Raw genomic sequence first — 224742 nt, 5'->3', positions numbered from 1 at the left:
GCGTTATCGGGTTGGAGCTTGGCTCGGTCTACGCGCGTTTGGGCGCCGAGGTTGAGGTCATTGAATTCCTTGATGCCATCACCCCCGGCATGGACAAAGAAATTGCCCGTCAATTCCAGAAAATGCTCACGAAACAGGGGCTTAAATTCACCCTTGGTGCGGCTGTGCAAGGTGTCGAAGTCAAGAACAACAAGGCCACCGTCACCTATAAACTGCGCAAGGACGACAGCGAACACACGCTTTCCGCCGATACGGTGCTGGTCGCTACAGGCCGCAAACCCTACACCAAGGGGCTGGGTCTGGAAGAGCTGGGCGTTGAGATGTCCGAGCGCGGCCAGATCAAGACCGACGGCAAATATGCGACCAATGTCGCAGGCATCTACGCGATCGGCGACACGATTGCAGGCCCGATGCTGGCCCATAAAGCCGAAGATGAAGGCATGGCCGTCGCCGAAGGTATCGCCGGTCAGCATCCGCATGTGAACTACGGCGTCATCCCCGGTGTGATCTACACCCACCCCGAGGTGGCCAATGTGGGCGAGACCGAAGAAACCCTGAAAGAACAAGGGCGTAAATACAAGGTCGGCAAATTCCCCTTCATGGGCAACGCCCGCGCCAAGGCAAATTTCGCAGGCGACGGTTTTGTCAAAATCCTCGTGGATGCAACGACCGACCGCGTGCTTGGTGCGCATATTATCGGTCCGATGGCGGGTGACCTGATCCACGAAATCTGCGTTGCCATGGAATTCGGTGCCGCTGCCGAGGATCTCGCACGGACCTGCCATGCCCACCCCACCTACTCCGAGGCCGTCCGCGAAGCCGCCCTCGCATGCGGCGACGGCGCGATACACGCGTAGATTTTTCAGGCTGGACCGGCCATTTTCGCCGGTCCATGCCACGTCTTGTCCGAATTCAGGGCGATTTTTATACAAGCAATTTCAGCGGCACCAAGGGAACACTTGCTGCAAAAACAGCACATTGGGCGCTCAATTACTTGCTTTCTAGGGTCTTTCAGGCAGATAACCGAGACAATTGCGTCCGCCCTCTGTCTTTATTGCGGCGACGTTTATAGTGAGTCCGAGATATTTGCATGATGCGTTTCATTGTTGCCATCTTCTTGAGTTTGCTGGTCGCTGGGCCAGCGCAGGCTTGGACAGCCAACTCTGGGTTTTTCTCGGGTTTGGAATATGTTGCGGACACCGAGATTGACGCCCCCAACGGCACATCCCTGTCGCTCTGCTATGAAACCAAAGATATCCGGATTTTGGGCTACACGGTTTCCAGCAATATCCTTGGATATGTTCTGTCCAGAGACCGCTGCACAGGACAGATCGAACGGCCCTTCAGCCCGCAGCAAATGGAAACAGCGCAGTCATTGAACCTGATTGAGGCCGGCCTGCCTTCTGTGGCGCGCAACAGCCTACAACGGACCATTCAGAACTATGGTATCTGGGTTGCAATCAGCCTTGCCCTCATTGCTGTCATCTGGCGGCGCATGAAATCACTGCTCGGTCTCGACCCTACCGCACCGATGCGCAAAAAGGCGACACAGCGCATCCTGACGGCAATGTGCTATGTCGGCAAATGCGACGGGATTGTTGCATCGAATGAAATTGCGCTGATCACCAAAGCAGCGAGCCGTCTGACACGGACCAATATTCCGTCCACAGAGGTTATCCGCATCACCGACCATATTGACCTGAACCTGACACCACAGGATTTCATCGACTTCGGGAAGGGTCTGCGCGATTCAGAGAAAGATGTCATGATGCGCGGTGCGTTCTTTGTGGCGCTTTCAAGCGGGCGGATCATTCCAAGCGAATACGCATTTATCACCAACCTGTCCTATGGGATCGGCATGCCCGGCGAGGATTTCCGGCGGGTGATGAACCTCGCGCTTGAAGATCTCGATATCTACGGGACCTAACCCTTCAGCATCCGCAAACCTTGGGTCGAATCGGCGCGCACGGCCAAGCGCAGACCCGGCTCGTCGCCGGCCTTCAGGGCTGCAAGGATCAGTTTGTGGTGTGCCGGAGGATCGGTGCGGTTCAGCCGCCCGTAAAGCGACCGCATGGTTGGTCCCAATTGCAGCCAAACAGTCTCTGTCATCGCCAACATCGCAGGCGCCTGGGCGCGCAGATAAAGCGTGCGGTGGAATTCGAGGTTCAGGCGGATATAGCCCGTCGCGTCATGGCGTGCGATTATCTGGTGAAAGCCCTGATTGATAGTCTCGAGCCGTTCGATCAGCGCAAAATGCGCGCGCGGCAAAGCGCGCGATGCAAGCTCTGCTTCAAGCAAGGCGCGCAAGGTGGCCAGCTCTTCAATCCGCTCGTTCGAAAGCTCCGGTGTCGAGACACGGCCCGACGACGACAGGAACAACGCACCTTCGGCAACCAAGCGGCGCACGGCCTCGCGCGCAGGTGTCATAGAAACATCATAGCTTTTGCCGATACCCCGCAGTGTCAGGGCTTCACCCGGTGCGATTTCCCCGTGCATGATCCGCGCCCGCAACGCACGATACACCCGCTCATGTGCGGCAGTTGTATTCTCCTGGGGGCGTGGCTGGATCATCATGGGCCTTTTGTGATCACGAAAGGCAGATTGGTCAATCGTCGAAAACAAAGCGGTGCAGCTTGTCACCCTCATCACGCAGCCACTGGCGATGTTGAGCATAATCAGGGCAGAGCTGTGCAACAACAGACCAGAACGCCGGTTGATGGTTCATTTCAACCAGATGGGCGACCTCATGCGCCGCCACATAATCAAGCACAGCAGGCGGCGCCATTATCAGCCGCCACGAATACATCAATGCCCCTGTGCTTGAACAAGACCCCCAGCGTGACCGTGTGTCGCGGATCGACAGCCGCGTATAGGATTTACCCACTTGCTGCGCATAGCGGTCCGAGGCATGCGCAAGCGCATCGCGCGCAGCATGGCGCAACAGGGCCTTGGTCTGCGCCGCAGCAGATGCGCTTGTTGTGACCTCGATGCGATCCTCAAGGAGACGCGCGCGCTTGCCGGCACTCACAATAATGGGCATTGCCACCCCGCGGAAAGGCACAGTCTGGCCAACTTGGGCCGCCATCGCGGGGCGCATATCCGCAAGGTGTCCGCGCAGCCAGGGTTCTTTGGCGCGCAAGAAAGCGATTCCCTCACGCTCGGGCGCAAAACGTGGCAACGTCAGCGTCACACGGCCATCCAGACGCGAAACACGCAACGAAAGGCGCTTGGCGCGTACAGAACGGCGCAAAACCACCTCGATCGGGGGGTTGCCTTTCAGGGTGTGACGGCCCATATCCACCTTCTTGGTTTTCAAGTGCCAAAGGCTTTGACACAGCCCCTCGCTTATGGCAGTTGGCACCGATCACCCGCAAGGGAAGACAGAGATTTTTGAAGGGATAGCCTATGCCTAAGGAAGAGTGGGGCACAAAGCGCCTTTGCCCCGAAACCGGCAAACGCTTTTACGACCTGAACGCGACGCCAATCATCAGCCCCTATACGGGCAATGAAGTGACGATCGACACGTCCAAGACCCGTACAATGGTCGCGGATGCAGAGGATGCACAAACCGCCAAGATGAAGGACATCGAAGAAGACGATGATCTGGTTCTTGATGACGACGATGATGAAGACGTCGATCTCGGTGACGATGTTCTGGAAGACGATGATGACGACGATACCGTCTCTCTCGACGAACTCGCCGACGTCACAACGAACGACGACGATTAAAATGACCGAACCGGGCGCGATTTTCTCTTGATCTCGCCCGGATCGCTGCATAGATAGCGGCAATCAGCGCAAGCTGATAAGTTGGGGCCTTAGCTCAGTTGGGAGAGCGCTTGCATGGCATGCAAGAGGTCAGGGGTTCGACTCCCCTAGGCTCCACCAAATCTTCATACAAGCTAACGAAAACAGTAAGTTGCTGATTTATAATGATGTTTTTAGGGGTCTGTTACGCTGAGGTGTTACAGTGAGGACCCTCGAGAAGATGTCTGGACACACACGCTTGTATCGTCGCGGAGCAGTCTACTACCACCGCGCAGCCGTTCCCCAAGATATTGTTGCCACCTACGGAAAGCGAGAAGAGACGTTCTCCCTGAGGACGAGCGATTATTCGGAAGCGCTTCGAAGAGTGCGGATTGAAGCCGTCAAGGTAGATCGCAAGTTCGATGAACACCGATTGAAGCTGGCGCAGGAACAGGAAGACAAACTTCAAGAACTGACGCTGGAACAGATCGCAACAATCAAGGCGACCTACCTCCATCATCTACTGGACGAGGATGAAGAGGTAAGGATTGACAGCTTTGAAGAGGTCGAAGACCGTGACGGGCAATCTGTGCGTGTGTCTCCGCACCAGTTCGAGCCACGCCCAACCTTCGATGAATACGATACGCTCGTTGAGGACATGGACGAAGTCACCCGCTTCAACTTAGCGCGAGGCAAATCCGACCCCTTTTACCGCTCTGAGGCCGAAGAAGTACTGACATGGGAAGGCATCGAACTGAGGCTTGACCCAGCTTCACTGAGCTGGCCTCGTCTCGTAAGGGCGCTGCAGGAGGCCTCTGTCGAAGCCAGTGAGGCAATCAGACGGCGCAACAAAGGGGATGTAGTGCTGACGCCAGAAGCGCCTCGGACGGTCACTCAGGGCGCTAGTGATGCGCCTCTGTTTTCCGCCGCCGTAAAGCTCTGGGCCGATGAGAAGTCGCGTGGCGCTTGGTCTCCCAAAGTCAGGAACGACTACCTCTCTTGGACCGACCTCTTCGTCGAGATTGCTGGAGACCGCCCGGTCAACACCTATCGGAAAGACGATGCACGAGCCTTCAAAAGCGTTTTGATGAAGCTTCCGGCCAACAGCCGCAAGAAGCGTGAGACGCGCGGTTTGCCTGCGACTGTGGCAGCGCAGAAGGCAGAACAGCTTGGGCTAGAGCCGATGGGTGCATCCACGGTCAACAAGGCGCTTAGTCGCGTTGGTACCTTCTGGAACTGGGCCGAGGCGCACTTTGACGATGTGACAAGCAACCTGATGAAGGGGCTCAAGATCAACACTGGCGTAGCCCCGAGGGACCAACGCAATGCCTTCTCCAGCTCACAGTTGCAGCGGCTATTCTCCAGTCCGCTATTTACTGGTTGCCGCTCTGAGCGCTTCTGCAGTGAGGCAGGGTCCCTCATGATGACCGAGACAGCAAAGTTCTGGTTGCCGCTGCTGGGTCTCTTCTCGGGGGCGCGTCTCAACGAGCTATGTCAGCTGGCGACAGGCGATGTGAAAGCGGCGGCTGGCATTCCTTTCTTGGACATCACCGATGAGGGGGACGGGCAGAACGTCAAAACCAGCAGCGGGAAACGACAGATCGCTGTTCACTCAGAGCTGATCGCGCTGGGCTTCCTTGATTTTGTTGCCAAGCGGAGAAAGCAGAATGAACCAAGGCTCTTCCCTGAGCTGCGCCAAGACGCAACTGGCTATTTCTCCGGCGAGTTTTCGAAGTTCTTCTCCCGCTATCTCGAACGCATCGGCCTGAAAACCGCCAAGACCTCCTTCCACTCGTTCCGTCACAACTTCGAGGACGCCTGCCGCAACGGAGAGGTGCCGCCGAATATCATGGACGCTTTACAGGGTCACGCTGAGCGCGGCATGGCAGGACGGTATGGAGACGGTCGATACAGGCTCGATCTGCTCAAGAACAACATCGAGAAGGTCACCTATGCTGAACTAAAGCTGACGCATATCGCCAAGTTTCAGCACAACTAAGAGCAACAGCTGATTGCCATGTCTACAACTTCGTAGAATAGTGCTACCAGCCAATCAAATGAATAGTCCAAATGTATGAAAAGCCCTCGCGGGCGCACTTTGGGAGAAATTACATGTTTGAAGTGCACTACGGTCAAATCATGCAAAGGCTTCGCGAGCGCAGGCCAGAAAATGGTTTTGAAGTCGAGCACTTATTCACGTCTGAGGAATGGAGAGAGATTGGTGATGGGCAAGCAAGGCAGCAGTTCGGAAGGCGCTTTGCGAGGGATGTCAAGAACCGTGTCTTTCCGGGAGTTAGCCGCAACGCCATACCAGTGAACCCCGGCGGTAATGAGGCTCGATACAACTACAATCCAGAGCAGGATAAAAGAGCCAGATGAGCATTCACGATGAAATCGAAGCCGATACCAGTGGCGAGCGCATAGACCTTGTTCTTGCAAGGGGTGGCAGAGGGCAGAAAGGCTCAAAGACTCGGCGTGAAGTCATCTGCTTTGGTTGCATCCAGTTGAATTTCAGATCTTTGCGGCGGGGTTGATATGACGGTCTTATGTAAGACGCATAGCGACGAATTTAAAAAATACCTCAACAAGGTCAAAGCCTTGCCGTCCCATCCAACAAATCAAAACGGCTTGATGCCTTTGGCAAATAAGACCGTGGCGACCTATTTGAACACTACAGAAGACTCGAGCGACTACCAACGCCACAAAACGCGCCACAACCGAAATGACCTGCGCAAATTGACGCAGACGGCGACCAAAGCAAATATCGAATACATCTGCGCCGCGATACTTGCTTGGGGCGGAATGACCGTTCCGAATTTCAAAAGCCTGTTTGGATCCGATCACAAGTCGGAGTGGCTGTCTGTTGCCCTCGAAATAAAGAATGGAAATCCGTCTCGCCAATCCGCCTTTGCAAAATTTTCAAACTTACGCGCAAAAAAAATGATACCCGGCATGGGGCCAGCCTACTTCACAAAACTGATCTATTTCCTGATGCCCGAGGGGAAAATGGGCGAGGCATATATCCTCGATCAATGGGCCGGATGGTCGATCAATACGTTGTTCAACGACGATATCGTACTGTTGAATACATCTCATACATGGACGTGGAAGAAATCTGGTCAATTTCCGGTGATGAAGCCGAGCAAACTGGTCTCTGATATGAATACTGCCGAGAACTACGAAGCATTTTGCAAAAAGGTGGATGAGCTTATCACAGAACTCGGAAGCAGAGCGAAAATGGATGGGATTTCTCCCAGCGATCTGATCGACCGCACTTTCATGTTTGAGAAAGGGGGGAGCGGCAAGACATGGCGGGATTACCTAATTCATATCGAGCGAAACGCTAGGCCGAAAAAATGAGAACCTATGGCGAAACAGAAGCTGAAACCCGCAAGAACATGGTCTTACAGGTGCTGTAGGCGGCTGGAGAACTTACGGACGGACGTCTCGCGCTGCATTCAACACGACATACTTGGCGGACGGTTGCCAGAAGAGCGCAAGTCAACGAAGCTGACATCAATGATCTTGGTAGATGGGCTGGGGCGCGTTCGTCGAGCTCAGTGTATGACCATGGCTTGCGGGAACGCCAACTCGCGGACACCCAACAAGATGTATGGGATGGACTGAGGGTCGGCGGCTACTTACACGGGTTCTGAAGTCTTAATCTTTGGGCCTGTTTTCTTGATGGTTATTGAACTGCTGATAGTGCAGAAACTCTGGGATACAAATACGGAGAGACTGGAGGCCTAGAACGGGATCTCGTCAAAGTCGTCCGATACACTGTCGCCTGCTGGAATACCGCTGTCTGGATCACGCTTTTCAATTACAGCTTCAATACTCTCGGGAACCCCCCACGCATGCTGTATCTGACTATTCGAACTGATTGCTTCACGCAGCATAGCCTTATAGCTTTTCCGCCAAGTTGTGAGCTCCTCGACGAGCTTCACGTTTGACCTTGCCTCTAAGAACGAAGTGCTGCTGCAGAACATTTCGATGACGACGTCAGCCATTTTTTCAGCTGTTTTTGGGTGAACCCGGTATGCTTCGAACAGTTCTCGCGCAATCTCCGGTGCGTCCTTGTCCTTACCGTTGAAGGCTTGTTTCCTCCCAAAAAGGCCATAGGGGGCTATGTCCAAGCGTACGGATGAAACAGGCACACCGCGACCAAGCGCATAACCTACCTCTTGGTCTGTCCAAGTGCTGTCTTTAAAGCCCTCGTGCAGTAGCGCGACCAGTGTATCGCATGTCCTTAGGGCTTTTTCTATTTCATCCTGCCATTCGGAATTGGGTTCGATGTCTTCATGAGCAACGAAGGCAGAAATACCGTAGGAGGCCAACGCAGCCTGTAGTTCAGATGCAAAAACCTTGTGTTTTGCAAGGTGGGAGAGAAATACCCTCAGCTTACCTGCCGCCCAGAACTCTGGGATATCAAATACGCTGTCCTCACCTGTTTCTATGTTCAGGTGCTGAGCCATGGCCCGCAGTGGTTCATCCTCAATGCCTCTGAGCATCGCAGCCACATACGAGAAGCTGTCTCCTGACCAAGACGTCACGTTGGCTCCAAATTCTTCAAGCACGAGGTCGATTTCCGTCCACGTTTGTGGCGATAGCCTTCGAGCAATTTCTGTTTTGAATGTGGCACGTTCTGAGGGTGTTAAGGTCATCGTTTCAACCTACACAACAGGCGCATAGGCGCAACCGTTTCAGGCCTTCTGCAGCACTCTATAGACTGACGTTCTTGCGATTTTGAGCTTTCGCGCAATCTCGGTAGCGCCCATGCCTTCCTCATCCCGCAGCCGCTTGACCTCGTCCACGTCGATTGAAGGCTTGCGACCTTTGTAGATGCCCACCAATTTCGCTTTTGCTATCCCCTCCATCTGCCGCTCACGACGCAGGTTCGTCTCGAACTCAGCGAAGACCCCCAGCATCTGGAAAAAGGCCTTTCCAGCAGCGCTACTTGTGTCCACGGGCTGTTCTGTCGCTTTCAATGCAACGCCTTTATCCTGCAGCTCTCTTGCGATGCTGGAGAGATCGTCCATCGACCGGGCAAGCCGATCAAGGCGCGTTACTACCAGCGTGTCACCTTCCCTCAGGAACTCCAGCAGTGTCTTCAGCTCTTCGCGTCCCTGTCTGCTTGTACCGCTGATCTTTTCTTCTCTGATGATCTCGCACCCCGCAGCCTTCAACGCATCGCGCTGGATGGTGAGGTCTTGGTCTGATGTTGAAACGCGGGCGTATCCGTAGACTGACATGGTGTAGTGTTCCTTTTGGGTCAGAGACCCTTATCACCTACTGTTCCTTAATTCTTATTTCAACCCTAAAAGTACAATCATTCTGTCCTGCGCGTCCGTACCTCAAGGGTATACCCAAAAAGAGCTATACTTTTCCTCGCGTAAGCCAGCGCGTCGTGACTTGCGTGGTGAGGGATGTTCTGAAATTAGAGGTGTAAAGGTTAGTGGAGAAAACTAGATGCGTAGATGCACACTCGACGAAATCCTACGTACTTCCAATCGCTTGCCCTTCGAGCAGCAGCACATCCAGTTTCTTCTGTCGATGTTGAAAAAGCAAAGTGAGAAAGGGCTAATCGTCCGGTTTCACCCGCAGTTCACATTTTCGCCGGGAGAGGCTTTAGAGGGTATGAAAGACGGTATCTTCGTCCTCAATTGCCCTCAAATTCAGTCGGACTTTATCTTTACCTGCGAAAGTGGAGGAAAAGGACTATTTGGAGGGCAGAAACGGTCCTTCAAAGTATTTATCGGTGATCTTGAGAAAGATGACTTCTGTGCGGCGAATTCATTTAAGTCATTTGGCATAGCTGCCACTTCAATCAACAACATTTTCCGGAGCGAAGGACTACTTAGCGGTATGGTCTAGCAATAGACAACTCGCTCCAAGCTTTAGAGTGTGAACACAAAAATCCTTCACGGGCGAAATGCGAACCCACGACGGACGCTAGGCAAGGCGCAGCGGAACTGAACTCAACTGAACTCTGGGAGCGCCCCTCCAAAGACTTTGCCTACCCCTCCTACTCCGCAAGCCTATTGGGGGAGAAACGCCATCGCCTTACCTAGTATTAGGCGCTCAGAAATATGCGGCGCAAAACACGCCGGACCCCATCCAACCTGTGTTGGCGATCTGCAGCGAGGCGGACGGGAGATCAGAATTCATCATCCCCATCATCAGGCTGATTTGCTGGTGTAAACTCGCCCGTGAAATCGTTGATCTCACCTTCATGAAAACCAAGATGTTCCGCCCCTGTCGCGAAGCGCGAATTGCCCATGATCTCTTGGACAACCTCAAGAACTAACTCAGGGTCGTGTTCGCTGTACTGGACAATGTCGCGGGCGATGTTCTGTTTCAGCTTTGCATAGGCAGCTTGCCGCCATTCTTCCTGCTGTTCCTCTGACCATTCCCCTTGCGCCTTACCTTCAACCGCAATCTGTGCCGCCTTCCATGATTTGGGCGTGTCGATTTCGTTGTCGTTAAGGCGCTTCAATACTCTCCGCATACGGCTCACAGTAGCAGGTGATACATTGCAAAGCTGACTGACCTGCGTTCGCGACAACTCAGCTTGCTCAACGGTCAGCCTCCAAGCCCAGTCTCGCTTTTCCTCATCTTTCATCTGTAGCCGCGCCTTACTGTTTTCTCGGGCGGCGATCTGTTGCCCTTCAGCGACCGTGCAGCTGTAGACCAGCGCAGGCACGGCACCGCGCCACTTGGCCTCACGATAGGCGGCAAAGGAATGGTGCCCATCCAGAACGGTAAACGAACCATCTCCAACGCTGCGGACATGGAGCGGGTCGAGAGCCTTGCCAGTTGCGAGGACCCTCACGAGGTCAGCCACGTGGCCGTGGTCAAGCTCGATGCTGCGGGGCTGAAACTTCGATGGTTCTACATGGAGTTTCTTGAGCCTTAATTTGCGCTGGACAGGTTTTGTTATCTTGTTGTAATCCTTAGTCATTTTTCTGATTTCCTTGCGGTAGACGGGGGAGCCGCGCCTGTATCATTGATACACCCAAGGGTGATACACCCGCAGCTGATGCACTGGCTTGCGCCTTGCGATGCCTCAGGCTTGCATAAAGGGGCCAGCCCGCCGACCGGACATCCAGTCACCTAGGCGCGGTTGCTGTATTCTCTAAGGGGGAACTTAAAGGATGCCATCGTCTCAAGCTTCGCACTTTCCGCTGCGGGGCTAGGCATCCAGCTCAAGTATTTAGTTTAGCTCAACAGGTTGTGCTTGAAGGGGTGCGCTCTCTTCTCCGGCTGTCGGCTTGGTTTGTTGACGGTGGCTAAGGGTGAGCATTGGCCAAGAGGTGCAAGGGCCGACAGGGTGAACTTCGATGCCCTACGAGAAGGTTAAGGCTACTGAGCAAAAGCCATGGTTCTTCTAGAGCAAGTCATCTCTACTTGCTCGAGTTAGAGAAATCTCTTTCTCACGTAGTCGGCAAAGGCCTCCATGCTGAACCCGAAATTATCGAAATAATCGAGCCTATCGACGATGTCTGAAGGGGCGTTTCCTTTGTCAACAGTCGCCGTCAGCCGCTTCATCTCAAAGTCAAGTTCACTCTGAAGGCAAACAATCCGGACTGATTTACTGCGCTGATCCAAGATAATCTTGTTGCCAATATCTTTCAGCTTTTTCTTGCTGGCCGCTAGACCGTTGCCTGTAAACACAAAAGGAACGGCACCTTGTCTTAGCTCACTTGAAGTCAATCGAGTGCGGTCATTGCTGCTCATTTGAACCGCCAAGAATGCTTCCACTTTCCCATCTTGGCCGTCGGGGACGCATGGGAATACAAAGTCAGTGTCCGATCCCTTGCTTGACTGATATTGCTCTCGAAAGTGAACATCCTTCTGTAGCCCTGCAGCGCTGAGTATGGCTCTAACAATATTCTCACCAGCCTCGCCAGCATTGCTCTTATTGGCCTGTGACAAAGACTCATTTATTACTCGCGCCAACAAGGCATTCAGCCTGTTGATTGAGATCTTTGGATTTTGTGCTCCCCCCACAAAGTCTTGAATCAACTTCAACGTCGGAAAATTGCTGAGGTCAGTCTCAGCCTCTAGAATGCTCAGGTAGTCATAGTAGAGACTTGAAGACGCTTTGTGGTTTATGTCCATCATCTGATCAGCCAGAGCATCAATATCTAGATCCAAGCCAACGAGAGAATTACGCCCGTTGAAAGAGTTCATGTGGCCTGAAATGGCATGCTTGCGGCTGGGTTCACCGAGCGCCTTCATCCTGCGAATGAAGCCTTGCGGGCCTTGCATCTCTGGCTTCACACTAAGGTAAAGGCTATCAATCACCTGACGCCAATCAGCACTGTCCAGTTTCTTGAAATCGAACAAAAAAGCTCTCCCAGAACGAATCGTCCTGTGAGGTTAGCTATTTGATTGGCAACCGCAACGTGTGCCTATGCTAGTCTTGCCCGAGAATGCGCAAGATGTGTTTACCAACTTCCTGTCCCAACCGTGGCGGGACGGCATTGCCTATCTGTGTGTACTTGGGGACTTCCCGATCAAAGATATTCTCCCTTGGGTTTCCCGCTCGCCTAATTCCACCAGTGGTGCGCTTACCTGCAAACTCGTACCAGTCAGGGAAGGTTTGCAATCTGGCCCACTCTCGAACGGTTAATGTCCTAGGTTGAGAGAAGTGGACAAAATCGTCGGGCAGGGAACAGGCAGTAATTGTGGGGCCTTGATTTCCCCATGTTTCAGGGAGAAGGCGCTGCGCAAATTTCTTAGTTCGCATCTCTAGCGGTATTGCTCCACCGTTCTCGATCATTGCTTGAAAACGTGCCTGAACGGTCGGCGAGTGCTTACTATACTCTTGGTCCGTTAGAGTGCTGCCTTTTCGGAGTGTTTGCCCGTTTGGGAGCGTTCGTATTTCTTTTTGCCAATCTGACTTAGCCGTATTGATATACGTATTGGTCTTGCCGCCATACTCAAAGTTTGGATCAACAAGGTCTGACAGTACGTCTACCAAGTGAGGGTACATTCCAATCGGGGCAGGTAAGAAGCCAGCCGATACTGCGTCCTCGCCCTTCATCCCGTCTTTCAGTAGATCATCACGCACCCCAACCAACAAGACACGAGGTCTGTTTTGAGGGACAGCGTAATCCTTTGCGTGTACCAGCTTGTGACTTACAGTATAGCCTTCTAGAGACCGAAACGTGTTTAGTACGTCTGTAAACGCCTCACCCTTAGCCCCATCCTTGGTCCACCGAGACCGCAACAAACCTTCCACGTTCTCAAACAAGAACACTTTGGGCCGGACATGATGAACAAAATACGCCATGTCCTGAAATAGATGGTTCGAGGGCAGTTGCTTTTTATCGACCGAGTAGGACCGCCTTAATCCAATCCCAGAAAAACCCTGACAAGGTGGGCCACCCGTGACCAGATCGACTTCACCTGCCCGGATAGGCTGGCCAAACTGCGTCGAAAGGTCCGTAAATAGGCGATCAAAGAAACCTTCATCCGACACGACTGACTTGATGTCGTTTGCGTTGAAGCGCTCTCTAAGGTGAGGGAACTCAGCGTCTCGGTTCCTTAAGTAGGTTTCCATCGCGTCAGAATTCAATTCGTTCACAAACAATGGGAAAAAGCCCGCTTGCTCTAGGCCAAGGGACAAGCCACCGCAGCCTGCGAACAGATCAATAAACTTTGGGCCGTCTATCGTTGCACTCATTGGTCAGGCTCCTATTCGGTGCCTTGATTATAAGATGTCGCAGGTAAAGTCCAGGTTTTTTTAGCCCTATTAATTGCTTGCCGCGCGGCACAGCCTACCCTGTTTTAAAACGCAACAAGGCTGAAGTCTTGAAGACTAAAAGCAAGCTCTTAACTCACACATGTAGAGCCAAAAACCAACGAGGACCTAAGTGACCAAGGAACAAGAGCGGAAATCTGAGAACGAGCATAAAGTCCGAGAAACGCAGCTGGAACAAAAGGCTATGTCCCGACTGCGATTACTCGCAGCAAACATTATGAGGATCGCCAGTGGCACAGGAAAGCTTCAAGAGCTTGAAAGCCAACTGCTAGAGGCAGCCGCGTGTTTTCAGGAGTACAGAAATCACACATCTGTCGGGATCGACCCGGCTGCCGCATCTGAGGCACTCGAAGTTTCTAGCGAGTACGGCCTTCGAGAAGCCCTCGACGACTTGGAGAGACTGCGGATAGAAGCTGAGTGCATGACTGTGTGTGGAGCGCTGGGTGTTGCTGCGTGGCACTTAGATGGCCACCCTCGCGGACTGACAACACATAACGAGATGAATGAAGGGCAAAAGCGAATGGAGGAGTTCAGACGCGCCGTATCAAATGAGGCTCAAAGATAAAATCGAGCGGCAAAGTGTTACAGTGTAGTGACACAGCCACATGACTAGTATATTGATAAGTAACTGAAACAAAACAACTAACCAGAACCGATAGCGTCTCCCCTAGGCTCCACCAAATTTCCTGATATCGCATATTCCGGCGGCGCCAAGCGACGAGCTATCAAGGCTTGCATGCTTAGTAGGAAGCCTAGCGTGGACGTTCGCGATTCCTGCAGCTTGCCTTACGAAGCTGGCTTGGGCTGCGGGGCGTGATTTTGCACGGTTGTGCCGCGCCCTCTGGCTGCACATCTGGGGCGTTCTTGCTGACCACGGCCGCGATGAAAGCCGCTACATCGAATTCGGTTTCCTGTGCCGCGCGTGCGAGTGCCTTTTTCAGAGCGCGATTTGACAATGCAGCCGTCAGTTGCGCTGCCAGCGCCCGTCGCAAGACCTTGTCGCAAGGTGCTTCTGCGTCCTCGACCTGCGGCACTTCGGCATCTGAGAGTTCGAATCCGGCCTCTTCAAGGAAAAGCCGCACAATCGGTGGCGCGGAGGTCACAGCATCTGTTGTCGTTGGATCCCGGAAAAAAGCTACGACTTTGTTTGAGCGTGCGTGGCCCTGGCTTGTAATGCCTTTTCCGCCGCCTGCCTGCACGGATACACTATCCGCAGAGTACATCTGGAAATCGTAACGCAACACGGTTTTCACCAACAACACTTAACAACTCGGGGAAGAGTATCAAATCCAATGTTCTTGGGCAAAGTAATTGTCCGACTACAACGATTTTCTTGTCTAAAATTGTCGGTATTGCCGTCATTGTTGCGGGATCGCATGACAATTCGGAGTAACTCGTCAAAATCCAAGCAACAATCTCCGCCTATTGCTTAAAGCGGGCCGAGCGTATCCCGAAAAACCAGCCGGGTCTGAAGCTCAATCGGCGTCAAAGCGATGCCATCCCGCAGGTGGTTTACCAGAACCTCCCCTGCCTTTCGGCCCATTTCACGGTGCGGCACATGCACCGTTGTCAGTGCCGGATAAACCACCTGGGCCAGTTCGATATCATCGAACCCGATGATCGAGACATCACCCGGAACCGCAATCCCGCGCTCTCTTGCCCGTCTGAGCGCACCGACAGCCAAAACATCGTTTCCGCAAAAAACCGCAGTCGGCCTTGGCTCGTGGGCCATAAGCTGATCAAAGGCTGCTGCACCTTCGTTGATCCCATATTTCGTTTCCACGAAACAGAGGGTATCACTGTCCAGTCCGGCCGCGGTCATCGCCTGTCTGATCCCGTCGCATCGTGCTGACGCCCTGTCATTCTGCGCCGTTTCTGCCGAAATCAGCGCCAGCCGCCGGTGCCCCATCCCGATCACTTTTTCGGCCATCGCCTGCATTGCCGCGCTGTTATTGAAACCCACCGAAGGCCGCGTCGCTTGCGGGTCAAATGCCCATGTCAAAAGGACCGGCACGTCCTGCGCATCCAAAAATTCATAGATTGCCGGATCGCGGTGGTATCCGATCAGCAAGAGCGCATCAGCCCCCCGCGCGACAAGTGACCTGATCTGCTCTTCCTCGGTAGCCGGCTGATAGGCCGTGCTGGCAACCAACATCGTAAATCCGTTGCGACGCAATTCTTCCTGAAAGGCCTGAAGCCCGCGCGCGAAAATCGCGTTTTCCATTGTCGGAATAATGGCACCGATTGTATTGGTGCGCCTTGCTGCCATCGCGCGCGCACCGAAATTGGGTGAATAGCCCAGCTCTGCAATTGCGACGTTCACTTTGTCACGCGTTACCTCGGCCACCTGGTCGGGGAAATTGATTGCCCGCGAGACTGTGGCAGTCGACACACCCGCACGGCTGGCCACGTCCTGCAAAGTGGGTATTGGTCGTTGGGATGTCATATGCGCTCCGGTTGGGTCTGGCGTTCAACATAGCGTCAAACCCGGCGCCGACATAGGGAACTTTTGCGGAAAATGTAAGGGCTTGCATTAAGGCGATGTAAGCGCTTACACTGGCCTCAGAATCAAATAGTCGTCTTGGGAGGGTACGGCTTTGAAGATTGCAGCGACCGACCGGTGTCCGCAACAGATCACAACACATCTCCCTTCGATCAAGACCACGATGCTTTCTGACAGCATGAAATAAGGTAACGAAACATGGCACGCGAATATCTCAAAAAAGCGACGCTGACCGCGCAGTCCGGCGCGTCTGATGTCCACGACATTGTTCAGGGCATCCTGTCCGACATCGAGACAGGTGGCGACGCCAAGGCGATGGAATACGCGGCAAAATTCGACAAATATGACGGCAACGTCATGATCACCGCAGAAGAGATCGCGGCAGCGACAGCACTGGTACCCGAGAAGCTGAAAGAAGACATCCAGTTCGCCCATGACAATGTCAAACGCTTTGCGGAAGCGCAGAAAGCCACCGTCAGCAACATCGAATACGAGATCGTTCCGGGCCTGATCGCTGGTCAAAAGGCAATCCCGGTTGATGCGGCAGGTTGCTATGTGCCCGGCGGACGCTACAGCCACATCGCCTCTGCAATCATGACTGTGACAACGGCCAAAGTTGCCGGTTGCAACCATATCGCCGTTGCCTCGCCCCCGCGGCCCGGCGTGGGCGTCGCCCCTGCCATCATCTATGCGGCCCATATCTGTGGCGCGGACAAGATCATGGCCATGGGCGGTGTGCAGGGCGTTGCCGCCATGACCTTTGGCCTCTTTGGCCTGCCCAAGGCAAACATCCTTGTCGGCCCCGGCAACCAGTTCGTCGCCGAAGCCAAGCGCATACTTTTCGGCCGTGTCGGAATCGACATGATCGCAGGCCCGACCGATAGCCTGATCCTCGCCGACAAGACCGCCGATCCGCATATCGTTGCAACCGATCTCGTCAGCCAGGCCGAGCACGGCTACAACTCGCCCGTCTGGCTGGTCACAGATGACCGCGCGCTGGCCGAAGACGTCATGAACCGTGTGCCTGAGCTGATCGCAGACCTGCCGGAAGTGAACCGTGACAACGCCGCAGCAGCATGGCGCGATTATGCCGAAGTCATCCTTTGTGCGGACCGTGAAGAAATGGCCGCCTGTTCGGACGATTACGCGCCCGAGCACCTGACCGTGCAGGCCGAAGATCTGGATTGGTGGCTGGATCGTCTTTCCTGCTATGGCTCGCTCTTCCTTGGCGAAGAAACGACCGTGTCCTATGGCGACAAAGCCTCTGGCACGAACCACGTTCTGCCGACGTCGGGCGCTGCGTCCTATACCGGTGGTCTGTCGGTCCATAAGTACATGAAGATCGTGACATGGCAGAAGGCCACACGCGAAGGGTCCAAGCGCGTGGCCGAAGCGACAGCACGGATTTCCCGCCTTGAAGGGATGGAAGGCCACGCCCGTGCAGCGGACGTACGTCTGGCCAAATACTTCCCCGGCGAAAACTTTGACCTGACGCCAGATGAGTGATCCGCGCGATCTCTTCGACCTGACCGGTCGTGTCGCCTGCGTCACCGGCGCAAGCGCGGGTCTTGGCCAACGCGCCGCGATTGCACTGGCTGCGGCCGGTGCAAAGGTTGTCGGCGTGGCCCGCCGCGCGGATGCGCTGAACGGCTGGGCGGCTGAGACGGGGGCAAATGCCGCAGTCGTAGCCGCCGATCTGTCAAAACGGGACCAGATTGCCGATATCGCAGCGCAGGTCGCCGAACCCTTTGGCGCGCCTGACATCGTTGTCCATGCGGCGGGGATCAACACCCGCGAGGCTGCAGATGATGTGACGGACGCGGGCTGGGACGTGACGATGAACCTCAATCTGGCCGCACCCTTCTTTCTTTCTCAAGCCCTCGTCCCTGCGATGAAGGCCAAAGGCTGGGGGCGCATCGTGAATTTCGCCTCTCTCCAGACAACACGCGCCTTTCCGGGCGGGATTGCCTATGGCGCGTCCAAGGCCGGCATCGGCCAGTTGACCCGCGCAATGGCCGAAGCGTGGTCCAAGGATGGCGTCACAGCCAATGCAATAGGTCCGGGATTTTTCCCGACCGAGTTAACCGGCCCCGTCTTTGCCGACCCCGAACGCGCCGCCCGCAACGCGGCGCAGACATGTGTGGGCCGCAATGGTGCTTTGTCGGATATCGACGGCCCGCTCTTATTTCTTTGCTCGGATGCGTCGTCCTATGTGACGGGGCAAATCTTGATGGTGGACGGAGGTTTCACAGCGAAATGAAAGCGCTTGTTTATGACGACGTGGAAACGCTTGTTTACCGCGTGATGCCTGATCCGGTGCCGGGCGCTGGCCAAAGCCTCATCAGCATTGAGGCTTCGGGCATTTGCGGCTCTGACATGCACGCATTTCTGGGCCACGACGAACGGCGGCCCGCCCCGCTGATCCTTGGCCACGAGGCCGCTGGCGTTGTCATGGGAGGTGCGTTGGACGGCACACGGGTGACAATCAATCCGCTTGCGACCTGTGGTTTGTGTCGGGCCTGCAAATCCGGCCGTGATAACCTTTGCCCCGACCGCATGATTATTTCGATGCCCCCGCGCGAAGGTGCGTTTAGCGACTATGTCGTGATGGCCAATAGAAACCTTGTGACGGTGCCAGATGACGTGCCGCTCACCAAGGCAGCTTTGGCCGAACCACTGGCATGCGGCTGGCATGCGGTCCGGCTGGGGGCTGCGGCGCTGGACATGCCGCTTGCAGATGCACAATGCGTTGTTGTCGGCGGGGGCGCGATCGGTGTGGGCGCTGCTTTGTGTCTGCGGGCATTCGGGGCGACCGATATCAAAGTCATCGAACCAAACACCCTGCGCCGTGCAACGCTTGACATGATCGACGGCTTTGATGCCGTTGCACCGGGGACGGTTGAACAGGCTGATCTCGTGATCGACGGGGTAGGCTATGCCGCGACGCGCGCGGATGCCACGGCCATCACACGCCCCGGAGGCGTGATCATGCATATCGGACTGGGCGAAGCGACGGGCGGTCTTGATATCCGCCGCATGACCTTGCAGGAAATCACCTTCATCGGCACCTACACCTATACCGCCGAGGATTTCCGCCAGACTGCTGCAGCCATCTTTGACGGGCGCCTTGGCCCTCTCGACTGGACAGAAGAACGCCCCCTCGCTGACGGGCAGCAGGCCTTTGCGGATATCCGGGCTGGCGTTGTTGCCGCACCCAAGATCATTTTACGTCCCTGAGACCGAAAAACCGAAGGAGTTTTGGCATGTACAAGAACATTCTGGTCCCAATGGCCCTTGATCACGGCGTTGGTGAAAACAGCGTCGCAATCGCCCGCCGCCTGTTGTCGGAAGGCGGCAAGATCACAGCGCTGCACGTCTATGAAGCGCCGGAAGGGTCGGTCGGGGCCTATATCGACGACAGTGTGGTTCAAAGCGCCTTTGATCGGGCCAAAGCGCGCCTTGAGGAACGTGTCGCGGCGATGCCCGGCGTGTCATCCATGATCGTCAAGGGCCACAGCGGGCGCAGCATCATTGATACCGCCACTGCTTTGAAAGCCGATTGCATCGTTATGGGCTCCCACAAGCCCGGGCTGATCGACTATTTCCTCGGGTCAACCGCGTCGCGTGTGGTGCAACACGCCGCTTGCGCTGTTCACGTGGCGCGCGACATCAATTGACCCACCCCCATCACCCACCGCCCCACAGCGGGGCGCAAACAGGAGACGTAAGACCTTGAGTATCAGCAAGAAGATCGTGGATGACTTTGTCGCCAACGATGTATCCTTCATCACCACTGTGCCGTGCAAGCAGTTGGCCGGTGTGATCGACGAAGTCGAAGCACGTCCGGAAATTTTCCACATTCCGTCCAATAAAGAGGACGAAGGCATGGGCCTTTGTGCGGGTGCCTTTATGGGCGGCAAACGCCCTGCAATCATCATGCAGAACACAGCCATCGGCGTGACCATCAACACGCTGGCGACCCTGATCCAGTATTACCGGATGCCGTTGCCGATGCTGATCAGCTATCGCGGCGAGCTGCGTGAACCGGTGGCCTGTCAGGTGGAGATGGCCGTGCACACCAAGGCGCTGCTGAACCAGATGAACATCCCGACATATCACTTCCACAAGGAAAGCGACGCGGACGAGCTCGACGCGATCCTGAAATACACATTTATGTGCAACAAACCTGTGGCGATCCTCACGGATGCGTCCTTCTGGGGAGGCTACGGCGACCAATGATCCGTTCAGAAATCCTGCGCGATATCGCGCCAATCCTTCACGACCAGCTGGTTGTCTGTAACATCGGTCTGCCCAGCCAAGAGCTGCATATGATCGACGACAACGCCAAGAATTTCTACATGCTTGGCACCATGGGCCTGTCTTCTTCTATCGGTCTGGGCCTGGCCCTGGCGCAAGACAAGACCGTGATCGCGATCGACGGTGACGGCTCTGTTCTGACCAACCTCGGGACATTGCCGACGATTGCCAACAACGTGACCGACAACTTCATCCTGCTGATCATCGACAACGGCTCTTACGGCTCCACCGGCGACCAGCCGACCTATGCGGGTAAGAAGACCAAGCTGGAAAACGTGGCTAAGGCCTGTGGCTGTGAAAACGTGGTCGTGTGTCAGGACGTGGACACCGGCAAGACATTGCAGGCGGCGATCGACAGCAAGAAGATGACCATCATCGTCAGCAAGTGTGACAGCGGCAACATCAAGCTGCCAGTGATCACAATGGACCCTGTCGTGATCCGTGACCGCTTCATGAAGGCTGTGGCCAGCTAAATGGCACCAAAGATCCATTCCAGCGAAGACGCCCGCCGTCTTGCGCGCAAGCGGCTTCCTTGGATGGTTTTTGACTATATCGACGGTGCCGCCGGCACCGAGACAGGGGCCGCGCGTAACCGTGCGGCCTTTGACAATCTGGAATTGCGCCCGCGTATCCTGCGCGATGTAAGCGACCGGTCGTTGTCCGTGCCTCTCTGGGACAAACCGACCAAAGCCCCCTTCGGTATCAGCCCGATGGGCATGTGCAATCTATCCGGCCCCGGTGCCGACATGATGCTGGCGCGATTGGCTGCACGCGAAAACGTGCCTTTGGGTGTGTCCACCGTCGCTTCGACCGCGATGGAGCCGCTGATCGAAGCGGCTGAAGGCAACGCATGGTTCCAGCTTTACTTTAGCGGCGATGGCACCGGCACCTTCAAACTGGTCGAACGGGCCAAGGCTGCGGGCTATGAAACCATTGTTCTGACGGTCGATGTGGCCGAGGTGGGCCGCCGCCCGCGCGAACTCCGCCACGGTTTCACCATGCCCTTCAAGATCGGGCCCAAACAGTTCATCGACTTTGCCCTGCACCCGCGCTGGTCGCTGACCTCGCTTGTCGCAGGCAAGCCGCAGATGGCGAATTTTGAGATGGACGGCTACGACTTCGACCGCACTGAAAGCCGCGCCCGCGCCGATTGGGATACGCTAACACGGCTACGAGATATGTGGCCGGGCAAGCTGGTGGTGAAAGGTGTGTTGGATGCAGAGGATGCGCTGGCGCTCAAAGCGGCGGGCGTCGATGCAATTCAAGTGTCCAGTCACGGCTCACGCCAACTCGACAGCGCCCCGCCGCCCATCCTCGAACTGGCAAAAATCCGCGACGCACTCGGCCCCGATTACCCGTTGTTTTACGACACCGGCCTGCGCAGCGGCGAAGACGTGGTCAAAGCCTACGCCCAAGGCGCAAATTTCACTTTTTTCGGCCGCGTCCTGCAATTTGCCATCGCCGCCGGTGGAGAGGACGGGCTGCACGAGCTCTGGAACGTCCTGAAGAGTGAGACCAGCATCACACTTGCCCAGATTGGTAAGCGGTCCCTGATCCCAGAGACCGCCACCAAAGGCTGACTAGGCCGCAAGCGCGCCTTCGGTTGCGCCACCATCAAATGCCACCCACTTGAGGTCACCGTCATAGCGCTGCGACATGGCGCCGTTCTGGTCAAGCGTGAACAAATGCAGCCAGCTGTTGTCAAAGAGCGCACGCACATTCGGGTGCTTCTCCAAAATCGCGGTGATCGCCTCGGCAGGCGCTTCGACACAAACCGAAAGCCGCAGCGGATCATGGGCGTAGCCTTCGCCATCATGGACCGATTGCCAAGGCAAGCCGCCACGCAACACACCACCGTTGCCCTCAACGACGCCGACACCGCCGGTGACATTGTGCAATAGCTTGTTGCCGGCCCCAAAGACCTCAAGTGCCACGACAGACCCGTAATATTGCAGGCTGATCCAGCTTGCGACGACGACGGGGGCGGTCAGGATCAACTCAAGCACACCGAAACCCTCGTCCTTTTGCCAGTCATAATCATGCAGGAACGCACGCCCCGCCAGCCCTTTGCCTTTGGTCCGCGACCGCGGTGCCGCGATGAACGCCTTGCACCCTGCCAACGCCCATTCGGGCCGTGTCTCAGACCAGTCACGGCTCCGCTTTGCCACGTCATCGCCATTGGCGGCACGCGGCAGACGCAACGCACGTTCTGTCCGCGCAAGCTTGCCCGCAGAGGCCAACCAGTCACGGGCCTTTGCAAGGTGGCTCAGGTGCCCGTGCCCCGCAAAATCACCGTCATAGATCGTGACATCATCTGTCGTCGTGTCGTGCAGCCCGCCGACAAAAAGCGTGTCCTCGGGGATCGCGATCCCATTCTTGGCCAGCCCTGCCCGCACGTCCTTGTCGTTCAGGATGCCCGCCAAAAGCCGCGCGTTCACTTCACCCGAATACCCGCCACAGGCACCGCAATGCAGCGCGCTGGCATGCGGGTTATTCACAACATTCGCGCCATGCCCGAAGAGCAAGACAAGCGGCGCAAAGTTGCCTGTCAGGGACATCGCGCCAAGGATCGCTGTGGCTGCCCCGATCCTGTCTTCCAGACCAAAGCTTTCGTCCAGCACGGGGATGTGGCTGTCAGGCACCTTGGCAGCATCCATGCCCAGCGCATCCCGCAGCAATTTGCCGACATAGATCGGGCCGGAGGCCTCGACAAATGCAAAGGACGATACCGCCGCCAGCTTGAACCGCCCCCATGCGCGTTTGGCGCGGGCGCTGAACCGCGCGGTTTGATCCGCCGTTGCATCCGCGCTGGCGTGGCTGGTCACACCGTGGTTGAGCAGCACCGGAAGGCGCTGTTCGGCCACATCGGAGGCAAAGCTCTGGTGCGATGCTGTCAGACCAAAGAAACCCGCAAACCCCAGCGTCTGAATTGCGGGATCAACGCTTTCCAACGCCCGCCGGAAGACCTCGGAGCGCACATCGATGCAGAATGCTGCCTGTAGCGCGGGCCGGCCTTCGGCCATAGGCACAGACGTGCTGGCCAGTGTTTCGGCCAGCGCGCGCTGTCCGGCAAACTCTGCTGCCGCTTGCAAGGTTGCATCAATCAGGTGATCGGATGATGGCGTCGCAGGTGTGGCGTGCGCTTTCGCAATCTCCGCCCACTTCTTTTCGATCTCTTTGGCGTATTTCACATAGAGCGCCTGCTCCCAGACCAGACGGATCGTAAGCAGATCGGTTGTCGTCAGATCGGTTCCGCCAGCAAGCTCTGCCTGCCACAACCGATAGCGCGCAACCTGCGACCAGCCGCCAAGCCCCAGCAGCAACTGGTGAAAATATGTCTCCGTTGCCTCGGCCGACAACCCAAGCACATCAACCGCTGCGACAAGTGCCGTGCGTGTGCGTGCAGGTGTATTCGCAACCAGCTCTCCAAAACCACCAAGACCTGCAATTTCGGGCGTCAGATCACGGCTGGCAAAGTCCCGCCACGCATCAAAGGCACGCCGCCCGGGCTTGTTCTGCCACAGCGCCTGACCTGCATCAAAGTAACCTGCGGCCCAGCTTCCGAAACGGTCATTCACGATGCCGGGCCAGTCGATCCCTGACACCTCAAATGCAAGGTCCGCAATAGTCGGGAGTGCATGGGGCGACGGTGCAGGCTGGCCTGCTGCAGCCTTGAGTGCCGCAATATCCTTGGCTGCCTCGGGAAACTCTGCCAGCGCTGCGGTCAGGTCAGCGTCGTTGATTGTCCCGTCTTCGACTTTCGTCCGGTACCAGTCGCGTGGCATAGTCACCGCTGTTCCGGCGACCCTGTCCAACAGCGCCGCGACCTGCGGTAAACTGTTCTCTGTCTGGCCCAGAAACGGGTTCACCGCGACAGAAGACGACAGCGGCCAGAGCGGTGGAATAGCGCGGCCTGCGGCCTCGGCCTTGGCGATCACTTCCAGATGCGCGCCGGAATAGCCTGCGTATGTTTCCGCTTTCATTGTTCTGCTCCTTTGCCGGATTGTGTTTGTTTCCAACCGCCGATCATCCGGTCAGAGATTGCGTTGATGTAAAGCCCGTTGGACAAGTGCACCCGAAGACCCTGCGCTGCGGGATGGTAAGACCACAGCGGCAATGTTGCCTGCGCAAGGGCCACCAGACCAAAGCTGACCATTGCCAGCAGGATCAGCGCCCATTCCAGTGCGCTCGCTGGCGGTGTTGCAGGAAGCGTCCCAGCCGTGAGCCATTCGGAAACGCGCTGCAAGACAAGGTAGCTGACAGTCACAGCCGCCGCATAAACCGCTGTCCGTTGCGTGAGCGCGCGCGGTGCCTCATCCGCAAAGCCCTGGGCCAAAAGATAGGCGACACCGAAGATCAGGATTGCACCAAGGGCGATGGCCTGCGGTGACTTCCCGCCAAAATCAAAACCCAGCCCGAGGATCGCATACACCACGCCATAGATCACCAAGGCCACTACGAACGCCCGTGCCACGGCACCAAGATCAGGCACCGCGACGGGCCCCGGCTTGCGGATGGCCGCGACATTTTGCACGGCGTTGCCCGCGGACAGGAAAGCATGGGCCTTGTAAAGCGAGTGCGCCACGATGTGCAGTAGGGCCAGCGGGAAGAGCGCCAAACCGCATTGCAGGATCATAAAGCCCATCTGTGCAATCGTAGACCAGGCAAGCGAGGTTTTGACGGTCGACTGCGTGAGCATCACCAAGCCGCCAAAGAGCGCTGTAAAACCGCCGATCAACACCAGAATGGCCAGCACCAAAGGTGACAGCAGCATCACATCGGCAAAGCGGATCAGAAGAAAACCACCCGCATTGACCACGCCCGCATGCAGTAAGGCAGAGACAGGCGTCGGCGCCTCCATGACTTCCGTCAACCAGCCATGGGTCGGGAACTGCGCCGATTTCAGGATGGCCGCAAGCCCCAGCAGTGCAGCCGCCGCCAGTGCCAGTCCGCCACCCGTTCCTTCTGCAGCCGCGCTCAGGATGACCGAGATTTGCGTCGTGCTATATGTGCTGACAAGCATGAGCATCGCACCAAGCACCGCAGTATCCCCGATCCGTGCGATGATGTATTTCTTGCGCGCCGCACGCTGGGCCGCCACGCGCTCTGGATAGAAAAGCAAGAGCTTGTGCAGCAAGGCGCTCGTCGCAACCCATGCCGCGAAGAACTGGAACAGATTGCCTGCCTGAATGAGAAAAAGAACCGCTGCAAGCGTCGCCAAGAGCCAGAATGTGAAATCATCCTGCCGCGCTTCGCCATCCAGATAGGTCCGCGCGTACCGCACCACCACCCAGCCGATGAATGTGACCAGCAGCAGCATCACAACACTGACGATATCGAGACGAACCGACAGCCCGATCTCAAAAAAGCCGATCAAGATACTGTCGCCGCTACCGTTGCTGGCCAGCACGATCGCCGAAAGGACTGCGATCAGAACCGCGCCTAGGGTCGCATATTCCGCCAGCCACGCACCTTTTTGCGCAGATACATCTTTCAAGAAGCGCGGCGCAAAGGCGGCACTGATCAAGATCAGAGGGGCCAGTAGCGGTAATGCGTTCAGCAGCATGTCGGTCTCCATCGTGTGAATTGGTTTCACAACCGGATAGAGCATCGCATTTCTGATATAAAATACATTGTTTGTGATTTATCGTTCTATTATACAGAACATATGTCCGACATGAATTACAACCACCTGCGCTATTTCTGGGCCGTCGCCCATGAAGGAAACCTGACGCGGACAGCCGAAAAGCTGAACCTGGCGCAATCCGCGCTCTCGGTGCAGATCCGCAAGCTGGAGGACCGGTTGGGCCACGCGCTGTTCGAGCGGCGCGGGCGGCAGTTGCACCTGACCGAGGCAGGGCGGATCACGCTGGATTACGCGGATACGATTTTTGATGCGGGAAAGGACCTTCTGGGAACCCTCAGCCAACAAGGACGGCCACGTCAGGTTCTGCGGGTCGGCGCGCTGGCGACACTCTCGCGGAATTTCCAGATTGAATTTCTGCGCCCCCTGCTTGGCCTTGCCGATGTGGAATTGGTGCTGCGCTCGGGCACTTTGGTGGAATTGCTGCAAAGCCTTGAAACGCTGAACCTTGACGTCGTTCTGACCAACCGTGCACCCGCGCATGATGCGATGTCGAAATTCACCTCGCAGCCGATTTCGGAGCAATCGGTGAGTCTGATCGGCACGCCGGAACGCCTGCGCGCAGACCTGCCTCTGGCAAACCTTCTGCGCGACAACCCGATCATCGTACCAACCGAAGAGAGCCCTGTAAGGTCCGGATTTGACCGGCTTTGCGCGCGCGAAGGGATCACCCCGACGCTCGCCGCCGAAGTTGATGATATGGCGCTGATGCGCCTGCTCACGCGTGAGGATATCGGGCTTGGGGTGTTGCCGCCGATTGCCGTGCAGAACGAATTGCGCAACGGCATGTTGATCGAGTTCCCCCACCAAATGGGCCTGACCGAGAGTTTCCACGCGGTCACGGTGCCGCGAAAATTCCCGAACCCTTTGCTGGAAACGCTGCTGCACAGCGCAGTTTAGCCCGCCAGATCCTGCCCGATCTGTTGGACGATATTGGCAATCTGTCGCAATTGTCCGGCAAGCGGATTGGTCTTGCGCCAGATCATCCCCACGGTGCGCTTCGGCTCCGGCTCTGCAAAACGGCTGATCACGACAGGGGCCGAACGGGTTTCGACCGGCACCGCCATCTGCGGGATCAGCGTCACCCCGATCCCTGCCCCCACCATTTGCACCAGCGTGGACAGCGAACTGCCATCCAGACCTTCGCGCGCGGCGGCACTTTGCAGGTTGCAAAACGACAGGGCCTGATCACGAAAACAATGCCCCTCTTCCAGCATCAAAAGACGCATCTGGCGCAGGTCCTCGGGGCTGGGGACTGGGCGCTCCGCATCCTTGATCGGGCGCACCAACATCAGGCTTTCGTCAAAGAGCGCCACCTCTTCAAATCCAGGTTCAAAGACTGGCAGCGCGACAATCGCTGTATCAATTTGCCCGTTGGTCAGTTCTTCAATCAGGCGCGGCGTGACGGTTTCGCGGATATGTACATCAAGGTCGGCATGCACACTGGCCAGATGCCCGATAAGGCCGGGCAACAGATACGGGGCAATCGTGGGAATCACCCCGATCCGCAAACGCCCCACCAACCCCGCCTGCGCCGCACGCGCCATGTCGCCCAATTCGTCCACAGCGCGCAAAATATCGCGCACGCGCAGCGCCCACTCCTCGCCAAAGGCGGTCAGGCGCACCTTGCGCGGGCCCCTTTCAAACAGAGGTGTGCCAAGGCTTTGCTCCAACTCTTTAATTTGCACGGACAAGGCTGGCTGTGAAATAGCACAGACATCGGCCGCACGGCCAAAATGGCCATGACGGGAAAGGGCCTCGAAATAACGCAGCTGTTTCAATGTGAGGTTCTTCATAACTTGAAGTTATGAGTGCAATCAAAAATTGCAACTTAAAATAATTCTAAATCACTGATATTCGTCATATTGGGACCGCCGTATCTCTGCTATCTCGGCGGCATTTCGCAACCAACATCGGAGAAAAGACAATGGACGGTAACAACGCCGGAAAATGCCCAGTGATGCACGGGACCGCAATTCAGAGCACCCACAGTGTACGCGGCAACAAGGACTGGTGGCCAAATCAGTTGAACCTGAAAATCCTGCACCAGAACGCCCCTGCCTCCAATCCGATGGGCGCAGATTTCAACTATGCCGAAGAATTCAAAAAGCTCGACCTGCAAGCGCTGAAAAAAGACCTGCATGCGTTGATGACCGACAGCCAGGATTGGTGGCCTGCCGATTATGGCCACTACGGTGGTCTGTTCATCCGTCTGGCATGGCACGCGGCAGGCACCTATCGCACTGCCGACGGTCGCGGTGGTGCTGGTGGCGGCCAACAGCGTTTTGCCCCGCTTAACAGCTGGCCCGACAACGGCAACCTTGATAAGGGCCGCCGCCTGCTTTGGCCAATCAAGCAGAAATATGGCAACCAGATTTCCTGGGCCGACCTTTTCGTGCTCTGCGGCAACGTCGCAATGGAATCGATGGGTCTGAAGATGTTCGGCTTTGGCGGCGGTCGTGCCGACACTTGGGAACCCGAGGAAGACGTTTACTGGGGCCGCGAAGACGAATGGCTCGCCACCAGCGACCACGAACTCGCCCGCTATTCCAATGACCGCGATCTGGAAAACCCGCTGGCGGCTGTGCAGATGGGTCTGATCTACGTCAACCCCGAAGGCCCCGATGGCAACCCTGATCCGCTGGCCTCGGCCCGCGATATCCGCGAAACCTTCGCACGGATGGCGATGAACGACTACGAAACTGTCGCCCTGACCGCAGGTGGCCACACCTTCGGCAAGACCCACGGCGCAGGCCCGGTTGAGCATGTTGGCCCAGAGCCAGAAGGCGCACCGATGGAGAACATGGGCTTTGGCTGGCTGTCCACCTACAAATCCGGCAAAGGGCGCGATGCGATCACATCGGGCCTCGAGGGCGCGTGGACATCCAACCCGACGCAGTGGGACATGGGTTATTTTGATGTGCTGTTCAAATACGACTGGGAACTGACGGAAAGCCCCGCCGGTGCAAAGCAGTGGACACCCAAGGACCTGCAGGAAGAGGACATGGCCCCCGATCCCGAGGACCCGTCCAAGAAGGTGCCGATCATCATGTCCACAGCGGATATGGCGATGAAGATGGATCCGGCCTATGCGAAAATCTCCAAACACTTCCACGAGAACCCCGAAGAGTTCGCCGACGCCTATGCGCGCGCATGGTTCAAACTGACCCACCGCGACATGGGGCCAAAGGTGCTGTATCTGGGTAACGAAGTGCCGGACGAGGATCTGATCTGGCAAGACCCGATCCCTGCCGTGGATCACCCGCTGGTGGATGACGCGGATATCGCGGATCTGAAGGAGAAAATCCTTGCATCCGGCCTGTCGTTGTCCGAACTGGTCGCGACTGCCTGGGCTTCTGCCTCAACCTTCCGTGGTTCGGACAAGCGCGGTGGTGCCAATGGTGCGCGCATCCGTCTGGCCCCGCAAAAGGACTGGGCGGCGAATGATCCGGCACAATTGTCCCGCGTTCTTGCGACACTGGAAGGCATTCAGGCCGACTTCAACGGTGCGGCATCGGGCGGCAAGAAAGTGTCACTAGCCGATCTGATCGTTCTGGGTGGCTGTGCCGCGGTTGAAAAGGCAGCCAAGAATGGCGGTCACGACATCGCTGTGCCCTTCACACCGGGCCGCATGGACGCCACGGAAGAGCAAACAGACGCCGCCAGCTTTGAGCCGCTTGAGCCCGAAGCCGACGGTTTCCGCAACTTCCTCAAGGCCGACTATACCGTGCCTGCCGAAGCCATGCTGGTGGACCGCGCACAATTGCTGACCCTTTCTGCGCCGGAAATGACCGTGCTGGTGGGTGGTCTGCGTGTGCTGGGCGCCAACACAGGCGGCAGCAAGCACGGTGTCTTCACCGACAAGACCGACGCGCTGACCAACGACTTCTTTGTCAACGTCACCGACATGGCGACGACATGGCATAAGGGCAGCGACGAGGGCACATACGAAGGCCGCGACCGCGCCACTGGCGAGGTCAAATGGACCGGCACACGTGTCGATCTGGTTTTCGGGTCGAACTCGCAACTGCGCGCCCTGTCCGAGCTTTACGCCCAGAACGATGCCGGTGCGAAGTTCGCCAAAGACTTCGTTGCGGCATGGTCCAAGGTCATGGACCTTGACCGCTTCGACGTAAAATAATCCTGATGGGCGCGGCCTTTCATCGGCCGCGCCCACCCTTTATGGCGGACTGAAACCACAGGCAGAGGTCGCCACATGCACACCCCCACATTGATCATCGGCGGCGGACTGTCCGGTCTGTCATTGGCCTATGCGCTGGAACGTGCGGGTCATGCCTACACGTTGGTTGAGGCACGAAAGCGCTTGGGTGGCCGCATCAAATCGCTGACGGTTGAAGGCGCAAACTTCGATCTTGGCCCGTCATGGGTCTGGCCCGGTCAGCACCGTGTCGCGCAGCTTGCCAATGCGCTTGATCTACAGCTCTTTGAGCAATGGTCCAACGGCGCACAACTCTTTGAACACGCCAGTGGCGAGGTGGTGCAGGACGCGGGCTTTATGTCGATGGCGGGTAGCTTGCGGATCGCGGGCGGGACCAGTGCGCTGACCGATGCGCTGGCTGCGCGTCTGAACCCCGCGCATATCTTGCTGGATTGCGCAGTCACCGCGATTGACGACAGCCTCGCCGCGCATCTTGCAGATGGCCAGACCATCACAGCTGACCGGATTGTGCTCTGCATTCCACCGCACCTCGCCGCAACGCTTTGTTTTACCCCTGCCCTGCCTGACAACGCGCAGGCGGCACTGAACGCGATCCCCACTTGGATGGGCGCACACGCGAAATTCGTGGCGGTTTATCCCACCTCGTTCTGGCGCAAAAACGGCCTCTCAGGTGACGCCAGCAGCCGACGCGGGCCCTTGGCCGAAATACATGACGCAAGTCCGGCAGACGGCAGCCTTGGCGCGCTCTTCGGGTTTGTGGGCCTGCCCGCCGACATCCGCGCGCAGGCAGGTGACGCGGTGCAATCGGCAGCACTCGCGCAGCTTGAAAACCTCTTTGGGCCAAAGGCGGGCACACCGATTGCAGCAAAATTGATGGATTGGTCACGGGACCCCTTCACCGCCACAGCAGCCGACGCGGCACCGCCGCCGGGCCACCCGCCCTATACAATGCCCGCGCCGCTGCGTCGCATCTGGGACGATAAGTTGATCTTCGCGGTCACCGAAATGGCCCCCGACAATGGCGGGTTAATCGAAGGGGCGCTGGCCGCCGCCGAAGCGGCAGCACGGAAGATCATCGGCTAGTTACTCGGCCGGGGCCAGCGCAGGATCGCGCGTTTCAAACCGTTTCTCGCGACGCTCGCCCAACATCAGCATCGCAGGCGTCAACAATAGCGTCAGGACTGTCGCAAAGACCAACCCACCCGCAATGGCGCTGGACAATTCGGTCCACCACTGTGTGGACGGCGCGCCATAGACGATTTCGCGTGTAAAGAAGTTGATGTTCAACCCGATGACCATCGGCATCAGCCCCAGCGCTGTCGTGGCCGAGGTCAGCACCACAGGGCGCAGACGCTGGGCACCTGTCCGCAAAGCAGCTTCTAGCGAAGAGAACCCTTGGGCTTTCAACTCGTTGAACGTGTCGATCAGAACAATATTGTTGTTCACCACAATCCCCGCCAGCGCGATCACACCGATCCCGCCCATGACAACGCCAAAGGGACGGCCAGTGATCATCAGACCCAACAGCACACCCGCAACCGAGAACACAATTGCAGACATCACGATCCCTGCCTGCCAGAAGCTGTTGAACTGGGTCAGCAGGATGACGAACATCAAGCCGATTGCCGACAAGAACGCCCCGATCAGGAAGGTCATCGATTCCGCCTGATCCTCGGCCTCGCCACCGAACTCCACCCGCACGCCCGCAGGCAGATCAAGGGTTTCAATCGCGGCCTGCAGTGCCACGGTCTGGTCATTGGCCAAGACACCCTCTGCGACATCCGCCGAGATTGTCAGCACCCGCTCCTGATCGATCCGTGTAATCACACCGCTGCGCGGGGCGGGATTGAACGACACGAAATTCGAGATCGGCACAAGGCCCGCATCGGTGGGCACCCGCAGCGCTTCAAGTTCGGCCAGGGTGCGATCACCGGCAGGAAAGCGCACTACGATATCAACCTCGCCGTCGCCATCTTCGGGACGGTAATCAGCCACCACAATACCGCGTGTCAGCAATTGCACCGCCTGACCCAAGACGGCCACATTGGCACCACTGCGCGCGGCCTCTGAGCGGTCCACAGCAATCTGCCATTCCACACCCGGGCTGGGGCGCGAATCGACCACATCAATAAAGCCACCCATGCGCTCCATCTGCGCAAGAATAGCCACAACCGCTGCTTCCTGATCGGCCTGCGCATTGCCAATAACCTCGAGGTTGATCGGCTTGCCGCCGCCGGGGCCTCCGCTATCGGTCAGAACCTGCACATCAATCCCGGGTATTTCCGCCATATCGACGCGGATATCTTCGGCAATCTGCGCCACGGGCCGCCGCGTATCCCATTCGGCCAGTTCCAGTTGCAACGTGCCGATCATATCGCCGCCGTCCGTGGTGCCGCCCGAGCGGGAATAGACGCTGGCGATTTCGTCATAACCAGCCAAGCGCGCCTCGACCTGACGTACCAGCGCATCCTGTTCATAAACCGAGAAATTGTCTTTGGCGCGTACTTCGACCTGCGCATAATCCGGCTCGACACTTGGAAAGAAAGTCAGACCGTTGCCAAAGCTGCCGTAAGCCACAAAAGACGCAACCAGCGCGATCATCGCAAAGCTGAGCGTCGTCCATGGCCGCAAAATGGACCATTCCAGAACGCGCACATAACCGCCCATGAAGCCCGTCATCTTACGCGGATCACCGTGTTCGGCGGCATAAAGCTGGGCCTTTGCCTTGGCGGTCTGCGATTGGCGTTTGCCGATCAGACCGCCCATGACGGGGATGAAGATGAGCGCCATGACCAGCGATGCCGCAAGGGTAAAGATCACTGTGATCGGCAAAAACTTCATGAATTCGCCGACAACACCCGACCAGAACAACAGCGGGAAGAACACGCAAAGCGTGGTCGCGGTCGAGGCGATGATCGGCCACGCCATACGCTTGGCGGCACGGGCGTAGGCCTCTTTCGGGGACTGGCCTTCGTGCAGATAGCGGTCGGCCAGTTCGACCGTCACAATGGCCCCGTCCACCAGCATGCCGACCACAAGGATCAGCGAGAAGAGCACCACAATATTCATGGTGAAACCGATGAAATATAACCCCGCAACGCCGGTCAGAAACGCACCCGGAATGGCGAGACCGACCAGAAGCGAGGATCGCAATCCAAGCGCATAGACCACCACGATCATCACGAGGATGATCGCCGCGATGACATTCGCCTCAAGATCAGAGAGCATTGATACGACGGTTTCGCTTTCATCGAGCGTATAGCGTACCTGTACGGTGTCGGGCCATTCGGCCTGCGCCATCTCGACAACGCTGCGGACCTCGGCGACAGTTTCGATGATATTGGCACCCACCCGCTTTTTGATCTCAAGCGCGAGGGCAGGCTGGCCATCAATGCGCGCAAACCCTGTAGGGTCCTCAAACGTGCGGCGCACCGTCGCCACATCAGCAAAAGTCACAACGGTCTGGCCGCGCACAAGAATGGGCAGCTCCATAACATCTTCGATGTCTTCAATCAGTCCCGGCACTTTGAGCACAAGGCGTCCCGCCTCGCTTTCAATCGCACCTGCGGCAATCAACTGGTTGTTGTTGGTGATCGAGCTGATGAGTTCATTAAACGTGATGTTGTACGTCTCGAACACCGTCGGGTCGATCAGCACTTCCATCAGTTCGGTCCGCTTCCCGCCGACATCCACCTCAAGCACACCGCTGAGCGATTCGATATCATCTTGCAGATCTTCAGCCAGTGCATTCAACGTGCGTTCCGGCACGGGACCGGACAGGATGACCGTCAGGATCGGGAAAAGTGCGGTGTTGATCTCGGTCACAATCACGGTGGCATCCGAGGGCAGTTCGCTCTCAACGGTGTCGGCACCTTCGCGCACCTGATCAAGTGCCTCTGCCGCATCAAATCCCGGCTCAAAATCAAGCTGGACTGCGCCGCGCCCTTCACTTGCCGTCGCGGTCATGGATTTGAGCCCCGTCAGCGAGGCAAACTCGGTTTCCAGAGGCCCGACAAGCACATCTTCGGCGTCTTCCGGTGAGATGCCGTCAACCGATGCCGACACAAAGATGATCGGAATCGGGATTTCGGGGTTACTCTCTTTCGGGATCGACGTGTACGACAAAGAGCCAACAGCCAAGAGCAAGACCAGCATTAGCAAGACAACCTTGCTGCGTTTGAAGGCCGCATCAATCAACGTGTTCATTGCGCGATTTCCGCATTTTGATCCGCAGCAATAGGGCGCGGATCAACCAGATCCCCCGCATTCACAAAGCCCTGCCCGACAGTGATGATCCGGGCATTCTCGGGCAGGCCCGTCACCCATACGCCGTCAGTCTGGGCACGCGCGATCGCGACAGGCCTGAAAGACACGGTGTTGTCATCTTCTACTATCTTTATGCCCAACTCACCGTTGGTGCCCAATGACAGGATGGCTGGCGAAATGAAGTGTCCACGCGCCTCACCCGTAGGCAGCGCGATCCGCGCACTCAGACCGGCGGGCATCACGCTATCGGGGTTATCAACGGTCACCTCGACACGGAAAGTCCTAGTCTGCTGGTCGGCGTTGGCGCCGATGAAGCTCACAACACCGGAACGCTGTTCACCCGTGATGAAATCCACAGTCGAAGTCTGACCGGTCTGAATGCGCGACAACGCCTGCTGTGGCACCTGAATGACCACCGTTAACGGGTCATTGTCGATCACCTCTGCCACGACACTGCCATTGCTGACGAACTCGCCCTCATCGAGGGTCAGATCGTTCAAACGGCCCGCAAAAGGGGCACGAATGATCGTATTGGCCAACTGTTCTTCTGCAGCAGTGACGGCCGCATCCGCTGCCGCCTTGGCCGCGCGGGCACTGCTGACGCGGTCTTCAGTGGCCACGCCGCGCTCTTGCAAGGCCAGCGCGTTGTTCAAATCGCGTGTTGCCTGCGCTTGCTGGGTCTGTGCCTGCAAAAGCTGTGCTTCGATGGTCGCGGCATCCAGCCTGCCAATTTCCTTACCGGCACCGACCAGATCACCACGCGCGGCAGAGACCGAGATCACTTGTCCTTCGGTTTCGGCCTGAACAGCTGTCGCACGATCAGGTTCCGATTGGCCCTCGGCCGAGAGAACCAACTCCACATCCTGCGCCTGAGAGTCCATCACCGCCACAGTAATCGCACGTTTAGCGGGGGCTGTCGCAGTCTCGTTCTCGGGATCTTGTGAGGGCAGAACATAGCCGCTCCCCATCCAGCCGATCAAAAGCAGGGCCAGAAAAACGGCAACCCACTTGGACCGCCCAGCGCCTTTATCCCCGTCAAATGTCAGTTTTCCGGCCAAATCCGGTTGCATGTCGTGTGCCATAGGGCAGTCCTTAAATGTATTTCCGCACGCGCAGCGGCGCTTGACGCGATATTCGGCCTAAATAGGCCTCTCTTGCCACAGTTACTAGGGATAGCTGACCAAGCCTGATCGTCACGATAGTGTTAGCGCCTATAACACGGGCGGTTTGTGCTCCGTCAAGTGCACGACAGGTACCACAAATGCACCCTCCTCAGGCAGTTTCACGTCGACTATGAGCGGGCAGAGGCTATGTTTGGTGGGGCACGGTTTGAAAGGCAAAGACATGACACGCACCGTCGATCTCAATTCCGACATGGGCGAAGGCTTTGGCGATTGGCGCATGGGCGATGATGCAGCCCTGCTGGATATCGTGTCCTCAGCCAATATCGCCTGCGGGTTTCATGCAGGCGACCCTGACGTGATGGACAAGACCATGCGCCTCGCGGTGGCCAATGGTGTTGGCATCGGCGCCCATCCGGGCTTTGCCGACCTCAAAGGCTTCGGGCGGCGCAAACTGCCGCTGCCGCATGGCGAGATGGCAAATGCAGTGGCCTATCAACTGGGTGCGGCCCAAGCCATGGCGCGGCGCGCCGGTGGTAAAGTGCGCCATCTGAAACTGCACGGGGCGCTGTCCAACATGGCCTCTGTTGATCCTGCATTGGCCAAGGCCTGCTACAGCGCAGCCCTCGACGTGGACCCCGATATCGTCATCATGGTGCTGGCCGCCACCGCGATGGAGGATGTCGTGCGCGATCTGGGCTGCAACTGGGCCGGTGAAATTTTCGCCGACCGCGCCTATAATGACGACGCGACATTGGTCGACCGCAGCCTGCCCGGAGCTGTCCTGCATGACGCCGCCACTGCCGCACCGCGTATCCTGCGCATGCTTGAGGCAGGTGCGATCATCGCTGAGAGCGGCAAACACATCCCCTGCCAGATCGACACGATCTGCCTGCATGGTGACACGCCGGGCGCGGTCGAGATGGCACGCGGCATCCGCCAGCATCTGACCGACGCCGGAATCACGATCACCCCATTGTAAGGAGACCCCATGGAACTCAACGCTGATTTCACCAAGCGCGTCTTGCTGCACACCCAGGATATCCCGTGGAAAGCATCCCCCATGCCGGGTGTTGATCGCCGCATGCTCGACCGGATCGGGGATGAGGTCGCGCGCGCGACCTCGATTGTGCGCTATGCACCGCAGAGCAAGTTTTCCGCCCATACCCACACCGGCGGTGAGGAATTCATCGTGCTTGACGGCGTATTTCAGGATGAACACGGCGACTATCCCGCAGGGACTTACGTGCGCAACCCGCCGACCACATCGCACACGCCGGGGGCAGAGGAGGGCTGCACGATCTTCGTCAAGCTGTGGCAATTCGACCTCGACGACCGCACCCAGTTTCGCAAAGAGATGGGGACAGAGCTTGCCGATCTGGGCGGCGGCGTAAGTGCGCAAGTCTTGCACGAGGACGCGCAGGAAACCGTCCGTTTCATTGCATTGGCCCCCGAAGCGGTCTTTGCAGAAACGCCCGAAGGTGGTGCCGAACTGCTGATGATCGAGGGCGACGCGACCGAAGGCTCGGACACCCTCACCAAAGGCGCTTGGCTACGCATCCCCGATGGGCAGGCGATGCAGGTCACAGGCGGCAAAGACGGTGCGAAATTCTGGATCAAGACAGGCCATCTGCCCTTCGCCAAAGCGCCCGCTGTTTAGGCACGAAAACCGTCGGGGATCTGGTCGTCCCCGTCCAAGATCAGATCGGCCATCACCGCGCCCACCTTGGGGGCCATGCCAAAGCCGATCTTGAAACCGCCATTGGCGATGAATTCTCCAGTCCGCTCAGGGTGCACGCCCAACACTGGCGCACGGCTTTTGCTGCGCGGACGCACGCCCGCCCAGCGTTCCAGCACCGGCGCACTCTCTAGCGCCGGAAAGGCGGCATAGGCACGCGCCAGCACATCCTCAAGCGCGTCATCCGTGCAGTGCGGATCATCGAATTCCCGCTCGGATGTGGAGCCAATCGCCACCGTGCCATCACCATGCGGGATGATATGCAGCGCATCGGCAAAAAGCTGCGGCTGGCCTGCCGCGTTGAAATCTAGCAGTGCCGCCTGCCCTTTCACACCGTTCCCTCCGATCTCTTGCATGCCACGCCATCCGGTTGCCCAGACCACCTTGCCCTCAACGCGCCCGTTGGCCAGAACCTCACCGCCCAGCGCCACTACAGCATCAGCCAAAGCACAGGTCGCACGGCGGGGGTGGATCAGCGCTGACAACGTATCATGCACCACCATGCCGCTTGGTGATGGCGGCATCCACGGCGCATCTGTGACTGGGATCACATCCCAGGACGCCTTGCCTTGCCAGAGCGTCGCTGCACTTTCCGCGCGGGCCTGTGCCAGATCGACCGCACGCGCGTCCGCCAAAGGTTGCAGACGCCCTGACCGCGCATAGCCCACGTTTTGACCGCTCAGGGCCGCGACGTCAGCCCAAAACGCCTCGGCCATGATCAGGCTTTCGAACTGAAACGCCTTTTTGTCATTCCAGTTTTCCGGCACATGCGGCGCGAGGGCCCCGACCAATCCGCCACTTGCCCCCGCCGCCACGCCATGCGGATCAATCACGCGCACGACCGCGCCGCGCCGCGCGCAGGCATAGGCGACGGACAGTCCGAAAACACCCGCTCCCATTACCGTGATATCAGCCGTTGCCATTCGTTGTCCTTCCGCTCAAAGATGTGTGCAGTGGTAAGGCAAGGGCCGATGACAGACCAGAGAGCACGGATAGAATGGCGGGATGGCGTGCCCATCGCGCAGGCCTTCGATGACCCCTATTATTCCCTCGACAATGGCGTGGCGGAGACCCAACATGTCTTTCTGGCTGGCAACGACCTGCCCGCGCGTTTCGGTGGAAACTTTCAGGTTGCCGAATTGGGGTTTGGCACCGGCCTGAACCTGCTGGTGACATGGGCGGCATGGGACAAGGCCGGACAACCCGGCACGCTGTCTTTTACGTCGTTCGAGGCCTTTCCCATGGCTGCGGACGATATGGCAGCGGCGCTCGGACATTTCGCGGAACTGGCGCCTTATGCAAAGGCGCTGCTAGCGGCATGGAAACCGCAGAGCGGTGCAATTCAACTGCCCAACGGCCCGATGCTCGAGGTTATCACCGGCGACGCACGCGAAACGCTTCCTGCATGGGACAAACAGGCGAATGCATGGTTCCTTGACGGATTTTCCCCCGCCAAGAACCCCGAACTCTGGGAACCCACGTTGCTGGCAGCCGTCGGCACCCACACCAAAAGAGGCGGCACGGCGGCGACCTATTCTGCGGCGGGCGCTGTGCGACAGGCCTTGTCCGGCGCGGGCTTTGAGGTCACCCGCGTTGCGGGTTTCGGGCGCAAACGCCATATGACCCGCGCAAGGATGCCTGATGCAAAATAACCCCCGCCTTGGCATCATGCTAATGATTGCCACGACCTTTGTCTTTGCCGTGCAAGACGGAATTTCGCGGCATCTGGCAGGGGAATACAACGTCATGATGATCGTAATGATCCGTTACTGGTTCTTTGCCGCCTTCGTGATCAGCATCGCGACCAAGCAATCAGGATCCATCCGTGCGGCCGCCGCAACCAAGCAACCGCTCCTGCAAATCACACGCGGCACGTTGCTGGCGCTTGAAATCTGCGTGATGGTCAGCGGCTTTGTCCTGCTGGGACTGGTGGAAAGCCACGCTGTCTTTGCCTGTTATCCCCTGCTGATCGCAGCCCTTTCAGGTCCGGTACTGGGGGAACAGGTGGGCTGGCGCCGCTGGACCGCCATCGGCATCGGTTTCGTCGGTGTCCTCGTTATCCTCCAACCCGGCTACGCGGTCTTTGCCCCTGCCGCTGTGATCCCGCTGGCGGCGGCTTTCATGTTTGCGCTCTACGGTCTGCTGACACGTTATGCGGCGCGCAAAGACACAACGGCCACGTCTTTCTTCTGGACCGGCACCGCCGGTGCCGTGGTCATGACCGTGGCAGGGGTCTGGTTCTGGGAACCCATGAGCGCCGCAGACTGGCGCTGGATGGCAGCACTTTGTGTGACAGGCGCGGGCGGTCATTGGCTTTTGATCAAAACCTACGAGGTCGCCGAGGCCAGCGAGGTCCAGCCCTTCGCCTATCTGCAACTGGTTTTCGCCAGCGCGATCGGGATCTTCCTTTTGGGCGAAACCCTGCGGCCCAACGTGGCGATCGGTGCGGCGATCGTCGTCGCTGCAGGGCTGTTTACACTCTGGCGGGCGAAAAAGGTCGCTTAGGGCCGCGCAACGGGGCGGACAGTATCAGAGGCCGCGTCGCTGGCAACAGGTTCTGGCCGCGCGCGCGGGCGCAAGAGCGGCTTTTTCCCGATGAGCAGTTCGGTGAAACGCACGGGGCCGGTCTGACCCGTCAGCCGGGCCTGATAGACGGGAATGCTCTCGGTGACGCGCATCACATAATTGCGGGTTTCCCGAAACGGAATGTGTTCGATCCAGTCGACGACATCCATTTCCAGCAGCCGCGGATCGCCGCGTTCGTCAATCCACTGGCGCGGACGGCTGGGGCCGGCATTATAACCTGCCGCAATCATGACAGGGCTGGGCCCGAACTCTTCTTCCAGATAGGCTAGGTAATGCGTCCCTAAGGTCGCATTATACTGCCAGTCATTCGTGAGCCGCCCGCGCGAATAGGGTATCCCGAGGTTGCCTGACACCTCTTCTGCCGTGGCAGGCATGACCTGCATCAGACCCAATGCCCCGACGGGACTGCCGATGGTTTCGTTAAACTCACTTTCGCGCCGCGCGATTGACAAGGCCAAGGCAGGCGCTGCCGGAAGGTCCAGCGCCGCCATGTCATGTATAGGGTAATAGACCGACGGGATCAGAATGCCCCGCTCGACGGCAGCTTTACCCAGCAGCAGCGTATAGAAAGGCTCGTCAATCTCGGTCAGATAAGCGCCCAAAGTCGCGATTTCGGACGCACTGAGCGTCCTGCCAAGCTCGGCAAAAAAGGTGAAAGCCGCACCACGTTCACCGCCCGCAAGCAGGATCAACGCCGCCTGCACAATGTCATCATCAAAGACAGGCGCATTGCGCCAATCGACTTGCGTTCCGGCAAGGAACGGATCCAGCGCACGCCCCACCTTTTCGGACGCCAACAAACCATAAAAGCTCGTCTGATGGGCAGCACCCGCGCTATAGGCGTCGGCCGCCAGATCCACATTGCCTTTCACGACATGGGTGCGGCCGATCCAGTAATGCATCCGCCCCAGCGAAATCGGGCTGCTTGAGGCACGCAAGCCGTTCTGGAAATGTGTCAACGCCCGCGCCGGATCGCCCAGATAGGTGAGCGACAGATACCCTGCCAGCCACTCCAGATCGGCGTAGGATTCGCCCTCGGTCAGGTAATGGCGCGAAGCGAGCTGATAGGCCTGTTCGGCACGTCCTTCGCGCATTTCCCAGCGCGCCAGCACACGGCGCCAGCCCGACCAGCGAAACGGCTCGCCCAGGGCGGCGGCACTGGTGGAACGTTCCAACAGCATCTGGACGGCATCGGTCCGTTCACCGCGGCCGGCAAGCCAGGAATAGCGGTCGTAAGCAAGGCCCGGATCCTGCCGCAAAGCTGCGGGAACGGCGGCCACACGCGCAGCCAGATCGTCGGCGCGTGTAATATAGCCAATGCGCGCCGCTGCAAGTGCCGCCTGATCCGCAGATAAAAGCGGCAACATGCGCGTGGCATCCTCGGCACGCGACCGCCACAAAAGGGCATCGACACGGGCGGCATGGAACGGGCTGAGTTCCGCACCGAACACCGCCACCATGATATCCTGCCCGTCTTCGGTCAGACGCTGTGTAATCCACGTATTGCGCAGGACATCGCGCGCAGCCTCGGTCTGCCCCAGCGCCAGATGGGCCTGCGCCAGACGCACCGCACCTTCGCCGGTTTGCGGCACCTCTCCTGCGAACCAGGCAATGACCTGTGCAGGCGCAATGCTCTCGTCGATCATCAGCTCTGCTTCGGCGCGCAAACGATCCAGCCCCGGCCAGTCTGCGCGGCGGTTCAAGAAATCCCGGTAGATGGCAAAGGGTGCATCCCCTGTCCGCAGGCGCAGCCACATCAGTGTGTCCTGCGTAACGGGTCCAACGCCTTGCGCGATCTGCGTAGCCACGTCCCAATCACTTTGCGCGGCATCAATCGCCGCAATGCTTCGGGCATCAACCGACTGCGTCTGCACGGGACCGGAGATAACCGTGCAAACAAGGCCTAGAATGATGAATTTGTGGAAGTTCACTGCGTACCCCTTTTGACGGGAAATTAGCCTGTGATGCAGCAATAACAACTCACAAACGCGGCAATGGGCGCAAATCCCCACGGGCTATGCGCCGAAACGAAGGGCTTGTAGGATTTTCCTTCTGCGCCTAGTGTCCGCGCGATTTTACCGCAGTCAATGTTGGCTGCCAGCAAGAAGGAAGCGTGCCATGTTCAAGGGATCACTCCCCGCCCTCGTCACGCCGTTTACAAACGGCAAAGTCGATGTGGATACGCTGAAAAAACTTGTGAACTGGCATGTGGATCAGGGCAGCCATGGTTTGGTGCCCGTCGGGACCACAGGCGAGAGCCCGACCCTGACCCATGCAGAACATGATATGGTCGTGGAAATAGTGATTGCCGAGGCTGCCGGACATATCCCCGTGATCGCCGGCGCAGGGTCAAACAACACGATTGAGACGGTCCGTCTGGTGCAAGCCGCGAAAAAGGCGGGCGCAGATGCAGCGCTTGTTGTGACGCCTTATTACAACAAGCCCACGCAAGCCGGTCTGATCGCGCATTTCGAGGCAGCCGCCGATTGCGGGCTGCCGATCGTGATCTACAATATTCCCGGTCGGTCCGTGGTCGATATGACACCCGCAACGATGGGTGCGCTGGCCAAACACGAGATGATCATCGGCGTCAAAGACGCCACCGGTGATCTGTCACGTGTGCCCAAGCAACGGATGACCTGTGGACCGGATTTCGTGCAGCTTTCGGGTGAGGACGCGACAGCGCTCGGGTTCAACGCCCATGGCGGAGTCGGGTGCATTTCGGTGACAGCGAACGTCGCCCCTGCGCTCTGTGCAGCGTTTCAGGAAAGCACGCTCGCGGGCGATTATGCCAAGGCGCTGACACAGTTGGACCAACTGATGCCACTGCACGAAGCCATTTTCACCGAACCCGGTGTGGCGGGTGCAAAATACGGGATGTCCTTACTGGGCATGTGCAGTGACGAGGTGCGTTTGCCGCTGGTTGGGTTGACGGATGAGACCAAGGCGAAAATGCGTGCGGCGATGGAACATGCGGGATTGCTGTAAGGTGGGTTTTACCCACCCTACTGCGTGCTGGCAGGTGACAGCGGCTTGAACCACGCATTGTTCAACCGCCACAGGCCAAAGGCCAAGGGGATCGCGGCCAGCCCGCCGATCACATAGGCCAATGGTTCGTCATAGAAGCTTTCAAACATCTGCGTATAGGCGTGGATGCCTGCAAAGGTCATGGCTGCATTGAACATCCCCCGACGGTTGGACATTGCAGCCCAGATAATGAGTGCGCCAAGCAACAGTGCCCAGACGATCGCATAAACGCCTTCGCTGATCTCGAACGCTTGCGTGCGGTAGGCATCGCGTGCAGCGTCATAGGCCTGCCAATCGCCAGCAAAGTCACTGTAAACCGGCCCCCAAAGGCTTTCACCCACAATATCGCCCCAGATGCTGCCGACCAGAAAACACAGGTTGGCCACGATGAACGCCATGATCATCAAGACACCCGCTTGCCGCCCCATTTTTGCATCGCCGCGACTGATGGCCCATAAACAGGTCCCGATCAGCAGGCCCATTTGCAAAATGCTGAGCGTCGTTTCCGGCGAATAAAACACGTAGGCTGCCGTGAAATAGTAGGTTCCGGTGTCCGACATTTGTCCAAAAGGAATGATCGCCAGCGCGGTGACAAAGCGTATATCCAGTGTCAGGCCCAGCGCCGCGATGGCCGCAAAGACGTAAAAATGGATCAACGGCATCGGCCAGCCAGAAAGCGCAAATTGATCGGCGGCACCGTAGACACCGACCACATGCAGTGCGGCGGCCATCACCAGCACAGCACCATAGGCAAAGCGCAGTTGGACCAACCCTGCCCTGAAGCGCCAGAAGAACAGCGCCGCCAGCACGGCCCCAATGAGTGCAAGCAATATGCCCGCACGGTCTGGTATCTTATCGATCAATTCAAATGCCGTACCGGAAATCAGCATCCCCGCCCCGATCAACGCACTGGCATTGCCGAACATCCGGTAAAGAGCCGCACCTTTGCGCAGGATCAACAAACCGGCACCTAGGAAAAGACCGCCGCAGACAGCCACGCTCGCAGCACTTGCCAAGAGAAACACCAATCCCAGCGTCGCTGCCAGAATACCCGCGATCAGCAGGCTGTTGACGCAAAGCGCGATCATCGCTGACCGCGCCCGCGATTTGATCTCATCTGCCTGCGCGGGGTTGATGACACCGTCGGCGACCAGTTGGTCTGTTTGGGCAACGTAATACATGACGTCTCCTGACTATGCTTCGCAATCGGGATACATCATTTATGAACGTTGTTCAATAATTTATTTTACCCGCATCCAATCCTCTGTAAGGGCGATATCGTCACAGCCACCAAAATCCGCAGCCCGTGCGAGTTCTTTGCGCAGCGCCGCAATGCGCCCCGCACCCATACGGACACCCGGCTCGGGCCAGAACGCCCGGACTGCAAGAACACTGCCTTCCCGCTTCATATCAATGCGGCCAATGATGCGGTCGCCCTCGATTACGGGAAAGACGTAATAGCCATATTTGCGCTGCGGGGCGGGTACGAAGATCTCGATCCGGTAGAAAAACCCGAAAAGCCGCTCTGCCCTTTTGCGGTCTCGCAGTGCCGGATCGAAGGGTGACAGAATACGCACCCGCGGGACCGGTGCTGACGGCAGGCTGTCCATCACATCGGGCCACGCAAAGGACCGGCGCAATTTACCATCCACGCTTTCGACATCAATCTCGATCACGCGGCCCTCGGCCAAAGCAGTCGCACACCAATCCTTTGCCTCACCGGGGCTCACGTGATCCCAGAACGCGGCCAATTCGCCGCTGGTGGCAAAACCGAGCCGGTCGAGTGCGCCGGAACAGCACCAGTCGATGGTCTCGTCCGGATGATGGCGGCGGTTGAGGTGTTCGGCCGGAATCACCCGTTCGGTCAGATCATAGACCTTGGTAAAACCGTCGCGGCGCAGCACGGAAATCTGGCCCGAGCGCCACAGATATTCAAGTGCCGTCTTGGAGGGATGCCAGTCCCACCAGCCGCCTGAACCACGGCTTTCGCCCTCGCCCACCTGACCCGAGGTGCAGGCCCCGTGATCGGATATCCGGCGCAGGACCGCGTCGATCTTGCTGTGAAAATCATCGCGGCGCTGGTCTTGCCATCGGCTGGCCAGACGCGCCTCATCACGGGCAAAGCGCAGACGCCAATGGGCAAAGCTTTCAATCGGAATGATGGCGGCATCATGGGTCCAATGCTCGAACAACTGCCTGTCACGGTGCAGCAGATGTTGCAGCGCGCGGGGACGGTATTGCTGACGACGTGACCACAGGATGAGGTCATGGGCGCGGGCAAATGTGTTGACGCTATCGAGCTGCACAAAGCCAAGGTGGTTGATCACCCCCCTCAGATCGACTCCTTTCCCCGCACCCGAAGGCCGGTCATGCAAGCCGTGCCGCGCCAGAAAAAGATGGCGGGCGGCCCGATTGCGCAACACCGGAACCGTCATGTGTCACGATCCTGTATCGCGATTTGTTGCAGGCGCAACTGGCGCAGCGTCTCGACCATCGCCGCAGTCACAAGTCCGATGTTCAGCAGGCCGTTCAACGCAGCCATACCGCCAAGCAAGCGCCATTCAACCGGCAAGAGGATGTCACCGAACCCGAGGGTCGTGAAAGCCACCAGCGCGAAATATACCGAGGTTTCCAGCGCGTCAAAAACGCCCAAGGCCATGAACGTAAAGGCCCAAGTCCAGACTGCGATCGTCATCTGCAACAGGACCCATAGCGCCGTCACACACAGAACAAGCATCAGTTTCGGCGCATGGGGCGCCCTGACCAGCCAGGGCCGCAAACGGCCCAGCCGTCTTTCCAGCACCCAAAAAGTGATTGCTGCTGTCATGATCGAAAACACAAGCAGCGTGCTTCCAATGGCGATCTGAACAAACATCTTCACTCTCCTGCAGGGGCAGACCATCGGCACACCTTGTGCCACAGCGCGCCATCGCCTATTTGTGCCCAACTATGGCCAAGAAACCCGAAAACAAAAACTACAAAGTCATCGCGGACAACCGGCGTGCACGCTATGACTATGCCATCGAGGATGATCTCGAGGTCGGGATTATCCTGACCGGTTCCGAGGTGAAATCCCTGCGCACAGGCCAGTCCAATATCGCCGACAGCTACGCCAGCGTCGATGATGGCGAACTGTGGCTGACCAACGCTTATATCGCACCCTATGAGCGCGCGATGTTTACCCATGAGGAGCGGCGCAAGCGCAAGCTCTTGGTGAGCAAGCGTGAATTGGCCCGCTTGTGGAACGCCACCAAGCGCGAAGGCATGACGCTTGTACCGCTGGTGATGTATTTCAACGATCGCGGTCTGGTAAAGCTCAAGATCGCAACCGCCAAGGGTAAGAAGAATCACGACAAGCGCCAAACCGAAGCCAAGCGCGACTGGGGCCGCCAGAAGCAGCGGTTACTGCGCCACGGCGATTGATCCCCACGTGCCGGATTGCACCGGCAGGATGCCTCCGGCGGGGATACTTTCGGACCAATAATAACTTAGATGGTGCTTATCTGGTGGCTTGTCTTGCGCGGCGCTGCGCGGTAGGCCCTTTATGACTTGTGAATAAGGGGTGCGCGATGACATCGGCCATTACTGACGATCCCAAAACGCTTGTCAGCACCGGATGGCTGGCGGCGCATATCAAGGATCCTGATCTGCGGATTTTTGATGCCTCATGGTATCTGCCCGATGCCGGACGCGACCCGAAGGCCGAGTATGCGGCCGGGCATATCCCGGGCGCGCGTTTCTTTGATATTGATGAGATCAGCGACGCCCGCTCGGAGCTGCCGCACATGGCCCCGCCTGTCGAGAAGTTCATGTCGCGGATGCGGGCGATGGGCGTGGGTGATGGCCATCAGGTGGTTGTCTATGACGGGATGGGCGTGTTTTCTGCCGCACGCGTCTGGTGGTTGTTCCGCCTGATGGGCCAAAAGAACATCGCCGTTCTGGACGGCGGTTTGCCCAAATGGATTGCGGATGGCCATAGGACCACAACAGCCGGGCCCACGATCCGTGACCGGCATATGACCGTGAAGTACGAAGGGTTCCGCGTCCGCGATGTGACCGAGGTTGCGCGGGCTGCCAAGCTTGGTGATCACAGCATCATCGACGCGCGCCCCCCCGGACGGTTTCAGGGCACACAGCCCGAACCGCGCGAAGGGATGCGCTCGGGGCATATTCCGGGCTCGCAGAATGTCTTTTATCAGGATCTGCTTAACGCAGATGGCACGATGAAACCGCCCGCAGCCCTGCGCGCCGTTTTTGAGGCCGCTGGCGTGGATCTGGCAAAACCTGCAATCACGACCTGTGGGTCAGGCGTAACCGCAGCGATCCTTTCACTTGCGCTTGAACGGATCGGTAAAACCGATCATGCGCTTTACGACGGGTCATGGTCCGAATGGGGCATGTACGCCGACCTTCCAATTGCGACCGGAGCAAACTGATGCTGGAAAACCTTTCCGCCCAACCCGCTGACAAAATTCTGGCCCTGATGGCCACCTACAAAGCAGACCCACGCGCCGACAAGGTCGATCTTGGCGTCGGCGTCTACAAGGACGCGACAGGCAACACCCCTGTCATGCGTGCCGTAAAAGAGGCCGAGCGGCGCATTGTCGCGGATCAGACCACCAAAGCCTATACCGGGCTCGCAGGGGACCCGGAATTCAGCGCAGTGATGAAGGATCTGGTGCTGGGCGATAGTGTGCCGAACGAACGCGTTGCGGCCATTGCAACCCCCGGCGGCACCGGTGCTATTCGTCAGGCGCTTGAACTGATCCGCCTTGCCGCGCCGAAGGCCACGGTCTGGCTGTCCAACCCCACGTGGCCAAACCACCCGTCGATTATCAAATACCTTGGCATGAAAATGGCCGAATACCGCTATTTCGACAATGACACGCGTGGTGTTGATTTCGACGGCATGATCGCGGACCTTGAGAAGGTGGCGGAAGGTGACGTCGTTCTTCTGCACGGCTGCTGTCACAACCCCACTGGCGCGAACCTCACCTATGGCCAGATGGAGCAAGTCATCGGCCTGATGCGCAAGAAAGGTGCCGTGCCTTTCGTCGACATTGCCTATCAGGGTTTCGGCGACGGGCTTGCCGATGATGCAAAGGCCACGCGCCAGATTGCCAGCAGCTTTGAGAACTGCCTGATTGCGGCAAGTTGTTCAAAGAATTTCGGCATCTACCGCGAAAGGACAGGCATTTTGATGGCGGTCACCAAAGACGCCGATCAGCAGGCCCTGACGCAGCAGAACCTGTCCTTCCTGAACCGCCAGAACTATTCCTTTCCGCCCGATCATGGCGCCCGGGTGGTTACGACGATCCTGAAAGACCCTGCGCTGCGCGCTGAATGGGAAGCCGAACTGGAAGAGACCCGCAACGGGATGCTCGCCCTGCGTCAGCAGTTGGCCGATGAGCTCAAGCGCCTGACCAACAGCGACCGCTTTGACTTCCTCGCGCACCACCGCGGCATGTTCAGCCGTCTTGGCACGACACCCGAAGTGGTCGAGAAACTGCGCGCGGATCACGGCATCTACATGGTCAGTGACAGCCGCATGAATATCGCCGGTTTGAACGCTGAGACCGTGCCTGTGCTGGCACGCGCAATCGTGGCGGCGGGCGTATAGACGCCGTTCGGAATTTTGCGGGCGCAGCATGACTTGCTGCGCCTGCAAATTGCCCTTGTGAGCCGCTGCGCAATAATATACCGAACAGGGTAACCTTTAGGTAATATTCATTCGTCAAGGATCCGCCATGTCATTCCGCCTGCAACCCACACCGCCCGCACGTCCGAACCGCTGCCAGTTGTTTGGCCCCGGCTCGAACACCAAGCTCTTCGAAAAGATGGCGGCAAGTGCGGCGGATGTGATCAACCTTGACCTTGAGGACAGCGTGTCGCCCTCGGACAAGGACGCAGCGCGGGCCAATGTGATCAAGGCCATCAACGAGGTCGACTGGAACACAAAATACCTCTCCGTGCGGATCAATGGCCTTGATACGCCTTACTGGTACAAAGACGTCGTCGATGTGCTGGAACAGGCGGGCGACCGGCTTGACCAGATCATGATCCCGAAGGTCGGCTGTGCTGCTGATGTTTACGCTGTCGATGCGTTGGTCACCGCAATCGAGGCAGCAAAGGGACGCGCCAAGCGGATCAGCTTTGAGGTGATCATCGAATCCGCCGCAGGCATCGCCCACGTCGAAGAGATTGCCGCCAGTTCCCCGCGCTTGGCGGCAATGAGCCTTGGTGCCGCGGACTTTGCGGCCTCCATGGGCATGCAGACAACCGGCATCGGCGGGACGCAAGAAAACTATTACATGCTGCATGGCGATACACGGCACTACTCTGACCCTTGGCACTGGGCGCAGACGGCCATCGTCGCGGCGTGCCGCACACATGGTGTGTTGCCCGTCGATGGGCCATTCGGTGATTTCAGCGATGACGATGGCTACCGCGCACAGGCGCGGCGCTCGGCTACGCTTGGCATGGTCGGCAAATGGGCGATCCACCCCAAACAGATCGCATTGGCCAATGAGGTGTTTACGCCGTCGGACGAAGCCGTGGCCGAGGCCCGCGAGATCCTTGCCGCGATGGAAGACGCCAAAGCACGCGGCGAAGGCGCGACCGTCTATAAAGGCCGCCTTGTCGATATCGCGTCGATCAAACAGGCCGAGGTGATCGTGCGCCAGTCCGAGATGATCGCGGGCTAGCACGACAACACACCAAGGTCGCCGCCCCCGCACCACTGCCGTTGCACTCGGCCCACCCATGCGCCATATAACGATGACCGCATGCAAAAGGCTTGGATTTCATGACGCAATACCTCGATTTTGAAAAACCCCTCGCAGAGATTGAAGGCAAAGCCGAAGAGCTGCGCGCGATGGCCCGCGAAAATCCCGAGATGGACATTCAGAAAGAGGCCTCTGCGCTTGATAAAAAGGCCAGTGACCTGCTGAAATCCCTTTACGCAGACCTGACACCATGGCGGAAATGTCAAGTCGCACGTCACCCCGAGCGGCCGCATTGCAAAGACTATATCGAGGCGCTTTTCACCGAATACACCCCGCTCGCCGGTGACCGCAATTTTGCCGACGACCTGTCCGTGATGGGCGGTCTGGCGCGTCTCAACGGCATTCCTGTCATGGTGATCGGCCATGAAAAAGGCAACGACACCAAATCACGCATCGAACGTAATTTTGGCATGGCCCGCCCCGAAGGATACCGCAAGGCGATCCGTCTGATGTCCTTGGCAGACCGTTTCGGCCTGCCTGTCATTACACTGGTTGATACCCCCGGCGCCTATCCCGGCAAAGGGGCCGAAGAGCGCGGCCAGTCCGAGGCGATTGCACGCTCAACCGAGAAATGTCTGGAACTGAAAGTTCCGCTGATCAGCGTCGTGATTGGCGAAGGCGGCTCTGGCGGTGCGGTCGCATTTGCCTCGGCCAACCGTGTCGCGATGTTGCAGCATTCGATCTACTCGGTCATCAGCCCCGAAGGCTGTGCGTCAATCCTCTGGAAAGATGCCGAAAAAATGCGTGAAGCGGCCGAGGCGCTCCGCTTGACGTCCGAAGACCTGCACGAGTTGGGCGTCTGTGACCGTATCATCCCCGAACCTTCGGGCGGCGCGCATCGCCACCGTGACGAGGCGATTGCGGCTGTAGGTGAGGCGCTTGTAACCATGCTGAACGAATTGCGTGGTCTGTCGGGCGATAAACTCCGCGCAGATCGCCGCAACAAATACCTCGCCTTGGGTGCAAAGGGTCTTGCTGCATAAGTGGCTTTGCTGCGCGGACATTGGCAGCTTCTGGCGCTGACCGCTGCGGTCTTTGCGCTGTGGCAAACGCCGGCTGTGGTCCCTCTGAAAGTGCTGATCGTCTTTTTTCACGAGGCATCACACGCGATTGCAACACTCCTGACAGGCGGCGATGTCGTCAGCCTCTCGGTGTCGCCTGACCAGGGCGGTCTGGTAATCAGCAGAGGCGGCAACCGGTTCATCACGTTATCGGCGGGATATCTGGGGTCATTGATCATTGGCGTTGCCCTTTTGCTGGCTGCAACGCGCACAGCGGCGGACCGGAAGGTGATGGCACTTTGCGGCGTGGTCACGCTGGTCATCGCAGGCCTTTATGTCCGCGACGTGTTCGCGCTGGCGTTCTGTGTCGGTATGGGGGCTGTCATGCTGCTGATGGCGCGGTTTATGGGCCACAACGCCAATGATCTGGCGCTACGTGTCATCGGTCTGACCAGCATGATCTACGTGCCCTATGACATTTTCAGCGATACGATTGCCCGCGCAAGCCTGCGCTCTGATGCGCGGATGCTGGCAGAGGAATTCGGCGGCACCACGATGATGTGGGGCGGCCTTTGGTTGATCGTCAGTCTTGCGGTGATCGCCTGGTGCCTGCGCAGAGGCTTGGGCCGCAACAGCAATCTTAGATTGCGCTGACTACCACATGGTATCCGCGGCACGTGCGGACCAGCCGGCATCATAATCCGCACCGTCAAAACCGGCTTCCTGCTCGGCCAGTAGATCGCCAACGCTTGGCAAACCCGCACTCTCATCATCCGCTGTCCACAGACGCGCACGCATCAGGGCCCGCGCGCATTGGCTATAGACCTCGGCCACAGTGATCACGATCACACTGCGCGGCTGGCGACCCTTTTCAGCAAACCGGCCAATCAACGCCGGATCAACCGACACGATCGCGGTGCCATTCACGCGGATCACATTGTTTGAACCGGGAACAATGAACAACAGACTGATCCGCCCGTCCGCCACGATATTGCGGAGCGTATCTATCCGGTTGTTGCCGCGCCAGTCGGGCAACAGTAGCGTCCCTGCGTCCAACTCCTGCACGACCGGGCCATCATCGCCACGGGGGCTGCCGTCCGTGCCCTCCGGCCCGATGGTTGAAACAATGCACAAACGCGATGCCATGATCCACTTGCGATAAAGCGGGGTCAGCTTTGGGGCGACCTTGATGAGCGAGGCCTTGCCGGGTGTGCCATAGAGCGCCTCAAGTGCGGCTACATCCGTGACGACATGATCAGCCATCAAATCCGGCTTCTTTATTCAGCCGGTCCGAGGCTGTCTCGATCTCGCCCTCAAGGCGGCGCATGAATTCAGCCACCTCCAACCCCGGTTCAATGCGCGGCAGGAATTCAAAGACCGCCGTTCCCTGTTTGCGCATGACCCCACGCTTGGGCCAGAACACGCCAACATTGGTCGCCACAGGCACCACAGGTTGGCCCAGTTCACGGTAGAGCGCACCGGTTCCGATTTTATACGGTGCTTTCATCCCCGGGGCGATACGCGTCCCTTGGGGATAGATAATCAGCTGACCGGCGCGCGCACGGCCAGCCTGCACGTCGGCCACCATCTGCTTGATCGCCACACCACGTTTGCCGCGGTCGACAGGAATACACCCGATCCGCAGACCGAATTGGCCGATGATCGGTGCGTATTTCAGGATGGCCTTGAAAATGAATTTGCCGCGCGGCATCGCGCCATAGATCATGAGCACATCCAGAAAAGACTGGTGCTTGGGGGCGACCATGACCTCATCGCTCGGGGGTTCACCCCTGATCTCGCATTTCAGGCCGATCATCCAGCCTGCGCTCCAGCGAATGTAGCGGCAATAGGCATGACAGGCGGCAACGGCCCCGTCCGCGGACATGATGGCGGCAGGCGTATAGATGATCCCAATCACCAGCATGGCAACATACATCTGGATATTGAAGATCAGCGAGCGGACCCATTGGACGGCATTGCTCATGTTTGCTCCCTCAATCTGCGGAACGCCGCCGCGCGGGTCGCAAAGAAGGCAACAATTGCAGCCAGAACAGGGATCAGCAAGGGCCAAACCCATTCCGCGCCTTCAAAGCCGACACCCAGCAGAAGGCTGCGTGTGGCATCACCCTGCGGCATCAAGGACACAACGCCCAATCCAATCAGCATCCCCACAAGCGCGCCTCCGGCGGCCCGTAGCGTGAAGCGGCGGACAAAGGCGCGGGCGATATAGGCATCCTTGGCACCCACCAACCGCAAAACCGCGATGATCCGCGCATTGGCCGCCAATGCGGCTTGCGCAGCCAGCGTAATCATCGCCGCGACAGTCGCCCCGATCAGCACGATCACCGACCAACCGATCAGCCGCACACGTGCCGCCGCATCCAGCAGCGGCGCGCGCCATGCGGTATGGTCATCAAGGATCGCGCCAGGCACCTGTGCGGACAAGCGCGCGCGCAAACCTTCAACATCAAAGTCGTCGCCATCGGTGACGATCTCGATCAACTGTGGCACAGGCAGCGCATCAAGCGGCAGGTCGGGCCCGAACCAAGGTTCCAGCAGGGCCTGTTGCTCATCCTGTGACAGGGCCCGCACACGGGTAACACCCGGCGTTGTTTCCAGCACATCAAGCGCCGACAGCAAAAGCGCATCCGCCGTGGCAGGATCAGCGGGCAAACGCAACGTTGCCGACTGGGCCAGATCAGCGGCCCAGAGGCTTGCCACGCGATTGGTGGTCAAAGATACAGCAAGCGTGATCACCGCAAGAAAGGCCATCACTGCGGCCACAAAAACGGTCAACCGCACAGTCATGCCGGTTTGCGGCACCGCGCGGTCGGCCTGCGGATCGCCCAACATCAATTCCAGCAGGGCCTTCATAGCTCGGCCCCTGCCTGCACAAGCTGGCCATCCTTCAGACGCAGCACCCGTGCGCTGACATCGGACTTGGTCGCGCGGATCATCGCCAGATCATGGGTCGCAATCAGGATTGTCTTTCCCATCTTGTTCAACTCGATCAGCAGGCTCAGCAAGCGCTGCGACATCTCCCAATCGACATTGCCTGTCGGCTCATCCGCGATAATCACATCGGGCGACACAATCACCGCCCGCGCAAGTGCCGCACGCTGGCGTTCTCCGCCCGAGAGCTCGGGTGGCCGCTGGTTGGCCTGCGACCCCAAACCGACCCAATTCAATAGCTCCGGCAGGTTCTGGGCGGCCTCATGGGCGCGTCCCGACACGGTCAGAGGCAATGCGATATTCTCGGCAATGCTCAGATGATCCAGAAACTGGCAGTCCTGATGCACAACGCCGATGCGCCGGCGGGACATTGCCACCTCATCGCGGTTCAGTGCACCGGCATCTTGGCCGAAAATGCGGACTTTGCCTTTGTTCGCGCGCAAATCCGCGTAGCAAAGACGCAGCAAGGTGGTCTTTCCCGCACCAGACGGTCCTGTCAAAAAATGGAATGAACCAGGCGCAAGTGTCAGGGATATATGGGAAAAAAGCGTCTGACCACCATATCCGTATGAGACGTTCTCTAATTCGATCACGGTTCTTCCTCTGGCACTACACCGCTCTTCTGCCCAAATCTGCAACAGGTTTCAATGACTGCGCGTACCTACATGCGCAAAACCTTTGCGTTTGGCGCAGTGGTTGCTAAATTACCGACGGTGACAACAATAAGCTCTTTAAACCACCGGGCAGGCATAAGGAATTTAACATGAGGCTCATTTGCCCCAATTGCGAAGCGCAGTACGAGGTATCGGATGATGCGATTCCTCCGGGCGGGCGCGATGTTCAATGTTCGAATTGCCAACTGTCCTGGTTCCAGACCGAAAAACCAACCGTGCCGGGGCGCACCCCACTGAGGCTGAGCAACCAGGAAGAGCCTGAGGCCGACGCACCCACATCGATCGCAGAAGAAGCGCCTGAGCGCGAAGCTGCTGCGGAAACGCCCGAAGAATCCGCGCAAAGCTTTGTTGCGGAAGTTGCTTCGGAATTCCCGCCGACCGCACAAACGCCAGAGCCAGCCACCAAAACATCGACCGCGCCGCCGGAGCCAATGCGCCGTCAGCTTGATAATGCTGTCGCAAATATCCTGCGCGAAGAGGCGGCCCTTGGAACAGCCGCAGTTGCCGCAGCCGCAAAGCCTCCCAGCCCCGTCGCCAAGCCGCCCGCAACCGAAACGCCAAAACCGGCGGCACCTGTCGCAGCAGACGAAACCCGCCAGCGTATTGCCATGATGACCGCCGAAGAAGGTGGTACCCGCAGCGGAACAAAAGCCAGCGCTGCGGCGGCCGACACAGCGAATGCCGACGAGGCGCACCTGCGGACGGTCCCTTCGATCAACGAGATCAACGCCACTCTGCGCGCACGTGCACAGGCAAATGATGCGTCAGGGCTGACCGAGGCAGAGAAGATCGAAGCCGTAGAGCGTAAAGGCTTCCGGCGCGGGTTCTTCTGGGTGCTGCTCTTGATGATCCTCGCGATCCTGCCTTACGTCTTTGCGGATCAAATCACCGAGAACCTGCCGCAGACAACCGAATTTATGGCATCATATGTGATGACCGTCGATCAACTGCGCCTGTCACTCAGCGAAATGGTGGAAGGGTTTATGGCAGAGTAACCTGCCACGCCACGCCTTTTATTCAGATGAATGCCGGTCGCTGATCTAGAACTGATCCAGCAAGCGCCGCAGGTAGTCCCGTTCAATTTCGGGTCTGTCCTGTTCGGCCGAGCGGCGACGGATTTCGCCCAGCAACTCTTCGGCGCGGCGATTGATGTCACCGTTACCCAAAAGCTCCTGGTCGGTGCCAAGCTGACCGGTGTTGCCCATTTCACGCCCCAAAGGATCACGCTGTCCCGGCGCCGGACGGCCATTCGCCTCGCCCTGTTCTGCACCCTGCCCGGGCTCTGCGTTCTGGTTTTCGGCCATCGCCTGCCCCAGTTCACGCATCCCGTTGCGCAATGCATCCATCGCTTCGGCCTGCTGGTCGATCGCCTCTGCCAGATCACCATCGCGCAGAGCCTCTTCGGCGCCTTCCATCGCACCCTCTGCGCGCTCTAGGGACCGGCGGGCCTGCTCTCCCGCGTCACCACCTAGGTTCGGAAGGCCTTCACGCTGGCGCTGTAATTCTTCGCGCAGCGCACGCTGACGCTCGGCAAGGCTGCGCTGATCACCTTCACCACCGGCACCGCTCCCACTTTGCTCGCCGCTTTCACTATTCTCGCCGACGCCCTGACCTTCCCCTTGCTGGCCGCCCTGGCTGGGCTCCGTGCCCTGATCGCCTTGCTGCCCGGGCTGCGCACCAGGTTCCTGACCGTCCTGACCCTGCTGGCCCTGTTGGCCTTGCTGCCCCTGTTGGCCCTGATCGCTCGGGTTAAACTGGTCCTGCAGATCGCTGAAACTATCATCCGAGAGTTCCTCCTGCTCGCGCAGCGTATCAGACAGGTCTTGCATAGATTGCTCGCCCGGGCTTGGCGGGCCATCGCCACCCTCGCCTTGGGTCACGCGCATGTTTTCCATCATCTGGTTGAGCTGTTCCATCAGCTCTTGCGCCTCGGCCATGCGCCCCTCTTGCATCAGCTCTTCGATGCGGTCCATCAGGGCCTGCAACTCATCCATGCCCATTTGCTGGCCCTGCTGGCCACTGTCCGCCTGATCGGTGCCATCAGAAGGCTCTGATTCTTCGGCCAACATGCGCAGATAATCATTCGTTGCCTCGCGCAACTCCTGCATCAGTTCCGCGATTTCCTCGTCCGAGGCACCATTGCGCATCGCCTCGGCCAGCCGCTCTTGCGCACGGCGCAGACGTTCGCGGGCATCGGCCAGACGGCCATCCTCCAACTGGATCGCCAGATCCCACAATGCTTCGACAATCTCTGCCTGGCCTTCGTCGGTCAGACCGGTTTCAGCAAAACCATCCAACCTGCGGATGATGGCCCGCAGGCGCAAATAGGTTGTCTCATTCGAGAAAAGCCCCTCGGGGCGGTGCGACACAGCGCGCAAGATCTGGTTCACGCGGCGCGCATTGGCCTTGGACCACATCAGGTCGCGGCGCTGTTCAATCACGGCACGGGCAAAAGGCTGAAAGAACCGCCGCCCAGGCATGATCATCGGTTCCGGCGGGGTTGTTCCGGTCTGTTCTGCGGCGTCAATCACCTCAAGCGTGAGGGTGACCGGCAGGTTTGCCAAAGGATGCTCGCTCAGGTTATCGACCAGAAATTCGTCAAAGTCCGACCGGTCGCCGGTGAAAGGCATTGGCAAGTCCAAAACCAAAGGATCAATGGGGTCAGGATCAATTGTCAGACCGTGCTGGCGCTCGACCGCCGACAGATCGAGATTGAAGGTGGCTGTGCCAAACTCGACGCCATAGTCATCCACCGCACTGAACGGCTGTGACAGTTCGCCCATCGCATCCACTTCGATCGGTCCTGTCAGATCTACGCCCGGCGGTGCATCTTCAATGGCAATGATTTCCCATGTTGTGTCCCTGCCGCCAAGGATCGAAAGCGTGCCGGACTGGGCAACGGTGAACTGCTGCTGCGCCTCAGCCGCCGAGCCAAGGTCATCAACCCGCCCCGAGACCGTCTCGGTAACCGTCAGCGCGCCAACTTCACCGTAAAGCCGCAGCGTCACCTGACTGCCCACTGCCACCCGCAACGGACCAGCAGGCACGTCGTTCAGATAGATTGACGGTTTGCCGGTATAGGCGGGCGCTTCGACCCAACCCTCCCAGACCGGACCGGTCGCCAGATTCTGCTCGCCGCGCGTGACCATATCCCCCACCGTACCGACACGGAGGAATGAGCCGAATAGCAAAGCCGCTACAAAGAACAACAGCGCAATGAACCGCAACCCATACGGATCACGATCCGAGATACGCAAATCGGGCTCTACGGCCCGCGCCTCTTTGGTGCGCGCGGCCATGCGCGCGATATGTGCACGCCAGACGGCCTCTGATGCAGCATCACCGCTGCCAATCGCCTGTGTATCCGCGATCGCGGCAATCGGCCTGCCGGGCATGGATGCATCGACACGGCGCAGCGCCTCTGCCGCTGATGGCATGCGGAAACGCCAGATGCCCCAAACCAATGTTGCAACAAACGCGATAACGGCAACAACGGCACCGCCCCAGATCACCTCAAGCGGCAGCACATCCTGCCATCCCATCATCAAGGGCGCGAGAATCAGAAAGACAGAAGTCCAGAACGGCCAGAACGCACGCACAACCTGTTCGGCCACCATACCCAAACGGGTGGCGGCAACCGGAAAGCGCAGGTGGCGCATCGGGTCGTTGTGATCTTTCAGCGGGCCTCTCCCTTTCTCGTGACGCGCGGCGGGAGGCTCTGATTCATTCAAGCCATGCCGGAACGTTATCGCGTGCGATCATTTCTTCATAGGTAGGGCGCGGACGGATAACTGCAAATTGATCGCCATCCACAAGAACCTCGGGGATCAGCGGACGGGAATTGTACTCGGACGCCATTACCGCACCGTAAGCGCCGGCCGAGCGGAAAGCGACCAGATCATCGGCTTTTACCGGGGGCATCTCACGGCCTTTTGCAAAGGTATCACCGCTTTCACAGACCGGCCCCACGATATCATATTTTGCAGGGGGTGTGCCCGCAGGTGCTTCATTTACAGGGATAATGTCGTGCCAAGCATCATACATTGCCGGACGGATCAGGTCGTTCATCGCGCCATCAAGGATCAGGAAATCGCGATCCTCACCAGATTTCACATAAATCACCTTGGACACCATCAAGCCTGCATTGCCCGAAATCAGACGCCCCGGTTCGATCTCGATCTCGCAGCCCAGATGGCCGACGGTGCGCTGAATGAGCGCACCATAATCTGTCGGCAAAGGCGGCGCTTCGTTCGACCGCGCATAGGGAATGCCGAGGCCGCCACCCAGATCAAGGCGGGTGATCGCATGGCCGTCTGCCCGCAGCTGTTCGGTCAGTTCGGCCACTTTGTTATAGGCTGCCTCGAACGGCGCCAGTTCGGTCAGCTGTGATCCGATATGCACGTCAATCCCGATCACCTTCAGGCCCGGCATCTTCGCGGCCATCGCGTAAACCTCGCGGGCGCGGCTGATCGGGATGCCGAATTTATTCTCTGACTTGCCTGTCGCGATCTTGGCGTGGGTCTTGGCGTCAACATCCGGGTTCACGCGGATCGTGATCGGGGCCACGGCACCCAGCGACTGTGCCACCTGATCCAGCACCACCATCTCAGGTTCGCTTTCGACGTTGAACTGGCGGATGCCCCCCTCAAGCGCAAGGCGCATTTCATCAGCGGTTTTACCCACACCGGAAAATACGATGCGATCCCCAGGCACACCCGCGGCTTTCGCGCGCAGGTATTCCCCGCCCGACACCACATCCATACCAGCGCCAGCATTGCCCAAAAGCTTGATGACAGCCTGATTGGACAGCGATTTCATTGCAAAGCAGACGAGGTGGTCACCCCAGGCCAGAGCCTCATCAAAAAGCTGGAAATGCCGTTTCAGCGTGGCTGTTGAATACACGTAGAACGGCGTACCAACAGCCGCCGCGATTTCCGAAACAGGCACATCTTCTGCATAGAGCGCGCCATCACGATAAAGAAAATGATCCAAGCCCGAGATCCTTGTCCAAAACTAGGCTTCGCACATAGCAGATCACAGGCAAAGACCAACCCTGATTTATGCGCCTTAAACGCGAACCTGCTGTTTGTCGCGGCGGTAAACGATCCGGTCCCGCAGATAGAGATAGAGCGGCAAACCACAGCTCACCCCGATGCAATAGGTGGCGGGGATCGCCAGCAGGCTGAGCCAGTTCTTCGTCTTGATCGCCTCGGCGATGATCCAGACCGTCAGCGCAATCGCGGCAATCGTCAAATCCCAGACAAGGCCGCTGGTTGCCGCATTCACATGCCACGCGTCAACCATCGCCATGATACTCCACCCTTCGGCCTGAAACCACGAGATGAAGTAATACATCGGATGGATCGCACCCCAGATCGCAAGCACCAGAAAGACATTCCGCATTAGAAACCAACCCCTACTGAAAACGTGCCGTTTGATGCGCCCACACTTGCACCCGTGCTCACACCATTGCTGCCCACGCTCAGGCCGACATTGGCTGATGGTGTCATCGGTGGCCCATCGGCACCACAGGCCGCCAATGCAACAACGGTCAAAATCAATGCAATACGCTTCATTTCAAAACCTCTTTCCAATACGCCACCTGGGCGCGGACCTGCGAGGGCGCTGTCCCACCAAAACTGGTGCGCGACGCGACCGAGTTTTCAACCCCAAGCACATCAAAGACATCCGCACGGATGCCATCGTGAACCGCTTGCATGTCAGCCAGCGTCAGATCAGGCAGATCACAGCCTTTTCCTTCCGCCAGCGCCACGAGCGAGCCTGTCACATGATGCGCCTCACGGAACGGTAACCCAAGTTCGCGCACCAGCCAATCGGCCAGATCGGTCGCGGTCGAAAATCCGCTCGACGCGGCAGCCTTCAAATTGTCCCGTTGCGCGGTCATATCGCCCACCATGCCTGTCATCGCGGCCAGCGCCAGCATCAGGTTATCGGCCGCATCAAAGGTCTGTTCCTTGTCTTCCTGCATGTCCTTGGAATAGGCCAGCGGCAGCCCCTTCATCACCGTCATAAGCGCAACATTTGCCCCGAAAATCCGGCCTATCTTGGCCCGGATCAACTCCGCCGCATCAGGGTTGCGCTTTTGTGGCATGATGGATGATCCGGTGGACCATTTGTCCGACATCTTTACAAAGCGGAACTGGGCCGAGGACCAAATCACGAGTTCTTCAGCCAAACGGCTCAGGTGCATTGCGCAAATGCTGGAGGCCGCAAGAAACTCGAGCGCGAAATCACGGTCTGATACCGCATCAAGTGAATTGGCCATGGGGCGATCAAAGCCCAACGCCTTTGCCGTCATCTCGCGGTCAATCGGGAAGGATGTACCGGCAAGGGCGGCAGCCCCCAAAGGCGAGGTATTCATTCGCTTGCGCGCATCGGCAAAGCGCGACCGATCCCGCGCGAACATTTCCACATAGGCCAACATATGATGGCCCCATGTGACAGGCTGGGCTGTCTGCAAATGGGTGAAGCCGGGCATGACCCAATCGGCCCCCGCCTCTGCCTGCCCCAAGAGCGCTGCTTGCAATGCGGCTAAAGCCTCATCCGCCTGATCGCATTGATCACGGACCCAGAGGCGGAAATCGACGGCCACCTGATCATTGCGCGACCGCGCTGTGTGCAAACGTCCTGCGGCCTCGCCAATGGTATCGCGCAAACGTGCCTCGACATTCATGTGAATGTCTTCCAATGCGGCTGAAAACGGAAAAACACCCGTTTCAATCTCTGACAATACGGTGAGCAGGCCTTCCCGTATCGCCTCGGCATCGGTATCTGTGATGATGCCTGTGGCAGCCAACATGGCGGCATGGGCGCGTGAACCTGCAATGTCTTGCGGTGCAAGTCGGCGGTCATACCCGATTGAGGCATTGATCGCCTCCATAATCGCGTCTGGTCCGGCGGCGAAACGTCCGCCCCACATTGTGTTTGCAGATTTGGTCATAAAGGAAGTCGCCCGTGCGCAAGTTGATATCAGCCCTGCTTTATACGGCCCTTATGGGTCTTGCAAACACTGGCCACGCCGATGTGGCCACGGCAGAGGCCTTGCGGGAAGGCGATATGCGCAAACTGAACTTTCACAGCACTCCTGTTGCAGCGTCAGATGTGCCGTTTACGGGTGCCGATGGCAGCGAAATGACACTAGCGGATTTCAGTGGCAAATATGTGGTCCTGAACTTCTGGGCCACATGGTGCGCGCCGTGCCGCGTAGAGATGCCCCATCTGTCAGCGCTGCAAACCGCGATGGGCGGTGACCGGATGGAAGTTGTTACCATCGCCACAGGCCGCAATCCGCTGCCTGTCATGCAGCGGTTCTTTGAGGAAATTGACGTCGACAATCTGCCACTTCATACCGATCCGCGCCAAAGCCTTGCCCGCGGCATGGGCGTTCTGGGGCTGCCGGTCACCGTCATCCTTGACCCTGACGGCTATGAAGTCGCGCGGATGCAAGGAGAGGCGGACTGGTCGAGTGAAAACGCGATGGCGATCATGCAGGCCTTGATCGGGCCGGAGAGCTGAACAGAGTTAGGTCAATCCAGCCGCGCTAGGCCCGGCCTGCCGTCGCGGACAATAGCAACGGGTCAACCCCCAGCAACTTCAGCGCCGCCGCCCATTTGCCTGCATTGTCAGCCCCAAAGAGGATCTCATCAGTGGGCGCACAGGTCAGCCAGCCATTCTGGCGGATTTCGTATTCCAACTGCCCCGGCCCCCAACCGGCATAGCCCAGCGCCATCATCGCGACATCGGGGCCTTCGCCTTTTGCCAGATCTTCCAGCACCTCAAGCGTTGCTGTCATGCGGTAGTTATCATCAACGTCCAGCGTGCCGGTATCCGATGCATAATCACTCGAGTGCAGGACGAACCCGCGCTGATAATCCACAGGCCCACCGTAATGCACCCGCAAATCTCGTGCATTGGGGGACACAGGAATTTCCATCTGCTCAAGGAGTTTGGAGAAACGGATGCCTTTCTCGGGCTTGTTGACGATCAACCCCATGCCGCCCTCGTCGGAATGGGCGCACATATAGACCACAGTCTTTGCAAAGCGCGGGTCCGACATATCGGGCATCGCGATCAAAAGCTTTCCGACAAGTGACGAATCTGGGCGGGTCATGGCCATAAGATGTGAAACGATACCCTGTGACGCAAGCGCCATCATTGCAAAGCCTGATGCAATCGTGACTTCCCATTGCCGCCGTGATGCATAAATAAGAACGTATGCGCAAAAACCTGCTTACTGCCGTCGTCCTTGCCACCTTGCCGGCCCTCGCGGTCGCCGAGGACTACAGCGATATGGCCAGCATCGAGATCCTGCCGGGCTGGCGTACGGCCTCGGGCGATCATGTTGCAGGTATCAAGATCACACTTGAGCCCGGATGGATCACCTATTGGCGCGCGCCCGGCGAGGCCGGCATTCCACCGTATTTCCGCTTTACCAGCCACAGTACAATCAACAGCATCACACAGCATTGGCCGGTTCCAGAGGTCTTTGATGACGCTGGGCTCTTGTCAATCGGCTACTATGACAGCGTGATTTTTCCACTCACCATCTCCGCCCCACAGGCGGCAGGTGAAATGGCCGTGTCCGGCGAACTGACGATTGGTGTCTGCGAGGAAATCTGCATCCCCGTTACTTTCACATTCGACACCCTTTTGCCCGAAGTCGGCACGCGCGATGCAAGCATCGTCGCCGCCATGGCCGACGCCCCCCTCAGTGCTGAGGCGGCAAATGTCGGGGCAGTTACCTGTAAGATTGACCCAATTCCGGACGGTCTGCGCATGACGTCAAAGATCAACGTGGCCCAAGTCAGCGGGTCGGAGTTTGTCGTGGTCGAACCAAGCGATCCGCAAATCTGGGTCTCTCAGGCAGAAGTCAGCCGTGTGGGGGATACGCTGAGCGCGACCGTCGATATGGTCCACCCCAGCGGCCAACCCTTTGCGTTTGATCGTTCTGCTGTGCGCATCACCATCTTGGGCGACAATGGGCAGGCTATTGATCTGCGTGGCTGCACCGGCGGCTAGCGCCGCGCGCTGCGCCATCCCTGACCGAACACTGCAGCGACATAGATCGTCAAGAACAGCGCCATCAAACCGACGATATAGAGGCCCATTGCAGCCCCGACGCCGCCGTTCAATAGCGGCAGCATTGCCGCCATCGCGGGTAAGGGCGCACCTGTGAGCAGGACAGGTGCGACGGTCAGCGCAAACAGCCCCACCGCCAAAACGGCCCCCAAACCCGCAGGAACAAACATCGCAGCCCGACGCCCGCGCAGGGCGCGTTTCGCAGACTGGACTTGTCGCTGCACATCAGCCTGCATCGCCATGACTGACGGCACAACCAAAAGCACAAGCACCATGCCAAAGGCCAACCCGAAGACAAGCGTCACGACTGTGGGCTTCAGGAACTCGGCCTGATTGGACCCTTCGTATAGCAGCGGGGCGAGGCCCAGCACTGTTGTCAGCGTTGTCAGCATTACAGGGCGCAAACGGTCCACCGTTCCGTCAATGATGGCGGGCACCAGACCGCGATCCTGCGCATATTCGTCCACCGTCGTGACCAGAACGATACTGTCGTTGATGATGATCCCCACCATACCGATCAGGCCCACAACGGTAAACATGCTCATCGGGATATCCCAAACGTGGTGGCCGAAAATCGTCCCCACCAGCGCAAACGGAATGATCGACATCACGACAACAGGCCGCGTCCAACTGCTGAAGATCCACGACAGTGTCAGGTAGATCCCCAGCAAGACCAGAATGAGGCCCGTCCTTGCATCGCTCAGGAAACGGTCTTCCTGCTCGCTCTGCCCCGAAAGCTGTGTCTCGATCCCGAAATCACTCTCGATTCGCGGTAGGATATTCTCGTCGATGATCTGCTGGATTTCGGTTGCCCGCGCTGCGTCCTCGCCATCCAGATCACCGATTACCGAGATCAACTGGATGCCGTTTTCACGGCGCACAGTGGAAAACCCGGTCCGGCTCTGCACTGTCACAACATCCGCCAGCGGCAGATAGAAGCCCTCCGCAGTCCTGATCTGTGTCCGGTCAAGGAAGTCTGATGATAACTCATCGGGCGGCAATTCCACGCGGATCGTCGCAGACCGCGCCCCGTCAGGGAAACTCGCCGCCTCAATCCCGCCCAGACGGTTGCGCAGCACACGTCCCAGACCATCAATGCTGAGACCCAGCGCCTCACCCTGCGGGGTCAATTCAAGGATCAGTTCTTCCTTGTCATAGGCCAGTGTATCTTCAAGACCCGAGATTTCGGGAAACCGCGCCAGTTCGGTTTTCAATGCCTCGGCGGCGGCCTTGAGCGTGTCACTGTCCGCCCCGAACATCTGCACACCCAGACTATCCCCGCCAGGGCCCGAGCCCCACCGGCGGAAGCTGACGGTTTCGGCCATCGGGTGCTGCACGATGGCATCTTGCAGAGCACTCACAAAGGCAAAGCTGGTATAGGGGCGGCTGTCGGCGTCAATGAGTTCAATGGTGATCGCGCCCAACTGGTCCGCGTCCTTGGTATCCGATCCGGCAATCGCACGACCCGAGTTTCCGCCAATCTCGGCCACCACATAGCTCAGCGGGTTCACGCCATACTCGGCCTCGTACTGCGCACCCAGCGCCTCTGTTGCGCGCTGCATTTCGCGCATCATCTCGAGCGTGTCGTCACGCGTGGCCCCCGGCAACATAGCGAAATTTCCGGTCACCTGGCTTTGCTCTGGCGAGTTGAAGAAACGCCAACTCACGTCGCCTTTGATGAAAAGCGCAACCTGGCTGGCCAGCAGGACCAGTGCCATCGCAAAGACCGGATAGCGCGCCTTGATTACCAATCCCATGAAAGGCCGGAACAGTGTTTCCTTGAACCAGTCAAAGCCGCGGTTCACCGTGCGTGACGGCCAGTCATACCAATGATCCTTGGCCGAATGCGCAATGGCATGGGACAGGTGGTTCGGCAGGATCAGGAAACATTCCACCAGACTGGCCGCAAGCACAACGATCACCGTGAACGGAATATCCGAGATCAGATCGCCGAAACGCCCGCCGATAATAACCAGCCCGAAGAACGCGATGATCGTCGTCAGCGTTGCCGAAAACACCGGACTGAACATCCGCTTCGCCGCCCGCTCCGCTGCAACTGTGGGGTCCTCGCCCAGATGCCTGACGCGGTAATCGGCATGTTCGCCCACCACAATCGCATCATCCACAACGATCCCGAGCGTGATGATCAGCGCAAAAAGCGAGATCATATTGATGGTGATCCCGACCGCATACATCAGGGCAATCGCAGCCAGCATCGCCACCGGAATACCGAAAGCGACCCAGAAGGCAGTGCGCGCGTTCAGGAAAAGAAACAGCAACGCCACGACCAGCATCAGACCCGTCAGACCATTATCAAGCAGGATATCCAAACGCGCCTGGATCAACTCGGCACGCCCGTTCGTCAGCGAAATCGACACACCTGCGGGCAAAGACGCAGTCAGTTCTTGCGCCACCTCTTCCACCGTGGCCTGCATGCCGATTGCATCGCCTGTGGCCGACCGTGCGACACGTACCTTGATTGCCGGATCGTCACCTACGAAATAGGCGCGTTCACGGTCAGCGCCTTCAACCCGCACCGTCGCCACATCCGCAATCGTCAACTGCGATCCGTCGGGGTTGGAACGCAGGACAATCGCGCCGATCTCTTCTGCGCTGCGTTTGGCCACACCGGTGCGCACCCGCGCGTTCGCCGAGACCTCGCCCGCGGGATCAGCGGCGGCTTCTTCGGCGATCCGCGCAGAGATATCGGCAAGGCCGATGTCATACTGCACCAGGGAGATCGAAGGTACCTCGACAATCGTCGAAGGTGCCGCAACACCTTGCACGGTCACGCTGGTGACACCCTGCGCGAAAAGCCGCGTTGAGAATTCATCTGCAAAACGGCCCAGCTGATCCACGCCCACAGGGCCAGTGATAATCACATCGGTGACACGATCCGACCAGCCGCCACGTCGCACGTTGGGCTCTTCTGCATCCTCGGGCAAGCTGTTGACGCCATCCACGGCCAGTTGCACATCTTCGGTGCCGCGTTCGATATCATAGCCGGGCTCGAATTCGATGCGGATCGACGCACTTCCCTCACGGGATGTCGATGAAGACGAGGTGACGCCTTCAACCCCGAGCAAAACGGGCTCCAACACCTGCACGATGGCGGCGTCCACATCTTCGGCGCCAGCTCCCTGCCATGCGACAGAGACGGTCAGATCATCAACGACCACATCGGGGAAAAACTGCGCCCGCATATTGGGAAACGCGAGCAGGCCCGCCGTGAGCATCAGCACCAAAAGCAGGTTCGCCGCTGTGCGGTGGCGTGTGAAATAGGACAGGATGCCGCCTGCGCCTGCGTTCAGTCTTTCGCCACCGGTGACCATCAGCTGCCCATCCGTGCTTCAAGCCGTGTCACGGTCTCGGATGATACTTCATCCGCCTCAAGCTGGCTGATAATCCGCGCCTTCACGTCATCCGGCATTCTGCCTTCGGTGACAAATGCGATCAGTTTCGCGCGGCGGTCCTCATCCAGTGTGATCATTTCCGGCGCTGCGACCTGTTCAACGCCGCCCGGCATGATCGGGCGCACCTTGATACCGGCACCCAGCAAGGGTGAGCGTTCAGCAACAATCACCGCGCCTGCGTTATCGCCCACGTCGATAATCACATCATCGCCCTGGCGGCGCAGCAAGGAGACTTGCGCCACGCGCAAACGCTCTTCTTCACCTACAACAAGCACCGTCTGGTCCGGCGCGACAGCCGTCGCAGGCACCAGCGCCACATTGTTCAACGCAGGTTCATTGATCCGCACAGTCACGAAATCACCGGGACGAAATCCGGCAGAGGCATCCAGTTCTGCAAACAGCAAGCGCCCTGTCTGGCCTGCGCCAACGGCAGCACCTTCACGCATGATCCGGCCCGTCGCGCGCAGGTTTACGCCGGACACGTCCAGCGTCACGGCCAAAGGTGCTTTGATCAGCACACCGTTTTCGTCCAAAAGACGTGCATATTGCGATGTCGAGACACGAAACGACACCTCAAGACGGGTTGGATCAATCAGTTGCGCAAAGCGTTCGTTGGCTGTGACACGCCCGCCGGGGCTGATTGTCACCTCCGTCAAAGTGCCGTCAAAAGCCGCCACTACCTCCGTATCCACAACAGCCCGCTGTGCCTCGGAAAGGTTGATTTGCTGACGCGCCAGCCGTGTTGTTGCCTGATCAATCCGTGCCTGCGCCGCGGCCACTGCCTGCCTGCGCGTCAACACTGACGCCTGCGCTGCAGACGCCGCCAATTCCGCCGTTTCCACCGCTGCCGCTGTGCCCACACCGCGCGTGGCGAGGTCGCGCGCGCGCGCCAGCGCCTGATCGCGCAGCGCTTCTTGGGCGCGCGCTGCACTCAACTCATCCTCGGCCAGAACCAAGGCACGCTCTGCGTCGCGCAGTTCCGCCTGCGCATCCTGCATATCGGCACGCACGCGGGCCAAGGCTGCCTCTGCCTCGGCCGGATCAATGCGTAGCAACAGATCGCCTTGCCGGACCGTGCCGCCTTCGACCAAAGCATCGCTGGCGGACAAAACGGTGCCGCCAATCGCACTGCGTAAATCCAGCGTGCGCTGGCTGCGCAATTCGCCAAACACCGTTAGTTCGGGGATTATGGTCTGCGGTTCTAGCGTCAACACATTCACCGCCAAAATGCGCTCGCGCTGCGGGAAACTCCGCGGCTCTTCGTTCATGCGCGCAACAACGGCGCCGCGCACCAACTCACCCGCCCACGCGAGGAGCGCAAGCGTCACCGCCAGCAAGAACACACCTGTCAGGCTTCGGCGTAGAAACCGCATGTTAAATATCCTCAATCTGCCGTTGGAAGGTAGCTGGAAAAGCATCCCTTTCCAGTGAAACGCACAAAGCCGTTACTTCCGTCGCAGATGTTCATCCAGACGCGGCATGATTTCAACAAAATTGCAGGGCCGGTGCCGGTAGTCGAGCTGCCTGAGAAGAATTTCATCCCAGGCGTCCTTGCAGGCACCCGGTGATCCGGGTAGCGCAAAGAGATACGTGCCCTGTGCGACACCTGCTGTGGCACGGCTTTGCACCGCACTGGTTCCGATTTTCTGCATGCTGACGATTGTGAAAATGGTGCCGAAGGCATCAATCTCTTTTTCATAGACATCGCGGTGCGCTTCTACCGTGACATCCCGCCCCGTCAGGCCCGTCCCGCCGGTGGAGATGATAACATCCACCGCCTCGTCTGCGCACCAATCGCGCAACTGTTGCGCAATCTGATCGCGTTCATCCGCCACAATTTTCCGATCCGCCAGCACATGCCCCGCCCCGGCAATCCGGTCGACCAAGGTCTGACCGGATTTATCGTCCGCCATCTGGCGCGTGTCACTCACGGTCAGCACCGCAATACGGACCGGCACAAAATCTTTGCTCTTATCAATACGGCTCATGGCTTCTCACTTCTTTGGAATTACCCGCGCAAACGCGCCTTGAGGGACAAAAGATCGGCCCAAGCCTCGCGTTTCGCAATTGGATTGCGCAACAAATAGGCCGGGTGGAACATCGGCAGGCAGGGTTTGCCCAGTACCTCGACCCAGTCACCACGCATGCGCGTGATGCCGGTGCGCCCCAGCAAAGCCTGACAGGGGGTATTGCCCATCAGGACAATGACCTCGGGATCAGCCAGCGCGATATGGCGTTCCAGAAATGGCAGCATCATGGCGATTTCGGCGGCATCCGGCGTGCGGTTCGAGGGCGGACGCCATGGCAGCACGTTGGTGATATAGACAGCTTGAGCCGCGTTATCAGCGGCACGGCCCATTTGTATCGCTTCAAGCATCCTGTCCAGCAACTGACCAGCACGACCCACGAATGGCCGCCCCGCGCGATCCTCTTCGCGCCCGGGCGCTTCGCCTACGATCATCACGCGGGCGGCGGGGTTGCCATCGCTGAATACAAAACTGCGCGCGCCTTTTTTCAATTCGCAATGATCAAAAGCCTGCATCGCACGACTGAGCGCATCAAGATCAGCCGCCGTTTGCGCCGCGGTGCGCGCAAGCGCCGCCGGATCCACGTCTGTCTTTTTCACGACCTCGGGCGCCGCGACAGGCTTCTCAGGCGTTGCCGCCTTCGGCGCAGGCTTCACCGTCTCGAGCGCATAGCGGTCAACGGGCGTGTCCAGAATGGCGTCTGTCACACCCAATTCCACCTGCCATTCAAGCAGGGCGCGGTCGGTCCAATATGTGTTCTGCGAATCCATCAGCCACAGGATATGCCGGATTGCGCGGATTGCGTAGTGCTTGCGGCATTGATGCGCACGGCAGGGGTGCCTATAAGGCGGGGAACCACTGCTAAGAGGGCCTCATGACATTTCGCGCCAAGCATCTTTTGGGCATCGAACCTCTGCATCCCACAGAAATCACAACGTTGCTGGATTTGGCCGATAGCTATGCCGAGCATAACCGGCGCGGTATCGCGCACCGCGACGTGCTCGCGGGGCTGACACAGATAAACATGTTCTTTGAAAACTCGACCCGGACGCAGGCGAGTTTTGAACTGGCTGGCAAGCGGCTGGGTGCGGATGTGATGAACATGGGCATGCAGGCGTCTTCGGTCAAAAAGGGCGAGACCCTGATTGACACGGCCCTGACGCTGAACGCCATGCGCCCCGATCTTCTGGTTGTGCGGCACCCGCATTCCGGCGCGGTCGATCTTTTGGCGCAAAAGGTCAATTGCGCGGTTCTCAACGCGGGCGACGGCAAGCACGAACACCCCACGCAGGCGCTGCTTGATGCGCTGACCATCCGGCGCGCCAAGGGGCGGCTCCACCGCCTGTCGATCGCGATTTGCGGCGATATCGCCCATAGCCGCGTGGCGCGCTCGAACATTATGCTCTTGGGCAAAATGGAAAACCGTATCCGCCTGATCGCCCCGCCCACGCTGATGCCATCGGGCGTTGCCGATTTCGGGGTCGAGGTGTTCGAGAACATGGAAGAGGGGCTAAAAGACGTCGATGTCGTCATGATGCTGCGCCTGCAAAAAGAGCGCATGGACGGCGGATTTATCCCCTCCGAGCGTGAATACTTCCACCGTTACGGGCTGGATGCGGCCAAGCTGGCCCATGCCAAACCCGACGCCATCGTCATGCACCCCGGCCCAATGAACCGCGGTGTCGAAATTGACGGGAACATCGCCGACGACATCAACCGCTCGGTCATTCAGGAACAGGTCGAAATGGGCGTTGCTGTGCGCATGGCCGCGATGGACCTTTTGGCGCAGAACCTGCGCGCGACCCGTGGCCCCAAAGAGGTGATGGTATGAGCGAGACCTTCCAAGTCAGCGCGACCGAACACGGCGTCATCCGTATCTTTATGGTCAACTTGAGCGCCGATGATGCCGCCCGTTTCATGCAAGGCCCAGAGGAGATCAACCGCGCCTTGGATGTCGGTGATCTCGACGAGGAATTCGTCGAACTCTTCGCACTCAGCATGCTCGACGGGGTCGGTTTGGCCGGATATTTGGTGGATGGCCTTGGCGTGGCAGAGGCCGACGTCGCGCCTTACCGCTCGCGTCTGAACGGCATGACGGGGCATGTTTTGATCGTGCTGTCACGGGCCTTTGGCGGTCGCGCAGCCACCATCACGCCCAGAGCACCGCTCAAATGGATCGGTACCTATACCGAAGAAGGTGCGAACGTAAAATTTGAACCGCTCCCTTCTAAGGGGGCCGAAGGCGCGATGACAGGATCGCCAGCAAAAGCGCCAAAATCAGATGCACGCGTCGGCGGCATGATCGCGATGTATGCGCTGATTGCGATGTTTGCCCTGGTGGCGTTGATGATTTGGGTGGCCGGATAGAGATGATAGATAACACAATGACCGCCACTTTCTTTGCCAACGCCCGCCTGATTGATCCCGTGGCACTCACCGACAACCTCGGCGCGATCCTGATCGAGGACGGCGTCATCAAAGCCGTCTTTGATGACGCGACAGTGCCCCCGAAATCCGCCAATGTCGTGGATTGCGGTGGCATGTGCCTTGCACCTGGCATCATTGATATCGGCGTCAAAGTCTCTGAACCCGGCGAGCGGCACAAAGAATCCTTTCGCTCTGCCGGACGCGCGGCGGCGGCGGGCGGGGTGACCACCATCGTCACCCGCCCCGACACCAGCCCCGCTATAGACACCCCCGAAACGCTTGAATTCGTGGAGCGCCGCGCACAACAGGATGCACCTGTGCATGTGCTGCCGATGGCAGCCCTAACAAAAGGGCGCGAAGGGCGCGAGATGACAGAGATCGGTTTCTTGCAAGACGCAGGCGCCGTGGCCTTTACCGATTGCGACAGGGTCGTCACCAACACCAAGGTCTTCAGCCGTGCGCTGACCTACGCCCGCTCACTGGACGCGTTGGTGATCGGGCACATCCAGGACCCCGGATTGTCCGAAGGGGCCGCTGTTACCTCCGGTAAATTCGCATCGCTCCGCGGACTGCCAGGGGTCAGCCCGATGGCCGAACGCATGGCGCTGGACCGTGATATCAGCCTGCTGGAAATGACCGGCGCGCGCTATCACGTAGACCAGATCACGACCGCACGCGCCCTGCCCGCGCTGGAACGGGCCAAGCGCAACGGGCTAAAAATCACCGCCGGTATCGGGGTGCATCACCTGACGTTGAACGAACTGGATGTCGCGGACTACCGCACGTTCTTTAAACTCAAACCGCCGCTGCGCAGTGAAGAAGACCGCATTGCTGTCGTCCAAGCCGTATCAGAGGGGCTGATCGATATCATCTGTTCGATGCACACGCCGCAGGACGAAGAAAGCAAACGTCTTCCATTTGAAGAGGCCGCAAGCGGTGCCGTGGGCCTCGAGACACTTCTGCCCGCAGCCTTGCGCCTTTATCATGCGGAAATGATCACGCTGCCGAAGCTCTTCCGTGCGATGGCGTTGAACCCCGCCCGCCTTTTGGGGCTGCCCGCAGGTAGGCTGATCGCCGATGCCCCTGCCGATCTGATCCTCTTTGATCCGGATGCACCATTCCAGCTTAACCGCGCCACCTTGTTGTCAAAATCCAAGAATACACCCTTCGATGGCGCACGGCTGCAAGGCCGCGTGCTGGGCACATGGGTCAGCGGCCACCGCGTCTGGGAGAAATCGTAATGCCAACAATCGAAAGCGCCTATGTCGTTCTCTTGCTCTGGGCTGTCATCGGCTACCTTCTGGGATCAATCCCGGGGGGTATGATCTTTGCCAGGCTGATGAACCTCGGCAACCTGCGCGACATCGGGTCGGGCAATATCGGGGCCACGAATGTGCTGCGCACCGGCAACAAGAAAGCCGCCGCCCTGACATTGATCTTCGATGCCGCCAAGGGTGCGATTGTGGTGCTGGCCGCCCGCCAACTGGCCGGTGAGGACGCGGCCCAGCTTGGCGCGCTGATGGCTTTTCTCGGGCATTGCTTTCCGGTCTGGCTGCGTTTCAAGGGGGGCAAAGGTGTCGCCACCTATTTCGGCATTCTGCTGGCTGTGGACTGGCAGATCGGCCTGATCGCCTGCGCAATCTGGCTCGTTGTGGCCGCCGTATCGCGCTATTCCTCGCTCGCCGCTTTGGTCACTGCGGGCTGGATCCCACTGGTTGTCGGCTTCACCACCCCGGGCGAGATGTTCTTTCTCGCAGCGACCCTGTGTTTTCTGATCTACATCCGCCACTGGGGTAACATCCAGCGGCTGCGCAAAGGCACAGAGACAAAGATCGGGAAGAAGGCGCAAGCCTGACTGCCTGCGTGATATGTCACGCGATAATGGTGGTTATGACTTGTGCCTTGGCCGCAAAGCAGACTTTGCGCACTAGCAGGGTTAGCGGTGGGCATGTGGGCATAGCTGCATTCGTTTCACACAAAAGCACCCCCACGGCAAAATCGACCGTCAAAACGATCAGACAGCCAGCACTGTCTAATAGCTATATTCGGCGTAGATCCGTTTCAGATCACCGTCCCAATCGCCGTTGTAGTGCGCCAAAAGCTCATCGGCGGGTGTCATGCCGCTCTCGACGCTTTCGTGCAGCGCATTCAGGAAATGGGTTTCATCGGCAATCAGGCCACCGGCGCCCGGTTTCGCGCGGGCCTTCAGACCTGCGTGTGAAATCGCCACGACCTCGCGCGCCAGATCATGCATGTTGATCCCGTCAACCTGCGCCTGCAAACCATCGACCGAGGCCGCCACACGCAGCGCTTCGCGTTGTTCTGCGGTCCAGTTCTTGCAAAGATCCCATGCTGCATCCAAAGCAGTTTGGTCGTACATCAAGCCGGTCCAGAACGCTGGCAACGCACAAAGCCGCCGCCAAGGGCCACCATCCGCGCCGCGCATTTCAATGTACTGCTTTACACGGGCCTCGGGGAACACGGTTGTCAGGTGATCGGCCCAGTCTGACAAGAGCGGCTTTTCCCCTGGCAGTGCAGGCAATTCACCTTTCAGGAAATCACGGAACGACATGCCCAGCGCGTCGATATATTTGCCGTCGCGATAGACAAAATACATCGGCACATCGAGAACCCATTGCACCCATGCCTCAAACCCGAAACCCTCTTCGAACACAAATGGCAACATGCCGGTGCGCGCCGCATCCAGATCGCGCCAGATGCGTGACCGCCAAGATTTATGGCCGTTGACCTTGCCCTCAAAGAACGGGGAGTTGGCGAAAAGGGCGCAGGCGACGGGCTGCAATGCCAAGGCCACGCGCATCTTTTGCACCATGTCCGCCTCGGAGCCGAAATCGAGGTTCACCTGCACAGTGCACGTCCGGCGCATCATCGCCGTCCCCATGGTGCCCACTTTTTCCATGTAATTGTTCATCAGCTTGTAGCGGCCCTTGGGCATCAGCGGCATTTGCTCATGCGTCCACTCAGGCGCGGCCCCAAGGCCGATAAACTTTACGCCGATCTCATCCGAGACGGATTTGACCTCGGCCAGATGGACATTCACCTCGTCACAGGTCTGGTGGATGGTCTCGAGCGGTGCACCGGACAATTCCAAGGCGCCACCGGGCTCAAGGCTCACGTTGGCGCCATCTTTGGTCAGGCCGATGATCTTGCCATCTTCCTCGACACGGTCCCAGCCGAAACGGCCCTCAAGCCCCTCAAGGACCGCTTTGATCGACCGCTCGCCCTCATAGGGGAGCGGAAGCAATGAATCCTGACAGAAGCCGAATTTCTCGTGCTCGGTGCCGATCCGCCAATCCTCTTTAGGTTTACACCCTTTGGACAGGACTTCGGCCAGTTGATCGTGATTCTCGATGGGGCCGCCGCCGGACTGAGGAATGGACATGAGGCAACGCTCCGCTGTTGATCAAGTGTTATCGGTGACCTGCACCAAGCTCGGTGTCAATGCAAGAGCGGCTTGACACGGCACCATACCGTCACCCGCGCATCAGGTGTGTGTGAGAGCACATCCAGCACAGTGTTGGTTCTGATGTCGGGCAAGGCGGCAAAGACATCGAACAAACCTTCGGCCCCTGCCGCATTGACGGGAATGGCAAGCACCTGCCCGTCAATGCCCGTCAATATCCAGCTTGGGTCAGGGTGGCTTGTGGGGTCTATCTCGAGCTTGCTCAGATCACCCACATCCATCACGCCGCCATCCAACGGGCCGAAATAGGCAAGGCGCCGTTCCCTGATCTGCACCACGCCGGCGCCATCCCCGTCCTGGGCGAAGCGCGCCCTTTGCAGGGCCGCGACGGCCCAACCAGCACCCAGCACGATAAAAATGATGCCAAGCCATTGGGTAATCCCGATCCCCGTCAGAGCCCACCAGATGCCGAAGACCGCAAAGCCAACAGCAAAGAGCACTTCGCGCCAGTGCCGGAAAAAGGCGCGCACTTCAGGGCGAAAGAAATCATCCATAGATCACCTGTGGTTCCTGATAGACCAGAATACGGAAATCGCCTGTGCGGCGAAACCCGATCGCTTCGTAGGCTTTGCATGCCTGCGGTGAGGCGGCAAAAAGACTGGCATTTTTTGTGCCCGCATCCCGCGCCTCGGCCAGATGCAGCGCGACGGCACGGCGCGCATGGCCGCAGGCACGCAGCGCGGGGGGCGTATAGACGCCGCCGATCTGTACCGCCTCGGGCAGGACTGCGTTGAACCCTGTCATCGCGACGGGTGTGTCACCATCATACAGCACACGGTGGGTATCCGCTTCGAGATAACCGACAATATCTTTGACGGCGGTCATGGCATTATCCTCACCCGGCATTGGCAGCACCTCTTCCAGATATGCACGCCGCCAGCCAACCACCAGCGCGCGCGGCGCGTCTTTCAGGGGGACCAGACGAAATCCGGTGACATCGGGGATGACCAGATCATCCAGCGACAAAGCATAGAGCGGCTCAGCCTTATCCAGCCCCGGATCACCCGACAGTCCCAAGACTGTGCGCAGGGCAGCCACCTGTGGCGCGTCACCCAAAACCCCCTTCACACTATGCCCCAGCAAAACCACCTTCACATCCCCCCAAGGGCCGGTAGGGCATTGCGGGAACACCATGCCTTCTTCGGACATGCAGAGTACATCTACCAAAGCACCGGCCCGCCAGCGCAGCCAAAACCGCATGGCACGCGGATGGCCGCCTGCCATGCCATAGCGGCGCAGGTTCGACAGCGGAAACATGGATGTCGTGATATGGCGGGTCAGAAAAGTCTCAATCGCGGGGCGGTCTGCCGGAAGCGCAGGGATCATCGCCAATCGCCCAAGGCCTGTTGCCAGACGGTCAACGCCGCCACCGCCGCCGTATCCGCACGCAGAATGCGCGGGCCGAGGCTGACAGGATGCGCAAAGGGCAAGGCGTGCAAGCGGTCACGTTCGGCAAGGGAAAACCCGCCTTCAGGTCCGATCAGGATCGCCCAAGGGCCATGCATGTCAGGGAGCGCCACAGGATCGCCGATCAAAACTTCGTCACAAAACATCAATTGCCGCTCTGGCGGCCAGTCTTTGAGAATACGGTCCAGCTTTGCCAGGTCATCCACGGGCGGCACAAAAGTACCGCCACTTTGCTCGGCGGCCTCGACGGCATGGGCCTGCAATTTATCCTGCCGGATACGATTGGCGCTTTGGGTGAAATCGGTTTGCACCGGACAAATCCGCGCAGCGCCCATCTCCACGGCTTTCTCGACGATAAAGGCTGTACGTTCCTTGCGGATCGGCGCAAACAGAAACCACAAATCAGGCGGATTTTGCTGTGGCTTCGTCTGGGCCGAACACAAAAGTATCCCACCCTTCTTGCCCGCCTTCACCACCTGCGCATCCCATTCACCATCGGCCCCGTTGATCAATGACAGCACAGCACCCTCCTCCAGCCGCATCACCCCGAACAGGTAATGCGCCTGCTCGCGCGTCAGCGGAACCGTTTGCTCTTCCCCCAGAGCCTGATCTACATAAAGCCGAACCTTGGATGCCATGAGCGGACCATATGACCGAAAATTCCCAGATGCCAGAGCCGAGCGGCACGGTTGCCGACGCCGTCAAAGACAATTGGGTGGACCGCCTAGCACCGCGCTTCAGCCGGCCCTACCTCAGGCTCAGCCGTGCTGACCGCCCGATCGGCACATGGTTGCTTTATCTGCCATGCCTTTGGGGCCTGTCGCTCGCGGTATTGGCGACGGACAGCTATGGCAGCCATGATCTTTGGACAATTGTCGGCTGCGGGATCGGGGCGTTCTTGATGCGCGGCGCGGGCTGCACTTGGAACGACATCACAGACCGCGATATTGACGGATCGGTTGCGCGCACACGGTCGCGGCCTATTCCTTCGGGTCAAGTGACAGTGCGCGGTGCGCTGATGTGGATGGTCGCACAGGCGTTGGTCGCCTTCCTGATCCTGATCACGTTTTACCCGACCGCAATCATTCTCGGCATACTCGCATTGGCACCGGTGGCGATCTATCCTTTCGCAAAGCGTTTCACATGGTGGCCGCAGGTCTTTCTTGGCATCGCGTTCAACTGGGGGGCCTTGCTGGCATGGGCCGCACATACCAATAGCATTGGCCCTGTCCCCATCGTGCTCTACTTCGCAGGTATCGCATGGACGCTGTTTTACGACACCATCTATGCCTTTCAGGACGCCGAAGATGACGCGCTCATCGGGGTGAAATCCACAGCGCGGCTATTCGGTGAAAACGCTCGCAAATGGCTGCGTTTCTTTCTGACCGTCACAATCGTGCTCTTTGGTCTGGCCGTCCTGCTTGCGGCTTCGGAACGGTCGGTCCTGTCGCTTGTCATCGCGATTGGCGGGCCTTGGGCGCTGGGATGGCACCTGACATGGCAACTCAGCCGCTTTGACCCTGATGACAACGACGGGTTACTGTGGCTCTTCCGTTCAAACAGGAACGCCGGACTGATCCCTCTGCCGTTTTTCGCCATAGCCCTCCTGGTGTGATTGAACACCGCGGCGGCTGGGCCTATGCAGAGACCAAACGAGTAGTGGACCCAAATGCGCCTATCCGCCATTTTCATACGCCTGATTGTTTTCGCCGCCGCAGCCTTTCTGTCTGTCGCCGCCGCCCGCACAACGGTGTCGGTCGTCGAAGAGCGTTCTGTGCTGGCGGTGCAGGAAACCCTTGTAGATCAGGGCTACGAATGGGCTTCGGTGCTTGGTGACGGGCTACAGGTCATACTCGAGGGCGAGGCGCCGACAGAGGCTGTACGCTTTCGCGCAATCTCGGCGGCCGGCGGGATGGTCGATGCAAGCCGCGTCATCGACAACCTTTCGGTCGCCGATTCGGCGGTCATCCAACCACCGCAATTCGCAATTGAGATCTTGCGCAACAATGCTGGCGTATCACTGATCGGACTGATCCCTGCCACAACCGACCGCGAAGCGCTGGCCGAACGCATCACCGATATCGCCGATGGGCTGCCGGTCACGGATCTTCTTGAGGTCGCCGATTATCCAACGCCGCCGAACTGGCGCGCCGCAGTGAACTATGCCCTGCGGTCGCTCGAAATCTTGAACAAATCAAAGATTTCGGTAAACGCGAACCGCGTGATCGTGAATGCGATCTCTGACAGCCCCGAAGAAAAGCGCCGCTTTGAAGTCGCACTGGCGCGCAACATGCCCGACGGGGTCCGCGTCTCGGTCGAGATCAGTGCGCCGCGGCCGGTCATTTCGCCTTTCACAACACGGTTTATTCTTGATGAGGAAGGCGCACGTTTTGATGCCTGTGCCGTTGACACCGAAGAGGCGCTGAGCCAGATCATGACCGCCGCGACCGCGGCCGGTTTTGCTGGGCAAGCGAACTGTGTTTTCGCACTCGGCGCACCGTCACGCACATGGGGCGAGGCCGTCGCACAGTCTATAACTGCGGTAAAGAACATGGGCGGCGGCACGATCACTGTCTCTGACACGGACGTCACGCTCATCGCACCCGCGGGCACCGGACAAGCCACATTTGACAATATCGTGGGCCGGCTGGAAAATTCGCTGCCTGATGCATTCGCCTTGACGGCTGAACTGCCTGATCTGCCCAGCGATGCGGCCGAGGAACTGCCCCAGTTCACGGCCACACTCAGCCCCGAGGGTGAAGTGCAGCTGCGCGGGCGCGTGCCCGATGACATCACCAATACAGTTGTCGAGAATTTCGCCAGCGCCCGCTTTGCCCAGCGCAATATCACGATGGGAACACGGGTGGCCGAGGGCCTGCCTGCCGGCTGGTCGGTCCGCGTTCTTGCAGGGATCGAGGCGCTCTCGGAGCTTTCCAATGGCGCGGTGATCGTGGAGCCGGAAAATTTGACGGTCCGCGGCAATACCGGCAACGAGAATGCCAGCGCCGCAGTGTCGCGGCTGCTCATCGAAAAGCTGGGGCAGACCGCTGATTTCGATATCGACATCACCTATGTCAAAGAGCTTGACCCCATCGCAGGACTGCCCACACCGGAAGAATGTATCGCGCAGATTATTGCTGTGACGGAGGGGCGCAAAATCACCTTTGACCCCGGTTCAGCCGACCTAACCATCGACACACAACCTGTCGTGGATGACATTGCCGACATCCTGAAGAAATGCGGCGATCTGCGGATCAGGGTGTCCGGCTTTACTGACAGTCAGGGGCGTGAAGTGATGAACCAGCAGTTGTCCCAAGACCGCGCCGATGCGGTCCTGACAGCTTTGCGCGCACGGCGGGTGCCAGTCTCCACTTTCGAGTCCATCGGTTTCGGCGAAGAAAACCCGATTGCCGACAATGATACCGAAGAAGGCCGCGAGGCAAACCGGCGCATCGAGTTCAGCCTGATCCTGCCTGAACCCCCCGCCGAAGACGTGTCGGTCCTGGATGAACTCGCAGAGGAATTGACCGGTGATGCCCCCGACGAAGAGGCGGCGACAGATACGGATGACAGCGCAGCAGAAAGCGAATAGACGAAGCCAATGAACAGAACAGAATTCATCATCGCAACGGCCGTCATTCTTTTTGTGGCCTTCGTTCTGGGGTGGTTTGCAAGCTGGCTGGTGAACCGCTTTACGCGCGTGACCAAGGCGGAAATCGGCGAATTGGACAAGATGGCGCAAGCGCTGCACGAAGCCGAGGAAACCCGCGATCAGGCGATCACCTATCTGCAACAACGCGAAGCCGAGATCACCAACCAGCTCAGCCAGACCGAAGCCGAATTGCGCGCGGCTATGGACGGTTTGCGCGAAGCACGCCAGGAAGCCGAAGAACTGCGCGGCTATATTGAACGCAAAGAAGGCTAAAGACCGCTAGCGCGGGGCGGCGGCGCGTTTCAGGCGATCGTTGATCGCCTGCCCTAACCCATGATCCGGAATAGGTGAGACGGCAATCTTTTCTGCCCCCATTGCATCAAGTTGATGCAGACAGGCAAAAAGGCGCGCCGCCGCCTCGGTCAGATCGCCCGCAGCAGACAGGTTCAGATCCGCATCCACCGGACCAAACCCCAGCAGGACTTCGCCCTCTTCGGCGTAAGGTGCGTTTAAACGCACCTTACCGCGCGGCGCGTAATGTGATTCCAGTTGTCCGGGTGCGGTCGGCATGGCCGGATCTGCCGGACGCGCCAGAGGGCGCCCCAAACAGGCCTCGAGCGCCTCAAGCGGAATCCCGCCCGCGCGCAACAAAGCAGGTTCACCCACACAATTCACGATGGTTGATTCCACGCCGACCGGACAGGCGCCCCCATCCACGATGGCATCGATCCTGCCCCCCAGGCCAGCCGCAACATGGGCGGCAGTCGTCGGGCTGACACGCCCCGAGGGATTGGCCGATGGTGCGGCCACAGGGCCACCGAAACGCGCCAGCAACCCAAGCGCCACAGGATGGTCCGGAACCCTGACCCCCAAAGTCCCGAGCCCCGCTGTCACCAGTTGCGACACGCCCGCATCGGCGCGCAGTGACAACACCAGCGTCAGCGCACCGGGCCAGAAGGCCTGTGCGAGCGCATAAGCTGTGTCGTTGAAAACGCAGTATTTCTCTGCGCCGGCAATATCTGCCACATGCACGATCAGCGGGTTAAAGCTCGGGCGGCCTTTGGCGGCAAAGATCTTCGCGACGGCCGTATCATTACGCGCATCGGCACCCAGTCCGTAGACCGTTTCGGTCGGAAAAGATACCAATCCCCCGCCCGCCAGCAGTGCCGCAGCTCTTTCCAATCCGGCAACATCCGGTTGGAGCATCAGGGATTGTTCATCGGTCATGACGTGGCGTTTTGGTTGATGGGTGGCCGCACTGCGATAGGGTAGCCGCATGCTTGATGCTTAGCCCGCACCCCGGCTTTTGCCAAGCGGCTGCATAATTTGGAGATGAAGCAATGCCTTATCGCGCACCTGTCAGCGATTTCCGTTTCTTGATGGATCATGTGGTCGGCTTTGATCAGGTTGCGGCAACCGATCACTTTGCCGAAGCCACCCCTGACATGACCCAAGCGATTCTCACCGAAGCCGCCAAGATGTCCGAAGATATTCTCGCCCCGCTCAACCGCGCAGGCGATCTGCACCCCGCCCGCCTCGAGAACGGTATCGTCCGCACGAGCCCCGGTTTTGCGGAAGGCTACGACGCAATCGCGACCGGTGGCTGGATCGGCATGTCCGCCAGCCAGGACAACGGCGGCCTTGGCCTACCCATGACCCTTACGACCACGGTCAATGAAATGCTTGCAGGAGCCTGCCTTGCCCTGCAACTCAGCCCGCTGATGACCCAAGGCCAGATCGAGGCGCTGGAACACCACGCCTCGGATGCGATCAAGGCCCTCTACATCCCCAAGCTGGTCTCGGGCGAATGGAACGGCACGATGAACCTGACGGAACCGCAGGCTGGGTCTGATGTGGGCGCGTTGCGGACCAAGGCCGAACCCAATGGTGACGGGACCTATGCGATCACCGGACAGAAGATCTACATCAGCTGGGCCGACAATGATTTCACGCAGAACGTCTGCCACCTAGTGCTGGCACGCCTGCCCGATGGTGTGGCGGGCACCAAAGGCATCAGCCTGTTCATGGTTCCGAAACTGATCCCTGATGCAGATGGAAACCCCGGCACACCGAATGATCTGCGCGTGGTCAGCCTTGAACACAAAATGGGCCTGCACGGCTCGCCCACCGCGGTGATGGAATATTCCGGCGCCACGGGTTGGCTAGTGGGCGAAGAACACGGCGGCATGGCCGCGATGTTTACGATGATGAACAATGCGCGGCTGGGCGTCGCAACCCAAGGCGTCGGCATCGCCGAGGCGGCACTGCAACACGCCCTTGCCTATGCCCAAGACCGCAAACAGGGCAAAGCGCCCGGAAGCGGGGCGATCCTTGAGCACGCCGACGTGCGGCGCATGCTGACCACTATGAAGGCCGACACCTACGCCGCCCGCGCGATCACCTTGATGAACGCCGTGGCGATCGATATGGCACATGCCACCGGCAGCGCCGAATGGCAGGCGCGTGCAGCCTTCCTGACACCCATCAGCAAAGCATTCTGCACCGATGTGGGCTGCGAAGTTGCCGCGACCGGTATCCAAGTCCACGGCGGCATGGGCTTTATCGAGGAAACCGGCGCCGCCCAATACGCGCGCGACGTCCGCGTTGCCACGATTTACGAGGGCACCAACGGCATTCAGGCCATGGACCTTGTGGCGCGCAAACTGATGGACGGGGGTGAGGCCGCATTCCGTATCCTCGAAGAAATCGAACAGGGGGCCGAAGCTGCCAAAGCGACCCATCCGCAACTGGCCGAAGCGGTCTGGCAAGCAGCAGAGAGCCTGCGAGAAACAACCGAATGGCTGGCCGCACAGGACGATCTGAACGCCCGCTTTGCTGGCGCCGTCCCCTATCTGCGGGCCTTTGCGCGGGTTCTTGGCGGACATGTGCATCTTGCCAGCGCCGTCAAAGGTGATGCCAGCCGCGCCCGCCTTGCAACCTTCTATATTAAACGTATGCTCCCCGAACACACAGGCCTATTGGCACACACACGTGAAGGGGCAACCGATCTTATGGCCATCACCGCAGACGATCTTGCCGCATAATGCCTGACGACCAACGCGGCATCCGGTATCCTTTTCAGGATCCGCCCGCAGAGGGTGAGGCGATGACAGTCGCACCCGGTGTGCTATGGATGCGCCTGCCGCTGCCCATGAAACTGGATCACGTAAACGTCTACGCGCTGGACGAGGGCGACAGCTGGACAGTGATCGACACGGGCTTTGCGTCCAAACGCGGGCGGGCAATCTGGGGCACATTGCTGGAAGGGCCGCTTGCCGGCAAACCTGTGGGACGCGTTGTTGTCACCCACCATCACCCCGATCACGTCGGGCTGGCGGCGTGGTTCATGGACCAAGGTGCAAGTCTCGCCATGCCGCGCACCGGATGGCTGATGGCACGGATGCTGACGCTGGATGTGCAAGAAGTGCCAAACGCGCAAGCGCTGCATTTCTATACCCGCGCAGGCATGGACCCCGCGGTGCTGCAAACCCGCAAATCCGAACGCCCCTTTAATTTTGCCGATTGCGTCGCACCGCTGCCGCTGGGTTACACCCGTCTTGTGGATGGCGACACAATCACAATGGGCGGGCGTACATGGGAAATCCGCATGGGAGACGGCCACGCCCCCGAACATGCAACCTTCTGGAGCCGCGACGACAATCTGGTCATTGCAGGCGACCAGCTCCTGCCGTCAATCAGCCCGAACCTCGGCGTCTATCCCACAGAACCCGAGGCCGATCCCGTCACCGACTGGCTGACCTCCTGCGAGAAGTTCCAAAGCGTGGCACAGACCGATCACCTCGTGCTTGGTGGCCATAAACTGCCTTTCACGGGTCTGCCGACGCGGCTGGCGCAACTGATCGACAATCACCACGGCGCGCTAAAGCGCCTGATGGAGCACCTGACAGAACCCCATAGCGCTGGCGAGTGTTTCATCCCGCTCTTCAAGCGCAACATCGGCGGGGGCGAATACGGTCTGGCCCTGGTCGAGGCGGTCGCCCACCTCAATCACCTGCACCAGGCGGGCCTTGTTGCACGGCAACTGCGCGACGATGGCGCATGGGCATATCAGGCGGCCTAGGCCGCGACCAATCCGTCCAGCGTTTTTACCCCTGCGACCGTCATCGCACAGATCGTGTCGGTCGGAATGGCACTCCACCGTGCAGCAGTGCCACACAACGGCTCGGACGCGAGCGAACGTCCGCCGTTATCCAATACGCCCGAGGCATAAAGCGACGGTGCGTTGCCCGCAGTCGCATGGCGGAACGCAAAAAGCGTTTCACCGTCGGAGAAAACACACGTGATCTTGATAGGGCCATTATCACCGGCAGGGCCGATTTGCGCCAGCGTCGCGCGCATCGCCGCAGCCGGATCAGCCTCGAGCCCGTTTGCCAGCAGGGTGAAGAAAATCATCTCGCTGTCGGTTGTGCCCTGCATCGCCTCAAACAGATGATCGGGGAGTGCCGCCAGCATCCGGCGCCGGATGGTTCTGAAATGCGGGATCTGGCCGTTGTGGCAGAAGGACCATTTACCGAACTTGAACGGATGGCAGTTCGCGCGGCTGGTCTCGCCCACAGTGGACGCACGGATATGCGCGATAAAGAGGCGCGAATGCACCATGCGGCACAGGTTTGTCAGGTTCTCATCCGCCCACGCCGGCAGGACATCACGGTAAAGGCCAGGAGCGGTGTCCGCGCCATACCAGCTGATCCCGAAGCCGTCACCATTCACGGTCAGCTTGGCTTCATTCGCATGCTGGCTTTGCGCCAGCAACGAATGGGTAGGACGCACAATGATGTTTTCAAGCGGAATTTCAGGGCCGGTATAGGCCGCGATACGGCACATATCAGTGGCGGCTTTCAATCCGGGCGTGAAGGCGCTTGAGAATGCGGCTTGCTGTGGTCTCACACAGCGCAGGCACAATCGCATGGACCAAAGCGGCAAGCGCTGCGGCACCCAACCAGAACGCAAAGCCGAATGCAAAACGCATGTGCTGGAAATAGGTCTCATCCACGGTGGCAGGGTGGTCCAAGAAAAGGGCGGCGAGCGGGTTCTTGCGGGATGTGCTGTGCGATGCGTCAGACATGAGAGCGGGTTCCTTCTTTGCTTTATGGCAAATTATCGAAGTCCTGCTGCACATTGATCCCAAACGTGATTGCCAATTATATCAATATTGGGATAAAATCCCAACCATGGGCCATTCACTAGACACTATAGACCGCGCAATTCTGCGGATCATTCAAACTGATGCAACGTTATCGGTCGATGACGTCAGCGATGCTGTGAACCTGTCGCGCAACGCCTGCTGGCGTCGGATCAAAGCGCTCGAGCAGTCGGGTGTTATCAAAGGGCGCGTCGCATTGGTCGATCCCGCCAGCGTCGGCGTGCCACTCACCGCAATGGTCCTGATCCGCACGAACGCCCATGACGCGGATTGGATGAAACGCTTCCAGGCAACACTACACAGCTTTCCGGAAGTCGTCGGTGCCTACCGGATGACGGGTGATCTTGATTACGTCTTGCGGGTGCGTGTTGCAGACGTCCCGGCCTATGACGCCTTCTACAAACGGCTGACCTCGCGGATTTCTGTCTCGGATATCTCGGCCAGTTTCGTTATGGAGGAGATCAAGGAAACAACCGCGGTACCACTATGACCAAGACAACCATGGAAATTGAAACCTCTGCCGAAATGCTGGAAGATGACATTCTGCCAAAATGCCGCGAAATCCACACCAACCCTGACGCCAGACCCGTGAGTGGGGACAACGCGCCCAAAGCACTCAAAACCCCCAATGCCCCCAAAAGCGCGGCACAATGGGCTTATGAGCGCATCATCATGTATATCCAGAACTTTGAAGCGCAACTGGACAACGATCACGAGGTCGGACTGGGCCTTGCGGGCGGCAACACCGGTGTGATCAAGATCGAGGGCTTGGGGTACTATGACCCCGATATCGTGACCTACTACGGCATCGACAACAGTGGCGCACGCACCCAGTTGATCCAACATGTCAGCCAGCTGAATGTGACCTTGGTCGCCAGCCCGAAACACAGTGACCAGCCCGAACCCACACGGATCGGGTTTCAACTGGCCACAGCTTTGGATAACGACGCGGATGTGACGACCTGACCGCGTGACAGCGCGAAATGAATCGGCTATGCGAATGACAAATCAAAGTTTGAAGGAACCGGACCATGGCTGAACACAAGCACGGTGAAATGGATATCACTACTCAGGAAAAAACCTTTGAAGGTTTCATGAGCATGACAACCAAGGCGACGATCGGCATTATCGTTTTCCTGATCTTCCTCGCGCTCATCGCGGTCTAATCTGCCGTGAACCGGCGCGGCTTTCTAATCGGCCTGCCACTGGCGCTTTCAGCCTGCACCGCGCAAGAGGTGTGGGCCCCTGATGATGTTGTGACGCGGGCCGTCCACCGCAAGCCCGGCAGTAAATATCTGACCCTTTACACAATGAAGAACGTGGGCTCCGACAACGGCGCCCACAGCGCGTTGCTCATAAACGCAAGCCAGCGCGTGCTCTTCGACCCTGCGGGATCGTTCAAGCAAGACGTGATGCCCGAACGCAATGACGTCCTTTTCGGCGTTACCCCGCGGCTGGAAAAATTCTATGTCAGCTTCCACGCGCGCGAGACTTACTACGTCGTCGGGCAAACGGTGAATGTTGCACCAGAGGTGGCGGAACAGGCCCTGAACCTCGCGCTTATCTCTGGCCCTGTCCCGCAAGCAAACTGCGCCCGTGTTACCTCGCGGATACTACGGCAGCTTCCAGGCTTCGAAGGGATCCGCCAGACTTGGGGGCCAAACCGGATCGAGGAAGACTTCGCAAAACTTCCCGGTGTCACCACGCTCGAATATCGCGAAAACGACGCTGACGACAAAACACTTGCTTTGGAAGAGATCACAGCCATCCTCAGAGGACAGCAGTAATCCCCATCGCAGCGTAAAGCGTGACGGCACCAGCGAAGATGGCCCATAGCACGTTGCGTGACCAAAGCCCGACCGCAACAGTCGCCATCGCCGCCAGCATCCGCACCGGATCAAATTGCCCGTCAGTCGCCGACGGCCACAGTACCAAAGGCGCCACCATCGCGGGCAGAACCGCAACAGGCGTATACCGCAGCAGGCGCAGCACAAACTGCGGCATCGGACGGTCACCGATCAGACCCAGGAATGAAAAACGGATCAGAAAGGTGCCGATCCCCATAACCCCGATAATTGTCCAGATTTCAGCCGCTGAATAATTCATTGTGCACGCTTTTCTAGCCAAACTTCGACCAATGCGCCCGTCAGCATCGCCGCCCCCGCCGCGATCAACAGGCCTGTGCCGGAAGGCAACCCCACCAGTAACAACCCCACTGACACCGATACCGCCGCTGCCGCAGCATGCGCCAGCGATTTCACCATGGGTGCAACCAACGCCAAGAACATGATGGGCATAATGAAATCAAGCGCCCAAGCATCCGAGATCGACTTGCCGGCCACAACGCCGACATATGTCATCAAGAACCACAGCGGCGTGATCGGCGTGGCCGCCCCGACAAAATAGGCAAACCGTTCGGGCACTGTCATTGCAGGGCGCGCCTCATAACGCGAGATCGACAAAAGATAGGGCTGATCGAAGTTCAGATAAGCGACACAGGCCCGCTGCCACAAAGGGGCCGCCCCCAGATGGGGCACCAGCGATGCCGAATACATCGCCATCCGCAGGTTCACCGCCAGCGCCGCCAGCAAAACAAAGGCAATGCTCGCGTTTTCAACCATCATCTGCAGGGCCGCAAACTGCGACGCCCCTGCAATGACCAGCACAGAAAAACCCATGACCTGTGCCAGGGTCAGGCCCGCATCAGTGGCAACAACTCCAAACACCATGGCAAAAGGTGCGGCGACCAGAATGAATGGCGCACCATCGCGCAGCCCGGCCCAATAGGCCGAAGTTGCAGGTGTTTTCATGGTAGAAGTCGTCATGGCTTTGCCCTAGCCTCACGCGGGTTACATCTGCCTTTACCCATGCGCACAGGAAATGACAATTGGCACAGAACCGCGATACCTCTGGCTACCTGATTGCCCCTGATCCGGGTGCTGCGCGCCTGACGCGCGCTGTCACCGGCACGGATCAGACAGGGGCAACCGTTGCACTGAACGTGGTTGAGGAACGCCCGCTGACGATCTTTCTCAATTCCCGGGAAATTGTCACCGCCATGACGATCGGTGACTATCCCGCCTATCTGGCCCTTGGTTTTTTGCGCAATCAGGGCATGCTGCGCGCGGATGATGTGATTACCGGTGTGGACTACGACGAAGAGCTTGAAACCGTCGTGGTCCGTACCGAGGCGCAAACCAGCTTTGAAGACAAACTCAAGAAAAAGACCCGCACCAGCGGTTGCGCTGTCGGCACGATCTTCGGTGACATGATGGAAGGGCTTGAAGGTGTCACGCTGCCACCTGTCCAGATCCGCACATCCGATCTTTACGCGCTTGCCGCACAGATCAACCGCACCCCCTCACTCTATCTCGAAGCCGGCGCAATCCACGGCACGATCCTGTGTCAGGACAACCGCCCGCTGGTCTATATGGAGGATGTGGGCCGCCACAACGCCGTCGATAAAATCGCAGGCTGGATGCTCTCCGAAGGGGTCAGCGCTGCTGACAAAATCCTCTACACCACGGGCCGTCTGACATCCGAGATGGTGATCAAAACCGCAATGATGGGCATCCCTGTCCTCGCCTCCCGCTCCGGCTTCACCGCCTGGGGGGTTGAGATCGCCAACCAGATTGGCCTGACGCTGATCGGGCGGATGAAAGGGCAACGTTTTGTCTGCCTCTCGGGCGAAGAGCGCCTGATCCGTGACGCAGACCCCGCCCTCATCGCCGACGAACCCCGCAAAATGGGACGCAAGGCAAGCACATGACCCCTGCATCAACTTGCCAAATACACTCCCGCCGGAGGCTCCAACAGACAACCCGCACGCAGGTTTGCCGATGAAGCACCCCCTCGGAGTCATTCTCGCAGGCGGTCAGGCCACACGCATGGGTGGGGGCGACAAGGGGCTGCTGCCTTTGGGCAGCGGGACAATCCTGTCGCATGTGATCGACCGACTGGAACCGCAGGTCGCAGGCCTCGCCCTGAACGCCAACGGCGATCCCGCACGCTTTGCCCACCTAAACCTGCCGGTGATCGCCGACAGCATCGACGGGTTCGCAGGCCCCCTCTCGGGTGTGCTCGCGGGGCTGGACTGGGCCGCCGCACAAGGGGCCAGCCATATCGTGACAGCCGCGGCTGACACGCCTTTCTTTCCATGCGATCTGGTGCCGCGCCTGTTGCAAGCCGCCGAAGATGCAGGCACGCAAATTGCCCTGTCCCGTACGCCGGATGGCCGCCACCCCACCTTCGGGCTCTGGCCCACCGCCCTGCGCGATGACCTGCGCGCAGCCCTCAATGACGGGTTGCGCAAGGTCGTGTTGTGGACAGATCAACACGGCTGCGCCACCGCCGCATTCCCCGACGACGCTGCCTTTTTTAACGTCAATACCCCTCAGGACCTCGTAAAAGCGGAACATATGCTATGAAAATCTACGGCGTCACGGGCTATAAGAACGCAGGAAAAACCGGCCTTATGGAACGACTGGTGACCGAAATCACAAGCCGCGGCTTCACCGTCTCGACCCTGAAACATGCGCACCACAGCTTTGATGTCGATCACCCCGGCAAAGACAGCTACCGCCACCGCCATGCAGGTGCGCATCAAGTGCTTCTTTCATCAGCAACCCGCTGGGCCCTTATGACGGAATTGCGCGACAATGACGAAGTCCCGCTTGCTGAACTTTTGGCAAAACTCGACCCTGTCGATCTGATTTTGGTCGAAGGTTACAAACGCGACGCCCACCCCAAAATCGAGGCCTACCGCGCCGAGAACAATCACCCCGTTCTTGCCCAAGAAGACCCCACCGTCCGCGCAGTCGCGAGCGATTGCGCACTCGACGTGACGCAACCATGCTTTGATCTGAATGATACCAAAGCCATCGCCGATTTCATCCTCTCAGAGGTCGGCCTGTGATCTTCGACACCTTCCTTATGGTCGACTGGTCCGGCGGCAATGACCGCGGCGCGACGCCGAAGAAAGACGCCATCTGGGTCTGTGCAGCACGCGACGGCATGGCCGATGCCCCCCTTTACATGCGCAACCGCCACGTTGCCGAAGAATGGATCACCAGTTTTCTGAAAGCTGAAACAAAGGCTGGCCGCCGCGTCTTTGCCGGTTTTGACTTTGCCTTTGGCTATCCTTCAGGTTTTGGCAGAACCCTGATCGGCACCGATGATCCTTTCGCAATTTGGGACTGGTTCGCCGCGCGTGTGCAGGACGACCCCAAATCCAACAACCGCTTTGATCTGGCCGGGGAAATCAACGCGCAATTCCCCGGCACAGGCCCCTTCTGGGGCAACGGGCTACAACGCGATATCCCCCATCTGCCGCGCAAGGGATTGGCACGCGACGGCCACGGTATGCCTGAGAAACGCAAAGCCGAAGAGCAGGCCAAAGGCGCGTTCCCCGTCTGGCAGCTTTCAGGTGCGGGGGCGGTAGGCAGTCAGGTGATCATGGGATTGCCCATGCTCGCCCGCCTGCGCAAAACCTTTGGCGATGCGCTCACCACTTGGCCCTTCGAACCGCTCTTGACACCCATCGCACTGGTCGAAATCTGGCCCTCACTGATCGCCAAAACCATCGCCGCCAACCTGCCCGATGGTCAGATCAAGGACGCGCACCAAGTGCAGGTCATGGCAGAAACGCTCTCGGCGATGCCCGCCGAAAACCTTGCCCGCCTGCTTGATGTCCCCACCAACACAGAAGGCTGGATTCTCGGTCTTGGCCATGAAGCGCTGCTGACACAAGGGCCCCTTCCACCCCCGCTGAAGAACGACTGCTTTGCGATGCCGCAAGGCGCGCATTGGACACCTGTCGAAACGGCCCTCGACCATTTGCGCCATGAGCTGTCCTGCGTCACAGGCACGCGGAACATCCCCCTCAAAAACGCTGCGAACTGTATTCTGGCAGGGGATGTCGTGGCTGCACGCGCGCATCCGCCCGCCCCCAATGCCGCCGTTGACGGCTATGGTTTCGCAGGCCCAGCACCCGAAGGCATCAACCGCCTGCCCCTGGTGCAGGGCCGCGCTGCCGCAGGCGCGCCATTTGCCGGTAAAGTCCCAGCAGACCACGCAATCCGTATACTGACCGGTGCAAACCTGCCGCAAGGCGTCGACACCGTGGTGCTGCAAGAAGACGTCAGCGCGACCGCCTCACATGTCAGCTTTCACGGCCCTATCAAACAGGGCGCAAATGCGCGCAAAGCAGGTGAGGATATGCAGGCGGGGCAGGTCATTCTGCATGCAGGACGCAAGCTGACCGCAGCAGACCTTGGCACGATGGCCGCTGCTGGTGTGGACAAGCTCCGCGTCTATCAGAAACTGCGGGTCGGTATCCTCTCGACCGGTGACGAGTTACGCAATCCCGGCGACGCGGTGACGGACGGGCAGATCTTCGATGCAAACCGCCCCATGCTTTCGGCTTTGGTAGGTCAATGGGGCTACGATGTTATCGACCTTGGCCGCGCCCCTGACAACCGCGACCGCCTGCGCGTTATCCTCGATGATGCCGCCAGGCGCTGCAATGTGATCGTGTCATCCGGCGGCGCATCGGCGGGGGATGAAGACCATATGTCTGCCCTTCTCAAAGACACAGGGTCCTTCGCGCTTTGGCGTATCGCGATGAAACCCGGACGCCCTCTTGCGATGGGACAATGGCAGAGCAAGCCCGTCTTCGGCCTGCCTGGTAATCCGGTTGCGGCGATGGTTTGCGCGCTGGTCTTTGTCGCGCCTGCTCTGCGGGTTCTGGCAGGTGGCACATGGCAAACCCCCGCGCGCTATATGGTGCCCGCCGGTTTCACCAAATCCAAAAAGGAAGGCCGTCGTGAATACCTGCGCGCGCGGATCGAAAACGGCGCCGCAGTGGTTTTTCCCTCCGAAGGATCAGGCCGCGTATCCGGGCTAAGCTGGGCAACAGGGCTTGTGGAACTTGACGATCCGGCGCAAAAGGTCGCACCCGGTGATCCGGTCGCCTTTCTTCCATTCCATAGTTTTGATGCATGAAAATTACTGTCGGCATTCCCGAAAAAGACCGCGAGGAAGCGGCTTCCCTCTACTGGGATGCTTTTGGTGAAAAGCTCGGTTTTACAATGGGCCCCAAGTATCAGGCCTTGATATTTGTGCGCGCGGTTCTGCGGCCGGATCATGGCATCTGCGCCCACGACGACAACGGACGGCTGTTGGGTATTGCGGGGTTCAAAACCGCGCAAGGGGCTTTGGTCGGTGGTGGTTTCAGTGACCTGCGCAAGGTCTATGGCTGGGTCAGCGCGGCTATTCGCTGCTCGCTCCTGTCCCTGCTGGAACGCGACACCGAGAACGAACGCTTCTTGATGGACGGCCTTTTTGTCGCCCCCGAAGCGCGTGGGATGGGCGTGGGCACTGCGCTGCTTGATGCAATCGTGGATGAGGCTAGGCGCCGCGGTTTTGATCAGGTCAGACTGGATGTGGTCGACACGAACCCGCGCGCCAAGGCGCTTTACCGGCACGTGGGGTTCAAAGAGGTCAAAACCGTGAGGATCGGCCTATTGCGACATATCTTTGGCTTCAGCGCCTCAACGACGATGGTGCGGGACGTCTAGCCCGCACCAATCAAAGCACCGGCCCCAAAGACCAGGGCACCACCCAGAACCACCTGAAAAATGGCCTTGAGCCAAGGTGTCTGCATATAGCGGTTCTGGATCCAGGCAATCGCCCAAAGCTCGACAAAAACAACCATCAACGCAATGATCGTAGCGGTCCAGAAATCGGCGATGAGGTAGGGCAAAGCATGGCCCAGACCACCGATTGTGGTCATCACACCTGCCGCCAGACCGCGCTTATAGGGCGATCCGCGGCCCGAAATCTGGCCGTCATCCGAAGCGGCTTCCGTAAATCCCATCGAGATGCCGGCACCCACCGAAGCCGCCAAACCGACAAGGAAGGTGGTCCATGTGTCTTGGGTCGCGAAAGCCACTGCAAAGATCGGCGCAAGGGTCGATACCGAGCCATCCATCAAACCGGCAAGTCCCGGTTGCACCCACGTCAGCACGAACTGCCTGTGGGCCGCCGTTTCTTCTTCTGACTTGGTGTCGCCTGCAAGATGGGCCTCTGCCAGCTCCTGGGCTTTGTCCGAATGGCCCGCCTCGGCAGCCGCGAGATCACCCAAAAGTTTACGCGTCGCCGCATCGGTTGTCGCAGCAGCAGCCGCCAGATAGAACCGCTCTGCGTCACGCTCCATCTGGGCGGCTTCATCGCGGATGCGTTCAAGCCCGAGGTTTTCGACCAGCCAGACCGGACGGCGGGCATAGAACCCCGAAACATGTTCGCGGCGGATCAGGGGGATCACTTCGCCAAAACGGGTGCGGTGCAAATCAATCAGCCGTTGGCGATGGCCGTCCTCTTCTTTGGCCATCCCGTCAAAGATCGCCGCTGATGCAGGATATTCACCACGCAGCCGTTCCGCATAGCCACGATAGATACGGGCATCATCTTCTTCCGATGAAATCGCCAGTGCCAGAACTTCTTGCTCTGACAGTTCGCTAAAGCGGCGGCGGTAACCGAATGCCTGCAGCATGAGTTCGATCCTTTCTTAGAATAATTCTAAGTTATGATCTCTAGCGGAAATCTCAAGCAAAAAAATAAACTAAATCGTTCAGCTTACATCTTGCAATCTGAACTGATCGGTTTAGGTGAGTATCACGAACGGAAACAAGCAGGACCCAGCCATGTCACGTCTCTTCTTTATCCTGATCGCCGCCGGCATCGCTGTTGCTGCGGGCGCCGTGTCTGCCCAGTCGACGCAGACGGATACATCGACGCAAACCCAAACGTCTCAACCCTCACCTGAGACGACCAAAGGCTGTGCCAACCTTGGCACGCTTTCCAGCGAAACTTGCACCCTGCTGGGCAAGTAGCGCTGTAGCAGCGATGGGGTTTTATTCTCCTGGCGCCCCGTCGCTGCTATGTCCTTGCCGCAAGTGAACTGATCGTTCTATGATGCAGACCTGTAAGGAGCCCAAGATGCCCGACGGCACGCCACAACCCAAAAAAGGACGGAAATTTGATCAGGTGCTTGAAGGCGCCCGACAGGTCTTTTTGTCTGACGGTTTCGAAGGGGCCTCGGTTGATGACATCGCCAAGGCGGCGGGTGTGTCGAAGGCAACGCTCTATAGCTATTTTCCCGACAAGCGCTTTTTGTTCATGCAAGTTGCCAAGACCGAATGCGCTCGTCAGGCCGAACATGCGATCGAAACGATCAATATGGATGCGCCTGTCCGGCAAGTGCTCAATGCGATTGCTGTCGAGATGGTGGATTTCATCACCTCGCAATTCGGCAAACGCATTTTCCGGATTTGTGTGGGCGAAAGTGACCGTTTCCCGGAGTTGGGGCGTGAATTTTACGAAAGCGGCCCGCTTTTGATCCGTGGCCGTTTGGTAGATTTCTTCCACAAAGCTGTGGAAAAAAACGAACTGGCGATCACCGATTTCGAACTGGCGGCGGAACAATTCCATGAACTCTGCAAAGCCGACCTGTTTCCGCGCATGGTGTTCAACATGGATGATGAATTCACGCCAGCCGAGAAACAGCGCGTGATCGACGGTGCAGTCGATATGTTTATGGCGCGCTACGGGGTTTAATCCAGCCGCCGCACCTCAACATTGCGCCCTTGGGCTTTTTTGATCTCGAACCGCCCAGTCTTTTCCAGCAAATCACTCAGTTTCGGGCTACCATAGGTGCGCGGATCAAAGTCAGGACTGGCACGGGTAATATACTGACCAAGTTGGCCCAGCGAAAACCACTCGCCCTCGGGATCAATACTATTCATTGCCTTGATCACCAGCGGGATCGCTTCGGATGGCGGGTGACGGTCATTTGTTGTCTGCTGCTCCGGTTTCCCAGCCTTCTGCGGCTTCTCGGCTTCCTTGTCGGCGCTGACAATGTTCTCGATCAGGATAAAGCGATTGCAGACATTGCGCAGACTGACCGGCGCTTTGCTTTCGCCGATACCAATCACTTCGACCCCGTTTTCGCGCATGCGGTTGGCAAGGGCGGTGAAATCACTGTCCGAAGACACCAGCACAAAGCCGTCAAAGCGGCCCGTGTGCAAAATATCCATCGCGTCAATCACCAGTCCGATATCGCTGGCGTTCTTACCTTTGGTATTGGCGGTTTCCTGATTGGCGACCATGCCCAACTCCATGACCACCTTTTTCCAATTGCCCAGCGCGGGACTGGACCAGTCACCATACACACGCCGCAGCGCAGGTTCACCGTAGGTCGTGATCTCGCGCATGATATCGGCGGCATATTTCGCAGGGATATTATCGGCATCAATCAAGACGGCCAGCAGCATACGGTCTTTGGACACGGGCGAGGTTCCTTGACTTGGGGTGATTTGGAATGACGGTGGCTACATCACAACGCTAACGCGTCTGGAGTAAAGATAAAACCACGTTTCCCATTTTACGAAAAAGGCCCGATCAATGACCGGGCCTTTGGGTTTCACTCGGGAAAGCTCCTAAAACTCAACCACAGCCCGGATGGATTTGCCCTCATGCATCAGATCAAAGCCCTTGTTGATGTCATCAAGGCTCAGCTTGTGGGTAATCATCGGGTCGATCTCGATCTTGCCCTGCATGTACCAGTCCACAATCTTGGGCACATCGGTCCGGCCACGCGCACCGCCAAAGGCGGTTCCGCGCCAGCTGCGGCCCGTCACCAACTGGAACGGCCGCGTCGATATTTCTGCTCCTGCTGGGGCGACACCGATGATAATGCTTTCACCCCAGCCCTTATGCGCCGCTTCAAGTGCTGTGCGCATCACACCCACATTGCCGGTTGCGTCAAAGGTATAGTCCGCACCACCGCCTGTCAGCGCAACCAGATGCGCCACCAGATCACCGTCAACTTCGCTTGGGTTCACAAAATCGGTCATGCCGAAACGTGTGGCCATCTCGACCTTGCCGGGGTTCAGATCAACGCCGACAATCTGATCCGCACCTGCCAGTCGCAGGCCCTGGATCACGTTCAGGCCGATCCCACCCAAACCAAAGACAATCGCGGTAGAGCCAATCTCGACTTTGGCCGTGTTAATCACCGCGCCAATGCCCGTCGTGACACCGCACCCGATATAGCAAATCTTGTCGAACGGCGCGTCCTCACGCACTTTCGCCAAGGCGATCTCGGGCAGAACGGTGTGGTTCGCAAAGGTCGAACAGCCCATGTAATGCAGGATCGGCGTACCATCGAGCATGGAAAAACGCGAGGTGCCATCCGGCATCACGCCCGCACCTTGGGTCGTGCGGATCTTTTGGCACAGGTTAGTTTTCGGGTTCAGGCAATACTCGCACTCGCGGCATTCGGGTGTGTAAAGCGGGATGACGTGATCGCCGGGCTTGAGGCTGGTCACACCGGGGCCGACCTCGAGCACAACGCCCGCACCTTCATGCCCAAGGATCGCGGGAAACGCGCCCTCGGGATCAGCGCCCGAGCGTGTGAATTCATCAGTATGGCATAGACCAGTCGCCTTGATTTCAACCAGCACCTCACCGGCTTTTGGGCCTTCGAGGTTCACTTCCATCACTTCCAGCGGTTTGCCCGCTTCTAGTGCCACGGCTGCACGGGTGCGCATATCGGGTATCTCCTTATTGATTGCCTAGACGATCAGTCAAACAGGACAAAAGTTCAACCACTCTGTGCGCTAAGCCTTGTGTTTGAGACCAAACACCCGAAAATGGCAGGATGAAACGCTATCTCGCATTGATCGTTCTTGCCGGTTGCACCGCAACCCAAGCCCCGCTGCCCCCGCAAAGCGAAGACACCTGTGGTGCCTCGGAATTCACGGGGCTGATCGGGCAACAGGCAACGGCCCTTGAACGGATATTACTGCTTGGCCCCGTCCGCGTGATCAGGCCCGGCGATGCTGTAACGATGGATTTCCGGACCGATCGGGTGAATTTCCGCATCGGTGAAGACGAAACAATCCAGCGTATCGACTGCGGCTAAAGCTGTTGGGGAAACAAAGTTCCCCGATGTCACGAACTGGGTGGGGGCTATTGGCCGCGACATCGGGGTAGCATTTCGCTATACCCGAATGTTCGCAATCAGTTGTGTTCCCAGTTGGCAGGCGTTGTGACGCTACGTCGTTCATTTCATGGCAGAACGATGGCAATGAAAGATGGCCCCTTGATTTTGCAGGGGTTTGGCGCAAGTCTGAATCATGACTTTTGAGCTTCCATCGCAGTTTCACGCACCCGAACAGGTCGCGTTCCACAGGACAGAACTGAATGTGATTCTCGGCCTATACGGCCGCATGGTCGCCGCGGGCGAGTGGCGCGACTATAGCATGTCGCATCTCCGCGATGTTGCCGTATTCTCGGTTTTCCGCCGCACCGCTGAACACCCACTTTACCGCATCGAAAAGCGGCCAAAGTTACGGATGCGTCAAGGGCAATACGCCGTCATCGGGATGGACGGACAAATCCTCAAGCGCGGCAATGACCTGCGTCAGGTCCTGCGCGTGCTTGAGCGCAAACTGATCCGCGCTGTCGATTAGAGCCGTTTGCGCGCCACAACAGAGCCGTGACCCTGTGCCTCAATTCGCAGGATTGCCCGCTCAACCGGTTCATAGGCAGTCGCCATATGATGGGCGTTCGCATGGATCAGCGTGGTGTCATCCACCATCATCCCCACATGCCCTTTCCAGAACAACAGATCGCCGCGCTGATAGGCGCCCTCAAATGGTGCGCCCAGATCGGCCTGTTGCATGTCGCTGTCGGCGGGACAGGGGATCGCACAGGCCAGCAAAGCCGCCGCGACCAACCCCGAACAATCAATTCCACGGGTAGAATTCCCACCCCAGAGATAAGGCACCCCGAAATGTAACTGCGCGACGGTTGCCGGATCGGTAAAGGGCCTGTCCAATGCGCGCAGGTGGCTTTTGGGAACAAACCCGACATTCGTTTCAAAGAACTTGCGCCGTTCATCCAGCACCTTCACCCGCGCCCCGAATGGCAGACCATGCAGATCGGGGGATTTGAAGTCTTCTTCCGCATAAGCATGTGTCGCGGCGGTCGCGACAAAATGCGATGGTGGCGTCACTGTGGCCAAACGGTCTGACTGCACATAGCCCACATAACCGTCGCCCCCCTGAACAAAGGACCAACCGTCCAGATCCTCAAACACGGTAACGATCGCCCCCAGCAGCAGTTGCCGGTCACGCGGTCCATCAGGTGCAGCGCGCAAATCCACAACTGGCGCAGCAACCATGGCGAGCCAGCCTTCAAGATAGCGTTCAGCATCAACCTGCCCCGCAAGATGCATCGCAGCAACACGGCCATTCGCGGGGGTCAGGCGCCGGTCAGTCACAACTTAAGCATCTCTGGCAGGGCCTCGAGCACTGCGCGCGCGCCCATGCCGACACCGCCACGCGGACGGGACGGCGCCGCCGTTGGCTGCCAGCCGTAAATGTCGAAATGCATATAGGGGCTTTCCACAAAACGGCGCAGGAACAAGGCTGCCGTGATGGACCCGGCAAAACCACCCTTGGGCGCGTTATCCAGATCCGCCACCCCGGGCTCGATCATGGTCTCATAGGGTTCGTAGAACGGCATCCGCCAAACCGGATCGGCAACCTTGCGCGCCGCCTTCGCAAGCGCATCGGCGTGGTCATCATTGTCGGTGTAGAACGGCGAGATATCAGCCCCCACCGCCACACGCGCAGCACCCGTCAGCGTTGCCATCGAAATCACAAGCGCCGGATCATCCTCATCGGACAGTGTCAGCGCATCAGCCAGCACCAGACGCCCTTCGGCATCGGTATTGTTGATCTCGACCGTCAACCCCTTGCGCGACATCAGAATATCCTGCGGCCGGAAAGCACTGCCATCAATGCTGTTTTCCACCGCAGGGATCAACACACGCAGGCGCAAAGGCAGTTCCAGCGCCATAATCATATGGGCCAGTCCCAGCACCGTGGCTGCACCGCCCATGTCTTTCTTCATCAACCCCATCGAACTGCCGGGTTTGATATTCAGGCCACCGGTGTCAAAACACACGCCCTTGCCCACAAGTGTCAGCTGCGGGCCAGTGTCACCCCAACGCATGTCAATCAAACGCGGCGCACGGCATGACGCACGCCCGACCGTATGGATCATCGGAAAATTGCTGGTGATCAGGTCATCGCCCGTAATCACATGGATGCCGGCCTCATGTTCTGACGCGAGGGCGCGCGCGGCGTCTTCCAGCTCATCCGGCCCCATATCTGATGGCGGCGTGTTGATCAGTTCGCGCGTCAGCGCCTCGCCATTTGCAATGATCGCGATCCGTCCGGCATCCACCTCATCAGGTGCAACCAGACGCGCGGCGGGTTTGGACGGTTTCGTGTAGCGGTCGTAGCTATAACCAGCCAAAAGCCATGCAAGTGCGGCTTCCTCCATTGCATCGCCGCGCAGCCCGCTTGCAATTTCATATGTTCCTGCTGGCAGCTTTTGCGCTGCGGCCCCGATATGGAACCTGTCGCGCGCACGGCGTGCCGCTGTGCCATAGCCCACCAGAACTCGCGCAATGCCGCCCTTTGCATCCGGCAGACACAGCACCTGACCCAACGATCCGTTAAATTCCTGCGCTTTGGCCCAAGCCCGGGCTTCGGCAGAAAGGCCCTCCAGCGCTGCATCGACATCATCACTTTCGATGACATCAACGGGAATTGCGGCATCAGTCGGATCTGCAAAGGCGAGTGGCATGACGGTTCCTTTTGAAAATGGTCACGCCCAACCCTAGCTTCCTGCCCGGAGGCTGCAAGCGCGGATCACACCGGCACTATAAATCCCGGAAATTCCACACCTCGCTGACGGCCATATCAAAGCCCCGCTCAAGCCGCGCCATGGTAGCATCCAGTGCGATCCAGTCCTTTTGCCCGATACAGGCACAGACATGGCCCGCCGCGACAGAGACCTCTGTCAGGCCGATATGATCGGCGACCACACCAATACGCACCGCAGGGCGCTGCATCTTGGCGAATGCGTCAGCAGCACGGGCACGCTGCAACATGTCCAGTCGCAATGCGATATCTTCCAACATCCGGCAGACAATCGCCTCGGCGTCATCGGAATCCTTTTCGGCAAACAGCCGGATAAGGGGCGAAGGATCAAAAAACATCCGATGCTGGCAATTGAGAACAACCACATCAGGAGATGGGCCAGAAACATGCGCGGGGAAGGGTGTTATATTTTCCATGTCCGTGGTTTTAGGCAGACAAGGTTCCCAGAAGGTTGAGACAAGAGTGAAAAATCACTCGAAATTCATGAAAATGCCACGTATCCCTGCGGAAGTAACGAAAGACACGCCCATGGAACATGCCCGCCCCCTTCCGGCCTATCTGGTCAACCGCTATCACGGTTGGAAGGCAACGATTTATACGGAAAACCGTGGCTGGTACCGGCGTCTGGCCGAAGACGGACAGCACCCGCGCTCGATGGTGATTTCATGCTGCGACAGCCGTGTGCATGTCACCTCGATCTTCGGCGCGGATCAGGGCGAGTTCTTTATTCACCGCAACATTGCTAATCTGGTACCGCCGTTTAATCCTGACGGCCACCATCACGGCACCTCTGCGGCCGTGGAATATGCAATTTCAGGTCTGAAAGTGGCACATCTGATCGTGCTGGGTCACTCGGGCTGCGGCGGTGTTGAAGGCTGCTACAACATGTGTTCCGGCAAAGCGCCCGAACTGGAAGAGTCCAGCAGCTTTGTGGGCCGCTGGATGGAAATTCTCCGCCCCGGCTATGAAGCTCTCGAGCCTGGCGAAGATGCGGCGCGCAAGACCGCGCTCGAAAAGGCATCTGTCGTGATCTCTTTGAAAAACCTGATGACGTTCCCCTTCGTAAAATCAGCGGTCGAAAGTGAACGGCTGTCGATCCACGGCCTGTGGAATGATATCGGCGAGGGAGGGCTTGAAGCCTATGATCCCAAAAAAGAGATGTTCTACCCCATTTAGACCCAATCATTTCCCGGGGCATCGGTTGCCCGAAATCACGCATATCCAAGGACTGAGACGAAATGCAGGAAATCCTATCGCTGGCAGGGGCCAACCTCATTTCACCGATCATCCTCAGCTTCGCCTTGGGCCTTGCGGCGGCTTTGGCGCGCTCCGACCTGACCATTCCCGAGGCAGTGGCCAAAGGCATGTCGATCTATCTTTTGTTTGCAATCGGTTTCAAAGGTGGCGTCGCTGTCAGCACGCATGGCATTGACCAAACGCTGATCCTGTCCCTGATTGCGGGCCTGATCCTGTCTTTCGGACTGCCACTGATTGCTTTTGCGCTGCTACGTGTCATGACGGGCCTGTCCAACATCGACGCTGCTGCCGTGGCCGCGCATTATGGCTCGATCAGCATCGTGACCTTCGTGGCCGCAACCTCAGTACTGCAGGGCCGCCTGATCGACAGCGAAGGCTATATGGTCGCCGTCGCCGCTGTCATGGAAGCCCCCGCGATCCTGTCCGCCCTCTGGCTTGTCGCCCGCAGCGGTGGCGGTGGCAAAATGGAGCCCGGCTTGATGCGCGAACTGCTGCTGAACGGGTCAATTGTCCTGCTGGTCGGCGCGTTCTTCATCGGCGCAATCACCGGCGAACAGGGCCTTGCAGAGATCAGCCCCTTTATCGTGGCCCCCTTCAAAGGCGTGCTCTGCCTTTTCCTTCTCGACATGGGCCTTATCGCAGGGCGTGGCCTGCGGCAATCGCGCGGGGTGGTCGGCATGGGGGCCGTAGGCTTTGCGATCCTGATGCCACTTGTCGGCGCGATGATCGGGCTGGGTGCCGGTCTGCTTGTCGGCCTCTCGCTCGGCGGCGTGGTGCTGATGATGGTGCTTAGCGCCTCGGCCAGCTACATCGCCGTGCCCGCCGCGATGCGCGTGGCCCTGCCCGAGGCAAACCCTTCGGTCTATCTGACCCTGTCACTCGGGGTCACCTTTCCCTTTAACCTCACGCTTGGCATTCCGCTTTATTTGGCCGTAGCGCAAATCGTTCTCGGAGGCTGACATGCAAACCCACACAGCAAAACGGGTCGAAATCGTGATCGAGGCCCCTTTGGAAAACCGCCTGACAAAAGCCCTGACAGAGGCGGGGGTGACAGGCTTTACAATCCTGCCCGTACTGGGCGGTTCTGGACGGTCAGGGGTTTGGACCCGCGAAGGTCAGGTAGGCCGCGCCGGCATGGTATCGGTTGTCTGCCTGATCAAGCCCGAGCGGCTTGACGGATTGCTGGATGCCGCATTCAGCGTGGTGGAAAAACACATCGGCGTGGTGAGTATCACGGATGCGCAGGTCCTGCGCGCGGAGCGTTTCTAAGCACCCCATTCTGCCGATTGCATCTGCTGCACGCAAACGGACGCACGCGGGAGGCTGCCCATTCACGGTCCATTAATCAGGGCAGCGTGACGTCCTTTGAAACACAATCGGGTGCGTCGGAAGCGATCCAGAGCAAGCCCCGACCAATTCACAATAACAACCAGCAAGATGTGCGCAGGGTCACAGAGCAGCGGTGAGCGCTGCTCTACTGTGCTCCATATTCTACGACGTATTTTTAAATGAATTGGAGTAAACAAATGGCTAACGAAGAACTTTATGTCGGACAAAGACTCACGGCTGTGTTGGAGGATGTCGAAACCAGCACCGCGCTCGCAACATGGGAATATGAAATCCTTGCGGTGACGGACAAGCTTGATGCGTCGAAGGGGCTCGAGACCAAGCTGATTTCGGAGAAATGGATCAGCCCCGAAGCACAAGCAATCCACACGATGGATGAAAGCGCCGCTGGCGCAGCGCTTGAAGGCAGCGCCGACACCGCGCTTGAAGTCACCAAATTTGCGTGGGATTTCATCAAGGATAACAAGGCCGTCAGCAACGCCAAGGACACCACAACATCGGTGATCCTCAAGGGTACGGATCCGCTGGATTATCAGAATGCAAAGGAAGGCAAAACCGGCGACATCCGGTTCTATGTCCACGATTCAATCATCAAGGACTGGATTTTGGTGGATGTCACCTCGCGCTTGCAAGGCACCTATCAAGCAACCCCAAGCAAGCCGGAGATGGCCTTCGGCCACTACTTGCCGTCGGTACATTTCAATGTGGTCAAGATATTCGTCGGCTTTTCCTTCCGGCTTGATGCCCATGCCGAAGTGACCGCGCCTTCCAACCTTGGCCCGAAAGATGATGTGCAGCCACAGGTCGGCATCTACGCAAAATTCAAGGTCAGCTGGCTGAGCAGCCACACATATACCGCATCATTCGGTGCCAATGGCCTCAGGGGTTTCAGCTTCAAAGGCTGGAACTAGACCAAAGGGCGGGGTGCGGCGGCTGACGCCCTACCCCGCCCAATCCGCCGACTGCATCTCGCGCAAACGACTGGCGGTACGTTCGAACTCGAATGTGCCAGTGCCTTCAACATAGAGCATTTCAGGCACGGCTGCGGCTGAACAAATCAGCTGCACCTTCGCCTCGTAGAGTGCGTCGATCAATGTGACGAAACGCTTGGCTTCGTTGAAGTTATGGCGCGACAGGATCGGGATGTCCTCGAGGATCAGCACCCGCACTGCATCAGCCAGCGCCAGATAATCCCCCGCGCCCAAGGGCCGGCCACACAAATCAAAAAATTTCGCGCGCGCGACCCCGTTGTGAAACTGTGGCAAGGTGACTTCGCGCCCTTTGACATGCAGCACCAGCGTTTCCGACACCCCGTTGCTCAGGTGATCCCAGATCTTGGCGATGGCTTGGTGCGCGGCCGCGTCATTGGGTGTGAAATAGCTCGGGCTGCCCGCCAACCGGTCCTGACGGTAATCCGTCGGGCTGGCCAATTCATGCACAACCATCCGCTCTTTCAGCAAGGCGATGAATGGCGTGAATAGCTGCCGGTTCAATCCGTCCTTGTAGAGATCATCCGGTGGGCGGTTCGATGTGGTGACAATGACCACACCGCGCGCAAACAGTGCTTCAAAGAGGCGCCCCACAAGCATCGCATCGGTGATGTCGGAAATCTGCATCTCGTCGAACGCCAGAAAGCGCACCTCATCCGCCAGCTTGGTGGCCACCGGGGCCAGTGCATCATCCACGCCGGTCTTGCGCGCCGCCGTCATCTCGCTGTGGACCCATTGCATGAATGCATGGAAATGGCAGCGCTGTTTCGGAACCGTGACCAGATCATAAAGCAGGTCCATCAGCATCGACTTGCCACGCCCGACCCCACCCCACATGTAAAGGCCAGGAACAGGCGGTGGCGCTTTGCGGAAGAGACCACGTTTCACCGGCGTATCAACGGCGGCACGCACGCGTTCCAGCTCGGGCAGAACCCCGATCTGGGCATCATCCGCATGGAGCCTGCCTGCGGCAACCGCCGCGTGATATGCCTCTTGTACTGTCATCGCGTTTGGATAGCGCGCAGCCCTGCCGATGAAAAGCGTGTCATATGGGCGAGGGTGCAGAATATCGGTGCAAATGCGCTGCGCCCAACCTAGCGCCTGCGCCGCAAGTAGTTCTCGACACCGATAAGATATGGCAAAAAGAACGCGAAATTCTGCACCAGATCAAAGCCGCCCGTGAACTGCGGATTCGACCAGAGCCCATCGGTCGCCAGATACCAAAGGCCGTAGTGCACACGGTAGAACCAGGCCCCCAAAGCCAACCAGAAGAACCGCAAAGCCCATTTGTTATGTTCAGCGAAGTGCCCCGCCCGCGCATGCCGGATCGTTTGCAGCGCAGCCCCCAGCAACAACACCCCGTAAAGCGAAAACCCGATATCCATCGATGTTCCGCCAATTGTGCCGCGCAGCACAATATAGACCAGCCCGCCCACCGCGGTTGCGACGCCGGCTACGATAATCAACCGCCCTGACCAGCGGTGCAACGCAGGCCACCGCCGCCGGATTGCGGGGCTCAGTTGGAAAGGGACCAATGCGGTGATTGCCGCCCCCTTAGCCATGTGGAGGAAAACCGAGACATTCGCGACAGCAATGTCGGATTGTAGGTAGTGCGGCTCTGGCAGGGCATCCCTTAAGCCTCCTTGCGCGAAATCAGTCGCGTAGAATGCAAAGGGCAGTGTCAGCAGCACCAAAAGCACCAGCGACGATGTTTGAAAAAAGGGTCTCATGGACGGTCCAGATAACGCATTTCAGACCCTACGCCAGTTTTGAGTGTGGCGCATCAGACAGTTCAGCAATGCGAAACACAAACCGCCTGACGCCAGGAATCTGTCAATCCCGCAGCGTAGCGCGCAAAGCGGCTGCCAGTTCGGCCTTGTGCGTGTAAGGCAGCGCATGATCAGCCCCCTCCACAACCTCTTGCCGTGCATCCCTGTTCCATAATCCCAATAGACCCACAGCGCGGATCGAGATCACCGGATCTTCCCGCGCCCAGATTGCCGCAACAGAAATGCCCTGACGGTGCAGCTTGCGGTGGTCGTCTTCCTGATTCTCATTAAGCATTCCACGCCGCGACAACAGCTGCGCAGGCAGATAGCCGCGCCGCTTCAACTCCTTGCGTTGCGCGCTCAAAACCTGCTCGATATCGGGTGTTTCGCCCCGTGCAGGGATCGCTTTGCGCATGCGCTCATGACCAAAGGCGGCATGCACCCAATCGCCCAGCAGCGGGACCCGCCGACAAAACCGCGAAAAACGGCTTTCGTTGGTGGCAATACCCGAACTCGCGATCAGGATCACCTGCTTCACGCTATGGGGGTATTCACTGGCAAATGCTGTCGCAATGGCCCCACCCATGGAAAAACCCGCAATCGTGATTTCTTCTGTGATGCCCTGATCGGCGCAAAGATCGGCCAACTGCCGCACAAAAAACGCACGGTCCTGTTTGCCAGCAGGGGCATCCGACAAACCACGCCCGTAAAGGTCATACATCAAAACACGATACCCCAAACGGCCCAAGCCCTCAGCCACCCCCTCCATCGCAATCATCGGCGTTGAGATGCCATGGACGACAACGGCAACCGGACCGCGCGCAGACCCTGCCCAACGGAAATGGGTCACACCTTGCGACAGCGTGACAAACTCACCGCGCGCACCTTGTCGTTCTGCGTCACCGATCACGGGACGGCGGCGTTCAACCAGAAACGGTTGCGCGGCGACATAGGCACCTAACGCGACGACCAGAACAATAAGCACCCAAAACACGACAGCTGTCCCTTTCCAAGACCTTCAGGGGGCTCTTAACCCTCTGCCGACCAGGCTTCCAGTATGTATCGGCTCGTCATCAGATCCAGATGCGCGCCACCGCCATTCTTAAACAGGGTAATCTCGTCGTCATTGTGGCGCTTGAATTGCGCAAGCTGATAATAGTCAGCGACCACATCTGCCGCGTGAAATGCACCAGAGGCGATCGGGATTTTCAACTCGCCGATATGCCCGATTGTCGTTTCGCGACTATCGACAAAGACCCGCGCCTTTTGCAGCGCCGCATCGTCCACCTCGCGCATATCGGGACGGTAGGCGCCAATCAGGTCTATATGCTGGCCGGGTTGCAGCCACGCCCCTTTGATCACCGGATCGGTCGACATCGTGGCCGACGTAATCACGTCGGCACCGCGCACCACCTGCTCCAGATCATCGGCAATCGCCACATCCGGATGCTGCGCCTGAAAGGCCTTGGCACCCTCGGGGGAGCGGTTCCAGATTGTAAACGCCGCATCGGGGAAGGCCGCGCCATAGGCTTCATAAAGCGAATGCCCCACAGTGCCCGCACCCACGATCAGGATATTCCGGCTGTCCGGTCGTGCCAGCCGCCGCGCCGCCAAAAGGCTGTCGCCTGCGGTTTTCCACTTGGTCACCAGTGCAAAATCGAGAATTGCCTCAAGCGCACCATCCTGACCGGAGAAGAGATTTACAGCCCCGCCAATCGCAGGTTTGCCTGCGGCTTTGTTGCCCGGAAAGATCGTGGCGCATTTGACGGCCAGACCGAGGCCCGCAATCCACGCCGAACGGTTCAACAGCGTATTTTCGCCCTCATAAAGAAACACATCTGCCACGTCCGCCTTCGGCCCATCGTGACCCGCAGCCAACGCATCGGTCAGCGCCAGCCAATCCAGTTTCTTCTGACCTTCCGCGAAAGGGATCATCACGGTCATTGCGCAGCCTCCTCACTTAAGACACCTTCGGCAACCAATCGGTCAGCCCAGCCTTGGGGGTGTTCGAATAGATGCGTCTGCCACCCGCGTGACGCAGCCGCGTTGATATTGTCGATCCGGTCGTCGGTGAACAGCAGGCCATCGGGCGGCACACCACAATCCGCCTCGACCTGCGCATAAATCTCCGCATCGGGTTTGATCACACCCATATGGCCCGAGATGTAGCGGCGGTCGAATTCACCCAGAAAGGGATAGACAGGTTCCGCAATCTCGAAGGTCTGGATGCCGAAATTCGTCAGCGCAAAAACAGGTACATCCGCCGCCCGCAAAGCCCGCAAAAGGCGGACCGAATGATCAATCGCAGGGGCCGCCATATCGATCCAGCGATCATGCCACATCATCACTTCGTCATGCCATTCGGGGTTGGCCTTGGCCGCCGCCGTAATCGTGGCGTGAAAATTGCCGCCACGGTCCACCTCATCATTGATCCCGTGCAGATCAATCGCGGCAAACATCGCATGGCGCCGTTCTTCGCCAATTATACTGTCGAAAAACCGCTCGGGCTGCCATTCGATCAGCACGTTTCCAATATCAAAAACAACCGCCTGAACGCCTGCCATTGAGCGACTCCTTCTTGCAATTCACGCCAGCCTAACGCCGCAAGGGACGCTGTAAAGCAACCGGTTTGGCCCGCGCCTCGCGCCAGACCATGAAAAGCCCCGCGCCAAGGATTAAACCCATCCCCACAAAATCCCAAAGGTCAGGAAATTCGTCAAATACCACGATCCCCCAGACCACGGCCATGGGCAGCGCAAGGTATTCAAACGGGGCCACATAAGACGCCTCGGCGACGCGGTAGGCCTGAGAGATCAGATACCCGGCAACCGCAGTTCCCGCACCGATCAGCAGAAAAATCGGATAGTCCGCAACAGCAGGCCAGCTCCATGCGCGGAACAAAAAGGCCAACGAAAGGTCACTTTGATCGCCAAAACGCCCGTCGCCTGCGATCAGACCAAAGGATACCCCGACAAAGAGAAAGACGACCTGAATATAGAACGCCATCGTGGCCGCACTCTCGGTACCCCCGATCCGGCGGGTCAGGATATGGAGCCCCGCATAGCATACCGCCGCCGCCAGCGGCAAAAGCGAGGCAATTTGAAACGCTGCCGTACCGGGGCGCATCATCACCAGCACACCGATTAACCCCACAGCAATGGCGGCCCAGCGCCGCGGGCCGACCACTTCGCCCAAAAAGACCACTGAGAACAGGGTGATGACCAAAGGGCTGACAAAGAAGATCGCAACTGCATCCGCCAGTGGCATGGCCGCCAGCCCAAGGAAGAACGTCATATTGGCAAAGACCACGCAAAGGCCGCGCAGGATGTGCATTTTCAACCGCTTGGTGCGCGCGATCGCCCAGCCCGAAGTGAAGGGTGCAATCACCGCCATGATGATGAACAACCCGATCACCGAGCGGATCAGCACCACCTGATGGAGCGCATAACCGCCACTGAGAAACTTGATGGCCACGTCATTGATCGAGAAGAACAGCACCGACACCGTCGCACAAATTGCGCCAAGCTTGGCCCCTGACATCTGCGTCACAGCTTTGCCGCCGCGCGTACAGCCCGTTCCAGCCCGTCCAGAAACCGCGCGCGGTCCGCCTTGCTGAAAGGTTTGCCACCGCCCTGGCGAAACGGATCAGCCGCGCGCATATCGGCCATCAAATCGCGGGTTGCCAGCACGTTGCCGATATTGGCCTGTGTCAGTGCTTCGCCATTGTGTTTCAGAACCAACGCACCGTTCTCGATACAGCGCGCCGCCAGAGGAATATCGCCCGTAATCACCACATCGCCCTTGGTCGCACGATCCGCGATCCACATATCGGCGACATCGGGGCCGTCAGGCACGACTACCGTTTCAACGAATGGGTTGGCCGATGGCCGGATACCCCCGTTCGAAACAACAAACATCTTGAGCTTATGCCGCGTACCGACACGTTCGACCTCGGCCTTCACGGGGGAGGCATCGGCATCGACGTAAATCATTTGCGCACCTGCGTTGCGACTATCACGAATAAAGCGCCTCGGCATGGAAGGCGACGTGATCCTCCATGAAGGTCGAGATGAAGAAGTAAGAGTGGTCGTAGCCCTTCTGCAGCCTGATCTGCCCTTCTTGGCGCTTGGCCGCCATGGCTTGGGCGAAATGCTCGGTTCCCAAGAGATCACCGAACTGGTCATCGGTGCCGGTATCAATCAGGAATGGCCCGTCAAAGCCAGCTTTCTGCATCAACAGCGTCGCGTCATGTGCGGCACCTGCGGCGACATCCCTGAAGTAGGCTGCAAACTGTTTACGGCCCCAGTCGCTGGCGGTCGGATGGCAGATCGGCGCAAAGGCCGACACGGACCGGAACCGCCCCGGCAAAGACATCGCGAGCGTCAGCGCACCATGCCCGCCCATGGAGTGGCCGGTGATCGACTGGCGCGACATATCCAGCGGGAATTTCTCGGCCAACAAGGCTGGCAATTCCTCACTCACATAGGTCCACATCTGGAAATGCTTATCCCAAGGGGCCTCGGTCGCGTTCACATAAAAGCCCGCCCCTTGACCCAGATCATAGGCTTCATCGTTGGGCACATCGTCACCGCGCGGCGATGTATCGGGATAGACCAGAGCAATCCCCTGCTCGGCGGCCCAGGCCTGCGCGCCCGCCTTGGTCATGGCGTTTTCATGGGTGCAGGTCAGACCCGACAGGAACCACAGCACCGGCACAGGACCATCGGCAGCCTCGGCAGGCAGAAAGACCGCAAAGGTCATATCACAAGAGCAGGCCGCCGATGCGTGCTTGTAAACACCTTGCGTGCCACCAAAGGCGCGGTTTTCCGAGATCGTTTCCATGTGCTTCCCTTTCGTTTGTCCAAGGGCTAGCGCAGGTTCAGAAGCTTGTCACCCATGCAATGACCAAGGACACCGTCACAACGCTTGCCGCCGTCGAGATCAGAATCGCGGCGGACACGCGTGTGGGGGCGACGCCATAGTGCTGCGCCAAAATATAGACGTTGCCCGCGACAGGCAGCGCAGCCGCGGCAATCATAACGCCCGCAGTATAGGGATCGACATCAAAAAGCATCAGCGCAGCGCATGCCACCGCCGCCGGATGCAGGATCAGTTTGCAGAATGATAGCCAGCCTGCAACGGCCACGCGCTCGGCTGATTTGGTGGCCAGGGACGCGCCAATCGCAAAAAGCGCACCGGGTGTTGCGGCGGCCCCAAGCAAGGTCAGAAACTCGTTTACCGGCACAGGCACCGGAATATTGTTGGCCGACACCAACAGACCCAACGAGATCGAGACGATCATCGGGTTCTTGATTAATCCAACCGTGACTGTCCACAAGACACGCGGCGACATCCGCCCGTCGCGCGAGCCGGTGATCAGGATAACGATCAGACTGCCAAAGACGATCAGATCAACCGCCAGCACCATCATGACGGGGCCGACAGCGCCCTCGCCCAAAAGCAGCACCAACATCGGGATGCCCAAGAATCCGACATTGCCGATCACGGCACATTGGCCCTCAACCGCCGCCTCGGTCATCGGCAGACCGCGTCTGCGCGCAACAGCGACAGCCAGCAGATAGACTACCGTTGTGGCGCTCAGGTAGGCCAGAACGAATTGCCAATCAAGGATCTCTGCCAAGGACAGGTTGGCCGAAAAGCGAAAGAGCATCGCCGAGAGCGCAAAATAGAAAACGAACTTGGTCAGATAGGCCGTGGCCTCGGGTGTGAAGAACTTGGTCAGCCCCGATCCATAGCCCAGCGCGATGAGCATAAAGAAAGGCAAGGTCTGAAGAAAAATATCCCACATGCGGGTTAATCAAACGTCCCTGTGGTGCGGGCCAGCAGCATGAAGGCGCGCGAGGTGCGGGTTTCGGCAAGGGCCAGTAAATCAGTATCGGTGGCGTCTTCCGCGAAGGTGACAAGGAACTGATCATAGCAGCGCAGAAAATGATGCACTGCGTCGCGGAAAATGGCGTCTTCGCGGGTCCGTCTGCTAATCAAGGACAGATAGGCCTGATCACGGATCCCGCCCAACTGCTCAACCGGCCTTCCCCGCTCACCATTGGCAAACCGGCGCCAAAGATCTGCGCTGACAGGTGCGGGGCGCAGATCATCCATATAGATGCCTTCCTGCGACAAAAGCGTCAGCACGTCCTGACTGGCCTGCACCAGTTTGCGCGCATCACGGTCACGTAGCGCGCGGCGCAGGGCCGCAAAACCGTCCGTATCGTTTTCATCATTCGGAAAATGCAGCGCCTTGACCAGATCAGGGCGCGCGATCGGCGGGCGGGCCTCTTCAGACGGAGTATCAAACGCCAAAGCCGGTTGATCAGCGGGCATCTGCGGCGCGGCACGCGGTACAATCAGACGGGACACTTCGCGGCGCGAGGCAAACTGCGACACAGGCGCGTCTTGCGGAGCTTCAGGAAGCAGCGGAGTTGGCGGCGCGGGCGCAGGTTCCGGCGGCGGGGGGGCTTTGGGCACGACAGATCGGGGGGCGGCGGGCTCTTTCGCTGCGGTTTTGCTGGCCAGCATATCTGACAGCCGGTCGATGCTGGTCTGTGTCTGAAACAACTCGTGGCGCAGGTTGCGCACAGCCCGCGCCGAGGCGACCGCCACCCAGATCAACGCCGCAGGCAGGATAATCGCGAGCGCAACAAGAACGAACCACGCCGTGGCAAACCCGTCAGCTGGTGCCGGGTCTGGCCACGTCAGCCAGAACAGAAAGGTCGCAACAATGACCCATGCGACTGACGCCGCAATTGCCAAAGGCTCGACCTGGCCAGGACCTGCGTCCAAACCGGCACGATCAGTGTTGGATTTCTGCGCCATTTTTTGCGCACTTCCTATTTGAAGGCGATCGACAAGATCTCATAGCTGCGCACACCACCGGGCGTGCGGACCTCAACGCTGTCACCTTCGTCCTTGCCGATCAAGGCCCGTGACAATGGCGACTTCATATTCAGCTTCCCGCTTTCAATGTCGGCCTCATACTCGCCCACGATCTGATAGGTCTTTTCCTCATCAGTGTCCTCGTCAATCAGCGTCACGGTCGCACCGAATTTGACCGTGCCGGACAGTTTGGCAGGATCAATCACATCCGCCAGCGAAATCACGCCTTCAAGCTCTTTCACGCGCCCTTCGATAAAGGACTGCTTTTCCTTGGCCGAGTGATATTCCGCGTTCTCGGACAAATCGCCGTGCTCACGCGCCTCCGAGATCGCACGGATAATCGCAGGGCGTTCCACGGATTTCAGGTGCTTGAGTTCGGCATCCAGCTTGTCAAAGCCAGCGCGGGTCAAAGGTATCTTATCCATCGTTACTCCCCTCCCGGGGGAAAATCATTCGTCCAGCGTTCATAGTCTATTAGGCAGAGGCCAAGTCAAGGCTTAGCCGCGATTAGATGTCGCGTGCGCCAATTTTGACGTCGTGTCTTGATTGCCCCTTAATCCGTCATCAGGTAACCCTTGCTACGACTGAATAAAAGGGGGCAAGCGCCCCGTATTTTGAAGGATTTGCCGATGGCCGAGATTGAACGCGAAGCAATGGAATATGATGTCGTGATCGTGGGTGCAGGCCCTGCCGGTCTCTCTGCGGCAATCCGGCTCAAGCAACTTGATGCTGAACTGAGCGTAGTTGTGCTGGAAAAAGGGTCGGAAGTAGGCGCGCATATCCTGTCGGGCGCGGTGCTTGATCCGGTTGGCCTGAACAAGCTGATCCCCGATTGGAAAGAAAAAGGCGCGCCGCTGAACGTGCCCGTCAAGGAAGACAACTTTTATATGCTGGGCGAGGCCGGACAGCTGCGCATCCCCAACATCCTGATGCCACCGTTCATGAGCAACCACGGCAACTACATCGTCTCTATGGGCAATGTCTGCCGCTGGATGGCCGAACAGGCCGAGGAAATGGGTGTCGAGATTTTCCCCGGCATGTCCTGCTCGGAACTGGTTTATGGCGAGAACGGCGAAGTCAAAGGCGTGGTCGCGGGTGAATTCGGCAAGAACGCCGATGGCACCCCCGGACCGTCCTATGAACCCGGCATGGAACTGCACGGGAAATACGTGTTCCTTGGCGAAGGCGTACGCGGATCGCTGTCGAAACAGGTGATCGCAAAATACGACCTTGATGCAAAATCCGATGTCCAGAAATACGGCCTTGGCATGAAGGAAATCTGGGAGATCGACCCAGAAAAGCACAGCGAAGGCACCGTGACCCACACCATGGGCTGGCCTTTGAACGGGAATGCGGGTGGCGGATCGTTTATTTACCACCTTGAGAACAATCAGGTTTACGTGGGTTTCGTGGTTCACCTGAACTACAAGAACCCGCATCTGTTCCCTTACATGGAATTCCAGCGGTTCAAGCACCACCCGCAGGTGGCCGAACTCCTGAAAGGCGGTAAGCGCGTGGCCTACGGTGCGCGCGCCATTTCCGAGGGTGGCTTCCAGTCCATCCCGCAGCTTGAATTCCCAGGTGGCGCGCTCTTGGGCTGTGCGGCTGGCATGGTCAACGTCCCGCGCATCAAGGGCAACCACAACGCCATGCTGTCCGGCATCGCTGCAGCCGAGGCCGCCATGGACGCAATAAAGGCAGGGCGCAGCGGCGATCTGCTGGAAGGTTACGACGCCGCCGTGCGCAAAGGTGAGATTGGCAAAGACCTCAAGAAAGTGCGCAACGTGAAACCGCTCTGGTCCAAATATGGCCTGCTGGGGTCATTGACCATCGGCGGGATGGACATGTGGATGAACACTTTCGGCAACGGTTTCCTTGGCACGCTGTCTCACGGCAAATCCGACGCCGAAGCGACCGAACCCGCCAGCAAGCACAAAGAGATCACCTACCCCAAACCCGATGGCACGCTGTCGTTTGACCGTCTGACGAACGTATCGTTCAGCTTTACCAACCACGAGGAAAGCCAGCCTGCACACCTGCACCTGACTGACCCGGACGTGCCGGTGAAAGTGAACCTCGCCAAATACGCCGGTCCCTCGGCGCGCTATTGTCCGGCCGGTGTCTATGAATTCGTCGGCGAAGGGGCGGACACCAAGTTCCAGATCAACTTCCAGAACTGCGTGCACTGCAAAACCTGCGATATCAAGGACCCGAGCCAGAACATCACATGGACGGTGCCACAAGGTGGTGACGGGCCGAATTATCCGAATATGTAGACGATTAAGGGCCCCTAGCGGGGCCCTTTTTATTCGGGATATCACATCGCTTGCTGAGCTGTCCCCGCGTAGGTTATCCGGCGCAACAATAACTCGAATGGTCCCTGCCGGAACCACAACCGCCAGATGGAAACCACAGCGATCAGTGCCGCCGTCACCGCCAGAGCGATCAACGTCGCGCTCAGTCGGTCAACCGCGTTCCAGAGTCCAAATCCATATCCGGCGAAAATTGTCGTTAGAATGATCGACTGGCCCAGATAGATCGTCAGGCTTGAACCACCCGCGCGCAAGACGCGCGCCATCAAAGGCCCAGGTGGGCGGGCAATCGCCGCGATCAACCCCACATACCCAAGGGTCGCCACTGGTGCGATGCTCAGAGTCAGCGCTACACCCGGCACTGCGGCACCCCATTGCCAAATCGCGGCCCCTATCAGACTGAGCGCTACGCCGGGCAACAAACACACCCGGCGCGCACGTCGCCACAATGGATGTCCTGCATTATCAACCATCCCGGACTTCACAGCCGCCAGCCCAAGACAGAACCACCCCAAAGCAGAGATGCCCTGAAACAACAGGAAAACAGGCAAAGTAAATGCAAATCCGATACTTCGGAAAATAGCGGCGTCTAGAAATCCACCGTCTCTCAGAGCCATCATCTCGAACGCCACAAACTCTGCGGGGGTATCTTCGGGCATCAATGCCAGAACGGGAATGATGATCGCCTGCAAAATCAGCAATACAGCACCGACGCGGACCAGACGCGCCACAGGCCAATCACGAAAAAGATAGAGGACCGACCCGGTGACAGCATAAATGACCAGAATATCACCCGGAAAAAACAGGCATCCGTGCGCAAATCCCAGAACCAGCAAGCCAATCATCCGATTGCGATAGACTTTGCCAAAGGCCAGCCCCCGCTTGTCGGATGCGCGCATCAAGAACCCCAGCCCGACACCAAACATAAACGAAAACAGGCCATAAGTTTTCAAAAGCGCAAGCCCATGGACCAGAAACAGGGTGATCTCATCCCCAAGCGACTGTACTTGGGGATGGGTGAGGCTCTGAAACACTGAAAAGGCCATGTACTGAACGTTGACAACTACAATGCCAAACAACGCAATCAGCCGAAGATAATCGGGCAAAAGGGCGCGGTCGGAGGACCTATTCATCTGGTTTCCCCAATAACGCGAGGGCGATGCTTCTAGCTCTGCACATTCTGCTTCCTTTTCCTCCGATTTGCCTTTGATGCTTTCTACCGCAGCACATACCCGCTCGGCCATGTCAGCGTATAGTCCAGCGTCACCTCTTGCTTGGCACCTGCTGCAAGCGCGAGGTCCCATTCCAAGATACCGCGCAGCCCATCAGGATCACGTCGCGTGACGGCGGGGCTTGCGCTGAACTCCACCTCCAGATCATCCTGCTCGGAATAGGGGATCGCGTCGCGCAGTTTCACGTCCCACGCCTGACCTGTTAGGTTTTCCACCGTCATCACCGCCTGTTCGGTCAGCTGGTTTGCGCTGGTAAAGACCCCGACATCGCCTTCGGATTTATTCGGCACAGCACGGGTCAAGCGCAAACCATCCAGCGGCCCGAACCCCATTTCCGTATCCGCCCCTGCCGCAAGCAAAGGCAACTGGCCGAACCCGATCATCGTACCGTCCGCATAAAGGAGCGCCTGACCGGGCAACATGACCTCGCCGGTATCATTGGTAAATTCCGCCATACGATAGGCGATCTGGTCACGGCTGGGCACCGCTTCGGCCCAGACGTCAGCGGCGAAATTCAGCGTGTCCAGTGGCAGGCGCAGATCCTCGACGCCGTTGCGGATATCAACCCGGCCCGGATAAATGTAAGTGACGGTCGCGCCGCTGAAATCCGCCTTGGCTGTCACGGGCATCGGCGCCGCCGCGGCCTCGGCCACTGCACCCGAACGCGACAGGGATTGTACGCTATCGGCCATCATCATGACGCCGTTCTCACGGCCCAGATCATCCTCTGATATGATCCGCCGCAGAGGTGCCCAGACACCACTTGGTCCGGTCTGCTCGCCAGGGCGCGCCGTCGAAAGAATCAACTGCACATCATTCCAGTCCTGCCCGGTTTGCTGGCTGATCACGACAGAACGCTCGACCGCCAAAGCCGCCTCCGCGCCAGTGGTCAGGCGCATGTCATAGACGGGTGACCAATTGGCAAACCCCTCGACCGAGCTGACATCGACCGTCACCTCGCCGGCCTCGGCTACCGCCAAGGTAAAGGTCAGGACAGCTCCCGCTTGTTCCGGCTCCATCAGCGCCGCCAGTGCCTGCTGCGCATCGCGTAGCGCCTCCTCATCCTCTTTGCGCGCCAGTTCCGCCGCCAGCGCCTCTTGCTCGGCGCCAAAAGCGGCTTCACGCACGGCCAAAGTCTCAGCACCGACCATCTGTGCGAGGTCCTGAATATCGGCTGCATTCATCGCTTCGCCCGCGCTGGCCTGTGACAGGCTTTGCAAAAATAAAACCTGTTCGTCGGCGGCCTGCACCCGCAGGCGGATTTGCGCAATCGCAGCGTTACGCTCCCGCAAGACACCTTCCAGCCGCTCCACCTCATCACGCGCGGCAACAATTGCAGGCGCGCTTTGGTCCGGTGTCACCGGCAAGCGATCAAAGGCGAGGTTCACCGCCCCCAACTGTGCCCCGTCAGAGGCTGCCAAACGCAGCCCTGCGGTCGACAGGCCCTCTGGCATACCCGGCACAACAATTTCGTGCTGGCCCGCAGGCAGTTCAAGGCTGATCTGCCGCGTGACAGTCGCAAGCCCCGGATAGATCGTGACAGTATCGACCCGCGCCTCGGCAGTGAAAGTGTCGGCGAATGATGGGGCGGCCAGTGCAATCAGGCTTGTCGTCAGAAAAAGGCGCAACATGGAAAATCTCCTGCAGATATTATGCGTCATAATACAGGCTTTGACGGATCGCAGGACAGGATCCTTGGCGAAGACTGCAAAAAATCTGCGCCGGCACGAAAAAGGGCGCCCCGCAGGACGCCCTTTCCAAAAACATCTGTGAACTGTTAGCCCTTTTTCAGGCACTCGCGCCCCAAGAGTTCCGCGATCTGCACCGCGTTCAACGCCGCACCCTTGCGCAGGTTGTCGGACACGCACCACATGTTCAGACCATTATCAATCGTGCTATCCTGACGGATGCGGCTGATGAAAGTGGCAAAGTCACCAACACATTCGATGGGCGTCACATAGCCGCCGTCTTCGCGCTTATCGATCACCATGACACCAGGGCTTTCACGCAGGATGTCGCGGGCCTCGTCCTCGTCCAGAAACTCTTCGAATTCGATGTTGATCGCTTCGGAGTGGCCAACGAACACAGGAACGCGCACACAGGTGGCCGTGACCTTAATCTTGGGGTCAACGATCTTTTTGGTCTCGGCGACCATTTTCCACTCTTCTTTGGTTTCACCACTATCCATGAAAACATCAATATGCGGGATCACGTTAAACGCGATCTGCTTGGTGAACTGCTTGGGCGGCTTGCTGTCGGTGGGGTTATAGATCGATTTGGTCTGGTCCCACAGCTCATCAATGCCGCCTTTGCCGGCACCCGACACAGACTGATACGTGCTAACGACAACGCGCTTGATCGTTGCGCGGTCATGCAGCGGCTTGAGCGCGACAACCATCTGCGCTGTCGAACAGTTCGGGTTCGCGATGATGTTTTTCTTGGAGTAGCCGTGCACGGCCTGCGGGTTCACCTCGGGCACGATCAGCGGCACATCGGCGTCATAGCGGTAAAGCGACGAGTTATCGATGACCACACAACCGGCTTTGGCCGCTTTGGGTGCGTAAATCTTTGTGGCCTCGGAGCCGACAGCAAAAAGCGCCATGTCCCAGCCGGTGAAATCAAACGTATCAAGGTCTTTGGTTTTCAGGGTTTTATCGCCAAAGCTGACTTCAGTGCCCAGCGATTTACGGCTGGCAAGTACGGCAATCTCGTCCACGGGAAAGGCCCGTTCGGCGAGGATGTTCAGCATTTCGCGGCCCACGTTACCTGTGGCACCGACAACGGCGATTCGATAGCCCATTTGGCTGGCTCCTTGTTACAGATGCGCCCCTTTAACGCGTGGGGGGGCCAAGGGAAAGGGGGCGGGCAAAGAAGTACCTCTGCAACGGTCGGGGCGAAGCTTGTAAATCAAACTAGACACGCGGATTTGCACCCCTACAGTGCGCGCATGACGACGTTCCAAACACCCCAGTTCTCCGATCCCGCACCCCGTGGCCTTTGCACCGATTGCGGTGTGTCACGGATGGCCGACCCAAGCGCCTGCGGCAAAGCCTGCCAGTTCATCAAACCGGACTATCCGAGGCACGAGGCCTATATTCACGGCCGCACCGCCAACGAAGTTGGCGACGAGCGTTTCTTCGGGGTGTCGCGCGCGATGTATCGCGCCGCGCTGAGCCCCCCCCGTGAAGGCGCGCAATGGACCGGCCTGACCACACGATTTGCCGAGCGCCTGCTGGAAACTGGCGCGGTGGATGCCGTGCTGACGATGGTGCCAGATACAGAGGACAAATGGCGTCCACGTCCCGCAATCATCACCGACCCCGCGGAAATGAGGCACGCACGCGGCATGCGGATGGGCTATGCCCCACTCTTGGCCTTGCTTGAACCTGCCTTGGCGGCTGGCCACCAAAAAATCGCGGTTATCGGCATTCCCTGCCAGATCTACGCCCTGCGCGCGATCGAGGCAGACCTTGGGTTCGAACGCATTTATGTGATCGGCACCCCCTGCTCGGACAACACCACGACCGAGAACTTTCACAGTTTTCTTGCACGGCTGACCGACGCGCCCGACACCGTGACCTATCTGGAATTCCGCGCCGACTATCATGTCGAGTTACGGTTCACTGATGGCAGCAAACGGCTGATCCCGTTTCTCAAACTTCCGCTTTCGGACCTGCCGCCTGATTTCTTCCCCACCACCTGCCGCACCTGCGTTGATTATACCAACCGGCTGGCCGATATCACTGTGGGCTATATGGCAGGCGAAGGGGAACAATGGCTGATCGTGCGCAACCAGCGCGGCAAAGAGATTTTGGACGCCCTCGGCGATGAAGTGTCGCTTGCCGCACCGGGATCACGCGGTCAGCGCCAAAGCTCGGTCAAAGGGTTCGTTGAAAACACGCGCCTTGCGGCAGGGGGCCTGCCGTTGCGGCGGATGCCCAACTGGCTGCGCGGGATCATGGCATGGGTGATGCCAAGGGTCGGGCCGCGCGGTCTGGAATTTGCCCGTGCGCGGCTTGAAATGAAGGCCGCCGAAACCGTCCTGCATCTGCGCCGCGAAGAACCCGCCAAGATCAAGAATATGGTGCCCGCCCACGTCTGGAACCTGGCAAAACCCTACGGGATTGCACCGGAAGAGAACGAGCGGATCGACCCCTAAACCGGCATTGCAGTTGTCTGGCGGACGGTGCGCAACGCAAAAGACGATTGCATTTGCGCCACCCCTGGCAGTGTCGCCAGATAACGTCGGTGGATGCGGGCGAAGTCCTCGGTATCGCCCGCGACGACCTTCAGCAGATAATCCGCTGTGCCCGCCATCAAGTGACACTCAAGTACATCCGGCACGCGGGCCACAGCACGTTCAAACGCATCAAGCACCTCATCGGCCTGCCCGCTGAGCGTGATTTCCACAAACACCGTCGTCGGACGCCCCACTTTGCGGGGGTCAAGCAGTGCGACGTAATCCCGGATATAGCCGTCCTTTTCAAGTCGCTGCACACGCCGGTGACAGGCCGAGGCAGACAGATTCGCCTTCTCCGACAATTCGGCGTTCGAGATGCGGCCTTTCTTCTGCAAAACCTCGAGGATTCGGCGATCAATACTATCCAGTTCCATTCTACGCACGATCCTTCGAATAAATGATGCTTTTGCACACAGTCCTACCGCAAATACCCAGAACATCCAAGGACACTCCGATGAAATTGCACCGAAGCGGCGTGATACTTCCACCAGACACAGGAGGAACCGGTCATGCATATTGGATGCCCAACAGAGATCAAACCACAGGAATTTCGCGTCGGCTTGACACCGAACGCGGCCTTTGAAGCCGTCAACCACGGCCACACCGTCACAATCCAGTCCGGCGCTGGCAATGGCGCGGGGTTTACCGATGCCGACTACATTGATGCCGGGGCAGCAATTGTTGGCACCGCAGCAGAAGTGTTCGAAAAAGCCGATATGGTTGTAAAAGTGAAAGAACCACAACCCAAAGAACGCAAAATGCTCCGCGAAGGTCAGATTTTGTTTACTTATCTGCACCTTGCGCCGGACCCTGAACAAACCAAAGACCTGATGGAGTCCGGTGCAACCTGCATTGCCTACGAAACAGTGACCGACGATCGCGGCGGGCTGCCGCTCTTGGCGCCCATGTCAGAGGTCGCAGGGCGTCTGGCACCGCAAGTTGGCGCATGGACGCTGCAAAAGGCCAATGGCGGGCGCGGTGTTCTTATGGGCGGCGTACCGGGTGTTGGCCCTGCCCGCGTGCTGGTCATCGGCGGCGGTGTTGTCGGCACCCATGCGGCGCGCATCGCAGCGGGCATGGGCGCTGATGTCACCGTGCTGGACCGGTCCCTGCCGCGTCTGCGCTATCTGGATGATACGTTCGGCGGCGTTTTCAAGAACGGCTACGCCAATGCGGGCAACACGATTGAGCTGGCACGTCAGGCCGACATGATAATCGGCGCGGTCCTGATCCCGGGTGCGGCGGCACCCAAGCTGATCTCACGCGCGCAACTGTCCGAGCTGAAACCGGGTGCGGCACTTGTTGACGTGGCGATTGACCAAGGCGGTTGTTTCGAGACGTCCAAGGCTACAACCCACGAGGACCCTGTCTATGATGTCGACGGGATCATGCACTACTGCGTAGCCAACATGCCGGGTGCTGTGGCGCGCACCTCCACGATCGCACTTGGGAATGCCACTATGCCGTTCATGCTCGCGCTGGCCGACAAAGGCTGGCGGCAGGCCTGCGAAGATGACCCACATCTGCTGAACGGTCTGAACGTCCATGCAGGCAACCTGACCTACTATGCCGTCGGAAAAGCCTTGGGGATCGACGTCTTGTCGCCGTCATTGGCGCTCAAGGCGTAAACATAAGAAAAGGGCCCGCTTGGAAAAAGCGGGCCCTCTATTCATACAGCGGACAGGATCAGGCGTTCGCTTTCAGCGCATCGCGGATTTCTGCCAGAAGCTCTTCGGCAGTTGGACCCTTCGGGGCTTCCGGTGCAGCCTCTTCCTCTTTCATCGCAGCGTCTTTGACCTTGTTGACCATTTTCACCAGCATGAAGACAACAAAGGCAATAATCAGAAAATTGATGACCGCCATGATGAAAGCACCATAAGCAAAGATCGACGCACCAGCCTCACGTGCAGCATCCAGTGATGCACCTGCAGGTACCTCGCCAGCAAGTACGGCGTAATTGTTCGTGAAATCAACGCCACCGGACACAAGGCCGATGATAGGGTTGATCAAATCGCCAACAAGCGATGTGACGATGGCCGTAAATGCGGCACCGATAATGATACCAACGGCCATGTCCATGACATTCCCTTTGGCAATAAACGTCTTGAATTCATTAAGCATTCTTTGTCCCCATTTCTTGTTTTTCAGCGCGCGGATTTTTCCCTTCTGCGGCTGTGCGCACAGTATTAGCCATATTTTTGAACAGAGGAACGGGTTTTTGTTCAAGGGTTTTCCCCCTAGCTTGGGTGGATTGCAAATCGAGATAGAAGGACCACGACACATGGCCGATTTAACGGATTTTCCGATCACGCAACGCTGGCCCGCCAAGGACCCTTCAGTGATCCAGCTTTATTCATTCCCCACACCCAACGGTGTCAAAGTCTCCATCGCACTTGAGGAAATGGGGCTGGCCTATGAACCGCACCTTGTCACACTCAGCGACGCAGACGTGAAAAGCGATGCCTTTCTGTCGCTGAACCCGAACAACAAAATTCCCGCGATCATTGATCCGAATGGGCCTGACGGCGCGATTGGACTGTTCGAAAGCGGTGCGATCCTACTCTATCTGGCCGAGAAATCCGGCAAATTCATCGGCGCGACAACGGCAGACAAGCACAAGATCACCCAGTGGCTGATGTTTCAGATGGGTGGCCTCGGGCCGATGTTTGGCCAGATGGGGTTCTTCTACAAATTCGCAGGCGCACAGATCGAAGACCCGCGCCCGCGCGAGCGCTACCGCGATGAAGCCATCCGCCTGTTGGCCGTCCTCGACAAGGAACTGGCAGGCAAAGACTGGATCGCGGGCGATTATTCCATCGCGGATATGGCGATTGCACCTTGGGTCAATGCGCTGGGGTTTTACGGCACCAAAGATGAAGTCGGCTATGACGATCTGAAAAACGTGCCGGCCTATGTTGCGCGGTTTTTCGAACGGCCTGCGGTGGAGAAGGCGATGAACATACCGCCCCGCCCGTAAGGTGGATTGAAATCCACCTTACCCCGGCAATGTCCCGTTCAAAACGTAGGCGAGGATATCCACCACCTGCTGCGGCTCTTCCACAACGGCAAGGGCCGCGGCGTCGACTTCCTTCAACGGATGCTGATGTTCCGGCCCGTGCATCACGATCAGCGACTTGCCAAGGGCCGCCGCATAGCCTGCATCAAAGGCTGCGTTCCACTGTTTGTATTTCTCGCCAAAGCGCACCACCACGATATCGGCATTCTGAAGCCCGTGTCGCGTGCGGATCGCATTGAGGTTGGCACCTTTGTTGTCGTGCCAGAACTCTTTCTCTTCCGCGCCCATGATCGCGACACCGCAATCATCCGAAGCATCATGGTCCGTCACCGGCCCGTCAAACGCCACATCAAGCCCCGCTGCACCGGTAATGATCTGCTCGCGCCAGTCGGTGTGGATTTCGCCGGATAGATAAATCTTCAGGGTCATATTGGGGCTCCTTCGTTTCGTTTCTTACAGGCCGTTGGCGCGGCGCAGAATTATCCGCGCAGGACACCACCCGTGGCTTTCGTCACTTTCTCGACGATCTTGGCGCTGACCGCTTCGATATCGGCGTCCTTCAACGTCGCTTCGGTCGGCTGCAAACGCACGGTCACAGCCAAGGATTTCTTGCCCTCACCCAGCGACCCGCCAATGAATTCGTCAAACACGCGCACATCGGTGATCAGGGTCTTGTCCGCACCCGCAGCGGCGTTGACCAGCGTCAGCGCCTCGACCCGTGCATCAACGACAAAGGCAAAGTCGCGTTCGACGGCCTGCAAATCCGTGGCGACAAGGGCTGCGCGCGTGGCGGTCTTGTTCTTGGGCACCGGCACTTCGTCCGGCCAAATGGTGAAGGCCACTGCCGGCCCTTTGATATCCATCTCGCGCAGCACACGCGGGTGCAGTTCGCCAAAGATACCCAGCACCTTCTTCGGACCGAGGCAAATCTTGCCATGCCGTCCGGGGTGCCACCAATCGGGCGCACCGCGCAGGATCTGCACCTTCGCAGGCGCGCCGATTGCCGCAAGGATCGCCTCGGCATCGGCCTTGGCATCATAGACATCAACAGGCCGCGACGTGCCATGCACATCCTTGGGCCCTGTCCGCCCGATCAGGACACCCGAGACCAACATATGCTGTTCACCCGGCTCGCCGCCGTGGAAACCCGCACCGACCTCGAAGAGGGCCATGTCCATGAAACCCCGCGCCTGATTGCGCGCCGCCGCCCGCAAAAGCCCGGGCAGCAACGCGGGCCGCATGTGCGACATCTCGGAACTGATCGGGTTCTCCAGCATGGTCGCGTCATCACCGCCGCCAAAGAGCTTGGCCGCCTCGGCATCAATAAAGCTGTAGGTCACACATTCGTTGTACCCCAGCGCTGCCGCGGTCCGGCGTGCCGCCTGCTGGCGCATCTGACCGGCTGTCAGGATCGGCTTGGGTACGCCCGCGTCAATGCGCGGCAAAGGCTTGCCTTTGAGTTTCGTCAAGGACGCAATCCGCGCAACCTCTTCGACCAGATCCGCCTCGCCCTGCACATCGGGACGCCAGGAGGGCACATGGGCCATATTACCGTCCATAACAAAACCAAGATCGGTCAAAGTGCAGCGCTGGGTGGATTCCGAAATATCCATGCCCACCAGCGAGATCACGCGCTTGGCGTCCAGTTTATAGGCGCGCGATGTATCGGGGACGGCACCTGCCTGAATAAGGGCAGAGGCCTCGCCGCCCGCGTGATCGACGATCATCCGGACCGCGTGTTCAAGCCCCTCGGGCGTGAACGCAGGGTCAACACCACGTTCAAACCGATACCGCGCGTCCGAGTTGATCTTGAGCGCACGACCCGTGTAGGCAATCTGGACGGGATCCCAATAGGCGCTTTCGACAAAAACGTTCACGGTGTCTTCGGTGCAGCCTGTCGCGAGCCCGCCCATGATCCCCGCGATGCTTTCGGGGCCGTTGTCATCGGAAATCACCATCTGGCCTGCCTGCAGGGTGTATTCCTTGTCATCAAGTGCTGTCAGCGTCTCGCCCCCTTTGGCGCGATGGACGCGCAGGTTGCCCTGCACCTTGTCGGCGTCAAAGACATGCAGCGGGCGGTTCAGGTCGTAGGTGAACCAGTTGGTCACATCCACAAGAAAACTGATGGGGCGCAGACCGATGGCGCGCAGTTGCGCTTGCAGCCAATCTGGGCTGGGGCCGTTCTTGACGCCTTTGATAAGGCGGCCACAAAAGACTGGGCAGCCGTCCGATGTATCTTCGGCAATACTCACGCCAAGATCGGCCTTGAAGGACGCGGGCACAGGATCAACCGATAGGGGAAGCAGTTTGCCGATGCCGCGCGCCGCCAGATCGCGGGCGATGCCACGGACGCCAAGTGCATCAGGGCGGTTTGGCGTAATCGCAATCTCGATCACAGGGTCGACTTTGTCAGGGCTATTGACTGCCAGCCAATCGGTGAATTTCTGTCCCACCTCACCCGAGGGCAGTTCGATAATGCCGTCATGTTCTTCGGAGAGTTCCATCTCGCGCTCGGAACACATCATGCCATAGCTTTCGATCCCGCGGATTTTGCCCACGCCGATCGTCGTGTCGATGCCGGGGACATAGGTGCCGGGGCTCGCGATCACGACGGTGATGCCTGCGCGTGCGTTGGGCGCACCACAGATGATCTGGGTCGGGCCATCTGCTGTTTCGACCTGACAAACCTGAAGTTTGTCGGCATCGGGGTGCTTTTCCGCCGAAACCACCTTGCCGATGGTGAAATCCGCCAGCTTGTCGATGGGATTTTCGATGCCTTCCACCTCGAGCCCCAGATCGGTCAGCGCATAGGCGATGTCCGCAACAGAGGCGTCAGTTTCAAGGTGGTGTTTCAGCCAGGAAAGCGTGAATTTCATGGGTCCGTCCTGCGGGTTAAATCTGTTGGGGTGGGATTAGCGGATTACGCCGCAATGGGAAAGGGGGCGATACGCAGCGGTGAGGTCCCGGATCAGGTCCGGGACTGCGGATCGCTGCGACGCTGATGTGCCGCAGCCCATTTGGACACCAGCATGCAGGGATCAGGATCACGCCCCAGCCAGCCGCGTTGATCAGCGTCAGCCGCAATGCCAGATCGCGCGGCATGTCCGAGGTCCACATCGCGATGTGGCCGCCAATGATGAAGGTCAGAAGGATGATGAGCCAGAGCCGTTGCATCGACTTGATATAGCGTTGTGGTCGCCGGGGAAAACCCCGGCCTACGGTGCCGCGTTCATGGTAGGCCGGGGCCTGCCCCGGCGCACGGTCAAAGCTCGCGCCCTGCCAGATCCTCGACCAGTTCGAAATGTTCAAAGACCAGCATCATTTCAGGGTCAAACCCGCCGTTGCGCTTGAAATAGGCCTTGTGATCCTTACGCCAGCCCAGAAGGCTGTCATTCTCGCCCTCGGCCAAGGCCATCTCTTCGGTCACGTCGCAATAGCGGATTTCTTCGACCTTGGTGGTGCGGATGACCAATGCGGGCGTGCCGTCCCAATTCGCCGCGATATCGCAGCGGCCGACGACGGGCATCGCCTCAGGCTCGCCTTCGAAATCGGCCAAAGCGCCGCAGGTGGCGGTCTTCTTACCTTGGCGGACAAGGGCGATGAGGTGCTGGCACAAGGCCGCGCTATCGCCAAATTTGAAGGTGCCTGCGCCGGGGTATGTGTCTTGGAGGTCTTCGGTGTCGTTGGTCATGAGGTTGGCCTTTGTGCGCGTGGGTTTCACCCACCCTACAGGGATTTGGCGCGGAACAGTAGGGCAGTGTCCGGACTGAGGGGGTTATACTCATAGATGCTTTCCTCCTTGCTTTATTCCTTAGTATTCCTTATAAGGAATTAAGTGAGGATTTTGGAGAGCAGAGATGATTCCCCTGAAAGAGATCGAGATTGACCTTCAAGTATACAAAGCATTGGAGGGCGCGCGCTTGTCTTTTGACGAGACACAGAACGATATTCTGAGACGAATCCTTATCAATAAGGATTCGCATGGCGGCGAAACACTGGGTTCTCATCAGCCAAAGGGAAATGGTAGAACAACTGGAGACTGGCGCGTTAGGTTTCGAGGAAGCGAGATCAGCTTTCCATCTCAAAAGGCAGCATTTAGAGGGGTACTGCTAATGCTCCATGAGGCCGATGATCAATTCCTTGGCAGACTTTTGGAATATCGGACGAGCCATGGGCGACGGATGATTGCCAAGGACAAGGAAGCACTGGGTAGCGACGCAGCAATTCAAAATGCGGAGGTGCTCGTGGACGGCTATTGGTATGACACAAATCTCAGCCTTCCTCAGAAGAAAGAACGTATTGAGTCGGCCTGCAATTTTACAGATGTGCAGTTTGGAAAAGACTTGGTGCTAGAGTTTTAGAGCAAACTCTACCTACTCAACCCACCATGCAGCGTGGGCACATCGAGCGCACTGAACCCGTAGTGCCGCAGCCACCGCAGATCGCTGTCGAAGAACGCCCGCAGATCGGGGATGCCGTATTTCAGCATTGCGATGCGGTCGATGCCCATGCCGAAGGCAAAGCCTTGCCATTCGGACGGATCAATCCCGCCAGCCTCAAGCACCTTGGGGTGGACCATACCGGAGCCCAGAATTTCGAGCCAGTCGTCGCCCTCGCCCACTTTCAGCGTGCCACCTTCCCATGAACAGCGGATATCGACCTCGGCCGATGGCTCGGTGAAGGGGAAGTGGGACGCGCGGAAGCGGATGTCGACGTGGTCGACCTCGAAATAGCTCTTCACGAATTCTTCCAGCACCCATTTCAGGTTTGCCATGCTGATATCGCGGTCAATCGCCAGCCCTTCGACCTGATGGAACATCGGCGTATGGGTCTGGTCGTAATCGGCGCGGTACACGCGACCGGGACAGATGATGCGGGTCGGCGCTCCCGTGGCCTCCATCGAGCGGATTTGCACAGGGCTGGTGTGCGTGCGCAGCACATGCGGCGGGCGGTTATCACCCTCGGCACGGTGGGTATAAAACGTGTCCATCTCGGCCCGCGCGGGGTGGTGGCCGGGGATGTTGAGGGCGTCGAAGTTATACCAGTCGCTTTCGATCTGGGGGCCTTCGGCGACGCGGAACCCCATATCGGCGAAAATCGCAGTCACCTCTTCGGTCACCTGGCTGATGGGGTGGATGGTGCCTTGGCGCGCCTGACGCGCAGGCAGGGTCACGTCGAGCCATTCCTCGCGCAGGCGGGCATCAAGGGCGGCATCGGCCAGCGCCATTTTCTTGGCCGCCAGTGCGGAATTGATCTCATCCTTTAGCGCATTGAGCGCCGGACCTGCGGTCTGGCGTTCCTCGGGCGTCATTTTGCCCAGCTCACGCATCTGCAAACTGATCTCGCCCTTTTTGCCCACGGCCTGCACGCGCAGGTCTTCGATGGCGGCCTCATCGGCGGCATCGGCAATCAAGCTAAGGTATTTTTGTTTCAGATCGTCCATGCCGCACCTCTTGCAATCGTCCCCGCGGAGTTAGCGAAATGGCGCCATGGTTGCAAGAAGCGTTCAGCCTTGGCGCGGCAGTCCTGCCAGCGGAACGGCCAATAAGGTGCGCGCCATCACGTCAGCGGTTACCTCTGCCATTGCCGTTGCCGTTGCTATTGCTATTGCTATTGCTATTGCTATTCCCAGAGCTGGTATTGTTGCCGCCACCATTATTGCCATTGCCGGTGTTGTTGCTACCGCCATTATTGCCGTTGCCGTTGCCTTTGCCGTTGTTACCGTTGCCGTTACCGTTGTTGCTGTTACCGCTATTGCCGTTGTTGCCGTTGCCATTATTGCCGTTGCCGCCGCTGCCAGTGTTGCCGTTGCCGCCGCTGCCAGTATTGCCGTTGCCGCTGCTGCCAGTGTTGCCGCTGTTATCACCGCCTCCGGTGTTGCCATTGCTGCCACTGTCGCCGGTGCTCCCGCCGCTACCACCCATAGCAGGCGGTTGTGTATCCCCCAGAGCCGCGACAACATCCATCGCAAACTCTCTGGTCCCGTTCCAGACAGCCTGAGACGCACCGATCCCGAGAATAGCGGCGATCGCCGTGATGACCACAAAATCGACAGTGGCCGTGCCATTCTCATCTTGCCGGAATTTCTTGAAAATTGTGCGAGCACCGGTCGGTCTTTGGGTTTGGGCGTTCTGCGACAGAAAAATTTTGTTCCCGAATACATCAAACACTGCATCATTCCTTCTAAACACGCACGAGATACGCAAACGGCGCGGCACACGGCTTTTCAATTTGTTCGCTAATCACTTGGAGCTGTGTTCCAATTGAGACAGAATATTGAAAATTTGCCTTTAATTGTGACCTTCCAAACAGAAGCAAGACCGGTTGAGGGCAGCGATTAACCGGCCTCCCGTGACGCGGCACCTAAGCTCCTCTTAACTTTGCTGTCGTAAGATCGCGTGCATGTTTATTCACTCCGCAGCCCCCGTCATTGCCGCAGAAAGCCTCTATGCGGCAGCATGTCCGCACCCGTCACCGCGCGCCTTGCGACTGGGTTCGCTACTTGGTGCGATGAGCTATGCGCTGGATATGACGGAAGGTCAGCCGCCGGGGCACTGTATTCGCTGTTGCTGGATCGGGACGCGCATTGGCAATGCCCTCGGGATGACCGGGCAAGCCTATGAGGACCTGTATTTCACCCTTTTGTTGAAAGATCTTGGGTGTAGCAGCAACGCGGCACGGATTTGTGAACTCTACGTCGCAGATGACATCACCTTCAAACGTGATTTCAAGATGATTGACGGCAGCCTGACTGCCGCATTGCGCTTTGTTTTCACCAAGACAGGGCTTGACGCCGGCCTGAGTGAAAGGCTGCGCGCGACCGTCAATATCCTGCGCAATGGTGGCGAAATCAGCCGTGAACTGATTGAAACGCGTTGCAACCGTGGTGCTGATATTGCCGCAAAGATGCGGTTTTCGGATGCCGTCCAAGAGGGCATCCGATCACTTGACGAGCATTGGGGTGGCGGCGGCAAACCACTGGGCCTCTCGGGCGATGATATACCGCGTATTTCAAACATTGCTTTGATGGCGCAGGTCGTCGACATTTTCCATTCGGCACAGGGACCAGAGGCCGCAATGGCCGAAATCGAAGGACGCGCCGGCGGCTGGTTTGATCCGGCTTTGGTCGCAGCCTTCAAAGAGGCGAGTGCAGCACCTGACTTTTGGAGCCGCTTGAATGATCCGTGTCTGGAGAAACTTGTTTTCTCGCTCGATCCCAGCGAAACGGCCCAAGCTGTCGACGAGGATTATCTCGACGACATCGCCTCGGCCTTTTCAGACGTCGTGGATGCCAAATCACCGTTTACGGCCGACCATTCCAACCGGGTCACCCTCTATACCGACATGATCGCCGAAGAACTCGGGCTTTCGGCGGATCACCGGCGCTGGCTGCGGCGTGCGGCGCTTTTGCATGATCTTGGAAAACTGGCGGTCAGTAATCAGATCCTCGACAAACCGGGGCGTCCGGATGCCGCCGAATGGGCGACCATCCGGCAGCATCCGAAGTATAGTCAGACAATCCTCGAAAAGGTCGAGGCCTTTCGCGATATCGCACCTGTTGCCGGGGCCCACCATGAACGTATGGATGGGAAAGGTTATCCTGAGGGACTAGGGGGTAAAGATCTTTGTCTTGAGGCCCGCATACTCGCCGTTGCGGATGTTTTTGATGCGCTCACTGCGGACAGGCCCTACAGGGCCGCAATGCCGATCGCGAAAGCGCTGGAAATCATGGCCGCTGATGTTGAAGCCGCCTTTGATCCGGTCTGCTTTGCCGCTCTGCAACGTGGGCTTCTTAAACTGGCAAGTCCGGGTGAGGTTTGAAGATTTCCCGCGTTCGGCCTGCACATCGGTGACAGTCCGGTTTGAACCGCACACAGGCAACTGGGTGGCCTGAACTTGGGCAGCCTTCGCGCCCGCGTTATTTCAAAGTCATTGCCATGATCTGCCAACCATCCCAACGCAAAAGGCCGCCCAGTTTCCTGTGCGGCCTTTCTTTTCCGGTCAGGTGCGGGACCTATGCAGCAAGCGCATCCTTGGCTTTGCCAACAACAGCAGCGAATGCCTCAGGCTCGTTCACGGCCAGATCAGCAAGAACCTTACGGTCCACTTCGATGCCAGCCAGTGTCAGGCCGTTGATGAACTTGGAATAGTTCAGTGTCTCGTCAACCGAGCGCACACCTGCATTGATCCGCTGGATCCACAAAGCGCGGAAGTTGCGCTTGCGGTTGTGACGGTCACGGGTTGCATACTGGTTGGCTTTGTCGACCGCTTGTGCCGCGACCTTGAAGGTCTTGGAGCGGCGATCATAATAACCTTTGGCAGCGTCGAGTACTTTTTTGTGACGACGGTGCGTGACGGTTCCACCTTTAACGCGCATATCTCAATCCCCTCTAATTAACGTGCGTAAGGCATCATCGGCTTGATGATACCCTCGTCTTGCTTGCTCAGTGTGGTTGTCCCACGAGCGTTACGGAGGAATTTGTTCGTGCGCTTGATCATGCCGTGACGTTTGCCAGCCTGGCCCGCCACAACACGGCCAGAAGCCGTCACTTTGAACCGCTTTTTGCAGCTCGATTTCGTTTTCATCTTCGGCATTTCCGTCTCCTTCAAAGGTTCGGTCTAATCGCGCGACTCGGCATGCCATCTTGGCCGGACGCGCGGGCTCAGGCGCGGCTGATACGACAGGGGTCGGGTTATTGCAAGAGGTGTTTCGCGTTTTGGCCTGTGGTCCAAGGCAAAGCGTGGCTTTAGCTGCCGATCACCGACGCCACGACACGGACGATCACATCGTCAATAGTATCCAGTGCATAGGCGCGGGGGTTTTCCTGCGCAGCATAAGCCATGCTTCCCGCCCCGATCACCAGCAAGGCAAGGGCCGTTTTGGGCCAGCGCCAATCTGAATAGGCGCTGACAGCCGAGGGGATTGCAAAGGCGACCATCGTCAAGCCGATCACAAAGATAAGATCATAATCCATGGTGCCCTGCCGATATTGATACGCAATGTTACTCTTGTTCTACTGCGTAAATCAAACGCTCAGCACAAGGGGCAACGCGCAGGATATTTGTAGATCCCGGGGTATTGAAGGGCACACCTGCGGTGACGACGATCATATCGTCCTCACCCGCAAGGTTCTGGGCCTTTGCGGCACGGACCGCGGCAATCACCGCGTCCTTAAAGCGGTCCACATGACCGGAAAGCACACAGTTCGTGCCCCACGACAAGCAAAGCCGCCGCGCGGTTGTGATGTGATTGGTCAGCGCAATGATGGGCACACGCGGGCGTTCGCGCGACACCAGAAGCGCAGTGCGCCCTGATTGCGAGAAACAGCAGATCGCTTTGACATCGGTTGTCTCAGCAATCTCTCGGGCCGCGGACACGATCCCGTCAGCCACTGTCTTGCCTTCGGATTTGCGCGACGCCTCAATGATTTCGGTATAGGTCGGGTCGGCTTCGACCTCGGCTGCGACGTTGCTCATCGTGGTGACGGCTTCGATCGGGTAAGAACCCGCAGCGGATTCCGCTGACAACATGATCGCGTCCGCGCCTTCATAGATCGCGGTAGCCACGTCAGACACCTCTGCGCGGGTCGGCATCGGGCTATCAATCATGGATTCGAGCATCTGTGTCGCCACGATGACGGGCTTGGCAGCCGCACGGCATTTGCGCACCAGCTGCTTCTGGATCGGTGGCACGTTCTGCACCGGCAGTTCGACGCCCAGATCACCACGCGCGACCATGATCCCGTCAGAGACCGCCAGAATGCTGTCAAAGACTTTCACCGCGTTGGGCTTTTCGATTTTCGACAGGATCGCCGCACGGCCTTTGGCCAGCTCGCGCGCCTCTTCCACGTCTGCGGGGCGCTGAACGAACGAAAGTGCCAGCCAGTCCACGCCAAGCTCACACACGAATTCCAGATCCTTGCGGTCTTTTTCCGACAGCGCCGCTAGCGGCAGGATCACGTCAGGCACGTTCACGCCTTTGCGGTTGGAAATGGTGCCGCCCACGATGACTTCGCAATTGGCAAAGGTCGCGCCACAGTCTTTCACCCGCAGTTTGATTTTGCCATCGTTGACCAGCAGATGCGCGCCCGGTTCAAGCGCGTCAAAAATTTCTTTGTGCGGCAGCTTTACGCGGTGCACGTCGCCTTCGGCGTCATCCAGATCAAGACGGAAGTCGGCACCCGGCACCAGTTCTTCTTCGCCATTGGCGAACACACCAACCCGCAGTTTCGGTCCCTGCAAATCCGCAAGAATTGAAATCGGGCTGTCGAGGTCCTTTTCCACCTGCCGGATAATCGCATGGCGTGCTCTGATCTCTTCATGATCCCCGTGCGACATGTTCAGGCGGAACACGTCGGCACCGGCCTCGTGCAGGGCGCGGATCATCTCGTAATCATTGGAAGCGGGGCCAAGTGTTGCGACGATTTTCACATTGCGGTGGCGTCTCATAGTCATTCCTTCGTACATCGCTACCGTTAGCGGTAACAGATTGGGTTGCGCCCTTATTGCGCAATTCCATTCCTGCTTCAACTAGCCTAAATCCTGTGTCAGAGGAATGACACCGCTATGACACATGACCCTTACGAAATCATTGGTGAGAACCGCCCCGGACGCTGGCTAATTGCCTGCGATCACGCTACAAATACCGTCCCAGATTGGGTGCATGGTGGTGATCTGGGCCTGCCTGCGGCGGATATGCAGCGCCATATCGCATATGATATCGGCGCGGCAGGTGTGACACGCAAACTGGCCGAAGCCTTGGACAGCCCTGCGATCCTGTCACGGTTTTCACGGCTGGTCTGCGACCCCAACAGAGGCGAGGATGATCCCACGATCATGATGCGCCTTTATGATGGCACGATTATCCCGGGCAACCGCAACGCCGATGACGCCGAAAAGGAAGAGCGCTTGCAGCGGCTCTACCGGCCCTACCACGCGGCCTATGCGGATTTGGCCAACAAGATTGATAATCCCGTGATCTGTGCTGTGCACAGTTTCACGCCGCGCTTGCAAGGGCGGCATCCGCGCCCTTGGGAGATTGGCGTGCTTTATGCCGATGATGCACGGCTTGCGACGCCCTTCATGGCTGCCTGCCGCGCGGCAGGGTGGTGTACTGGCGACAACCAGCCCTATGCTGGCCACCTGCCCGGAGATGCCGTAGACAGGCATGCCTTGCAGCATGGCCGCCCGAATGTGTTGATTGAGCTACGTCAGGACCTGATCGCGGATGAAGCGGGACAAACCCTTTGGGCAAACCGGCTGGCCCCTATATTAACACAAGTATTGGCTCAATCAGGCCTGTGAGAGGACAAGACCATGGACGACCAGACCCGTATCGAGATCGAAGCTGCCGCCTTTCGCAGGTTGCAAAAGCACCTGATGGAAGACCGCACCGACGCGCAAAACATCGACATGATGAATTTGGCAGGTTTCTGCAGGAATTGTCTGGCGCGCTGGTATCAGGAAGCGGCCAACGAACGCGGAATCCCCATGACCAAGGACGAAGGCCGCGAAGCCTTCTACGGGATGACGATGGCCGAATGGAAAGCGAACTACCAGACCGAAGCAAGCGCCGAGGCCAAAGAAGCCTTCAAGGACAGCCACGGATAGGAGACCATCATGCTTGAACGCCTCACCGCATTCTTTGGCAATCCCACCGGCTATCACACGCCGTTGCCCGAGGCCGACGCAAGCCACGCTATGGGCGCGTTACTGGTGCGTGCGGCAAAGGCAGATCACACCTATCTGGTCGAAGAAATCGCGATGATCGACAAGATTCTGGCCCAGCGTCACGGCATCAATCCGGTCGCCGCCGCCAAAATGCGTGCGGAATGCGAACTTTTGGAACGCAAAATCCCACAAACCACGGATATTGCTGCAATCTTAGAGACCGCTATCGGTACCACGGAAAAGGAAGCGACGCTGCTGGCACTTTGGCAGGTTGTCTATGCTGACGGGATCATGCACGCAGAAGAAGACGAGGTGCTGCACCAGATCGAAGCCGTGTTTGGCGTAGGCCCCGAGCGCGCGAAAGAATTGCAGGCACAAGCGCAGGCAGGGGCGTAGGCCGCGCCCTGCCTGTGACGCGCTTCTTTTTTGGCCATGCCATTTGTGGCATGTTCATGCCTGGCGAGACCACACAGAAAGGAGCAGGCACATGCAAGAGATAGATATGTCAAAGCACCAACAGACGTCCGGCAACGCGCAAGGATTTGAACTCCCGCGCGGATGCCTGATGACTTCCGGACTGATCCTTTTACCGATCATGACACTGGCGATTTTGTTCGTCGCAAAGATGCTTTAGGCAGTGGCCCGCATTCGACCCCGATCTGGCCGGAACTACACAGCCACCTTACGGCTTTCCTCAAGATAAATCTCGCGCAACCGCGTCGCCACAGGTCCCGGTGTACCGGACCCGACGGGTACGCCATCCACCTCGACCACCGGCATCACAAAGGTGCTGGCGGATGTGATAAACGCCTCATCCGCGTCCTGCGCTTCGGCAATCGTAAAGCTGCGCTCCTCGACCTTCATCTGTGCCTCACGCGCAAAGCGCAGTACGGCAGCGCGCGTGATCCCGTGCAGGATTTCATTCCCCAAATGCCGAGTGATAATCGTGTTGTTCTTGATGATATAGGCGTTATTCGAAGTACCTTCGGTTACCGCCCCGTCTTCCACCATCCACGCATCATCGACACCGGCGGCCTTGGCCATCATCTTGCCCATAGACGGGAACAGCAGTTGCACGGTTTTGATGTCGCGGCGTGCCCAGCGCTGGTCTTCGATCGAGATGACCTTGATGCCTTTTTTCGCCGCAGGGCTATTGGCCAGACCGGGTTTGTTCTGGGTGAACAGCACCACCGTTGGCTTTGTAGTCTCCGGATCGGGGAAGACAAAATCGCGGTCTTCAGGGGCACCACGGGTGATCTGCAGATAAATCATGCCCTCTTCAATGCCGTTCAGGCGCACCAACTCGCGGTGGACCTCCAGAAGATGCGGCAGTACGTCGGGGTGCGGCATATCTAGCTCGTTCAGTGACCGTTCAAGCCGCTTGGCATGGCCTGCGAAATCGATCAGCTTGCCGTCCAGCACAGAGGTGACTTCATACACCCCGTCCGCCATCAGAAATCCGCGATCAAAGATCGAGACTTTCGCTTCGTTTTCCGGCAGATACGTGCCGTTGACATAGACTGTCCGCATGGTCATCCCCAAAGTGCTGTGGCGGGCGGGTGCACGCCCAAGTGATCGAATTTCAAAGGTTCATCACGGTCTTCGGCCAATAACAGCGGCCCGTCAAGGTCGGTGAATGCCACACCCTGCGCAAGGATCGTGGCGGGCGCCATCGCAAGAGACGATCCGACCATGCAGCCAACCATCACCTCATAGCCCTCGGCCAGTGCCTGGCGCTTGAGCGCCAGCGCCTCGGTCAGACCTCCGGTCTTGTCCAGCTTGATGTTCACCATATCGTATTTGCCGCGCAGTGCGGGCAGGCTGGCACGGTCATGGCAGCTTTCATCGGCGCAAACGGGCAAGGGGCGTGCGATTTCAGCCAACATGTCATCCGCCCCTGCAGGCAACGGTTGTTCCACCATTTTCACGCCAAGGCGTATCAGATGCGGCGCGAGATCGGCATAGACCTCCGCCGTCCAGCCCTCGTTCGCGTCAACGATAATATCCGCATCCGGCGCCCCCCGGCGGACCGCTTCAAGACGCGCCATATCATCCGGCGTGCCAAGCTTGATCTTGAGCAAGGGGCGGGCCGCGTGTTTGACGGCTTGCCGTTCCATCGCCTCGGGCGTGTCAAGCGAAAGGGTATAGGCCGTTATCTCCGGGCTTGGCACGGGCACACCCAAGAGGTCCCAGACCCGCTTGCCTGCGCGCTTTGCCGCATGATCCCAGAACGCGCAATCAAGCGCGTTGCGCGCGGCCCCCGCTGGCAAGGCATCGGGCAAATCGGGCCAAGCACCCGTGAAACCCTCAATCTGTGCGGTCACACTTTCCAGCGTTTCGCCATAGCGCGCATAAGGAACGCATTCACCCATGCCGCGCGCGCCATCACCTTCAACGGAAACCGTCAGGACCTTTGCCTCGGTCCGCGACCCGCGACTGATCGTAAAGACCTCTGCCAGTTGGAACACATCGCGCGTCACGCTGACTTTCATAGTAACCTCATAATCTTGCCCAAAATACTCCCGCCGGAGGCATCAAAGTTCTGCCAGCGCATCCACCAAGCGGGCAGCCCCCTGCCGGTAGGTGTCAACGGTCGGCAGGCCCATGCGCTCTTCGACCTCGGCCATATAGGCAAGCGCCTCATCTTCGGACAGATGTTGTGTGTTGACCGACACGCCCACAATCTGACAGGCGGGGTTTGCCACGCGCGCGATGGGCAGCGCGGTGTCGCGCAGGGTTTCAAGGCTGGGCAATGCGTAATCCGGCAACCCGCGCATGTGGGTGCGGGTGGGCTCATGGGCAAGCACCAGGGCGTCGGGCTGGCCGCCATGGATCAGGGCCATTGTCACACCAGAGTATGAGACATGGAACAGGCTACCCTGCCCTTCGATGTGGTCCCAATGATCGGGATCATTGTCGGGGGTCAGGTACTCCACAGCGCCCGCCATGAAGTCGGCAATCACCGCATCCAGCGGCACACCCCCGCCGGTGATCAGGATGCCCGTCTGCCCTGTAGGGCGGAAGGTGGATTTCATGCCACGCTTTTGCATCTCGGCATCCATCGCGAGGCCGGTATACATTTTGCCGACCGAACAATCCGTGCCAATCGCAAGGCAGCGCTTGCCGGTACGTTTCTTGCCGTTCGCAATAGGATAGGCGACGGACGGGATACGCACATCAAAGAGCGTCCGGCCGCTCACACGGGCCGCGGCCATCAACTCGTCCTCATCCCGCAGCAGGTTATGCAGGCCCGACGCAATATCAAACCCCATACGCAGTGCGGTCACCAAAACCTCTTTCCAGGCCTTGGAGATATAGCCACCACGGTTGGCCACGCCGATCACCAAGGTTTTGACACCGGCCGCCTGAGCTTCCTCCAAGGTCATATCGGGAATCCCGAGATCCGCCCCACAACCGGGCATCCGGAGTTGGCCAAGGGCGTTCTCGGGACGCCAGTCCTTGATCCCTTGGGCCACTTTCGCGGCCAGTTGATCTGGGGCATCGCCGAGGAACAAAAGATAGGGGGTCTGGATCATGGAAAGGCTCCGGATAACTGGGGTTTCGTGTTGTTTCGAAGATATCGCGCATCACAGCGCAATTGCATCGCTGAATAGGACGTTCGGAACGGCAATCATGGCAATTTCTTGCGTCAAATATACGTTTATTCGAAGAAATGACGGATCAGTTCCGTAAGGTGGATAGGATATCCACCGCCCCAACAAAAAAGCCCGGGCGCGAACGCCCGGGCTCTGGAAAGCTAATGGGAGGGCATTAGCCTTTCGAGAAGTCAGGATAGGCTTCCATACCCAGCTCAGCCATGTCCAACCCGTTGATCTCGGCCTCTTCGGTGACACGGATACCCATGACCCCTTTGAGGATGGTCCATACAACCAGCGAGATGACGAAGGTGAAGACACCGTAGGCGATGATACCTGTGATCTGCGCACCCCAGTTACCTGTGTAGAAGGCAACAGCAAGCGTACCCCAGATACCTGCGAAGAGGTGGACAGGGATCGCACCGACGACGTCATCGATCTTGAACTTGTCGAGCAGTGGCACAGTGAAGACCACGATCACACCACCAACAGCACCGGTCAGCAAAGCACCGAAGAGCGATGGTGCCAGAGGCTCGGCTGTGATGGAGACCAGACCGGCAAGCGCGCCGTTCAGAACCATCGTGAGGTCGACCTTCTTGTACAGGATCTGTGTCAGGATCAGCGCAGTCACCGCACCGGCAGAAGCTGCCATGTTGGTGTTTGCAAAGATGCGGCCAACGTCTGTGATGTCGCCAACAGTACCCGCAGCCAGCTGCGAACCACCGTTAAAGCCGAACCAACCCAACCACAGGATAAATGTACCCAGTGTCGCAAGAGCGAGGTTCGAACCCGGCATTGGCACGGTTTTGCCGTCCTTGTACTTGCCCAGACGTGGACCAAGGATCAGCGCACCAGCCAGAGCAGCCCAGCCACCGACAGAGTGTACGATTGTGGAACCGGCGAAGTCGGAGAAGCCCAGCTCGGACAACCAGCCGCCGCCCCACTGCCAGGAACCTGAAATCGGGTACATCAGACCTGTCAGGATCACGACGAAGATCAGGAACGGCCACAGCTTGATACGCTCGGCCAATGCACCCGATACGATCGACGCGGTCGCCGCAACGAACATCAACTGGAAGAAGAAGTCGGAAGCAACGGATGCGTAATCCAGAGCGGCGTCAGACGCGGAAAGGCCCACCGGCTCAAGCACGGTTGGTACAAAGTTCAGCGCGAAGTAGCCGTTGAAATCGCCCGGATACATCAGGTTGAAGCCTACCAGCCAGTACATGATGGCTGCAATCGAGAAGAGAGCGATGTTCTTGGTCAGCTGCATCGCGACGTTCTTGGAACGCACGAGGCCAGCCTCCAGCATGGCAAAGCCTGCCGCCATCCAGAACACCAGAAAGCCGCCCACAAGGAACAGCAATGTGGTCATGATGTACGGGCCGATCTCGTCAAAGCTCGGCGCGGCATCCTGCGCCAGCGCGAAAGTCGGAAGCAGCGTCAAGGCTGCGCCAACTGAAAGATATTTCGTCAGTTTCATAGTTTTGTCCCTCGTTCCGCGATCAAAGCGCGTCATCATTGGTCTCGCCGGTCCGCACGCGCAGCGCACTTTCAACGTCGAGTACGAAGATCTTGCCGTCGCCGATCTTCTCGGTCTTGGCGGTGGTTGCGATGGTGGACACGACCTGCTCGGCCATGCTGTCCTGCACGACGATCTCGAGCTTGACCTTTGGCACGAAGTTCACCGCATATTCTGCGCCGCGGTAGATCTCAGTGTGACCGGATTGTGAGCCGAAGCCCTTGATTTCAGACACCATCATGCCGCGCACGCCAACGGTGGTCAGCGCCTCGCGGACCTCCTCGAGCTTGAACGGTTTGATTGTTGCAATGATGAGTTTCACGTTCTTCCCCTTGCAAATACTACTGCAGGCCCAATTTCGGCAGCGCCCGCTTGCAGGGAGACAAAGAGCCCGCCATCACCCCGGCGACAAGATTTCGCGCACTGCTGAACAGGGGGTTAACGCACCACTTTGCACATTTTTTGCACAAATTGGGCGCTTAGCCTAAATTTTAGGCGGCATAAAAAGGCTCATGCGCCGACTCATCCGCGCTCTACATTCTCAGTCAGGCAGGCTATAGTGAGCAAAAATCAGACCCAAAGCAGTCAATCGAGCGGATCATGAGTGGAAACGGCAGAAAGCGGCCCCCTTTGGTGGCCGACAAACGCTATACAGCAAAACCTGCGGCCAAGAAGGCCACGGGACAGAGCAAGAAGCCCGCAAAACCGGCGGCCCGGCGCAAGGCAGCGCCCAAGCGGGCCAAGCCGCGCGGCGTGATCGGCTGGATCCTCGCGCCGTTTCGCTGGATGATCCGCCTGATCTGGGCCCTGTCTTGGCGGGTGGGCCTCGTGACGGGTCTGATCATCGGGGGCTTTTCGCTTTATTTCGCGTCGCAACTGCCGGATGTTTCAGAGCTGATCGACGGTCGCACACGCGGATCTGTCACGATGACCGATGTGTCAGGCAGTGTTTTTGCGTGGCGTGGCGACCAGTTCGGCGGGATGGTCACTGCCGAAACCGTGTCGCCCTATTTGCACAATGCTGTTGTCGCGACCGAAGACAAACGATTCTACCGCCACTTCGGGATTTCGCCCCGTGGTATCGCCTCGGCCGTGCGGATCAACCTGCGCGAAGGGCGCGGCCCGCTTTCCGGCAACGGGGGGTCCACGATCACACAGCAAACTGCCAAACTGTTGTGTCTCGGCGTGCCGTTTGACCCAGCGGTCTGGGAGAGCGAGCGCGCCTATGAGGCCGATTGCCGCCAGTCATCGCTTTGGCGCAAGGCGCGCGAGGCGGTGTTCTCGGTCGGGATGGAAATCAAATACACCAAGGAAGAAATCCTCACGATCTATCTGAACCGCGCCTATCTGGGTGCGGGCAGCCGCGGGTTTGAGGCCGCAGCCCAGCGCTATTTCGGGATTTCCGCAGCCGAGGTGAACCCCGCACAGGCCGCGATGCTGGCCGGATTGCTGACAGCGCCTTCAGCCAATGCCCCCACGCGCAACCTGCAACGTGCCCAAGATCGCGCATCGGTCGTGATCGGCCTGATGGAAGATCAGGACTATCTGACGGCGGAACAGGCGCGCAATGCCCGCCTGAACCCTGCGACACTTTCTGATGCAGCCCGCGCCAGCTCTGGCGGGTTCTTTGCCGATTGGGTGATGGATAGCGGACCGGAGTTCTTTACCCGCAACACGACAGAGGATGTGATCATCCGCACGACACTTGACCAGCGCATTCAGACCGCCGCTGAAGAGGCGCTGTTGCAGGTGTTTGCCAACGAAGTGCGCGAAGGGTCCGAGGCGCAGGCCGCAATTGTCGTGATGTCGGCCGATGGCGCCGTCCGCGCCATGGTTGGCGGCCGCAACATTAGCGCAACAGGTGCCTTCAACCGCGCAACACAAGCTCTGCGGCAAACCGGCTCGGCCTTTAAGCCCTTCATCTATGCTGCAGCGCTTGATCTGGGCATGTCGCCCTATGACATGATCGACGATGCGCCGACGTGCTGGCAGCGGCGCGGCTCGCCCAACTGGTGCCCCGAAAACTATGATCGTGAATTCTTGGGGCCGGTCACGATGGTGGACGCGCTGGCTACCAGCCGCAACATTCCTGCGATCGTGCTGTCCGAAGAAGTCGGCCGCGAACTGGTGCGCAATGTTGCCGCCGGTTTCGGGATCGAGGGCGATCTGGCTGCGGGTCCCGCCTTGGCGCTTGGCGTTTCGGAAAGCACGCTGCTGGATATGACAGGTGCGTTTGCGGGTATTCTCAATGGTGGGTCCGCGGTGACACCTTATGGCCTGACAGAGTTGCGCTTTATGGGCGATGATACTCCGCTTATGGACGCGCAGGACGCAGGCATCGGCGAAAGGATCATCCGCCAAGAGGCCGCGCGCCAACTGACATGGATGATGACAAAGGTTGTCGAGGAAGGCACCGGAACGCGTGCGCGCATTGACGGCTGGCAGATCGCGGCCAAGACCGGCACGACCCAAGGGTCACGCGATGCGTGGTTTATCGGTTTTACCGGCGATTACGTCACCGGCGTCTGGATGGGTTACGATGACAACCGGCGTCTGACAGGCGTAACGGGCGGCGGCCTGCCTGCCACGATCTGGCGCGAAACGATGCAGCGCGTCCTGAGCGGCCAGCAACCCACGCCCCTGCCGATGAGCATCCCGCAACGCCCCTTTGCAACAGGTGTACTTGAAAGCCAGGGCGGCGAAGCACCGGCGCAGGATATCCTGAACCTACTCGACAGCATCCTGACGGGGACGAACTAGGAGTCCGGGGCCTCACACCGGTCATAGCGGAACGCATAGCCGCTCCAGATCATGTAGAGTCCGGTGCCTTGCGCATCGGGCATCAACATCGCGCGCTCGGTCCATGCCTCGCCCTCGCCCGAGCATTGCATCTCGTAGATCGTGGCGTTCATATCCTCGACCTCGACAGGGTTGATCATATGACACTCGACCTCGACGCCGTAGAAGATATTCTCTTCGATCTTGAGCGATCCGCCATCCACACCGACCAGCGCACATTCCGCATTCGCCGTCTGCTTGTAGACGCCATCATAGGGGCTGGCCCAAAGGGCAGCAGGCAGAAACGCCAGCCCAAAAGAGATATCGGTCAAACTCAATCGCATCAGAGTTGCATCTTTGCGCAATTCCGGCCGCTGTTTCAATCTTCGATCTTGCCCAAAGGGCAACAGGACGCACACCCCTGTGCAAAAGGGCGACACTTCGGTTTCCCCAAAACAGCCCCGAGTGACGATTGCGCCCTGCCGGTTTGCTCGCTAGCGTGCGCGCGAATGACAGGAGAACGACCATGAGTGTAATCGAATCCAAACTTGCCGAATTGGGCGTAACCTTGCCTGATGCCCCAGCCCCTGCAGCCAACTATGTGCCCTATGTGGTCGCAGGCGACATCATTTATGTCTCAGGCCAGATTTCGGCCAATGCCGATGGTATGATCAAAGGCAAGCTGGGCGCTGATATGGAGGCCGAGGCTGGTGCCGAGGCGGCCAAGACCTGCGCGATCAGCCTGCTGGCACAACTCAAGGCCGCCTGTGGCGGCGATATCGACCGGTTGGTCCGTGTTGTGAAACTGACAGGTTTCGTAAATTCGACCGCGGATTTCGGCGACCAACCCAAAGTGATCAATGGCGCGTCCGACTTTTTGGTCGCCGCCTTGGGCGACAAGGGCCGCCATGCACGATCAGCGGTCAGTGCGGCTAGCCTGCCCTTCGGCGTCGCTGTTGAAATCGAAGCGATCTTCCAGATCAAATGACACTGCCTGCGTCCTTCTTTGCCCGCCCCATCACCCACCGCGCCTTGCATGACCGCAAGGCGGGGCGGGTCGAGAACAGCCTCAAATCCATTCAGGCCGCTCTTGATGCCGGATACGGGATCGAAATGGATGTGCAGCTGACCAGCGACGGTCATGCAATGGTATTCCATGACGATACCCTGGATAGATTGACAGCAGAATCGGGGCCAGTGCGTGATCGCACGCGTGCTGCGTTAGAGGAAATCCCACTCACAGATGACGGCGGCACCATTCCGTCGCTGGAGGCCGTGCTGGACTTGGTGGGTGGAAAAGTGCCGCTGCTGATCGAGATCAAGGATCAGGATGGCGCAATGGGTGAAAACGTGGGACCGCTGGAAAAGGCAGTCTGTGCAGCCCTTGCCGACTATACCGGCGATGTTGCGTTGATGTCGTTCAATCCTCATTCTGTGGCCGCTTGCGCGCAATATGCGCCCCACATCCCACGCGGAATCACGACCTCCAGCTATGAGGCGGTCTTCTGGCCCGAGGTCCCCGCCGGAACCCGAGATGTGCTGCGCGAAATCCCCGACTACGACCGCGTCGGCGCGTGCTTTATCAGCCACGAAGCCACGGACCTTGACCGCCCGCGTGTGGCCGAGCTGAAAGCACAAGGGGCGCATATCTTCACGTGGACAATCCGCTCTCCCGAGGCTGAAGCAAAGGCGCGGCGGATCGTGGATAATGTCACATTCGAGGGCTACTCGGCTTGACGCCGCAGCCGATGCACACAAGTTGCAAGGTATGAGCGACGCACCCATCGAAATCACCGCGCACCCGACCATCAACGCGATTGACGCGGCAGAATGGGATGCCTGCGCTTGTCCCGAAGCGGCAGATGGCCGCCCCGATGATCCGTTCACAACACATCGCTTTCTGAAGGCGCTAGAGGACAGCAGATCGGTCGGCCCCGGCACGGGCTGGCAACCACGGTATCTGACCGCGAAACAGGATGACGTCATGATCGCGGTCGCCCCGCTTTATGCCAAAGGGCATAGCCAAGGCGAGTATATCTTCGATCACAACTGGGCCCATGCCTATGAAAATGCAGGTGGACGGTATTACCCGAAACTTCAAATCGCGGTGCCGTTCACCCCGGCCACGGGGCGGCGGTTTCTGACCAAACCGGGGTTTGAGGCCGCGGGCATGTCGGCACTGATCCAAGGGGCAGTGCAGATTGCCGCCGATAACGAACTATCGTCCGTTCATGCCACGTTTTGCACCGAGGCCGAGGCGCTTGCTGGTGCAGAAATGGGCCTGCTGGCCCGCATCGGGCAACAGTTTCACTGGGTAAACGATGGCTACGCCGACTTCGACGCCTTCCTTGGCTCACTTTCCAGCCGCAAACGCAAGAACATGCGCAAGGAACGCAAAACGGCGAATGAATTTGGCGGCGAGATCGTCTCGCTGACGGGCAACCAGATCAAGCCCGAACATTGGGATGCGTTCTGGGTGTTCTATCAGGACACCGGCAACCGCAAATGGGGCACGCCCTATCTGACGCGGGCGTTTTTCGATTACGCGCAGGAAACGCTCCGCGATGATATGCTAATGGTGCTGGCCCTGCGCGACGGGCGGCCCGTTGCGGGGGCACTGAATTTCATCGGGCGCGATACGCTTTACGGGCGCTACTGGGGCTGTATCGAGCACCACGATTGCCTGCATTTCGAGGTCTGTTACTATCGTGCGATCGACTATGCGATCCAACACGGACTGGGCAAAGTCGAGGCCGGCGCGCAAGGCGAACACAAACTCGCACGCGGGTATCTGCCCGTCGCCACCCATTCGCTGCACTGGTTCGGCGACGCAGGATTCAAAGACGCCGTCGCCCGTTACCTTGAGGCCGAGCGCGAAGCGATTGATCACGAGATCGAGGTGCTGACCAGCTATGGCCCGTTCCGCAAATCCAATATGGAGGACCACCAATGACCGACAAACTGACCGCTGCCGAGCACAAGGAAATGATCGAGCCACTGCTCGCCAATGGCTGGACGCTCGCCGAGGGCGGCGAGGCCATCCATAAGGAATTCGTCTTTGCCAACTTTGTCGAGGCCTTTGGTTTCATGACACGCGCCGCGATCTGGGCGGAAAAGCTGAACCACCACCCCGAGTGGTTCAATGTTTACAAAACCGTGAAGGTGACCTTGACGACACATGACGCAGATGGCCTAAGCGCGCTGGACGCCAAACTGGGCGCGAAAATGGACCAACTCGCCGGAGGCTAATGTGGAGCAGCTACTCAATACCGTGATCTGGAACGGCAATACGATCGGTGACCTACTGACGATCCAGTTCCTTGCATCCGCCGTCGGCAGTGTGCTGGCCGTCGTAGCAATCCTGTTCGTGGGCTTTTTGCTGGGCGGTTGGGTGCGCAAGCGCCTGATCGGGCTGGGGCAGTCCTATGCGCATCTGGATATCACGCTGTTCAACTTTCTGGGGAACGTGGCGCGCTATATTGTTATCGGCTTTGCGTTCCTCTTCGTACTCAACACCTTTGGTGTACAGACAACATCGGTTGTCGCGGTCATCGGTGCCGCCGGTCTTGCGATTGGTCTGGCCTTGCAGGGCACGCTGTCGAATGTCGCGGCCGGTGTCATGATTGTGTTCTTCCGCCCCATCAAAATCGGCGATTTCGTCGAGGTGAACGGCCAGATGGGCACGGTCAAGGAAATCACGCTGAACTACACAGAACTGGCAGCGGTGAGCAACGTGCAGATCATCATCCCCAACAGTCAGGTCTGGGGCAACACCATCGTGAACTATTCCAGCTATGACACCCGCCGTGCAGAGTGGATTTTCGGTGTGGCCTACGGGGCTGATCTGAAGCTGGCCGAAGAGACAATCCGCGAAACCATCATGTCCGACCCGCGTTCAAAGACGGACCCTGCACCGTTTATTCAGGTGAACAATCTGGGCGATTTCTCGGTCGATTTTCTGGTGCGCGTGTGGTGTGCAAGCGGCGATTACTTTGCCTATCAGGCCGATATGAAGCGCAAGGTAAAAGAGGCGCTGGACGCAGGCGGCATCGAAATTCCGTTCCCGACACGGACTGTGATGCAAGTGAACGGCTAAGAGGCCAAGAGCCGCCGTGCGATTATCGTACACTACGTGCGGTCATCTCGCGCGTTATTGCTCTCTTCTGGTTCGTTATAGCCGCTGGGATCAAAATCACTCGGATCGTACCCCTCGTCATCCTCGGCGATACCTGTGACATGCGTCGTGCCGGTCTCTTCGTCGTAGACAAGCCCGTATTTCGCGCGGCCCTCTGACTTGTAACGCCGGTACTCATGAATACCGGCGTAGATAAACACCAGAATAAAAGGCACGATAAGCGCGATTGCGATCAGTTGGGGTTCCATCAGGATCGGCCTTGCATCCGGAGTGTCATGGTAACGGGCTGCACCGATACGCAGAATGACACTGCCCGCCGATACGGGCAGTGTCGGTGTCGCTTAGTCCAATTGCGCCAGGAGCGTCTCGCCAGCAGATATTTCACAAACGCCGGGGCCCTCTTCCTCGTTGAGGATTTTCACAACGCCGTCTTCAACCAGCATCGCATAGCGCTTGGAGCGGTCGACAAACCCGACGGGGCCTGCGCTGAAGTTCATGCCTATAGCTTTGGTAAATGCACTTTCCGCGTCAGCCAGCATCGTAATACCGGTCTCGATCGCACGGGTGCTGTCGCCCCATGCTTTCATCACAAACGGATCGTTTACGGACACGCAGATGATTTCATCCACTCCCTTTTCCATGAACGCATCATAGGTCACCATAAAGCTGGGCACGTGCGCGGTTGTGCACGTGCCTGTATAGGCCCCCGGCAAACCAAAGATCACAACTTTGCGCCCTTTTACCTTGTCAGAAAGCTGTACCTGCTGTGGGCCTTCATCGCCCATTACCAGCAATGTTGCATCTGGCAGCGTATCACCTGTCTTGATTGTCATAAATCTCGCCTTTGTTCCGAATTGTCTCTCCGTCGCATTCTCATATAGAGTGCAAAAAGCCAACAGCCAGTCACATAAAGAGGTGAACCCCCATGACGCACGTTGTTATCGTCGGAGCAGGACAGGCAGGTGCATCACTGGCTGCGAAACTGCGCACCGTTGGGTTTGAGGGGGACATCACTATGATCGGTGCGGAAAAGGTGCCCCCCTACCAGCGACCGCCGCTGTCCAAAGCCTATTTGCTCGGCGAAATGGCCGAAGAACGGCTCTATTTGCGGCCTGCGGCCTTTTATGACGAGCACAGGATCAACTTGCGTCTCGATACCCGCGTGACAGAGATAGATCGCGCGGCGAAAACGATCCGGCTCAGCGACGATACACATCTGTCCTACGATGAGCTTGCCCTGACCACGGGCGCCCATCCGCGCACCCTGCCCGCATCCATTGGCGGCATGCTGGACGGCGTTTTTGCCGTGCGCGATCTGAGCGATGCAGATGCGATGGCCCCTGCGTTCACCGCAGGTAAGCGGGTGCTGATTATCGGCGGCGGGTATATCGGGCTTGAAGCGGCGGCGGTGGCGTCGAAATTGGGGCTACAGGTAACGCTGGTGGAAATGGCAGACCGGATCTTGCAGCGGGTCGCGGCCCCAGCAACGTCCGACTACTTTCGCGCCCTGCACCAAAGCCACGGGGTTGATATTCGCGAAGGTGTCGGGCTTGAGCGGCTATTGGGCGAAGATCACGTCACCGGCGCGTTGCTGACCGATGGCACGACGCTGGAGATTGATTTTGCGGTTGTCGGCGTGGGGATAAACCCCGCGAGTATTCTGGCCGAAAGTGCAGGGCTTGATGTGGGCAACGGCATTACAACGGACAGTCACGGACGCACCTCCGATCCGCATATCTGGGCCGCTGGTGACTGCGCATCGTGCCTGTTTCACGGCCAGACCATCCGGCTTGAAAGCGTCGGAAACGCGATTGATCAGGCCGAAGCAGTGGCAGTGAATATCGCGGGTGGCGATGCGCCTTACGTGCCAAAGCCGTGGTTCTGGTCTGATCAATATGACTGCAAACTACAGATCGCAGGGCTGAATTTGGGCTATACGGATGTTTATGTCCGCAAGGGCGACGCGCCCGGTGTGCAATCGCACTGGTATTACAACGGCGACACCCTGCTGGCGGTCGATGCCATGAATGATCCGCGCAACTATATGATTGGCAAGCGTTTGATCGAAGCAGGGCGCAGCCCTGATCCAGCACTAATCACTGATCCCGCAACCGACATGAAAGCCTTGCTGAAACCGTGAGGATCATCGGCGGCACTCATCGCGGCACGGGCTTGGCCTCTGTCGGCCATGGCGATGCGGCCGCGCATTTGCGCCCCACCACGGACCGTGTGCGCGAAAGCCTGTTCAACGTGCTGCAAGGCGGGCGTTTCGGTGATCCGATCAACGGCGCACAGGTGCTTGATCTGTTCGCAGGTACCGGAGCGCTGGGGCTTGAGGCGCTGTCACGCGGAGCGGCACATGTCACATTTGTCGATAACGGGCGCGTGGCACAGAAACTGATCCGCGAGAATATTGCCAAACTACGCAGGCAGGACGATACGACGGTACTGGGCACAGATACCGCGAAGCTGCCACAGGGCACGCCCTGTGCGCTGGTCTTTCTTGATCCGCCCTATGATCAGAACCTTGGCGGCAAGGCGCTGGCCGCGGCAAAGGCCGCAGGGTGGCTTGCCCCTGACGCCCTGATCGTCTGGGAGGAAAGCCGCGCGCAGATTGCACCGCAGGGGTTCACCACATTGGATCAGCGACGCTATGGCGACACATGGGTCACGTTCCTACGTAATAACGCCTGACACAAAACGCTTTGCCTGCCTAAAGCACCTCGGCTGGCGCCACCCACCAATCCATTTTGGCGACCTGAACGATGCGCGCCACCTGACGCGCGGTGGCCATATCTTTGACCAGTCCAAAACACGTAGCCCCTGACCCCGACATGCCCGCGACTGATACCGCAGGCAGGGACCGGAGCTTGGCAATCGCCTCGGTGATCTGGGGGGCGATGGTCTCGGCGGGGGCTTGCAGGTCATTGCGCTGCGCCAAGAGCCAGCGGACAAAACCGTCATAGTCGAGTGAGGCTGGCAGTGGCATCATCGGGCTGCCCTGTTTCGTGGCAAGGCCCTGAAACACCGGACCCGTCGGCACCTCGACAGAAGGGCGTACCAAGACCAGCGCACAGGATGGCAATTGCGCGACCGGCGACAGCACATCACCGATCCCTGACATGCGCAGCGGGCGCGGTGATGACACGCAAACAGGCACATCCGCGCCAAGCGCCAAGACCTCGGGCATCATGGCGGGAAGCGGCGCGACGTCCCAAAGCTCTGCCAACATCGCCAGCGTCGTCGCGGCATCCGATGACCCGCTGCCGATGCCTGCCGCGTGGGGCAGATGCTTTTCTAAGGTCAGAGAAGCCCCTTTTGTGACACCCCGTGCTGCGCGCAGCACCTCTGCGGCACGCATCATCAGATTTGTATGGTCTGTGGGCACGCCGGTCGAAAAAGGACCGCTCACAGAGATCCGCAAATCCGAAGCAATCGTCGCGCTAAGCTGATCTGCAACGCCCGCGAAGACCACCAGACTATCCAGCAGATGATAGCCATCGTCCCGCTGTCCGGTGACATGCAGGGTCAGGTTGACCTTGGCGGGGGCGCTGGCCCTAATCGTCGCCACTGGCAATCCGAATGGGGGCGCGCCCCTCATCGACCAAAACCAGATCTAACCCACGCTTCAACTTGTCACGGATACGCAAGGCCTCGTCAGCCTCGGGATCGAACGAAAGGGCGCGATGCCACTGGAACCGCGCTTCGGTCTCGCGGCCAACCGCCCAGAATGCGTCTCCCAGATGATCATTGATCACAGGGTCCACCGGTTCGAGCGAGGCGGCCCGTTCGAGATGGAAAACCGCCTCTTCATACCGGCCCAGTTGGAAATAGACCCACCCCAGACTATCCACTATAGCGCCGTTATCGGGCCGCTCTGCAGCCGCTGTTTCAATCATCTCCAGCGCTTCATCCAGCTTTTCACCACGTTCCACCAGCGAATACCCAAGATAGTTCAGAACCTGCGGGTGATCGGGGCGCAACGCCAGTGCCGCACGGAAATCTGCCTCGGCATCCGGCCATTCATCCATGCGGTGATAGGAAATGCCCCTTGTATAATACACGAACCAGCGCGGATTCTGGCCTTCGTCATAGAGATCCAGTGCGGTGGAGTACGCGGCGATTGCCTCGTCATAGCGCTCCGCCTGCCGCAAGGTATCGCCTTTGGTGGCATAGACTTCAGGCAATTCGGGGTGACTACGCGTCAGAGCCTCAAGCACTTCGATCGCCGCATCCTGCCTGCCAGCAGCACGCAGCACCTCGGCCCGACCCAACTCAGCGGCCGAAAAAGAGGGATCGTCGCGCGCCACAGATGCAAAAGCGGTATTGGCAAGATCATGCTGTTCAAGTTCTTCAAGCAAGCGCGCTGTCATAAGAACCGCAGCGGTATTTTCAGGCCAAAGGTAACTCGCCGCACGGGCGTACATCAGCGTGAATGGTGCCGGTGCGTCTTCCTGCACGATCCCCGCAATAACATGGCAGAGATCGCCGAGCCCTTGCGCAGGTGTGCGCACGGCGGTGTAGGCCACAGCTTCCTCCGCGGCGATCCTGGCGCGTAAATCGGCAATGCCGGGATCAAGCTGATCGCCAAAGACACCGTCGATGATCGCGAGCGCATCGTCGTTGCGTTCAAGCTGGCTCAGGATTTGTGCGTGGGCGATAGCACTCTGGCGGCTGTAACGCATTCCCCCAGGGACCTGCCCCGAGAAAATGGTATCGGCGCCTTCGAAATCGCCCACAGAGGCCAGCGCATAGGCTTTGTGCGTCAGCCCGTAGATCATCATGCCCTCTGCCGCAATCACAGCGTCAAAGCTCTCGGTGGCGCGGGTCATGTCGCCCTCGCCCAGATAGGCCCAAGCCTTGGCCAGACCATCCACCAACGGTCCGACAGAGCGGCCTGCTTCAAGCGTGTCGAGAACACCCTGCCAGTTGCCCGCTTTGGCGCTGGACATCATCAAAGTCAGGTTAGCGACCTGGCTTTCGTACCCGCGTGCCGCGATATTTTCCGCGATCGGCAGCGCCCGTTCGATATCGCCCAAGGCGATAAAGGCGGTCATTGTATTTTCAAGCAGCGCCGGTTCAGCAGGATCCGAAATCAAAGCGCGGGACAAACGCCGCGACGCTTCGGCAAAGTCATTCGCCTGCAGGGCCTGCCGCGCCGCAAGGTAAGATCCTGCATCGGTATCTGCGAAACCCGGACCGCAGCCCAAAATGGCGACGGCCGTAATCGCGCCGAAAAATGATCTCTTCACTACAGTCAAACCTGAACCTCTATTGTTGTTATCGCACCCTAAGCAGGGAAAGGCTTGCATGCAAACGGCACAAAGTAAGGGTGGCAAATTGTTGCGGGTCAGTCGGGGAGAACCGGAAGATACAAAATTTCGGAAAACAAGAAGACAGGCCATTACGGCCCGCCTGCTCGCCCTGCCAAGACTGCTCGCACACGCCTTTTAAATATAGCGCTTCACGTTAGCAGTGACACTAAGCGATAAGGTGATTCGCAGTCAAGTAACTGATTCGCGAATCGATCAACTTGTCGGGGCGTAAACCCGGCAAAGCGGATCGACGGGGACAGGGCTGACCAAAAATGGTGTTTCCGGCGGCATGCCACTTTCTTCAACCCACCGCCCGTTGAGGCAAAAATCCTGCGCGTGGTTGCCAAGGTTGAACCCGAAACCGGGGTTGCCACAGTCCGTCGCCGTGCCGTCGGCGTTCCAAGCCTGCGAGACGCCAAGACCCATTTCACCCGGCGTCAGAAAAACGCTGCGCGCGGGATCATAGTTAAGAAACCAGCTCGCACCCTGTCGCATTGTGTCGAGGTCCCATTTGCCCAAAAGCCGCTGGTCCTGGTATCCGGCAATCCGGAACAGGGTGACATCATCTTGCGTGATCAGGGGTTTGTTCAGTGCGGCCGGCGTGATCGACATCTGACCGGTCATTGTGTAGCCGTTCGCCCCTTGCCAGCAGAAATAGAAATCTGCGGCGTTGGCAGAATTCGCCAACAATGAAAGCGCAACAGCAACACCTCTGATCAACCGCTATTCTCCCGCATGACATGCCCCGCCAGATAGAGCGATCCGCAGATCAGGATCCGTGCGTCGGGCGCATCCTGCTTGATCGCGACGATTGCCTCTTGAACACTGTCGGCAATGCGGGCCGGTAATCCAACCTTTTCCGCCTCTGCAGCGGTTGTCGCCGCAGGCAATGTGGCTTTCTCGCCGGGAATTGACAGGGCGGTCAACGATGTCGCGACACCGGCCAAGGGGCGCAAGTAGCCGCCAATATCCTTGGTGTTCAGCATCCCGCAGATCAGATGCGTCGGACGCGACGGCTGGGCCCGCAGGGTCTCGGCCAGCGCCTGCCCTGCCGCGGGGTTGTGCCCACCATCAAGCCAAAGCTCGGCGGGTGCCGCCAGAGCGACCAAGGGCCCTTCTGTCAGCTTCTCCATCCGCGCAGGCCAATACGCGCGGGTCAATGCCGCCTCGCAGGCTGCTTCGTCTTTGCCCAGTACGCGCAATGCGGCAATTGCCGCCCCTGCGTTCATGACCTGATGCGGGCCGGGCAGGTTTGGCAGCGGCAAGTCCAACAGGCCACGCTCATCCTGATAGATCAGCCGGTCGCGCTCGACACTCACATGCCAGTGCTGGCCATAGGCGAGAAGCGGCGCGCCGAGCGCTGCCGCCTTTGCTTCGATCACATCCATGCTTTCGTCATGCTGCGGACCAACGACACAAGGCACGCCACGCTTGATGATGCCCGCCTTTTCGCCCGCAATCGCGGCCAGCGTATCACCCAGATATTGCTGGTGGTCCAAATCGACCGGCGTGATGATCGTGATAGCAGGGTCTGCGATCACATTGGTCGCATCCAGACGACCGCCAAGACCGACTTCAAGCAATGTGTAATCCGCAGGCGTTTCCGCGAAAGCAAGAAGCGCTGCAACTGTTGTGATCTCGAAATAGGTGATCGGATCGGGGCCGTTCGCTACATAGCAACGGTCCAGCACCTCCGTGAGCACCTCTTCCGTGATCAGCGTTCCTGCAAGCCGGATCCGTTCGTGAAAGCGCGCCAGATGCGGAGACGTATAGGCATGCACGGATGAACCGCCCGCCTCCAATCCTGCACGGACCATCGCTTGGGTCGAACCCTTGCCATTGGTCCCTGCCACGTGGATCACGGGGGGCAAACGGTCTTGGGGGTTGCCCACGGCCGCCAGCAGGCGCCACACACGATCCAGGGTCAGATCGATGACCTTGGGGTGCAAGGCCATCATCCGTTCAAGGATCGCGTCCGAGGTCCGGCTCACTTGGCCTCTTCTTCCGCCGCAGCGGTTTCCTCGGTGGCTTCCGGCTTGATCTCTGGTGCGGGCAGATCACCTTTCACCGGTGGGTCCTGCCGCATCAACAGGCGCACGATGGTTACCAGTTCATCCTTCAGTTCGGTCCGCTTTGTCACGCGGTCCAACATGCCGTGATCCAGCAGATATTCCGCACGCTGGAAACCTTCGGGCAGTTTTTCACCGATTGTTTGCTCAATCACCCGCGCACCGGCAAAGCCGATCAACGCATTCGGTTCGGCAATCTGCACATCACCCAGCATCGCGTAGGATGCGGTCACGCCGCCCGTAGTCGGGTGCGTCAGGACCACGATATAAGGCAGCCCGGCCTCTTTGAGCATCTGCACCGCGATAGTGGTGCGAGGCATTTGCATCAGGCCAAGGATACCCTCCTGCATACGCGCGCCGCCCGCAGCAGAAAACAGGATCAACGGGCATTTCAGCGCAATGGCGCGTTCTGCGGCAGCAACAATCGCGTTGCCGACATACATCGACATCGACCCGCCCATGAAGGAAAAGTCCTGCACCGCAACAACAACCTGCGTGCGGCCCATTTCGCCTTCGGCGACCAGCATCGCATCTTTCTCGCCGGTTTTCTTGCGGGCTTCCTTGATGCGGTCGCTATAGCGTTTCTGGTCGCGAAAATGCAGCGGGTCTGCTGTGGGTTCAGACACCGCAACCTCGACAAAGACGCCGCCATCAAAGATGGACCGCAAGCGGTCACGTGCGCCAATCGCCATGTGATGATCGCAGTTGGTGCAGACATTCAGGTTATCCGCCAACTCGCGGTGAAAGAGCATCGTGCCGCAGTCGTCACATTTCGTCCACAGATTGTCCGGCACCTCGCGGCGTGAAAACAGCGAGTTGATCGTGGGGCGAACGTAGTTGGTAATCCAGTTCATAAGTGCGGCCTTTAAGGTCTGTTCACGGTCTGAAATATGACGCCACGTCGCGAAATGCAATCAGCGCCGGAGCGCAATTCGTGCCGCAAGCCACATGATCAGGACCGAGGTCAGCATTGTCAGCAGCTGAAACACGATCCACGGCGACAAGAGTGCCTCTATGCCATAAGCATAAAGTGCCGGGTCCTCATAGGGATAAAGGAAAAGCGCCAGCCCGGATGAGGGCCAGCCCTGCACCCCGACGACAAGCAGTGCAAAGACATTGTTCGCCATGTGCAGACCAACCGCAGCCCCCAGGTTACCGGTGCGCGCGGTCAGATCGGCACAAGCGATGCCCAGCGCAGTGGCCCAGATCGCCCAGAGCACCCCTTCGGCAGCCCCGTTGCCATTCCAGAAATGCAATGCCCCGAACATCACGGACGGCAGGACCATCCACGCCCATGGGCTATTCGAGATGCAGGCGCATTGTTGTTGCAGGTAGCCGCGAAAGAACATCTCTTCAGTGCCGACCTGTATCAGCACCGCCACCAAAGCGAGCGGGATGAGTGACGCCCAGACCCCGAAATCGCGTACCTCGGCCAGATCGGCGGGGTTGATCCATGGTGGCAGAAACTCGAACACAAAGAGCCAGATCGCCACCGCCCTGCCAACGCGGATCAGATCGCGCCTGGCCGCATGCGCTGGTCCGATCAACGACCAGAACCCGCGACCATGCAACAGCCGGAGCAGCACCAGAAATCCGATGGCAGAAATTCCGAAGGACGCAAACTGCGCCAGCGTGCCAAAAGCTGTCGTGCCCTCATAGAACGCATCGACTGCCGCGTCGCTGGGTAGAAATGCCGTAAAGATCGTCGGTGACACCGCGAAAACAATCTCGAAACAGACGATCATCACAAGGATGCGCCACGTCTCGCGCGCAGCCCAAGCGGGTCTGATAAAACTGCGGTGGGCTTCGTAGGGATGGCGCATGGCGTGACCCTAGCGCAGTTACCAACCGCCGCAACCAGCTTTGGAGGGCTTGCGCCGGACCTGCCCTCTATTTAGACCGTTTCCAAAGCGTTTGTGAGGAGATTGAAATGCCCAAGGATCAAGTCGACAAGACACACCTGCCCAGCCGCCACGTGACCGAAGGCCCGTCACGCGCGCCACACCGGTCCTATTTCTATGCGATGGGGCTTGATGAAGAGGCAATCAAGCAGCCTTGGGTCGGTGTCGCAACCTGCTGGAACGAAGCAGCCCCTTGCAACATCTCTCTGAACCGTCAGGCGCAGGCTGTGAAACTGGGCGTGAAAAAAGGTTACGGTACACCCCGCGAGTTCACCACGATCACCGTCACTGATGGTATCGCGATGGGCCATGAAGGTATGCGCTCCTCCCTTGCATCACGCGAAGCGATTGCGGACACCGTTGAACTGACCATGCGCGGTCACTGCTATGACGCGATTGTGGGTCTCGCGGGCTGTGACAAGTCCTTGCCGGGCATGATGATGGCGATGGTGCGCTTGAATACGCCGTCCGTTTTTATCTACGGTGGTTCCATCCTGCCGGGCCGTCTGGACGGCAAGGACGTGACCGTACAGGACGTTTTTGAAGCCGTGGGCAAACACCAGGCGGGCAATATGTCGGATGCCGAGCTTGAAGTGCTGGAACGCGTGGCCTGTCCATCTGCGGGTGCCTGTGGTGGCCAGTTTACCGCCAACACCATGGCCTGTGTGTCCGAGGCAATCGGCCTTGCGTTGATGAACTCCTCCGGTGCCCCTGCCCCCTATGAATCCCGCGATCAATACGGCGTAGCGTCCGGCGAGGCGGTGATGAACCTGATCGCCAAAAACATCCGCGCCCGTGATATCGTGACACGCAAATCGCTTGAAAACGCGGCCCGTGTGGTCGCCTGCACCGGCGGGTCGACCAACGCCGGTCTGCACCTGCCAGCGATCGCCCATGAGGCCGGTATTGATTTCGACCTGATGGATGTCTGCGACATTTTCCGCGACACGCCTTACTTCGTAAACCTCAAGCCCGGTGGCGATTATGTCGCCAAGGACCTCTACGAAGCCGGCGGCGTACCGGTTGTTCTGAAAGAACTGCGCAAAGCGGGTCTGATCCATGAAGACTGCATGACCGCCACAGGCCGCACGATGGGTGAAGAACTTGATATGATCAAAGGCGATGCAGATGGCACCGTGATCTATCCGGTCGAGAACCCGATCACCCCGACAGGTGGTGTTGTGGGTCTGCAAGGCAACCTTGCCCCTGAAGGTGCGATTGTAAAAGTGGCGGGCATGGCCAGCGACGAGCAGGTCTTTACCGGTCCTGCACGTGTCTTCGAGAGTGAAGAAGAGGCGTTTGCCGCTGTCAAAGCCCGCGAATACGAGGAAGGCGAAGTCATCGTCATCCGCAACGAAGGTCCCGCAGGTGGCCCCGGTATGCGCGAGATGCTGGCAACGACTGCTGCACTGTCAGGTCAGGGCATGGGCAAGAAGGTGGCACTGATCACCGACGGCCGTTTCTCGGGCGCGACACGCGGGTTCTGTGTAGGTCACGTAGGACCAGAGGCCGCACATGGCGGGCCGATCGGTTTGCTGGTCAATGGCGATGTGATCACCATCAATGCCGTCACAGGGGAGCTGAGCGTTGATCTGACCGACGAAGAGCTCGCGACGCGCAAGGCCAACTGGAAGGGCCCCAAAGAGACCATCTATGCTTCGGGCGCGCTGTGGAAATATGCGCAACTTGTCGGTGGCGCACGGCTTGGGGCGGTGACGCATCCCGGTGCGAAAGCCGAAAAACACATCTACATGGATCTGTAACGGGATGATCCGTGCCACCGCTGTCGTTTTCGGGGTGCTAGCCATGACGGCCTGCACCCCGATTGATCAGGTGACACAGTCTGTTTCGCTTGGTCAGGGCGCTGTTATTGCCACAGCGCCCGCTGGCTATTGTGTTGATCCTCGATCAAGCCAACTTGCAAAGGATTTTGCGATGTTGGCGTCCTGCGCCACATTGGGCCACAGCACCGCCGCGCCCGAAATCGTGGGTATCGCAACCATACAGGTGGGCCCCCCCGACAGCGGGCGCATTGCCACGGACGAAATCGGCCTGCGGGATTTTCTCATCACGGATGACGGTGTCCGCCTACTGACGAAAGCCAACAATCCCGATGCTGTGAATGTCCTGTCCACGCAGGCCTTCAATGATCAGGTCATGATCCATTTCACCGATCAGGGACCACCACCGCTGGACGGTCTGCAACGGGAAGAATGGCGCGCCTTTGCCAATGTGAACGGCCGACTGGTTACTATCGGTGTGCGCGGTTTGGCGGCATCGCCACTTCAGGACGGACCGGGGGCGACCTTGCTCAAACAGATCCTTGCGGGTGTACAGGCGCCACCCGCCGCGGCGACAGACAGCCCAGCCGAAATCTGAGCAGTTTTCATCGCGCGTTTTGTTTGGCAAACTTGCCCTTTTGATAGAAGAAGACCGCTTATATGCCATTACCACTGCAAGGCCACATCACGAGGTTCCTGCAACGCCGCAGCATTGCGCGGTGGCGAAAGGCGACGAAAGCTGTCGGAGCGACCGACCTTGCATCACTGGATCAGGCGAACGAAGCAGCCAAGAAACTGCTGCGCCACATTCAGGCCTTCCGCTTTGCCGCTGACAGCAGGCTTGCACTGCCACGGATCGGCTCTGACATTTTTCCCCAACCGCCCGGCACGGACTGGGCGTGGCGGCCAAAACCCTGGCGGGCTGCTGCGGACCTACCGGCGCATGCACCTGCTCTGTCCAAGATGGAAATCACCAATGAGTTGGTGATCTTTCACGACTGCCCTCGCGGCGAAATCATTCTCCGACAGATCCGCAATACTCAGGACACCGATCTTGCACCTTTCGGGATCGTGCTTGAGACCTTCAACTTTGCTGGCAGCTATCTGTCACTTGTGATCGAAGTTCCCGAAGAGTCCTGTGAAGGGCTGCGCAAGCGCCACCTGATCCGGTTGGCGGCGCTGATCACGCGTGAAAGACCGACAGCCATCTATGCGCGGCTGAACGTCAAGAACGGCCCGAACACCGAACAGGTGCTGCTGACCTTGCCAGATGATACACCAGAAACAATGGTCGAGTTCGATCTCGCCTACAGCGGCCTGAATGAACGGCGCGCCGAGCGGATGTGGATTGATCTGATGATCGAACGCCCCGCGATGAACAAACTGACTATCCGTGATCTGACACTCAGCCGCTATCCACGTGCTGAAATCTGAGGAAACGACCCTATGGCCACTGCGCATTTCATCAACACACGGATCAAAGCAGGCGTTTGGCACGGCGACCTGACGGGTGCTGGACAAGAAGAACCCCTTTTGCAGGTCACCCATCTTGGCCAGCCCTTGCCACAAGTGAATTGCACCTATGATGCGGCACATGATGTCTGGCAAGTTGCCGTCCCGATCCCTTCGGCAATGATCGCGGATGGGGTGCACAACTTTCTGATCACCGACCAAAGCGGCGTTACTTTGGACAGTTTCACCCTGATCGCCGGCGCACCGGTTGCAGAAGACTTGCGCACGGAGATTTCGGCATTGCGTGGAGAACTGGAGGTTCTCAAGAAGGCATTTCGCGCACATTGCGCCGAAAGCTGACCTCGGCTTACGTAATGCAGCGCGTATCGGATCAAAACAATACAGCGGATAAACTCATTGTCAGAATGACAACCAGAGCACCTCTCGCCCCGTAACAAGTGCGTTAACAGGGAACGAAAGGAACACCCAATGAACCGTCGCTTTGCAATCAAATCTACCATTCTCGCCGCTGGCGTTGCTGTTGCAGCTGCTTGTGCACCCATGATGGAGAGCGAGCCTGATATCGTCGATATCGCGGCTTCCAACGGCAACTTCAACACTCTGGTTGCCGCTGTCACCGCTGCCGGTCTGGTAGACACATTGAAGGGCGAAGGTCCATTCACTGTCTTCGCGCCAACAGATGCAGCTTTCGCCGCATTGCCAGCTGGTACCGTTGAAACACTGCTGATGCCAGAAAACATCGACCAACTGACAGCGATCCTCACATATCACGTGGTACCCGGTGCGGTCACATCCGATCAACTGGCAGGTCAGCGCCTCAGCGTTGCCACCGTCAACGGTGAAGAAGTCCACATCGACGGCCGCAACGGCGTGACCGTTGAGAACGCGACAGTGACAACAGCGGACATCATCGCGTCTAACGGCGTGATTCACGTGATTGACGCTGTTCTGTTGCCATAAGCCAGACCACTCACCCGACCGCATCTTCTCCCCGGGAGTTGCGGTCGGTTTGCCCATAACGGCACCACACGACCCCATCGCTTTCCCGCGGTGGGGTCTTTTGGTTGGACGCGGAAATTGTCGCGGGTCGGGTTTTCCGGCAAGAAACCGAAACGTGACTGCTGTATATGGTAATTGCTTCACAAGACATGCAAATCCCAATACAGGCGCCAACCACGGGGCTTGCGTGAATGGCACAGCCCTGCAAACTTGCCGCCATGGGCACGTAGCCCAATAAACGACCAGATGCTGAGAGTGCTACATGCCCGAGACCCCCAATGAAACGGACGCAAAGCGCTGGACGCAATTACACGAGATGCTTGCGCCTGAACGCCCGACCGCAATTATTGATATTGGCGCCAATCCCGTTGAACCGTCGCCATATGACTTGTTGCTGACGCAGGGCCTCGCACAGGTCTATTGCTTCGAGCCGCAGCCTTCGGCCTATGAGGCCTTGTTGGCCGAAAATCGTCCAAATCGCATCGTGCTGCCCTATGCTGTCGGAGATGGAACAGAAGGCACACTGCATATCTGTCGCCATAGTGGATTCACATCATTGCTGCCTCCCAACCCTGCTGCAATTGCTTATCTGGAAAAATGGGCGGGCATGATGACAGTGACAGAAAAAGTACAGGTGCAAACCGTTCGGCTTGATGACATCGCCGAAATTGCACATGCCGACCTCATAAAGATCGACATTCAGGGCGGCGAGGCGGCCGTGTTCAGGAACGGCCCCGACAAATTAAACGATGCGCTTATGGTGTTCACCGAAGTGGCGGCGATCCCACTTTATGTCGGTCAGCCGTTGATGCATGAGCAAATGCGTTTACTCTCAGATGCGGGCTTTTGTCTGCACAAGTTCGATACCTTGAAGGCAGTTGATGTGGCGCGCCGGTTTTCGCCTTTCCTGCAGGCCAAATATCATCAGAACCAGCTTGTCGACGGAGACGCGATTTTCATTCGAAGCTTGCTCGACCTTCAAAGCCTCACTGTTGAACAGCTCAAGCATCTGGCGATTTTGTCTGATGCTGTGATACAGAGCTACGACTTGGCGCTTGCGGTGCTGGATCTTCTCATAACCAAAGACTGCATCGGATCAGAGGCTGACGTGATGGAATACTGTGCCATGCTTCCCGCCAATCGCCCAAGGCGATTGCGGCAAGCCCAAGCGAGCGAAGGCGCTAAAACGCTGCTCTGAGGCGTTCGGGTATCCGATAAGTCGTCATTCGATGCACGCGTGCGTGTTTCCAAAACCCGCCGCGCCCTTCTTCCCATTCGCGATACATTCGTTTGCGAAGCGGACCAAATCCAAAATTCGTCTCTACTGGCTGGCCATGTGTTACAAAGCTATGCAGAAAGTCGCTGATTTGGTTCGCCTCCTGTTGCCAGCCTACACCGGCCACATCCTTTACAAGCACGCCATCCGCATCTGATACATGCGCCTTACGTAAGTTTTGGCGCCGCATGAGCATGTCATGATCAACATAGCGCAAGTGAAAGAGAAACAGCTTCTGCGACAAATGCAGTTCGGGATGGGTCGAGAAATGCTGCCCAAGGCTCCACCGGATGGGGACGCGGATAATGCAGGGCTTCGAATACCACATATTGATCCGCCCAAAAGCCCTTTGCGCCAGTACCGGACGGCTTTGATCGAGAGGGGCTTCCACGTCGACGCGGTGCACCAGTTCGATGGCAAAGGGTGAGATGACCGGAGCTGTTGTCTCCGCAAGAATATGCGCAAATGGATCATCTCCGAACTGCGGATCAAGGACGATCAGTTCATCCACATCACCGCCGACGACAAGATCAAATCGTGCTGTCAGCGCACTGGCGAAATGCGAAAGAAACTCCCAGCGTTTCTTGTCCCAGCCAGGACCAACTCTCCCTTTTGGGAAAGTGATGATCTGACAACCTTCCAGCCCGTCCGGCAATATGCTGTCTGCACCGTCGACAAGAATGAACATGTTCTCGCGGGGTATAAATTGCCCGTAATAGCTGACCCATAGTTTAAGAAAGTAGTCTTCGTTGCGGATCATGGTCCAGACGGCGACGTTGCTATTCATAAGTGATCCTTAGAAATGACAGCACGTCTGCCTCTAGATGCGCAGACCCCCAATGTCTACACGTGCGAAACTGGATAAGGCTGTTTGTCCGGGTACCGATGGACATATTGGCGTCATGTTCTCTGTCACGCCCGTTTCCTAGCCGTCCCCGCCCAGTTCATCCCAGATCTCGCGCACCCAGGCCATAATCACCTGCGCCTCTTCCCAGCGGTTCGACATCTCGCGGCCGTCCGGTCCGGTCATCGCGTATTCCGGCGGCCCCAGTTCGCAGACAAAAATGCAGTCGCCCGACGCGTTGCGCGCGCGCCAGTCGGCAAGGCCTTCGCGCCACCAGCATTTGAAAAGTTCCACCCACTTCTGATGCTGCGGGAAATCCAGTTGTAACTGTATCTGCTGGCGCGAGGCCACGCGTCCCTGAAAGCTGTCGGAACGCTGCAGGATGCGGCTCATCAGGCCAAGGTCGTGATCGGACAGGGGAAACCAGAATTCGCGATCCACCACGTAATGCGACAGGTCGGCACAGATGCGCATATCAGGGATACGATCAAGCAGCTGCAGCGTTGTATAAAGGTCGTTGGTGATGCAGTTGCGATGCGTCTCGAACTGCACGGGCACCCCGATCCGGTCGGCCATGCCCATCCATGTCTCGATCACTGGCACCATATCGTCGAGGGCGATGGGCATCACCTGTCCGATAACGTCAACAAAGGGCGCGCCGAAATCGGCGGCCATATGCAGCGTGTCTTCAAGGCTTTCAATCGTCTTGGGAAAGGCCACGATCAGCGGGGTGAGGCCGTTCGCGTCCATATGCGGACGTACGGCATGGGCCACGGCCACATCGGAGGCCCCCAGATCAATCGCCATACCGTCAAAACCGGCTGCGGCCACCATTTCGCACACCTGATCATAAGGCAGCTTTACGCCGCTCTGGTCGTGCGGTTGCATGGCCCAAAGCGAGGTGTATACCTTCAGCTGCCGCATATCGCCACGCAGTCCCGGATCCGATCCGGGACCCCTATCGCGACCTCAGCCAAGAGGCCCCGGGTCAAACCCGGGGCTGAGTCACGCCGCCTCATTCCGCTGGCATCCGCGTCACGCGGCCACCGCTGCGCGGGATGATCCAGACCTCATCCATCGGATACTGGCTTTCGTCTTTGGCCATCAGTTTGCCGATCACCTCGATCTGGAATTCCAGCCAGCCCATCCGGTGGACCTCGCCAGCCTTTTCCTCGATCCGGTCGTTCAATGTCCGCAGCTTCCAGAAAGGTACGGCGGGAAACGTATGGTGGGCAGTGTGATAGGGCATCTGCCAGCACAGCCAGCGCTGCAGCGCATTTGCACGGGTCGAGCGGGTGTTTTCCATGATGTCGGGCTCATGGCTCAGCCCCAGATGTTCGATGGTGTTCTGCAACTGGTGAACGGGCTTGGTCAATACCATCGGGATAATCCAGAAGGTCAGCGCGGCCCAAGACCCCGCTGCGACAGAGACGAGCGCGATCAGACCGTAACCTGCCAGATGCAGGCGGCTTTCACGGATCACTTTGGTCTCTTCCTCGGCGCGAATATAGGGTTCAATAGTGATCCCCCGCGCGCGGCGCACGATGCCAAAGACACGGTTGCGCCAGTAGGTGATACCGCTGAGCCAAAGCAGATATGTGGTCAGCGTGTAAGGTTCGCGCACCAGTTCGCCGTCACGCTCCCAGTCCTGGGTGTGTTGGTGATGGGCAAAATGCATGATCTGGTCAAAGTCGCGGGGGAACAGCTGTACAAAGCCGATGATGCGGCCAAAGACCTCATTCAGTTTGCGGGTCTTGAACACGGTGGCATGGGACAGTTCGTGCTGGGCGGCATAGAGGAAATTCAACAGAACACCCAAAGCAAACCCCGTCACCCAAACCCATGCGGTGCCCATCGCCTGCGCATGCAGCAGCGCGACAACCACGATGGCCCCGACGTGGCTTGCCATTTGCAACCCGCCTTGCAGGTCGGACCGTTCGGACAATTGCCGCAGTTCGTCTGGCGTCAACAGTTTCCGGCGGGAAAAGCTGGCTTCCATCGTAAACCCCTTTCGTCATTCAGGCACAGAGTAGCGGAATGGGCGCGAAGCGCAAAACCTTTCCGGTCTTGCTGTAAGTGATCCATTTTACGCCACGTTGAGGGTGACGACCGCCACGACTTTCGCCATGATCGCCCAAAGCGGAGGCACTTTCATGACCCAATATCCCCATCTTTTGTCCCCCCTCGATCTGGGGTTCACGACGCTCAAGAATCGCGTGCTCATGGGCTCGATGCACACAGGGCTTGAGGAAACGAAAGACTGGAACCGTGTGGCCGAATTTTATGCCGAGCGCGCGCGGGGCGAAGTGGCGTTGATGGTCACGGGCGGCATGGCCCCAAACGAAGAGGGTGGCGTGTTTCCGGGGGCTGCGGGCCTCTTTACGCCCGAGGATATCATCAACCACCGGATCGTGACCGACCGCGTCCATGATGCAGGTGGCAAGATCGCCATGCAGATCCTTCATGCTGGGCGTTACGCCTATTCGCCGAAATGCGTGGCCCCCTCGGCCGTGAAATCACCGATTTCGCCGTTTCCGCCCACAGAGCTGGATGAAGACGGGATCGAAAAACAGATCGCAGATATCGTAACCGCCGCCGCCCGCGCGCGCGAAGCAGGCTATGACGGTGTCGAGGTCATGGGCTCTGAGGGGTATTTCATCAATCAGTTCCTTGTGACCCACACCAACAAGCGCACCGACCGCTGGGGCGGGTCATACGAGAACAGGATGCGCCTGCCGGTCGAGATCGTGCGCCGTGTCCGCGAAGCGGTGGGCGCTGATTTCATCGTGATCTACCGTTTGTCGATGATCGATCTGGTGCCGAACGGATCAACTTGGGAAGAGGTCGTCCAGCTTGCCAAAGCGGTCGAAGCTGCAGGCGCCACGATCCTGAACACTGGCATCGGCTGGCATGAGGCGCGCATTCCGACCATTGCAACATCAGTGCCGCGCCGCGCCTTCACGTGGGTCACCAAAAAGCTGATGGGCGAGGTCAATATCCCCATCATCACGTCAAACCGCATCAATATGCCCGAAGTGGGTGAGGCCGTACTGGCGGACGGCTGTGCCGATATGGTCAGCATGGCGCGCCCTTTCCTTGCGGACGCGCATTTCGTGGCAAAGGCTGCGGCAGGCAAGGCTGCGGAAATTGCGCCCTGTATTGCCTGCAATCAGGCCTGTCTGGACCATACCTTCAGCGGCAAACTGTCGTCCTGTCTCGTCAATCCGCGCGCCTGTCACGAGACAGAGTTGACGATCACGCCAGCAGAAACGCCCAAAAACATCGCCGTCGTCGGCGCAGGTCCGGCAGGGCTTTCGGCAGCACTTACTGCCGCAGAACGCGGGCATCATGTGACTGTCTTTGACGCCTCCGACGAAATTGGCGGCCAGTTGAACATGGCCAAACAGGTTCCGGGCAAAGAGGAATTCTGGGGGCTGGTCGATTACTATCGCACGATGGTGGCGAAGGCCGGGATTACACAGCGCTTGGGCAAAACGGCGACACCCGACGACCTTGCTGAATTCGATGAGATCATCATCGCCACAGGTGTCGCCCCGCGCGACCCTGAAATCCCCGGTCAGGACGGGCCGAACGTGCGGTCCTATATCGACGTGCTGCGCGGCAAGGCGCAGGTTGGCAAAACAGTTGCGATTGTCGGGGCCGGCGGCATCGGTTTTGATGTGGCTGAATATCTGGTGACAGGCGACAGCCCGACCGAAGACCTGGATGAATGGCTGCAGGAATGGGGCGTCGGTGATCCTGCGCAGACACGTGGCGGATTGCGCGCGGAGGGTCCTCAGCCCGAGGCACCGGTGCGGCAGGTCACGCTCTTGCAACGCAAGGCCGAAAAGCTGGGCAAGCGGCTGGGCAAGACCACCGGCTGGATCCATCGTGCGGGGCTTCAAATGAAGAATGTGCAGATGATCGGTGGCGTGAACTACGAAAGGATTGACGCGGACGGCCTGCATATCAGTCACGGCGACGCGCGCGAAAACCCCAGAATCATCCCAGCCGAGACAATTGTCCTCTGCGCGGGTCAGGTGCCGCAGCGCAGTCTGGCCGATACATTGGTCGCCCAAGGGCGCCGCGTTCACGTGATCGGCGGGGCAGATGTGGCGGCGGAACTGGACGCCAAACGTGCGATCAATCAAGGCACACGCCTTGCTGCCGGGTTATGACCGGACCACGCAAGGCTTGGGTGACGACACGTCCGATCCCATAATTTACAGGGTATTTCGCTGAAAACCGCTGTTTCCGCGTTGTCACCAAAGCGGATTCATACCCCCGTATTGTCAGGCATTTGTCCTAATCCTGCCCGATTTCACTGCCACGTTGGGCGGAACGGTATCAAATAGCAGCGTCAGGAAGTTTCATGGATCGTCTAACCGAAATGGAGGCCTTCGCCACAGTTGTGGATCAGGGCGGCTTTACGGACGCTGCCAAGAAAATGGGAATTTCCAAATCTGCGGTCTCCAAACACGTCTCATCGCTTGAGGCCCGTCTGGGGGCACGTTTGCTGAACCGCACCACCCGCCGCGTCAGCCCGACCGAGATCGGGCTTGCCTATTACGACCGCGCCCGCCGTGTTCTGAATGACGCAGGCGAAGCCGATGCTTTGGTCACGTCGATGCAGTCTGCGCCTTCCGGCCTGCTGCGTATCAGCGTGGCGACAGATTTCGGGGTGAACCACTTGTCGCCTGTTCTGGGCGAATTCCTGTCCGAATTTCCCGACATCACTGTGAACATGGCGTTGAACAACCGCTATGTTGAATTGATTTCCGAAGGCTTTGATATGGCCGTCCGCATTGGCGAGCTGGAAGACAGCACCCTGCGCGCCCGTAAGCTGACCGAAACAACAAAGCGCATGATCGCGAGCCCTGCCTATTTCAAGCAGTATGGCCGCCCCGAAAAGATTGACGACCTGAACGAGCACAAGCTGCTGCATTATTCGAACCAAGCGAACTCCGCGGTCTGGAAATTGACCGCACCGTCGGGCGAAAAACGGCAGGTGCGCACGGCGGGCTGGCTGACCGTGAATGATGGTCAATCGCTCTTGAACGCCTGTATCGGCGGGCTTGGAATTGCTTATTTGCCAAGTTTTCTTTATGCGGATGCAATGAGTAAAGGGTTGGTCGAAGTCGCGATTCCCGATTTGCCGGTTGAGACACAAGGCATCTATGCGGTGTATCCACCAGGTCGCTTTACGCAGCCCAAGGTGCGCGCATTCATAGATTTTCTGGCCCACGCCTTTGCCGACAAGGGCCCCGAGATCTGGTAGTTTCCCAAGGTGTCTATTCAAATACTTGCGCGACCGTGTTGTTGGTCGCGCTTTTTTTCGTCTTAAACCAATCGTAACGCATGTGCCCTATCCGGTGTCCTAAGGACGACGGAGAATGAATCTGATGGACCAGGTCATGCGCTTACTGGCACCGCAAAGCACGCTTGGTTTTATCGTGCGCCTTGGGGTGTGGCTGGGGTTTGTCACAGTTGCGAATATCGCTTTCGCAACGTTCTTTGGTGGTGGCGCATACTACTCTTTGTGGTTCTACCTTGCCCATTCAATCGTGGTCGGTGGCCCGATTATCACGTTCTTCTTTATCATCACGATGTTCCAGTTGCGCCTGCAGCGAAAGCTATGGCATCTGTCACGCATGGACGGGCTGACCGGACTGAACAACCGCAACACATTTTTTGATCTGGCTGCAAAGGCACGGACCCGCGAAAACACCGGTGTCCTTATGATGCTGGATGCCGACAGGTTCAAAGCCATCAATGACACCTACGGGCACCAAGCCGGGGACAAATGTTTGCAGGCCATCGCCGCCAAGCTGCGTGAAAATATCCGTCAGGATGATGTGTTGGGCCGCCTCGGAGGCGAGGAATTTGCGATCTATCTCAGGGACGCAGCCCCGGAAACTGCGCAGTCTATCGGCACGCGCCTGACGCAACCGATCAAAGTTATGACCGAGGCCCATGGCGAACTGACAGTGACGCTCTCGATCGGTGCGGTAATGGCGCAACCGGCGATCCCAATTGATACCTTACTTGGGCGGGCGGATGCCGCACTTTACTATGCAAAACAAAACGGTCGGGCGCTTTTTGTAAACTGGACGCCGTCATTGCAGAAGAAAGCACTCCGGGCACATGCCTAGGGTCAGGACCCAAAGACAATCATTCCTCAGTAGATGTCACGATCACTTCGACGCGGCGATTGGCGGTCCGGCCCGCTTCGGTCAGATTTGAGGCAAGCGGCGAAAGATAGCCCATGCCCTCGGCCTCAAGCTGTGCACGGTCTGCACCATAGTCGCTGACAAGCCGTTCCAAAACAGAGGCTGCGCGACGTTTGGACAAGGCGATATTTGTGTCGAGTGCCCCCGACGAATCCGTATGTCCCACCAGTGCAACCGTCCGCGACGGCCTATCTCCAAGATAATCTGCCAAAGCGCGCAACGACGGGTAGTCCCCTTGGGCAAGCTGGGCAGAACCCGTCTCAAAGTTCAGATCGGCAAGGACCGCGCGCCCGGCCTGATCAAGTTGCTCGGACAGTGTGGCGTCGGATACCGCGCCAAATGCACGCAAGGGTGACGCAGCAGCCTGCGCAATCGGCGGTGCGGTCTCACTTTCAGGACCGACATGCGTGATTTGGACAAAGCCTGCTTCCGCTGTTCGGCTGATGAACAAAGTCAGATACTCAGGCCCATCGTGTCCGACCCGTTCAGCCGCAAGAAACCGGAAATCACCAATGTTGATCCTCATGTCCGGCGGTGGCAGCGTTTCGACCGCAAAACGGAAATCAAAGCCGCCACAGGCCTCGGTCTGGCACTCAAAGATGATCTGATAGCGGTCGTTGCGCAACTGTTCGCGCAAAGGGCGCACCAGTTGTAATGTCGTGAGCGCAGGCGCCGCGATCCGCCAGGCTTGCTGGATCACGTGGCCTTCGACAGTTTGCGCAGGCATCGCGCCCTGATCCCAAATGCCCAGCGGCAAAAGGTAACTATCGGCAGGGCGGATCACCTCTTCCTGCAAGCTCGCGTTGCTTGGAAAATCGAGCGTTTGGCCCTGCGCCATGCCCGCAGCAATGCCCAAACATGCGGCAATTATGCGGATCATCGGGCTTGCGCGTGATATTCGTCATTGGGCCGCATATCGGTGGCCGAAGCGATCCGGTTGCTCATGTTGTAAAAGCCGGCGGTCGCGGCGATATCCCAGATATCACGGTCCGAGAACCCGACCTGACGCAGTGCGTCACGGTCTTTCTCTTCAATCTTGGCACTGGCGACAGTCATCAGTTCGGCAAATTCCAGCATCGCCTTCTGGCGTGCATCCAGAGGGGCGACACGCCAGTTCATCACCAGCATCTCGCCAAGTTGCGGATCACCCGACAACTGCCGCACGGCGGCACCATGGGCAGTCAGGCAGTAGTAGCATTTGTTTATGGACGACACCGCGACCGCAATCATTTCGCGCTCGAGTTTGGACAGGCCAGAGGCGGACAGCATGATATCATTATAAAGCGCCGTAAAGGCGTTCAGCTTTTCGATGTCAAAGGCGTAGGCTTGCAGCACATTGGGCACCATCCCAAGCTTTTCGCGACAGATATCAAAGTACTTCTGCGTGGCCTCCGGCAACGGGTCGGCCATGGGCAAATCGAGGGCGGTGGGTTGGTCAGTCAAAGGTTCACTCCGGCAATCGTCGATAGTGGTACTGTCCCACATGCGTCATGCCGAGGGAAGTGTAGAGCGCGTTGGCCGCATCGTTCACCTGCGTTGTCACCAGCGTCAGGTAATCCGCGCCATTGTCCCGCGCCCAAAAGGCCGCCGCACGCGTCAGGTATTGCGCAAGCCCCTGACGGCGATGGGCGGCCGCGATCTCGAGCGCATGGATCATGGCGCATCCGGCGGCGATGCCCACATAAACCGTTCCTGCAGGCTGGTCATTCAATCGCCCCAGCAAGGTTGTCTTTGGTCCCACGGCGCGTGCCATGATCGCCAAACGTCCTTGGCCGATCCTGCCCGCGGCCCAGATTTCTTCTTGTGCGGCCAGCGGCGGCCAGACCTCAAAGCTGGTAACGGGCGGTGGACGTTCGGTGGCGACGGTCGCGACAGGTGCTGCGTAAAGGTTGGTGACGTCTTTAATCACATAACCGCGTGCGGCCAGCATGTTGTCCAAGTCGCCCTCGCCCGCCCGCACCATGAAGAGCTGCGTTTGCCCTGCCCCGCGCATCGCGGCTTCAGCCTGCGGAATATCGGTATCAGTGACAGGCCCCTGCGCTGTTGCCGCACTGACACGGCTGCTGCCGCTCTTATCAAGCCGTATTCTCCAAGGACCCACCTCGCGGCTTTCTGCAGGCGGCCATGTGCCTTCGATCACGGAATAGAGTGTTTCAAGCGACGGAAGTGTCGTCATGCAAATTTCGCCTCAAGTGCTTTCATCGCCAGATCGAGCGCAACAGCGTCACTGCCGCGCACCACGATGTTCGACCCGTAAACCCCATCTTTCTGGAAAGGGTAAGACCCGACGCTCAGATCGGGGTAATCTTGCGCAAACGCACCCAATGGTCCAGCCAGATCGCCCTCACCTTTGAAGAGTTGCAGTGTACGCGACAACAACGGCGCCCCGCCTGTCAGTGTCGGCAGGATGCTCGCGACCATGGCTTTAAAGACCGAAGGTACCCCCGCCATGACATGGACATTCCCGAGGCTGAACCCCGGTGCCGTGCTAACCGGATTGTCGATGAGCGTCGCCCCGTCTGGAATGCGTGCCATGCGCAGACGTGCCGCGTTCAATTCCTGTCCGGAACGGTCGTAATGCGCCTGCAACAGCGCGCGTGCATCGGCGCGCACGTCGATATGCGCACCAAAGGCAGCGGCGATACAATCGGCGGTGATGTCATCATGGGTCGGCCCGATGCCGCCACTGGTAAAGACATGGGCGTAATTTTCTGACAACGCCTTAACCGCCGCGATAATCGCATCCCTATCGTCACTGACCACCCGCACCTCTTTGAGGTCGATGCCCCGCTCGGTCAATTGCCCCGCAAGATAGTGCATATTCGCATCGCGGGTGCGCCCCGAAAGGATTTCATCGCCGATCACAAGCATGGCAGCGGTGGGGTTTGGCATCTGGTGGTTCTCCTGTCTTGTCAGAGTTGTTATAGGGCGCGTATGGAATTTGCCACGCCTCTTGTCCCTGCCCGCCTGATCAAACGCTACAAACGGTTTCTGGCCGATGTACGGCTGGAAGACGGACGCGAAGTCACCGCGCATTGTGCCAATCCCGGATCAATGCTGGGACTGGCCGAACCGGGCATGAAGGTCTGGCTTGAGCCGAATGATGATCCCAGGAAAAAGCTGAAATTCGGCTGGCGTCTGGTTGAGCATGACAACGGGCATTTTACCGGTGTTGATACCTCAGTGCCCAATCGCGCGCTCAAGGCGGCTTTGATGGCGCATGAGGTGTCGGGTCTGCCGCCCTATGATCTGGTGCGGCCCGAGGTGAAATATGGTGAAAACAGCCGGATTGATTTTCTGCTCAGTGGTGACGGGCCGGATACATATGTCGAGGTCAAGAGCGTGACCTTGTCCCGCCAGTCAGGCTTGGCAGAGTTTCCCGATAGCGTGACGGCGCGCGGGGCCAAGCATGTGGCGGAACTGGCGCAGATGGTGAAGCAGGGGCATCGTGCGGTGATGTTCTATCTGGTGCAGCGCACGGATTGTGCGGCGGTCACTTTGGCAGGCGACATTGATCCGGCCTACAAGGCCGCGTTCGATCACGCGGCGGACGCCGGTGTTATCGTGTTGGCGCATGCATGCAGAATTGACCCCACGGGGATCACGCTGGGCGATCCAATCCCGTTCCGGCCCTAGAACTTCGTCGGAAATTCGCCTATGTGCGGCATAAGACACAAAGGAACGCGACCCGTGGAAACGAACAAAACGCATCTGACCAAAGACGGCATTCGCCTGTATCAGCCCGAAGACTTTGCCGGCATGGCGAAAGCAGGGGCACTGGCGGCCAAGCTTTTGGACGACATTGCGCCCTATGTGACCGTGGGCCAAACCACCGGTGAACTGGATCGTTTGATCACCCAATGGGTGGATGAGGCGGGCGCAGTCTCGGCGACGATCGGCTACAAAGGCTATCAGCACGCAAGCTGTATTTCCGTCAACCATGTGGTCTGCCACGGCATTCCAGGCGCGCCGATTCCGAAATCCGCCAGTGAGACTGTGTCGCGCAACCACGAAAAGCGGCGCGATGATGATGCGCTCAAGGACGGGGATATCCTGAATATCGACGTCACCGTCATAGTGGATGGTTGGTATGGCGACACCAGCCGCATGTATGTGGCTGGAACGCCTTCCAAGAAGGCCGAACGCTTGATCGAGGTTACCCACGACGCCCTGATGAAAGGGATCGAGGCCGCGAAACCCGGTAATACCTTTGGCGATATCGGCCACGCGATCCAGCTTTATGCAGAAAGCCACCGCATGTCCGTAGTCCGCGATTTCTGCGGGCACGGGCTGGGCCGTGTGTTCCATGCGCCGCCCAATGTGCTGCACTACGGGCGCGAAGGCACCGGTGCTGTGCTTGAGGAAGGGATGTTCTTTACCATCGAGCCGATGATCAATCTGGGGCGCCCTGATACCAAGGTTCTGGTCGATGACTGGACCGCTGTGACCTATGACAGATCGCTTTCAGCGCAGTTTGAACATTCAATCGGCATCACCGCAGACGGGTGCGAGATTTTCACGCGTTCACCAGGCGGCAAGTTTCACCCGACCTACGGCGGATAATACCAGAGGGGAAAACAATCGGTGATTTCCCCTCTTGCGAATAACTTGCAACTGGGGCGCGGTGGCCCTATATCTCTCGTGTCGCTAGCGGTGACACCTTTCCCCTGAAAACCTGATGAAAAGGATGCACGCTATGCACCTGATGAAATCTGCCGCTTTGATGGCCATACTTGGCCTGTCTGCAACATCCGCAATCGCACAAGAGGTGACGCTGCGCTTTCAGCACTTTGTCTCGCCCGCCAGTGCGAACCCCACCTATTTCATGCAGCCCTGGGCCGACGCGATCGAGGAACAGTCGAATGGCCGCATCAAGGTAGAGCTCTACCCCTTCATGCAACTCGGCGGGTCTGCACCAAGCCAGTACGACCTGATCCGCGATGGCGCGATTGATGGCGGCTGGGTCATTCCCGGCTATCAGCCGAACCGCTTTCCCGAAGCCGAGGCCATGGAATTGCCTTTCATGACAAGCAAGTCTGGCGAAGAGGCAAGCGCCGCGGCGTGGGAGTTCACGCAGGAATACCTGATGGATGACTTCGCCGATGTGCATCTGATCGCCGCACACATGCATGGACCAGGCATTGTGCACAAACGTGGTGCGCCCGTCGAAACGGTCGAGGATTTTGAAGGGTTGAAACTGCGTGGCCCATCGCGCGCGGCAACGCTTTTGCTCGAAGAGCTTGGCGCAACCCCCATTGGCATGCCTGTACCGCAATTTCCCGAAGCATTGTCGCGCGACGTTGTCGATGGCGGTGTGATTACGTGGGAAATGTCGCCGTCGCTGAAGCTGGACGAGTTGACCGACAGCCATACGGATGTGGCAGGTGATCAGGCGCTGTATAACCTCTATTTCATCTGGGCGATGAACAAGGATGTCTATGAAGGGATGCCCGACGATCTGCGCGCGATCATTGATGCCAATTCCGGCATGATGGCAAGCCGCTGGGCAGGCCGCGCGCATGATACCGGAGATGTCGTCGGCCGTGATGTGATGGCCGCTGATGGCAACGAGATTGCGCAACTGTCCGAGGTCGAGACAGACCGGATCAAAGCGCTGGGCGCGGAAGTGACGGCAACCTGGATCGCCGAGATGGACGCGAAAGGCTATGACGGTGCAGCCTTGGTTGCCAGCGCGCAAGCGGCTGTCGCAGCCAACCGCGCGGCAGAGTAGCGCCAAATCCCGAGCAACCCTTTCGCCACAGATCACAAAGGGTTGTCCGGACATGTGCTGATTGCGTTGCGCAATGCCTGCGCTGTCAGCTATGCCAAGGTTGATTTTATCGACCTTGGCTTTTGATTTATGACAACCGACACGACCTCTCCGCAGACTGCGGATACAATGGACAGCCACTTTGGTGGGCGCTTCCAGATTGTCGTAGCCCTGATCGCCGTGACTTCTGTGCTCTTGCTGGTGCTGCAATCTGACGCTGGGATTGGCCCTGTGCTGGCAGTGGCCTCTGGCTATGCGCTTGGAATTTCGCTTGTTGTTGCGGCGTGGCTTCTGGCGCAGTTCATCTGGCTCAGAGTACAGCAAAGGCGCCGGACAAGCGGCCAGACACCTGATGACCCGATGGCGTGGTATCGCTCCTATTTGGCGACGATCCGCTGGGGGGACATTCTGGCAGCGCTGATTGCGCTGATCGTCACGGTTTCTTGCTTTACCGTCTACAAGAGTACGGTCGTCGGGGCAGAGGGCTATGGGTTTGACGCGATGTTCATTGCATGGGACCGCGCGCTTTTCGGGGGGCAGGATCCGTGGGTCTTGTCCCACGCAGTATTTCCGACACCGTTTCTGACCAAAGTCATTGATTTCATCTATCACCCGGCCTTTTTGCCCATGGTCCTGGGATATACTGTCTGTATTGCGGCGCAGGGACGGCCTGCGCTGCGCTATACCTATATGGTTTCGTATCTGGCGAGTTTCGTGATGATAGGGATGGTCATGGCCAGTGCGTTGCACTCTGCGGGGCCTGTTTATGACGGGGTGCTTTTCGGGGACGGCACCACCTTTGCACCACTGGTTGATCGGCTTGCTGCCCAGAATGAAGTTGCTGGACCTTTCAGTGCGGTCTTCGCCCAAGGCTATCTGTTTCGCCTGAATGAGCTGGGCGTGTCCGGCCTTGGCAGCGGTATCTCTGCGATGCCGTCGATGCATATCGTGCTGGCATTTTTGTGGGTCTTGCCCGCGTGGCACCTGAACCGTGTGCTCGGCGCGATTGTCACGCTCTATGCCATCATCATCTGGGTTGGGTCAGTACACCTTGGATGGCACTACTTTGTCGATGGGTTGGTCGGCGTCGCTGTGCTTGGGCCAATCTGGTACGCTGCGGGGCGCGCCTTCGGGCTTTATGGCAGAGCTCAGGTGATCCGCGCGACGACGTAGTCCGCAAGATCAACCAGCATCTTTTTAAGCGGATGGTCTGGCACTGCATCCAGCGCCGTTTTCGCCTTCTCGGCCCATGCCAGCGCATCCTGTCGCGTGGCTTCCATTGTGCCGTGCTTTGCAAGCAGGGCAATCGCCTGATCAAGATCGCCTTCGTCCTGTCTGCCCTTTCCGATTGTGCGTTCCCAGAAGGCGCGTTCTTCCGCATCAGCGGCGGCAATCGCGCGAATCACGGGCAGGGTAAGCTTGCGCTCGCGGAAATCATCGCCCACGTTCTTGCCAATGGCTTTGGTGCCGCCATAGTCGAGAAGATCGTCGACGATCTGGAAGGAAATACCCAGCGCATCGCCATAATCAAAGAGCGCCTGTTTGGTCGCAGCATCTTGCCCCGCGATCTCGCCGCCGACTTCCATCGCGGCAGAAAAGAGCGCTGCGGTTTTCCCGCGCACGACCTGCAGATAGATCGCTTCGGTTGTCGCCAGATCACTGGCGGCGGTCAGTTGCAGCACCTCGCCTTCGGCGATCGTAGCGGACGCATTCGCCAGAATATCCAGCACGCGCAGCGATCCCGTTTCAACCATCAACTGGAACGAACGGGCAAAAAGATAATCGCCCACAAGCACGCTTGATGTATTGTCCCACAACAGGTTTGCCGTGGGGCGGCCCCGCCGTTGCTTGCTTTCATCAACAACATCATCATGCAGCAAAGTCGCCGTGTGAATAAACTCAACCGTCGCTGCCAGATGGATATGGTACGGCCCCGTATAGCCACACATCCGCGCCGCGGCGAGTGTAAGCATCGGACGCAAACGCTTGCCACCTGCCTCCACCAGATGCGCGGTCACTTCGGGGATACGCGGGGCGTGTTCCGATGCCATACGATCGCGGATCAGCGCATTCACCGCAGTCAGATCATCGGCCAGCGCCTCGGCGAGTTGTTCGTGCGGTTTGGTGGCAGCGGTATCAAGGCTCATCGCAATTTCCGTCATGTGAATAGACAACGGCTGCACCGCGCCTTAGGTCTTTGGTTATGAAAGAGCTTCTACGCACCAATGACCCGACCGTCATCGCATTTGCAACCGCCCTTCTGGACAGCGAGGGTATAGACTGGTTCACCTTCGACGTAAATATGAGCGTCCTTGAAGGCAGCATTGGCATAATGCCGCGCCGCCTGATGGTGCTGGACCGCGATTTATTTATGGCCGAGGCGGTGATGCGCGACGGAGAGATTGACCTTGGGCGCGACTGAGGACCTGACCAAAGACGATTTTCTGGGTGGCAAAATCGCAATCTGGCAGCCCAAACGCGGATATCGCGCGGGCGTTGATCCGGTCATTCTGGCCGCCTCGGTTGCGGCGAAATCGGGGCAGTCAGTAATGGAACTGGGGTGCGGTGTTGGAACCGCGTCGCTTTGTCTGGCCGCCCGCGTACCTGATTTGCAGATAACGGGAGTTGAGGTGCAGCCGGAATATGCCGCACTCGCCCAACGCAATGCTGTAGAAAACGCGCTGCCTCTGACGGTGGTGAGCGCTGACTTGCGCGCGTTACCAGCGGACCTGCGGCAAAGCCGGTTTGATCATGTCATCATGAACCCGCCCTATTTTGATCGCACTGCAGGCACGGCATCGGATGACACAGGCAAGGATATAGCCTTTGCAGGTGACACGCCGTTGCAGACTTGGCTGGACGTCGGGGCAAGACGGGTCGGGCCGCGCGGATACCTGACGCTGATCCAACGTATGGAACGGCTGCCGGAGGTCCTCGATTCGCTTGCGGGGCGGCTCGGCGCCATCATCGTGCGGCCCATTGCAGGACGCGCGCACCGCGCGCCAGAGCTCTTCCTGCTGCAAGCGCGACAAGAAGGGAAAACGCCGTTTCGCATGGCGCCGACGCTGGTCATGCATGCAGGTGAGGTGCATCAGGGTGATCAGGAAAGCTATACCCGAGAGGTCGGACGCGTTTTGCGGAACGGCGCGGATTTACCCATTTGGCGTTAACGAATTCGCAACACACGGCTGCCACGGTGGAAAGACGCTCAGTTTCTGCCTTGCAGCGTGACAGACGACATCGAATGTGCTGCAATCGGAATACCCAAACCTAGAGGAGATCGACTATGAGCTTGAGTTCGCATGTACAGGAACTGAAGAAGAAGCATAAAAACCTCTCGGAGCATGTCGAGGCAATGCAGCGAAGCCCATCTGCCGATGACATCGAAATTGCAAAACTCAAGAAGCAGAAATTGATTCTCAAGGAAGAAATTTCGCGTCTCACCGCGCACTAGCGATTTCTAACGCCGAAAAGAAAAGGCCACGTCCCGTTGACGTGGCCTTTGTGATTTCCAGGATGTGCCAGACCTTAGGTCATGTACTGGCCACCATTGGCCGACAGGGTAGAGCCCGTCACAAAACCCGCATCATCAGACACAAGGAAACAAACCGCGCGTGCGATCTCTGAAGCTTCGCCAAGACGACCAACAGGGATCTGCGGCAGAATGACTTCGTTCATCACTTTCTCGGGGATCGTGCTCATCATTTCGGTGTTGATATAGCCGGGTGCCACGATGTTCACCGTGATACCGGCGCGCGCACCTTCTTGGGCCAATGATTTGGTGAAGCCGATGTCGCCTGCTTTGGTCGCGGCATAGTTTGCCTGCGCAAACTGGCCTTTCTGGCCATTGATCGAAGAGATGGTCACGATGCGGCCAAACTTGCGCTCGCGCATACCGCCCCAGACGTTGTGCGTCATGTTGAACACGCCGTTCAGGTTGGTGTCGATGCATTCATGCCACTGCTGCGGGGTCATCTTGTGGAAAGGCGCGTCACGGGTGATGCCCGCGTTGTTGACCAAAATCTCGACCGGACCAAGATCAGCTTCGACCTGGGCGACGCCTGCCTGACAGGCCTCGTAATTCGCGACATCCCATTTGTAGGTCTTGATGCCGGTTTCAGCGGTAAAGGCGGCAGCCTTTTCATCATTGCCCGCGTAAGTCGCGGCAACCTGATAGCCTGCATCTTTCAATGCTGTCGAAATAGCTGCGCCGATACCGCGCGAGCCGCCTGTTACAAGTGCAACACGGGACATAAATTTCTCCTCCCAGAGCTTTGGTTAGGTAATCTTGTTATCGTTGCGCCACCTTGGGCGCAACATTATTTCTCAAAAATTACGGGCGCTCGACACACATTGCAACGCCCATGCCGCCGCCGATGCACAGCGTGGCAAGGCCCTTCTTCGCACCACGGCGCTTCATTTCAAACAGCAGCGTGTTCAGAACGCGGCAGCCGGATGCGCCGATCGGGTGACCGATTGCGATGGCCCCGCCGTTGACGTTCACGATCGCCGGATCCCAGCCCATCTCTTTGTTGACGGCACATGCTTGGGCCGCGAAGGCTTCGTTCGCTTCGACAAGATCGAGATCTTCAACGTTCCAACCGGCCTTGGCCAGTGCTTTTTGCGATGCATAGATCGGGCCGACACCCATGATGGTCGGGTCAAGCCCGGCTGTGGCGTAAGACGCAATGCGCGCCAGCGGTTCGATACCGCGTTTTTCGGCCTCATCGGCAGACATCAGCAAGGTTGCCGCGGCACCGTCGTTCAGGCCAGAAGCGTTCGCCGCCGTCACAGACCCGTCCTTGGTGAAGGCAGGGCGCAGCTTTTGCATGGCTTCGATGGTTGCGCCGTGACGGATGTATTCGTCTTCATCAACGACAATATCGCCCTTGCGGGTTTTCACAGTGAAGGCTGTGATTTCATCGTCAAAGCGGCCTTCCTTTTGGGCCGCTTCCGCCTTGTTCTGCGACGCGACTGCGAATGCGTCCTGCATCTCGCGGGTGATCTGGTATTTCTCGGCCACGTTCTCGGCTGTCTGACCCATGTGATAGTTGTTGAACGCATCCCACAGACCGTCACGGATCATTGTGTCGATATAGGTCATATCGCCCATTTTGTGACCGGCGCGCAGGTTGGCAGCATGTGTCGAAAGTGACATGTTTTCCTGTCCACCAGCGGCGACAATAGACGCATCACCCAGTTGGATATGCTGTGCGCCCAGCGCAACCGCGCGCAGACCGGACCCACAGACCTGATTGATGCCCCAAGCAGCGGATTCTTTCGGCAGACCCGCGTTGATATGTGCCTGACGCGCGGGGTTCTGCCCTTGGGCGGCTGTCAGAACCTGGCCGAGGATCGTTTCGCTGACTTCAGATTTATCGATACCGGCACGCGCGACGACGGCTTCCAGAACGGTGGCCCCCAGATCATGTGCGGGTGTGTTTGCGAATGATCCGCCGAAACTGCCAACGGCGGTGCGTGCTGCGGATGCGATAACGACGTTCGTCATGGATGGTTCCCTTCAGGTTTTGGTCCAGCAAAAAGGTGCCAGTTCCACCCGACAGGTGCAAGCCAAACACCTTAGCCCATTGCCTCTTTGGGTATGCGCAATTGTGCTGAAAAGCAAATCAAAGCATCTGAGTACTTGGTAGATTTCTGCTAGAGCGCGGGTTTTGGCACGCCAAAGTAATACCCTTGCAAGCAATCCACACCGAGGCCTTCGAGAAATTCCGCCTCTGCCGCCGTTTCCACCCCGTCTGCAACGGCAAACATTTCAAACTGATGCGCGACTGTAATCAGCGCCTCTGCCAAAACCTGATTGTCGGGATCACGGTCAATGCCACGGATAAAGCTTTTGTCGATCTTCACCAGATCGAAGAAAAAGGATTTCAGATGTCGAAACGCGATAAAGCCCGCACCGAAGCCATCCAAAGCAAAGCCAACGCCCCGTGGTTGCATTTCGCTCATAAAGCGGATCACGTTTTCATGCAGCAACATGGCCGAGGTTTCGCTGATCTCAAAGATCAAGCGGTCCCCCAGATTGTTGCGGTCCAGAAGCCCGCGATCCAAGGTGCGCCGCCATTCACCATCACCAATGGAACGCGCCGAAAGGTTGACCGAAAGACGCAAGTCCGGGTTCTGACGCAGTTTGCGCAGGGCCAGTTCCAGCGACAGGCAATCAATCTGGCGGCCCATATCCGTGTCTTCGACCTGCGGCATAAAGTGGGCCGCAGGCAGAACCCGCCCACTTTCATCCGACAAACGCATCAGGCCCTCATAGAAGGCGACTCGGTGCTGCGCGTCGGATGTCACAACAGGCTGGAACGCCAATTGCCCACGCCCCGCTGCCAGCGCATCGCGCACCAGATACAGCACATCTGCATCACGGCTTGCCATTGCGTATCCGAATGGATCATCCAGCTCCTGCTTATCAACCTGCGCAAGGCTGAGCGTGGTGTTTTGCATCTGCGCACTCCATACTAAACTTGCGCAAGATGCCCCAGTTTGGGCTAACAACCGGTTAAGGACACCCGAATGAATGAACGTTGCAGTTGGGCCGGACCCGAGCAGATTTACATCGATTATCATGACACCGAATGGGGTGTGCCCGAGTATGACAGCCGCGCACTTTGGGAAAAGCTCATCCTGGACGGGTTTCAGGCGGGGCTGTCGTGGATCACGATCCTGAAAAAGCGTGAAAACTTTCGTGCAGCCTTTGCAGGTTTCGACCCCGATGTGATTGCGCAGTGGGGCGAGGCCGATGTTGCGCGTCTGCTGGGTGACGCCGGTATCATCCGCCATCGTGGCAAGATCGAAGCAACCATCGGCAATGCCCGCGCATGGCAAGAGATTGAGGCACGTCAGGGCTTTGACCGGTTCTTGTGGAATTATGTAGACGGGGTGCCGCTGCGCACAACCATTTCGAACCGGGCTGATATGCCGACACAATCACCTCTCTCGACGCAGATCTCAAAGGATTTGAAAAAGGCAGGGTTCCGGTTTTGTGGCCCGACGATTGTCTATGCCTTCATGGAGGCAACAGGGTTGATCAACAACCACCTTACAACGTGTCCCCGCCATGTCCCTTGCGCGGATCTGGCGCGCGATCCCGCCGATGTCTGGCCTACCAGCGTTTAAGCGCGTCCTCGTCGGCGTCTTTGGCATCAACCCATGAGGCGCCCTGCGCGGTCACTTCTTTCTTCCAGAACGGCGCGCGGGATTTCAGGTAATCCATCAGAAAGTCTGCCGCCTCAAAGGCCGCCGCGCGATGAGCGGACGCCGTGGCGACCATCATAATCGGTTCACCGGGTTTGAGCGGCCCATAGCGGTGGATCACCAACACATCCGCCAGCGCCCAGCGCGCGACAGCCTCATCCGCGATCGTAGCAATCGCGCGTGTCGTCATGCCGGGGTAGTGTTCGATCAGCATCTCTTGCAGGTCGCCTTGGGTGTCGCGGACAACGCCGGTAAAGCTGACAACAGCGCCAATATCGGTGCGCCCTTGCGCAAAGGCATTCAGCTCTGCGCCCGCGTCAAAAGGTTCTGCCTGCACACGAACCGTCATCAGCCGCCCGTCATCGGAGGGAAAAACGCAACCTCGCGCACACCATCAAGGGGCGCGTCGAAATCCGAGAGTTCCTGATCAAGTGCGACGCGCAGCGCGCTGATATCGGCAAAGGCAGCGGCATAGCGCTCTTCGCGCGCGCTGAGTTCCACAATCAGGTCGTTCACCGTTGCCGCACCCGTTTCTACCGTTTCTTGCGGCAGACCGATGCGTTCACGTACCCATGCAAAATAAACAACGTTCATATCTCACCATCCCGCAGAAAAGGCCGCGATTTATTGAAGTAATCCCAGCCGGTCACCAGTGTCAAAACCGCGGCGGCCCAGAGCATCACGATACCGCCCCACCAGCTAATGATCATGCCTTGGTATTTCCACCACAGACCCAACTCATCGGGGCCATTGCCAAAGATCGCGTCCTCGACCATCTCTTGTGTCATCGCGAGCGATTGCATCGCAAAATAATGCTCAAACGCGCCGGTCGCGAAAAGCATGGAAATCGCAACCATCTGGGCGGTTGTTTTCCATTTCGCAAGGTTCGTGACTTTCAGCGTACCAGCGGTATCGCCCAAAAATTCGCGCAGGCCAGAAACAAAAACCTCGCGGAAGATAATCACTGTGGCGGGCAGCAAAATCCACGGGTTCATGCCGGAAAAGCCCGTAATCACGACCAGCGCAATGATCACCATCGCCTTGTCGGCAATCGGGTCCAGCATCGCGCCAAGCTTGCTCTCCTGCTTCCATGCACGCGCCAGATAGCCGTCAAGAAAATCGGTCAGCGCCGCGACGATAAACAGCACGAGCGCGAACCAATCCGCCCAGGGCCGCGCGAAATAGAGAAACATCACCACAACACCGGGTGCTGCGGCCAATCGCAGGATCGTGAGGATATTTGGCAGGTTCAATGTCATAGATGAGTGGTAGCGCGGCGCGGCGTCCGATACCAGTAGGCGTGTCGAGAATCTGGCCCAATCCGGCGGGAATGGATTTGACCCTCTGGGACGTTCAAGACACAATGCGTCTGACGCGGTGCGCGTGCGCCGCAAATCCTACCGATATATGGGGATACCCAATGAGATACGTTAAGCCCGAGAGTTTTGAGGCGGCTGCAACCCTATTGCGTGACGAAACCGGCATTTCCCGCATTTTGGCGGGCGGCACCGATGTGCTTGTGCAGTTGAAGGCAGAGATGGTCGAGCCTGATCTGATGGTCGATCTCAAGCACCTGCCCGGCATGCGCGAAATCGTCGCTGAAGACGGTGGATTTCGCATCGGGGCTGCGGTGTCAGGCGCGGAACTGGGTGAACATGACGCGGTAAAGGCAATGTGGCCCGGCGTGGTGGAAGGGGTCGAGTTGATCGGCTCTTCCCAGGTCCAAAGCCGTGCGACGATGGCAGGCAACCTGTGCACCGGCTCACCAGCAGGCGATGCGGTGCCTGCAATGGTCACAGCAGAAGCGGTGGCGCGGGTGCACGGCCCTGACGGGGTCCGCGATGTGCCTGTTGTGGATATCCCGACAGGACCCGGCAAGAATTCTCTGAGCAAAGGGGAATTCATCACTTCGATCTATCTGCCTGCCCGCCCTGCGCATGCAGGTGACGCCTATTTGCGCTTTATTCCCCGCACCGAAATGGACATCGCGGTGTCATCGGCGGCTGTAAGCCTTGCGCTCGATGACGGTGGCACAGTCACATCCGCGCGCGTCGCGGTTGGTGCAGTGGCCCCGACGGTGCGCTTGGTAAAAGAAGCAGGGGCTGCGCTTGTCGGCTCAAAGCTGGATGACGCAGCCATCGCTGGAATGGTGCACGCGGTTGAAGCTGCCTGTTCGCCGATCACAGACAAACGCGGAACCATCGAATTCCGCACGAAAACAGCAGGGGTTCTCGCGAAACGCGCAGCCCTTATCGCCTACGGGCGCGCAGGAGGTCAGCTATGAAAACGATACCCGTTGCAACAACCATCAACGGTGATGAGACAGAATTCCTCTGTCACGCCGATGAAAGCCTTTTGGATGTATTGCGCGACCGGCTTGGGCTGACCGGCGCAAAGGAAGGCTGCGGCACAGGCGATTGCGGTGCCTGCAGTGTGATGATGAACGGGCGTTTGGTCTGTTCCTGTCTGGTGCTGGGCGTCGAAACCGAAGGTGCCGAGATTGAAACCATCGAAGGCATGGCCAAGGGTGATACCCTGCATCCCTTGCAACGTGTCTTTCTCGAAGAAGCCGCCTTGCAGTGCGGCATCTGCACGCCCGGCATTCTGGTGGCGGCCAAGGCGCTCTTGGAAAAGAAACCCGATCCAACCGACACCGAGGTACGCTATTGGCTGGCGGGCAATCTTTGCCGCTGTACCGGCTATGACAAAATCATCAAGGCGGTCCAGAAGGCCGCTGCAGAAATGAGGGCCGCATAACATGGCATTCGATGATCAGGTAAAGCGCAGGTTCAATGTTGTCGGCACCCGTGTGACCCGCCCGGACGGGATCGACAAGGTCACGGGCAAGGCCGCCTATGGCGCGGATATCTCTGCACCCGGTATGTTGCATGGCCGCATTCTGCGCAGCCCGCATGCCCATGCGCGGATCGTGTCGATTGATACATCCGAGGCAGAGGCGCTGGCAGGGGTGAAGGCCGTTGTCACAGGTGCTGACCTTGCGATGCCAGAGGATGCAGACTTTGCCGATGTGGCAATCAACTGTCTGGCGCGCGACAAGGTGCTTTACGATGGGCACGCTGTTGCCGCCGTGGCTGCCACCAGCAAGGCGATTGCAAAACAGGCGATCCGGCTGATTAAGGTGGAATACGAGGTTCTGCCCCATGTCACCGATGTGGACGCCGCGATGAAACCAGATGCACCCGTGGTGCAGGAAGGCCGCGCGCTTGAGAACGTGCCGGCAGGTATGTCGCAGAACGTGACCACCTACTGCAAATTCGGGCATGGTGATCTGGACGCAGGCTTTGCCAAGGCGGACAAGATCATCGAACGCAGCTTCAAAACCGCCGCGACCCACCAAGGCTATATCGAACCGCAGGCCTGCATGGCGAGCCTTGGCAATGATGGCCGTGGCGAGGTCTGGTGCTGCACCCAAGGCCAGTACATGGTGCGCGCGAATTGTGCTGCTGCTATGGGCGTAGAAGAAAGCCAGCTACGCATCACCGCATCCGAGATCGGCGGTGGTTTTGGCGGCAAGACATCGACCTTCATTGAACCTGTGGCGCTCGCGCTGTCGCGCAAGTCGGGCAAACCCGTCAAGATCGTGATGACCCGCGATGAAGTACTGAAGGCAACGGGGCCGACGATTTCATCGTCCATGGATATCAAGATCGGCATGACCAAAGACGGCCGCATTACCGCCGCGCGGGGCGAGTTGCGTTATTCGGGCGGGGCATATCCCAACTTCACCGTTGAAATGGGCGCACAGGCAGCCTTTGCCGCCTACGATCTGGAAGCGGTCGAAACGATCGGCTGGAACGCCATGACCAACCGTCCCAAGGAAATCCCCTACCGCGCCCCCGGTGCGCCCACAGCCATCTATGCGGTGGAAAGTGTGGTAGACGAGCTTTGTCAGGAACTGGGCCTTGATCCGCTGGATGTGCGCCTGATGAATGCGGCACGAAAGGGCACGCTGTCGTCCTACGGGCCGACATTCAACGACATCGGGCTGGTCGCCACGCTGGAGGCGGCGAAAGCGCACCCGCATTACACTGCCCCCCTCGGCCCGAACCAGGGGCGCGGGCTGTCCTGTGGGTTCTGGTTCAACTTTGGTGGCAACACCTGTGTGTCGCTGAACATCAACGATGACGGGACCGTGGGTGTGGTCGAAGGCAACCCCGATATCGGCGGCTCGCGCGCGTCGATTTCAATGATGGCAGCCGAAGAACTGGGCGTGCCCTATGACAAGGTCCGCACAGTGATCGCTGACACATCGTCTTTGGGCTTCAACGATATCACGGACGGCAGCCGCGTGACCTTTGCGGTCGGCCTTGCCACGATTGAGGCCGCGCGCGCCGCGATCAAAGAGATGTGCCGCCGTGTGGCGAAAATCTGGGATATCGACGAAGACGCGGTGATCTGGGAAGACGGCGCTGCCAAACCTGCTGGCCCCAACGCAGGCACGCATCCACCCATGACACTGGCCGAGATTGCCGCCATTGCAGGCAACACCGGCGGCCCGATTGCAGGCCACCATGAGGTCAATGCCGATGGCGCTGGCGTCAGCTTTGGTGTGCACCTCTGCGATACCGAGGTCGATCCCGAAACAGGCGCTGTCAAAATCCTGCGCTACACGGTGTTTCAGGACGCCGGCAAAGCGGTGCATCCAGATTACGTCGAAGGACAGATGCAGGGCGGGGCCGTGCAAGGCATCGGCTGGGCGTTGAACGAGGAATACATCTATGGCGAGGATGGGCGTTTGCAGAACCCTGCTTTCCTTGACTACCGCATTCCCGTGGCTTCGGACCTGCCACCAATCGAAACGGTAATCCTTGAAATCCCCAACCCCGGCCATCCCTACGGTGTGCGCGGCGTGGGCGAGACGCCGATCGTGCCCCCCTTGGCGGCCATCGCGAATGCTGTGTCACGCGCGGCAAACGTGCGGTTGACGGAATTGCCGATGTCGCCGCCACGTGTGTTGAAGGCAATCACGGGCTAGGGGCGATGGTCCGCGTCAAACTCTGGGGATCGCTGCGCACCTTCGCGGATGGCGCGGAATGGGTCGAGGTGGAGGCCAGCAACTTTAAGGAGTTGCTGGACGCTTTGGTCGAAAAATACCCCGGCCTTGCCCCGCAGATCAAACGGGGGGTGTCACTGGCACTGGACGGGGTGATCTACCGCGAGGCATGGTTCACGAAGATCGGGCCAGAGAATGAGGTGATTTTGATGCCTTATATGGTGGGGGGATGACTGCGAAATGCATGCGCTGTTTTTCGAGGTGCGCCCGAAACCCGGGCATCTGGCGCATTATTTTGAACATGTCGCGCTGTTGCGTCCGGTGCTGGCGAAACATACCGGCCTCGCGTTTCTGGATCGTTACGCCTCTCTGTCTGATGCGGATGTGATCCTCTCGCACCAGCTTTGGGAAAGTGAAGAGGCTATTGTCGCTTGGCGCAAAGATGCAACGCACCGGCGGTCGCAAACCGCAGGGCGGCAGGTGCATTTCACCGACTACCGTATTCGTGTGGGCGCGCGGGTCTTGCACTGGAAAGGTGGCGAGGTAACACCTTTAGGGGCGTCTGATAGTTCACATGTCGTCGCACTTTATGGAACGGCACCTGTGACGAACCCCGCCTTTAGCGGCTTCGAAAGCGTCAATCACAAGGGCCAGTTTATTGCATTGGCGACGGTGGATGGCGCTGCGGCCGCGCAGGCGTTGCTTGATCAACACCTTGGCACGTCCGGTTTGGAAGAGGCTGCGATCTACAGAATCCGCCGCGACTACGGTCAGCATGACCGGACGCAAGCGCCGACTTAACCATTCTCATGGAAGTAATCATATACCGTCTGCGCCAGCTTTGCTGACACCCCGTCCACTGCTTTTAAATCCGCCAGATTCGCACGCGCCACCGCTTTGGCCGACCCGAAGTGGGCCAGCAGGGCCCGCTTGCGTGTCGCACCTACGCCCGGCACATCGTCCAGCGGCGTGGCCCCAATGGCCTTGGACCTTTTCGCACGGTGGGTGCCGATGGCAAAGCGGTGCACCTCGTCCCGCATCCGTTGGATGAAATACAGCACAGGGTCATTATGGCGGAGCGCCATGACCGGTTTGCCGGTGCGGTGGAATTCCTCTTTGCCCGCATCGCGGTCTTCGCCTTTGGCGACGCCCACCATCGGAATATCGCTGACGCCCAGCGTATCCATGATCTCGCGCACAGCACTGACCTGCCCCTGCCCGCCGTCGATCAGCAAAAGATCAGGCCACGTCCCTTGCGTCCGTTCGGGGTCTTCTTTCAAAAGGCGCTGGAAGCGGCGGGTCAGGACCTCTTTCATCATGCCGAAATCGTCGCCCGGTGTCAGGCTATCGCCCTTGATGTTGAATTTGCGGTACTGGTTTTTGTCAAAACCATCCGGCCCTGCCACGACCATCGCCCCCACAGCATGGGCGCCTTGGATGTGCGAGTTATCATACACCTCGATCCGCTGGGGCACCTTTTCCAGATCAAAGGCCTCAGCCACGCCTTTCAGCAAACGCGCCTGCGTGGCGGTTTCGGACATCTTGCGTGCAAGGCTCTCGCGGGCATTGCGCAGCGCGTTTTGCACCAGCTCCGCCTTTTCGCCGCGCTGGGGGACCATGATTTCGACCTTGCGTTCGGCTTTCTCGGCCAAGGCGGCGGCCATCAGATCGTCGTTGTCCAGACCGTGTGACAGGATCAAAAGGCGGGGTGGTTCGCGGTTGGAATAAAACTGGCCGACAAAGGCCTCCATCACCTCAGACATATCCTCATCCCCGCTGATGCGCGGATAGTAATCGTGATTGCCCCAGTTCTGGTTCGCACGGATAAAGAACACCTGCACGCAAGCCTGTCCGCCGTCCGTATGAAGCGCGATCACATCAGCCTCGGCCGTGTTCTGCGGGTTGATACCTTGGGCAGATTGCACTTGGGTCAGCGCCTTGATCCGGTCACGCAACGCCGCCGCGCGTTCGAATTCCATCGCCTCGGACGCGTCTTGCATCTGTTTGGCAAGCGTTTCCTGAATACCTTTGGTGCGGCCTTGCAGGAATTTCTCGGCATCGCGGACCGAACCGGCGTAATCTTCTTCGGAAATCAGGCCACAACACGGACCAGAGCAGCGTTTGATCTGATATTGCAGGCAGGGCCGCGTGCGCGTTTCAAAATCACTGTCCGAACAATTGCGCAGAAGGAACACACGCTGCAACTGGTTCAGCGTGCGGTTCACTGCACCGGCACCCGCAAAGGGACCGTAGTAGTTCCCTTTCTGGTTCTTAGCACCCCGATGCTTTTTGATCATCGGAAAATCATGGTCTTTCGTGACCAGAATATTGGGAAAGGATTTGTCGTCGCGCAGCAGCACATTGTAGCGCGGTTTCAACTGCTTGATCAGGTTCTGCTCAAGCAACAAGGCTTCGGTCTCTGTCCGCGTCGTCAGGAACATCATCGTCGCAGTTTCGCGGATCATCCGCGTAATGCGGGGCGAGTGATTGCCGGGGCGGGAATAATTCGACACCCGCGCCTTGAGGTTCCGCGCCTTGCCGACATAGAGCACACGGCTGTCCGCATCGAGCATCCGGTATACCCCGGGCGAACTGTCCAGCGTCCGCAAATACGCATGGATCACGTCATATCCGGTGGGGATTGGCTTGCTTGGCTGCTCTGTCATCTGTCTGGTCTGTGATTCTGGTCTGTCTGCAATGGTAACGCGCCAAGGACAAGTGAAAAGGCATCCACTGTTTCTGTGGATAACTCCGTGGGTTATTCTTGGGCAGGTGGAAATTTCTGTTGTATTTAGCAGGGTTCGGCTGTTTGCGCAAAAAATAGGCACTTTCCCAAGGCATTGAAAAAGAACACTATTTTTATTGCAAATTCGTTAACACCTTGAAAAATAGGCGGTTTGTGACGTTTTTGTGAAGACGCGCGCGCGCGGTGCACAACTTGCCGTAGGTGTTATTCCAAACCCAACACGTCAGGCGTCTCCCACGCGAGGTGCTGCCCCCCGTCCACAGCCAGCATTTGCCCCGTCACAGCAGGCGCATCGAGAAAATATCCAAGGGCGGCGGTGATGTCGGCAGGGTTTGCCCCCCGCTTCAGGATCGTCGCGGCGCGCTGCCTCGAGAAGTGCTCTTTGCTCTGCCTGTGACCCTGCAATGTCGGCCCCGGGCCGATCCCGTTGACCCGCACGCGGGGGGCCAATGCCTGCGCCGTCGTACGCGTCATCGCCCAAAGGCCCATCTTGGCGATTGTGTAGCTCATGAACTCGGGCGTGAGTTTATGGATGCGTTGATCGAGCATATTGACCACAAGGCCCTGGGCAATCGGTTCGCCCTCAGCGTCAGGCTTGGGTTCAGGCACTCGCGCTGCGAAATGCTGCGACAGCACGAAGGGTGCACGCAGGTTGGATTCAATATGCCTGTCCCAGCTTTCGCGGGTGGCGGAGGTGACGCTGTCATGCTCAAAAATCGAGGCGTTGTTCACAAGGCAGGTAAGCGGACCGCCCAGCGCCTCTGTCGCGCGACCGACCAACGCCTGCGTCGCATCTTCGTCCAAGAGGTCCGCCTGTAGCGCGACGCCCTGACGCCCCAGAGCTGCAAGCTGGGCCACAGTTTCGCGCGCACCGGCCTCTGATCCGGCATAATGCACGGCCACATCAAAGCCGCGCTGCCCCAGATAAAGCGCCATCGCCTGACCCAAACGCGCCCCGGCGCCTGTGACCAGCGCCCTCATTTCAGCTTCTTCTCGCACTGACACGGGCCTTTACCAATCCGGTACCGCAGGCATTTCGGGCATTTTGCCTGCGCCAGACGCGCCTGACCCGGGAAACGCCATTTGCCGAACATCGCCAACACCAGCATGAAGGCCAGAAAGATAAAGATCGCTTTCAGGATCACAGGCCAAACCTCGCAAAAGCCGCGCGCTCTTCAATGCCTGCGACCGCATCGTCGACAATCCGCGCACCAAAGCGGGCAAAGAGCGGTTTTTTCTGATCATAGCGTTTGAAGGTAACCTTGTCGCCAAAGCGTTCTTTCATCACGGGCACCAGATGGCCGATCCCGTCGACCAAACCCTCATCAACACCTTTCTGGCCAATGTAGACTTCACCGGTGAACAGATCTGGATTATCCGACAGCTTGGTCCCGCGCCGCGATTTCACGTAGTCGATGAAGGTCGCGTGCAGGTCTTCCAACCAACCCTTGAGCTTTTTCACATCAGCGGGTTTTTCGGGCTTGAACGGGTCCATCATGGATTTGGATTTGCCGGCGGTATGTACGCGGCGTTCAATACCGATTTTTCCGATTGCATCAGTCGCACCGAAACCCGCGCTGATCACGCCGATGGATCCGGTGATCGAGCAGGGATCGACAAAAATTTCGTCCGCAGCACAAGCGAGCCAGTAGCCACCGGAGGCCGCCACATCTTCAACAAAAGCAAAGACGGGGACTTTCTTTTCGTCCGCCAAGCGCCGGATGCGTGATGCGATCAGGGAAGACTGCACCGGTGATCCGCCCGGGCAGTTGATTTCCAGCGCGACGGCCGCAGGCTTGCCTTTGCCAAAGGCCTTTTCAATGACAGGCGCAAGGCCGGGGTTATCAAGCCCCCGACCAGAATTGACGATCGCGCCCTGCAGCCGGATGACGGCGACAAAGGGCTCGGACTTCATGAATGGAATAAAACGTTTCATGCCAACTTACTTAGCCCTTCCCAAGCAGGGCGCAAGGGTTACTGCCTGATCCGCCATCCCGTGCGGAAAATCCACCAGATGACCATCAGACAGATTGCAGTAAAGAGTGCGATGGCAAAGAGCGAGGCACCGATCCCGACATCCGCCTGCCCGAAGAAGGACCAACGGAAACCGCTGATCAGATAGACGACCGGATTAAACAGGGTGATGGTCTGCCAAACGGGCGGCAACATCGTGATCGAATAGAAAGACCCGCCAAGGAAAACCAGTGGCGTAATCACCAGCAGCGGGATCAGTTGCAGTTGCTCGAAATTGCCCGCCCAGATGCCGATGATGAAACCCAAAAGCGCAAAACTGACGCAGGTCAGGACAAGGAAGGCTATCATCGCCAAGGGGTGCGCAATCTGGATATCGACGAAGAAGAACGACGTCACAAGGATCACAACACCGATGAACAGCGCCTTGGTCGCAGCAGCACCCACATAGCCTGCCACAACTTCAAGAAAACTGATCGGCGCGGAGAGAAGCTCATAGATTGTCCCGATGAATTTCGGGAAATAGATGCCGAAACTGGCGTTGGTGGTCGCCTGGGTCATGACCGACAGCATGATGAGACCGGGCACGATAAATGCGCCGTAGCTTACGCCCTCAACCTCATCAATGCGGCTGCCGATGGCAGCGCCGAAGACGACGAAATAGAGTGCGGTGGACAGCACCGGCGAAATAAAGCTCTGGGTGATCGTCCGGAAGAACCGGCGCATCTCAAAGACGTAGATTGTCCAAATCGCGTTCAGGCTCATGTGGTTTCCTTTACAAGGCCGACGAAGATATCTTCGAGGCTGCTTTGTTGCGTTTGCAGGTCTTTCATCTGCAAACCGGCCTTTTGCAGGTCGGCCAGAAGGGTGGTGATGCCCGTCCGCTCGCCTTTGGTGTCGTAGTGGTAAAGTAACGATAACCCGTCGTCGGCGCGGGTCAGCTCATAGTCAGCCAGCGCATCCGGGATCGTCTCGACCGCTGAGGACAATTCGATTTTCAACTGCTTGCGGCCCATCTGTGACATCAGATCGGCCTTGTTCTGTACCAGCAGGATTTCACCCTTGTTGATCACGCCGATACGATCGGCAATTGCCTCAGCCTCTTCGATGTAGTGGGTGGTGAGGATGATCGTAACACCCGAGGCTTTAAGTTTAGCGACAACCTCCCACATGTCTTTGCGCAGTTCGACATCGACGCCGGCTGTGGGTTCATCCAGAAACAACACACGGGGTTCGTGGCTAAGTGCCTTGGCGATCAGCACACGGCGCTTCATGCCACCCGAGAGCGTCATCACCTTGTTGTCCTTTTTGTCGTAAAGCGACAGCTGCTTGAGGATATCCTCAAGGTAGGCATCGTTGCGGGGCTTCCCGAAAAGGCCACGCGAAAAGCGCACGGTGTTCATCACCGTTTCAAAAGGTTCAAGATTGATCTCCTGCGGGACCAGGCCGATGAGGGCACGCGCGGCACGGAATGCTTTTTGCGTATCATGCCCGCCTACAGTGACGGTGCCCGAGGTTGGCACAGTGATCCCGCAGATCGTGGAAATCAGCGTCGTTTTGCCTGCGCCATTGGGACCAAGCAAAGCGAGGATTTCGCCCTCCTCGATGTCGAGGTTCACGGATTTGAGCGCCTCAAACCCGCCAGCATAGGCTTTGCGCAGTTTTTGGACGGAAACGATTGCGGACATATTGGTGCCTTTGTGTTGGTCGCTGCTATCTAGCGCACCCAGCGCAAAAGAAAAACGCGCCACGGGGTGTGCACAGGCGCACAGTGATCACACCATCCGCGTCGCCACATCCAGCATCCGGCACGAAAAGCCCCATTCGTTGTCGTACCAGCCAAAGACCCGCAAGAGTCCGCCTTGGGTAACGCGGGTTTCAGGTAGCGACACCACAAGGCTTTCGGGCCGCGCGCGCAGATCAGTTGAGACAAGCGGTTTGTCAGTCCAGCCGATAATGCCGGATTGGGCCCGCAAGACGGCATGGACGTCTGCGCGGGTCACTTGGCTGTCCAGCGTGACGGACAGGTCGACGGCAGACACAGAGGCGACGGGAACGCGCACCGCTGCGGCCTCGATCCGGCCCGCAATATCGGGCAGCACTTCGTTCAGAAGCCGCTGGGCCGAGGTTGTGGTCGGTACCATTGACAAGGCAGCGGCACGGCTGCGCAGTGCGTCGTCCCGTGGCGCATCAATGCTGGGCTGGCTGCCGGTATAGCAATGGATCGTTGTCATCCAGCCGGTTCGCAAGCCCCAAGTATCATCAATGAGTTTCACCAAAGGGGCCAGCGCGTTGGTTGTGCAAGAGGCATTCGACACAATGGGCTGATCATTGAGATTGGCTTCATTCGCCCCCAAGACCACGGTCAGGTCTGCTGCAGAGGACGGTCCCGAAATCAGCACACGCCGCGCGCCTGCGTGCAAACCGCGTTCTGCAACAGCGCGGCTTTCCGCCTTGCCGGTACATTCAAGCACGATGTCGACGCCCGACAAATCCAGCGTCGAGATGTCGGAGGTCCGCGTGAGAGGGATCGCCTTTGCGTCAACGACAAGCGCACCGTCCGCATAGGTTACATCGCCCGCAAAAGGCCCGAAAACGCTGTCGTACTCAAACAGATGTGCGCAGAGAGCGGGATCAGCAATATCGTTGATCCCGACAATCTCAATATCAGGCCAAGCACCTGTCGCATGGGCCCGCAGCATTGTCCGGCCAATTCTGCCGAACCCGTTAATGAATACACGCACCATCTGAACGTCCTTACTGTGTTATCGCGGATGCTGCACCTTTCGCGCAGGCACCACAAGCGAGGCTTGTTCGTAAAGACGTATGAAAAGGCATCAGAGAATCGCGCCGATTCCCACCGCAATCGCGGACAGAATCAGGAAAAAACCTCGTTTCGCCCCCTGCCGAGCAACAAAGGCATTCTGCAAAATACGAAAAACGCGGGTATTCTCCCTTGGCGAAAGCCCATCTCGAAGTGGATCGCTGCAGGAACCTCAAAGCTTTGAGTTTTCAGTTAAAACAAAGGCAAATAGGCGATTTCCCGCCGGTCACTGTTTCTGCTGTCTGATCTAATAGTGCAGAGTACAAAAGATTAAGAACCACTAAACAACAAGTTAGTGTCACTTTTTGGCCTAATTTGAATGAGACCAACATGATCGAAGACGAATGACCGTCGTGTGAGTGATGTTTGAAAGCTGGGTAGACAGATGGCTAAGGCGCAAGTGAAAGAAGATACGACTGAAAAGGATAGCTTCGTTGATGAGCTGAAGCCGGGCACAAAGCTGATGCACGGCCAGTATACAATCGAGAGCTTTCTGAATGCTGGCGGTTTCGGCATTACGTATTTGGCCAAGGATAGCCTCGATCGTAAAGTCGTTATCAAGGAATGCTTCCCCGGCGCCTTCTGCCGTCGCAGCCGCTACGTGGTGCAGGCGCGTTCGCGCGCTCACCAGAACGAGTTGAAATCAATTGTCCGCCTCTTCGTTCAGGAGGCCCGCAGCCTCGCGAAGCTGAACCATCCGAACATCGTCGGTGTGCATCAGGTTTTCGAAGACAACGAGACCGCCTATATGGCTTTGGACTTTGTGACGGGTCGCGACCTTCTTGATACCATCGAAGACCCAAACCACGGCCTGAACGCGACACAGATCAAGTCGATCCTGAAAGAAGTGTTGGGCGCGGTTGGGTTCATCCATGACCAAGGCATCCTTCACCGCGACATCTCGCCCGACAACATCCTGATTAACAAGGATTTCCATCCTGTCCTGATCGACTTTGGTGCCGCCCGCGAGGAAGCAACAAAGCAAAGCCGCGTGCTGTCTGCATTGCGTGTCGTGAAAGACGGCTACTCTCCACAAGAATTCTACATCGCAGGGTCCGAACAAAGCCCAAGCAGCGACCTCTATGCCTTGGGTGCGTCGTTCTACCACCTTATCAACGGCGATGTGCCGCCGAACTCACAGGCCCGCCTGGCCGCTATCGCGTCTGGTGAAGCAGATCCCTATGAGCCGCTTGCAGGTCGTTTTAGCGAGTATGAACCGTCTTTCCTTGCGGCGATCGACAAAGCGCTTGCTGTCCTTCCAAAGGACCGCGTCCAGTCCGCTAAGGAGTGGATGGAGATCATGGAAGGCGGGCAAAGCAATGTTACGCCCCTTAAAGTTGGTGCGGCAGTTGCAGCCGAGCCACAAAAGTCTGCAAAAAGCGCCCCCGTTGCCGCTGCACCAGCGAAGAAATCCAACATGCCAGTTTTGCTGGGTTCTGCGGCTGCAGTCGCCCTGCTGGTTGGTGTCGGCGTTATGACAATGACCGGCGGCGAGGATGCCCCGGTTACAGCGCAAGAACCTGTCGCAGCCGCAGCGCCTGCTGCAGTTGAAGCACCGGTTGTTGCTGAAGCACCTGCCGAGCCAGTCTTCACACCAGCACCAGCACCAGCGGCTACCCCAGAAGCAGCCGCAGATCCTGTCGTGGCCGACGTGCCAGCCTTTCTTGCGCCACGCGAAGAGGCCCCTGCACCTTCTGTTGCCGAAGAACTGGCCGCGTCAGTTGCCGCAGAGCAGACCCCTGCAATCACACAAGAGCCGGCGCCAGAAGAGACCGCCATTGTCCCGCCTGCTGTCATCGAACCACCTGTCGCGGCCGTAGCGCCGACACCAACGGTGCGTCCGGCTGCACGGCCCGAGAGCGTCGAAATCGCGGCTTTGCCTGAGCCAGAGCCGCTGCCAGAGCCAGTTGCAACACCGCAGCCTGCGGCTGATCAGCCTGTTTCCGGTGACGTTTTGACAACAGCAAACCGTCCGGTAGAAGCATCCGAAATTGCGCCAGTTGCACTGCCAACCACACCTGAAAATGTCGAAAGCGTCGGTGCAGGACCAGCAGTCGAGATCTCGGCAGTAACACCCGGAAATGAACTGCCACCTGCAGCCGCCCCTGTCACCGGGTCTTGGACTGTGCAGCTGCCTTTCACCGCTGCCGGCGAGCAGTCGAATATTGTAGCCGAAGCCGGCCCGATTTCGCCTGTCTGGGTTGAGCCTGGCCTTGTGATCGTGGCTGTGAATGGCATCGGTATCGATGCAATTTCTGATATTCCAGAAGCGCTGCGCCAGCAAATCGGTGACGGCGAAGTCGCACCGACAATTCCGGTCGCTTTCAACACAATCAAGCCATCAACCGGCGATTTCGTCCAGTATAACTGGGTTGTTCCGGTCGTACAGAACGTCACACTGGTCGATGGGACGGCGTTCCAGACAGCGTTCTCTGGCACTGGCTGGACAACAACAGTCGTAACACTTGATCAAGTCGAACAAGGCGGTCTGGAAGTAGGCGATGTGATCACCTCTTATATTTCGACAGGTGAAACGATTGATCAACGCGACTCGATTATGAACATTTTTGAGCGTGAGCTCGCGGACGGAACGGAACAATTCAGTTTCGCAGTGCAGCGCGATGGCGGCCTTTGGGTGGCTTCGCACACGGTATCCGGCGCGGCAGAGTAAAATATGTCACAGCGGTCCAGCAGGACCGCCCGACATCAGTAAATTGGAGGGTAGCAAGATGAAATTCATTCGTGATCTACTTGGAAAGAAACGCAGCGATACAAATACACGGCGCGCGAGTTCCGTGGAATCTCTGGAGCAATCCTATCGTGATACGATCGGATCAATAGTGGACGAGGCTGCGCCTTTGAGCAAACCTGCAGTCGCTACTCCCCTTCAGACGAACGCCGCAACCGATGTGCGGGTTGTCAGCGCAGAGCAGGCACCGGCAGCGCCAACAGCACCCGCTGCACCTGCAGCACCTGCGGCAGTGAATATCTGGGATCTAGAGGATGACGGGACATCAACCGCCCTTCCGGAGCCGACAGCACCGATTGCACCGGTACGTCCCGTTGCGGCACCTGTTGCAGAGCAGGCAGTCGCTTCTGCAGCGGCAGCACGGTCACCCGCGCGGTCGCGTCGCACAAAGACACGCCTGATCGGCTTTGACAAATCCGATGGTGATGTTGTCGACCTGTTCAACGACGCCCAAAAGGCCGCACCCACCAAGAGCGTGCGCTTCCCTGTTGGCTGGATTGTTGTTGCCGAAGGACCGGGACGTGGCGAAAGCTTCTCTCTCATGGCGGGTATGTCACAGATCGGCCGTGGCGAGGACCAGGCGATCCAGCTCGATTTTGGTGACAACTCGATCTCGCGTTCGAACCACGCCGCAATTGTTTATGACCCCGACACCAAGGAATTTCTGCTTGGGCATGGCGGCAAGTCAAATATTGTACGCCTGAACGACAAGCCTTTGATCAGCAACGAAACGCTGAAAACCGGCGACGTCATCCGTATCGGCGAGACTGTGCTGCGGTTTGTTGCGCTTTGCGACAAATCTTTCAACTGGTCGGATGGTGCGACCGAGGAGGACGAAGATGTGGCGATCGCCTGAACCACGTTTTGACGTCGCATCTGCGATCTGTCAGGGCGGGCGTGACTATCAAGAAGACGCAATCGTCACTGATTTCCCTTTTGGGGCGGATAGTGGTGTGGTTGTGCTTGCCGACGGCATGGGCGGCCATGCGGCCGGTGATGTTGCCAGCAAGATTGTCGTCACCGAAGTCTTTAGCGAGCTCAAGTTCGAAAGCGCGAATTTTGCCGATTTCGAAGGTGAAATTCCACGCTTCCTGACCGAAGCTGCGGCGAACGCCAACGGCTATGTCCGTGAACATGTGCAGGCACATCCCGAGACACGCGGCATGGGGGCGACACTTGTTTCTGTCGTTCTGGTCGAGAACCGGATGTACTGGATGTCGATTGGCGACAGCCCGTTGTACCATTATCGCAATGGCACGATGAAGCAGCTGAACGAAGATCATTCGATGGCGCCGCAGATCGACTTTATGGTCCAGCAAGGTTTGCTGGATGAAGAAGCCGGCAAGAACCATCCTGACAGGAACTGTCTGACGTCGGTGATATTGGGTGATCGCGTGACGAAATCGGATTGCCCGAAAACGCCTTTCGAGTTGCAGGTCGGTGATATCGTTGTCGTCTCAAGCGACGGTCTGCAGTATCTGGAAGATGCAAAGATCCAGAAAATCCTGCACCGCTATCGCCGCAAGAAGGCGGCCGAGATTGCGGGCTATCTGCTGGAGGCAATCGAGGCGCTGGCTGACCCCGATCAGGACAACTGCACGTTCTCGGTGATCAAACTGAACCACAACAAGCCTGTCATCCGCGCAATCCGCGCCAAGCCTGTTGGCCATGTCGATCATCAGACCTCGACGGTCACACGTGTTGTTGAGTTGGACGACATTGAAAAGGTTGCGGCAAAGACGAAAAAGCCGAAGGAAGTCGCTGCAAATAGCGCGCCGACCGTGATTAAGGAAGTCAGACCGCTCAAAAAGGTCGAGCTGAATGATGAAACCGATTTGACACAGGAGGTTGATGCGGCTGAGCCGCCGGCTAAGATAGCCGCCGGAGGCAAGTAATGTCGAATCAATCACTGGGAAACCGGGTCCAAACAGAATTGAAGCAGGCCGTGCTAAGTGGCCTGCTTCCTGATTCTGACCATGAAAAAGCGGAACTGCTGCTTGAGCGCCTGCAAAAGCCGGTACGTCTGGCCATCCTCGGCATGCCTGAATCCGGAAAATCGAGACTGCTGAATTTGCTTGTGGGCGCAGATGTCATCCCTGAGGGGGTGCATTTGCCAACGATGCAACTGGTTTATGGCGAAAGTGAAAAATCGGTCTGCACCCTGGCTGATGGATCCAAAGAAGAGTTCAATGCCGTCGATTCCGATATGATCGCAGGCCTGTCCCCGGTCTTTGTGGAAATGCAGATGCCTCTGCCGGCCCTGAACAAGATTTCGGTTCTCGAAGTCGTCGCCCCCAATGACACGAACGCCGTGCACCGTGCATCGCAATGGGCATCCAAGCGCACGGACGTCGCACTTTGGTGCACACGCGGCTTCACCGAACCCGAGCAACGCATTTGGGCAACCATGCCTGACCTGATCAAGGATCACGCGTTCTGCATGGTCACACATGCCGATTTTCTAAAGGCGCAAGGGCTTTATGAGGCCGCAGTCGGCGCAATCTCTGCGGCTGCAGGGGATGAATTCAATGCGGTTCTGGCGATTGCCACGAACCAGGCACTTTCAGCGCGGCTTGCAGATGGCACTGTCGACAAGGACGTCATGCGCGAGAGCGGCGGATCCGCGCTGATCTCGGCGGTTCTCAAACAGGTCGAGCGCGGCCGTCAGTCTGCGGTGGATCAGGCTGATGTTCTGCTGCATCAGTATGCCGATCTGTTGGGCCCCTTAAAGGATGCCCCTGTTGCGCCAGAGGTAAGCACACCGCCAGAGCCTGCGCCAACACCAGAACCGGTGGTCGCCAAAGGTCCTGCCGCGCCTGTTGCTGCTGCCGAGAATGCGCAAGCAGAGGCGCCGAAACCGGCAGCTAGCCCAGCTGAAGCAAAGCCCGCGACACGCGACGCCATTTCGCGCCTGCGCGAGATCGCCGCCCGCAAGAATGTGTCCCGGGACCTTGCGTTCGAGGAAGCGGCGAAACCTGAGAAGACGCCTGCACCAGAACCGCAGGCAGAGGCTGAAGCGGAGGAACCAGCCGCGGCTGCCGCGGAACCGCTGCAAGCTGCCACACGCGACGCCTATGAGCATGTTATCGCCTACCTTGAAGAGCACGGTGCAGAGCTTGAATCCGTGCTGAAGAAACAAGGCGAAGATGGCCCTGCCGAAGTCATGGCGATGGCTGTGGATCACATACAATGGCTTTGTGATTATCTGAACGAAAACGGTGATGCCGCAGACACTTCATTGCAACGCACCCGCGATACCGCTTTTGACGCCGCAGACATGGTGCAATTGATGCAGATGGAAAAACAAGGCAGCGCAGCCCTTGAAGCCGTCAGCCTCATGCTACAGATTAAACGAGAACTGCAGGCTGACTTGGCTGCGTAACCCACGTTGTCGCTTGTGAAATTTTTAAGCTAAGCGCCATACTTTTGCCGTGCGGATCTGTTTCCATTATGGCAATAAAGACGGTGCTTTTCTTGCTATTTAGCGACGAGCGGGACCGCGCAAAGCTGTGGTACGATCAATTTGTTAAGGACGGACAAGGATGAAGATGGAAGAGGTCGCAAATGGGGATGGTCTAGCAATCCCGCCGGAGCAGCTCCCCTTCATGCGCCTTGGGCTGGAGAAGATGGACCGCTTCCACGATGAGGTTGTCGACCTCGAAGCGACGCTTGCGGATGTCGTAAAGCTTGGCGGCCAGGACGCTGAAAAGAAAGCTTCTAAACTTATCAAACAGTTACGCGCTTTTGAGCCAAGCATTACCATGATCGGCCAAATCAAGTCGGGTAAGACGTCTTTGGTGAATGCCATGGTTGGCCGGCCCGACCTGTTGCCTGCGGATGTAAACCCATGGACGTCAGTTGTGACTTCGCTTCACCTCAACACGCCCTTGCCGGATGATGCGCCAACGGCAACCTTTCAGTTCTTCAGTCAAGGTGAATGGGATCACCTTGTCGAGAACGGCGGCCGAATCGGCGAATTGTCTGAACGTGCCGGTGCTGACGAAGAGCTTGAGAAAGTGCGTCAACAAATTGCCGAAATGCGTGAAAAGACAAGGCAGCGCCTTGGTCGCAAGTTCGAACTTTTGTTGGGACAAAAACACAGCTACGCCGAGTTGAGCGACGAATTGGTGCAGCGCTATGTCTGCATGGGCGACGATTTCGAGGATCTCGAAGAAGAAGACCAGCAGGGCCGCTTTGCCGATATTACAAAATCCGCTGACCTGTATCTGAACGCGGACTCGATCCCGATGTCGATCTGTCTGCGCGATACGCCGGGCGTGAATGATACATTCATGATGCGGGAACAGATTACCATCAATGCACTGCGCGATAGCCGTATCTGCGTTGTTGTCCTGTCCGCCCATCAGGCGCTTAGTTCGATGGATATGGGGCTGATCCGTCTGATCTCGAACGTGAAGGCGCGCGAGGTCGTCATCTTTGTAAACCGGATCGACGAACTGTCTGATCCTGGCGCACAGGTTCCGGAAATCCGCGACAGCATTTTGCAGACGCTGGCCGACAATAACGGACCAGAGAACCCCGAGGTTATTTTCGGCAGCGCCTATTGGGCCAATATGGCCTTGTCAGAAGACCTTGATGATATTGTTGCCGACAGCGCCGAGGCCATGTTCAACTGGGCCGAGGCCGCGCTGAGTGCGGAAACCGCCAGCATGGAAACCAAAGAGCTTGTCTGGCATCTTTCCGGTATCCCCGAACTTTATCGCGCGCTGTCCGAACGTATTTCGGAAGGCCCCGGTGCTGAAATCCTGTCCGCATCACGCAAGCGCGCGCTCAACCTTGTGGGCGGTGTGCGCGCGTCCAACGCAGTCGTATCGATGCGTCTGGATGGTGACACCGTCGAAGTCATGTCGAGCGAAAGGCTTTCGGCCCACCTTGATACGTTGGAAGCCGCAAGCATGAAGGCCCTCGATGAGCGGCTGGACATTGCGTTTTCGCAGTTCGGATCACGCGTTGACCAATCGCACAAACGCTTTCTGGATCGCGCGCTGGAATCTTTGCTTCAGCATCTGGAAACCAAGGGTGAGGAAGAGATCTGGCAGTATAGCCCTGATGGCCTGCGCATGTTGCTGCGCACCAGCTATCAGGTGATGCGGCGCAATGTGACCGCCAGTTGCCAAGACGTCTATGCCGCCGCTGCCGGTGATCTTGCAGATACGTATCGGTCTGCATTCGGTGTCGATGTCGAGAACTTCACGATTACGCCGCCTGCCCCACCCGAGATCCCTGCGCCCGTGTCTCTTGGCCAGACCATTGCATTGGACCTGCAAACATCATGGTGGAAGGGGTGGTGGAAACGCCGCAAGGGATACCGCGCTTTTGCAAGCGGGTTCTACGACCTGATCGAAGCGGAAACAGCCCCGATCGTTGATGAACTGAAAGTTCGGCAAGCCGATGATATCCGTGCGCGTGCGCAGTCTGAACTGCGTGAGTTCCACGCCGAACAGCGCGCCATTCTTGAAGACATCAGTAGCAAATCCGAGATCGCAATTGACGATTTGGAAGACATTTTCGGTATTACTGCCCAGCAGGAACGCGATGAGCTTTTCGACTATATCTTCGAAGAGCTGAGCGAAACAAAACCTCTGCTCGCAGTGGGAGTTGATAAATGAGTGTTGGTGAAACAAATTCCGGCGGTCGCCGCAAACCACGCATCGCTTTGATGGGGGAGTTCAGCGCCGGTAAAAGTACGCTCTCGAACCTGCTGATGGGCCAGCGTCCGTTACCTGAGAAAGTAACCGCGACACGCTTGTCCCCTGTCTGGATTTCTTATGGCACGCGCGCGCCCTACCGCATTGATGTTGATGGATCGAAAGAACCTGTCACCCTCGCAGAGCTTGAAAACATCCCTGTCGAGCAAACCCGCAGCATCCGCCTGTTTCTGGAAGCCGACATTCTTGAAGTCTGTGACCTTATCGACTTTCCGGGCATTTCGGACCCCAACATGTCATCCTCTGTCTGGGAGCGGATGCTGCCTGAAGTGGACGCCGTGATCTGGTGCACACATGCAACACAAGCGTGGCGCCAATCCGAGGCAGCCGTTTGGGAAGACATGCCGCAAGCTGTCCGCGAAAACTCAATCCTGCTGATCACGCGGTTTGACAAGCTGAACACCGAAAAAGACCGTAGTCGCGTGGTCAAACGCGTGACCCGTGAAACCCAAGGACAGTTTGGTGCGATTTTCCCTGTCTCGCTCTTGCACGCCATTCAAGCAGGTGAAGACTATGACCGGTGGGATGCCAGTGGCGCAGGCCCCTTTACCGCCCATCTGATTGATGTGATCGAGCGGCTGACAGCGCTTACTGCACGCACCGAGTTGCCGCTCTATAACATGGACAGCCTGAGTGACATACCTGCGCCCGTCGTTGCGCCGGTGATGCCGCGCCGGGTGCAGCGCGCACCGGACAGTGGCCGTTCATCACGGGAACGTGCACCCGCAGAGACCACAGCGGAAGAACCTTTATCCTCTGTCGACCGGATCCTGCGTTCATCCTGATGCAGCACGGTTTTTTGCAGCCCTTCCACAATCGTCACATTTGCCGTACTCATAGCCATGCGTAGTTAGGAAGCGAGCTGCAGATGGTTGTTGATGAGTTGGATGCTTTGCGTGAGAAATTTGAAGGCTGCACTGCGGTTGCCTTCGCAGATCTCTCGACGAAAATGATCCTCGTAACAGACTCAAGTTCAAATTTGCGGCGTGAGGCGCTGGATGCCCTGTGTGAAGAGGCTGCATTATTGTTGGGAGCAAATGGCAAGCCGGCATTGGCGGACAAGCCAAGCGGGATGGCCTCTGTTGCGAGTACGTCGCAGTTGCGCGTCTTTTTGCGTGCAGAAAATGAACCGAATGATGTTCTTTGTTGTATCTGCGGCCCAAAGATGGATGCAGATAGGTTTGTAGCTGATGCTTGTGCATGCCTTGACCGCATCAGTAGCGGTGAATGAAAACACATAACCGAGAGCTGGAAACTGGCTTATGAGCGAATTGAACGCTTTGGCACAAAAACTCGCTGTTTTGTCTGCACGGGAAGTCGTGGATGAAACAGGCGCGCGCATGATTTCGGAGGGCGGATCGCCGTCCCCGGTGGCCGCGATCCTGCGCGAGGTCGATGATACCGTGCTTGAGCGCTGCCTTGCTTTTCGCTGTGGCGGCAAATCCATCCGGATTATAGCGGCAGGTCGTCGTATGCGCGGAATCCTGAGTGTTTCGCCAAAATCCGATGCGGATGTCATCGGTCAGGTCTTGTCACGCGAAGATCCCGATGTTGTTCAGGCTGCGCATGACCTTCTGGAAGAACTCTGCGGCAAAGCGGAAAACATGACAGTCCGTAGCCTGCCTTCCGAACCCTTTGGAAACAGCGGCGAACGCGGCGTTTCCGCCCTTGGTTTGGCCGAACTTTGGGACGTCGCACTGGCCGAAGTGGACAGCACCCCCAAGCCACCCATGGAACAATTCCTGACGGTGAACGCCCCCGCGTTTTCATCCGTACTCCACATCTGCGACGGCGAGATCGTTGCAAAAGAGGGGGATTTCGCAGCGCTACAGGCCATCTGGAGCACGCAGGTCGAAGCATTCCGCGAAGCGCACAAGAAAACGCTGCGTGGTGAGGAAGCCGCCCAGTTGATTTGTCTGGATGGTGCCTTTGATGATGGCAATTCCGCAGCGCTGGCTCTTTATGATGGTCATGTCGCATTGATCGCTTATGAAGCGGAACGCTTTGGGGCGATGCAGGCATCCTGGCAACGGATATTTGCGTAATGCACCCTGCAGCCGCAGCAGCCCCCGCCGCGCCGCATTTCTTCGACGGGTTTGAAGAGCGTACTCTGGCCACAACCGAGGGCGATATCTTTTACCGCATCGCTGGCAACGGACCCCCGCTGGTGCTGCTGCATGGCTATCCCCAGACCTCTGCCATGTGGCACGCGATAGCGCCTGTTCTGGCGGAGACCTATCAGGTCATATGCCCTGACCTGCGGGGCTATGGCCGGTCGTTAAAACCGACAACAGACGCGAAGCACAGCCCTTACGCCAAACGCGCGATGGCGGGCGATATCCTGGCGCTGATGGACCATTTGGGTCATGATCGCTTTCTGATCGGCGCGCATGATCGCGGAGGCCGTGTGGCCCATCGTTTGGCAGCGGACCATCCCGAACGGGTGGTCGCGCTCTCTGTGCTGGACATCGCACCCACGCGCGAGATGTACCGCGACGCAGGCAGCGCCTTTGCGCATACCTATTGGCATTGGTACTGGCTGACACTGCCACATCCGTTTCCGGAAAATCTGATCGGTGCTGACCCTGCCTTTTTCTGGCTCAAGAAATGCGGTGCGGGTTCTGCGGGACTGTCGCCTTTCGTACAGCAGGCGCTGGATGAATACCTGACCTGTTTCTCCAAACCCGAGGCGATCCACGGCGCCTGTGAGGATTACCGTGCCGCGGCAACCATCGACATCGCACATGATGATGCCGACCCGACAAAGCTGCAAATGCCGCTGTTGGCGCTATGGGGTAAGGACGGCGCAATCGAGGCACATTTTGACTGTCTCGCCCTTTGGCAAGAGCGGGCTGCGAACGTGCGTGGCTGGGCACTGCCCGGCGGTCACTATCTGGCCGAGCAACATCCCGACAAAGTGCTTTTGGCGTGGCTGCCTTTCTTTGCCGAGGCCAGCGCCTAGGTCAGCCGCGCCGGGAACCCATCAGCCCGCAAATCGGTGTCGAGCAGGTCTTCCAGCAGCTTCACGATCATCGGCGATTGGGCGTCTCCGCCATAGGCCGCGCGCGCCGCGACATATGTTTGTTCGGTCGCCGCCGCCAGTTCAAGCGGCACTTCGAATTCGCGGCCAAAGCCCATCGCGAACCCCAAGTCCTTCAGCGCCAGATCAATATTGAAGGCCACGTCATAGGACCCGTTCAGGACCAGCGCACCTTCGGTTTCATGCACGAATGATGTGCCGGACGAGGCCTTGATCGCATGCCACGCCTGCCCCAGATCAAGCCCGCCGCGTTTGGCCAGCATCAGCGCCTCACCGCAGGCTTTGAGGTGGATAAAGGCCAGCATATTGGTGATCACCTTGATGATCGACGCCGACCCAAGCGGGCCCATATGGAACACCTCATTACCCATCGCCTTCAGCGCAGGCAGATGGGTCTCGAACATATCCTTGCCGCCACCGGCCAGCATGGTGATGTTGCCCTGCGCGGCCAGATGCACACCGCCGGTAACAGGCAGTTCCATCATCCGCACATCATGTGCTGCCGCTTTCGCCGCAAAGGCCAGCACTTCGTCACGGCCCAAGGTCGACATTTCGATCCAATGCGCGCCCTCTTTCATCACGGGAAGCATCTGGGCCGCGACCGCATCAGAGACGGCCGGCGAAGGCAGACAGGTGATCACGTGATCAACCGAGCCTGCAAGTTCTGCGGGGCTGTCGGCCCATTTGGCACCCAAGGCGATAGCGGGTTCAGCGGCGGCACGATTGATATCTGTGACGGTCACATCCACACCCGCGCGCAGCAAACAGGCCGCGCAATTTGCCCCAAGATTGCCTTGGCCGATATATCCGTAGTGCATGAAAGCCCCTTACTTGAAGTAGATATTATAGTCAGCGCGGATCGCCGCATCGACCGCAGGGTCGATCTGGATTTGCGCTTTGCTGAGGATGTCATTCTTTCGGGCAATGGCCTGATCAAGCAGCATGGGACGGTTGGCTTCGTTCCATTCCTTCGGGCTCATCCGGTTGCCCAAGGTGGGATAGATGTATTCCGTCTGCATCAAGGCAAGCGTTTGGTCAGAGCCAAGATAATGCCCCGGACCACCCAGACAGACGGCCTTCATCGCCTCGATTGACGTGCTGTCTTCGGTCACGTCAATGCCACGGACAGTGCGCAGAACCTGCCCCAGCACATCATCGCCAAGCACCAGCGACTCCAGACAGAACCCCAGCAATGAGGCATGCATGCCCACGGCCTCATAGACCATGTTCAGGCCCGAAAGACCGGCCAGCACGTTGGTGATACCTGTCTCCCATCCGGCCTGCATATCAGGGAGTTTCGAATCCGATATGCCCGCCGCCGCACCCCCGGGGATGTCATAGAACCGGTGCATTTGGGCGCAGCCCGCCGTCAAAAGGGCCTGCTCTGCCGAACCACCCGACATCGCCCCCGTGCGCAGGTCAGAGACAAATGGCCACGTGCCAAAGACCGCCGGATGACCGGGTGCCATCGCGTTTACATAGACGACGCCAGCAAGACATTCGGCAACCGCCTGAACGATCGCAAGGGCGATCGGCGCAGGCGCTGTTGCGCCCGCTTGCCCCGCGGACAGCAAAAGCACCGGCATGCCCGCGCGAATGCAGGCCTCCATGGAACGGCAGCTTTCTTCGGCGAATTTCATCGGCGGGACGACAAAACAGTTCGAGTTCGAAACAAAGGGGCGCGCACGCCATGCTTCTTCGCCGCCTGCGATCCGGTGCAAGAGTTCGATTGACGGTGCAACATGGCTTGGATCATCAAAAGATGTGCCGACGTGTTTGGTCGTGCCTGAACAGCAGGCATAGATCGTGTTCAGATCCATTTCGAGATTGTCAGAGATATCCCGCGCCACCATCGCGCGCTGGAAGAAATGCACGTTGTCCAATGCGTGGGTAATCTTGGCCGCATCATGCAGGTCTTGCGCGGTACTGTCGCGATACGTGTTGGTTGCAAGGTCAACAACATGCACCGCAGCACCTGCCGTGCCAAAATGAACATTCGTGCCCGTCAGGTGCAGGTCGTATTGTGGGTCACGACCATGCAAGGTGATATTCCGCGCAGCTTTGGCCAGCATGTCCTCGACCAATGCGCGTGGAAAACGGATGCGTCCGTCATCGCCCAGGATCGCGCCCGCTTTTGTAAGGATTTCGACACCGGAGGGCGGGGCCTGTGACAGACCGATCTGCTCCAAAGCATCAAGCGCCGCATGGTGGATACGCAGAACCTCTGCATCCGTCAGAGGTTTATATTGTCCGCCCGGAAGGCCTGCGCGGACAGGCCGCAAATTCTCGGCCAAAGGGGCGCTGCGCAGGGCAACGCGTGCTGCACGCCCACCGGTGCGCCCTTTTCTTTTCTCTATGTCCAACATGCTCACGCCTCCCTGGAACTGGATCGAGTATTCTCCCAGTTCACAAATCGCGCAATCTGCCTATCCGGTTATTATTGATCGGATTTACCGATTAGGGCAGGATGTAAAAGATGCAGATAGAATTGATCGATACCTTCCTCGATCTTTGCGAGACAAAGAGTTTCAACCGCACCGCAGAGCGTTTGGGTGTGACGCAGTCAACCGTTTCAGGGCGGGTGCGTTCGCTTGAGGCATCTGTGGGGGTGAAACTGTTTCAGCGCTCTCGCTCGGGCACGGCCTTGACGACCCAAGGTCTGCGATTTGAACCGCACGCCCGCAGTCTCCGCCACGATTGGGTGACGGCCAAAAATGCCGCACAAGATACCGCGCTTGCAGGTGTCACGATGCGGATCGGGCTCCAGCACGATCTGGTAGGAATCGAAATCAAGAGGCTGATCGGACGTCTTCGCGAGATCCTGCCCCAGACCGCCTTTTTGCTAGAGGCGGATTATTCCAGTCAAATGTGTTCTGATTTGATCATTGGGCGTCAGGATATAGCAATATTATATTCACCTCAGATTCAGCCCGACCTGTACTTCGAGACACTCGGAGAAGTGCGTTACGTCATGGTCTCGACCCAAGGCGATACTTTGGCCCACGTCGACAAGGAAAACTACATTCTGGCAAACTACTCGGCAACCTTTGCAAATGCGCATGCCGCACTCTTGCCAGACCTGACGCATGTCTCGCTGTCGATCGGCCAGAATGCCGCGATGGTCGACCTTTTGACGTCACTGTCGGGATCAGCCTATGTGCTGGAACATTCGGCCAAAGCGTTGATTGCATCAGGCATCTGCCAGAGAGTTGTCGATGCGCCAAACATAGATCAATCAGTATTTGTCGGTGTAAACGTGCGCAACAGGCACCGTGCGACGTACCGGAAATTGATCAGGGCGCTGCATGAACAGTATCCATCGCAGCATGCAAATGGTCGGACGCGCTCCGAGAGGTCCGCCATGGGCGAAGTAAGCGCCATATCGCCCGCCAAACGTTGAGAACAGACATTCCGACTGGACAACTAATAGCGGCCAAGAGCTATTACCCTCAGCCGCCACAGTGTTTCTATTTCAAAATAGTGCCTTAAAGGCCGAGAAGGCGCCACAACTCTGCCAAGGCGGATTCTGAAAGCTCACGACCATCTGTCAGAACGGCGAGGCTGTCACCGGCAGCCTCCTGCGCATCTACTGCAGCAAGCCTCGCCATTTCATAGGCAGTTGCGGCCGCTGTCACAGCTTCTTCATACCCGCCTTCCGGGAATGCGGCTTCAATTTCTTCTTCCGACAGTTCAAGCAGGTCCTGAAGATCCTCATATTTTTCATCTTGGATCGCAACAACCGCCGCAAAATCCTCTTGCGCCATTTTATAGATGTAGAGCTTACCGGGCATGCTGTTTGGCGATGCATTGGCAAGCGCATTCGGGTTGGCATGTGCGGCATTCAGGTTGCCAAGTTCACGGGCAAGGTGGCCCCGACCATTGTTACCGGACGCCGGCCGGTTACTGGCGCCATTGCCTCTTTCGCTTTGATTGCCGCGCGCGTCGTTGGAGCGGCCATTGCCCTGCCCGTTCCCTCCACGCTCCGCAAAGGCCGGGGTAGCTGATGTTGTAAAAACCGTCGCACTCGTCATGCACAACATGGCTGCAATGCAAAGAACCTTCGTCTTCAGGTGTGTCTTACGCATCATTTGCTTTTCCTTTCTGCATGATTCGCCTGAGTTGGTAAGCGAAGCAAAATGAACGGTCGCTGAATGGGTCGTTTGTCTGGGTTCATGTGATCCTGTCAGGATAAGGGGAAAGCGCATATCTGCGCCTGTTTGGCGGCGATTATGTCAAAATCAAACGGGGCATTTTTCGTGAGACGCCGTCACGCATGCAGGTTTCAGGAACCTGACAACATGAACCGCACGTGAATACGTGGTTTTGAAAAGGTTCATAGCGGCCATGTAAAATTTTACGCTGTACGAGTTATTTGTTGACCGATTCCAATTCACTGCAGTGATGAAAGTTAAAGACATGTCTGAGACAAATATCTTGATTTTGCGCGGCCATATGACTGAAGAACTCCACGAGAACGATAAGATCGTGTCTGAGTCAGCACCAAAAGCCCGCAAGCTGCCTTTCCCCAGTGTTGAAAGTGTCATACGAGATCTGGATGATCGCACGAATGCCCGTATGGTGTGTGCGCGCGGTTAGTTTTGGATACTGGAAGAAAGCCTTTGCTGGAAATTCCGATCACCTTGAGATCAGCGATATTCGCGTCGATCCTCGCGTTAGTGCCATTTGGCGCTGCAGCTGAAGTGACGGAACTATCGCAGGGTCAATTGCGCCAACTGGTCCAGCAGGAACAAATTCTGCGTGCCGAAACGATCGCATCAACGGCGGTTTCGGATTTTGGCGGTGTCGTTATCGATATTCGCGGTTTTCTTTCCAATGGCCGCATGACCTATCGTTTGCTTGTGCAGCGTGATGACGGATCAGTTATTGAACTGCTCTACAACGGCGTTCAGGGGGAACGTATTTCGCATACAAGCGAGATGGGTGAGGCCGTTGCAGCCGCGGCGAAATCAACGAACGGCGGATCAAGTCTGCCATCCAGCGCAAATGCGAACGCACAGGCGAACGCAAACGCAAACGCGGGCAATCGGGGGAATTCCGGCAACCGCGGCAATTCCGGTGATCGCGGGAATTCCGGTGACCGCGGGAACTCTGGTGGCGGCGGTGGTAATTCAGGTGATCGGGGCAATGGACGCGAAAGATAACCTGTTTATCTGCAGTCCAATTTTTGCCATTATCGCGACCTAAGGATTTCCCATGCGCATATTGGTTGCAGAAGACGATATCGAGCTGTCCGAACAGATCAAACATGCGCTTTCGAACGAAGGGCATGCGATCGATTTGGCGTCGGATGGCGAAGAAGCCAAGTTTCTGGGTGAGACAGAACCCTATGACCTGATTGTGCTTGATCTTGGGCTGCCGGTCCAGGACGGCATTACCATCCTTAAGGCGTGGCGCGACGACGGCAGCAACATTCCAATTCTTATTCTCACAGCACGTGACGGCTGGGCAGACCGCGTTGACGGGCTTGACGCAGGTGCCGATGACTATCTGACCAAACCATTCCATATACCTGAATTCATCGCCCGCACGCGCGCGCTCTTGCGCAGGAATTCCGTTCAGCGAAATCCCGTGTTCCAGAAAAACGGAGTCAGGTTTGACAGCAGAAGCGGCAGGGTAAGCCTCAACGGCATGCCCGTCACGCTGACAGCCCCTGAAGCGGCGGTTCTGTCCTACCTGTTTCACAACGCGAACCGCCCTGTCTCAATGACCGAACTGTCAGAGCATATTTACGAATACGGCGATGACCGCGATTCCAACACAATCGCTGTTTTTGTGACCCGCCTTCGCAAGAAGCTGGGGAATGACCTTATCGAAACAGAACGTGGTCGCGGGTATTCGATCCAGCTGGTCGCGTGAGATCACTTCGCCAACGGGCTGTCGCCGGCGGCGCGATTTGGGCAACTGTTGTTGTGCTGGCAGGCACTAATGCAGTCGGAAACTACCTCGAAGATCTTACTTTATCGCGCTTTGATGAACAGCTTGCGGCACGGCACACGCAAGCTGTCGTTGCGCTGGCCAACACTGGCGGTGCGAGCGAAGCGATGCTCGATCAGCTAGACGACCCTGTCTATCAGCGGCCATTCTCGGGGAACTATTGGCAAGCCATCAATGAGGATGGTGGCATCGTGGTATCCCGCTCGCTCGCGGACTCCTTGCTGCCTGTTAGCACATCACCTGCAATCAATCCGGTTATCACGGGTGTCGAAGGGCCAGCGGGGCAGAACTTGCGTGCCTTGTCACGCCAGATGACCCTTGATGATGGCGCGGTTTGGTTGGTCACTGTCGCCTCGTCCACCGAAGCACTGGAGGCTGATCAGGCAGGCCTACGTCAGCGTTTGAATGTATCGTTTGCACTGGTCGGCCTTCTGGCCGTTGCGGGCGCTTTTTTGCTTGTGATATTTACGCTGAGACCTCTGTCTCAGTTGCGAAAGGATGTCATCGCACGCAAGGACCATGAAGGACAATTGCCCGTCGAAAGCTATCCGCAGGAAGTACAAGCGCTCGTCACTGACATCAACACGCTACTGGATCGCAACAGAGAGATCGTCAGCCGGTCTCGACGCCAGACGGTGGATCTGGCGCACGCGCTGAAAACGCCTTCGGCGGTCTTGCGCAACGAGCTTTTTGAAATGCAGCAAGCAGGCCTACAGGTGCAAAAGGGCATTAATGCGCTTGATCGACTTGATGCGCAACTTAAACGGTCATTTGCCCGCATGAAAGCGACGCAAGATAGTGCACTCGAAGGGTCATCAACTGATCTGAATGTGAGCCTGTCAAGGCTGGGGCGTGCCTTTAGCGCACTCGCAAAACGCACGGGACGCGAAGTGATCACAGATGTTCCTCCTGATCTTCACGCCAAAATCAACCAGATCGACTTTGAAGAGATCATCGGAAATCTGCTCGATAATGCGCTGAAATGGTCAGAGACTGTGATCCAACTCACTGCCGACGCAACACCATACCAGATTCGTATCATCGTCGAGGACGATGGCCCAGGCATGGCGGAAGGCGGTGGGGATCTGGCATTTGTCAGTGGGCAAAGACTTGATGAATCAAAGCCCGGAACAGGTCTTGGCTTGGCCATCGCATCTGATCTGGTGATTGCTTATCAGGGGGCCATAGAAGTCCAACGATCCGTACAGCTTGGCGGTGCAAGATTTGTGGTGACATTGCGCAGGCACGCGGGGTCGGATTGAATTTGTTACCTTCCGCAAATTGGTCGTCCCGTTTGCAGGCTTCATCAACGTAATGCAAAGCACCGCGTGCATGCCATGCCATGCCATGCCATGCCATGCCATGCCATTGACATGAATGCACGCAAACGACCCATTCAAGAGCCATTCACGTACAAGGATTTATACTTTCTTCATTATTGTTTCGAAAGTGGGCCCGCTCAAACGCCACTCACGGGATCTGCATATGTTGCCGATCAGAGTGCTGCCCATGATTTCGAGAGAGTGCCGTGATAAAGGAGCCTCGATATGAAGAAATTTAAGAGTGTGATGACAGGGATTTTTACGATCTCTTTACTCGGTTTCGCGACAGCCAGCTATGCCAACGGTGAATTGTGTACCTCCGCAACCGAGGGGGAAGACCTACCCATTGATGTCGAACAAGACCCCTATACGCTGGTCTGGGAATGCACACCATTCAGGCCAAAGGGTGACAACGGCTGGGGCAATGGGGATGATGTTGCACCAGGCGGTTCTGCAACGAACAACAATGCTGAGAACGCCGGAGCAACAGCCGATTATAATCCGGACGGAACACAAGGTGGCACCGCTGGCCCCGGTAATTCAACATCTAACGGCAACCAAGGCGGCTAGCGACCAGCCCATCCGGATTTCTGACCTCTCCAAAGGCAGGGATTTGGCACAGCCGCAAGTCATCTAAGTGTGGCGCCTCAGCAGAGGCGCCATTTGCTTTTTCAACCACAAGGTATTCTTGGGGACAAAGCGCGTTGCCTGTCTCTGGAATTTGCAAGCTTCACATCATGCAAAGTCCATCCGCACATTGCGTTGTCTGACTATTGGGAAAGCACTTGATTGCAGATACGGACCACTCTTCGTTGTGCGCACTCCGTATCGCAAGCATTCATTCTCCACGGTTGCGCATTTTCACAGCAATTGCGGCCAAGATCACCAGCAAAACGCCCACTGCGGCTTCGGCCTCATGTGACCACGCATGCGTCTGCGCTGGATGCGCCAGTGCGGGTGTCGCGGTGATGAGGCCAACAAGGCCGGCAAACGCTTTCATCATGTGTCAATTTCCTTCTTCTTCATGAGCAAAAATTCCCGAATATCGAGGACCGATTTCTCATCTATCGAAACGTAGACAAGGGACATGTTGGTGCGTTCACTGATCATCTGGCCCGGAAAAGGCAGATAGGACAACTCGCGCGAGCCGAATGACGGTGAGGCCGTTCCAACCTGCCATTCTGTCTTTAATTCAACATCTATAAGCTTGAGTGACTTTGTACCGCTGCGAGATGCACGTTCAAAAGGCACTCCGGACAGTTTCAGATAGCTGGCCTTATCCTTAGCCTGTACAAAGCCGTCGATAAACTGGGCGGCGAGAACCTGAACATCGGCGGCCTCATCCTCTTCATGCAAATGGGAATGCAGGTGATCCCCTTGGGCGTGGTTGTGACCTTGGCCGTGATGATGATGGTCGTAAGCGTGATCATGGGGCATCATTCACCTACCTTATGGGGGGCAGGATTGGACCAGCGTTTGCCTTCGAATTCGCCATGCGGGTGGGACACAGGTTTGTCGATATGGCGTTTGTGGGCACCTAGTTTGCCGTTCGCCACCATCGAGCCAAGCACATCCACAATCACCCGCGTACCCATCAGCGCGGTGATATCCGACGTGTCATAGGGCGGGGAGACTTCGACCAATTCCATGCCGCATATCCCCTCGGCGGCAATGCCTGATGCGAGGGCCAAAGCTTCACGCGGGAGGAACCCACCCGGTTCCGGCCAACCCGTACCCGGTACAAAGCCACAATCAATGCTGTCAATGTCAAAGGACAGATAGACCATATCCACATCTTTCCACGCCATCTCCAGCGCCATTTCAATCGTCTTGTCGATGCCCATCTTTTCAACGTCACCCATCGTGATGATGTTGGTGTTGCGTTCGCGCGCAACCTTCACCGCTTCGCGCGGGACCTGCCAGCCACCAATGCCGATCTGGACAAGGTTCGTCGCAGGCACATTGGGCAAATTAGTGGAATGGAACCATGGTGTCGTGTGCATCCGTTCATCGAGATCTTTTTCCTGAATGTCGGCGTGGCGGTCAAAATGCACGATACCGATGCGTTTGGACGTGCATTCTGCGATGCCTCTCACACAGGGGAAACCGATCGAATGGTCGCCACCGATCATGATCGGCAAAGACCCGGAGCTGAAGACATGGCTCACACCACGGCTGATTTGATCAAAGGATTTTTCGATATTGGCAGGGATCGTAAACACATCACCCGCGTCACATAGTGTCATCTGTTCGCGTAAATCAACACCCAATTCGTAGTTATAGGGCGTATACAGCGCCGAGATTTTACGCACGCCCTGAGGTCCGAACCGCGTTCCCGGACGGTATGTCGTGCCGCCATCAAACGGGATCCCAAGCACGGTGGCGTCATAATTTGCAACCTCCAAAACATCCTCTGCATAAGGCGCTTTAAGAAATGTGTTGATGCCGGCAAAATGGGGCAGCTCACCGCGTGCAAACGTCGGAATTGACTTGTCCTCGATGGCATCAGCACCTGTCAGACCCATGCGCAAAGCCCAGCGACGCTCTTCCTCCAAGCGGCCTTCTGGGATCTCGCCTTCTTTTTGCATCGCTTTCCAACCTGCCAGCTTGGTCAGGTCGGGATGGTGGGCGCGCTTTTGCGTGGCATTGATCCGCTCTGCGAGATCGCGCGGGTGATGTGATCGTCTTTTGTCCAAGTTCCAAAACATCATGTATTTCCTGTCGGCATGCCTCGATGAGGCGTCTTTTCTGGGCTTTGATGACACCCTGCACGCGGAGCCCAGCGGCGCGCACAGTGACTTTATCCGGCGGCAAGGGAGGGCTGGCGTTTCAGGATATCCTGAAACGGTATCCCGCCGCCTCGCGCGTCGAAATCGTAGGTAATGGTGGCCCCGTAGGCACCCGGATCATGAGGGTCCCAACGTGGCTTGTCGAAAACCAGAACACGGTCACCGAGCTTGAACCCTTCTTCAAGATCATGGGTCACCATAAAGACGGTCATGTTTGTCTCGGCTCTGAGTTCCATCAAGAAATCATGCATTTGTAACCGCGTGCCTGGATCAAGGGCACCAAAGGGTTCATCAAGAAGCAAGACCCTTGGCTTGGCAGCCATCGCCTGCCCGATAGCAAGCCGTTGCTGCATGCCGCCGGAAAGAGATGCGGGATAGTGGTCGGCTACATGGTTCAGCCCAATCCTCGCGAGCATTTCGTCGGCGGCGTTTTGGGCCTGGCGCTTGGCTGCGCCGAACAGCATCCCGAACCTTGTCGAAAACCCTGTTCCCGCCACGATATTCTGGCGGACGGTCAGATGGGGGAAGACCGAATACCTTTGAAAAACGACGCCGCGTTCCAAATTGGGTTCAACGGCAGGGGCACCCCCGTCAATAGAGATCGTACCACGCGTGGGCCGTTCTTGCGCCAACAGCAGCCGCAGAAACGTAGACTTGCCACATCCCGACGCCCCAACGATCGAGATAAACTCTCCTTCAGCGGCGCTGAGGTTAACCCGTTCGATGATAGAGCGGTCACCATATGCCTGCCAGATATCGCGGACGTCAACAAAGCTCATAACCCTGCCTCCATCCAAGGAAATGACTTGCGCGACACTGTTTTGAGAGACCAGTCAATGAGAAACGCCAGCAACGTGATCCAGATCACGTAGGTCAGGATAATATCCATAGCGAGGTAACGTCGCACCAGAAATATCCGGTAGCCCAGCCCTACGTCAGATGCGACTGCCTCGGCTGCGATCAGGAACAACCACGCGGAGCCAAGCGACAGACGCACATTGGACAACAGGCGCGGCAGGATTTGCGGGAGTGCCACTCTCAAGGCGATAACCAATGAGGAAGCACCAATCGTTTGAGCCTTAATGAGTTGTTCAGTGGGGATTTCAAGGACTCGTTGGGACAAGTCGCGGGTCATGAACGGGGTAATCCCGATGACGATCAATACGACCTTGGATACTTCACCCAAGCCGAAAACTATAAACAAGATCGGTAGCACCGCAAGCGGTGGGATCATCGACAGCACCGCAACAAAACCCGACAAGCAAGAGCGTATGAGAGGCAACAGGCCAATCAACATACCCAAGACAAGCGATATCGCCGCGGCAATCCCGACACCGAGCGCCAAGCGCATCAACGATGCACCCGTATCTAGCCATAAGAGGATGTCGCCCGTTCTACGGTCGGGTTCTGTGAATACCCGCAGCGCTGTTTCACTGATCATGCTGATAGCAGGCAGCAGTTTGTCTTGTGGGTTCACCGAAAGGCGCAGGTCTGACGCGATAGAATAGGCGATCAATGCCAAGACAAACGGCAGTACCGCAAGCGCAACAGCCAGCGGTCTGGACGGGATCCGGTTGATCAGTCTCATCGGTCGCTCCTGTGGACAGTTGGCTGAAGCAATTGGCTGAAAGGGCGCACCAATCTGGCGCACCCCGGGACCTTAGAGTTCGCCGGCGGCGGCCATCTGCATGTAGGTCGCATCAAACCGCAGTGTGATGTTGTTGCCATCACCCGTGACCACACCACCTGGATACGCGATGCCGACAAAATCCGCACTGGGCGCGCCGACGCCAAGGATACCTTTGTCGAACAGGAATTCGGCAATAGTTGTCATCGTTTCGGGCAAGTCAGGAGACGTCGCCTGCGCAACAGCAGCGGCGGGATCAAAGAACATCTCGGTGGCCTCGAGCTGGGCCATATAACCGGCCAAATCGGTACCGGAGGCTTCGGCCATTGCAGTCAAAGCGTCTTCATCACCTGCAGCCATTAAGGCCATTACTTCGTACCATGCGCCGACAACCGCCTTGCCGAAGTCAGGATTGTCAGTCAGCGTTTGTGTATTCACCACCATCATATCAAGGATTTCACCTGGAATTTGGGAACTGTCGAAGAGAACATTTGCATCGGGGTTGCTGCCGACGATTTCGGACACCAGCGGGTTCCACGTGACGACCGCCTGAACATCGGCGGTTGCGTAGGCCGCGATCATGTCCGCATCCGATGTGTTGATCACACCGTCCAAATCAGCTTCGGACAGGCCGACCGTATCAAGTCCGCGGGCCAGCAGGTAGTGGGATACGGATAGCTCGACGAGGTTCACAGGCTTGCCGGCCAAATCGGTGAGCGTGCCCTCACCTTTCAGAATGACGGCATCATTGCCATTTGAATAATCGCCAATGATTAATGCTGTGGTGTCGACGCCACCACCGGATGGGATCGATAGTGTATCCATATTAGTTGCAGTTACGCCGTCAAATGCCCCAGCGGTATACTGGTTTATGGACTCAACGTAGTCGTTGATCTGAACGATATCGACCGTGATGCCGTATTTGTCGGCCCACTTATCCATAATGCCGCTGTCTTCCAGATAACCCCAAGGCATCCAGCCCACATAAATTGACCAAGCAAGTCTGAATTCTGTTTTCTCTTGGGCGTAGCTGGGCATCGTTGCGTTGATGGAAAGTGCAGCACAAATGGCGGCAGTAGAAAGTACTTTTCTGATGGTCATGGCAGTCCCTCTTCAAAGTCCCGCCAAGGATTTCGGAAACGGTCAAGTCGCAATGGCGGAACACATATGAGGACGCGTACAAAACCTGCGCAGTAACCTCCCGGGATTTTTTCCCGCCGTGTGCCGTTGCGGAGTTTGCCGCATCGGTGGTGTTTCTCGGACCAGACCGGCAATTGATAGACTGCCTCGGAACCCTAAACGCCCTGCCGGTTAAATGAGCCTCAACCGTTGAGAACAATCAAGCTGTCGGGGTAGATGACAGATGATCGAAGTCATTTTGCCTAAAATAACTACACCACAGCCTCTTTCGACTACTTTTTACTCACTTGCCATCTGGCCAGAGGCAATCCGACGGCCACGTCCTGTGTGAGATCATCACTTGGCGTGTTTCGTTTATGCTGCTTTGTTGAAGCGGCAGGCCTGAGGTCATCAGCCGCCTCCGCTAATCGTCGCGGTGCGGACGCCTGCATAGCACTGTCGTGAGTTTTGCCTTCTTCCACATTACATGCAGCGCTGTTTTGCGAATGCAAGCTGCCACCCGAGGGTGGCCATTAACATATTGATTTTGTTTGGTAAGATTTGGTTGCGGGAGTAGGATTTGAACCTACGACCTTCAGGTTATGAGCCTGACGAGCTACCGGGCTGCTCCATCCCGCGCTACCGTGTTGCAGTTCCTGATCAGGTGATCCTGACGAGGCGTTTGTGTTAATCAAACTCTTGAGAAGAGTTTGTCGCACAGGCGGTCTGCTACATCCCGCGCATTGGCGCACCTCTGATTGTGTTGAGGTGCATCGTTAGAGAGATATTGTGCTTCTTATTAGGTTTGGCAATGACTTACTCTCCCACGTCTTAAGACGCAGTACCATCAGCGCTGCGGCACTTAACTGCCGAGTTCGGGATGGGATCGGGTGTTTTGCTCGCGCTATGATCACCAAACCAAAAAAGAAGCACAAAACATCAGCTGGTTGTTTTCACGACCGTGTTGTTCCTTGATCATCGTATACTGATGATTGTGTGTGTATGAACTTTGATTTTTTCCAGTCTACCTATTACTGGATCAAATCAAGCCTATCGAGCAATTAGTACCAGTCAACTGAACGGCTTACACCGCTTACATCTCTGGCCTATCGACGAGGTGGTCTACCTCGGCTCTCAGGGATATCTTGTTTTGAAGGGGGCTTCCCGCTTAGATGCCTTCAGCGGTTATCCTGTCCGATCATAGCTACTCTGCACTGCCGTTGGCACGACAACAGATCCACCAGTGGATCGTTCACCCCGGTCCTCTCGTACTAGGGGCAACTCTTCTCAAATATCCTACACCCACGGAAGATAGGGACCGAACTGTCTCACGACGTTCTAAACCCAGCTCACGTACCTCTTTAAACGGCGAACAGCCGTACCCTTGGGACCTGCTCCAGCCCCAGGATGAGATGAGCCGACATCGAGGTGCCAAACGGTGCCGTCGATATGGACTCTTGGGCACCATCAGCCTGTTATCCCCAGCGTACCTTTTATCCGTTGAGCGATGGCCCTTCCACTCGGGACCACCGGATCACTATGGCCGTCTTTCGACTCTGCTCGACTTGTCAGTCTCGCAGTCAGGCTGGCTTCTGCCATTGCACTCAACGAGCGATTTCCGACCGCTCTGAGCCAACCTTCGCGCGCCTCCGTTACAATTTGGGAGGCGACCGCCCCAGTCAAACTACCCACCACGCAGGGTCCCGGACCCGGATAACGGGCCGCGGTTAGACATCAAGCAGAATAAGGGTGGTATCTCAAGGGAGGCTCCACAGAGACTGGCGTCCCTGCTTCAAAGCCTACCACCTATCCTGCACATACTGTGCCTGATGCCAATGCGAAGCTATAGTAAAGGTGCATGGGGTCTTTCCGTCTAACCGCGGGTATCCTGCATCTTGACAGGAAATTCAATTTCGCTGAGTCCACATTTGAGACAGCGGGGAAGTCGTTACGCCATTCGTGCAGGTCGGAACTTACCCGACAAGGAATTTCGCTACCTTAGGACCGTTATAGTTACGGCCGCCGTTTACCTGGGCTTCAATTCGGAGCTTGCACTCCTCCTTTTAACCTTCAGGCACCGGGCAGGCGTCAGACCCTATACGTCGTCTTGCGACTTCGCAGAGCCCTGTGTTTTTAGTAAACAGTCGCCACCCCCTGGTTTGTGCCCCCGCCCAAAAGTTGCCTTCTGAACGGGCCTCCTTCTCGCGAACTTACGGAGGTATTTTGCCGAGTTCCTTAAATGTGGTTCTCTCAAGCGCCTTGGTATTCTCTACCAGTCCACCTGTGTCGGTTTAGGGTACGATCTAGCGGAGGGCTATTTCCAGGAACCTCTCAGCAGCCTTCCCAATCCGATAAGGGAAAACAACCTTCGAGATCCGTCACATCCTCCTGGCCCAGGAATATTAACCTGGTTCCCATCGACTACGCCTTTCGGCCTCGCCTTAGGGGTCGGCTTACCCTGCTCAGATTAGCTTTAAGCAGGAACCCTTGGACTTTCGGCGAGGGAGTCTCTCACTCCCTTTGTCGCTACTCATGTCATCATTCTCACTAGTGATCTCTCCACCGGATCCCTCACAGGCCGGCTTCACAGAAAATTCCTTGCGTCCAATACCGCCGAGGCGGTTAAGGACGCATGGAATTATGTCACACTACGCTCTGCTACCATGCACTATGTGCATCCTAGACTTCGGCTCATGGCTTGAGCCCCGTTACATCTTCGCCGCAGGACAACTTATTTAGACCAGTGAGCTGTTACGCTATCTTTAAAGGATGGCTGCTTCTAAGCCAACCTCCTGGTTGTTTTGGTCGTCCCACCTGCTTTCCCACTTAGCCATGAATTAGGGGCCTTAGTCGTAGGTCAGGGTTGTTTCCCTCTCCACAACGGACGTTAGCACCCGCTGTGTGTCTGCCGGATAGTACTCCTCGGTATTCGGAGTTTGATTAGGATCAGTAAGGCTGTGGGCCCCCATTACCCATTCAGTGCTCTACCCCCGAGGGTATTCGTCCGACGCTCTACCTAAATAGATTTCGCAGAGAACCAGCTATCTCCGAGTTTGATTGGCCTTTCACCCCTAGGCACACCTCATCCCGACCTTTTTCAACAGGTGTGGGTTCGGACCTCCAGTAAGTGTTACCTTACCTTCATCCTGGACATGCCTAGATCACTCGGTTTCGGGTCTAATGCATCTAACTCAGTCGCCCTATTAAGACTTGCTTTCGCTGCGCCTACACCTAACGGCTTAAGCTTGCTAGATACACTAAGTCGATGACCCATTATACAAAAGGTACGCTGTCAGGCCGCATGGGCCCTCCAACTGATTGTAGGCGTTCGGTTTCAGGTACTGTTTCACTCCCCTCGTCGGGGTGCTTTTCACCTTTCCCTCACGGTACTGGTTCGCTATCGGTCAGTAAGGAGTACTTAGCCTTCGAAGGTGGTCCTCCGATGTTCAGACAGAATTTCACGTGTTCCGCCCTACTTAATACGTCCAATCATGCTTCATATACGGGACTGTCACCCACTATGGTTGTGCTTTCCAACACATTCTATTCACACTCATGGCTCGGCTGGTCCCCGTTCGCTCGCCGCTACTAGGGGAGTATCTATTGATTTCCTTTCCTCCGGGTACTTAGATGTTTCAGTTCCCCGGGTTTGCTTTTTTAACCCTATGTATTCAGGTTAAAAATACCTGGTTTACCTCATTATTAGCTGCACCGAAGTGCAATAATAACAAAGTATCAGGTGGGTTGCCCCATTCAGAAATCCATGGATCAAAGCTTATTCTCAGCTCCCCATGGCTTATCGCAGAGTATCACGTCTTTCATCGCCTCTTACTGCCAAGGCATCCACCAAACGCCCTTTTCGCGCTTGATTTGATCCAGAAACAGTCAGACTGCTTCTGTGGGCCCACCCTTTTGTAAATCAAATGGGCCCTTAATCAAAATGCATACATTGCAGTGCTTGCCGCTGGTTCGCAACAAACACTGTTCGAGTAGTATTACTACTACTCCGGTTAGTGTACTTGACTTGGAACAAAATAGACTTGCTGCAAAAGCAGCCGGTCATCCTCACGCGGACAACCATCTATTCTGATGTTTTGTATCTCTCTAAACGATGTCAATGATCCGAAGATCAAGTCGTCCAGTTGGACGGCAAAACAGCAACGCTGCTTAACGGTCTAACTGGCCTATTTGAAGTTGATGGTGGGTCGAGGAGGACTTGAACCTCCGACCTCACGCTTATCAGGCGTGCGCTCTAACCACCTGAGCTACCGACCCATCAAGGTCCGTAACCCAAAGGGTTACGCATGGTGGAGCGTATCGGGATCGAACCGATGACCCCCTGCTTGCAAAGCAGGTGCTCTCCCAGCTGAGCTAACGCCCCATTAGGTGCGTCCCACTCACGGTGGAACAAACTGAAGAGATATGAGGACGGCCTGGCTCTAGGTCACTTCCAAGGAACAGGAAGTGCCTGATATGCCGGCTTTGTTTGCCGGCTGCTAAGTGTTCCACGAGGTCCGAAAGCGAACTTTCGAACTTGCTAGGAACATCCTTAGAAAGGAGGTGATCCAGCCGCAGGTTCCCCTACGGCTACCTTGTTACGACTTCACCCCAGTCGCTGATCCTACCGTGGCCGCCTGCCTCCCCGAAGGGTTAGCGCAGCGTCGTCGGGTAGAACCAACTCCCATGGTGTGACGGGCGGTGTGTACAAGGCCCGGGAACGTATTCACCGCGTCATGCTGTTACGCGATTACTAGCGATTCCGACTTCATGGGGTCGAGTTGCAGACCCCAATCCGAACTGAGACATCTTTTGGAGATTAACTCACTGTAGATGCCATTGTAGCACGTGTGTAGCCCAACCCGTAAGGGCCATGAGGACTTGACGTCATCCACACCTTCCTCCCGCTTATCACGGGCAGTTTCCCTAGAGTGCCCAGCCGAACTGCTGGCAACTAAGGATGTGGGTTGCGCTCGTTGCCGGACTTAACCGAACATCTCACGACACGAGCTGACGACAGCCATGCAGCACCTGTCACTCGGCCACCGAAGTGGAAAACAGATCTCTCTGCCGGTCCGAGGATGTCAAGGGTTGGTAAGGTTCTGCGCGTTGCTTCGAATTAAACCACATGCTCCACCGCTTGTGCGGGCCCCCGTCAATTCCTTTGAGTTTTAATCTTGCGACCGTACTCCCCAGGCGGAATGCTTAATCCGTTAGGTGTGACACCGAAGGGCAAGCCCCCCGACGTCTGGCATTCATCGTTTACGGTGTGGACTACCAGGGTATCTAATCCTGTTTGCTCCCCACACTTTCGTACCTCAGCGTCAGTATCGAGCCAGTGAGCCGCCTTCGCCACTGGTGTTCCTCCAAATATCTACGAATTTCACCTCTACACTTGGAATTCCACTCACCTCTCTCGAACTCTAGACTAGTAGTTTAGGAGGCAGTTCCAGGGTTGAGCCCTGGGATTTCACCCCCTACTTTCTAATCCGCCTACGTACGCTTTACGCCCAGTAATTCCGAACAACGCTAACCCCCTCCGTATTACCGCGGCTGCTGGCACGGAGTTAGCCGGGGTTTCTTTACCAGATACTGTCATTATCATCTCTGGCGAAAGAGCTTTACGACCCTAAGGCCTTCGTCACTCACGCGGCATGGCTAGATCAGGCTTGCGCCCATTGTCTAAGATTCCCCACTGCTGCCTCCCGTAGGAGTTTGGGCCGTGTCTCAGTCCCAGTGTTGCTGATCATCCTCTCAAACCAGCTATTGATCGTAGACTTGGTAGGCCATTACCCCACCAACTATCTAATCAAACGCGGGCCAATCCTTCTCCGATAAATCTTTCCCCCGAAGGGCGTATACGGTATTACTCTCAGTTTCCCGAGGCTATTCCGTAGAAAAGGGTATGTTCCCACGCGTTACTAACCCGTCCGCCGCTCACTCCGAAGAGTGCGCTCGACTTGCATGTGTTAGGCCTGCCGCCAGCGTTCGTTCTGAGCCAGGATCAAACTCTCAAGTTGAATGCATCTTACAATGCAATCCTTGACGTTCGAACCTCTGCACATCACCACTTGGCCTTACTGAAACCAAATGGCGTTTCTCTGTTTGTTGTGCTTCAGTAACCAAAGTTACCAGAAGCCGCCAAACAGTGAAGCTGACACTCTATCATCGGACCGAAACCCTAAGAGCGTTGATATACAGACGTCTGATCCATCGAACTGAACCAAACCGCCCACATATCTCTTCAGATATATCAATTTCAAACAGCGTAGAGACAAAAACCACCAGATGCGCCCTAAAGTCCTTGGCGCGCCCAGCCTGCATTATCTCTGTTTTTTCTTCCCGCCTCGTCGCCCGTAAGCCCGTCTGGCGCCCCGCCGCCGCATCTCTGCGCCGCCGGTGAAGGGGGTTCTACGGTTACTCGAAGATACCCGCAACCCCTTTTTTCG

230 protein-coding genes, 4 tRNA genes, 3 rRNA genes and 1 riboswitch (1 of these 238 only partly in view) are annotated in these 224742 nt (G+C 57.9%); of the genes, 114 read left to right on the top strand and 123 right to left on the bottom strand.

Going from position 1 to position 224742, the window contains the following annotated elements:
- Both lpdA and SJY29_RS01180 read left to right on the top strand, forming a co-directional pair.
- Positions 1-857, top strand: partial view of a dihydrolipoyl dehydrogenase gene (gene lpdA / locus SJY29_RS01185; RefSeq protein ID WP_400085833.1) — the 3' portion only. The gene continues 532 nt to the left of window position 1, outside the view; the window shows 857 of its 1389 coding nt (coding positions 533-1389); its start codon lies beyond the left edge, outside the window; it ends in the stop codon at positions 855-857.
- Positions 858-1090: 233 nt separating this feature from the next.
- Positions 1091-1927 carry a TerB family tellurite resistance protein gene (locus SJY29_RS01180; protein ID WP_400085830.1) on the top strand — a complete coding sequence of 279 codons (837 nt, stop codon included), beginning with the start codon at positions 1091-1093 and terminating at the stop codon, positions 1925-1927.
- On the opposite strand, the gene SJY29_RS01175 is transcribed toward SJY29_RS01180, so the two are convergent.
- The gene (locus SJY29_RS01175) at positions 1924-2574 is read right to left on the bottom strand and encodes a GntR family transcriptional regulator (protein WP_400085828.1); all 651 of its coding nucleotides are present in this window, start codon (positions 2572-2574) and stop codon (positions 1924-1926) included. The two genes, SJY29_RS01180 and SJY29_RS01175, sit on opposite strands and share 4 nt — an antisense overlap.
- A 31-nt stretch (positions 2575-2605) precedes the next feature.
- A complete protein-coding gene (locus SJY29_RS01170) occupies positions 2606-3295 on the bottom strand; it encodes a M48 family metallopeptidase (protein WP_400085825.1) in 690 nt (229 codons plus the stop codon).
- A gap of 110 nt (positions 3296-3405) precedes the next feature.
- Here SJY29_RS01170 and SJY29_RS01165 point away from each other — a divergent pair, with 110 nt between their 5' ends.
- The 5 genes from SJY29_RS01165 to SJY29_RS01145 all read left to right on the top strand — a co-directional run bounded on the left by SJY29_RS01165 (position 3406) and on the right by SJY29_RS01145 (position 7107).
- Positions 3406-3729 carry a TIGR02300 family protein gene (locus SJY29_RS01165; protein ID WP_110279672.1) on the top strand — a complete coding sequence of 108 codons (324 nt, stop codon included), beginning with the start codon at positions 3406-3408 and terminating at the stop codon, positions 3727-3729.
- Between the two features lie 83 nt (positions 3730-3812).
- Positions 3813-3888: transfer RNA gene (locus tag SJY29_RS01160), tRNA-Ala, on the top strand.
- A gap of 100 nt (positions 3889-3988) precedes the next feature.
- Entirely contained in the window at positions 3989-5746 is a 1758-nt protein-coding gene (locus SJY29_RS01155) for a DUF6538 domain-containing protein (RefSeq protein ID WP_400085822.1), read from the top strand.
- Positions 5747-5859: 113 nt separating this feature from the next.
- A complete protein-coding gene (locus tag SJY29_RS01150; protein ID WP_400085819.1) occupies positions 5860-6126 on the top strand; it encodes a DUF1413 domain-containing protein in 267 nt (88 codons plus the stop codon).
- Between the two features lie 156 nt (positions 6127-6282).
- Positions 6283-7107, top strand: coding sequence for a hypothetical protein (locus SJY29_RS01145; RefSeq protein WP_400085817.1), 825 nt, complete (start codon positions 6283-6285; stop codon positions 7105-7107).
- A 386-nt stretch (positions 7108-7493) separates the two neighbouring features.
- On the opposite strand, the gene SJY29_RS01140 is transcribed toward SJY29_RS01145, so the two are convergent.
- On the bottom strand, positions 7494-8411 hold the full coding sequence (locus SJY29_RS01140) for a toll/interleukin-1 receptor domain-containing protein (protein ID WP_400085814.1): 918 nt from the start codon (positions 8409-8411) through the stop codon (positions 7494-7496).
- Between the two features lie 39 nt (positions 8412-8450).
- A complete protein-coding gene (locus SJY29_RS01135) occupies positions 8451-8999 on the bottom strand; it encodes a recombinase family protein (protein WP_400085812.1) in 549 nt (182 codons plus the stop codon).
- 217 nt (positions 9000-9216) lie between these two features.
- Here SJY29_RS01135 and SJY29_RS01130 point away from each other — a divergent pair, with 217 nt between their 5' ends.
- On the top strand, positions 9217-9621 hold the full coding sequence (locus SJY29_RS01130) for a hypothetical protein (protein WP_400085810.1): 405 nt from the start codon (positions 9217-9219) through the stop codon (positions 9619-9621).
- A gap of 283 nt (positions 9622-9904) precedes the next feature.
- On the opposite strand, the gene SJY29_RS01125 is transcribed toward SJY29_RS01130, so the two are convergent.
- From SJY29_RS01125 to SJY29_RS01105, 5 genes are all read right to left on the bottom strand, one after another.
- Positions 9905-10708, bottom strand: coding sequence for a ParB/RepB/Spo0J family partition protein (locus tag SJY29_RS01125; protein ID WP_400085807.1), 804 nt, complete (start codon positions 10706-10708; stop codon positions 9905-9907).
- A 455-nt stretch (positions 10709-11163) separates the two neighbouring features.
- Positions 11164-12096: a hypothetical protein gene (locus SJY29_RS01120; RefSeq protein WP_400085805.1), complete on the bottom strand. Its 933-nt coding sequence runs from the start codon at positions 12094-12096 to the stop codon at positions 11164-11166.
- A 70-nt stretch (positions 12097-12166) separates the two neighbouring features.
- Positions 12167-13438: a DNA cytosine methyltransferase gene (locus SJY29_RS01115; protein WP_400085803.1), complete on the bottom strand. Its 1272-nt coding sequence runs from the start codon at positions 13436-13438 to the stop codon at positions 12167-12169.
- 830 nt (positions 13439-14268) lie between these two features.
- On the bottom strand, positions 14269-14619 hold the full coding sequence (locus tag SJY29_RS01110; RefSeq protein ID WP_400085800.1) for a hypothetical protein: 351 nt from the start codon (positions 14617-14619) through the stop codon (positions 14269-14271).
- A gap of 326 nt (positions 14620-14945) precedes the next feature.
- Positions 14946-15962 (bottom strand): LacI family DNA-binding transcriptional regulator, encoded by a 1017-nt coding sequence (locus SJY29_RS01105; RefSeq protein WP_400085798.1) that lies wholly within the window; start codon positions 15960-15962, stop codon positions 14946-14948.
- Between the two features lie 255 nt (positions 15963-16217).
- Here SJY29_RS01105 and hisD point away from each other — a divergent pair, with 255 nt between their 5' ends.
- The 7 genes from hisD to SJY29_RS01070 are packed head-to-tail and all read left to right on the top strand — an operon-like array spanning position 16218 to position 21916.
- Positions 16218-17525, top strand: coding sequence for a histidinol dehydrogenase (gene hisD, locus SJY29_RS01100; RefSeq protein WP_400085796.1), 1308 nt, complete (start codon positions 16218-16220; stop codon positions 17523-17525).
- Positions 17518-18279, top strand: coding sequence for an SDR family NAD(P)-dependent oxidoreductase (locus tag SJY29_RS01095; RefSeq protein WP_400085793.1), 762 nt, complete (start codon positions 17518-17520; stop codon positions 18277-18279). Before hisD ends, SJY29_RS01095 begins: the two co-directional genes overlap by 8 nt.
- Positions 18276-19256 (top strand): alcohol dehydrogenase catalytic domain-containing protein, encoded by a 981-nt coding sequence (locus SJY29_RS01090; protein ID WP_400085790.1) that lies wholly within the window; start codon positions 18276-18278, stop codon positions 19254-19256. The genes SJY29_RS01095 and SJY29_RS01090 overlap by 4 nt, the downstream gene beginning before the upstream one ends.
- Before the next feature lie 26 nt (positions 19257-19282).
- Positions 19283-19696, top strand: a complete 414-nt coding sequence (locus tag SJY29_RS01085; protein ID WP_400085788.1) for a universal stress protein — start codon at positions 19283-19285, stop codon at positions 19694-19696.
- A gap of 55 nt (positions 19697-19751) precedes the next feature.
- Entirely contained in the window at positions 19752-20258 is a 507-nt protein-coding gene (locus tag SJY29_RS01080) for a decarboxylase (protein ID WP_055293711.1), read from the top strand.
- On the top strand, positions 20255-20809 hold the full coding sequence (gene comE / locus SJY29_RS01075) for a sulfopyruvate decarboxylase subunit beta (RefSeq protein ID WP_400085786.1): 555 nt from the start codon (positions 20255-20257) through the stop codon (positions 20807-20809). The genes SJY29_RS01080 and comE overlap by 4 nt, the downstream gene beginning before the upstream one ends.
- A complete protein-coding gene (locus SJY29_RS01070; RefSeq protein ID WP_400085784.1) occupies positions 20810-21916 on the top strand; it encodes an alpha-hydroxy acid oxidase in 1107 nt (368 codons plus the stop codon).
- Here SJY29_RS01070 and SJY29_RS01065 read toward each other — a convergent pair whose 3' ends face one another.
- Together SJY29_RS01065 and SJY29_RS01060 are read right to left on the bottom strand one after the other, a co-directional pair.
- Positions 21917-24319 carry a YbcC family protein gene (locus SJY29_RS01065; protein WP_400085781.1) on the bottom strand — a complete coding sequence of 801 codons (2403 nt, stop codon included), beginning with the start codon at positions 24317-24319 and terminating at the stop codon, positions 21917-21919.
- Positions 24316-25902, bottom strand: coding sequence for a proton-conducting transporter membrane subunit (locus tag SJY29_RS01060; protein WP_400088806.1), 1587 nt, complete (start codon positions 25900-25902; stop codon positions 24316-24318). Before SJY29_RS01060 ends, SJY29_RS01065 begins: the two co-directional genes overlap by 4 nt.
- Positions 25903-26004: 102 nt before the next feature.
- On the opposite strand from SJY29_RS01060, the gene SJY29_RS01055 reads away from it, so the two are divergent.
- On the top strand, positions 26005-26880 hold the full coding sequence (locus tag SJY29_RS01055) for a LysR family transcriptional regulator (protein ID WP_400085779.1): 876 nt from the start codon (positions 26005-26007) through the stop codon (positions 26878-26880).
- Here SJY29_RS01055 and SJY29_RS01050 read toward each other — a convergent pair.
- Positions 26877-27776 (bottom strand): hydrogen peroxide-inducible genes activator, encoded by a 900-nt coding sequence (locus tag SJY29_RS01050; RefSeq protein WP_400085777.1) that lies wholly within the window; start codon positions 27774-27776, stop codon positions 26877-26879. The genes SJY29_RS01055 and SJY29_RS01050 overlap by 4 nt on opposite strands.
- A gap of 131 nt (positions 27777-27907) precedes the next feature.
- Between SJY29_RS01050 and katG the strand changes: the two genes are divergently transcribed.
- On the top strand, positions 27908-30121 hold the full coding sequence (gene katG, locus SJY29_RS01045) for a catalase/peroxidase HPI (RefSeq protein WP_400085774.1): 2214 nt from the start codon (positions 27908-27910) through the stop codon (positions 30119-30121).
- 75 nt (positions 30122-30196) lie between these two features.
- The gene (locus SJY29_RS01040; protein WP_400085771.1) at positions 30197-31243 is read left to right on the top strand and encodes a flavin monoamine oxidase family protein; all 1047 of its coding nucleotides are present in this window, start codon (positions 30197-30199) and stop codon (positions 31241-31243) included.
- On the opposite strand, the gene SJY29_RS01035 is transcribed toward SJY29_RS01040, so the two are convergent.
- The gene (locus tag SJY29_RS01035; RefSeq protein WP_400085768.1) at positions 31244-34366 is read right to left on the bottom strand and encodes an efflux RND transporter permease subunit; all 3123 of its coding nucleotides are present in this window, start codon (positions 34364-34366) and stop codon (positions 31244-31246) included.
- A complete protein-coding gene (locus tag SJY29_RS01030; protein ID WP_400085766.1) occupies positions 34363-35508 on the bottom strand; it encodes an efflux RND transporter periplasmic adaptor subunit in 1146 nt (381 codons plus the stop codon). Before SJY29_RS01030 ends, SJY29_RS01035 begins: the two co-directional genes overlap by 4 nt.
- Before the next feature lie 262 nt (positions 35509-35770).
- Here SJY29_RS01030 and SJY29_RS01025 point away from each other — a divergent pair, with 262 nt between their 5' ends.
- On the top strand, positions 35771-36529 hold the full coding sequence (locus tag SJY29_RS01025) for a LamB/YcsF family protein (RefSeq protein WP_400085765.1): 759 nt from the start codon (positions 35771-35773) through the stop codon (positions 36527-36529).
- Between the two features lie 9 nt (positions 36530-36538).
- Positions 36539-37207, top strand: coding sequence for a cupin domain-containing protein (locus SJY29_RS01020; protein ID WP_400085763.1), 669 nt, complete (start codon positions 36539-36541; stop codon positions 37205-37207).
- On the opposite strand, the gene SJY29_RS01015 is transcribed toward SJY29_RS01020, so the two are convergent.
- Positions 37204-38208 (bottom strand): NAD(P)/FAD-dependent oxidoreductase, encoded by a 1005-nt coding sequence (locus tag SJY29_RS01015; protein WP_400085762.1) that lies wholly within the window; start codon positions 38206-38208, stop codon positions 37204-37206. The genes SJY29_RS01020 and SJY29_RS01015 overlap by 4 nt on opposite strands.
- 48 nt (positions 38209-38256) lie before the next feature.
- On the opposite strand from SJY29_RS01015, the gene mnmD reads away from it, so the two are divergent.
- Together mnmD and SJY29_RS01005 are read left to right on the top strand one after the other, a co-directional pair.
- The gene (gene mnmD / locus SJY29_RS01010) at positions 38257-38937 is read left to right on the top strand and encodes a tRNA (5-methylaminomethyl-2-thiouridine)(34)-methyltransferase MnmD (protein WP_400085760.1); all 681 of its coding nucleotides are present in this window, start codon (positions 38257-38259) and stop codon (positions 38935-38937) included.
- A complete protein-coding gene (locus SJY29_RS01005; RefSeq protein WP_400085759.1) occupies positions 38927-39790 on the top strand; it encodes a DMT family transporter in 864 nt (287 codons plus the stop codon). The genes mnmD and SJY29_RS01005 overlap by 11 nt, the downstream gene beginning before the upstream one ends.
- Here SJY29_RS01005 and SJY29_RS01000 read toward each other — a convergent pair.
- A complete protein-coding gene (locus tag SJY29_RS01000) occupies positions 39787-41802 on the bottom strand; it encodes a lytic transglycosylase domain-containing protein (RefSeq protein WP_400085757.1) in 2016 nt (671 codons plus the stop codon). The genes SJY29_RS01005 and SJY29_RS01000 overlap by 4 nt on opposite strands.
- Before the next feature lie 187 nt (positions 41803-41989).
- On the opposite strand from SJY29_RS01000, the gene dapA reads away from it, so the two are divergent.
- Complete coding sequence (dapA, locus tag SJY29_RS00995) at positions 41990-42859, top strand: 4-hydroxy-tetrahydrodipicolinate synthase (RefSeq protein ID WP_400085755.1); 870 nt, start codon at positions 41990-41992, stop codon at positions 42857-42859.
- Between the two features lie 17 nt (positions 42860-42876).
- Here the strand turns inward: dapA and SJY29_RS00990 are convergent, their stop codons facing one another.
- Genes SJY29_RS00990 through SJY29_RS00980 form a run of 3 tightly spaced genes read right to left on the bottom strand, consistent with a single transcriptional unit; the run spans position 42877 to position 45773 of the window.
- Positions 42877-44079 carry a hypothetical protein gene (locus tag SJY29_RS00990; protein ID WP_400085753.1) on the bottom strand — a complete coding sequence of 401 codons (1203 nt, stop codon included), beginning with the start codon at positions 44077-44079 and terminating at the stop codon, positions 42877-42879.
- Between the two features lie 60 nt (positions 44080-44139).
- Positions 44140-45333 carry a winged helix-turn-helix domain-containing protein gene (locus SJY29_RS00985; protein WP_400085752.1) on the bottom strand — a complete coding sequence of 398 codons (1194 nt, stop codon included), beginning with the start codon at positions 45331-45333 and terminating at the stop codon, positions 44140-44142.
- Positions 45330-45773 carry an ion channel gene (locus SJY29_RS00980; protein WP_076659471.1) on the bottom strand — a complete coding sequence of 148 codons (444 nt, stop codon included), beginning with the start codon at positions 45771-45773 and terminating at the stop codon, positions 45330-45332. Before SJY29_RS00980 ends, SJY29_RS00985 begins: the two co-directional genes overlap by 4 nt.
- 74 nt (positions 45774-45847) lie before the next feature.
- Between SJY29_RS00980 and smpB the strand changes: the two genes are divergently transcribed.
- The 6 genes from smpB to SJY29_RS00950 all read left to right on the top strand — a co-directional run bounded on the left by smpB (position 45848) and on the right by SJY29_RS00950 (position 51338).
- Positions 45848-46321: an SsrA-binding protein SmpB gene (smpB, locus tag SJY29_RS00975; protein ID WP_055686848.1), complete on the top strand. Its 474-nt coding sequence runs from the start codon at positions 45848-45850 to the stop codon at positions 46319-46321.
- 146 nt (positions 46322-46467) lie between these two features.
- A complete protein-coding gene (sseA, locus tag SJY29_RS00970; RefSeq protein ID WP_400085750.1) occupies positions 46468-47334 on the top strand; it encodes a 3-mercaptopyruvate sulfurtransferase in 867 nt (288 codons plus the stop codon).
- Positions 47334-48518: an aromatic amino acid transaminase gene (locus SJY29_RS00965; RefSeq protein WP_400085748.1), complete on the top strand. Its 1185-nt coding sequence runs from the start codon at positions 47334-47336 to the stop codon at positions 48516-48518. Before sseA ends, SJY29_RS00965 begins: the two co-directional genes overlap by 1 nt.
- A gap of 127 nt (positions 48519-48645) precedes the next feature.
- Entirely contained in the window at positions 48646-49602 is a 957-nt protein-coding gene (locus SJY29_RS00960) for an L-malyl-CoA/beta-methylmalyl-CoA lyase (RefSeq protein WP_400085745.1), read from the top strand.
- 101 nt (positions 49603-49703) lie between these two features.
- Positions 49704-50666: an acetyl-CoA carboxylase carboxyltransferase subunit alpha gene (locus SJY29_RS00955; RefSeq protein ID WP_400085742.1), complete on the top strand. Its 963-nt coding sequence runs from the start codon at positions 49704-49706 to the stop codon at positions 50664-50666.
- Complete coding sequence (locus tag SJY29_RS00950; RefSeq protein ID WP_400085739.1) at positions 50667-51338, top strand: M50 family metallopeptidase; 672 nt, start codon at positions 50667-50669, stop codon at positions 51336-51338.
- Here SJY29_RS00950 and SJY29_RS00945 read toward each other — a convergent pair whose 3' ends face one another.
- From SJY29_RS00945 to SJY29_RS00930, 4 genes are read right to left on the bottom strand one after another with little or no spacing between them, the layout of a single operon-like run.
- Positions 51339-51947, bottom strand: a complete 609-nt coding sequence (locus SJY29_RS00945) for a pyridoxamine 5'-phosphate oxidase family protein (protein WP_400085737.1) — start codon at positions 51945-51947, stop codon at positions 51339-51341.
- Positions 51940-52668: a lysophospholipid acyltransferase family protein gene (locus SJY29_RS00940; RefSeq protein ID WP_400085734.1), complete on the bottom strand. Its 729-nt coding sequence runs from the start codon at positions 52666-52668 to the stop codon at positions 51940-51942. The genes SJY29_RS00945 and SJY29_RS00940 overlap by 8 nt, the downstream gene beginning before the upstream one ends.
- Entirely contained in the window at positions 52665-53558 is an 894-nt protein-coding gene (locus SJY29_RS00935; protein ID WP_400085731.1) for a cell division protein FtsX, read from the bottom strand. The genes SJY29_RS00940 and SJY29_RS00935 overlap by 4 nt, the downstream gene beginning before the upstream one ends.
- Positions 53555-54229 carry a cell division ATP-binding protein FtsE gene (locus SJY29_RS00930; RefSeq protein WP_400085728.1) on the bottom strand — a complete coding sequence of 225 codons (675 nt, stop codon included), beginning with the start codon at positions 54227-54229 and terminating at the stop codon, positions 53555-53557. The genes SJY29_RS00935 and SJY29_RS00930 overlap by 4 nt, the downstream gene beginning before the upstream one ends.
- A gap of 170 nt (positions 54230-54399) precedes the next feature.
- Between SJY29_RS00930 and SJY29_RS00925 the strand changes: the two genes are divergently transcribed.
- Positions 54400-55305: a zinc-ribbon domain-containing protein gene (locus tag SJY29_RS00925; RefSeq protein ID WP_400085725.1), complete on the top strand. Its 906-nt coding sequence runs from the start codon at positions 54400-54402 to the stop codon at positions 55303-55305.
- 45 nt (positions 55306-55350) lie between these two features.
- Here the strand turns inward: SJY29_RS00925 and SJY29_RS00920 are convergent, their stop codons facing one another.
- The 5 genes from SJY29_RS00920 to argH form a co-directional block, all read right to left on the bottom strand.
- Positions 55351-57969 carry a TIGR02302 family protein gene (locus SJY29_RS00920; protein ID WP_400085723.1) on the bottom strand — a complete coding sequence of 873 codons (2619 nt, stop codon included), beginning with the start codon at positions 57967-57969 and terminating at the stop codon, positions 55351-55353.
- 64 nt (positions 57970-58033) lie between these two features.
- Positions 58034-59302, bottom strand: coding sequence for a diaminopimelate decarboxylase (gene lysA, locus SJY29_RS00915; protein ID WP_400085720.1), 1269 nt, complete (start codon positions 59300-59302; stop codon positions 58034-58036).
- Positions 59303-59377: 75 nt separating this feature from the next.
- Complete coding sequence (locus tag SJY29_RS00910; RefSeq protein WP_400085717.1) at positions 59378-59713, bottom strand: DUF2834 domain-containing protein; 336 nt, start codon at positions 59711-59713, stop codon at positions 59378-59380.
- A complete protein-coding gene (locus tag SJY29_RS00905; RefSeq protein WP_181417155.1) occupies positions 59713-59886 on the bottom strand; it encodes a hypothetical protein in 174 nt (57 codons plus the stop codon). The genes SJY29_RS00910 and SJY29_RS00905 overlap by 1 nt, the downstream gene beginning before the upstream one ends.
- The gene (argH, locus tag SJY29_RS00900; RefSeq protein ID WP_400085714.1) at positions 59883-61271 is read right to left on the bottom strand and encodes an argininosuccinate lyase; all 1389 of its coding nucleotides are present in this window, start codon (positions 61269-61271) and stop codon (positions 59883-59885) included. The genes SJY29_RS00905 and argH overlap by 4 nt, the downstream gene beginning before the upstream one ends.
- Before the next feature lie 14 nt (positions 61272-61285).
- Between argH and SJY29_RS00895 the strand changes: the two genes are divergently transcribed.
- Complete coding sequence (locus SJY29_RS00895) at positions 61286-61846, top strand: TlpA disulfide reductase family protein (RefSeq protein ID WP_055293641.1); 561 nt, start codon at positions 61286-61288, stop codon at positions 61844-61846.
- 25 nt (positions 61847-61871) lie between these two features.
- Here the strand turns inward: SJY29_RS00895 and SJY29_RS00890 are convergent, their stop codons facing one another.
- Positions 61872-62441 carry a YqgE/AlgH family protein gene (locus SJY29_RS00890; protein WP_400085711.1) on the bottom strand — a complete coding sequence of 190 codons (570 nt, stop codon included), beginning with the start codon at positions 62439-62441 and terminating at the stop codon, positions 61872-61874.
- Positions 62442-62545: 104 nt separating this feature from the next.
- Here SJY29_RS00890 and SJY29_RS00885 point away from each other — a divergent pair, with 104 nt between their 5' ends.
- Entirely contained in the window at positions 62546-63349 is an 804-nt protein-coding gene (locus tag SJY29_RS00885; protein ID WP_400085709.1) for a protein-disulfide reductase DsbD domain-containing protein, read from the top strand.
- On the opposite strand, the gene SJY29_RS00880 is transcribed toward SJY29_RS00885, so the two are convergent.
- From SJY29_RS00880 to SJY29_RS00865, 4 genes are all read right to left on the bottom strand, one after another.
- The gene (locus SJY29_RS00880) at positions 63346-66741 is read right to left on the bottom strand and encodes an efflux RND transporter permease subunit (RefSeq protein WP_400085706.1); all 3396 of its coding nucleotides are present in this window, start codon (positions 66739-66741) and stop codon (positions 63346-63348) included. The genes SJY29_RS00885 and SJY29_RS00880 overlap by 4 nt on opposite strands.
- Entirely contained in the window at positions 66741-68195 is a 1455-nt protein-coding gene (locus tag SJY29_RS00875) for an efflux RND transporter periplasmic adaptor subunit (RefSeq protein WP_400085703.1), read from the bottom strand. Before SJY29_RS00875 ends, SJY29_RS00880 begins: the two co-directional genes overlap by 1 nt.
- Before the next feature lie 72 nt (positions 68196-68267).
- The gene (gene moaB, locus SJY29_RS00870) at positions 68268-68810 is read right to left on the bottom strand and encodes a molybdenum cofactor biosynthesis protein B (RefSeq protein ID WP_400085700.1); all 543 of its coding nucleotides are present in this window, start codon (positions 68808-68810) and stop codon (positions 68268-68270) included.
- A 20-nt stretch (positions 68811-68830) separates the two neighbouring features.
- Complete coding sequence (locus tag SJY29_RS00865; RefSeq protein WP_400085697.1) at positions 68831-69619, bottom strand: uracil-DNA glycosylase family protein; 789 nt, start codon at positions 69617-69619, stop codon at positions 68831-68833.
- 104 nt (positions 69620-69723) lie between these two features.
- On the opposite strand from SJY29_RS00865, the gene SJY29_RS00860 reads away from it, so the two are divergent.
- From SJY29_RS00860 to plsY, 4 genes are read left to right on the top strand one after another with little or no spacing between them, the layout of a single operon-like run.
- A complete protein-coding gene (locus SJY29_RS00860; protein WP_400085694.1) occupies positions 69724-70680 on the top strand; it encodes an aspartate carbamoyltransferase catalytic subunit in 957 nt (318 codons plus the stop codon).
- Positions 70677-71216 carry a hypothetical protein gene (locus tag SJY29_RS00855; RefSeq protein WP_400085691.1) on the top strand — a complete coding sequence of 180 codons (540 nt, stop codon included), beginning with the start codon at positions 70677-70679 and terminating at the stop codon, positions 71214-71216. The genes SJY29_RS00860 and SJY29_RS00855 overlap by 4 nt, the downstream gene beginning before the upstream one ends.
- Positions 71217-71233: 17 nt before the next feature.
- Positions 71234-72517, top strand: coding sequence for a dihydroorotase (pyrC, locus tag SJY29_RS00850; RefSeq protein ID WP_400085688.1), 1284 nt, complete (start codon positions 71234-71236; stop codon positions 72515-72517).
- The gene (gene plsY / locus SJY29_RS00845) at positions 72517-73131 is read left to right on the top strand and encodes a glycerol-3-phosphate 1-O-acyltransferase PlsY (RefSeq protein WP_400085685.1); all 615 of its coding nucleotides are present in this window, start codon (positions 72517-72519) and stop codon (positions 73129-73131) included. Before pyrC ends, plsY begins: the two co-directional genes overlap by 1 nt.
- A 177-nt stretch (positions 73132-73308) precedes the next feature.
- Here the strand turns inward: plsY and SJY29_RS00840 are convergent, their stop codons facing one another.
- Genes SJY29_RS00840 through SJY29_RS00825 form a run of 4 tightly spaced genes read right to left on the bottom strand, consistent with a single transcriptional unit; the run spans position 73309 to position 76805 of the window.
- The gene (locus SJY29_RS00840) at positions 73309-74679 is read right to left on the bottom strand and encodes a glutamate--cysteine ligase (RefSeq protein WP_400085683.1); all 1371 of its coding nucleotides are present in this window, start codon (positions 74677-74679) and stop codon (positions 73309-73311) included.
- 56 nt (positions 74680-74735) lie between these two features.
- Positions 74736-75254: a hypothetical protein gene (locus tag SJY29_RS00835; RefSeq protein ID WP_400085680.1), complete on the bottom strand. Its 519-nt coding sequence runs from the start codon at positions 75252-75254 to the stop codon at positions 74736-74738.
- Positions 75247-76086 carry a GNAT family N-acetyltransferase gene (locus SJY29_RS00830; RefSeq protein ID WP_400088805.1) on the bottom strand — a complete coding sequence of 280 codons (840 nt, stop codon included), beginning with the start codon at positions 76084-76086 and terminating at the stop codon, positions 75247-75249. The genes SJY29_RS00835 and SJY29_RS00830 overlap by 8 nt, the downstream gene beginning before the upstream one ends.
- Entirely contained in the window at positions 76083-76805 is a 723-nt protein-coding gene (locus tag SJY29_RS00825; RefSeq protein ID WP_400085678.1) for a 16S rRNA (uracil(1498)-N(3))-methyltransferase, read from the bottom strand. Before SJY29_RS00825 ends, SJY29_RS00830 begins: the two co-directional genes overlap by 4 nt.
- An 11-nt stretch (positions 76806-76816) precedes the next feature.
- Between SJY29_RS00825 and ubiA the strand changes: the two genes are divergently transcribed.
- From ubiA to SJY29_RS00810, 3 genes are read left to right on the top strand one after another with little or no spacing between them, the layout of a single operon-like run.
- A complete protein-coding gene (gene ubiA, locus SJY29_RS00820) occupies positions 76817-77782 on the top strand; it encodes a 4-hydroxybenzoate octaprenyltransferase (protein WP_400085675.1) in 966 nt (321 codons plus the stop codon).
- 54 nt (positions 77783-77836) lie between these two features.
- Positions 77837-79759: an OmpA family protein gene (locus SJY29_RS00815; protein ID WP_400085672.1), complete on the top strand. Its 1923-nt coding sequence runs from the start codon at positions 77837-77839 to the stop codon at positions 79757-79759.
- 9 nt (positions 79760-79768) lie between these two features.
- Complete coding sequence (locus SJY29_RS00810; RefSeq protein ID WP_055293595.1) at positions 79769-80092, top strand: hypothetical protein; 324 nt, start codon at positions 79769-79771, stop codon at positions 80090-80092.
- A gap of 6 nt (positions 80093-80098) precedes the next feature.
- On the opposite strand, the gene SJY29_RS00805 is transcribed toward SJY29_RS00810, so the two are convergent.
- Positions 80099-81046 (bottom strand): L-threonylcarbamoyladenylate synthase, encoded by a 948-nt coding sequence (locus SJY29_RS00805; RefSeq protein ID WP_400088803.1) that lies wholly within the window; start codon positions 81044-81046, stop codon positions 80099-80101.
- A gap of 113 nt (positions 81047-81159) precedes the next feature.
- Here SJY29_RS00805 and SJY29_RS00800 point away from each other — a divergent pair, with 113 nt between their 5' ends.
- Entirely contained in the window at positions 81160-82863 is a 1704-nt protein-coding gene (locus tag SJY29_RS00800) for an acyl-CoA dehydrogenase (RefSeq protein WP_400085669.1), read from the top strand.
- Positions 82863-83900, top strand: a complete 1038-nt coding sequence (locus SJY29_RS00795; RefSeq protein ID WP_400085666.1) for an MBL fold metallo-hydrolase — start codon at positions 82863-82865, stop codon at positions 83898-83900. The genes SJY29_RS00800 and SJY29_RS00795 overlap by 1 nt, the downstream gene beginning before the upstream one ends.
- Here the strand turns inward: SJY29_RS00795 and SJY29_RS00790 are convergent.
- Together SJY29_RS00790 and SJY29_RS00785 are read right to left on the bottom strand one after the other, a co-directional pair.
- Entirely contained in the window at positions 83897-84682 is a 786-nt protein-coding gene (locus SJY29_RS00790) for a class II glutamine amidotransferase (RefSeq protein ID WP_400085664.1), read from the bottom strand. The genes SJY29_RS00795 and SJY29_RS00790 overlap by 4 nt on opposite strands.
- Entirely contained in the window at positions 84666-84905 is a 240-nt protein-coding gene (locus SJY29_RS00785; protein ID WP_400085661.1) for a DUF6356 family protein, read from the bottom strand. The genes SJY29_RS00790 and SJY29_RS00785 overlap by 17 nt, the downstream gene beginning before the upstream one ends.
- A 106-nt stretch (positions 84906-85011) precedes the next feature.
- On the opposite strand from SJY29_RS00785, the gene SJY29_RS00780 reads away from it, so the two are divergent.
- From SJY29_RS00780 to SJY29_RS00765, 4 genes are all read left to right on the top strand, one after another.
- Entirely contained in the window at positions 85012-85473 is a 462-nt protein-coding gene (locus tag SJY29_RS00780; RefSeq protein WP_400085659.1) for an Lrp/AsnC family transcriptional regulator, read from the top strand.
- The gene (locus tag SJY29_RS00775; RefSeq protein ID WP_400085657.1) at positions 85470-85949 is read left to right on the top strand and encodes a DUF6173 family protein; all 480 of its coding nucleotides are present in this window, start codon (positions 85470-85472) and stop codon (positions 85947-85949) included. The genes SJY29_RS00780 and SJY29_RS00775 overlap by 4 nt, the downstream gene beginning before the upstream one ends.
- Positions 85950-86014: 65 nt before the next feature.
- The gene (locus SJY29_RS00770; protein WP_110279614.1) at positions 86015-86149 is read left to right on the top strand and encodes an aa3-type cytochrome c oxidase subunit IV; all 135 of its coding nucleotides are present in this window, start codon (positions 86015-86017) and stop codon (positions 86147-86149) included.
- Between the two features lie 6 nt (positions 86150-86155).
- The gene (locus SJY29_RS00765) at positions 86156-86770 is read left to right on the top strand and encodes a hypothetical protein (RefSeq protein ID WP_400085653.1); all 615 of its coding nucleotides are present in this window, start codon (positions 86156-86158) and stop codon (positions 86768-86770) included.
- Here SJY29_RS00765 and SJY29_RS00760 read toward each other — a convergent pair.
- Both SJY29_RS00760 and SJY29_RS00755 read right to left on the bottom strand, forming a co-directional pair.
- Complete coding sequence (locus SJY29_RS00760; protein WP_400085651.1) at positions 86754-87089, bottom strand: AzlD domain-containing protein; 336 nt, start codon at positions 87087-87089, stop codon at positions 86754-86756. The two genes, SJY29_RS00765 and SJY29_RS00760, sit on opposite strands and share 17 nt — an antisense overlap.
- Entirely contained in the window at positions 87086-87808 is a 723-nt protein-coding gene (locus SJY29_RS00755) for an AzlC family ABC transporter permease (protein ID WP_400085649.1), read from the bottom strand. Before SJY29_RS00755 ends, SJY29_RS00760 begins: the two co-directional genes overlap by 4 nt.
- 62 nt (positions 87809-87870) lie before the next feature.
- Here SJY29_RS00755 and SJY29_RS00750 point away from each other — a divergent pair, with 62 nt between their 5' ends.
- The 5 genes from SJY29_RS00750 to SJY29_RS00730 all read left to right on the top strand — a co-directional run bounded on the left by SJY29_RS00750 (position 87871) and on the right by SJY29_RS00730 (position 92560).
- Positions 87871-88752, top strand: a complete 882-nt coding sequence (locus SJY29_RS00750) for a formate dehydrogenase accessory sulfurtransferase FdhD (protein WP_400085646.1) — start codon at positions 87871-87873, stop codon at positions 88750-88752.
- Between the two features lie 70 nt (positions 88753-88822).
- Entirely contained in the window at positions 88823-89410 is a 588-nt protein-coding gene (gene mobA, locus SJY29_RS00745; protein WP_110279609.1) for a molybdenum cofactor guanylyltransferase MobA, read from the top strand.
- Positions 89407-89898, top strand: a complete 492-nt coding sequence (gene mobB / locus SJY29_RS00740) for a molybdopterin-guanine dinucleotide biosynthesis protein B (protein WP_400085644.1) — start codon at positions 89407-89409, stop codon at positions 89896-89898. The genes mobA and mobB overlap by 4 nt, the downstream gene beginning before the upstream one ends.
- A gap of 17 nt (positions 89899-89915) precedes the next feature.
- Positions 89916-91985: a gephyrin-like molybdotransferase Glp gene (gene glp / locus SJY29_RS00735; RefSeq protein WP_400088801.1), complete on the top strand. Its 2070-nt coding sequence runs from the start codon at positions 89916-89918 to the stop codon at positions 91983-91985.
- Positions 91982-92560 (top strand): GNAT family N-acetyltransferase, encoded by a 579-nt coding sequence (locus SJY29_RS00730; RefSeq protein ID WP_400085643.1) that lies wholly within the window; start codon positions 91982-91984, stop codon positions 92558-92560. Before glp ends, SJY29_RS00730 begins: the two co-directional genes overlap by 4 nt.
- On the opposite strand, the gene mbfA is transcribed toward SJY29_RS00730, so the two are convergent.
- Entirely contained in the window at positions 92557-93534 is a 978-nt protein-coding gene (gene mbfA, locus SJY29_RS00725) for an iron exporter MbfA (RefSeq protein WP_400085641.1), read from the bottom strand. The genes SJY29_RS00730 and mbfA overlap by 4 nt on opposite strands.
- A 151-nt stretch (positions 93535-93685) precedes the next feature.
- Here mbfA and SJY29_RS00720 point away from each other — a divergent pair, with 151 nt between their 5' ends.
- Positions 93686-93874 carry a hypothetical protein gene (locus SJY29_RS00720; protein ID WP_055293561.1) on the top strand — a complete coding sequence of 63 codons (189 nt, stop codon included), beginning with the start codon at positions 93686-93688 and terminating at the stop codon, positions 93872-93874.
- Positions 93875-93980: 106 nt separating this feature from the next.
- Positions 93981-94598, top strand: coding sequence for a TetR/AcrR family transcriptional regulator (locus SJY29_RS00715; RefSeq protein ID WP_110279604.1), 618 nt, complete (start codon positions 93981-93983; stop codon positions 94596-94598).
- Here the strand turns inward: SJY29_RS00715 and SJY29_RS00710 are convergent.
- Both SJY29_RS00710 and SJY29_RS00705 read right to left on the bottom strand, forming a co-directional pair.
- Positions 94595-95329, bottom strand: coding sequence for an NYN domain-containing protein (locus SJY29_RS00710; protein WP_110279603.1), 735 nt, complete (start codon positions 95327-95329; stop codon positions 94595-94597). The genes SJY29_RS00715 and SJY29_RS00710 overlap by 4 nt on opposite strands.
- A gap of 150 nt (positions 95330-95479) precedes the next feature.
- The gene (locus SJY29_RS00705; RefSeq protein ID WP_400085637.1) at positions 95480-96592 is read right to left on the bottom strand and encodes an S-(hydroxymethyl)glutathione dehydrogenase/class III alcohol dehydrogenase; all 1113 of its coding nucleotides are present in this window, start codon (positions 96590-96592) and stop codon (positions 95480-95482) included.
- 110 nt (positions 96593-96702) lie between these two features.
- On the opposite strand from SJY29_RS00705, the gene SJY29_RS00700 reads away from it, so the two are divergent.
- Complete coding sequence (locus SJY29_RS00700; protein ID WP_400085634.1) at positions 96703-96966, top strand: I78 family peptidase inhibitor; 264 nt, start codon at positions 96703-96705, stop codon at positions 96964-96966.
- 214 nt (positions 96967-97180) lie between these two features.
- Positions 97181-97516 carry a DUF2794 domain-containing protein gene (locus SJY29_RS00695; RefSeq protein ID WP_400085632.1) on the top strand — a complete coding sequence of 112 codons (336 nt, stop codon included), beginning with the start codon at positions 97181-97183 and terminating at the stop codon, positions 97514-97516.
- Here SJY29_RS00695 and SJY29_RS00690 read toward each other — a convergent pair.
- The 3 genes from SJY29_RS00690 to SJY29_RS00680 all read right to left on the bottom strand — a co-directional run bounded on the left by SJY29_RS00690 (position 97513) and on the right by SJY29_RS00680 (position 100119).
- The gene (locus SJY29_RS00690) at positions 97513-98328 is read right to left on the bottom strand and encodes an NlpC/P60 family protein (protein ID WP_400085629.1); all 816 of its coding nucleotides are present in this window, start codon (positions 98326-98328) and stop codon (positions 97513-97515) included. The genes SJY29_RS00695 and SJY29_RS00690 overlap by 4 nt on opposite strands.
- The gene (locus SJY29_RS00685; RefSeq protein WP_400085626.1) at positions 98325-99704 is read right to left on the bottom strand and encodes a leucyl aminopeptidase family protein; all 1380 of its coding nucleotides are present in this window, start codon (positions 99702-99704) and stop codon (positions 98325-98327) included. Before SJY29_RS00685 ends, SJY29_RS00690 begins: the two co-directional genes overlap by 4 nt.
- Before the next feature lie 76 nt (positions 99705-99780).
- On the bottom strand, positions 99781-100119 hold the full coding sequence (locus tag SJY29_RS00680; protein ID WP_400085623.1) for a hypothetical protein: 339 nt from the start codon (positions 100117-100119) through the stop codon (positions 99781-99783).
- 190 nt (positions 100120-100309) lie between these two features.
- Between SJY29_RS00680 and SJY29_RS00675 the strand changes: the two genes are divergently transcribed.
- The 4 genes from SJY29_RS00675 (at position 100310) to SJY29_RS00660 (ending at position 103296) form a co-directional block, all read left to right on the top strand.
- Positions 100310-100957, top strand: coding sequence for a carbonic anhydrase (locus tag SJY29_RS00675; RefSeq protein WP_400088799.1), 648 nt, complete (start codon positions 100310-100312; stop codon positions 100955-100957).
- A 62-nt stretch (positions 100958-101019) separates the two neighbouring features.
- Positions 101020-101997, top strand: coding sequence for a sodium-dependent bicarbonate transport family permease (locus tag SJY29_RS00670; RefSeq protein WP_400085621.1), 978 nt, complete (start codon positions 101020-101022; stop codon positions 101995-101997).
- A gap of 1 nt (position 101998) precedes the next feature.
- Entirely contained in the window at positions 101999-102307 is a 309-nt protein-coding gene (locus SJY29_RS00665) for a P-II family nitrogen regulator (RefSeq protein ID WP_400085618.1), read from the top strand.
- 257 nt (positions 102308-102564) lie between these two features.
- Positions 102565-103296 (top strand): hypothetical protein, encoded by a 732-nt coding sequence (locus SJY29_RS00660; protein ID WP_110279593.1) that lies wholly within the window; start codon positions 102565-102567, stop codon positions 103294-103296.
- A 30-nt stretch (positions 103297-103326) separates the two neighbouring features.
- Here SJY29_RS00660 and zapE read toward each other — a convergent pair whose 3' ends face one another.
- The 11 genes from zapE to greA form a co-directional block, all read right to left on the bottom strand.
- Positions 103327-104379 (bottom strand): cell division protein ZapE, encoded by a 1053-nt coding sequence (gene zapE / locus SJY29_RS00655; protein ID WP_400085615.1) that lies wholly within the window; start codon positions 104377-104379, stop codon positions 103327-103329.
- Between the two features lie 89 nt (positions 104380-104468).
- Positions 104469-105104, bottom strand: a complete 636-nt coding sequence (locus SJY29_RS00650) for a DUF2306 domain-containing protein (protein ID WP_400085612.1) — start codon at positions 105102-105104, stop codon at positions 104469-104471.
- 103 nt (positions 105105-105207) lie between these two features.
- Complete coding sequence (locus tag SJY29_RS00645; protein WP_400085609.1) at positions 105208-106137, bottom strand: alpha/beta fold hydrolase; 930 nt, start codon at positions 106135-106137, stop codon at positions 105208-105210.
- Positions 106138-106172: 35 nt separating this feature from the next.
- Complete coding sequence (locus tag SJY29_RS00640) at positions 106173-107087, bottom strand: ornithine cyclodeaminase family protein (RefSeq protein ID WP_400085606.1); 915 nt, start codon at positions 107085-107087, stop codon at positions 106173-106175.
- A complete protein-coding gene (locus SJY29_RS00635; RefSeq protein ID WP_400085603.1) occupies positions 107084-107707 on the bottom strand; it encodes an HAD family hydrolase in 624 nt (207 codons plus the stop codon). Before SJY29_RS00635 ends, SJY29_RS00640 begins: the two co-directional genes overlap by 4 nt.
- A gap of 31 nt (positions 107708-107738) precedes the next feature.
- Positions 107739-108683 (bottom strand): DMT family transporter, encoded by a 945-nt coding sequence (locus tag SJY29_RS00630; RefSeq protein WP_400088797.1) that lies wholly within the window; start codon positions 108681-108683, stop codon positions 107739-107741.
- Positions 108684-108688: 5 nt separating this feature from the next.
- Positions 108689-109135, bottom strand: a complete 447-nt coding sequence (locus SJY29_RS00625; RefSeq protein ID WP_400085600.1) for a YaiI/YqxD family protein — start codon at positions 109133-109135, stop codon at positions 108689-108691.
- Between the two features lie 22 nt (positions 109136-109157).
- On the bottom strand, positions 109158-109985 hold the full coding sequence (fghA, locus tag SJY29_RS00620) for an S-formylglutathione hydrolase (protein WP_400085597.1): 828 nt from the start codon (positions 109983-109985) through the stop codon (positions 109158-109160).
- Between the two features lie 37 nt (positions 109986-110022).
- Complete coding sequence (locus SJY29_RS00615) at positions 110023-110952, bottom strand: AEC family transporter (protein ID WP_400085594.1); 930 nt, start codon at positions 110950-110952, stop codon at positions 110023-110025.
- Between the two features lie 5 nt (positions 110953-110957).
- On the bottom strand, positions 110958-111977 hold the full coding sequence (locus tag SJY29_RS00610) for a hypothetical protein (protein ID WP_400085591.1): 1020 nt from the start codon (positions 111975-111977) through the stop codon (positions 110958-110960).
- 14 nt (positions 111978-111991) lie between these two features.
- Positions 111992-112462 carry a transcription elongation factor GreA gene (greA, locus tag SJY29_RS00605; RefSeq protein WP_400085588.1) on the bottom strand — a complete coding sequence of 157 codons (471 nt, stop codon included), beginning with the start codon at positions 112460-112462 and terminating at the stop codon, positions 111992-111994.
- A 204-nt stretch (positions 112463-112666) separates the two neighbouring features.
- Between greA and SJY29_RS00600 the strand changes: the two genes are divergently transcribed.
- Positions 112667-114313, top strand: a complete 1647-nt coding sequence (locus SJY29_RS00600; RefSeq protein ID WP_400085584.1) for an electron transfer flavoprotein-ubiquinone oxidoreductase — start codon at positions 112667-112669, stop codon at positions 114311-114313.
- Positions 114314-114354: 41 nt separating this feature from the next.
- On the opposite strand, the gene SJY29_RS00595 is transcribed toward SJY29_RS00600, so the two are convergent.
- From SJY29_RS00595 to SJY29_RS00585, 3 genes are all read right to left on the bottom strand, one after another.
- Complete coding sequence (locus SJY29_RS00595; RefSeq protein WP_400085581.1) at positions 114355-115482, bottom strand: DUF418 domain-containing protein; 1128 nt, start codon at positions 115480-115482, stop codon at positions 114355-114357.
- An 83-nt stretch (positions 115483-115565) separates the two neighbouring features.
- Positions 115566-117212 (bottom strand): mucoidy inhibitor MuiA family protein, encoded by a 1647-nt coding sequence (locus tag SJY29_RS00590; protein ID WP_400085579.1) that lies wholly within the window; start codon positions 117210-117212, stop codon positions 115566-115568.
- A 146-nt stretch (positions 117213-117358) separates the two neighbouring features.
- Positions 117359-118381, bottom strand: a complete 1023-nt coding sequence (locus SJY29_RS00585; RefSeq protein ID WP_400085576.1) for an aspartate-semialdehyde dehydrogenase — start codon at positions 118379-118381, stop codon at positions 117359-117361.
- Between the two features lie 147 nt (positions 118382-118528).
- Here SJY29_RS00585 and SJY29_RS00580 point away from each other — a divergent pair, with 147 nt between their 5' ends.
- A complete protein-coding gene (locus SJY29_RS00580; RefSeq protein WP_400085573.1) occupies positions 118529-119740 on the top strand; it encodes a Coenzyme F420 hydrogenase/dehydrogenase, beta subunit C-terminal domain in 1212 nt (403 codons plus the stop codon).
- On the opposite strand, the gene SJY29_RS00575 is transcribed toward SJY29_RS00580, so the two are convergent.
- On the bottom strand, positions 119737-120195 hold the full coding sequence (locus SJY29_RS00575; protein WP_110279576.1) for an Lrp/AsnC family transcriptional regulator: 459 nt from the start codon (positions 120193-120195) through the stop codon (positions 119737-119739). The genes SJY29_RS00580 and SJY29_RS00575 overlap by 4 nt on opposite strands.
- A gap of 135 nt (positions 120196-120330) precedes the next feature.
- Here SJY29_RS00575 and ald point away from each other — a divergent pair, with 135 nt between their 5' ends.
- The gene (gene ald / locus SJY29_RS00570) at positions 120331-121449 is read left to right on the top strand and encodes an alanine dehydrogenase (RefSeq protein ID WP_400085569.1); all 1119 of its coding nucleotides are present in this window, start codon (positions 120331-120333) and stop codon (positions 121447-121449) included.
- A gap of 58 nt (positions 121450-121507) precedes the next feature.
- On the opposite strand, the gene mscL is transcribed toward ald, so the two are convergent.
- Positions 121508-121942: a large conductance mechanosensitive channel protein MscL gene (gene mscL / locus SJY29_RS00565; RefSeq protein ID WP_400085566.1), complete on the bottom strand. Its 435-nt coding sequence runs from the start codon at positions 121940-121942 to the stop codon at positions 121508-121510.
- A gap of 160 nt (positions 121943-122102) precedes the next feature.
- Here mscL and SJY29_RS00560 point away from each other — a divergent pair, with 160 nt between their 5' ends.
- Positions 122103-122798, top strand: a complete 696-nt coding sequence (locus SJY29_RS00560) for a glutathione S-transferase family protein (protein WP_400085564.1) — start codon at positions 122103-122105, stop codon at positions 122796-122798.
- Positions 122799-122816: 18 nt separating this feature from the next.
- Here the strand turns inward: SJY29_RS00560 and SJY29_RS00555 are convergent, their stop codons facing one another.
- The 4 genes from SJY29_RS00555 to SJY29_RS00540 all read right to left on the bottom strand — a co-directional run bounded on the left by SJY29_RS00555 (position 122817) and on the right by SJY29_RS00540 (position 126528).
- Positions 122817-123266: a YtoQ family protein gene (locus SJY29_RS00555; RefSeq protein ID WP_400085561.1), complete on the bottom strand. Its 450-nt coding sequence runs from the start codon at positions 123264-123266 to the stop codon at positions 122817-122819.
- A 50-nt stretch (positions 123267-123316) separates the two neighbouring features.
- Complete coding sequence (gene pheT, locus SJY29_RS00550; RefSeq protein ID WP_400085558.1) at positions 123317-125713, bottom strand: phenylalanine--tRNA ligase subunit beta; 2397 nt, start codon at positions 125711-125713, stop codon at positions 123317-123319.
- 16 nt (positions 125714-125729) lie between these two features.
- Entirely contained in the window at positions 125730-126011 is a 282-nt protein-coding gene (locus SJY29_RS00545) for a hypothetical protein (RefSeq protein ID WP_400085556.1), read from the bottom strand.
- An 88-nt stretch (positions 126012-126099) separates the two neighbouring features.
- Entirely contained in the window at positions 126100-126528 is a 429-nt protein-coding gene (locus SJY29_RS00540) for an ASCH domain-containing protein (RefSeq protein ID WP_400085553.1), read from the bottom strand.
- A gap of 166 nt (positions 126529-126694) precedes the next feature.
- On the opposite strand from SJY29_RS00540, the gene SJY29_RS00535 reads away from it, so the two are divergent.
- On the top strand, positions 126695-127198 hold the full coding sequence (locus SJY29_RS00535; RefSeq protein WP_400085550.1) for a hypothetical protein: 504 nt from the start codon (positions 126695-126697) through the stop codon (positions 127196-127198).
- A gap of 8 nt (positions 127199-127206) precedes the next feature.
- Here the strand turns inward: SJY29_RS00535 and pheS are convergent, their stop codons facing one another.
- On the bottom strand, positions 127207-128280 hold the full coding sequence (pheS, locus tag SJY29_RS00530; protein WP_400085547.1) for a phenylalanine--tRNA ligase subunit alpha: 1074 nt from the start codon (positions 128278-128280) through the stop codon (positions 127207-127209).
- Positions 128281-128326: 46 nt separating this feature from the next.
- On the opposite strand from pheS, the gene SJY29_RS00525 reads away from it, so the two are divergent.
- Together SJY29_RS00525 and SJY29_RS00520 are read left to right on the top strand one after the other, a co-directional pair.
- Positions 128327-129079 carry a hypothetical protein gene (locus tag SJY29_RS00525; RefSeq protein WP_400085544.1) on the top strand — a complete coding sequence of 251 codons (753 nt, stop codon included), beginning with the start codon at positions 128327-128329 and terminating at the stop codon, positions 129077-129079.
- 160 nt (positions 129080-129239) lie between these two features.
- Entirely contained in the window at positions 129240-130658 is a 1419-nt protein-coding gene (locus tag SJY29_RS00520; RefSeq protein ID WP_400085541.1) for an HD-GYP domain-containing protein, read from the top strand.
- 193 nt (positions 130659-130851) lie between these two features.
- Here the strand turns inward: SJY29_RS00520 and rplT are convergent, their stop codons facing one another.
- The 4 genes from rplT to pyk all read right to left on the bottom strand — a co-directional run bounded on the left by rplT (position 130852) and on the right by pyk (position 133286).
- On the bottom strand, positions 130852-131214 hold the full coding sequence (rplT, locus tag SJY29_RS00515) for a 50S ribosomal protein L20 (RefSeq protein WP_055297200.1): 363 nt from the start codon (positions 131212-131214) through the stop codon (positions 130852-130854).
- A gap of 17 nt (positions 131215-131231) precedes the next feature.
- Positions 131232-131432, bottom strand: a complete 201-nt coding sequence (gene rpmI, locus SJY29_RS00510; protein ID WP_055297198.1) for a 50S ribosomal protein L35 — start codon at positions 131430-131432, stop codon at positions 131232-131234.
- A gap of 152 nt (positions 131433-131584) precedes the next feature.
- On the bottom strand, positions 131585-131812 hold the full coding sequence (locus SJY29_RS00505) for a hypothetical protein (protein WP_400085537.1): 228 nt from the start codon (positions 131810-131812) through the stop codon (positions 131585-131587).
- A gap of 28 nt (positions 131813-131840) precedes the next feature.
- Complete coding sequence (pyk, locus tag SJY29_RS00500; protein ID WP_400085534.1) at positions 131841-133286, bottom strand: pyruvate kinase; 1446 nt, start codon at positions 133284-133286, stop codon at positions 131841-131843.
- A gap of 117 nt (positions 133287-133403) precedes the next feature.
- Between pyk and SJY29_RS00495 the strand changes: the two genes are divergently transcribed.
- From SJY29_RS00495 to SJY29_RS00480, 4 genes are all read left to right on the top strand, one after another.
- Positions 133404-134141 carry an N-formylglutamate amidohydrolase gene (locus SJY29_RS00495; protein WP_400085531.1) on the top strand — a complete coding sequence of 246 codons (738 nt, stop codon included), beginning with the start codon at positions 133404-133406 and terminating at the stop codon, positions 134139-134141.
- A 12-nt stretch (positions 134142-134153) separates the two neighbouring features.
- Positions 134154-134447, top strand: a complete 294-nt coding sequence (locus SJY29_RS00490) for a DUF1244 domain-containing protein (RefSeq protein ID WP_110279562.1) — start codon at positions 134154-134156, stop codon at positions 134445-134447.
- Positions 134448-134456: 9 nt separating this feature from the next.
- Positions 134457-134903 carry a TerB family tellurite resistance protein gene (locus SJY29_RS00485; protein ID WP_110279561.1) on the top strand — a complete coding sequence of 149 codons (447 nt, stop codon included), beginning with the start codon at positions 134457-134459 and terminating at the stop codon, positions 134901-134903.
- A gap of 91 nt (positions 134904-134994) precedes the next feature.
- Positions 134995-135141 (top strand): hypothetical protein, encoded by a 147-nt coding sequence (locus SJY29_RS00480; RefSeq protein ID WP_400085528.1) that lies wholly within the window; start codon positions 134995-134997, stop codon positions 135139-135141.
- A gap of 35 nt (positions 135142-135176) precedes the next feature.
- Here the strand turns inward: SJY29_RS00480 and SJY29_RS00475 are convergent, their stop codons facing one another.
- The 5 genes from SJY29_RS00475 to SJY29_RS00455 all read right to left on the bottom strand — a co-directional run bounded on the left by SJY29_RS00475 (position 135177) and on the right by SJY29_RS00455 (position 139947).
- A complete protein-coding gene (locus SJY29_RS00475) occupies positions 135177-136043 on the bottom strand; it encodes a D-amino-acid transaminase (RefSeq protein ID WP_400085525.1) in 867 nt (288 codons plus the stop codon).
- Complete coding sequence (gene dgcA, locus SJY29_RS00470; RefSeq protein WP_400085522.1) at positions 136040-136999, bottom strand: N-acetyl-D-Glu racemase DgcA; 960 nt, start codon at positions 136997-136999, stop codon at positions 136040-136042. The genes SJY29_RS00475 and dgcA overlap by 4 nt, the downstream gene beginning before the upstream one ends.
- A 42-nt stretch (positions 137000-137041) precedes the next feature.
- Positions 137042-138043, bottom strand: a complete 1002-nt coding sequence (dgcN, locus tag SJY29_RS00465) for an N-acetyltransferase DgcN (protein ID WP_400085519.1) — start codon at positions 138041-138043, stop codon at positions 137042-137044.
- Between the two features lie 235 nt (positions 138044-138278).
- Positions 138279-139586: an ammonium transporter gene (locus SJY29_RS00460; RefSeq protein ID WP_400085516.1), complete on the bottom strand. Its 1308-nt coding sequence runs from the start codon at positions 139584-139586 to the stop codon at positions 138279-138281.
- A gap of 22 nt (positions 139587-139608) precedes the next feature.
- Entirely contained in the window at positions 139609-139947 is a 339-nt protein-coding gene (locus SJY29_RS00455; RefSeq protein ID WP_055297178.1) for a P-II family nitrogen regulator, read from the bottom strand.
- 278 nt (positions 139948-140225) lie between these two features.
- Here SJY29_RS00455 and SJY29_RS00450 point away from each other — a divergent pair, with 278 nt between their 5' ends.
- A complete protein-coding gene (locus tag SJY29_RS00450; RefSeq protein WP_400085513.1) occupies positions 140226-142385 on the top strand; it encodes a transglycosylase domain-containing protein in 2160 nt (719 codons plus the stop codon).
- On the opposite strand, the gene SJY29_RS00445 is transcribed toward SJY29_RS00450, so the two are convergent.
- On the bottom strand, positions 142382-142747 hold the full coding sequence (locus SJY29_RS00445; RefSeq protein ID WP_400085511.1) for a hypothetical protein: 366 nt from the start codon (positions 142745-142747) through the stop codon (positions 142382-142384). The genes SJY29_RS00450 and SJY29_RS00445 overlap by 4 nt on opposite strands.
- Positions 142748-142929: 182 nt before the next feature.
- On the opposite strand from SJY29_RS00445, the gene SJY29_RS00440 reads away from it, so the two are divergent.
- From SJY29_RS00440 to SJY29_RS00420, 5 genes are read left to right on the top strand one after another with little or no spacing between them, the layout of a single operon-like run.
- A complete protein-coding gene (locus SJY29_RS00440) occupies positions 142930-143391 on the top strand; it encodes a RidA family protein (protein ID WP_400085508.1) in 462 nt (153 codons plus the stop codon).
- Positions 143388-144140: a glycerophosphodiester phosphodiesterase family protein gene (locus tag SJY29_RS00435; protein ID WP_400085505.1), complete on the top strand. Its 753-nt coding sequence runs from the start codon at positions 143388-143390 to the stop codon at positions 144138-144140. Before SJY29_RS00440 ends, SJY29_RS00435 begins: the two co-directional genes overlap by 4 nt.
- A gap of 31 nt (positions 144141-144171) precedes the next feature.
- The gene (locus SJY29_RS00430; protein WP_400085502.1) at positions 144172-145356 is read left to right on the top strand and encodes a GNAT family N-acetyltransferase; all 1185 of its coding nucleotides are present in this window, start codon (positions 144172-144174) and stop codon (positions 145354-145356) included.
- Positions 145353-145652, top strand: a complete 300-nt coding sequence (locus SJY29_RS00425) for a 4a-hydroxytetrahydrobiopterin dehydratase (RefSeq protein ID WP_400085499.1) — start codon at positions 145353-145355, stop codon at positions 145650-145652. The genes SJY29_RS00430 and SJY29_RS00425 overlap by 4 nt, the downstream gene beginning before the upstream one ends.
- A gap of 1 nt (position 145653) precedes the next feature.
- Positions 145654-146499 (top strand): mechanosensitive ion channel family protein, encoded by an 846-nt coding sequence (locus SJY29_RS00420; protein ID WP_110279551.1) that lies wholly within the window; start codon positions 145654-145656, stop codon positions 146497-146499.
- A gap of 32 nt (positions 146500-146531) precedes the next feature.
- Here SJY29_RS00420 and SJY29_RS00415 read toward each other — a convergent pair whose 3' ends face one another.
- Positions 146532-146786 (bottom strand): hypothetical protein, encoded by a 255-nt coding sequence (locus tag SJY29_RS00415; RefSeq protein WP_400085496.1) that lies wholly within the window; start codon positions 146784-146786, stop codon positions 146532-146534.
- 93 nt (positions 146787-146879) lie between these two features.
- The gene (locus SJY29_RS00410) at positions 146880-147371 is read right to left on the bottom strand and encodes a peroxiredoxin (RefSeq protein ID WP_110279549.1); all 492 of its coding nucleotides are present in this window, start codon (positions 147369-147371) and stop codon (positions 146880-146882) included.
- 92 nt (positions 147372-147463) lie between these two features.
- On the opposite strand from SJY29_RS00410, the gene SJY29_RS00405 reads away from it, so the two are divergent.
- Together SJY29_RS00405 and rsmD are read left to right on the top strand one after the other, a co-directional pair.
- Positions 147464-148678, top strand: a complete 1215-nt coding sequence (locus tag SJY29_RS00405) for an NAD(P)/FAD-dependent oxidoreductase (RefSeq protein WP_400085494.1) — start codon at positions 147464-147466, stop codon at positions 148676-148678.
- Positions 148675-149232: a 16S rRNA (guanine(966)-N(2))-methyltransferase RsmD gene (gene rsmD / locus SJY29_RS00400; protein ID WP_400085491.1), complete on the top strand. Its 558-nt coding sequence runs from the start codon at positions 148675-148677 to the stop codon at positions 149230-149232. The genes SJY29_RS00405 and rsmD overlap by 4 nt, the downstream gene beginning before the upstream one ends.
- A gap of 19 nt (positions 149233-149251) precedes the next feature.
- On the opposite strand, the gene SJY29_RS00395 is transcribed toward rsmD, so the two are convergent.
- The 6 genes from SJY29_RS00395 to SJY29_RS00370 form a co-directional block, all read right to left on the bottom strand.
- Positions 149252-150109 carry a 4-(cytidine 5'-diphospho)-2-C-methyl-D-erythritol kinase gene (locus SJY29_RS00395; RefSeq protein WP_400085488.1) on the bottom strand — a complete coding sequence of 286 codons (858 nt, stop codon included), beginning with the start codon at positions 150107-150109 and terminating at the stop codon, positions 149252-149254.
- The gene (locus SJY29_RS00390) at positions 150096-151790 is read right to left on the bottom strand and encodes a tetratricopeptide repeat protein (RefSeq protein ID WP_400085485.1); all 1695 of its coding nucleotides are present in this window, start codon (positions 151788-151790) and stop codon (positions 150096-150098) included. The genes SJY29_RS00395 and SJY29_RS00390 overlap by 14 nt, the downstream gene beginning before the upstream one ends.
- Before the next feature lie 276 nt (positions 151791-152066).
- Complete coding sequence (locus SJY29_RS00385) at positions 152067-152573, bottom strand: hypothetical protein (protein ID WP_400085482.1); 507 nt, start codon at positions 152571-152573, stop codon at positions 152067-152069.
- Positions 152570-153811, bottom strand: a complete 1242-nt coding sequence (locus SJY29_RS00380) for a bifunctional folylpolyglutamate synthase/dihydrofolate synthase (RefSeq protein WP_400088795.1) — start codon at positions 153809-153811, stop codon at positions 152570-152572. Before SJY29_RS00380 ends, SJY29_RS00385 begins: the two co-directional genes overlap by 4 nt.
- Positions 153812-153840: 29 nt before the next feature.
- Positions 153841-154776 carry an acetyl-CoA carboxylase, carboxyltransferase subunit beta gene (gene accD / locus SJY29_RS00375; protein ID WP_400085479.1) on the bottom strand — a complete coding sequence of 312 codons (936 nt, stop codon included), beginning with the start codon at positions 154774-154776 and terminating at the stop codon, positions 153841-153843.
- A 60-nt stretch (positions 154777-154836) separates the two neighbouring features.
- Positions 154837-155745, bottom strand: a complete 909-nt coding sequence (locus tag SJY29_RS00370; RefSeq protein ID WP_400085476.1) for a lysostaphin resistance A-like protein — start codon at positions 155743-155745, stop codon at positions 154837-154839.
- 107 nt (positions 155746-155852) lie between these two features.
- On the opposite strand from SJY29_RS00370, the gene ilvD reads away from it, so the two are divergent.
- From ilvD to SJY29_RS00340, 6 genes are all read left to right on the top strand, one after another.
- Positions 155853-157586 (top strand): dihydroxy-acid dehydratase, encoded by a 1734-nt coding sequence (gene ilvD, locus SJY29_RS00365; RefSeq protein WP_110279541.1) that lies wholly within the window; start codon positions 155853-155855, stop codon positions 157584-157586.
- Positions 157587-157590: 4 nt separating this feature from the next.
- Positions 157591-158202, top strand: a complete 612-nt coding sequence (locus SJY29_RS00360; RefSeq protein ID WP_400085472.1) for a dihydroxy-acid dehydratase — start codon at positions 157591-157593, stop codon at positions 158200-158202.
- A gap of 62 nt (positions 158203-158264) precedes the next feature.
- Positions 158265-159038: a DUF6478 family protein gene (locus tag SJY29_RS00355; protein ID WP_400085469.1), complete on the top strand. Its 774-nt coding sequence runs from the start codon at positions 158265-158267 to the stop codon at positions 159036-159038.
- Positions 159039-159050: 12 nt separating this feature from the next.
- On the top strand, positions 159051-159416 hold the full coding sequence (locus SJY29_RS00350) for a hypothetical protein (RefSeq protein WP_400085466.1): 366 nt from the start codon (positions 159051-159053) through the stop codon (positions 159414-159416).
- Between the two features lie 129 nt (positions 159417-159545).
- The gene (locus tag SJY29_RS00345; protein ID WP_055297138.1) at positions 159546-160037 is read left to right on the top strand and encodes a fasciclin domain-containing protein; all 492 of its coding nucleotides are present in this window, start codon (positions 159546-159548) and stop codon (positions 160035-160037) included.
- A gap of 301 nt (positions 160038-160338) precedes the next feature.
- Complete coding sequence (locus tag SJY29_RS00340; RefSeq protein WP_400085463.1) at positions 160339-161274, top strand: FkbM family methyltransferase; 936 nt, start codon at positions 160339-160341, stop codon at positions 161272-161274.
- Here SJY29_RS00340 and SJY29_RS00335 read toward each other — a convergent pair.
- The 3 genes from SJY29_RS00335 to SJY29_RS00325 all read right to left on the bottom strand — a co-directional run bounded on the left by SJY29_RS00335 (position 161258) and on the right by SJY29_RS00325 (position 164195).
- Entirely contained in the window at positions 161258-162139 is an 882-nt protein-coding gene (locus SJY29_RS00335) for a hypothetical protein (RefSeq protein ID WP_400085460.1), read from the bottom strand. The genes SJY29_RS00340 and SJY29_RS00335 overlap by 17 nt on opposite strands.
- 138 nt (positions 162140-162277) lie before the next feature.
- Positions 162278-163120, bottom strand: a complete 843-nt coding sequence (locus SJY29_RS00330) for a sugar phosphate isomerase/epimerase family protein (RefSeq protein WP_400085459.1) — start codon at positions 163118-163120, stop codon at positions 162278-162280.
- Between the two features lie 91 nt (positions 163121-163211).
- The gene (locus SJY29_RS00325; protein ID WP_400085456.1) at positions 163212-164195 is read right to left on the bottom strand and encodes a fatty acid desaturase; all 984 of its coding nucleotides are present in this window, start codon (positions 164193-164195) and stop codon (positions 163212-163214) included.
- A 154-nt stretch (positions 164196-164349) separates the two neighbouring features.
- Between SJY29_RS00325 and SJY29_RS00320 the strand changes: the two genes are divergently transcribed.
- From SJY29_RS00320 to SJY29_RS00310, 3 genes are all read left to right on the top strand, one after another.
- Complete coding sequence (locus SJY29_RS00320; RefSeq protein WP_400085453.1) at positions 164350-166374, top strand: FAD-dependent oxidoreductase; 2025 nt, start codon at positions 164350-164352, stop codon at positions 166372-166374.
- A gap of 194 nt (positions 166375-166568) precedes the next feature.
- On the top strand, positions 166569-167474 hold the full coding sequence (locus SJY29_RS00315; protein WP_110279533.1) for a LysR family transcriptional regulator: 906 nt from the start codon (positions 166569-166571) through the stop codon (positions 167472-167474).
- 115 nt (positions 167475-167589) lie between these two features.
- Complete coding sequence (locus SJY29_RS00310; protein WP_400085449.1) at positions 167590-168348, top strand: GGDEF domain-containing protein; 759 nt, start codon at positions 167590-167592, stop codon at positions 168346-168348.
- Positions 168349-168367: 19 nt separating this feature from the next.
- Here the strand turns inward: SJY29_RS00310 and SJY29_RS00305 are convergent, their stop codons facing one another.
- From SJY29_RS00305 to SJY29_RS00290, 4 genes are read right to left on the bottom strand one after another with little or no spacing between them, the layout of a single operon-like run.
- Positions 168368-169306, bottom strand: coding sequence for an OmpA family protein (locus tag SJY29_RS00305; protein ID WP_400085446.1), 939 nt, complete (start codon positions 169304-169306; stop codon positions 168368-168370).
- On the bottom strand, positions 169303-169869 hold the full coding sequence (locus SJY29_RS00300; protein WP_400085443.1) for a peroxidase-related enzyme: 567 nt from the start codon (positions 169867-169869) through the stop codon (positions 169303-169305). Before SJY29_RS00300 ends, SJY29_RS00305 begins: the two co-directional genes overlap by 4 nt.
- Positions 169870-169873: 4 nt before the next feature.
- Positions 169874-170602 carry a GNAT family N-acetyltransferase gene (locus SJY29_RS00295; protein WP_400085440.1) on the bottom strand — a complete coding sequence of 243 codons (729 nt, stop codon included), beginning with the start codon at positions 170600-170602 and terminating at the stop codon, positions 169874-169876.
- Positions 170599-171318 (bottom strand): competence/damage-inducible protein A, encoded by a 720-nt coding sequence (locus SJY29_RS00290; protein WP_400085438.1) that lies wholly within the window; start codon positions 171316-171318, stop codon positions 170599-170601. The genes SJY29_RS00295 and SJY29_RS00290 overlap by 4 nt, the downstream gene beginning before the upstream one ends.
- Positions 171319-171360: 42 nt before the next feature.
- On the opposite strand from SJY29_RS00290, the gene sfsA reads away from it, so the two are divergent.
- The 4 genes from sfsA (at position 171361) to SJY29_RS00270 (ending at position 175369) form a co-directional block, all read left to right on the top strand.
- Positions 171361-172062, top strand: a complete 702-nt coding sequence (sfsA, locus tag SJY29_RS00285) for a DNA/RNA nuclease SfsA (protein ID WP_400085435.1) — start codon at positions 171361-171363, stop codon at positions 172060-172062.
- 21 nt (positions 172063-172083) lie between these two features.
- The gene (gene map / locus SJY29_RS00280; protein WP_400085432.1) at positions 172084-172989 is read left to right on the top strand and encodes a type I methionyl aminopeptidase; all 906 of its coding nucleotides are present in this window, start codon (positions 172084-172086) and stop codon (positions 172987-172989) included.
- Positions 172990-173113: 124 nt separating this feature from the next.
- Entirely contained in the window at positions 173114-174157 is a 1044-nt protein-coding gene (locus SJY29_RS00275) for a TRAP transporter substrate-binding protein (protein WP_400088793.1), read from the top strand.
- 129 nt (positions 174158-174286) lie between these two features.
- Positions 174287-175369, top strand: a complete 1083-nt coding sequence (locus SJY29_RS00270) for a phosphatase PAP2 family protein (RefSeq protein WP_400085429.1) — start codon at positions 174287-174289, stop codon at positions 175367-175369.
- On the opposite strand, the gene SJY29_RS00265 is transcribed toward SJY29_RS00270, so the two are convergent.
- The gene (locus tag SJY29_RS00265) at positions 175345-176343 is read right to left on the bottom strand and encodes a polyprenyl synthetase family protein (protein WP_400085426.1); all 999 of its coding nucleotides are present in this window, start codon (positions 176341-176343) and stop codon (positions 175345-175347) included. The genes SJY29_RS00270 and SJY29_RS00265 overlap by 25 nt on opposite strands.
- A 56-nt stretch (positions 176344-176399) precedes the next feature.
- Between SJY29_RS00265 and SJY29_RS00260 the strand changes: the two genes are divergently transcribed.
- The 3 genes from SJY29_RS00260 (at position 176400) to SJY29_RS00250 (ending at position 177650) form a co-directional block, all read left to right on the top strand.
- Complete coding sequence (locus SJY29_RS00260) at positions 176400-176618, top strand: DUF2007 domain-containing protein (protein WP_055297113.1); 219 nt, start codon at positions 176400-176402, stop codon at positions 176616-176618.
- Positions 176599-177366 carry a tRNA1(Val) (adenine(37)-N6)-methyltransferase gene (locus SJY29_RS00255; protein WP_400085422.1) on the top strand — a complete coding sequence of 256 codons (768 nt, stop codon included), beginning with the start codon at positions 176599-176601 and terminating at the stop codon, positions 177364-177366. Before SJY29_RS00260 ends, SJY29_RS00255 begins: the two co-directional genes overlap by 20 nt.
- 116 nt (positions 177367-177482) lie before the next feature.
- Entirely contained in the window at positions 177483-177650 is a 168-nt protein-coding gene (locus SJY29_RS00250; RefSeq protein WP_400085419.1) for a YdcH family protein, read from the top strand.
- Between the two features lie 74 nt (positions 177651-177724).
- Here the strand turns inward: SJY29_RS00250 and phbB are convergent, their stop codons facing one another.
- The 3 genes from phbB to SJY29_RS00235 form a co-directional block, all read right to left on the bottom strand.
- Entirely contained in the window at positions 177725-178450 is a 726-nt protein-coding gene (gene phbB / locus SJY29_RS00245; RefSeq protein ID WP_076659648.1) for an acetoacetyl-CoA reductase, read from the bottom strand.
- 79 nt (positions 178451-178529) lie between these two features.
- Positions 178530-179705 (bottom strand): acetyl-CoA C-acetyltransferase, encoded by a 1176-nt coding sequence (locus SJY29_RS00240; RefSeq protein ID WP_400085416.1) that lies wholly within the window; start codon positions 179703-179705, stop codon positions 178530-178532.
- A gap of 149 nt (positions 179706-179854) precedes the next feature.
- Positions 179855-180661: an EAL domain-containing protein gene (locus SJY29_RS00235; protein WP_400085413.1), complete on the bottom strand. Its 807-nt coding sequence runs from the start codon at positions 180659-180661 to the stop codon at positions 179855-179857.
- Positions 180662-180730: 69 nt separating this feature from the next.
- Between SJY29_RS00235 and SJY29_RS00230 the strand changes: the two genes are divergently transcribed.
- Positions 180731-181333 carry a DNA-3-methyladenine glycosylase I gene (locus tag SJY29_RS00230; protein ID WP_400085410.1) on the top strand — a complete coding sequence of 201 codons (603 nt, stop codon included), beginning with the start codon at positions 180731-180733 and terminating at the stop codon, positions 181331-181333.
- On the opposite strand, the gene SJY29_RS00225 is transcribed toward SJY29_RS00230, so the two are convergent.
- Genes SJY29_RS00225 through pgsA form a run of 3 tightly spaced genes read right to left on the bottom strand, consistent with a single transcriptional unit; the run spans position 181320 to position 182670 of the window.
- Positions 181320-181760 (bottom strand): molybdenum cofactor biosynthesis protein MoaE, encoded by a 441-nt coding sequence (locus SJY29_RS00225; protein ID WP_055297101.1) that lies wholly within the window; start codon positions 181758-181760, stop codon positions 181320-181322. The two genes, SJY29_RS00230 and SJY29_RS00225, sit on opposite strands and share 14 nt — an antisense overlap.
- Positions 181760-182005, bottom strand: a complete 246-nt coding sequence (gene moaD / locus SJY29_RS00220) for a molybdopterin converting factor subunit 1 (protein ID WP_400085406.1) — start codon at positions 182003-182005, stop codon at positions 181760-181762. Before moaD ends, SJY29_RS00225 begins: the two co-directional genes overlap by 1 nt.
- Positions 182002-182670, bottom strand: coding sequence for a CDP-diacylglycerol--glycerol-3-phosphate 3-phosphatidyltransferase (gene pgsA / locus SJY29_RS00215; protein WP_110279519.1), 669 nt, complete (start codon positions 182668-182670; stop codon positions 182002-182004). Before pgsA ends, moaD begins: the two co-directional genes overlap by 4 nt.
- A gap of 161 nt (positions 182671-182831) precedes the next feature.
- On the opposite strand from pgsA, the gene SJY29_RS00210 reads away from it, so the two are divergent.
- The 5 genes from SJY29_RS00210 to SJY29_RS00190 are packed head-to-tail and all read left to right on the top strand — an operon-like array spanning position 182832 to position 187226.
- Entirely contained in the window at positions 182832-183695 is an 864-nt protein-coding gene (locus SJY29_RS00210) for an FAD binding domain-containing protein (protein WP_400085403.1), read from the top strand.
- Complete coding sequence (locus tag SJY29_RS00205) at positions 183692-184168, top strand: (2Fe-2S)-binding protein (protein WP_400085400.1); 477 nt, start codon at positions 183692-183694, stop codon at positions 184166-184168. Before SJY29_RS00210 ends, SJY29_RS00205 begins: the two co-directional genes overlap by 4 nt.
- A gap of 1 nt (position 184169) precedes the next feature.
- A complete protein-coding gene (locus SJY29_RS00200) occupies positions 184170-186407 on the top strand; it encodes a xanthine dehydrogenase family protein molybdopterin-binding subunit (protein WP_400085397.1) in 2238 nt (745 codons plus the stop codon).
- Between the two features lie 5 nt (positions 186408-186412).
- On the top strand, positions 186413-186658 hold the full coding sequence (locus tag SJY29_RS00195; RefSeq protein WP_400085395.1) for a MoaD/ThiS family protein: 246 nt from the start codon (positions 186413-186415) through the stop codon (positions 186656-186658).
- Between the two features lie 7 nt (positions 186659-186665).
- Positions 186666-187226: an antibiotic biosynthesis monooxygenase family protein gene (locus SJY29_RS00190; protein WP_400085392.1), complete on the top strand. Its 561-nt coding sequence runs from the start codon at positions 186666-186668 to the stop codon at positions 187224-187226.
- Here SJY29_RS00190 and uvrC read toward each other — a convergent pair.
- From uvrC to SJY29_RS00155, 7 genes are all read right to left on the bottom strand, one after another.
- Positions 187223-189091 (bottom strand): excinuclease ABC subunit UvrC, encoded by a 1869-nt coding sequence (gene uvrC, locus SJY29_RS00185; protein WP_400085389.1) that lies wholly within the window; start codon positions 189089-189091, stop codon positions 187223-187225. The two genes, SJY29_RS00190 and uvrC, sit on opposite strands and share 4 nt — an antisense overlap.
- A gap of 284 nt (positions 189092-189375) precedes the next feature.
- Positions 189376-190152, bottom strand: coding sequence for an SDR family oxidoreductase (locus SJY29_RS00180; protein ID WP_400085386.1), 777 nt, complete (start codon positions 190150-190152; stop codon positions 189376-189378).
- Positions 190149-190316 carry a hypothetical protein gene (locus tag SJY29_RS00175; RefSeq protein WP_181417152.1) on the bottom strand — a complete coding sequence of 56 codons (168 nt, stop codon included), beginning with the start codon at positions 190314-190316 and terminating at the stop codon, positions 190149-190151. Before SJY29_RS00175 ends, SJY29_RS00180 begins: the two co-directional genes overlap by 4 nt.
- Positions 190313-191107 carry a S49 family peptidase gene (locus tag SJY29_RS00170; protein ID WP_110279511.1) on the bottom strand — a complete coding sequence of 265 codons (795 nt, stop codon included), beginning with the start codon at positions 191105-191107 and terminating at the stop codon, positions 190313-190315. Before SJY29_RS00170 ends, SJY29_RS00175 begins: the two co-directional genes overlap by 4 nt.
- Positions 191108-191145: 38 nt before the next feature.
- A complete protein-coding gene (locus tag SJY29_RS00165) occupies positions 191146-191907 on the bottom strand; it encodes an ABC transporter permease (RefSeq protein ID WP_400085382.1) in 762 nt (253 codons plus the stop codon).
- Entirely contained in the window at positions 191904-192830 is a 927-nt protein-coding gene (locus SJY29_RS00160) for an ABC transporter ATP-binding protein (protein WP_400085379.1), read from the bottom strand. The genes SJY29_RS00165 and SJY29_RS00160 overlap by 4 nt, the downstream gene beginning before the upstream one ends.
- An 87-nt stretch (positions 192831-192917) precedes the next feature.
- Positions 192918-193889 carry a type I glyceraldehyde-3-phosphate dehydrogenase gene (locus SJY29_RS00155; protein ID WP_400085376.1) on the bottom strand — a complete coding sequence of 324 codons (972 nt, stop codon included), beginning with the start codon at positions 193887-193889 and terminating at the stop codon, positions 192918-192920.
- Positions 193890-194351: 462 nt separating this feature from the next.
- Here SJY29_RS00155 and SJY29_RS00150 point away from each other — a divergent pair, with 462 nt between their 5' ends.
- The 9 genes from SJY29_RS00150 to SJY29_RS00110 all read left to right on the top strand — a co-directional run bounded on the left by SJY29_RS00150 (position 194352) and on the right by SJY29_RS00110 (position 205406).
- Complete coding sequence (locus SJY29_RS00150; RefSeq protein ID WP_400085373.1) at positions 194352-196637, top strand: protein kinase; 2286 nt, start codon at positions 194352-194354, stop codon at positions 196635-196637.
- Between the two features lie 58 nt (positions 196638-196695).
- Positions 196696-197571, top strand: coding sequence for an FHA domain-containing protein (locus tag SJY29_RS00145; RefSeq protein WP_110279506.1), 876 nt, complete (start codon positions 196696-196698; stop codon positions 197569-197571).
- A complete protein-coding gene (locus tag SJY29_RS00140) occupies positions 197555-198610 on the top strand; it encodes a PP2C family serine/threonine-protein phosphatase (protein WP_110279505.1) in 1056 nt (351 codons plus the stop codon). Before SJY29_RS00145 ends, SJY29_RS00140 begins: the two co-directional genes overlap by 17 nt.
- Positions 198610-200097, top strand: a complete 1488-nt coding sequence (locus SJY29_RS00135) for a hypothetical protein (RefSeq protein WP_400085369.1) — start codon at positions 198610-198612, stop codon at positions 200095-200097. Before SJY29_RS00140 ends, SJY29_RS00135 begins: the two co-directional genes overlap by 1 nt.
- A 160-nt stretch (positions 200098-200257) precedes the next feature.
- Positions 200258-202345: a dynamin family protein gene (locus SJY29_RS00130; protein ID WP_110279503.1), complete on the top strand. Its 2088-nt coding sequence runs from the start codon at positions 200258-200260 to the stop codon at positions 202343-202345.
- Entirely contained in the window at positions 202342-203229 is an 888-nt protein-coding gene (locus tag SJY29_RS00125; protein ID WP_400085366.1) for a dynamin family protein, read from the top strand. The genes SJY29_RS00130 and SJY29_RS00125 overlap by 4 nt, the downstream gene beginning before the upstream one ends.
- 83 nt (positions 203230-203312) lie before the next feature.
- A complete protein-coding gene (locus SJY29_RS00120) occupies positions 203313-203675 on the top strand; it encodes a hypothetical protein (RefSeq protein ID WP_110279501.1) in 363 nt (120 codons plus the stop codon).
- A 31-nt stretch (positions 203676-203706) separates the two neighbouring features.
- Positions 203707-204489: a hypothetical protein gene (locus SJY29_RS00115; RefSeq protein ID WP_400085363.1), complete on the top strand. Its 783-nt coding sequence runs from the start codon at positions 203707-203709 to the stop codon at positions 204487-204489.
- Positions 204489-205406 (top strand): alpha/beta fold hydrolase, encoded by a 918-nt coding sequence (locus tag SJY29_RS00110; protein WP_400085361.1) that lies wholly within the window; start codon positions 204489-204491, stop codon positions 205404-205406. Before SJY29_RS00115 ends, SJY29_RS00110 begins: the two co-directional genes overlap by 1 nt.
- Here SJY29_RS00110 and SJY29_RS00105 read toward each other — a convergent pair.
- Both SJY29_RS00105 and SJY29_RS00100 read right to left on the bottom strand, forming a co-directional pair.
- Complete coding sequence (locus SJY29_RS00105) at positions 205403-206302, bottom strand: NAD(P)-dependent oxidoreductase (RefSeq protein ID WP_400085358.1); 900 nt, start codon at positions 206300-206302, stop codon at positions 205403-205405. The genes SJY29_RS00110 and SJY29_RS00105 overlap by 4 nt on opposite strands.
- Before the next feature lie 9 nt (positions 206303-206311).
- On the bottom strand, positions 206312-207850 hold the full coding sequence (locus SJY29_RS00100) for a trimethylamine methyltransferase family protein (protein ID WP_110279497.1): 1539 nt from the start codon (positions 207848-207850) through the stop codon (positions 206312-206314).
- A gap of 110 nt (positions 207851-207960) precedes the next feature.
- Here SJY29_RS00100 and SJY29_RS00095 point away from each other — a divergent pair, with 110 nt between their 5' ends.
- Complete coding sequence (locus SJY29_RS00095; protein WP_400085355.1) at positions 207961-208884, top strand: LysR family transcriptional regulator; 924 nt, start codon at positions 207961-207963, stop codon at positions 208882-208884.
- An 85-nt stretch (positions 208885-208969) separates the two neighbouring features.
- Here the strand turns inward: SJY29_RS00095 and SJY29_RS00090 are convergent, their stop codons facing one another.
- Positions 208970-209572, bottom strand: a complete 603-nt coding sequence (locus SJY29_RS00090; protein WP_400085352.1) for a hypothetical protein — start codon at positions 209570-209572, stop codon at positions 208970-208972.
- A 313-nt stretch (positions 209573-209885) separates the two neighbouring features.
- On the opposite strand from SJY29_RS00090, the gene SJY29_RS00085 reads away from it, so the two are divergent.
- The 5 genes from SJY29_RS00085 to SJY29_RS00065 all read left to right on the top strand — a co-directional run bounded on the left by SJY29_RS00085 (position 209886) and on the right by SJY29_RS00065 (position 213331).
- On the top strand, positions 209886-210080 hold the full coding sequence (locus tag SJY29_RS00085; protein ID WP_400085349.1) for a hypothetical protein: 195 nt from the start codon (positions 209886-209888) through the stop codon (positions 210078-210080).
- Between the two features lie 44 nt (positions 210081-210124).
- Complete coding sequence (locus SJY29_RS00080) at positions 210125-210646, top strand: PepSY domain-containing protein (protein ID WP_400085347.1); 522 nt, start codon at positions 210125-210127, stop codon at positions 210644-210646.
- A 52-nt stretch (positions 210647-210698) separates the two neighbouring features.
- Positions 210699-211361 carry a response regulator transcription factor gene (locus SJY29_RS00075; protein WP_400085345.1) on the top strand — a complete coding sequence of 221 codons (663 nt, stop codon included), beginning with the start codon at positions 210699-210701 and terminating at the stop codon, positions 211359-211361.
- On the top strand, positions 211358-212701 hold the full coding sequence (locus tag SJY29_RS00070; protein WP_400085343.1) for an ATP-binding protein: 1344 nt from the start codon (positions 211358-211360) through the stop codon (positions 212699-212701). Before SJY29_RS00075 ends, SJY29_RS00070 begins: the two co-directional genes overlap by 4 nt.
- 285 nt (positions 212702-212986) lie before the next feature.
- Positions 212987-213331: a hypothetical protein gene (locus SJY29_RS00065; RefSeq protein WP_400085340.1), complete on the top strand. Its 345-nt coding sequence runs from the start codon at positions 212987-212989 to the stop codon at positions 213329-213331.
- A gap of 268 nt (positions 213332-213599) precedes the next feature.
- Here SJY29_RS00065 and SJY29_RS00060 read toward each other — a convergent pair whose 3' ends face one another.
- The 12 genes from SJY29_RS00060 to SJY29_RS00005 all read right to left on the bottom strand — a co-directional run bounded on the left by SJY29_RS00060 (position 213600) and on the right by SJY29_RS00005 (position 224313).
- The gene (locus SJY29_RS00060) at positions 213600-213764 is read right to left on the bottom strand and encodes a hypothetical protein (RefSeq protein ID WP_400085338.1); all 165 of its coding nucleotides are present in this window, start codon (positions 213762-213764) and stop codon (positions 213600-213602) included.
- Positions 213761-214201, bottom strand: a complete 441-nt coding sequence (locus SJY29_RS00055; protein WP_400085335.1) for a hypothetical protein — start codon at positions 214199-214201, stop codon at positions 213761-213763. Before SJY29_RS00055 ends, SJY29_RS00060 begins: the two co-directional genes overlap by 4 nt.
- Complete coding sequence (locus SJY29_RS00050; protein WP_400085332.1) at positions 214198-215472, bottom strand: agmatinase family protein; 1275 nt, start codon at positions 215470-215472, stop codon at positions 214198-214200. Before SJY29_RS00050 ends, SJY29_RS00055 begins: the two co-directional genes overlap by 4 nt.
- Positions 215473-215561: 89 nt before the next feature.
- A complete protein-coding gene (locus SJY29_RS00045) occupies positions 215562-216329 on the bottom strand; it encodes an ABC transporter ATP-binding protein (protein WP_400085329.1) in 768 nt (255 codons plus the stop codon).
- Positions 216326-217201: an ABC transporter permease gene (locus tag SJY29_RS00040; protein ID WP_400085326.1), complete on the bottom strand. Its 876-nt coding sequence runs from the start codon at positions 217199-217201 to the stop codon at positions 216326-216328. The genes SJY29_RS00045 and SJY29_RS00040 overlap by 4 nt, the downstream gene beginning before the upstream one ends.
- A gap of 9 nt (positions 217202-217210) precedes the next feature.
- Positions 217211-218278, bottom strand: a complete 1068-nt coding sequence (locus SJY29_RS00035; protein ID WP_400085323.1) for a putative urea ABC transporter substrate-binding protein — start codon at positions 218276-218278, stop codon at positions 217211-217213.
- Between the two features lie 95 nt (positions 218279-218373).
- A riboswitch (guanidine-I (ykkC/yxkD leader) is annotated at positions 218374-218487 on the bottom strand.
- A gap of 371 nt (positions 218488-218858) precedes the next feature.
- Positions 218859-218935: transfer RNA gene (locus tag SJY29_RS00030), tRNA-Met, on the bottom strand.
- 164 nt (positions 218936-219099) lie between these two features.
- Positions 219100-219214: ribosomal RNA gene (gene rrf / locus SJY29_RS00025) — 5S ribosomal RNA — on the bottom strand.
- Between the two features lie 122 nt (positions 219215-219336).
- Positions 219337-222167 (bottom strand): 23S ribosomal RNA (locus tag SJY29_RS00020).
- Positions 222168-222494: 327 nt separating this feature from the next.
- Positions 222495-222571, bottom strand: a tRNA-Ile gene (locus SJY29_RS00015).
- Between the two features lie 30 nt (positions 222572-222601).
- A tRNA-Ala gene (locus tag SJY29_RS00010) sits at positions 222602-222677 on the bottom strand.
- A gap of 172 nt (positions 222678-222849) precedes the next feature.
- Positions 222850-224313, bottom strand: a 16S ribosomal RNA gene (locus SJY29_RS00005).
- Together the 16S, 23S and 5S rRNA genes with 3 tRNA genes alongside form the textbook arrangement of a ribosomal RNA operon.
- Between the last annotated feature and the right edge of the window lie 429 nt (positions 224314-224742).

This window comes from Yoonia sp. R78084 (genome assembly GCF_044595625.1).
Classification (GTDB): domain Bacteria; phylum Pseudomonadota; class Alphaproteobacteria; order Rhodobacterales; family Rhodobacteraceae; genus Yoonia.
Note: the sequence above shows the minus strand (reverse complement) of the source record. Positions and strands in the feature narration are given on the sequence as shown.

Excerpts from the sequence above, each read along its gene's own strand:
- SJY29_RS00980 (WP_076659471.1), bottom strand. The coding sequence starts at position 45,773 with ATGTTTGTTCAGATCGCCATTGGAAGCACGCTGCTTGTGTTTTCGATC.
- SJY29_RS01095 (WP_400085793.1), top strand. The coding sequence starts at position 17,518 with ATGAGTGATCCGCGCGATCTCTTCGACCTGACCGGTCGTGTCGCCTGC.
- dapA (WP_400085755.1), top strand. The coding sequence starts at position 41,990 with ATGTTCAAGGGATCACTCCCCGCCCTCGTCACGCCGTTTACAAACGGC.
- pyrC (WP_400085688.1), top strand. The coding sequence starts at position 71,234 with ATGACCGCCACTTTCTTTGCCAACGCCCGCCTGATTGATCCCGTGGCA.
- SJY29_RS00670 (WP_400085621.1), top strand. The coding sequence starts at position 101,020 with ATGCAGGAAATCCTATCGCTGGCAGGGGCCAACCTCATTTCACCGATC.
- SJY29_RS00990 (WP_400085753.1), bottom strand. The coding sequence starts at position 44,079 with ATGTATTACGTTGCCCAAACAGACCAACTGGTCGCCGACGGTGTCATC.
- SJY29_RS00095 (WP_400085355.1), top strand. The coding sequence starts at position 207,961 with ATGCAGATAGAATTGATCGATACCTTCCTCGATCTTTGCGAGACAAAG.
- plsY (WP_400085685.1), top strand. The coding sequence starts at position 72,517 with ATGCCAACAATCGAAAGCGCCTATGTCGTTCTCTTGCTCTGGGCTGTC.
- mnmD (WP_400085760.1), top strand. The coding sequence starts at position 38,257 with ATGACAGACCAGAGAGCACGGATAGAATGGCGGGATGGCGTGCCCATC.
- SJY29_RS01125 (WP_400085807.1), bottom strand. The coding sequence starts at position 10,708 with ATGACTAAGGATTACAACAAGATAACAAAACCTGTCCAGCGCAAATTA.
- SJY29_RS00225 (WP_055297101.1), bottom strand. The coding sequence starts at position 181,760 with ATGACGGTTCGTGTGCAGGCAGAACCTTTTGACGCGGGCGCAGAGCTG.
- SJY29_RS00435 (WP_400085505.1), top strand. The coding sequence starts at position 143,388 with ATGACACTGCCTGCGTCCTTCTTTGCCCGCCCCATCACCCACCGCGCC.
- SJY29_RS00325 (WP_400085456.1), bottom strand. The coding sequence starts at position 164,195 with ATGGAAGCCAGCTTTTCCCGCCGGAAACTGTTGACGCCAGACGAACTG.
- SJY29_RS00545 (WP_400085556.1), bottom strand. The coding sequence starts at position 126,011 with ATGCAACGGCTCTGGCTCATCATCCTTCTGACCTTCATCATTGGCGGC.
- SJY29_RS00090 (WP_400085352.1), bottom strand. The coding sequence starts at position 209,572 with ATGATGCGTAAGACACACCTGAAGACGAAGGTTCTTTGCATTGCAGCC.
- smpB (WP_055686848.1), top strand. The coding sequence starts at position 45,848 with ATGGCCAAGAAACCCGAAAACAAAAACTACAAAGTCATCGCGGACAAC.
- SJY29_RS00700 (WP_400085634.1), top strand. The coding sequence starts at position 96,703 with ATGAAACGCTATCTCGCATTGATCGTTCTTGCCGGTTGCACCGCAACC.
- SJY29_RS00240 (WP_400085416.1), bottom strand. The coding sequence starts at position 179,705 with ATGACGAACGTCGTTATCGCATCCGCAGCACGCACCGCCGTTGGCAGT.
- SJY29_RS00440 (WP_400085508.1), top strand. The coding sequence starts at position 142,930 with ATGAGTGTAATCGAATCCAAACTTGCCGAATTGGGCGTAACCTTGCCT.
- SJY29_RS00460 (WP_400085516.1), bottom strand. The coding sequence starts at position 139,586 with ATGAAACTGACGAAATATCTTTCAGTTGGCGCAGCCTTGACGCTGCTT.
- ilvD (WP_110279541.1), top strand. The coding sequence starts at position 155,853 with ATGCCCAAGGATCAAGTCGACAAGACACACCTGCCCAGCCGCCACGTG.
- SJY29_RS00065 (WP_400085340.1), top strand. The coding sequence starts at position 212,987 with ATGAAGAAATTTAAGAGTGTGATGACAGGGATTTTTACGATCTCTTTA.
- SJY29_RS00490 (WP_110279562.1), top strand. The coding sequence starts at position 134,154 with ATGGACGACCAGACCCGTATCGAGATCGAAGCTGCCGCCTTTCGCAGG.
- SJY29_RS00430 (WP_400085502.1), top strand. The coding sequence starts at position 144,172 with ATGAGCGACGCACCCATCGAAATCACCGCGCACCCGACCATCAACGCG.
- phbB (WP_076659648.1), bottom strand. The coding sequence starts at position 178,450 with ATGTCCCGTGTTGCACTTGTAACAGGCGGCTCGCGCGGTATCGGCGCA.
- SJY29_RS00270 (WP_400085429.1), top strand. The coding sequence starts at position 174,287 with ATGACAACCGACACGACCTCTCCGCAGACTGCGGATACAATGGACAGC.
- SJY29_RS00115 (WP_400085363.1), top strand. The coding sequence starts at position 203,707 with ATGAGCGAATTGAACGCTTTGGCACAAAAACTCGCTGTTTTGTCTGCA.
- SJY29_RS00890 (WP_400085711.1), bottom strand. The coding sequence starts at position 62,441 with ATGACCCGCCCAGATTCGTCACTTGTCGGAAAGCTTTTGATCGCGATG.
- SJY29_RS00305 (WP_400085446.1), bottom strand. The coding sequence starts at position 169,306 with ATGATCCGCATAATTGCCGCATGTTTGGGCATTGCTGCGGGCATGGCG.
- pyk (WP_400085534.1), bottom strand. The coding sequence starts at position 133,286 with ATGAGACGCCACCGCAATGTGAAAATCGTCGCAACACTTGGCCCCGCT.
- rplT (WP_055297200.1), bottom strand. The coding sequence starts at position 131,214 with ATGCGCGTTAAAGGTGGAACCGTCACGCACCGTCGTCACAAAAAAGTA.
- SJY29_RS00350 (WP_400085466.1), top strand. The coding sequence starts at position 159,051 with ATGGCCACTGCGCATTTCATCAACACACGGATCAAAGCAGGCGTTTGG.
- SJY29_RS01005 (WP_400085759.1), top strand. The coding sequence starts at position 38,927 with ATGCAAAATAACCCCCGCCTTGGCATCATGCTAATGATTGCCACGACC.
- SJY29_RS01090 (WP_400085790.1), top strand. The coding sequence starts at position 18,276 with ATGAAAGCGCTTGTTTATGACGACGTGGAAACGCTTGTTTACCGCGTG.
- SJY29_RS00945 (WP_400085737.1), bottom strand. The coding sequence starts at position 51,947 with ATGGCTGATCATGTCGTCACGGATGTAGCCGCACTTGAGGCGCTCTAT.
- SJY29_RS00935 (WP_400085731.1), bottom strand. The coding sequence starts at position 53,558 with ATGAAGGCCCTGCTGGAATTGATGTTGGGCGATCCGCAGGCCGACCGC.
- comE (WP_400085786.1), top strand. The coding sequence starts at position 20,255 with ATGATCCGTTCAGAAATCCTGCGCGATATCGCGCCAATCCTTCACGAC.
- SJY29_RS00105 (WP_400085358.1), bottom strand. The coding sequence starts at position 206,302 with ATGCACTACGGATATATCGGCCAAGGCAATCTTGGGGCAAATTGCGCG.
- SJY29_RS00150 (WP_400085373.1), top strand. The coding sequence starts at position 194,352 with ATGGCTAAGGCGCAAGTGAAAGAAGATACGACTGAAAAGGATAGCTTC.
- SJY29_RS00405 (WP_400085494.1), top strand. The coding sequence starts at position 147,464 with ATGACGCACGTTGTTATCGTCGGAGCAGGACAGGCAGGTGCATCACTG.
- SJY29_RS01145 (WP_400085817.1), top strand. The coding sequence starts at position 6,283 with ATGACGGTCTTATGTAAGACGCATAGCGACGAATTTAAAAAATACCTC.
- SJY29_RS00355 (WP_400085469.1), top strand. The coding sequence starts at position 158,265 with ATGCCATTACCACTGCAAGGCCACATCACGAGGTTCCTGCAACGCCGC.
- SJY29_RS00800 (WP_400085669.1), top strand. The coding sequence starts at position 81,160 with ATGCCTTATCGCGCACCTGTCAGCGATTTCCGTTTCTTGATGGATCAT.
- uvrC (WP_400085389.1), bottom strand. The coding sequence starts at position 189,091 with ATGACAGAGCAGCCAAGCAAGCCAATCCCCACCGGATATGACGTGATC.
- SJY29_RS01105 (WP_400085798.1), bottom strand. The coding sequence starts at position 15,962 with ATGACATCCCAACGACCAATACCCACTTTGCAGGACGTGGCCAGCCGT.
- SJY29_RS00835 (WP_400085680.1), bottom strand. The coding sequence starts at position 75,254 with ATGGATGATTTCTTTCGCCCTGAAGTGCGCGCCTTTTTCCGGCACTGG.
- SJY29_RS00635 (WP_400085603.1), bottom strand. The coding sequence starts at position 107,707 with ATGGCAGGCGTTCAGGCGGTTGTTTTTGATATTGGAAACGTGCTGATC.
- SJY29_RS00840 (WP_400085683.1), bottom strand. The coding sequence starts at position 74,679 with ATGTCCATTCCTCAGTCCGGCGGCGGCCCCATCGAGAATCACGATCAA.
- SJY29_RS00125 (WP_400085366.1), top strand. The coding sequence starts at position 202,342 with ATGAGTGTTGGTGAAACAAATTCCGGCGGTCGCCGCAAACCACGCATC.
- SJY29_RS00965 (WP_400085748.1), top strand. The coding sequence starts at position 47,334 with ATGCTGGAAAACCTTTCCGCCCAACCCGCTGACAAAATTCTGGCCCTG.
- pheS (WP_400085547.1), bottom strand. The coding sequence starts at position 128,280 with ATGGACGATCTGAAACAAAAATACCTTAGCTTGATTGCCGATGCCGCC.
- SJY29_RS00075 (WP_400085345.1), top strand. The coding sequence starts at position 210,699 with ATGCGCATATTGGTTGCAGAAGACGATATCGAGCTGTCCGAACAGATC.
- SJY29_RS00955 (WP_400085742.1), top strand. The coding sequence starts at position 49,704 with ATGACGCAATACCTCGATTTTGAAAAACCCCTCGCAGAGATTGAAGGC.
- SJY29_RS00785 (WP_400085661.1), bottom strand. The coding sequence starts at position 84,905 with ATGTCTGACGCATCGCACAGCACATCCCGCAAGAACCCGCTCGCCGCC.
- SJY29_RS00370 (WP_400085476.1), bottom strand. The coding sequence starts at position 155,745 with ATGCGCCATCCCTACGAAGCCCACCGCAGTTTTATCAGACCCGCTTGG.
- map (WP_400085432.1), top strand. The coding sequence starts at position 172,084 with ATGTGCGGCATAAGACACAAAGGAACGCGACCCGTGGAAACGAACAAA.
- SJY29_RS00600 (WP_400085584.1), top strand. The coding sequence starts at position 112,667 with ATGGCCGAGATTGAACGCGAAGCAATGGAATATGATGTCGTGATCGTG.
- SJY29_RS00265 (WP_400085426.1), bottom strand. The coding sequence starts at position 176,343 with ATGAGCCTTGATACCGCTGCCACCAAACCGCACGAACAACTCGCCGAG.
- SJY29_RS00685 (WP_400085626.1), bottom strand. The coding sequence starts at position 99,704 with ATGCCACTCGCCTTTGCAGATCCGACTGATGCCGCAATTCCCGTTGAT.
- SJY29_RS00295 (WP_400085440.1), bottom strand. The coding sequence starts at position 170,602 with ATGACGACACTTCCGTCGCTTGAAACACTCTATTCCGTGATCGAAGGC.
- SJY29_RS00825 (WP_400085678.1), bottom strand. The coding sequence starts at position 76,805 with ATGGCATCCAAGGTTCGGCTTTATGTAGATCAGGCTCTGGGGGAAGAG.
- SJY29_RS00135 (WP_400085369.1), top strand. The coding sequence starts at position 198,610 with ATGTCGAATCAATCACTGGGAAACCGGGTCCAAACAGAATTGAAGCAG.
- SJY29_RS00410 (WP_110279549.1), bottom strand. The coding sequence starts at position 147,371 with ATGACAATCAAGACAGGTGATACGCTGCCAGATGCAACATTGCTGGTA.
- SJY29_RS00695 (WP_400085632.1), top strand. The coding sequence starts at position 97,181 with ATGACTTTTGAGCTTCCATCGCAGTTTCACGCACCCGAACAGGTCGCG.
- SJY29_RS00050 (WP_400085332.1), bottom strand. The coding sequence starts at position 215,472 with ATGATGTTTTGGAACTTGGACAAAAGACGATCACATCACCCGCGCGAT.
- SJY29_RS00160 (WP_400085379.1), bottom strand. The coding sequence starts at position 192,830 with ATGTCCGCAATCGTTTCCGTCCAAAAACTGCGCAAAGCCTATGCTGGC.
- sseA (WP_400085750.1), top strand. The coding sequence starts at position 46,468 with ATGACATCGGCCATTACTGACGATCCCAAAACGCTTGTCAGCACCGGA.
- SJY29_RS01065 (WP_400085781.1), bottom strand. The coding sequence starts at position 24,319 with ATGAAAGCGGAAACATACGCAGGCTATTCCGGCGCGCATCTGGAAGTG.
- SJY29_RS00540 (WP_400085553.1), bottom strand. The coding sequence starts at position 126,528 with ATGACCAACGACACCGAAGACCTCCAAGACACATACCCCGGCGCAGGC.
- moaD (WP_400085406.1), bottom strand. The coding sequence starts at position 182,005 with ATGAACGTTGTTTATTTTGCATGGGTACGTGAACGCATCGGTCTGCCG.
- SJY29_RS00045 (WP_400085329.1), bottom strand. The coding sequence starts at position 216,329 with ATGAGCTTTGTTGACGTCCGCGATATCTGGCAGGCATATGGTGACCGC.
- pgsA (WP_110279519.1), bottom strand. The coding sequence starts at position 182,670 with ATGACATTGAACCTGCCAAATATCCTCACGATCCTGCGATTGGCCGCA.
- SJY29_RS00275 (WP_400088793.1), top strand. The coding sequence starts at position 173,114 with ATGCACGCTATGCACCTGATGAAATCTGCCGCTTTGATGGCCATACTT.
- SJY29_RS00615 (WP_400085594.1), bottom strand. The coding sequence starts at position 110,952 with ATGTGGGATATTTTTCTTCAGACCTTGCCTTTCTTTATGCTCATCGCG.
- SJY29_RS01170 (WP_400085825.1), bottom strand. The coding sequence starts at position 3,295 with ATGGGCCGTCACACCCTGAAAGGCAACCCCCCGATCGAGGTGGTTTTG.
- hisD (WP_400085796.1), top strand. The coding sequence starts at position 16,218 with ATGGCACGCGAATATCTCAAAAAAGCGACGCTGACCGCGCAGTCCGGC.
- SJY29_RS01155 (WP_400085822.1), top strand. The coding sequence starts at position 3,989 with ATGTCTGGACACACACGCTTGTATCGTCGCGGAGCAGTCTACTACCAC.
- SJY29_RS00475 (WP_400085525.1), bottom strand. The coding sequence starts at position 136,043 with ATGACCATGCGGACAGTCTATGTCAACGGCACGTATCTGCCGGAAAAC.
- SJY29_RS01175 (WP_400085828.1), bottom strand. The coding sequence starts at position 2,574 with ATGATGATCCAGCCACGCCCCCAGGAGAATACAACTGCCGCACATGAG.
- SJY29_RS00855 (WP_400085691.1), top strand. The coding sequence starts at position 70,677 with ATGAGCGAGACCTTCCAAGTCAGCGCGACCGAACACGGCGTCATCCGT.
- SJY29_RS00815 (WP_400085672.1), top strand. The coding sequence starts at position 77,837 with ATGCGCCTATCCGCCATTTTCATACGCCTGATTGTTTTCGCCGCCGCA.
- SJY29_RS00590 (WP_400085579.1), bottom strand. The coding sequence starts at position 117,212 with ATGTTGCGCCTTTTTCTGACGACAAGCCTGATTGCACTGGCCGCCCCA.
- SJY29_RS00525 (WP_400085544.1), top strand. The coding sequence starts at position 128,327 with ATGGTTGCAAGAAGCGTTCAGCCTTGGCGCGGCAGTCCTGCCAGCGGA.
- SJY29_RS01135 (WP_400085812.1), bottom strand. The coding sequence starts at position 8,999 with ATGTCAGTCTACGGATACGCCCGCGTTTCAACATCAGACCAAGACCTC.
- SJY29_RS00580 (WP_400085573.1), top strand. The coding sequence starts at position 118,529 with ATGACGACGTTCCAAACACCCCAGTTCTCCGATCCCGCACCCCGTGGC.
- SJY29_RS01085 (WP_400085788.1), top strand. The coding sequence starts at position 19,283 with ATGTACAAGAACATTCTGGTCCCAATGGCCCTTGATCACGGCGTTGGT.
- SJY29_RS00130 (WP_110279503.1), top strand. The coding sequence starts at position 200,258 with ATGAAGATGGAAGAGGTCGCAAATGGGGATGGTCTAGCAATCCCGCCG.
- SJY29_RS00035 (WP_400085323.1), bottom strand. The coding sequence starts at position 218,278 with ATGACCATCAGAAAAGTACTTTCTACTGCCGCCATTTGTGCTGCACTT.
- moaB (WP_400085700.1), bottom strand. The coding sequence starts at position 68,810 with ATGAGCCGTATTGATAAGAGCAAAGATTTTGTGCCGGTCCGTATTGCG.
- SJY29_RS00480 (WP_400085528.1), top strand. The coding sequence starts at position 134,995 with ATGCAAGAGATAGATATGTCAAAGCACCAACAGACGTCCGGCAACGCG.
- SJY29_RS00535 (WP_400085550.1), top strand. The coding sequence starts at position 126,695 with ATGATTCCCCTGAAAGAGATCGAGATTGACCTTCAAGTATACAAAGCA.
- SJY29_RS01030 (WP_400085766.1), bottom strand. The coding sequence starts at position 35,508 with ATGGCACACGACATGCAACCGGATTTGGCCGGAAAACTGACATTTGAC.
- SJY29_RS01165 (WP_110279672.1), top strand. The coding sequence starts at position 3,406 with ATGCCTAAGGAAGAGTGGGGCACAAAGCGCCTTTGCCCCGAAACCGGC.
- SJY29_RS00885 (WP_400085709.1), top strand. The coding sequence starts at position 62,546 with ATGCGCAAAAACCTGCTTACTGCCGTCGTCCTTGCCACCTTGCCGGCC.
- SJY29_RS00720 (WP_055293561.1), top strand. The coding sequence starts at position 93,686 with ATGTCACGTCTCTTCTTTATCCTGATCGCCGCCGGCATCGCTGTTGCT.
- SJY29_RS00660 (WP_110279593.1), top strand. The coding sequence starts at position 102,565 with ATGGCTAACGAAGAACTTTATGTCGGACAAAGACTCACGGCTGTGTTG.
- SJY29_RS00610 (WP_400085591.1), bottom strand. The coding sequence starts at position 111,977 with ATGGCGCAGAAATCCAACACTGATCGTGCCGGTTTGGACGCAGGTCCT.
- SJY29_RS00760 (WP_400085651.1), bottom strand. The coding sequence starts at position 87,089 with ATGAATTATTCAGCGGCTGAAATCTGGACAATTATCGGGGTTATGGGG.
- pheT (WP_400085558.1), bottom strand. The coding sequence starts at position 125,713 with ATGAAATTCACGCTTTCCTGGCTGAAACACCACCTTGAAACTGACGCC.
- ald (WP_400085569.1), top strand. The coding sequence starts at position 120,331 with ATGCATATTGGATGCCCAACAGAGATCAAACCACAGGAATTTCGCGTC.
- SJY29_RS00165 (WP_400085382.1), bottom strand. The coding sequence starts at position 191,907 with ATGAGCCTGAACGCGATTTGGACAATCTACGTCTTTGAGATGCGCCGG.
- SJY29_RS00575 (WP_110279576.1), bottom strand. The coding sequence starts at position 120,195 with ATGGAACTGGATAGTATTGATCGCCGAATCCTCGAGGTTTTGCAGAAG.
- SJY29_RS00630 (WP_400088797.1), bottom strand. The coding sequence starts at position 108,683 with ATGTCAGGGGCCAAGCTTGGCGCAATTTGTGCGACGGTGTCGGTGCTG.
- sfsA (WP_400085435.1), top strand. The coding sequence starts at position 171,361 with ATGGAATTTGCCACGCCTCTTGTCCCTGCCCGCCTGATCAAACGCTAC.
- SJY29_RS00445 (WP_400085511.1), bottom strand. The coding sequence starts at position 142,747 with ATGCGATTGAGTTTGACCGATATCTCTTTTGGGCTGGCGTTTCTGCCT.
- mbfA (WP_400085641.1), bottom strand. The coding sequence starts at position 93,534 with ATGCTGCAGGCATTCGGTTACCGCCGCCGCTTTAGCGAACTGTCAGAG.
- SJY29_RS01055 (WP_400085779.1), top strand. The coding sequence starts at position 26,005 with ATGTCCGACATGAATTACAACCACCTGCGCTATTTCTGGGCCGTCGCC.
- SJY29_RS00755 (WP_400085649.1), bottom strand. The coding sequence starts at position 87,808 with ATGACGACTTCTACCATGAAAACACCTGCAACTTCGGCCTATTGGGCC.
- SJY29_RS00680 (WP_400085623.1), bottom strand. The coding sequence starts at position 100,119 with ATGTTTTTTGATCCTTCGCCCCTTATCCGGCTGTTTGCCGAAAAGGAT.
- SJY29_RS00485 (WP_110279561.1), top strand. The coding sequence starts at position 134,457 with ATGCTTGAACGCCTCACCGCATTCTTTGGCAATCCCACCGGCTATCAC.
- SJY29_RS00055 (WP_400085335.1), bottom strand. The coding sequence starts at position 214,201 with ATGATGCCCCATGATCACGCTTACGACCATCATCATCACGGCCAAGGT.
- SJY29_RS00715 (WP_110279604.1), top strand. The coding sequence starts at position 93,981 with ATGCCCGACGGCACGCCACAACCCAAAAAAGGACGGAAATTTGATCAG.
- SJY29_RS00805 (WP_400088803.1), bottom strand. The coding sequence starts at position 81,046 with ATGACCGATGAACAATCCCTGATGCTCCAACCGGATGTTGCCGGATTG.
- SJY29_RS00865 (WP_400085697.1), bottom strand. The coding sequence starts at position 69,619 with ATGGATTCGCAGAACACATATTGGACCGACCGCGCCCTGCTTGAATGG.
- SJY29_RS00520 (WP_400085541.1), top strand. The coding sequence starts at position 129,240 with ATGTTTATTCACTCCGCAGCCCCCGTCATTGCCGCAGAAAGCCTCTAT.
- SJY29_RS00555 (WP_400085561.1), bottom strand. The coding sequence starts at position 123,266 with ATGACCCTGAAGATTTATCTATCCGGCGAAATCCACACCGACTGGCGC.
- SJY29_RS00920 (WP_400085723.1), bottom strand. The coding sequence starts at position 57,969 with ATGCGCCACCTGCGCTTTCCGGTTGCCGCCACCCGTTTGGGTATGGTG.
- SJY29_RS00880 (WP_400085706.1), bottom strand. The coding sequence starts at position 66,741 with ATGGTCACCGGTGGCGAAAGACTGAACGCAGGCGCAGGCGGCATCCTG.
- SJY29_RS00560 (WP_400085564.1), top strand. The coding sequence starts at position 122,103 with ATGGCCGATTTAACGGATTTTCCGATCACGCAACGCTGGCCCGCCAAG.
- greA (WP_400085588.1), bottom strand. The coding sequence starts at position 112,462 with ATGGATAAGATACCTTTGACCCGCGCTGGCTTTGACAAGCTGGATGCC.
- SJY29_RS00060 (WP_400085338.1), bottom strand. The coding sequence starts at position 213,764 with ATGATGAAAGCGTTTGCCGGCCTTGTTGGCCTCATCACCGCGACACCC.
- mobB (WP_400085644.1), top strand. The coding sequence starts at position 89,407 with ATGAAAATCTACGGCGTCACGGGCTATAAGAACGCAGGAAAAACCGGC.
- SJY29_RS00985 (WP_400085752.1), bottom strand. The coding sequence starts at position 45,333 with ATGACGGTTCCGGTGTTGCGCAATCGGGCCGCCCGCCATCTTTTTCTG.
- SJY29_RS00795 (WP_400085666.1), top strand. The coding sequence starts at position 82,863 with ATGCCTGACGACCAACGCGGCATCCGGTATCCTTTTCAGGATCCGCCC.
- dgcN (WP_400085519.1), bottom strand. The coding sequence starts at position 138,043 with ATGATCCAGACCCCCTATCTTTTGTTCCTCGGCGATGCCCCAGATCAA.
- SJY29_RS00775 (WP_400085657.1), top strand. The coding sequence starts at position 85,470 with ATGACCAAGACAACCATGGAAATTGAAACCTCTGCCGAAATGCTGGAA.
- SJY29_RS00180 (WP_400085386.1), bottom strand. The coding sequence starts at position 190,152 with ATGAGGGCGCTGGTCACAGGCGCCGGGGCGCGTTTGGGTCAGGCGATG.
- SJY29_RS00780 (WP_400085659.1), top strand. The coding sequence starts at position 85,012 with ATGGGCCATTCACTAGACACTATAGACCGCGCAATTCTGCGGATCATT.
- SJY29_RS00250 (WP_400085419.1), top strand. The coding sequence starts at position 177,483 with ATGAGCTTGAGTTCGCATGTACAGGAACTGAAGAAGAAGCATAAAAAC.
- SJY29_RS00905 (WP_181417155.1), bottom strand. The coding sequence starts at position 59,886 with ATGAAGCGTATTGCATTGATTTTGACCGTTGTTGCATTGGCGGCCTGT.
- SJY29_RS00425 (WP_400085499.1), top strand. The coding sequence starts at position 145,353 with ATGACCGACAAACTGACCGCTGCCGAGCACAAGGAAATGATCGAGCCA.
- SJY29_RS00675 (WP_400088799.1), top strand. The coding sequence starts at position 100,310 with ATGGAACATGCCCGCCCCCTTCCGGCCTATCTGGTCAACCGCTATCAC.
- SJY29_RS00195 (WP_400085395.1), top strand. The coding sequence starts at position 186,413 with ATGGTCCGCGTCAAACTCTGGGGATCGCTGCGCACCTTCGCGGATGGC.
- fghA (WP_400085597.1), bottom strand. The coding sequence starts at position 109,985 with ATGGAAACGATCTCGGAAAACCGCGCCTTTGGTGGCACGCAAGGTGTT.
- SJY29_RS01180 (WP_400085830.1), top strand. The coding sequence starts at position 1,091 with ATGATGCGTTTCATTGTTGCCATCTTCTTGAGTTTGCTGGTCGCTGGG.
- SJY29_RS01060 (WP_400088806.1), bottom strand. The coding sequence starts at position 25,902 with ATGCTGCTGAACGCATTACCGCTACTGGCCCCTCTGATCTTGATCAGT.
- SJY29_RS00640 (WP_400085606.1), bottom strand. The coding sequence starts at position 107,087 with ATGACCGTGATGATCCCTTTCGCGGAAGGTCAGAAGAAACTGGATTGG.
- SJY29_RS00315 (WP_110279533.1), top strand. The coding sequence starts at position 166,569 with ATGGATCGTCTAACCGAAATGGAGGCCTTCGCCACAGTTGTGGATCAG.
- SJY29_RS00505 (WP_400085537.1), bottom strand. The coding sequence starts at position 131,812 with ATGGATTATGATCTTATCTTTGTGATCGGCTTGACGATGGTCGCCTTT.
- SJY29_RS00335 (WP_400085460.1), bottom strand. The coding sequence starts at position 162,139 with ATGAATAGCAACGTCGCCGTCTGGACCATGATCCGCAACGAAGACTAC.
- SJY29_RS01130 (WP_400085810.1), top strand. The coding sequence starts at position 9,217 with ATGCGTAGATGCACACTCGACGAAATCCTACGTACTTCCAATCGCTTG.
- SJY29_RS00100 (WP_110279497.1), bottom strand. The coding sequence starts at position 207,850 with ATGTTGGACATAGAGAAAAGAAAAGGGCGCACCGGTGGGCGTGCAGCA.
- SJY29_RS00330 (WP_400085459.1), bottom strand. The coding sequence starts at position 163,120 with ATGCGGCAGCTGAAGGTATACACCTCGCTTTGGGCCATGCAACCGCAC.
- SJY29_RS00960 (WP_400085745.1), top strand. The coding sequence starts at position 48,646 with ATGTCATTCCGCCTGCAACCCACACCGCCCGCACGTCCGAACCGCTGC.
- SJY29_RS00860 (WP_400085694.1), top strand. The coding sequence starts at position 69,724 with ATGACATTTCGCGCCAAGCATCTTTTGGGCATCGAACCTCTGCATCCC.
- SJY29_RS00345 (WP_055297138.1), top strand. The coding sequence starts at position 159,546 with ATGAACCGTCGCTTTGCAATCAAATCTACCATTCTCGCCGCTGGCGTT.
- SJY29_RS00310 (WP_400085449.1), top strand. The coding sequence starts at position 167,590 with ATGAATCTGATGGACCAGGTCATGCGCTTACTGGCACCGCAAAGCACG.
- SJY29_RS00380 (WP_400088795.1), bottom strand. The coding sequence starts at position 153,811 with ATGATGGCCTTGCACCCCAAGGTCATCGATCTGACCCTGGATCGTGTG.
- SJY29_RS00230 (WP_400085410.1), top strand. The coding sequence starts at position 180,731 with ATGAATGAACGTTGCAGTTGGGCCGGACCCGAGCAGATTTACATCGAT.
- SJY29_RS00170 (WP_110279511.1), bottom strand. The coding sequence starts at position 191,107 with ATGAAACGTTTTATTCCATTCATGAAGTCCGAGCCCTTTGTCGCCGTC.
- SJY29_RS00200 (WP_400085397.1), top strand. The coding sequence starts at position 184,170 with ATGGCATTCGATGATCAGGTAAAGCGCAGGTTCAATGTTGTCGGCACC.
- SJY29_RS00360 (WP_400085472.1), top strand. The coding sequence starts at position 157,591 with ATGATCCGTGCCACCGCTGTCGTTTTCGGGGTGCTAGCCATGACGGCC.
- SJY29_RS00110 (WP_400085361.1), top strand. The coding sequence starts at position 204,489 with ATGCACCCTGCAGCCGCAGCAGCCCCCGCCGCGCCGCATTTCTTCGAC.
- SJY29_RS00140 (WP_110279505.1), top strand. The coding sequence starts at position 197,555 with ATGTGGCGATCGCCTGAACCACGTTTTGACGTCGCATCTGCGATCTGT.
- dgcA (WP_400085522.1), bottom strand. The coding sequence starts at position 136,999 with ATGAAAGTCAGCGTGACGCGCGATGTGTTCCAACTGGCAGAGGTCTTT.
- SJY29_RS01040 (WP_400085771.1), top strand. The coding sequence starts at position 30,197 with ATGCACACCCCCACATTGATCATCGGCGGCGGACTGTCCGGTCTGTCA.
- SJY29_RS00450 (WP_400085513.1), top strand. The coding sequence starts at position 140,226 with ATGAGTGGAAACGGCAGAAAGCGGCCCCCTTTGGTGGCCGACAAACGC.
- SJY29_RS00770 (WP_110279614.1), top strand. The coding sequence starts at position 86,015 with ATGGCTGAACACAAGCACGGTGAAATGGATATCACTACTCAGGAAAAA.
- SJY29_RS00595 (WP_400085581.1), bottom strand. The coding sequence starts at position 115,482 with ATGAATAGGTCCTCCGACCGCGCCCTTTTGCCCGATTATCTTCGGCTG.
- glp (WP_400088801.1), top strand. The coding sequence starts at position 89,916 with ATGGTCGACTGGTCCGGCGGCAATGACCGCGGCGCGACGCCGAAGAAA.
- SJY29_RS00875 (WP_400085703.1), bottom strand. The coding sequence starts at position 68,195 with ATGCGGTTTCTACGCCGAAGCCTGACAGGTGTGTTCTTGCTGGCGGTG.
- SJY29_RS00235 (WP_400085413.1), bottom strand. The coding sequence starts at position 180,661 with ATGCAAAACACCACGCTCAGCCTTGCGCAGGTTGATAAGCAGGAGCTG.
- zapE (WP_400085615.1), bottom strand. The coding sequence starts at position 104,379 with ATGACAGTACAAGAGGCATATCACGCGGCGGTTGCCGCAGGCAGGCTC.
- mobA (WP_110279609.1), top strand. The coding sequence starts at position 88,823 with ATGAAGCACCCCCTCGGAGTCATTCTCGCAGGCGGTCAGGCCACACGC.
- SJY29_RS01015 (WP_400085762.1), bottom strand. The coding sequence starts at position 38,208 with ATGGCAACGGCTGATATCACGGTAATGGGAGCGGGTGTTTTCGGACTG.
- SJY29_RS00940 (WP_400085734.1), bottom strand. The coding sequence starts at position 52,668 with ATGAGCAATGCCGTCCAATGGGTCCGCTCGCTGATCTTCAATATCCAG.
- SJY29_RS00155 (WP_400085376.1), bottom strand. The coding sequence starts at position 193,889 with ATGGTGCGTGTATTCATTAACGGGTTCGGCAGAATTGGCCGGACAATG.
- SJY29_RS00190 (WP_400085392.1), top strand. The coding sequence starts at position 186,666 with ATGCATGCGCTGTTTTTCGAGGTGCGCCCGAAACCCGGGCATCTGGCG.
- SJY29_RS00290 (WP_400085438.1), bottom strand. The coding sequence starts at position 171,318 with ATGCCAAACCCCACCGCTGCCATGCTTGTGATCGGCGATGAAATCCTT.
- SJY29_RS01070 (WP_400085784.1), top strand. The coding sequence starts at position 20,810 with ATGGCACCAAAGATCCATTCCAGCGAAGACGCCCGCCGTCTTGCGCGC.
- SJY29_RS00830 (WP_400088805.1), bottom strand. The coding sequence starts at position 76,086 with ATGATCCCTGCGCTTCCGGCAGACCGCCCCGCGATTGAGACTTTTCTG.
- SJY29_RS00320 (WP_400085453.1), top strand. The coding sequence starts at position 164,350 with ATGACCCAATATCCCCATCTTTTGTCCCCCCTCGATCTGGGGTTCACG.
- SJY29_RS01035 (WP_400085768.1), bottom strand. The coding sequence starts at position 34,366 with ATGAACACGTTGATTGATGCGGCCTTCAAACGCAGCAAGGTTGTCTTG.
- SJY29_RS00705 (WP_400085637.1), bottom strand. The coding sequence starts at position 96,592 with ATGCGCACCCGTGCAGCCGTGGCACTAGAAGCGGGCAAACCGCTGGAA.
- SJY29_RS01050 (WP_400085777.1), bottom strand. The coding sequence starts at position 27,776 with ATGAAGAACCTCACATTGAAACAGCTGCGTTATTTCGAGGCCCTTTCC.
- rpmI (WP_055297198.1), bottom strand. The coding sequence starts at position 131,432 with ATGCCGAAGATGAAAACGAAATCGAGCTGCAAAAAGCGGTTCAAAGTG.
- SJY29_RS00205 (WP_400085400.1), top strand. The coding sequence starts at position 183,692 with ATGAAAACGATACCCGTTGCAACAACCATCAACGGTGATGAGACAGAA.
- katG (WP_400085774.1), top strand. The coding sequence starts at position 27,908 with ATGGACGGTAACAACGCCGGAAAATGCCCAGTGATGCACGGGACCGCA.
- SJY29_RS00650 (WP_400085612.1), bottom strand. The coding sequence starts at position 105,104 with ATGAGACCCTTTTTTCAAACATCGTCGCTGGTGCTTTTGGTGCTGCTG.
- SJY29_RS00585 (WP_400085576.1), bottom strand. The coding sequence starts at position 118,381 with ATGGGCTATCGAATCGCCGTTGTCGGTGCCACAGGTAACGTGGGCCGC.
- SJY29_RS00210 (WP_400085403.1), top strand. The coding sequence starts at position 182,832 with ATGAGATACGTTAAGCCCGAGAGTTTTGAGGCGGCTGCAACCCTATTG.
- SJY29_RS01150 (WP_400085819.1), top strand. The coding sequence starts at position 5,860 with ATGTTTGAAGTGCACTACGGTCAAATCATGCAAAGGCTTCGCGAGCGC.
- SJY29_RS01140 (WP_400085814.1), bottom strand. The coding sequence starts at position 8,411 with ATGACCTTAACACCCTCAGAACGTGCCACATTCAAAACAGAAATTGCT.
- mscL (WP_400085566.1), bottom strand. The coding sequence starts at position 121,942 with ATGCTTAATGAATTCAAGACGTTTATTGCCAAAGGGAATGTCATGGAC.
- SJY29_RS00145 (WP_110279506.1), top strand. The coding sequence starts at position 196,696 with ATGAAATTCATTCGTGATCTACTTGGAAAGAAACGCAGCGATACAAAT.
- SJY29_RS01115 (WP_400085803.1), bottom strand. The coding sequence starts at position 13,438 with ATGAGTGCAACGATAGACGGCCCAAAGTTTATTGATCTGTTCGCAGGC.
- argH (WP_400085714.1), bottom strand. The coding sequence starts at position 61,271 with ATGACCAAATCTGCAAACACAATGTGGGGCGGACGTTTCGCCGCCGGA.
- SJY29_RS00910 (WP_400085717.1), bottom strand. The coding sequence starts at position 59,713 with ATGCGGAATGTCTTTCTGGTGCTTGCGATCTGGGGTGCGATCCATCCG.
- SJY29_RS00665 (WP_400085618.1), top strand. The coding sequence starts at position 101,999 with ATGCAAACCCACACAGCAAAACGGGTCGAAATCGTGATCGAGGCCCCT.
- SJY29_RS01025 (WP_400085765.1), top strand. The coding sequence starts at position 35,771 with ATGACACGCACCGTCGATCTCAATTCCGACATGGGCGAAGGCTTTGGC.
- SJY29_RS00340 (WP_400085463.1), top strand. The coding sequence starts at position 160,339 with ATGCCCGAGACCCCCAATGAAACGGACGCAAAGCGCTGGACGCAATTA.
- ubiA (WP_400085675.1), top strand. The coding sequence starts at position 76,817 with ATGACCGAAAATTCCCAGATGCCAGAGCCGAGCGGCACGGTTGCCGAC.
- accD (WP_400085479.1), bottom strand. The coding sequence starts at position 154,776 with ATGAACTGGATTACCAACTACGTTCGCCCCACGATCAACTCGCTGTTT.
- SJY29_RS00810 (WP_055293595.1), top strand. The coding sequence starts at position 79,769 with ATGAACAGAACAGAATTCATCATCGCAACGGCCGTCATTCTTTTTGTG.
- SJY29_RS00260 (WP_055297113.1), top strand. The coding sequence starts at position 176,400 with ATGAAAGAGCTTCTACGCACCAATGACCCGACCGTCATCGCATTTGCA.
- SJY29_RS00730 (WP_400085643.1), top strand. The coding sequence starts at position 91,982 with ATGAAAATTACTGTCGGCATTCCCGAAAAAGACCGCGAGGAAGCGGCT.
- SJY29_RS00120 (WP_110279501.1), top strand. The coding sequence starts at position 203,313 with ATGGTTGTTGATGAGTTGGATGCTTTGCGTGAGAAATTTGAAGGCTGC.
- SJY29_RS00625 (WP_400085600.1), bottom strand. The coding sequence starts at position 109,135 with ATGATTTACGTCGATGCCGATGCCTCCCCCGTGAAGGCCGAGGTCGAA.
- SJY29_RS01020 (WP_400085763.1), top strand. The coding sequence starts at position 36,539 with ATGGAACTCAACGCTGATTTCACCAAGCGCGTCTTGCTGCACACCCAG.
- SJY29_RS00415 (WP_400085496.1), bottom strand. The coding sequence starts at position 146,786 with ATGGAACCCCAACTGATCGCAATCGCGCTTATCGTGCCTTTTATTCTG.
- SJY29_RS00495 (WP_400085531.1), top strand. The coding sequence starts at position 133,404 with ATGACACATGACCCTTACGAAATCATTGGTGAGAACCGCCCCGGACGC.
- SJY29_RS00925 (WP_400085725.1), top strand. The coding sequence starts at position 54,400 with ATGAGGCTCATTTGCCCCAATTGCGAAGCGCAGTACGAGGTATCGGAT.
- SJY29_RS00085 (WP_400085349.1), top strand. The coding sequence starts at position 209,886 with ATGAAAGTTAAAGACATGTCTGAGACAAATATCTTGATTTTGCGCGGC.